The following is a 223,542-nucleotide window of genomic DNA, read 5'->3' on the forward strand; positions in this document are numbered from 1 at the left end:
CTACAACTTCCGCCGCATCCTCGCTTGGCTGGAGCTTTTTGTCGCCTTCATCCAGATCGCGATCATCAGCCTATTCGGCACCCGTCAAACCGCCGACGCCGCTTGACGAGCTTTCTTCACGGACGACCTCGCCGCCCAGGTCTGACCGGGCGACGAAACGGCCGGCGCCGATGCAGCATCGGTGCCGGCGGCAGGCTCACTTCTTCTTGTCGTTCGACTGTGCCGTGGCGAACTTGCCCGGCACGGTCGACGGCACCGCGTCCTTGGCCTTCTTGTCGGCCTTCGGCTTGCGGGTTTCCTTGTTGCTGCGCATCTGGCCCTTGGCCATGGCTCTCATCCTCGATGGGGTTGCGATGGCAAGCGTTAGCATGGGGCGAAACGCAAGACGCGAGAATTTTTCGTGAGTGGCGGCGGCAGAAAGCTGCCGAGAACGATGGCCGACATACCGGCTCGTGAAGGCAGTCGAGCATCGGCGGGACGAATCCGATCCCATCGTCGCAGATGGAAACTATCGGCCCTCTCAAGCCGTTGTGAGCCACGAGAGGCTCGCCTGAAAGCGGACAACTGATCTGAGGCGCTGCGAACGTCCGGCACATCGCACTTCAGGTTGTTCGGGTGACGCGAAGTCGACCCTGCTCGCGCAACTGGAACGCAGGGGATGTGTGGTCGTAATCGAACCCGGTCGCCGGATCTTCGAAGAAGACCAGCGCGGCGCCGGGCTGGCGCTGCCTTGCGGGGACCTTGAGGCTCGCCGGCCGGTCCGAGAGCGCAAGCAGTCGGCGCATGTCATCTGGCGGTGGCCGCTATTGCCAATCGCATCTGCCGTTTCGATATCCGGGGTCAGCGACCGAGATTATGAGGACCCGACCCAGTGGATATTCAGCGCCTTCTCTCCGATTTCCTCGGCAGCCAGACGCAGGGCGGCTCGTCATCCCGCCGCGATCCCCATCGCGACGGTGACGGGTCGCGGCGCGGAAATTCGGGCGGCTCTCTGATCGATCAGGTCGGCGGCATACTCCAGGGACGAGGCGGTTCGATGGTGACCAGCGCCGTCGTCGGCGGTCTCGCCTCGCAGCTCTTCAAGAAGAAGCGCGGCAAGTCCTTCGGCGGCAGTGCGCTCAAGCTCGGCGGTGCCGCGCTGGTCGCCGGCCTCGCCTATAAGGCGTATCAGAACTACCAGGCGAAATCCGGGGCCACCGCCTTGCCCGGCGCCGAACCCGTGCGGAACCTGGCCCCGGCGCAGAGCCCCGACGAGGTGCCGGAGCCCCATGGCACCGCATTCATGCCCTCCGGCGAGGAGGATGATCGCGCCCGGCTGATGCTGTCGGCCATGATCGCCGCCGCCAAGGCCGACGGCACTATCGACGCCGACGAGGAGAATGCGATCTTCGGCAAGATCGACGACATGGACATGGCGAGCGACGAAAAGGCCCTCGTCATGGACGAACTCCGCCGCCCCAAGACAGTCGACGACCTCGCCTTGGAAGCGAAGACGCCCGAAGTCGCCATGGAAATCTACACCGCCTCGGTGCTGGCCATCGACGCCGACCACCCGGCCGAACGCGCCTATCTCGACCTCTTGGCGGCAAGGCTCGCTCTGCCGGCCGACCTCGCTCGGGAGATCAGGCAGACCGCGGGCGCGGAGTAGCAGGCGGCCACGGTCCCGCATCCGTCGTCACGGCGCTTTGCTGAACAAGGCTGATCGGCAGCATTCGACCCGTTGCGGCCGTTCATGCCAGGAAGTGACTGCTCTGAAAGCGGCCCCTTGCAGGTGGCTGTCGTCATCGATCACGTCTGTCGCAGCAGTCGAGTGCAGGACTGTTGGTTTGAGCCGGGATTTCACGACTGATTATAGTGAAGGGTTTCAGCTTGATGCAGTCCATCCAAAATCTTGTGGAGCGCGCAAGTAAGACCGAGCATGGCTTTAAAGATCTGGAAAAGGCGGCCGTTGAAGTGTGGGATACGGTTTCTGCGACCGAAGCCAAAAAACTGGCGTTTACTCTGTTACAGGTGAGCTTGCCGCAAGCGCGATGTATTGGAACATTCATTCTAGGGATGGCGGCAGCACGGTGTGATGACGCTTTAAAAGCTCTGAAGGAGCAGGCTCGCCGAGACAGCGACTGGCGCGTTCAAGAAATCATTGCGAAAGCATTCGATCGCTTCTGTGCAGATAGGGGATACGAAACCGCGCTTCCGGTCATCGGGGTCTGGTTGGCCGATCCTTCCGCCAACGTTCGACGGGCTGTAACGGAAGGTCTCCGGATATGGACGGGACGACCGTATTTCCGCGATCACCCCGAGGTTGCAGTTGATTTGCTCAGCCAGTTTAGAAACGACGACAGCGAATATCTTAGGAAGTCGGTCGGAAACGCCCTGAGAGACATCAGCAAGAGGCACCCCGAACTTGTCGTGCGCGCCGTTGCAGGATGGAATCTTGACGAGCACGGCACACGTCAGACCCATAAACTTGCGACCCGATTGCTCCAGTCGAGGCTGAGACAGCAGAGGATAGACGATGGAAAAGATGCGTACCAGTAATGCATTTCATCTATTCATAGGGCCGCCATATCGTGCAAATTTCTGGAATTTTTTAAGTTATATAAATACATGAATGCCCCTTCAGACAGAGATGGATTGCTTAAATCGATCGATTTAAACTTCGATAAACTTATCATCGAGCTGCGCGCCATCCCGTTGTCCGTGGTCGATGAACAGAGCCTGGAAGGACATGCGAAGGGAACACAGATGAGCGTTGCCAATCTCGCAGCCTATCTAGTCGGGTGGAACGAGCTGGTGCTAAAATGGCTCGACCGGGACGCAGCGGGCGAGCCGGTCGATCTGCCCGAAACCGGCTTCAGGTGGAATGAGTTGGGCCGGCTCGCTCAGAAATTCTATCACGACTATGAGGACGTCCCCTATCCGCAGCTTATCGAGCGTCTGGAGGCGGCGAAGGGGCGGATTGTGTCGTTGATCGAAGCCCATAGCAACGACGACCTCTATGGCCGCCCTTGGTATGGGAAATGGACGATGGGCCGCATGATTCAGTTCAACACGTCTTCGCCTTACGCGAACGCGCGCGGACGTTTGCGGAAGTGGCTGAAGACAAAGAGTGTGGCGTAGATATCGGGAATTACGCGGTTCCCCTTGAGCCTTTGCCACCATTCAGACCGGTCTTGGATGTGCTCATGACGACTTCCCACCCAGTGCAGACGAACATCCGAGCTGCCGCGCTCATATCTCATGCCAGCGGGCGAGGATGCTGACGCCTCCGCCCGCTGCACACATCCCGTTCTCGATGCCAAGCCAAAGGCTTGACGAAGATCAGGATTCGGAACCAGGAGTCATTTCCAATGCCTCCTGGTATCACCCCCGCTCGCCCGGCGAACGCTGATCGGAGAACGAGACCGCCGGCGCCGCCTTCGACCCACAGCCCCTTCGCGGCTTGCCCCGACATCGAAATCGTTGCACCTAGCTCCATCGCTGCGGCGCGGACGGGGGCCTTGCCACGTGACATCGGATCATCTGACGCGCGATCCGCGCCCGGCCCTGCGCCGTCCCGGCGTCTGGGGATGGATGGCCTTCGATTTCGCCGCCCAGCCCTTCTTCACCGTCGTGATCACCTTCGTCTTCGGGCCCTATTTCGTCTCGCAGCTGGCGAGTGACCCGGCGACGGGGCAGGAATGGTGGGCGTGGTCGGCGACGATCGCTGGCCTCCTCGTCGCGATCGGCTCGCCGTTTCTCGGCTCGGTCGCCGATCGGGCGGGGCCGCGCAAGCCGTGGATCGGGGTCTTCGCCGTCCTGAAGATATCGGCGCTCTGCCTGTTGTGGTTCGCGAGCCCCGGATCGTCGCTGTTCGTCGCCTCGCTACTCGTCGTCCTCGCCTCGATCGGGGCGGAATTTTCCATCGTCTTCAACGACGCGATGATCCCGCGGCTCCTGCGCAACGACGAGATCGGGCGGGTCTCCAACGTCGCCTGGGGTATCGGCTATGCCGGCGGCATCGTCTTCCTCGTCGTCGCGCTGGCCTTCCTCGCCGGCTCGAAGGAGACCGGCCTGACGCTGCTCGGCCTCACTCCCGCCTTCGGGCTCGACCCGGCGACGGGGGAAGGGGCGCGGGCGACGGCGCCGCTGGCGGCGCTGTGGTATCTCGTATTCATCCTGCCGATGTTCTTCCTGACGCCGGATCGGCCGCGCGGCGAAAAGGTCTCGGCGGCGATGCGCCAGGGGCTCGGCGATCTCCTCGCCACCTTCCGGGAGATCCGCGAGAGGAAACCGCTGTTCCGGTTCCTGATCGCCCGGATGATCTACCAGGACGGGGTCAATGCGCTGATCGTCCTCGGCGGCGCCTTCGCGGCCGGCATGTTCGGCTGGACGCTGACCGAGAGCGGCCTCTTCGGCATCATCCTCAACGTCGTCGCGATCCCGAGCTGCTTTGCCGCCGGGCTGATCGACCAGCGCTTCGGATCGAAGGCGGTGGTGGTGATCGCGATCCTCTGCCTGACTCTGGCGACCCTCGGCATCATCTCGACGAGCCCCGAGGCGACGCTGTTCGGCCTCCTGAGCTTCGCGCCGACCGAGCCCGGCGGCGGCCTCTTCGGCAGCGGCGCGGAAAAGAGCTACATCGTCTTCGGCCTGCTGATCGGCCTCGCCTTCGGGCCGATCCAGGCCTCGTCCCGCTCCTGGATGGCGAAATCGGTGACGCCGGAGGAGGCCGGCCGCTATTTCGGCTTCTACGCTTTCATCGGCCGGGCGACGTCGTTCCTCGCGCCCGCGGCGGTGGCCTTGACGACCCGCTACGCGGCGCAGGGCTTCGACCCGATCACCGCCTCGCGGATCGGCATGGCGAGCCTGATCGTGTTCTTCGTGGTGGGTCTCGTTCTCGTGCAGCGAACCGAAGGACCGCCGGAGACCGGCAGGGCCTAGAACAAGGCGGGACCGCCGAAGCGTGCCGGTTTCTCCGGCGCGGCGCGGGGCGACCTTTCCCTTTCGGAGCATGGCGCAGAAATTCGCACGGACGCAGATCGCTTGCAGCCGCCGCCCGCCGCCCACCGTGCCCGAAACCGATCAGCCGGAAAACTTGTTGTTCTTCGGAAAGCCCTTCGGCACCAGGCGGCCGGCCTGGGCGCGGTCGCCGCGCCATTCGAGCAGTTCGGCTTCCTGGCGCAGGAAGGCCCTGGAGGCGGAATCGGTCCAGGTGAGGCCCTCGGCCAGCTTGAACACCTTCACGTCCGAGACGCCGCCGTCCTTGTAGCGCTGCAGGCGCACGCCCTTGCCCCGCGCCATCTGCGGCACCTGGGAGAGCGGGAAGACCAGCAGCTTCCTGTTCTCGCCGACGATCGCCACCATGTCGCCGCCCGCAACCGTCACGGCAAAGCCCAGCCGGGCGGTTCCCGAGACGTTGACGAGCTGCTTGCCCTTGCGCGTGCCGGAAATCATGTCGGCCTCGGTGGCGACGAAGCCCGAGCCGTCGGTGGAAACGAGCAGCCGCTGACGCTCCGGATCGGCGACGAAGCCGGTGGCGATGTCGTCCTCGTCCTCCATCTCGACGGCGAGACGGATCGGCTCGCCCTGGCCGCGGCCCGACGGCAGCTTGTCGCCCGACAGGGTGAAGGCGCGGCCCCCCGTCGACAGGAAGATCAGCTTGTCGGTCGTCATTGCGTGGATGGCGAGCTTCAGCTTGTCGCCCTCGCGGAAACTCAGCGCCGACGGGTCGGTCAGATGCCCCTTCATGCCGCGCAGAAAGCCCTTCTGCGACAGGACGACCGTCACCGGCTCTTTTTCGATCAGGGCGACGGTGATGTCATCGAGATTGCGGCTCGGCGCGTCGGCAAAGCGGGTGCGGCGCCGGCCGAGCTTGGTCTTCTTCGAGAAGGTCTCGCGGACCTCTCGGACTTCGCCTGCGATCGCCGCCCATTGCTTCTCGCCCGAGGCGAGCAGCGCCTCCTTCTCGGCCTTCTCGGCGGTGAGTGCGTCGAACTCGCGGCGCAGCTCGAATTCCTCCAGCTTGCGCAGGGAGCGCAGCCGCATGTTGAGGATCGCCTCGGCCTGATTGTCGGTCAGCTCGAAGGTGCGCATCAATTCCTTCTTCGGCTCGTCCTCCTCGCGGATGATCCGGATCACCTCGTCGACATTGAGGAAGACGACGAGATAGCCCGAGACGATCTCCAGCCGCCGCTCGATCTGCCCGAGCCGGTAGCCCGTCCGCCGCTGCAGCACCTCGCGCTGATGGGCGAGCCATTCCGATAGCGCCTCCTTCAGCGACAGCACCTTCGGCACCTTGCCGCCGGACAGGACGTTCATGTTGAGCGGGATGCGGCTCTCGAAGTCGGTCAGCCGGAACAGCGATTCCATCAACAGTTCGGGATCGACCGTCCGGCTCTTCGGCTCCAGGACGACGCGCACGTCCTCGGCCGATTCGTCGCGGATGTCGGCGAGGAGCGGCAGCTTCCTCGCCTGCAGCAGTTCGGCGATCTTCTCGATCAGCCGCGACTTCTGAACCTGATAGGGGATCTCGGTGACGACCACGACGTAGTTGCCGCGGCCGGCATCTTCCTTCTCCCAGCGCGCCCGCACCCGGAAGGAGCCGCGACCGGTCTCGTAGGCCTCGCGGATCTGCGCCTGGCCGTCGACGACGACGCCGCCGGTGGGGAAATCCGGCCCCTGCACGAAGCGCAAAAGCTGGTCGGTGGTGGCGTCCGGATCTTCGATCAGCTTCAGCGCCGCGTCGCAGAGTTCGGCGGCGTTGTGCGGCGGGATCGACGTCGCCATGCCGACCGCGATGCCGGAGGAGCCGTTGGCGAGGAGGTTCGGGAAGGCGCCCGGCAGGACGACCGGCTCCCTGTCCTCCTCGTTGTAGGTCGGGCGGAAGTCGACCGCGTCCTCGTCGATGCCGCGCAAAAGCAGCGTCGCGACCTCGGTCATGCGGGCTTCGGTGTAGCGCATGGCCGCGGCACTGTCGCCGTCGACATTGCCGAAGTTGCCCTGGCCGTCGATCAGCGGATAGCGGACGGAAAAGTCCTGTGCGAGGCGCACCAGCGCGTCGTAGATCGCCGCGTCGCCGTGCGGATGGAACTTGCCCATCACGTCGCCGACGATGCGGGCGCATTTCTTGTAGGCGTCGCCCGGATCGAGGCGCAAAAGCCGCATGGCATGGACGATCCGGCGATGCACGGGCTTCAGCCCGTCGCGCACGTCCGGCAGCGCCCGGCCCATGATGGTCGACAGCGCATAGGCGAGATAGCGCTCCTCGAGCGCCGTCTTCAGGTCGATCGGTTCGATGTCGCCGCCGCTGCCAGGGGGTTCCGCTGCCTTGCCCATAAGGCCCGTCTATCGAAGGTCAAGACGAGGAACAAGACCGGAACGAAACGATCCCCGGCTTTTTTCCGTGATCCGCGGCGAAAACGAAATCGCAAGGCTTCGGGCCTGCCCCACCATTACACGTCTTCGTGCCGCCGGAATTGTGCGTAGATTGCCGGTTCCGACCGCGCTACGTCTCCGCGCGGGGCATGACCCACTCCGCGCCACGCGCCGGGCTCAACGCTGAAAGAAGGTACCTTATGTCCGCCAAGACTACCGTGTCCTTGACCACGACCGCCATCGCGCTGCTCTTCGGCTCGACCGCGGCCTTCGCCGCCGACGCGAACGCCTTTGGCGAGCGCCTCAAGGCCGTCGCAGCCGAGCAGAACATGACCCTCGCCTACGACAGCGCCTCCTCGGAAGGCGATGACGTCGTCCTGTCGGGGCTGACCGCCACGCCTGAGGGCGAAGAGCCCGCCAAGCTCGGCGACATCACCTTCGAGGACGTCACCGGCTCCACCGCGGAAGGCTGGAAGGTCGCGCGCGTCCCGATTGCCGACGTCGACGTCACCGAGGACGACACCCACACGACCGTCACCGGCATTTCGATCGAGGGCCTGGAACTCTTGCCGGCCGACCGCTCCAGCCTGCCGCCGGCCAAGCAGATGTCGGCGCTCTACTTCGACAAGGCCGGCATCGAGAGCCTTTCGGTCGAGGAGAAGGGCACCAAGGTGTTCGACCTGTCGGGCGCCTCGATCGAGAACACCATCAACGACGACGACACCTTCTCGTCGGACTTCGATTTCGGCAGCTTCAACGCCGACTTCTCCACCGCCGATCCCGAGACCGTCAAGACCATGGGCGATCTCGGCTACACCAAGATGAGCGGCGGCATCGAGGGCAGTGCCAACTGGGATCCGAAGACCGGCACGGTGACGCTCGACCCGTTCGAGATCGACGTCGAGAACGCCGGCAATCTCTCCTTCACCTACGAGATGTCCGGCTACACCCCCGCCTTCATCCAGTCGATGCAGCAGATCTCCCAACAGATGCGGCAGAACCCCGAGGCCGATCAGAACGGCGGCATGGCGATGATGGGGCTGATGTCGCAGCTGTCCCTCGGCTCGGCCGACATCACCTTCACAGACGATTCCCTGACCAAGAAGCTGCTCGACTACTATGCCGAGAAGCAGGGGACGACGCCGGACCAGCTCGTCCAGCAGGTCCAGGCGATGGTGCCGGCCGCGCTTGCCCAGCTGAACAACCCGGAGTTCCAGTCAAAGGTCAGCGACGCCGTTTCGACCTTCCTGAAGGATCCCAAATCGCTGTCGATCTCGGTCGACCCGGAGACCCCGGTTCCGGCGATGCAGATCATGGGCGCGGCGATGGGCGCTCCGCAGACCCTGCCGCAGGTGCTGTCGCTCGACGTGACGGCGAACGACGCGACCGGGGACTGAGGTTTCGGCGAAGGCGTGATCCGCAAGGCCGGCAGCCGGCTTTGCGGATCGCTTGGGCGAGACCGACGAACACCGCGGCGAGCGAGGACAAAGCGTCGATGTTCCGGCGCCCCGGAGTTCGTGGCCGCACATGGATTCTCGCGCCGGCCGGGCCTTACAGCGCCCGGCCGGCGTTTTATGTTCAGGCAGATCATCCCGGATTCCATCCACGGCATCGTCACGACGCAACGACGCTGCGGGATTCACTTAAGATCCGAAGGAGATCGCCATTTTCGGCCTGCCACCCGTTCCCGACGCCATTCTCGGCGGCATTCTTCTCGCCGCCATTGCGCTGTGCGCCGTGATCGTGCTCGCGCGGACGATCGGCCTCAGATCCTTTTCGAAGATGACCGCCTTCGACTTCATCATCACCCTGGCCACGGGCTCGCTGGTGGCGACCGCCGCCTCGTCCGTCGACTGGTCCGCCTTCCTCAAGGCCGTCGTGGCGATCGCAGCACTGATGAGCATCCAGGTCGTCCTCGCCTATGGCCGGCGCAACAGCCGGGCGGTGACGACGCTGGTCGACAACGAGCCGCTGCTTCTGATGCGCGACGGCGTCTTCATCGACGCGGCGATGGCTGAAAGCCGGGTCTCGCCCGGCGACGTCTATGCCAAGCTGCGCGGCGCCAACATTCAGGCGATGAGCGAGGTGCGCGCCGTGGTGCTGGAGACCACCGGCGACATCTCGGTGCTGCACGGCCACGACTTCGCGCCGGAACTGTTGCGGCACGTGCGCGGGGCGGAAAAGGCCGGACCTCGCCACGACGACGAAGCCAGAAGCGCGAGCAGCAAGGCCTGACGCGGGAGCACGGCTTCACCGGCTCGGGTATTCCAACTGCTCTTCACGCCTCACCGGCATTCATCCGCGCGGCGAGTTGACGGGGGGGACGCCGTGACGCACTGTCTCGCGACTTTCCGCGCGCCACTTGCCGAACCGACCAATGCCTCGGAGGCGCCCGATGGCCGACGCACCGCTCATCCTGACGCTCGGCCTCGACACGGCAAGCTTCGAGCGCCTCGACGCAATGCGGCGCCGGCACTTTCCACGAGAGCGCAATTTCATCCCAGCGCATCTGACGCTGTTTCACCATCTGCCCGGCGAGAAGGAGGAAGAGGTCGCGGCGACGCTTCGCGCCGTCACCCGCGAGGCGGCGCCGATCCCGCTCGCCGTCACCGGCCTGCGCTTCCTCGGCCGCGGCACGGCCTGCGAGATCGACGCCCCGCCCCTCGTCGCACTCCGGCGCGACCTCACTGCACGCTGGCGGAATGACTTGACGCGGCAGGACGCGCAAGGATTTCGCCCGCATGTGACGATCCAGAACAAGGTGCCCGGGGCCGAAGCGCGGACGACATTCGAGACGCTGCGGTCGGCGTTCTCGCCTTTCGAGGCGACCGGAACGGGCCTCATCCTCTGGCACTATCGTGGCGGCCCGTGGGAAGAAGCTGGCACGTTTCCCTTCGGCGGATGAAGAGTGCCCCGACGACTGGAGCCATTGACCGCCAGCTTCTTTTGGTTGTCTCATGCGGGAGATCAAGCAACCTAAGAGGGCACCATGCCCACCGGCCCGGCCGCACGCCGCCTCGATCCCGTCGCCCACAAGATCCCAGGCCGGCTGATACCGGGGCCGGGCAGCCCCGACGTCCTCATCGGCGGCCTGCCGGCCTGGCGCGCCCGCATCGATCGGCACGAATGCCGGCACGGCACGGGGGTCGTGATGGAGGGCTCGCCGACGGTGCTGATCAACGGCCAACCGGCCTGTCGTTTGGGCGACATGGTCGCAGAAGGATCGAACAGGCTGAATGCGATCACGGGCGGCTGTCAGTCGGTGATCATCGGCGATGCCCCGGGTACGAGCTCCGAGGCCTTCGGGCGGAACTCGCTGTCAGAGCGAGTGGAGCCGCGATCGGGAGACCCGTTCGAAACGCTTCACGATGCGATTGAGCAGGAAGCGGTCGATGCCATCGCCAACGACATTGTCGCAGGCAACATGGCGGCCGCCCACTGGAAGGCCGCCATCGCCGGTCTAAAACTCACGCTGCTGCCATCGAGCAGAGGCGAAGCAGCCATGATGGTCATCTCCGTCGGTGCTGGTGCGGCAGGCAAGATTGTCGGCACAGCGGGCCGGTTCCTGGCAAGAGTACCGCTGAGGCGGAAGGGGCTTGAACTCGTGGCGACCCGCTTTGGCACCAAGATCGAGAGACAGATGGCGAAACGCGGGTGGACAAAGGAAAGCGTCGAGGCGACGATCAATGCTCCGCACCGCCGGGAAGCGACGCACGACACGCGCTGGAAACCCGACGGGACCCGTGCCAGAGATAAAGCGACCGCCTATATCAATCGCGACGGAAGCTACGTCGTGCGCAATGATGCTACAGGTGACATCGTGCAGATTTCCGATCGCACGAACCCCGGCTGGTCATCACCCTTCTGAAAACGGCACGAGACCATGACGAACGATTACGTCACCTACGACATTTCCCTGCAGCGTCTCCGCCAATTGCAACAGCAGGAGCGCAGGATCGTCGGGATCGAGCGGCTGATCGTCGACGAAGAGGGTCGGGTCACGCCCGACCTGGATGGCATCGCGGATTTCTCGGACGCCAGCCGCGAGCAATCGCATGTCGCGGCTTGGCGCTTTCTCAAGATGTACGGCTCGGACCCGCACGAGAGGTTCGACTTCGTCGTCGAGTAAGGGAAAGGCGAGGAGCCCTACCCCTTCTTCTCCACCGGAGCCACCCGCAGTCCCAGCTCCCGCAGCTGCGCCGGGCTCGCCTCCGCCGGCGCCCCCATCAACAGGTCGAAGGCCTGCTGGTTCATCGGGAACAGCGCGATCTCGCGGAGGTTCTTGGCGCCGCAGAGCAGCATGACGATGCGGTCGATGCCGGCCGCCATGCCGCCATGGGGCGGGGCGCCGTATTGGAAGGCGCGGTAGAGGCCGCCGAAGCGCTCCTCGACGTCGGCGCGGGAATAGCCGGCGATCTCGAAGGCCTTGACCATCGTCTCGGGCAGCTGGTTGCGGATGCCGCCCGACGCGATCTCATAGCCGTTGCAGACGATGTCGTACTGGAACGCCTTGATCGACAGGGGCTCCTGGTTCTCCAGCGCCTCGATGCCGCCCTGGGGCATCGAGAACGGGTTGTGGGCGAAATCGACCTTCTTCTCGTCCTCGTCATATTCGTAGAAGGGGAAGTCGATGATCCAGGCGAGCTCGTAGGCGTCACGGTCGAGAAGGTTCAGTTCCTCGCCGACGCGGGTGCGCGCAGAACCGGCGAACTGGACGAATTTCTCCGGCCGGCCGGCGACGAAGAAGCAGGCGTCGCCCGCCTCGAGGCCGAGCTGGGTGCGAACCGCCTCTGTCCGCTCCTCGCCGATGTTCTTGGCGAGCGGCCCGGCGCCGGAAACCGCGCCGTTCTCTTCACGCCAGAAGATGTAGCCGAGGCCCGGCTGCCCTTCCCCTTGCGCCCATGAATTCATCCGGTCGCAGAAGGCTCTGGAGCCGCCGGTCTTCGCCGGAATCGCCCAGACCTCGACCTTCTCGTCATTCGCGATCATGTTGGCGAAGACCTTGAAGCCCGAGCCGGCGAAGTGCTCGGTCACGGCCTGCATCTCGATCGGGTTGCGCAAATCCGGCTTGTCAGAGCCGTATTTCTTCATGGATTCCGCATAGGGAATGCGCCGGAAGGTTTCCGAAACCTTTTTGCCGTCGGCGAACGTCGCGAAGACCTCGCGGATCACCGGCTCCATGGTCTGAAAAATGTCTTCCTGCTCGACGAAGCTCATCTCGACGTCGAGCTGATAGAACTCGCCATAGAAGCGGTCGGCCCGCGGGTCTTCGTCGCGGAAGCACGGCGCGATCTGGAAATAGCGGTCGAAGCCCGACATCATCAACAGCTGCTTGTACTGCTGCGGTGCCTGCGGCAGGGCGTAGAACATGCCGTTGTGGAGCCGCGAGGGCACCAGGAAGTCGCGCGCGCCCTCGGGGCTCGACGCGGTGAGGATCGGCGTCTGGAATTCGGTGAAGGCCGCTTCCTGCATCAAGGAGCGGATCTTGGCGATGATCTTGGTGCGCCGCATGATGTTCTTGTGCAGCGTCTCGCGGCGGAGATCCAGGAAGCGGTATTTGAGGCGGATGTCCTCGGGATAGTCAGGCTCGCCGAAGACCGGCAGCGGCAGTTCCTTGGCCGGCGAGAGCACCTCGATCTCCCGGGCGAAGACCTCGATCGCGCCGGTCGGGAGCTTGGCGTTCACCGTCTCGTCCGAACGCGCCTTCACCTCGCCGTCGACCCGGATCACCCATTCGCCGCGCACCGTCTCGGCGGCCTTGAAGGCGGGCGAATCGGGATCGACCACCACCTGGGTGAGGCCGTAGTGATCGCGCAGGTCGATGAACAGGAGGCCGCCATGGTCGCGGATGCGATGCGCCCAGCCGGACAGTCGCACGGTCTCGCCGACATTCTCCTTGGACAGGGCGGCGCAGCTGTGGGTGCGGTAGCGATGCATGGCTTGTCTCGTCGCGGCTGTTGGCGCCGCTTCGCGGTCCGGCGAGCGGGCGTGAAATCTCGGATTTGCGGCGGAAAAGCACATGGGCGCCCGGTGATGTCAAGGCCGGGCCTGCCGCTCGGCCGGGCGCCACACGCCCGTCGATCGCTCCGCAGTCGCAGGCACGGAGCCACGGTGTTTCGCGGAGAGGAAGAAAAGCCTTGCGCCGCTTCGCCGGCGAGGAACCGCACGCCGCCTGCCCTCACGCCGAAGGGCTCGACATCGAAGCGCGTATCGGATGCTTTGCGCCGCGAACGGCGTTTCGAGCAAGGCCTGCGATCCACATCGGTCAGGCCATCTGAATGAAATCGCATGTTGATTTGATCGGCAGCACCTATCAAGCCTAGCGATATGACAAGAAGACAGGCGATTCGGGTAACAAGACGGCCATGAACCAGATGAATTCCTCCCTTTGCGCATGCAACAGCGGGCTCTCTCCGGAAAGCTGCTGTGACATGGACAAGACTGCCGCAGCAGCCGTCGAGATTCCGGCGACCCTCAATGGCAACGTCGAAGCCGCCGCTTCGGCGCTGCGGTCCGGCGATCTCGAGCGGGCGGAACAACTGGTGATCGGCGTGTTGGAGAATGCGCCGCTGCACGTGCCGGCGCTGCGCACGCTCGCCGCAGTCCGGCTCGACCAGAAACGGCAGAACGCCGCCGCCGTGCTGCTCGAACGGATCGTCGGCGAGGAGCCGGCGGACTATTGGGCCGTCAGCAAGCTGGCGCTTCTGGAACTCGGACGGCACCAGAACCTGAAGGCCGAGGTGCATGCGCGGCAGGCCCTTCGGCTCGCTCCGACCAATCCGCAATCGCACAATCTGATGGGGGTCGCGCTGACCCAGACCGGCAAGGCGGCGGCCGGCGAATACCACCATCGCAAGGCGCTCGAGCTCTCCGGCAAGCGCATCCCGATGGTCTTGTCCAATCTCGCGCTGAACCTGAAGAACCAGGGCCGCATGCAGGAGGCGCGCGAGCTTTACCAGGAAGTCGTCGCGGCCGAACCGATGAACCGGCAGTCCCTGCTCGGCTGGGCCCAGCTCGAAGAGGCCGACCGCAATCTCGACAGGGCGAAGGAACTTCTCGACCGCGTCGAAGAGGTCAGCGCGCCGACGCCGGCGACCCGTCAGACCCGAGCCGCGATCCTCGGCCGGGAGGGACGCGCCGACGAGGCGCTGGCGATTCTGGAAGCCGAGGAAGAGCGGCAGCTCAGGCCGATCGAGTTGATGGAGCGCGGCCGCCTGCTCGACAAGACCGGGCGCTACGACGAGGCCTGGGAGGCGTTCCTTGCTAGCAAGCAGCGGGCCGTCGAAATGGGCGGCCAGACCTATCTCCGCAAGGAAGCCCGGGGCCTTGCCGACCAGCTCGAGCAGTTCTTCGCCCAAGAGCGCGTCGACATCCTGCCGCGCGCCGGCGTCCGCGCCGACGCCGCCCAGCCGATCTTCATTCTCGGCTTTCCCCGTTCGGGCACGACGCTGCTCGAACAGTCGCTGTCGGTGAGCCCACAGATCACCGCCGGCGACGAACTGCCGATCGTTCACGAGATCGTCGCGACGATGCCGCGGCTTCTGGCGAGCCCGCACGAATATCCCGGCGCGCTGGCCGAACTTTGGATGGGCGACAAGCGCGACGAGCTCGACAGCCTGCGCGACTTCTACCTGCAAAGGGCCCGGCAGCGAGGGCTCCTCGGTGGCGAGGCGCGCTTCTTCACCGACAAGATGCCGCTCAACGAGATGCATCTCGGGCTGATCGGTCTCATCTTCCCGCGCTCGCCGCTGGTCCACATGATCCGTCACCCGCTCGACATCATGGTCTCGGCCATGTCGAACTTCTTCACCCATGGCGGCTTCTGCGGCGCGCAGCTCGAAACCGCGGCCGAGCACCTCGTCCTGTCGAACAGCCTGGTCGCGCATTATCGCGCGGTGATGGATCTGAACTACAAGGCGGTGCGCTACGAAGACGTCGTCGACGACCAGGAGGCGACGATGCGCGGCGTCTTCGACTTCGTCGGCGTCCCCTTCGACCCGCGGGCGCTGAGCTTCGAGGAAAACGTCCGCTACGCCCGCACCGCGAGCTACGCCCAGGTCACCGAGAAGCTCTACGATCGATCGCGCTACCGGTATCGCCATTACCTCAAGCATCTGGAGCCGGCGCTGCCGATTCTGCAGCCGCTGATGGAGGAGTGGGGTTATGCGGTATAACGGCCTCGAAGGCTCGGCAAACCGCGATCAAAGGCCTGCGGCGTCCTTTCCCTGAAGCGCCGCAGCGGTGAATTGCGTCCTCGAACCGTCCGCCGATATAGGATGCACGACGTAATCTCCGGGTTAGTTGCGATCTGATCTGTTGCTTTTGAAACTATACTTCAAACTATCGAAGCCGCTGCCCACTGGCCTGCAATTTTCCTGCATCACCCTGTTGTATTTCATCATTTCTTCTTGGCAGCCCAGATTGCGCATGCTAGCGTAGCATTCATATTCGCCGCGCGGGCAAAGTGTGCCGCAAGTGAAACCGTTTCCTACCCGTAACCGTCCCCACATGGAGCGCCCACGATGGCAGGAGTAACCTTCGCTCATTCCTACCGACTGACGGGAAACCAAGTGGGGGCGCAGTTCACAGGCGCTCCAGTCTATGTGTACGACGATGATCAGGGCGGAGAATCTCTCACTATCTTCGGCGACATTAACCCGGACGATCTGTTCGTTCATTTATCGGTCGATCCTCCCGGCCAAAGATTTCCCGTGACATACGTGGGACAGACTTCTGGTGGTGTCATTGTCAATGACAGCACCTACGGGCGCCTTCTATACACAGACAATAGTTACACGAACGGCAGTACCATCAGCTATTCGACCAACGCCTACGCGTTTTGCTTCGCGCAAGGCACGCTGATCCGGACGCAGCGGGGCGACGTTCCGGTACAGGCTCTGGCCAAGGGCGACATCGCCGTGACCGCCTCCGGGACTGAGCGCGAAATCACCTGGATCGGCCGGCGCACGCTCTCGCTGAACGGCGAGATGGCCCATATGGCCCCGGTGCGCGTCCGCGCCAACGCCTTCGGGGCCGGCGTGCCCGAGCGTGACGTCTTCCTTTCGCCCGGCCATCCGGTGCTGGTGCGCCACAACGGCGCCGAGGTTCTCGTTCCGGTGATGAACCTCATCAACGGCACGACAATCGAGCGGACGTCGCTGGAGAGCGTGACCTACTGGCATGTCGAACTCGACCAGCACGACGTGCTTCTGGCCGATGGTCTGCCCGCCGAAAGCTTCTTCGACATGGGCTCGCGGGCCTGGTTCGAGAACGACCTCGACGACGTCCTCGCCAATCCGGATCTCGTGCCCGCCGGCCAGCATGGCCGCTGCCGGGAGGTCGCCATCGACGGACCGCTGGTGGAAGCGGAAAGGAAGCGACTCGCCGATCTGTTCTATTCCGAGCTCTCGGCCCAGTGTGCCTGGCCGGCTCAAGAGAGCTACGCCGCAGCCTGATCGGCAGATACGCCCGCGGCAACGACCAAGGCGGCGGCCGCGATCGGCCGGAATGGTCGCTGTGCGGCAAGGTCGGAACCGGCGAGACAAGGGCCGGCTTTCCCGACGCGGCGTGAAGGCGAATCACTCCGGCAGATCGGGGAGTGCTTGGCTTCTGAGGCATGTCCGGTGGCACGGACGTTCACCGGCGGACAGGCGGCAGCGGCCGGAACCGGCGGCCGACCGAAAGCGCCGCCGGGCGCGCCGACAGGCCGGTCTATCCGGGCGGTGAAGCGCGAGCATCGAACGACGTTCGCAGTCCATGCCTGACGCGGTGGCGGACACCCGCTCCATCGACGTTCGAAACGCGCGATGCTCGGGCGATGTGTCTCGACGGCTGCGGCCTTGCCTCGCGGTAGCCACGAGGAGCGACGAAGGTACACAAGGCACACAAGGCAATTGCTGATCCGCAATGCGCCATGCGATAGGCTCGCGCATAACCCTCCTTTGTCGCGTTGCAGCTCCGCCCCATGAACACCCGCCCGAACTTCGACGATTTCCTCGCTCTCAGACGGAGCGATCCGCGGCTCGCCCGGCTCACCCACGACGTCGCCCTGCCGCGATCACAAGGCGTCGAATTCGGGCCGGGCCCTCACCCCCTGCCCCTGCCCGACGGGCTCTCCGTCCGCTATGTCGACCTGGTGTCGGAGGACGCGGCGGGCGGCTCGGTCGACCATGTCTGGAACGGCAATGGCTCGCTCCTCGCTGCCATCGGCGAGGACAAGACCCGCGACTTCGCCATCGCCCGCCTCTTCGCCCATCGCGTGCCCAACCTTCTCGGATGGTTTCGCGGCGTCTTCGAAGCGCTGCGGCCGGGGGGTGTGCTCAACATGACGCTTCCCGACAAGCGGATGACCGGCGACGCCCTCAGGGCGCCTTCCACTCTCGGCGAGATCCTCGAGGCCGATCATCTCGGCCTAACGCGGCCGAGCTTCCGCCAATTCTTCGATCACCGCCGCCTCGCCGTCCCGCTCGGCCCCCAGCAATTGTGGCGCGAGCCCGTCGATCCGGCGCAGTTGACCGGCGCCGGCACCGAGGAAGCCCTCGCCTTCGCGCAGGAGGCGAGTCGCGACGGGGCGGATGCCGGCATCACATGTCATTGCTGGGTCTTCACCCCGCTGTCCTTTCTCGACCTCATCGAGGAGCTTTCCCGGGCCGGCCTGTTTCCCTTCGTCATCAGCCAGTTCGCGACCACCGAGCCGGGAAGCTCGGAGTTCTTCGTCTGCCTGCGGCACGATCATGCCACGGAGCCGGCAAGGCTCCTCGAACGCCAGACGGTCGCCATCGACCACGTGCGGAAGATCGCACTGGAACGCCGGCGGCGGGCGAAGCTGATGGCATCCGAGTGACGCAGAGCCGCATGGCAGGGCCCCGGTGTCTCACCCAGTGGCCAGTGGGGAAAGCTGGGGAGGCCCGCCGCTCGATCGATTGTGTGCGTCAAAAGCCTTTCGCTCGAAGATTTCTTCGGGCTAAAGAAGAATCATGCATCTGATCACCACCACGGCGGATCTCGCCGAGACCTGCCAGACCTTCGCGAAATCGGATTTCGTCACGGTCGACACCGAGTTCATTCGCGAGACGACGTTCTGGCCGGAGCTCTGCCTGATCCAGATGGCGTCTCCGGACGAGGGGGTGATCGTCGACCCGCTGGCGCCGGGCATCGACTTGTCGCCGATCTTCGACCTGATGGAAAATCCGTCGGTGCTGAAGGTCTTCCACGCGGCGCGCCAGGACATCGAGATCATCTACAAGCTGTCGGGCCGGGTGCCTGCGCCGCTTTTCGACACCCAGATCGCGGCGATGGTCTGCGGCTTCGGCGAATCGATCGCCTATGATCAGCTGGTGGCGCGGCTGTCCGAGGCGCGGATCGACAAGACGTCGCGATTCACCGACTGGCGCCGGCGCCCGCTCTCCGACAAGCAACTCGTCTACGCGCTCGCCGACGTCACCCATCTGCGCGACGTCTATCTGGCGCTGCGGGAGACGATCGAGGCGAGCGGCCGGGGAACCTGGCTCGACGAGGAGATGGCGGTGCTCGCCAACCCCGAGACCTACGACCTGCATCCCGAAGACGCATGGACCCGCCTGAAGCTCCGGGTCAAGAAGCCGATCGAGCTGCAGGTGATGAAGGAGGTCGCGGCCTGGCGCGAGCGCGAGGCGCGCGATGCCGACAAGCCCCGCGGCCGCATCCTCAAGGACGAAGCGGTCTACGAGATCGCCCAGCAGCAGCCCCGCGACGAGCAGTCGCTCTCCCGGCTGCGCACGCTCTCCAAGGGCTTCGAGCGCAGCGCCTACGGGCGCGAGGTGCTTGCCGCCGTCGAGCGCGCCTTCGCTCTGCCGAAATCGGCCTTGCCGTCCGTTCCACGGCCCCAGCAGCTCCCCGAGGGAACAGCCGCGGCGGTCGAGTTCCTGAAGGTCCTCTTGAAGATCGTCGTCGAGGAGGAGGGTGTCGCGGCAAAGCTCATCGCCTCCTCCGCGGATCTCGAGAAGCTGGCATCGCAGGGCGAGGAGGCGGACGTTCCGGCGCTGACGGGCTGGCGGCGCAAGCTCTTCGGCGAGCGGGCCCTCGATCTCCTGTCCGGGAAGGCCGGCCTCGTCTATCGCAACCGCCGGGTCGAGCTGCTGCCGATCACCTGAGACCGAAAGGCGCGGCGAACGCTGCTCGGGTTGCAGGTCGCGATCTTCGTCGAGACGGGCTTCGCGCCGCCGCCGATCTCGAATGGCGGAGGCTTCGGTGTCCGCGTCGATGACCTGACGATTCGGGCCGCGCCCGCGAGCGCCTGCTTAAAATTCGTGGGATCGGGCGAGACTGCTCCGGCAGACCCGCCGAACGGGGCACGCCTTCCGGCAGGACCTGCCCGAATGCAATCGGGCTTCATTCTCGGCGGGAACCCGTCGAGAATGAAGCCCGTGCTGGCAATCCCTCGCGCTTCAGCGCTGAGCGAGACGCTCGCTGCCCTGCTTGACGACGACCTTGGCGCCCATCGGGACACGCTCGTAAAGGTCGACGATGTCCTGGTTCATCAGGCGAATGCAGCCCGAGGAAGCGGCCGTGCCGATGGTCCACCACTCCGGCGTTCCATGCAGGCGGAACAACGTGTCCTTGCCGTTCTGGTAGAGGTAAAGAGCCCTCGCCCCGAGCGGATTGCTGAGGCCCGGATCCATGCCGTTGCGATAGGGCTCGAGTTCCGGCTTGCGATCGATCATCTCCGCCGGCGGAAACCACTTCGGCCAGTGCTGCTTGTCATTGACTTGCGCATCGCCAGCCCAGGAGAAGCCCTGGCGGCCGACGCCGATGCCGTAGCGCATCGCCATGCCGCCACCCTCGACGACGTAGAGGAAGCGGTTCGCCGTATCGACGACGACTGTGCCCGGATCGTATTGCAGGCCGTCGGGATAGGAGACGCGCTGGCGCAGAAATTGCGGGTCGATCTTGGCGGTCGGGATCGCCGGAAGCGAAAAGCCGTCGTCGACGGTGGCGCCGTAGCCGATCTCGTTGGTCGCGGCGAGGCTGCCGGCGTTGGCCAGATTGTCCGGCCCCGCATAGGCTGCCACCTGCGTGGTGGCCGGCGTGAGGCTGGCGCGACGCGGATTGTCCGCGCAACCGGCCAGCATCAACGCTGCGATCGCTGTGCCGATAGCCAAAGTGGTCTTGATCGTCATGACGGGTGCCAATCCGGTTGGGGTGTCTTGCTGGCTGCCTGGCCGAACCTGCGGCGAGAGCTCATCGGAACCTCTTCTCCGATAGGCCTCCTCAGGCAGCCGAGCAACGGCCGCATTGCAGCCTATCGTGGTTAAGAAAGAGTTTGTTGCGCTGCCGTCACAGTTGACCTGTGGCCCGCAAGCGACATCTCGGTCGCCGCAACGGACCCAAAGGTTCAGACCATGAACATCGGAGAGGCCTCACGCCAGTCGGGACTGCCGGCGAAGACGATCCGCTACTATGAGGAAGTCGGCCTGATCAAGCCGACGCGTGCCAACAACGGCTATCGCGACTATCGCGAGCGGGACGTGCACGTCCTGCGTTTCCTGCAGCGTTCGCGCTCGCTCGGCTTCTCCATCGCCGAAGCCCGCAAGCTCCTGTCGCTCTATGGCGACGAGAACCGTCACCGCGAGGACGTGCGCCGGCTGGTGACGCGCCGGATCGGCGAGATCGACCGCAAGATCGCCGAGCTCAACTCGCTGAAACGCGCCCTCGCAACGCTGACCGACCAGTGCGAAGGCGGCGACAGCCCCGACTGCCCGATCCTCGAGGAGATCGCCGGCGAACGCGTCGAATGATTCGCCGGAGGCGGCGGCGTTCCGACTTTCCGCTGCTTCGCCAAGATTTTCCGAGAAGGCATCCGGGCGGCAAGGGCGATCGCCTGGAGCCGGCGGCGACGAGGTGAGCCTGTGAGCCCGCACGGCATCGCGTTTCGGCCGCGATGGGTGGGAGCGAGCGGACCGTCGTTCTTCTTAAGCCACCCTAACTATCGCGATTCGTTTGCGTTTTGTTTCCGCCGCGAATAATTTCCCACGCATGCCACTCGTTTCGCCTTTTGCCCAGTATCCGCTGATCGACGGTCGCCAGTCCGAACGCGCCATGATGGTGCGCCGCGGCGTCCAGCGGATGATGCTCGCCCGCCAGATCGCCCTCCTGCCGGAAATGCCGCTCGCCTCCGGACGGCGCGCCGATCTCGTCTGCCTGTCGGAGAAGGGCGAGATCGCGATCGTCGAGATCAAGACCTCGATCCAGGACTTTCGGGTCGATCAGAAATGGCCGATCTACCGGCTGCATTGCGACCGGCTCTATTTCGCCACCCATCCGGGCGTGCCGACGGAGATCTTCCCACAGGAGTTCGGGCTGATCCTGACCGACGGCTACGACGCGGAAATCCTGCGCGAGGCGCCGCTGGAGCGGCTGGCACCGGCGACCCGCAAGGCGATGACGCTGAAATTCGCGCGGTTGTCGGCCAATCGCCTGCTGCAGGCCGAATGGGCGGCCAATCCCGCCGCCACGATGGACTGAGGCCGGCGGCTGCCTGCCGGCCTCAATGTCGCGGTCCTCTTCGTTCAGGAGCGCAGCGTCGCGCCCGTCGCCTTTTCGACCCCGGCAACGATCTTCGCCGACACCGCCTCCAGTTCTTCCTCGGTGAGGGTGCGCCCGCTCGGTGCCAGCGTCACCTCGATGGCGACCGACTTCCTCGCCTCGCCGAGCGCCGCGCCGGCAAAGACGTCGAACACCCGGACTTCTTTCACCAGCGCCTTGTCGGCCCCCTCGGCAGCACGGACGATACGGCCGGCCTCCACCTGATCGTCGACGACGAAGGCGAAGTCGCGCCGCACCGGCTGGAATGGCGAGAGCGTCAGCACGGGCTTGGTGCGCGTCGGCTTCCTCTTCGGCTCCGGCACCAGGTCGAGGAACACCTCGAAGCCGCAGAGCGGGCCGGTGACGTCGAGGGTCTTCAGTACCATCGGATGGAACTCGCCGAACTCGGCGATGACCACCTTCGGCCCAAGCTTGATGCGGCCCGAGCGGCCGGGATGGTACCAGTCGCTCGCCGGCGCCTCGATCGTCAGCTTTTCGGCCGGAAAGCCGACTGCCTCCAAAACCGCGAAGGCATCGGCCTTGGCGTCGAAGACGGAGACGGGCGCGGAGTTTCCGGACCAGAACCGTCCCGGCCCGTCCATGCCCGCCGTGCCCCGGCGGATGCCGCCGGCGACGCGCTTCTGGCCGTCCGGCGTGTCGGACTGGTAGATCCCCGCCACCTCGAACAGCGCCGTGTCGCCATAGCCGCGTGCGGCATTGCGGCCGGCAGCGGCGATCAGCCCCGGCAGCACCGAGGGGCGCATGTCGGAGAGATCGGCGGAGATCGGGTTGGCGAGCTTCAGCGCCGCATCGCCGCCGCCGAAGGCCTTCGCCTCGGTCTCGGAAACAAAGCTGTAGGAGACGCACTCGACCATGCCACGGGCCGCCAGCGCCCGGCGAGCCGAGCGGTCGCGGATCTGCGCCGTGGTCAGGATGCGGCCGTTCACGGCGGCATGGGAGGGCAGCGGCGCCGGCTTGATCTCGTTCACGCCGTGAAGCCGCATGACCTCTTCGACCAGATCGGCCTTGCCGTCGACATCCGGCCGCCAGCTCGGCACCGTGCAGACCAAGGCGTCACCCTCGCGATGGGGCGCGAAGCCGAGAACGGCGAGGATGCGCTCCTGCTCGCTGGCATCGACCGAAAGCCCGGTGAGGCGCGCGAACTCGGTCAGGGGCAGGCGGACTTCCTTCGGCTCGAAAGGGCGGACGCCCGCGACGACGCGCTTCGAGGCCGTGCCGCCACAGAGATCGAGCACCATCTGCGTCGCGAGATCGAGCCCGGGCTCCATGAAGGCGGGATCGACGCCGCGCTCGAAGCGATAGCGCGCGTCGGTGATGATGCCGAGCGTCCGGCCGGTGCGGGCGATGTCGAGCGGCTCCCACAACGCCGATTCGATCAGCACCTCTGTCGTTGCCGCGTCGCAGCCCGAATGCTCGCCGCCCATGACGCCGGCGATCGACTCGACGCCCTTGTCGTCGGCGATGACGCAGGTGCCCTCGGGGAGCTTGTATTCGCGCTGGTCGAGGGCGAGAATCGTCTCGCCCTCGGCCGCGTCCCGGACCTTCAGCCCGCCGGCGACCTTCTTCGCATCGAAGACGTGCAGCGGCCGGCCGCGGTCGAAGGTGAGGTAGTTGGTGACGTCGACGAGGGCGTTGATCGGGCGAAGGCCGATCGCCTTCAGCCGCTTCTGCAGCCATTCCGGCGACGGGCCGTTCGAAACGCCCGAGACACGCCGCAGCGCGAAGCCGAGGCAGGTGGCGCTCTCGACTTCGAGCCCGACGCCGACGTCGCCCTCGCCTTCGATCCGGGGCACCTCGGGCGTCTTCAGCCGGCCGAGACCGGCGGCCGCGAGATCGCGCGCGATGCCCGCGACGCCGGTTGCATCGGGATGGTTGGGCGTCAGGTTGATCTCGATCACCGGGTCGATCAGCCCGGCATAATCGGCATAGCGCATGCCGACCGGCGCGTCGGCCGGCAGGTCGATGATGCCGTCATGCTCCTCGGACAGTTCGAGCTCGCGTTCCGAACACATCATGCCGAAGGATTCGACGCCGCGGATCTTGCCGACCGCGAGCGTCGTGTCGATGCCCGGAACATAGGTTCCCGGCAGAGCCAGCACGCCGACGAGGCCTTCGCGGGCGTTGGGCGCGCCGCAGACGATCTGCAACGGCTTGCCATCGTTCACCTCCGGGCCGGCATCGACCGACAGCAGCTTCAGCCGGTCCGCATCCGGGTGCTGACGGGCGGAGACCACCCGAGCGATGCGAAAGGGTGCGAACACCGCGCGGTCGTCGACGGACTCGACCTCGAGGCCGATCATCGTCAACCGCTCGCAGATTTCATCGAGGCCCGCCTCTGTGTCGAGGTGATCCTTCAGCCAGGAGAGTGTGAATTTCATGGGTTCTAAGCTTCATTCGGTTCGAAACGGAAGAGAAGGTGGCCGGCAGGTGGCGATAGCCGGCCTGCCGGCTAGGGGGTCGGACGGGTGGTTCCCTTGGCGCTGTCGCTCCGCTTCCCTCCGGCTCGCACGAAGCGATAGGTGAAGAGCGCGACGACGGAGAACACGACATAGAGAAACAGGAGCGACGTCGTCGGCAGGGACGAGCCGAAGACGATCTTCTCGGCGACGAGCGGCACGACCACCCCGGTAAAGAACGAGGCGATGGCGGCCCCCGTCGGCGGCAGGAGCCGGTAGTAGAAGACGAACAGGCCGACCGTCAGGAGGACGATGATCCACCGGCCGATCGAGGCGATCATGCCCGTGACCGACAGGCTGAACAACACCCAGCCGAGAATGTCGACGACGAAGAGACCGACGATGGCGCCGGCGAGAACCGCGATGACGTCGAGGACGATGAGACGGGCGGGCATGAGGCGATTCCGCTTCAGGATTGAGAGTGACGATCTTGCGCTTCGAGCAGTCAGTTCCTTGGGACGCTCATTCCATCGTGCCCCGGCAAGTCGACGACGAGACAGCGGAATGGCAGCCTCTCCGGGAGGAAAGCCTGCACCGTCGGCTCATAGCGCTCGGGCCGATCCATTGCACCCAGATTGAAGAAGATCTCATCAGCCAGCCGGGTGTCCTCATAGGCGATCGGCGCCCCGCAGGTCTCGCAGAAGCTGCGGGCGACCGGGTCCCTGCCGTAACGCTTCCCCTCGCCACCCTCGAACCGGACGTCCCTGCGACGAAAGCCGACGAAGGCCAGGAACGGCGCACCGGAGGCGCGCCGGCAGTCCCCGCAATGGCAGATCGCCGCATAATGGGGATCGGCCGAGGCGGAAAAGCGGATGGCGCCGCAACGGCAGCCGCCGGTGTGGAGGGTGGCGGGGTCGTGGGTCATGACATCCGTTCGGTTTTCTTCGACCTATCGCCGCGGCGCAGAAACTTTACCAACCCCGCTCCTTGAAAAGCAGGCTGATGGCCAGCTTGCGGCGAAAATCGTCTCCGGCATCGATACCTTCGATGTCCTCGACGGCTTCACGAGCGACCGCGACGAGTTCCTTCGTCCTGGCGACTGAAAACATCCCCTTCATCGCCGGCATGTAGTCGGCGCGATGACGTTCGGCCTGCAACATCAAGAACGCCGCGCTGATTTGGCGCGTTCTCTCATCGACGCTGAAAGGCGGCCTTGCGAAGACGTTTCTCATCGGCCCGTGATCGAGGGCGCGATACACACGCTGATAGTCCTCCGATCCCTGATGAGCAGAGCGTGCCACATAGTCCGCACAGAGCTTCGCGACCGCGTGAAAGATGGCATAGTAAGCGGCACTGATCGCACGTCTGCGAAAGACGACGTTTCGCGCTCCCTCGCTCACAAGCAGGTCGGCAGCTTCCAGCATGCGTCCCATCGATCCGGGGGACATTCTAGTCGAAGTCCTCTTCCGGTGGCTCCTCGGGCGCGTTTCGCATCTCGGTGGAGAGGATGACGAAACGCTCGTCACCTCTCGTCCACAGCAATCCATTCGCCTCCGCGGTCACGCTGATCACGGCCTTTGCCGAGACCGGACGCTCCACCGTGGCAACGATCCGGAAGATCGGCGCGCCGTCAAAACCAGGCTCCTCGACGACGGTGGCCCCAACGAGTCCGAACCCATCGAGCCTCTTTCGAACCACCGAGAGGATCAGTCCTTCCGCGTCTTCCGTCGAAAGCGTCGCATGCTTGAGCGATGACATGGCGTGATTCCTTCCGAGGAACGCTGCTAGGCCGACACTATCACATCCCCCTTCGCCGCCTCACCCCTGGCTCAGCCCCCCGAACAGCGTCGGCATGTCGAGCGGGCGGAAGCCGTAGTGCTCCAGCCAGCGGACGTCGGCGTCGAAGAAGGCCCTGAGATCCGGCATCCCATATTTCAGCATGGCAATGCGATCGATGCCCATGCCCCAGGCAAAGCCCTGATAGACGTCCGGGTCGAGCCCGCCGGCGCGCAGGACGTTGGGATGGACCATGCCGCAGCCGAGGATCTCCATCCAGTCCGAGCCCTCGCCGAAGCGCACTTCGCCGGGCTTCGACCGGTCGCACTGGATGTCGACCTCCATCGACGGCTCGGTGAAGGGGAAGAAGGACGGGCGGAACCGCATCTTCAGCTGCGGCACCTCGAAGAAGGTCTTGCAGAACTCTTCCAGCACCCACTTCATGTTGGCGATGTTCGACGTCGTGTCGACCACCAGGCCCTCGACCTGATGGAACATCGGCGTGTGCGTGGCGTCGGAATCCTGCCGGTAGGTCTTGCCCGGAATGACGATGCGGATCGGCGGCTTCTGCGTCTCCATGGTGCGGATCTGCACCGGCGAGGTGTGGGTGCGCAGCACCTTGCACTCGCCGGTCTCGTCGGGAGCCAGGAAAAACGTGTCGTGCATCTCGCGGGCGGGATGGCCCTCGGGAAAGTTCAGCGCGGTGAAATTGTAGTAGTCGGTCTCGATGTCCGGCCCTTCGGCGATCGAGAACCCCATGTCGGCGAAGATCGCGGTGATCTCGTCGATCACCTGGGAAATCGGATGGATCCGCCCGCGCGACGCCGCACCCTGGCGAACGGGCAGCGTCACGTCGACGCGCTCGGCCGCAAGCCGCGCCGCGGTCGCCGCCTCGGCCAGCACCTCGCGCTTGGCCGCGATCGCCTCCTGCACGCTGTCGCGCAGGCCGTTGAGCCGCGGGCCCGCCTCCTTGCGCTCCTCCGGGCTCATCTTGCCGAGCCCCTTCATCATCTCGGAGATCCGGCCCTTCTTGCCGAGCTCGGCAATGCGGATGGCTTCCAGCGCGGCTTCGTCTTCCGCCTGTTCGATCTTCTGGATCAGCTCGGTCTCAAGCGTCTCGCTCACGCGTCACTCCAAGATTGTCATGCCGGCGGGGCGGCCATTCGGCGCCTCGTTAGCGCAAGGGACACCGTGATGGAAGCGCAGCGGCCAGCCAACGGGTTGATGGCGGATGAAACCGGCATCCGGGCAAAGCCTTTGAAGGGGCACGATCGGAAAAGGCAGGACCGGCGCACCGGCCGCCGCCGCCGGGTTCCACCGGCTGCCCCATCATTCTGACACGATCCATTCTCTATGTCAGCGCGGACCGGGGCCGGATCGGCAGGACGGCTGGCAGCAGCGGCACCTCGCAAGGTCGGTTTCGGCAACCGGAAACACACCTCTTCGAATGCGTAGTGACGTGATCGAGCACATCCCAGATCCCGCCGGCCTTTCACCTTCCGGACCGACTGGCGGCGTTAAAAACGCGAGAGGGCCGCGCCTGTCCGCCATTCTGACGGGCCTCGTCTGCGATGCATCAAGGGAGCGGATCGCGATCAGCGATCTCTTCGTGGCGACGGGCGAGCGCGCCTTCGGAGCCCTGCTCTTCCTGTTCGCCCTGCCGAACCTCCTGCCGATGCCGCCCGGCACATCGAGCATCCTCGGCGTGCCGCTGATCTTCCTCGCCGCTCAGATGAGCTTCGGCTTCAAGCCATGGCTTCCCAGCATAATCGCGAGGAGGTCTCTGCGTCGCAGCGACCTGTCGGCCGTCGTCGAGCGCTCCGCACCGTGGATCGCGCGCGCCGAACGGATCCTGGCGCCGCGCCTCGGCTTCCTGGTTCACCCCCCCGCAGAGCGTGTGGTCGGGCTCCTCTGCCTTGCCTTGGCGATCATTCTGATCCTGCCGATCCCGCTCGGCAATTTCCTGCCGGCCCTGGCGATCTGCATCTTCGCTTTCGGCATTCTCGAGCGCGACGGCCTGTGGATCATCGCCGGCACGGCCATGGTTGCGATCTCCGTCGGCGTCGTCTGGGGCATCGTCGTTGCCCTCGTCGAATACGGACTCGTCCTTGCCCGGGATCTCTGGGGCTGGATCGGCGCGTTTGCGGATTCCTTGCGGTGAGTCGGCCTCGACGAAAAAGACCCGCGGATTGCGCCGCGGGTCTCGTTTACATTCAGTACCTGGAAGAGGCGTCGCGACTCAGGCCGCCTGCTTCTCGCCGACCGCGCGCTCATAGGCGTTCGGAAACTCGCTCTCTTTCAGATAAGCGAGCGCCGCCTTGGCCTGCTCACAGAGCGCCGCGAAGGCCTCCGGCTCGTGGATCGCGATGTCCGACAGGACCTTGCGATCGACCTCGATGCCGGCCTTGGCCAGACCGTCGATGAAGCGGCCATAGGTCAGGCCGTGCTCGCGGACCGCGGCGTTGATGCGCTGGATCCAAAGGGCGCGGAAGTTCCGCTTCTTCACCTTGCGGTCGCGGGTCGCATACTGCTTCGACCGATCGACGGCGGCCTTGGCGGTGCGGATGGTGTTCTTGCGGCGGCCGTAGAAGCCCTTGGCCTGCTTGAGAACCTTCTTGTGCTTGGCGTGGGACGTAACGCCCCGTTTGACGCGTGCCATGATCTAAACTCCTGAAATCTCTAGAATGCCGGAAACGCGCCGCTCAGCGGTTGTAGGGCATGTAGGTCTTGACGATCCGCTCGTCGGGCTTCGACAGAATCATCGTGCCGCGCGCGTCGCGAATGAAGTCGTTGGAGCGTTTGATCATGCCGTGGCGCTTGCCGGCGGCACCCGCCTTGACGTGGCCGTTGGCGGTCATGCGGAAGCGCTTCTTGGCGCTCGCCTTGGTCTTCATCTTGGGCATTTTGCTCTCCTGATTAAGAGGATCGCGACGTCGGCCGAACCGTCTCGCGGCGGCCTGATGACTTGCCTTCTGGGAAGGAAGTGTCGCGAACAGCATTAGGAGCCGCCACGGCATGCCCTGCCGGCCGGCTCTCGTCTGAACGCGGGTCTCATACGCGAGAGGCGGGGAATGCGCAAGGGTCTCGGCCGAACGAATGGAGGCTTCATGCTCCTTCCCGCCCCGTGCTTGATCGCCGCCCCGCCCTCCGCCATAAGGCCCGCCAATGTCAGTTGAAGCTCGCCCTCGGAGCCGCCCCATGAGCGCCTTTGCCCCCCGCGTCTTTTCCGGCGTGCAACCCACCGGAAACCTGCATCTTGGCAACTATCTCGGCGCGATCCGCAAGTTCGTCGCCCTGCAGGAGAGCCAGGACTGCATCTATTGCGTGGTCGATCTCCATTCGATCACCGCGCAGCTGGTCCACGACGATCTGAAGGGCCAGATCCGCTCGATCACCGCGGCGTTCCTCGCCGCCGGCATCGATCCGAAGCGCCACATCGTCTTCAACCAGAGCCGGGTGTCCGGCCATGCCGAACTCGCCTGGATCTTCAACTGCGTCGCCCGCATCGGCTGGATGAACCGGATGACCCAGTTCAAGGAAAAGGCCGGCAAGGACCGCGAGAACGCTTCCCTCGGCCTGCTCGCCTATCCGAGCCTGATGGCCGCCGACATCCTGCTGTACCGCGCGACGCACGTGCCCGTTGGCGACGACCAGAAGCAGCATCTGGAGCTGACCCGCGACATCGCCATCAAGTTCAACAACGACTTTTCGGACAAGATCGCGGCGGCAGGTCTCGCAACGCCCATCCAGATGGGAGAGGAAACCGTCAACGGCTATTTCCCGATCACCGAGCCGCTGATCGAGGGGCCGGCGACCCGGATCATGAGCCTCAAGGACGGCTCGAAGAAGATGTCGAAGTCCGACCCGTCCGATCTCTCCCGCATCAACCTCACCGACGACGCCGAGCAGATCGCCCGCAAGATCAAGAAGGCCAAGACCGACCCGGACGCCCTGCCCTCCGAAGTCGCAGGCCTTGCAGGCCGGGCGGAGGCCGACAATCTCGTCGGCATCTATGCGGCCCTGGCCGAGACGACCAAGGCCGAGGTGCTGGCGGAATTCGGCGGCCGGCAGTTTTCCGAGTTCAAGCCGGCGCTGGCCGATCTGGCGGTCGAAAGGCTCGCCCCGATCAACGCCGAAATGCGCCGGCTGATCGACGATCCCGGCCATATCGACGCGGTGCTGAAGGACGGCGGCGAACGGGCCGGCGCCATCGCCGAGAAGACCATGGCCGACGTGAAGGAGATCGTCGGCTTCCTGCAGTGACACGGGTGCCTTCGCGGCCAAGCCGTGGCGGGGTTCGCCATTCGACCTTATGGTGGTGGTGAAGATCCAGCGGGAGAACCACGATGGCCGCGGAAAAGCTGACGATCACCCTTCAAGGTTCGGCCGCGAAGATGCTCCGCGCGCTTTGCGAGGCCTCGGGGCATCCGCCGGAGGTCTATCTGGAGGTGATGCTCAAGGATCATTTCGATGCCGAGATGGCGGAGATCCGCGAGTTGCAGGAGCGGCTGCAAAATGCCGAGGCCGGCAACGTTATCCCTCACGAGGAGGCACGTGAGCAACTTCGCCGCACGATCGCTCGGGCGAGCCGCGACGCCGCCGAATGAAGCGAATCGTCTGGGAGACGAAAGCTCTCCGGGAATTCGACGAAGCCCTCTCCTACCTCGCCGCACGCAACGAGCAAGCGGCCCTCGCATTGGAGAAACGGATCAGCGACGCCATCGCGCTTCTGGCCCGAAACTCGATCGGACGACCAACGAGATCTGCAGGCGTACGGCAGAAACTCGTTCTGCGAACGTCGTATTGCGTGCATTACCGGATCGTCGGTTCCGATCTGGTCGTGCTCGACGTCCGACATCAACGGCGTAAAGATCCAGTCGAGGGCTCTTAGAAAGTCGGTAGTTCGCCGAGCTTCACCACCTCCATCTTGCCGCCGGCCTCCACTCCGGCCATTTTAGCGCCCATGGTTTCAAAACGGATAGGCCGCGAAGCGGGCGGCAAGCGCAAGTTCCTGGCGATCATCGACGGCACGCCCGAATGCACAAGGGCGGCCTCCTATGCCGCCTATCGGGCCAAGGCGAGCGGCGGCGGGGCAGTGCTGCTCTACGTCATCGAGCCGGGCGACTTCCAACATTGGCTGGGCGTCGAGAAGCTGATGCGGGCCGAGGCCCAGGAGGAGGCGGAAAACGCCCTCGCCAAGGTCGCCGAGGATCTGCGCGAGGTTGTCGGCATCGAGCCGGAGGGGGTGATCCGCGAGGGCAAGATCATCGAGGAGATCCACGCCCAGATCGAGGCCGATCGCGAGATCGCCATCCTCGTCCTGGCCGCCGGTGAAGCGGGCGAAGGACCGGGGCCGCTGGTTTCGGCCGTCGCCGGAAAGGGCGCAGCCTTCCCGATCCCGGTGACGATCGTTCCGGCGTCCCTGACCGACGAGGAAATCATCAGCCTCTGCTGAGCGATCCCTGTCGCAATGGGCTGCATGTTGTGAGAGGGGGCCGGAAGGATGAGCCCGATCGATCATACCGGACGAAACCCGCCTCGTCCGCATGCTGACATCGGCCGCCGGAATACCCATTTCTTGCCGTGACGGCCGAAGACCGATATCTTTGGAACAATTCAAAAGAGCGCCCGGGCCAAACGACCGGCCGGCCGGCGAGAGGTTAAAGACGATGTTCATCCAGACCGAAGTGACACCCAATCCAGCGACCCTGAAGTTCCTGCCCGGCCGGGTGGTCGTTGAGCGCGGCACCGAGGAATTCTCCTCGATGGCGGACGCCGAGGCCCGCTCTCCGCTGGCGGCCCGGCTGATGGCGATCCCGGAAATCTCCAGCGTCTTCTTCGGCTACGACTTCGTCACCGTGACGAAGAGCACCGCCGAGTGGCAGCACCTGAAGCCGGCGATCCTCGCCAATCTGATGGAGCACTTCATGGCCGGCGAGCCGGTCATGGCACCCGCCGGGGCATCGACCGTCAGCGACGGCGACGAGTTCTTCGAGGCCGGCGACGAAAACACCGTGGCGACGATCAAGGAACTGCTGGAGACGCGGGTGCGCCCCGCCGTCGCCCAGGACGGCGGCGACATCACCTTCCGCGGCTTCAAGGACGGTACGGTCTATCTGAACATGCGCGGCGCCTGCTCGGGCTGCCCGTCCTCGACCGCGACGCTGAAGCACGGCATCCAGAACCTGTTGCGGCACTTCGTGCCGGAAGTGCAGTCGGTGGAGGCCGTCGAGGCGGCTTGAGGCCGGCCGTGAGGCAGGCGGAAACCTAGTTGCGTCGTGTCAGCCACGCTGATGACTTAGGCTGAGATTTCCTTGAAGCGCGAAGGATGCGCGACATGAAAGTGTCTATCGCCGAGGCCGAAGGACAACTGGACGATCTCGTCCGCCGAGCCGAAACAGGCGAAGAGGTCATTCTGACCCATGATGGCAGGGCTCGCATACGGCTTTTGCCGATAGACGAGCCATCGAAAGCGATGTCGCGGCGTGCCTTGCTGGAAGAAATCCAGCGGTCTGCGCGCCGCAATGCCACACCCGGCCCCTCCGCAGCGCGCAGCCAAGATTTCCTCTATGACGACGATGGCCTGCCAGGGTGATCGTCGTCGACACCTCCGCTTTGATGGCAATCCTCCTCGAAGAAGCGTTGGCGCAGTCCTGCATCGAAGCCATCGCTCTTGCCGATCGGATTTCGATTTCCGCGAGCAAATTCGCAGAGGCGATGATCGTTGCGCAGCGTCGAACGCTTGCGGACGAGATGCGACGTGTCATCGTGGAAGGCGAGTTCGAGGTGGTCACGCTCGACGAGAAGGCAGCGGCTCGGGCCGCTGACGCCTATCGGCTTTGGGGAAAGGGTTTTCACCCGGCACGACTGAACTACGGCGATTGCTTCGCCTATGAACTTGCCCGACGTCTCGACTGCCCGTTGCTCTACATCGGCAGCGATTTTTCACAGACAGACATCGCAGCGGCCCTCTGATCCGTTCCCCGAGACTTCCATGCCCCCGTTGATCCTCGCCCTCGACACCGCATTCGCCCGTTGCACGGCCGCCGTCTTCGATCCGTCCGGCGAGGGCCGGCTGCTGGCGGCCGCAGAGCCCGACATCGGTACGGGCCATGCGGAGCGTCTCACCAGCGTCATCGACGAGGTCTTCACCGAGGCCGGAGCCACCTATGGCGACCTGTCCCGCATCGTCGTGACCATCGGTCCCGGCTCCTTCACCGGCATCCGCGTCGGCGTCGCGGCGGCGCGCGGCCTGGCGCTGGCGCTCGACATTCCGGCAATTGGGATCTCGACATTGGAGGCCATCGCGAAGGGCGCTCTCGCGAGCAAGGATACCGGCGCGAATGCGTCGCCGATTCTCGCCGTCATCGACGCCAGGCGGGGCGAGATCTATGCGTCGCTGTTTTCCGCCGGCGGCCGGCTGATCGCCGGCTCGGCCGCGCTCCAGCCGTCACGCCTCGAGGCGTTTCTCGCCGGACCTGCCGAAGCCTTGCATGCCGCGGGTGGCGAAGCCGGTGGCCCGCTTCTTCGCCTCGTCGGCAGTGGCGCGGCAATCGCCCAAGCGCATCTCCCAGGCATCGAAACGATCATCGCCGGCGAGACCGACCGGATCGACCCGGAGATCCTCGCCCGGCTCGGCGCCCGGGCGCCGGCCGGGGAGCCGCCGCGTCCGCTCTATCTGAGGAGTGCCGATGCCAAGCCGTCCTCCGCGCCGTCGCTGCGCCACGCGCCGATGGAAAGCATTCCCTAATCGGCCCTCGGATATCATAGTGAATTCGGTGAAGGGGCCTGTCCGGCAATATCGTCCGGCCCATCCTCGGATGCGTCGCTCGATCGCATCTCGAAGGTTGCAGCGGCCCGGCGGTGGGAGGATCGCGTCATGTATTGGTTCTTGCCTTGGGTCTGGACGGCGAGTTGGCTCGAGACCTTTCTCGGCCATGGCGAGCCGGTGGTGATGGAACTCACCGACGAGCAGCTCGACGCCGCCGCCGAGCTCCACAGCGAAGCCTTCGACCAGCCCTGGTCGGGCGACGAACTCGGCACCCTTCTCGCCCAGCGGGGCAGCTTCGGCTATGTTGCCCGGCACCTCGGAGCGCCCCAGGCCGGGCCGCTCGGCTTCGTCCTCGCCCGCAACATCGCCGGCGAGGCCGAGATCCTGACGATCACCGTCGCGCCGCGCAGTCGCCGCGCCGGCATCGGGCGACTGCTGATGGATCACGTGCTGCAGAAGCTCCATGCCGAGCGGGCCCAATCGCTGTTTCTCGAAGTCGACGAGGAGAACGAGGCGGCCCTGAGGCTTTACAAGCGGCTGCGTTTCGAGGAAGTGGGGCGCCGCCCCGCCTATTATCACCATCCCGATGGTCGGCGGACCAGCGCCCTCACCCTGAAACGGAGCCTGTCCAGCTGAACGGGCGGCGGCGCAAGAGACCGACGATTTCTCCCAAACGCAGCACCCCCGCCATGCCCCGCCAGAGAATGCGCAGACGCCGATCGAGCGAGCCGTCATGATCGCCCGGCTGCGTGTCGCCTTCGTCGCCTCCGTCCTCGTTGCCCAGACCCTGCTGCTGTGGCCGCTGCAGGCGCTCGCCATGCGCCGGGGCTGGCCGCTGCAGAGGAAGCTTCCGCATCTCTGGCACGTCGTCGCCTGCCACGTCGCTGGCGTGAAGGTGACGGTGGTTGGAAAGCCGGCAAGTGGGCGGCCGCTGCTTCTCGTCTCGAACCACCAGTCCTGGTCGGACATCATGGTGCTCGGCCGGGTGATGCCCCTGTCCTTCATCGCCAAGGCGGAAGTCAGCTCCTGGCCGGCCTTCGGCCTTCTGGCAAAGCTGCAGCGCACCGTCTTCGTCGAGCGCGAGGCGCGCGGTCGTACCGGCCGCCACGCCTCGCAGATCGCCGAGCGGCTGTCGGAAGGCGACGCCATGGTGCTGTTCGCCGAGGGAACGACGTCGGACGGCAACGAGGTCCTGCCGTTCCGCACGGCGCTGTTCGGCGCCGCCCAGATGGCGCTGCGCGATTCCACCTCCGGCTCGGTGCTGGTTCAGCCCGTCGCCGTCGCTTATACCCATGCGAGCGGCCTTCCGCTCGGCCGCTATCATCGCCCGGTTGCCGCATGGCCGGGCGACGTCGAACTCGCGCCGCACCTCCTCGGCTTCCTCAAGGAAGGCGCCATCGACGCGACGGTCGTCTTCGGCGAACCTTTGACCTTCACCGGCGCATCCGATCGCAAGGCGGTCGCCCGGAGCGCCGAGGAGACCGTCCGGCGGCTTCTGGCGGGCGCCCTCGCCGGGCGCCCCTGAGGTGTTTGCGAGTGCCAGCGTTGGGCCCTGCCCCTCGGGCCGAGAGGGAAAAGCTGCCGCCGACGCTTGCGCAAAGCCACGATGCCGTCGATATATGGCGTTAGACCTCGAGGCAGGACGAGAGTTTCGGACGTTCAGGCGTCCGACCGCAATGAACGAGAGCCTGAACTGAAGGGCGCATGAGCGATACGAGGCAAGCGACAATTTCGCCGACAGAGCGAGCCGGTTCGCGCAAGGTCTTCATCAAGACATATGGCTGCCAGATGAACGTCTACGACAGCCAACGCATGGGCGATGCGCTGGCGACGGGCGGCTATGTGGCGACCGAGGCAATGGAGGACGCCGATCTCGTTCTCCTCAACACCTGCCACATCCGTGAAAAGGCCGCCGAGAAGATCTATTCCGAGCTCGGCCGCATCCGCGTGATGAAGGCCGAGCGCGCCGCCATGGGCAAGGACACCCGCGTCGCCGTCGCCGGCTGCGTCGCCCAGGCGGAAGGCCGGGAGATCATCGCCCGGGCGCCGATCGTCGACCTCGTCATCGGGCCGCAGACCTATCACCGCCTCCCCGACGCGCTGCTGCGGGTCGACAAGGGCGAGCGCGTGGTCGAGACGGACTATGCCGTCGAGGACAAGTTCGAGCATCTGCCGAAGGCAGGCAAGCGCGAAATCAGCGCCCGCGGCGTCACCGCCTTCCTGACCGTGCAGGAGGGCTGCGACAAGTTCTGCACCTTCTGCGTCGTCCCCTATACCCGCGGCGCCGAGGTCTCCCGGCCGCTCGCCCAGATCCTCGACGAGGCCCGCCGTCTCGCCGACGCCGGCGTGCGCGAGGCGACGCTGCTCGGCCAGAACGTCAATGCCTGGCACGGCGAGGACGCCGCCGGCCGGCCGATCGGCCTCGGCGGGCTGCTGTATGCCCTCGCCGAGATCCCGGGCCTCGACCGGCTGCGCTACACGACGTCCCATCCCCGCGACATGGACGACGAGCTGATCGCCGCCCATCGCGATCTGCCGGAGTTGATGCCCTATCTGCACCTGCCGGTGCAGTCGGGCTCCGATACCATTTTGAAAGCCATGAACCGCCGCCACACCGGCGACGACTATCTGCGGTTGATCGAGCGCATCCGCACGGCGCGGCCGGATATCGCGCTGTCGGGCGACTTCATCGTCGGCTTTCCCGGCGAAAGCGATAAGGATTTCGAGGCGACCATGCGCCTCATCGAGGCGGTCGGCTACGCCTCGGCGTTTTCGTTCAAGTATTCGCCCCGGCCCGGAACGCCCGGCGCCGAGCTGCCCGGCCATGTCGACGAGGCGGTCAAAGCTGAACGCCTCGCCCGCCTCCAAGACCTTCTGCGCTGTCAGCAGCAGGCGTTTTCCGAAAGCCTCGTCGGCAAGAGCTTGAGCGTCCTCGTCGACAAGCCCGGCCGACGGCCGGGCCAGATCGTCGGTCGCTCGCCCTATCTGCAGCCGGTTGTCATGGATGAGAATGCCGGCACCGTCGGCGACGTCGTGACCGTCGAAATTGCCGGCGCCGTCGCCAATTCGCTGATCGCCGTGGGCGCCTCCGATGCCAGAAGCGCCCTCACAGGAGGCCCGGTTGCCGCGTAACGTGACGCCCGATCCGAGACAGACTTTAAAACAGGGCGCCTCGGACATGGCGCACATCGTTCTCAACTTCGAGGACAACCGGCTGGCCAGCCAGCTGTTCGGCCAATTCGACGAGCATCTGGCCCTGATCGAGCAGAAGCTCGGCGTCGACGCGCGGGCGCGCGGCAACAAGGTCGAGATCCGCGGCGAAGCCGCCGCCGTCGAGCAGGCCCGGCGAGCCCTCGACCATCTCTACGACCGCCTGCAGGGCAGCGCCGACATCGGGCCGAAGGATGTCGACGGCGCGGTGCGCATGGCGATCGCCCAGGACGATCAGCTGGTTCTGCCGACGCTGGAGAGGAAGGGCCGGATGGCGCTCGCCCAGATCTCCACCCGCAAGAAGACGATCCACGCGCGAACGCCGACCCAGGACGCCTACATGCGGGCGCTGGACCGGGCCGAACTGGTGTTCGGCGTCGGGCCGGCGGGTACCGGCAAGACCTATCTGGCCGTCGCCCACGCCGCGCAGCTGCTCGAGCGCGGCCAGGTCGACCGCATCATCCTGACCCGACCGGCCGTCGAGGCGGGCGAGCGTCTCGGCTTCCTGCCGGGCGATCTCAAGGAGAAGGTCGATCCGTATCTGCGGCCGCTCTACGACGCGCTGCACGACATGATGCCGGTCGAGAAGGTCGAGCGGGCATTGGCGGCGGGGGCCATCGAGATCGCGCCGCTCGCCTTCATGCGCGGCCGCACGCTGGCCAACGCCGCGGTGATCCTCGACGAGGCGCAGAACACCACGTCGATGCAGATGAAGATGTTCCTCACCCGCCTCGGCGAGAACGCCCGCATGGCTGTGACCGGCGATCCCTCGCAGATCGACCTGCCGCCCGGCCAGAAATCCGGTCTGGTGGAAGCTTTGCGGGTTCTCGAAGGCGTGCCGAACGTCGTCACCGTGCGCTTCGAGGCCAAGGACGTGGTGCGCCATCCGATGGTCCAGGCAATCGTCGAGGCCTATGAGCGGGACGCGACCGAGCAGCGGAACACGGGCGGCTCGCCTCTCGACCGATGAAGAACGAACGGACGAGAGCTTGGTGAGCCGGCAAACGACACGGCGGGAAAGCCGAGAAGGCATGGAGACGAGATCAGATCGCGAGGCGGCGCCACCAGAGGCGTCCGCGGAGGATGAGGAGACGGCCGTCCCTCCGCCCCTGCCCGGGTTTGCCGCGCTGACGGTGGCGATCGCAGTCGAGGACGAGGCCTGGACCGACGCTTTCGGCCAAGAGGAACTCGCCGCCCTGACACGTCGGGCACTCGCTGCGGCAGCCCGACATCTGGAACTGCCCGGAGCGATCGAGACGGAAATCTCGGTGACCTATTCGAACGATGCGACGGTCGCCGAGGCCAACCGCGCCTGGCGCGGCAAGGACCGGCCGACCAACATTCTCTCCTTTCCGATGGTTCAGCTCGAACCGGGCGAGCTTCCCGGCCCGCTGGCCGGCGACCTTCTGCTCGCCTTCGAGACGGTGGCTCGCGAAGCTTCGGCCGAGGACAAGCCGCTCGCCGACCATATCGGCCATCTTCTCGTCCACGGCTTCCTGCACCTCATGGGCTACGACCACATCGAGGACGACGAGGCGGCGGCCATGGAGATGACGGAAATCGCGATCCTCGCGGGTCTCGGCATCCCCGATCCTTACGACTCGCCGACGGAACGTCCGGCCAGCCACCAAACAGAATGAACCAAGTCGAGCGATCGTCTCGTTTCTGACGTGTCGATCCTCTATCCTTCCAGGACGAAAGAGCATTGAGCGAGACGATGTCACGTGAGGACCATTCGGCGGACCGGCAGGCCAGCGAGCCCGCGACCGCCAGCGGCGACGCCAGCAGCGACGACCGAAGTCGCTCCTCCCCTCCCCCGCAGTCTTCGAACGGCAATGGCGGACGGCGCTTCTTCGACGGACTGTTCGAGCGGTGGCGGCCGCGAATGTCCCGCCTCGTCCGCGAGGATCTGACCAAGGCTCTTCTCCACCAGGGACCGGAAGCGGACGCCTTCTCACCCGCCGAGCGGGCGATGCTGAACAACATCCTCCGGCTCCGGGAAGTCCGGGTCGAGGATGTCATGGTGCCCCGCGCCGACATAAGAGCGGTCGAGATCACCACCACGCTCGGCGAATTGATGAAGCAGTTCGAGGCGAGCGGCCATTCGCGCATGCCGGTCTATGGCGAGAGCCTCGACGATCCGCGCGGCATGATCCACATCCGCGACGTCGTCGGCCACATCACCCGCGTCGCCCGCCCGGCAAAACCCCAGAGCAACGGCAACGGCGCGCCGGCCAAAAAGCCGCGCGCCGGCCTCGACCTTCGCCAGATCAACCTCGCCCGCAAGGTCGAGGATCTCGGCATCATCCGCAAGGTGCTGTTTGTGCCGCCCTCCATGCTGGCGACGGACCTGATGGCCCGGATGCAGGCGGCGCGCATCCAGATGGCCCTCGTCATCGACGAATATGGCGGCACCGACGGCCTCGTCTCTTTGGAAGACGTCATCGAGATGGTGGTCGGCAACATCGAGGACGAGCACGACGACGAGGCGCCGATGATCACCGAGCGCGGCGACGGCATCTTCTATGCCGATGCGAGGGCCGCTCTCGACGAGGTCAAGAAGGTGATCGGCGGGGACTTCGACATCTCCGAATATGTGGAAGAGGCCGATACGATCGGCGGTCTCCTGTTCTCCGAACTCGGCCGCGTGCCGGCCCGGGGCGAGGTGGTTCAGGCCGTACCCGGCTTCGAGTTCCAGGTGCTGGAGGCCGATCCGCGCCGGGTACGGCGGGTGCGGATCATCCGCTTCCGGCAGGGTGAAAAGCGCCGCCGCATCGTCGAGGGGCTCGCCGACCAGGCCTGAGGCGGGGGAGCACGGGACCGACCAAGAGCGGCCGGCCGGACTGTCGGGAGAGATCCCGCGCCGACCGGCCTTGTCGGCCGTCGCGCATGGCCGGCGCGCCGCGATCAGGCTGGGTCAAGCGATCTGGCATCCAATCGCGTTCTGGGCTAAGTGCGGCCGTCGGGGTCGGAGGCATTTGCGTGCGGGGGCGATTGGGCGCGGCGATCAGCCATGGCGATAGGGTGGCCGCCCGGGGGTTCTTCGAACGCCTGGCCGGCAGGGTCATGCTGCTCGAAGGCGCCCGCCGCATCCTGCTCACCCTCGCCGCCGGCGCTTGCGCGGCGCTCGCCCTGCCGCCCTTCGACTTCCCGGCGGCGGCCTTCGTCGCTTTCACGATCCTCGTCTGGCTGCTCGACGGCGTCGGCGCCCGGCCGACGCTCGCGCGCACACTGATCGCCGATTTTGCCGTCGGCTGGCTGTTCGGCTTCGGCTATTTCGTCGCCGGTCTGTGGTGGCTCGGCAGCGCGATGCTGGTGAATGCGGCCGCCTTCGCGGTCTTCATTCCCTTCGCCGTGCTCGGACTGCCGGCGGTGCTCGCCGTCTATTTCGGCCTCGCCACCGTCCTCGCACGGCGGTTCTGGCCCGACAGCGCCTTTCGCATCCTCATCCTCGCCGCCTCGCTGGCATCGTTCGAATATCTCCGCTCCTTCGTCCTCACCGGCTTTCCGTGGAACGAGATCGGCGTCCTCGCGGCCCCGACGCCGATGCTGATGCAGTCGGTCAGCCTGATCGGCCTGCACGGGCTGAGCCTGCTCGCCGTCTTCGTCTTCGCCGCACCGGCGGTGCTCGCCGACCGCCACGGCCGCGGGCCGGTCCTTGCCCTGGCGGTCGTCGTCGCCGCCGCCCATGTCGGCTATGGCGCCTACCGCCTCGCCAACCATGCGACGACCTTCGTCGACGGCGTCGCGGTCAGCGTCGTCCAGGCGAACATCGCCCAGTCCGACAAGTTCGACGAGACGGCCGCCCAGGCAATCTTCGCCCGCCAGATCGCCGTCACCGAAAAGGGCCGCGAGAGCCGGCGGCCGGTCGGCGGGACTACGGCCGGGGCGGGCACGGGGGTCGGGGCCCAGATCGTCGACGCGCGACCCAAGACCCGGACGCTGATCGTCTGGCCGGAATCCTCCCTGCCCTTCGTTTTGACCGAGCGGCCAGAGGCGGTGGCGCGGCTTGCCGACATGATCCAGCCCGGCGAGACGCTGATCGCCGGCGCGCCGCGCATCGAGCCGATGGCGTCGGGCGGCGAGCGGCTCTACAATTCGGTGCTCGTCGTCGACGACAACGGCGAGATCGTCGATGCCAGGGACAAGGTGCATCTCGTCCCCTTCGGCGAGTACCTGCCCTTCGAGCGCTACCTGGCGCGCTACGGGATCATGAACCTCACCGAGATGCCGGGCGGCTTTTCGGCCGGCACCGAACGCCGGCCGGTTCCGCTGGAGGGCGCGCCGTCCTTCCTGCCGCTGATCTGCTACGAGGCGATCTTCCCGAGCGAGATCGCCGTGAGCGCCGCCGCCGAGCGGCCGGGCTTCATCGTCAACGACACCAATGACGGCTGGTTCGGCATGACCCCCGGCCCCCACCAGCATCTCCGGCTGGCCGAACTTTCGGCCGTCGCCCTCGGCCTGCCGCTGGTTCGCGCCGCCAACACCGGGATCTCGGTCGTCACAGATCCCTACGGACGGGAGATCGAAGCCCTGGCGCTGGGCGCGACGGGCACGATCGAGGCCGGACTGCCGGCGGCGGCGGAACCGACGCCTTATTCCCGCCTTCGAAATCTTCCCTTTTTCGGGCTGCTCGCTGCGACCTTCGTGTTTGGGGTGAGCGTCTGGTTATTCATCAGTCGGCAAACGGATTGACAACCCGCCGCTAATGAGCGACGCCGTTTGAAACTACTAAGGGGATATGAACTATTTGTGCGAAGTGCCGGTCGCCCCTTAGGACCGCGCTTCTGTCCGACTTCGACTGGGGGTCGAAAGCGAAAAGGCGTGAGTGATGCTGGAGAGCAAGAAGAAGCCCAACCCCATCGACACCCATGTCGGCTCGCGCGTCAGATTGCGGCGCACCATGCTCGGCATGAGCCAGGAGAAGCTGGGAGAAGCGCTCGGCATCACCTTCCAGCAGGTCCAGAAATACGAAAAGGGTTCGAACCGGATCGGCGCGAGCCGCCTGCAGCACATTTCCGACGTCCTCACCGTGCCGGTCTCGTATTTCTTCGAGGACGCGCCCAGTTCGGCGGCGGCTCCGCGCAGCGGAATGGAGGAGAGCGGTTCCGACTATGTCGTTGATTTCTTGTCGACAGCGGAGGGTCTTCAGCTCAATCGGGCCTTCGTCAGGATCGCCGATCCGAAGGTGAGAAAGCGCGTGATCGATCTCGTCCGCAGCTTGGCGGGCAGCGCCGACGACGCCCAAAAAAGCTGAAAATCGGGCCAATTCGGCGTATTTTTGGCCCTCTGTGGCTTGACGCCGGCCGGCCCATACAGCAAACCCGCAGCGGCCCACGGGAATATCACTCCCCGATATATCATTCGAGCCGGCGCGTGCATCCGTGACCCATACGGAGTGCTTCGCTTCGACGCGGTTGCACGGCCCCTGAGAAGAGGAAAACCGAATGCCACGCATGGACTACCTTTTCACCAGCGAAAGCGTCTCCGAAGGCCATCCAGACAAGGTATGCGATCGGATTTCCGACGAAATCGTCGATCTGGTGTACCGCGAGGCCCGCAAGGGCGGCGTCGATCCCTGGTCGGTACGAATTGCGTGCGAGACCCTCGCCACGACCAACCGGGTCGTGATCGCCGGCGAGGTGCGCCTGCCTCCGTCGCTGATGAAGACCGACAAGAACGGCAAGGAAGTGATCAACCCGTCGCGCTTCAAGTCGGCGGCCCGCCGCGCCATCCGCGACATCGGCTACGAGCAGGACGGCTTCCACTGGAAGACCTGCAAGATCGACGTGCTGCTTCACTCCCAGTCGGCCGACATCGCCCAGGGCGTCGACAAGTCCCATGAGACGCGCGACACCGAGGGCGCCAACGACATTTCCGAGGGCGCCGGCGACCAGGGCATCATGTTCGGCTACGCCTGCAAGGAGACGCCGGAGCTGATGCCGGCGCCGATCTTCTATTCCCACAAGATCCTCGAACTCCTGGCCGCCGCCCGCAAGTCCGGCGAAGGCGAAGCCGCCAAGCTCGGCCCGGACGCCAAGAGCCAGGTGACGATCCGCTACGAGAACGGCGATCCGGCCGAGGTGACGTCGATCGTCCTGTCGACCCAGCATGTCGACGAGACCTGGGACTCCAAGAAGGTGCGCGAGGTCGTCGAGCCCTATATCCGCGAAGCCATGGGCGACCTGCCGATCGCCAAGGACTGCGTCTGGTACATCAACCCGACCGGCAAGTTCGTCATCGGTGGCCCGGACGGCGACGCCGGCCTCACCGGCCGCAAGATCATCGTCGACACCTATGGCGGCGCGGCGCCCCATGGCGGCGGCGCCTTCTCCGGCAAGGACACGACCAAGGTCGACCGCTCGGCCGCCTATGCGGCGCGCTATCTCGCCAAGAACGTCGTCGCGGCCGGCCTTGCCGAGAAGTGCACGATCCAGATCGCCTATGCGATCGGCGTCGCCCAGCCGGTTTCGGTCTATGTCAACCTGCACGACACCGGCAAGAACGTCACCGAGGAGCAGGTCGAGAAGGCAGTCCGTGCCGCCATGGATCTGTCGCCGACCGGCATCCGCAAGCACCTCGACCTCAACAAGCCGATCTACGCCAAGACCGCGTCCTACGGCCATTTCGGCCGCAAGCCCGGCCGCGACGGCTCGTTCTCGTGGGAAAAGACAGATCTCGCGCCGAAGCTGAAGGCCGCGATCAAGAACGGCTGACACAGCCGATCCGCTCTCGGCCGGCGACAAGCCCGGCCGTTTGCGACCGAGACCGAGGACAAAGGCCCGGCCAATGCCGGGCCTTTCTGTTGCGGGGATGGGCGGCATGGTCGCCTCGCGCGCCGAACTTTCCTATTCTACGAGCGCATCGTCATGGAGCGGACCACCATGGCCGAGAACGGCCACCTCGAACGTCGCCGCGAAGCCTTCTTCGGCCGGTTGAAGGGCCCGAAGCTCAGGCAGCATCAGGCCGACCTGATCGAAATGCGGCTGCCGCAATTGCGGGTGGACCTCACGCAGCCGGCACCGGCCGATCTGGCACGGCTCTTCTCGGCGCCCGTCGAACGCTTCCGCCTGGAGATCGGCTTCGGCGGCGGCGAGCATCTCCTCCATCGCTCCGGCGAGGATCTCCGCTGCGGCTTCATCGGCGTCGAGCCCTTCGTCAACGGCATGGCAAAGCTGCTCTCGGCCCTTGACGCGACACCGCGAGAAAACCTCCGCCTGTTCGACGACGATGCGACGCTGGTCCTCGACTGGCTGCCGGACGCCACGCTCGATGCCGTCGACCTCAACTATCCCGATCCCTGGCCGAAGAAGAAGCACTTCAAGCGGCGCTTCGTGAACGCGAAGAATCTCGACCGGTTCGCCCGCGTGCTGAAGCCCGGCGGGATCTTCCGCTTCGCCTCCGACATCGACACCTATGTCGACTGGACGCTGCGCCACGTCGCCGAGCATCCCGCCTTCGAATGGACGGCACGGCGACCGGCCGACTGGCACGAGCCGTTCGCGGGCTGGCTCGGCACGCGCTACGAGGCCAAGGCGATCCGCGAGGGGCGCCGGCCGGCCTATCTGACGTTCCGGCGGCTCGAAGGCTGAGCGTCAGGTCGGAGACCGCCGCGCAAGTCGGCGCTGTCCACCTGCGAGCGTCGTGGTCCTCGACGAGGAGGGCGAGGCGGGCGACCCTCGTCCCGCTCATTCATCTTCCGGCCTTGATGCCGGCTTGGCCGCCTGCCGGCGCCGCCGCATCAGGGTGGTCAGCTGGCTGCGATCCGCCGCCCCGGTGAGGAAGGCGAGGAGGAAATAGACCGCCATCGCCGCGATCACCAGCGCGCCCAGCGCCGGCAGCTGGCGATGGATGCCGTCGCCGGTTCCGAGCCATGGCGAGAGCTCGGCAAGGCCGAAGATCAGCCCCGCCCCCATGACGGCGGAACAGAGGCACACCAGGGTCGCGCGTTTCAACAGCGCGCGGTCGATCTCCCAGAGGCCGCGCCGATAGAGGCCGAGGAAGAGGAGCCCGGCATTCAGCCAGCCGGCGAGGGTCGTCGCCAGCGCGATGCCCCGCTCGGCGAGGAGCCAGAACAGACCGAGGGACAGGACGATGTTGGCGCCGGCCGAGATCAGCGTCGCGATCATCGGTGTCTTGGTGTCCTCTCGCGCGAAATAGCCGGGCGAGAAGACCTTGATCATCACGAAGGCCGGCAGGCCGAGGGCATAGAGGCCGAGGACGGAGGCCACCGCCGCCGTCGCCGAAGGCTCGAACTCGCCGCGCTCGTAGATCACCCGGATGATCGGCTCGGGGATCAGGAACAACGCGACCGCCGCCGGAACCGTCAGGAACAGGGCGAATTCGAGCGAGCGGTTCTGGGTGTGCTGGGCCTCGCGCATGCGGCCGGCCTTCAGCGCCCGCGAAAGCTCCGGCAGGAGGACGACGCCGATGGCGACACCGACCATTCCAAGAGGCAGCTGATAGGGCCGGTCGGCATATTGGAGGATCGAAACGGCGCCCGGCTTGAACGAGGCGATCGCCTGTCCGACGAACAGGTTGATCTGGGTGATGCCACCGATCAGCGCGGCGGGACCGGCGAGGATCAGGAGCCGCTTCAGACCCTTGGTCCAGCGCGGTCGCCTGAGCCCGACGCCGAAGCCGGCCAGGCGCATGGCGACGACCACCATGGCGAGCTGGGCGATGCCGGCCACGAGCACGCCCCAGCTCATCATGAAACCGATCGTCGCCTTGTCGGCGCCGATGTGAAGAGCGTAGCCGATCACCCCGATCAGGATGAAGTTGAGCAACGTCGGCGCCGCGGCGGCAGCAAAGAAGCGGCGGAAGGCATTGAGGATGCCCGAGACCATCGCCATCAGCGACATGCAGGCGAGATAGGGAAACATGATGCGCGAGAAGGCGACGGTGATGGCGTAGCGATCATCGCAGGAGATCACCGCGCCGCCAGCCGACGGATCGTCCATGCAGACGGCGAGGCCCGGCGCGATGATGGTCTTCACCAGGAATGGCATGAAGATCATCGCCAGGACGGTCAGCCCGGTCAGAACGGTGAAGAGCGTCGAGAAGACTTCCGAAGCGAAGCGCCGCGCGCCCTCCTCGCCCTCCTCCTCGAGCGAACGGGAGAACAGCGGGATGAAGGCGGCGTTGAAGGCGCCTTCGGCGAACAGACGCCGGAACAGATTGGGAAAGCGGAAGGCGAGGTTGAAGGCGTCCGCCACAGGCCCGACGCCGAGCGCCGAGGCCATCAGCATCTCGCGGGCAAAGCCGAAGATGCGGCTGACGAGGGTCGCTCCGCCGACGGTCGCGAACTTCGACAGAAGGCTCATGTGCGGCCGAGCCCGTAGGCCCGTTCACCCGACAGGATGCCGGCTGTCTGTGGTTCCGAGCCCGGGTTCTCGAAGACGTGGGTCAGCCAGGACGCGATCCGCCCCGTGCGGCTTTCGCTGGTGATCTTGGTGCCGAGCAGGTCGGTGACGTAGAAGACGTCGACCACCTTCTCCCCATAGGTCGAGATGTGGGCGGAGCGGATGTCGAGATTGAGATCGGCCATGGCGCGGGTCAGGTCGGACAGAAGCCCCGGCCGGTCGAGACCTTCGACCTCGACGACGGTGAACTGGTTGGACAGGGCATTGTCGATCGACACCCGCGGGCGGATCGAAAAGGCCGTCGGCGGCCGCTTGGCCTTCTGCCCCGAGATCAGGCGGCGGCGGGTGTCCTTACCCTGCAGGAGGGCGCCAATGTAGCCGCAGATCCGCTCACCGCGGCGCAGTTCGTCGGCGTCCTGAACGAACTCGCGGTTGAGCATCAGGACGTCGAGCGCCCGGCCGTCCGACATGGTGAAGACCTGGGCGCCGACGATGTTGGCGCCAGCTCCCGCGCAGGCGCCGGCGAGCATCGAAAGCAGCCGGGGATGATCCGGCGCGAGAACCATGATCTCGGTGATGCCCTGGAAGGCGTCGGTCCTCACACGGGTCGCCAGCGGTTCGCCGGCGCCCCCCTCGCGAACGAATGCGGCGTGGCGCACCTGCTCGTCGAGCGGGGTCGTCAGGAAATAGTTCGGATAATGAAGATCGAGATAGGCCTCGCGCTCCGCCTCGCCCCATTCCGCCAGCCGATCCGCCAGGCGCCGCCGGGAGGCGGCGAGCCGCTCGGCCCGCGTCGAGCGGGTGAAGCCGCCGGTCAGCGTCGGTTCGGTCTCGAGATAGAGCGTCCGCAGCAGCTGTCCCTTCCAGCCGTTCCAGACGCCCGGGCCGACGGCGCGGATGTCGCAGACCGTCAGAATCATCAGGAGATTGAGGCGCTCCAGGGTGCGCACCCGCTCGGCGAAGTCGAGAATGGTCTTGCGATCCGAGATGTCGCGCTGCTGGGCAGTCATCGACATCACGAGATGGTCCTCGACCAGCCAGGCGACCAGTTCGGTCTCCCGCTCGTCGAGGCCGAGCCGCGGACAGAGCTTCCTGGCGATCTTCGCCCCGGCGGTCGAATGATCCTCCGGCCGCCCCTTGGCGATGTCGTGGAGAAGCAGCGCGACGTAGAGCGCGCGGCGATCCTTGACCGTGCCGATGAGCTCGCTCGACATCGGGTGGTCGGCGGTGAGTTCGCCGCGCTCGATCTGCGAGACGAAGCCGATGGTGCGCAGGAGATGCTCGTCCACCGTGTAGTGATGGTACATGTTGAACTGCATCATCGCGACGATCTTGCCGAAGTCGGGAATGAAACGGCCCAGCACGCCCGCCTCGTTCATCCGCCGCAGGTGGAATTCCGGGTTCGTCCGGTCGGTCAGGACGTCGAGAAACAGGCTGTTGGCATCCGGATCGTCCCGCAGCTCGGCATTGATCAGCCGAAGCGAGCGGCGGATGAGCTTCAAAGTGTCCGGGTGATATTCGAGCTTGTTGGAGGCGGCGAGGCGAAACACCCGGATGAGATTGACCGGGTCGTCGCGAAAGACGGTGGGCGAGGAAACGTTGATGCGGTTGTTGTCGATGTGGAAGTCGATGGTCCCGGGGATCTTCTTCGCCCGGCCGCGCAGGCTGCGGACGAGGTTGCGGATGCCGCCGATCCCTGGGGCGGCCTTGGCGTGCTGCTCTTCCAGCGCCGCGCAGAGGATGCGCGTCAGATCGCCGACGTCCTTGGCGATCAGGAAGTAGTGCTTCATGAAGCGTTCGACGTCTTTCAACCCCGGATGGGCGTTGTAGCCAAGCCGTTCGGCGATCTCCGGCTGGAGGTCGAAGGACAGGCGCTCTTCCGCCTTGCCGGTGGCAAAGTGCAGGTGGCAGCGCACCGCCCAGAGGAAGTCTTCGGCCTTCTGAAACAGCTTGAGTTCGCGCTTGGAGATCACGCCGAGCTCGGCGAGCGCCTCCGGCGTCGTCACCCGGTAGTGATATTTGGCGATCCAGAACAAGGTGTTGAGGTCGCGCAGGCCGCCCTTGCCCTCTTTGACATTCGGCTCGACGAGATAACGGGTGTTGCCGAGCTTGGCGTGGCGGGCGCTGCGCTCGGCGAGCTTGGCGGCGATGAACTCCTCGCTCGTGCCCTCGACGACCTCCTTCTCGAAACGCTGGCCGAGTTCGTCGAACAGCGTCTTGTCGCCGACGATCAGCCAGCGTTCCAGAATCGAGGTGCGGATCGTCATGTCGGCGCGCGACAGCTTGACGCACTCGTCGATGCTGCGCGAGGCGTGGCCGACCTTGAAGCCGAGATCCCACAGGAGATAGAGCAGATATTCGACGACCTGCTCGCCGAGCGCGGTCTGCTTGTAGGGCAGGAGAAACAATAGGTCGATGTCGGAGCCGGGGGCGAGGGTTCCGCGCCCGTAGCCGCCGACGGCGACGACCGCCATGCGCTCGCCGGACGAGAGGTTCGACGAGTGAAAGACATGGCGGAGCGCAAAGTCGTGGATGCGCCCGATGACGACATCCTGGATCGTCGCAAGGCGCCGGGCGCAGTCGAAACCCGCACGATCCTCCCGGAATGCTTCCTCGACCCGGCTGCGCGCCTCGCGGATCACCTCACGCAGGTAGGAGAGCACCTTGGCGCGCGCTTCGTCCGACGATCCACCGGCGCTGTCTTCCGCGGCGATCGCCGCCAGACCTGCCGTAACGCCTGCGGCGTCGATAAAACCGGAGATGTCGATCTGCGGCACGGACTCCGCCGTGAGCGGGACGTTACGGCTGTTCGCCGCGGTGTGGGGCATCGAACTTCCTGCGACATTCTCGGGTGGCTGCCCGGCTATATCGCAACTGCCCCTTTCGGCAAAGAGAAGGGCCGCCCCAGCGGTTGCTGGAGCGGCCCTCGACATTTCGATAGCCGTCTTATGAAAGTCGGCGTGCCGGTACTGGGATTAGTTGGTCACGGCGTCGGTCGTGGCTTCGTCCTGAAGCGCTTCACCCGCCTGGGACTTCGGGGCCTCGCCCGGAGAGAAGGTCGCACCCGAGCCCGGAACGATCGGCTCACCAGCAGTCGGCGCGTCATTCGTCATGGCACCGGTCGTCACGGCATCCTCACCGGCGGCGACAGAGTCACGCTCGTCGGCACGAAGGTTCTCGCGCTGCGTCTCGCTGCCCGGAACGATGGTTTCGCTCTCCGGCTGGGCGACCTCGGCCGAACCCGTGCCCGGATTGTCGGCGACGGCGTCACGCTCCTGGGCGTTCTGGTTCTCGATCTGCGTCTCCGAAGCCGGAATGTTGGCCTGGGCGAACGCGCCCTGCGCTAAAATCGATGCACCGAGGAGGGCGGCCGAGAAAATTGCAGTCGTCTTCATAGTCAATCCTTCCGAATTTCCTTCCGAACACAGTCACGCGAAGCTTCGTCTGGTAAAGCTCTCGTTCGGGTTCGGGATTGTTCGCGTCGATATGTGTTCACAACGGTGTAACACGGGCATGGTTCCCGCCCGTTGCGTGGAAGACGGTCACGCCATCGTCACGCCGTCGTGAGTATCGTTGCGCCCTGGTGAGTAGAGCCGCGCGTTTTGCCCCGTCGCGGCGGCCGCACCGGGTGGAGCCCAATCTGGAATCATCGCTCCCGCAGCAGCGCCGCGCTCAAGACGGTTTCCGTCAGCCGAGCTTCAGGAGGGCCTTCAGTCGGTAGAGTTCCTCAAGCGCTGCCTTCGGCGACAAGGAATCCGGATCGAGACCTGCAACCGCTGCGGCGAGGTCGGAATGGGGGTCTTCCGCCGGCCTTTCGGCCGCGCTCCTCTGTCGATCGAGCGCCACCGAGAACAGCGGCAGGTCGTCGATGAAGGCCGTGCGCTTGGCCTGGGAGCCGCCCCGCTCCAATTCGGTCAGCACTTGGCGCGCCCGTTTGACGACGGAGGCCGGCAGCCCGGCGAGCTTGGCGACCTGAATGCCGTAGGAGCGATCGGCCGTGCCGTCGGTGACCTCGTGCAGGAAGATCACCTCGCCCTTGTATTCCTTCACCCGCATCGTTGCGTTGGAAATGCGCGGCAGCCGCCGGGCGAGTGCGGTCATCTCGTGGAAGTGCGTCGCGAACAGCGCCCGGCAGCCATTCGCCTCGTGCAAATGCTCGACGGTGGCAAAAGCGATCGACAGGCCGTCATAGGTCGCCGTGCCGCGCCCGATCTCGTCGAGGATGACCAGCGAGCGCTCCCCCGCCTGATTGAGGATCGCTGCCGTCTCGACCATCTCGACCATGAAGGTCGAGCGGCCCTCGGCTAGGTCGTCCGATGCGCCGACGCGGGAAAACAACCGGTCTACGGTGCCGATATGAGCGCGCTCCGCTGGAACGAAGGCGCCGATCTGGGCGAGCACGGCGATGATCGCGTTCTGCCTGAGGAAGGTCGACTTGCCGCCCATGTTCGGTCCGGTGAGCAGCCAGATCGCACCGTTTTCGCCCGGGCTCTTCGGCGATAGATCGCAGTCGTTGGCGACGAAAGGCTCGCCCGAGCCGGCCTTGAGCGCCGCCTCGACGACGGGATGTCGCCCACCCTCGATGGAAAAGGCCAGCGTGTCGTCGACCTTCGGACGGCTCCAGGCGGCTTCCACGGCGATTTCCGCCAGTGCCGCCGAAACGTCGAAGACGGCGAGCGCCTCGGCGCCCCGGCGCAGCGTCTCGGCCGCGTCGAGCACGGCGCCGGAGAGTGCGTCGAAGCAGGCGAGTTCGATCGACAGCGCCTCGCTGGCGGCGCCGGCGATGCGGCTTTCCAGCCCGTTCAGCTCCTCGGTGGAAAAGCGCATGGCGTTCGCCATCGTCTGGCGATGGACGAAGGTCGCGGCGGTTTCGCCGGCCATCAGCGTCCTGGCGTTCACCTCACTCACCTCGACGAAATAGCCGAGCACGTTGTTGTATTTGATCCTGAGGGCGCGGACGCCTGTCTCGGCGACATAGCGACTTTCGAGCTCGGCGATCACCCGGCGGGAATTCTCGCCGAGCGTCCGCGCCTCGTCGAGGCCGGCGATGGCGCCCTCGCGCACGAAGCCGCCGTCACGCTTGTAGAGTGGCGGGCCGTCGACGAGGTGGGCGGCGAGATCGGCCGCCAGCTTTTCGGGCAGCGCCCGCAGCGCGTCTCGCGCCGCGCCGAGTTCCTCCGGTAATTCGCTTGGCAAGCGTTCGGCCAGGGACAGGGCGGCGGCGAGGCCGTCGCGCACCGCCGCAAGATCGCGCGGACCGCCCCGACCGAGGGCGAGCCGCGACAGCGCCCGCTCGCCGTCCGGCAGGCCGGCGAGCCATTTGCGCATGTCGCGCCTGAGATCCGGCGCCTCGACGAGAAAGGCGACGGCGTCCTGCCGGGCGGCGATGACCTGGCGATCGGTCAGCGGCGCGGCGAGCCGTCCGGCGAGGAGCCGGGCGCCGGCCCCGGTGACGGTGCGGTCGATCGTCGACAGGAGCGATCCCTGGCGCCGGCCGGACAGCGTCGCGGTGAGTTCCAGAGAGGCCCGGGTGGCCGGATCGATCTCCATGATCGACCCCGCTGAGATCTGGACCGGGCGCTCCAGCATCGGCTTGGCGGCGATCTGGGTCTTGCCGAGATAGGCGATGAGCGCGGCGGCGGCCGAAAGTTCCGCCCGCGAGAACCGGCCGAAGCCTTCGAGCGTCGCGACGGAGAAGAACCGGCAGAGCCGCGTCTCGGCGGTCGAGCCATCGAACAGCGCCTGGGGCTCGGGCCGCACCGTCCGGCCGAAACGCTTCAGCCGCGCCGCGAAGGCCGCGTCGTTGAACAGGCCATCCGAGACGACGATCTCGCGCGGCTCGACGGCGGCGATCTCGGCCTCGACCCGCTCGGCGGCGACGGCGGCGGTGCGGAAGACACCGGTGGAAAGATCCGCCCAGGCGAGCGCGAATTCCGGCCGCTCGCTGCTTCCGATCCGCGCGACCGTCATCAGGTAGCTCGACCGACCGGGTTCGAGCAGCGCCTCCTCTGTGATCGTGCCGGGCGTCACCAGCCGGACGACGTCGCGCTTCACCACCGATTTCGCGCCGCGCTTCTTGGCCTCGGCGGGATCCTCGAGCTGTTCGCACACCGCCACCCGATGGCCGAGGGCGATCAGCTTCTGCAGATAGTCGTCCGCCGCATGGATCGGCACCCCGGCCATGGGGATGTCCTCGCCGAGATGCTTGCCGCGCTTCGTCAGGGCGATGCCGAGCGCTCGCGAGGCTTCCGCGGCATCGTCGAAGAACAATTCGTAGAAGTCGCCCATGCGGTAGAACAGCAGGCAGTCGGGATTGGCCGCCTTGATCTCGATGTACTGGGCCATCATCGGCGTCGGGGCGGCGTCGCTGGTCATCGGCCGGGTGTCACCTCGTCGAACGGCGCTTGGAGCTTGCCCGGCGGCGGCGGCATCTTCCGATCCGCCCGCATCGTCTCGATCCGCCGGGTTGTGCGAATCGCTATCGGTGCAGCGGCCACTTCGCAAGCCGCCCGGCACCGCCATCCCCGCCATTCGTGATCGGCGCCGGCCAGCTGACGCCGTGAGGAGACTTCAACAACGGCCGCGCAGGCACCATCTCAGTCCCAGTCGCGGCGCCGAACGGGTTGCATTTCACGGCGCGCTCAGCTTCCGTTCATCGGGGTGATGCGATGACACGCGAAATATCGCTCGAGCCGCGGCGCGTGCTGGGGTGATCTGATGAGAGGGAAGTCCTGATGCCGACGAAAACCATGCGCCTGGCGATGGCCGTAGCGTTCGCGCTGCAGTTCGCATCGTTCGCTCCGGCCATCGCGGCCGACGACGCCGTCAACATCCTGCAATATGCGCTCGCCCACCCGACGGACAATGCCCGGTTGCCGACGCTGCCGGCGCTCGGCGATTCGGTTCCGTCCTCGGTGAAGCTGGAGCAGCCGAAGGGTAGCCGCGCCTTCGCCTATTTCTACTATGCCGGCCAGCCGATCATCGTCGAAATGAAGACCCGAAGCATCGTGCGGATCGGCGGCTGAGGCCGCCGTGGTCGCCCCGGGCGGACACGCAGCGAATTGATTCAGCTCCGCCGGGTGAGACCGGCGGGTCGCCTCAGGCGGCGAACCGGCTGGCGTCGGCGCCGTAGTGGCCGACATAGCGCGGATTGATGTTGGCCCGCGGCAGGACGATCAACACGTCGGTGGTGCCGAACTGCTGGTCGACCACCGCGCCCTCGCCGACATAGCCGCCGAGCCTGAGATAGCCCTTCAGCAGCGGCGGCAGCACGGCGAGTGCCCTGCGCGGATCGATTTCCACCGGATCGGCGTCGAAGAACGTGCCGCGATGGGGAAGAGCGCGCACCCGCCATTCCTCCGGCGCCGGCGCATTGGCCTGCAGGAAGGCGAGCGGGGCCGCGAGCTGCGCGGGGTCGGTGCCCGCGAGCGATGCGCAGCCGAACAGGACGTCGATATCGTGGGTGAGGACATAGGCCCAGATGCCCTGCCACAGCAGTTCGACCGTGCGCTTGCCGCGATATTCCTTGAGGACGCAGGAGCGGCCGAGTTCGAGGAAGCGCTTGCCGGCATGGCGGGCGATCATCGGCGCGATGTCGAATTCCTGCGCCGTGTAGAAGCCACCGGCGAGCGCCGCCCGCTCGCCGCGCATCAGCCGGTAGGTGCCGACGATGCGCTGGACGATCGGGCCGCCGCGGCCGTGGTCGATGACCAGAAGGTGGTCGCAGTAGCGGTCGAAGCCGTCGCGGTCGCGCCGCGTCATCTTCTGCAGCTTCGAGGGCTGGGCGCTCATCTCCTGATAGAAGACGCGGTAGCGGAGCTGCTGCGCCGCCTTGACCTCGGCGGCACTGCGGGCGAGCCGCACCTCGAGATTGCCGAGCCGTCCGAGCAGCGGCGCCGCCGGATCGAACCTGCGGACGAAATGCAGGATCTTCGCCGGCATCTGGCCGAAACCGGCGCCCCTGCCCTCGAAAGCGATCTTCGGAAAGGTCATCGGGCTACGCCGCCAGCCCTTGCTCGGGCGGACAAGCCGCTCCTCGGGAACGACAGGGCAGGCTTCGACGGCCTCGCCGGTGATTCCGAGACTGTGCGTTGCCATCGTCGTTCTCCGTCCACCACCAGGCGTTCCCATCGGCTTTACGAATATTCGGCAACGTTTTCGTGACTGAATGCCGCCCAATATGACGCTTGATGGCGCCGCAAGACAAGGACCCCCTCGCGAAAGGCCCTCCCGAAGGGGCTGGGACGGCCTCCGAAAGCACCGTCTTCACGGCATTTTCGCCACGACGCGGCCTCGGATCGTTCCCGCGCTGATCCGGCGAGCCGTTTCGATCCGGTCGTCGGAGCCGATCCGGACGATCATCCTCCGATCTCGATCCTCGGACAACCGCTTCCATGCGCGCTCGCGTTTTCCGACGGCGCCATCGGCGTCGTGGCCCGGCGACGCCCGCCGCGGTTCTGCGCTGTTTCACCGGTCGTCTACAACCAAGATGGTGTCACACCCAAGCGCCCGTCAATCGCCGCGCCTTTCGGCCGCCCCTTTTCGCCCAGCGCCGGCCAAGACGAATTCGTCGAGAAGGATGATGGCGGCGCCGACGGTGATGAAGGCGTCGGCGAGGTTGAAGACCGCGAAGTCGAACGCCGGCGTGTGGAAATAGACGTAGTCGACGACGTAGCCGAGGCGGGTGCGGTCGATGAGATTGCCGATGGCGCCGCCGACGATGACGGCGAGACCGAAATGGGTCAGCCGCCGCTCCGCCGGGGTCTTCCACCACATGAAGAGGACGACGACGAGCACGGCGGCGGCGAGCAGCGACAGGCCGACGTCGCCGAGATCGGCAAACATCGAAAATGCGATGCCGGTGTTGCGCGCATGGAACAGCGCGAGGAAGGGCAGGATCTCGATCGCCGAGCCGAGCGGCATGGTGGCGACGACGACGGCCTTGATCACCTGGTCGAGCACGACGGCGAGGACGACCGTCAGGAGGTTGAAGAGCATCAGCCTGCGGATCATAGGGTCAGGACTTTCCGTCGGGCTTCGAACAGCATGACGCCCGTCGCCACGGCGAGATTGAGGCTGTCCGCCCGCCCCGCCTGTGGAATGCGGACGAGAACGTCGCAGCTTGCCGCCATCTCCGCCGAAAGCCCCGCCTGCTCGTTGCCCATGAAGAGCAGCGTCGCCGCAGAATAGTCCGGCGTGCGATAGTCGACGGCGCCGGTCATATGGGTGCCGACGATCTGGCCGGAAAAGCCTTGCCGCCAGGCCAGGAACTCCGCCTCCTTCGCCCGGACGACCGGGACGGCGAAGATCGAGCCCATGGTCGCCCGCACGGTTTCGAGCGAGAACGGATCGACGCAGTCGCCGACGAGGACGACGGCCTTCGCCCCCACTGCGTCGGCGGTTCTCATGATCGTGCCGAGATTGCCGGGATCGCGCACCCGGTCGAGGGCGACGGCGACCTCGCCCGGGCCGAGCGCGATCTTCGCCAGCGGCACCGACTGGCGCCTGAAGACGCCGATCGCGCTCTGGGGATTGTCGCGCCGGGCGATGGCCTCCAGCACCTTGGCGCTCGCCTCGACGACGTCGGCGCCGATCCCGACCGCCCGCGAGACCGCCCGGGTGAGCACCTCGCTGCCGCCTTGAAGCGCCGCCTTGGAGACGACGAGGGTGCCAAGTTCCCAGCCGGCGTCGAGACCGTCGAGAACGAGCTTCAGCCCCTCGACGAGGAACAGTCCGGTCTCGTCGCGATGGCGCTTCTGGGCGAGCGCCCGGATGTCCTTGACGATCAGGTTTGCGGCGCTGGAGATTTCCTTGATGCGGCCGGGCGCGGCGAGCGGGCCGGAGGGCTTCTTCTTCGGCGTGTCGTCAGTCATCGGCGATCCACCGTCCGAACAGCGAGGTCGAGAGCAGCCGCGGCTCCTCGCCGGCTTCGCAGATCACCAGCTCGCCGGCCTCGATCCGGCCGCCGAGGCCGCGGAAGGCTTCCCCCATCAGCGCGCCGAGGGAATAGAAGGAAGAGCGGATCGAATAGGCAGTCAGAATCACGCAATCGGGCCTTTCGGAGACGAGCGCACGGGTGAGCGCCACGAGATAGGGCAGGTCCTCGAACAATTGCCAGGTCTCGCCCTTCGGGCCGCGGCCGAATTTCGGCGGATCGAGCAGAATGAGGTCGTAGCGGCTGCCGCGCTTCACCTCGCGTTCGACATAGCGCACCGCATCCTCGCAGATCCATCTGATGGGCTTGTCCTGAAGGCCTGCCATCTCCTGGTTCTCCCGGGCCCAGCCGATCGCCTTCTTCGAGGCATCGACATGGGTGACCTCGGCGCCGGCCCGTGCCGCGACGAGCGAGGCAAGGCCGGTATAGCCGAAGAGGTTGAGGAGGCGGGGCGTTTTGCCGGCCCGAACCCGGCGGGCAATGCGTTCCTCGACGAAGGACCAGTGGGCCGCCTGTTCCGGGAACACCCCGACATGGCGAAACGAGGTGAAGCGGCCGAGATAGGCAAGACCGTCATGGGCGAGCGGCCAGGTTTCGCCGAGCGGCTCGCCGGGAAACTGCCAGCGGCCGAGCCCCTCCTCCTCGACGTCGCCGGTAAAGGTCGCGTCGACGCGCTGCCATTCGTCCGGGCCGAGTCGTCTTGGCCAGATCGCCTGGTTCTCGGGGCGGCGGATGCGACAGGCGCCGTAACGTTCGAGCTTTTCGCCCTCGCCGCTGTCGACGAGCTCATAGTCCCGCCCGGGCTGGACGGTGAGGATCGTCGGCGCGACGAGGTCCGGCCGCGGACCGCGGGGCGGATCGAGATCCAGCCGCTTTGCCGGCGCCGCATCCTGGCGCGGCCCATCGGCCGGGCGCCGCCCTTCCGTCTGGCGGGCGTCGGCTTCGCCGACCGCCTCCCGCCGCCTTGGCCGGGCTCGGCCGGGCTCACCGGTGACACGCGATTGCTGCGGACGGCGGCTGCGCGCCAATGGCCTTCTCCCTGCGGGCTCTCGCCGATATCATCTTCGTCCCGGCTCTTATCGGTTCTCGGACGGCTTGGCAAAACGGCGAAAACCGTCAAGTTAGGCGGGGCGTCGCAAAAGGCCGCGGCCGCGACGACCGGTCCGAATGTCAAGGGAGGAAGACGATGGATCTCAAGGGCGAATACCGGCTGCCGGCCAGCCGCGAGACGGTCTGGGCGAAGCTCAACGATCCGGAGGTTCTGAAGCGCTGCATTCCGGGCTGCGACGAACTCGAAATGACCAGCGACAACGAGATGAAGGCGGCGGTGACCGCCAAGGTCGGGCCGGTGAAGGCGAAATTCAACGGCGAGATCCGGCTGGAAAACATCAACGCCCCCGAAAGCTACTCGATCGTCGGCGAAGGCAAGGGCGGCATCGCCGGCTTCGCCAAGGGGGGAGCGGACGTCCATCTTGCCGAGGACGGCGCCGAGACGATTCTCACCTACGACGTCAAGGCCCAGGTCGGCGGCAAGCTCGCCCAGCTCGGCGGCCGGCTGATCGATTCCTCCGCCAAGAAACTCGCCGGCCAGTTCTTCGACAATTTCGCCAAGGAGGTCGAAGCGGCCGAACAGGGAACGCCGGCGGGCGCTTGAGCGCAGCGGCGATCACAAGCGAGTTGCGGGACGGGCGGGTCGGCCTTCGGCGCCCGGTGATGCGATCGAAGACGCGGCCGGACATTTGAGCTTCGTCATCCCGGCCTCCGAGCCGGGATCCATTCCAAATCGTCGAAGCCGCTGCAAACGCCGGCCCGCCAACACACTGAATTGCAACGAGATCTTGGCTTCGATGCAGAGGAATGGATCCCGGCTCGGAGGCCGGGATGACGAAGCTGGCAGGCGGGCGATCATCCTGGCAACGAGCTTGTCTTGTCGTGATAAGGCTGTTTTGCCCCGTCCGTGCGGGGTCTGAAGTGCGCCGGTTCTCGAAGCCTATGAACCGACCGGAGGCAGGAGCGGAAAATTGAGCGACACCGAAGATCGACCGCAATTCGCCGAGATCCCCGGCAATCCGGCTCCTGAAAATCTTGTCGGCGGTTTCATCGAGACCTCCGACCGCAGGCGGATTCGCTATGCCATCGCCAAGGTCCGTGGCGCCTCGCGGGGCACCGTCCTCCTCCTGCAGGGCCGAAACGAGGCGATCGAGAGGTATTTCGAGACGATCGGCGACCTCAACGATCGCGGCTTCTCGGTGGTTACCTTCGACTGGCGCGGCCAGGGCGGCTCGGAGCGCTGGCCTCGCCGGCCATCCCTCGGCCACGTCAAGCATATCGGCCAATATCTGATCGATCTCGAATGCGTGCTGCAGGACGTCGTTTTGCCCGACTGCACCGGCCCCTACACCATCCTCGCCCATTCGATGGGCGGTCTGATCGCGCTGCATGCCGCCTCGCGCCATGCCAACACCATCGAGCGGCTCGTCCTGTTCGCGCCGCTGATCGGCTTTGCGTCCCGCCTGCCCAGTCTCGGGACGCTGTCGCGCATCGCCACCGCGGCCCGCTGGCTCGGGCTCTCCACCCGGCCCGTGCGGCGCGCGATCCCGGGCCGGCTGCCGAACCCCGCCGACAATCCGCTGACCTCGGATGCCCGACGCTACGCGCGCAACCGGCATCTCGCCGAAACCGCGCCGCAGCTCTTCAACGGCAGCCCCACCGTCGCCTGGCTGGCGGCCGTCACCCGGGCAATGCGGCGGCTGGAGGACTCCTCGGAGATCGCCGCACTTTCCGTCCCGACGCTGATCGTCACCGCCGGCGCCGACCAGGTCGTGTCCTCGGCGGCGGCCGACCGCCTCGCCTATCGCATGCGCTGCGGCTCTTCGCTGACGATCCCGCTGGCGCGGCACGAGATGCTGCAGGAGGCCGATCGCTTTCGCGAACAGGCGCTCGAGGCCTTCGACGCCTATGTCGGCAGCCCGGCCCTCGCCGCCGCCTGATCCCGGCGGCGTCCGGCGATATCGGGCGGGGCCTGTCCGGGCCGCAGTCAGCCGGCAAGGATCCGCCGCGCCGCCTCGTGAAGCGCGGGCGTCGCCGCCGCGAGAATGTCGCCGCCCTGCTCGGGCCTGTCGCCGGCAAAGGTCGTGACGATGCCGCCGGCCTGCTCGATCAGCGGAATCAGAGCGGCGATGTCGTAGGGCTTCAACCCGCCTTCGACGACGAGATCGACATGGCCTGCGGCGAGCATCGCGAAGGCGTAGCAGTCGGTGCCGAAGCGGGTGAGGCGGGCGGCGCCCTCCAGCGCCTCGAAACGCCCGAGGAGATCGCCGGAGAACAGCCGCGGCGAGGTCGTGAACAGCGTCGCGTCGGCGATCGTCTCGGTCTTGCGGACGGCAATCGGCCGCGCCTCGCCGTCGCCGCGCTTGAGGAAGCTGCCGCGGCCGTCGGCAAAGAAGCGTTCCCCGGTGAAGGGCTGGGACATGATGCCCATCTTCGCCCGGCCCGCGTCGTAGTGGCCGATCAGGGTTCCCCAGACGGGAATGCCGGTGATGAAGGCGCGGGTGCCGTCGATCGGATCGATGATCCAGCGCCGGTCGCCGCCGCCGGTCTCGCCGTATTCCTCCCCGACGATCGCGTGATCCGGGAAATGCGCCCCGATGAGTTTGCGAATCGCCCGCTCGGCGGCGCGGTCGGCCTCGGTGACGGGGTCGAAGTCACCGCCGGAGAGTTTGTTGTCGATGCCGCCGCCGGCGCGAAAGCGCGGCAGGGTCTCGCGATCGGCCGCGTCGGCAAGTTGCAGGAGGAAGGTCGCGTCAGGTTCGTCCATGGGACCGGAATCTCCGCTTTCGGCTGGACCGACGCCGCTCAGAATCGATCACGAAAAGGTGAATTCAGCGTGCGGCCGAATCGGTCAGAAGCATTGACACATTTGGCATCGCACCATAGTTTTTGCAGTGCGGCATCCGTGCCGTTGCCCTTATGGGCGTTTCCTCCCTAGACTCAAGACCGCGCTGCGTCACTGCAGTGCGGTTTTTTTTGCCCGTCATCCAGAGGTGGTCCGACGCGCAGCCGCGACGCGCCATTCACTCCGCCGCGGCAGACTGCGCCGCGCATTCGGCGGCGACATCGGCGGCGAAGCGTTCGACGAAGGCGGCGAGTTGCCCCTTCAGCCGCGCAAAGCCGTGATGGGGGGCGAAGCGGCTCTCGTCGGCATAGAGCCCCCTGTTGATCTCCACCTGGATCGCGTGCAGCCCCCGGCCCGGCTGGCCGTAATGCTCGGTGATGTAGCCGCCGGCATAGGGCTTGTTGCGGGCGACGTCGAAGCCGAAGGCGGCGAGATGGGTGGTGGCCATGGCGACGAAGCGGCTCGACGCGCTGGTTCCGTAGCGATCGCCGAGGACGATGTCCGGCCGCCGGCCGCCGGGCAGCGCCCGGACGCTGGAGGGCATCGAGTGGCAATCGATCAGAATGGCGAGACCGAAGCGATCGCGCGTCCGGGCCAGCAGCGCTTCGAGCGACTCGTGGAACGGCCGGTAGATCGACTCGATTCGCGCCATCGCCGCGGCGACCGGCAGCGTGCCGCGATAGATCTCCTCGTTCTCGGCGACGATCCGCGGGATCGTGCCGAGGCCGCCCGCCACCCGAAGCGAAGCGGTGTTGACGAAGCCCGGCAAGGCGCCGGCGAACATCTTCGGGTCGAGTTCGAAAGGTTCGCGATTGACGTCGAGATAGGCCCGCGGGAAGCGCGCGCGGATCAGCGGCGCACCGAGAGCGGGGGCGAAGGCGAAGAGTTCATCGACGAAGATGTCCTCGGAGCGACGAATTGCCTCACCATCCAGCCGTGTCGCGGCCATGAGATCGGACGGGTAGTCCCGGCCGCTGTGGGGCGAACAGAAGACGAAGGGAATCGCCACTTCGCGCGGCTCGACGATCTCGAAGGCCGGCACCAGGCCATCGCTGGTCTTGAGTGTCGGAATGTCCGTCAATCGTCCCTCTTCGCTTGCTTTCCAGAACAATTAGGGTCGTACGGCAATTTGCGCCAATTCCTTTTAGAAAATATCGGACCATTCTGGTATGAAATTCGTGTAAGGATCGATCGATGAACGGTCTGATCGGCCGAGGCGAATGCGGATTTGAGGAATGGCGAAAATACTGCTTGCAGAAGACGACAACGACATGCGCCGCTTCCTGGCCAAAGCGCTGGAGCGGGCAGGCTACGAGGTGGTCGCGTTCGACAATGGCGGAAGCGCCTATGAGCGGCTTCGCGAGGAGCCGTTCTCGCTGCTCCTGACCGACATCGTCATGCCGGAAATGGACGGGATCGAACTGGCCCGCCGGGCGACCGAGCTCGATCCCGACCTGAAGGTGATGTTCATTACCGGCTTTGCCGCCGTCGCCCTCAATCCCGATTCGAAGGCGCCGAAGAACGCCAAGATCCTGTCGAAGCCATTCCACCTGCGCGAGCTCGTGGACGAGGTCGGCAAGATCCTCGAGGACGCCGCCTGAGGGACGAATCGACAGCCCGGCCGCAGCCGAAGGGCAGTGGCCGGGCGGGTCTCCTCTCGCGCATCGACACGCTTAGGACGTGACCCTGAAGTGCGGGAACCGGCATTCGTGATGCTCGCGAGAGCTGCGCGACGGCCATTGATCCGTCGCGTTGCCGGCCCTCCGCCACCCCCGCCACAGAGCCTCCCGGGGCCGGCAGAAATGCGCTCCCCCGGCCCGTCGCAATTGTTTCGCGAAAGCCGGTTTTCCCTGTTGACGGATCGCGCGGTCATGTGGTCTATGCCGCTCCGTCGGATGGGCGTGTAGCTCAGCGGGAGAGCACTTCGTTGACATCGAAGGGGTCACAGGTTCAATCCCTGTCACGCCCACCATTCGACCCCTCCCCCTCCTTGATGAAAACCGAGCCATCGTCATCGATCGCCGCTCGTCGGGATGCCGTCGCCCGGCCTCTTCGTCTGCCGGCCAACCGCTGAAGAGGGGCGAGCGTGGCTCAAGAGGCCGTGCGGCGGCCATCAGTCGAAGATCACGCCCTTCTTCAAGATGAAGCAGCCATAGGGCCGCGACTCGGCCGTGCGGACCACCGCGTAGGTCGTCTTCGCCTCGTCATAGAAGTCGAATCGCTCCACCGCTTCCATCGTGACGCTTCGGCCCTCGGCGGCGTCGACGATCTCCTGCATGTCCCGGTGAACCTCGAAGTCGGCCTCCGGCTCGCCCTCCGGCGCCATGTAGCGCACCGGCGCCTCGACGAAGCCGTCGAGCGGCAGGAGCGAGAGAATCGCCCGGGCCGCCTCGTTGGTGCCGACGCCGGTCAGCTGCACGAGCGTGCCGGTGACCGTCTCCGCGGCGACCGACGCGGCGGGAAAATTGCGGTCGACGAGGACGATCTCGTCTCCATGGCCCATCGCTGCGAGGATCTGCAGGAGTTCGGGCGTGACGAGCGGCGGAATGGTCTTGAGCATAACGGGAACCTTCTGAGACTGCGGCGGCGATCACCGCCCGCTCATGTTCTACGGTGAGCCCGTCCAGTCGACCAGACCGCGCTGCCGCCGGAGCCGCACCGTCGGCGCACGCCCGACGGCGTGCCGTCGCCGTCAGGACGATTCCTCGTCCTCTTCGGCGTCCTGCTCCTCGGCCGGAACGTCCCGGCCGATCAGCCGCTCCCCGTCCTTCTTGCCGTCAAAGCCGTTGTCGGTGCGCTCGACGGCGTTGCCGACGAGATCGGGCTGGTCGAGGGCCGGGGATGGATGCTTCTCAGTGTCGGACATGATGTCTCTCTCTACCAAATGCGCCAGTCCGTAGAAAGCGCGATGCCGGCCAGTCGTTCCTCCGCCGCTTTCCGCAGGCGGCGCGAGGCGAAGCATGGCTCCATGATTTCCCTTGCGTAAAGTTTTAATTCGCTCCATCCTCCCGCTTCGATTGCAAACCGAGGTGCCGAGCGATCACGCATGGAACGGGACGAGCCTTCAGTCGAGACAGCAACTGCCGAAAGCGGCCCCGAGACCGAGACCGGCGGTGCCGAAATACGCAGCTTCGAACAGGTGTTCGCCTGCGAGATCGACGCGATCGCCGCGGCCAGAAGCGGAAATGTTTCCAGCACGTCCATCGCGAAGGGAGACGCGTGTTCGCCCCGAGGCCTTGCCATGTCAGGCGGCGGAATCCGCTCGGCCGCCTTCAATCTTGGTGCGATCCAGGCGCTTGACGCCTGCGGCATCTTCGAGAAGATCGACTACGCCTCGATGGTCTCGGGCGGCGGCTATGTCGGCGCAGGAGCGATCGCGGCGATCAAGCGCCACGGGATGTTCCCCTTCGTCGTCGCCGATGTCCGGGATGCCAACGACCATCCGATCGAGGATTTCCAGCCAGTCGAGGCGAAACGGGCCGCTGCGACCATGCAGCAACGGACAAATTCCAGCATGCCGGGCTCGGCGCCTGTCACAAGCCCCGCCACCGCAGAGGTCGCGGACAACCTCGCCGTCTCGCGGCTGCGCGATCGCGCCCAGTATCTGAGGCCCGACGGCCTCTGGGATTTCGTCGTTTCGGCCGCAATCATCCTGCGCGGGCTGGTGGTCAACGTCACCATGGTTGCTGCTGCCGTCCTGACACTGGCCGGCATCACGCTGATCCTCAATCCGACACGGTACGATCTCCCCCGCTCCGTCGTCTTCCAGATCGTCGAAGGGCTGGGGTGGAAAACGGCCCACACCGACCCGCCGGGTGTTTTCGAAACGCTTTTCCTGACGATCGTCTTCGGCCTCTGCCTGCTTTCCGCCGTCCTGATTTGGGGCCTCTTCCGCTCACTGCGGCCAGTGCCTGAAGCGCGATCCGATCCGGGCTCGTGGCAGGCGCGATGCGCAGCCGCCGCCCTCATCCTCCTCATCGCCATCTGCTTCGCCGAGCTGGTACCCGAGGCCGTCGGGCTGCTCCTGAAACTGAGAGACAGCAAGCAGGGGCTCGGCGCCATCTTCGATTGGGCGCCGCAGATCATCACCGGCCTCACCGCCGGCACCGGCCTCCTGGCCCTGGCCTGGAAACGGTTGGCCACACAGCTGAAGTCCTTCTCGAGCGATCCTCGCTGGAGCGGGCTGTTCAAGGCGGCGGCGGCAAGACTCACTCTCGTCGTCCTGGCCATGACCTTGCCGGCGATGATCGTGGTCACTTACCTGTGGCTGGTCTCGATCGGCGTCCGACCGTGCACGGCGGAAATCCGGCCCTGCATGCAGGAATACGACTACGCGCCCGTCTGGCTCGCTGGCATGCCGATCGGGGTGTCCCTGGCATTGGCCGCCGCCGGAATCACCCTCGCTGCGGCGCATGTGGGCCATGCAAGCCGCTATGGACGCGCCGGCAAGTGGGGCATCCTCGGTAAAGATCGGATGACCCCCGCGGAACGGAGACTCATCCTCGGCCGGATCGGCGCCTTCATGGCGACGGGTTTCCTCGCCGCTCTGATACTCGCCGTGCTCATCCCCGGCTTTGCGGAAACGCGGCCGGGATCGATCGGAGCGTTTTACCTCGGCACCGGCTTCGTCGCCGTCGCGCTGTCGCTGCTCTTCACCGGCAACGCCACCTCGCTCCACCGCCTGTACCGGGACAGACTGCACTATGCCTTCTCGATGGGGCCACAGGTGGCGAAGTCGACCAGTGAGGCCAACGCACCATTCAAGCTGTCCGAGCTCGCGGCGGGGCATGGCATCCGGCCCTATCCGATCATCAACGCTGCCATCAACATCCAGAAAGACAAGACGAACAAGCGCGCACGCAACGCTGACTTCTTCATCTTCACGCCGAACTGCTCGGGGTCGGACTCAACCGGCTACGTCGCGACACAAGCACTCGAAGCGGAAGAGCCGGGGCTCGATCTCGCGACGGCGGCGGCGATTTCCGGCGCTGCCGTCTCTTCGTCCATGGGCCGTGCCGGCGTCCCGCTGCTCTCGCCGAGCCTCGCGCTCCTCAACATCCGGCTCGGCTACTGGCTCCGCAATCCGGCCGTCCTCGCCTCGGCCAGCGCACTGAGAAAGGCCAAGCGCAGGGACTGGAAGCTGTTCTATTTCCTGCTGGAGTTCTTCGGCAGGCTGAACGCCGAGAAGAGCAAGGTCTATCTCACCGATGGCGGCCACATCGACAATCTCGGCCTCTATCAGCTGCTCAAGCGCCGCTGCCCGTTGATCATAGTCATCGACGCCGAGGCCGACCCCGGCATGCAGTTCACCAGCTTCGTCGACGTTTCGCGCTTTGCCCGCATCGATCTCGGCATCCGCATCGACCTGCCTTGGGAGGAATTGCGCGAGGCGGCGCTCGCCCGCAAGACGGAACTGGCGGGGGGCGCGCGCTGCGCGACGGCCGAGCGGAGCCGACACGTCGCCTTCGGTCGCATCCGCTATCCCAGCCGGATGATTCCCGATCGACAGGGACAGGTTGAAAACGGCTTCGACGGCCTTCTCGTCTACGTGAAATCGATGATGACGGGCGATGAAAAGGACTATGTGCTGGACTACGAACGGCGCTACCCCCGCTTTCCTCACGAGACGACGGGGGATCAGTTCTTCGCCGAGGAACAGTTCGAGAGCTACCGTTATCTCGGCTTCCATGCCGTCACGGAGGCCCTTTGCGACCAGAATGGCAAACCGAAGGGCTGGCAGAGCCTTCTGGCTCTGGCGGAGCGCGTCAGGCGCGAGGCGGGGTTCGATCCCCAAGGCGTCGGCTCCGTCGAGCCTCGCCACTCTCGCCGCCCCTCCCGGTCCCCGCCTCAGCCGGCGCGACGCCGCCGATAGGCCAGGAACCAGTCGACGAAGGCGGCGATGCCGTCCTCCACCGTCGTCGTCGGGCGGTAGTCGAGCGTGGCCTCGATCGCGCTGACGTCGGCGAACGTATCCTCGACGTCGCCGGTCTGCATCGGCTTCAGTTCGATGACGGCCTTCTTCCCGAGAGCCGCCTCCAGCACCTCGACGAAGCGCTTCAGCTCGACCGGCTTGCCGTTGCCAATGTTGAACAGGCGAAACGGGGCGCTGCTCGTCGCCGGATCGGGATTAACGGGATCGAAGCGGGGATCGGCCGGGGCGATCCGGTCGCTCGCCCGGACGACCCCTTCGACGATGTCGTCGACATAGGTGAAGTCGCGGCTGTGGCGGCCGTGATTGAACAGGGCGATCGGCCGGCCGGCCATGATCTTCTCGGCGAAGGAGAAATAGGCCATGTCCGGCCGTCCCCACGGCCCGTAGACCGTGAAGAAGCGCAGACCCGTCATCGGCAGGGCGAAGAGATGGCTGTAGGCATGGGCCATCAGCTCGTTGGATCGCTTGGTGGCGGCATAGAGCTGGATCGGATGGTCGACCCCGTCATGCTCGGAAAACGGCACCTTGCGGTTGGAGCCGTAGACGCTGGAGGAACTCGCGAAAGTCAGATGCGCCACTTTGGCGTGCCGGCAGACCTCGAGCATGTTGGCGAAACCGACGAGATTGCTCGACACGTAGCTCTCGGGGTTTTCCAGCGAGTAGCGCACGCCGGCCTGGGCAGCGAGATGGATGACCCGATCGAAGCTCGTCTCGGCGAACACCCGGTCGAGGGCGGCCCGGTCGGCGAGATCGGCCTCGACGAAGGTGAAGTCGAGCCCGCCCTCGCGGCGCAGCCGATCGAGTTCGGCGAGCCGCGCCCGCTTCAGCTGCGGGTCGTAATAGTCGTTGACGCTGTCGAAGCCGACGACGCGGTCGCCCCGCGCGAGCAGCTTTCGGGCGGTGTGGAAGCCGATGAAACCGGCGACGCCGGTGAGAAGGACGGTCTGGGACATCGGCGCGTCATAGTCACTTCGTGATCGGAAGCAAAGCCGGCCCATCCCAGGCGACGGCCGGATGGGCGGCGAGCAGCGCCAGCAGCCGGTCGGTCAGGGCCCAGGCGCTCTCGTCGTGCTGGAGATGATGGGTGAGAAGCCCGATCGGCTCGGCGCCGGCGGCAGCGCCCGCCCGGGTGTCGATCAGTTCGGCGAGCCGCTCGTCCACTGCATCGAAGGTCAGGCCCCGCATGGCGCGCCAGTCCATGACGTCGAGATGGGTGTTGAGTTCGGCGGGGCCGCCCTCGACCGCAGGCTTTGCCGAACCGTAAACCGATACGGTCGGCAGGCCGAGGCCGGCGAGCAGCGCGCGGACGGTCTCGCCGATCCGGTTCCAGGGTGGCACGAAGACCGGCCGGAACCGCTCCCCGAACAGTGTTTCCAGCCTCGCCTTTCCCACCGCGATCTCGGTGCGCATGGCCTCTGCCGAGCGGTGATCGCCGAATTCGGCGCGCTTCTCACCGGGCGGCGCATGGTTGGCGTGGGCATGGCCATGGAGAAGCACCGTGACGCCGGCTTCCCCGGCAAGCCGCTCGGCCAGCGCCGGCTCGGCGCCGACGGGAATGACGGCGAGGGCGAGCGGCAGCGCGTGGGTCTTCGCCAAGGCGAGCAGCCTCTCGAGCTCGGGCGTCGCCGTCCTCGCGTCGTCGTCGCGCCACCATGCCGTCACCCTTCGCCCGTCGCCGGCCAGCCGGTCGAGCGCCGCCGCCGACAGCGGAAAATCGCCCCTGGTGCTGGAGGCTGCCCCGCTCACGCCGCCTCGGCCCGCAGCGCGTCGCCGAGCAAGGCCGCCACCCGGTCGAGCCCCGGCTGCGGCGAGAATTTTTCGCGCACGCGGCTTTCTCCGGCCACCGCAAGGCGCCGCGCCAGCGCCGAATCGTCCATCAGCCTCGCGATCGCCTCAGCCAGCGCCTTCGGATCGCGCTCCTCGACGAGGAGACCGGTTTTCCCGTCCGTGACCAGTTCGGGGATGGCGGAGACGCGGGTCGAGATCACCGGCAGCCGGTGCGCCTGCGCCTCCATCAGGACGTTGGGCAGGCCGTCGCGATCGCCGGATCTGGCGATGCGCGACGGCAGAACGAAGAGGTCGGCCTTCGACAGGAGGTCGAAGACCTCGCCGCGCTCGCGGCTGCCGTGCCAGGTGATGCGGTCCGCGATACCGGCCTTCTCCGCCTGGTCCTTCAGCGTCTTCGCCAGAGCGCCGCCGCCGACATGGTCGAAATGCCAGCTCCGGTCCTTCAGCCGCGCCAGCGCCCGAATGAGATCGGCATAGCCCTTCTTCTCCACCGCCCGGCCGACCGAGACGATGCGGAATGGTCGGCTGGCGTCGTGGGGCTTGCGCTCCAGCGGGACGATGCCGGAGAGATCGAGGCCGTGATAGACGAGCTCGACCTTCTTCGGCTGCTTCGCCAGAGAGCGCAGGTAATCGAGATTGCTTGCCGTGCAGGTGACCCCAAAGGCCGAGGAGTCGAGCTTTTCCGACAGCTCCCATCGCTCGGACGTCCAGATGTCCTTGGCATGGGCCGAGAACGACCAGCCGAGGCCGAGGATCGTCGCGGCATAGCGGGCGACGGAGGCGGGCGTGTGGAGATAATGGGTGTGCAGCCAGCCGACGTCCTTCGGCAGCTCGGCGGCAAGCACGCAGGCCTGGCCGAAGCGGCGATAGCGGTTGGCCGTGTGGTCGCGCTTCAGATCGGCCTGAAAGATCCGCTCCGCCTCGGCAAATCCCGGCTGGCGCTCGGCGAACTCCCGGCCGCGCTTCACCCGCGCCGGATCGTCCTTCAGATATTCCGGCAGATAGAGCACCGGCGCGGTGATCCTGCGATGGACGGGATGGACCTTGGTCTCGCCCGGCTGGCGCAGCGAGACGATCAGCTGGGAGAGGCCGCGATCCTGAAGCCCGGCGATCTCCTGGGCAATGAAGGTCTCCGACAGGCGCGGATAGCCCTTGACCAGAATTGCGACCCGCTTCTGCATCCTGCCCGTCCTGTCTCGATCTGCTCGGCGCCCGTTCACATGGGCCCTGTGTCGGGATTATGCGACCCGGACGAAGCCGGCAAGGACCGGCGTCATACCAGCGAATCGATCGGTCGGCTGGCTATTCCAGCAGGCCGCCTTTGGCCAACAGCTCCCGGAACAGCGTATCCCGCGCCCGAAACCCCGGCGCCACGGACTGCTTTTCCGTATCCTGGATGAGCTTGGCGAAGACCACCGTCCGGTCGCCCTTCGTTGCCCAGCCGACGAACCAGCCATAGGGCCGGCCGCGGACGGGCTTGCCGTCCTCGCCGCGCGGCAGGCCGGCGCCGGTCTTGCCGTGAACGGTCCAACCGTCGCCCTCGACGCCATAGGCGGCGATCGCCGCTGTCATGTCATAGGCGTCAGCGGAGACGCCGAGGTCCCGCCGGACGATCCGCCGCATGAAATCCGCCTGTTCGCGCGGTGAAATCTGCAGCGAGTTGCCGAGCCAGGCATGGGTGAGCCCGTTTCCGCCGCCGGGAAGGCCCGAGATGTCCTCGTTGCCGTAGCGAAAGCGGCTGAGATAATCCAAGGCACGCTCGCGCCCGAGCTTTTCCATCACCCGCTGCGAATACCAGACGACGCTGTCGCGCATCCATGTCGCCGGCGTCGTCGCCTGCCGCCATTCCGGCCGCCAGTCGACATAGCCCTTTCTGAACGGCAGCTTCGGCTCATCCGGGCTCTTCAGGACGCCCGCGTCGAAGCCCATCAGGCCGATCGCCAGCTTGAAGGTCGAGGCCGGCGTCACCCGCCCGTCGCAGGCCGGCCCTATGTCGACCAGCGTCCTGCCGCTCGCCGCATCGAGAGCGGTGAGGCAGAGGGTCTTCGTTTCGGCGCGGACGGGCTGGGCGAAACAGAAGATGGAGATGGCGCACAGTGCGGGAAGACGTTTCATCGTTGGCCTCGAAAGGGTGTGGGATGCCCACCCATGCGGCCACCCGTCTGATTGACAAAGCGTCAACGCCGCAGCTTACTGGCGAGAATTGTGGGGAAAGGGAGCCGGCAATGCCGCATGGGCAGGCAGTGAGAGCGCAGCGACGTGGCGCCTCGTGCTTTGGTGCTGGCAGTTTCCTCGCGGTCCTCGGTCTTGCCATCGCCGGTTTCCTCTGCGCCCTGCCCGCGCCGGCCAAGGCGCAATCGGCGGCCGAGCCGAAATCGCTGGCCGCCGCCGTCGCCAAGGGCGAACTGCCGCCGCTGGCCGAACGCCTGCCGAAGGTGCCGCGGGTTCTGCCCGTCGACAGCGCCTGTTCGGCAGAGGATCTCGGCGGCACGCTCAACATGCTCACCGGCAGCGCCAAGGATACGCGGCTGATGCCGGTCTTCGGCTATGCCCGCCTCGTCGGCTACGACACCAGCTACAGGATCGTGCCGGACATTCTCGAGAGCTACCAGATCGAGGACGGGCGGATCTTCACCTTCCGTCTCCGGCCCGGGATGAAATGGTCGGACGGTGCGCCGTTCACCTCGGAGGACTTTCGCTATTTCTGGGAAGACATGGCGAAGGACCCGAAGATCGCGAAATTCGGGGTGCCGCCGGAGCTTCTGGCCGACGGCGAGGAGCCGGTGGTGACCTTCCCTGACGAATACACGGTGAAATATGCCTGGGGGAGAGCCAATCCGGGCTTCCTCGCCTCGCTCGCCGCGGCGACGCCCTTCGACATCTATCGGCCGTCCCACTATCTGAAGAAATACAATCCGAACTACACCGATCCGAAGAAGGTCGAGGCGAAGGTCGAGAAGTCCGGCCAGCGCAACTGGGTGGCGCTGCACTTCAAGAAGGACCGGGCCCAGCGCAACGACAATCCGGACATGCCGACCCTGCAACCGTGGATGCTGTCTGGCGAACTGGGGTCCGAGAGGCTGATCTTCACCCGCAACCCGTATTTCTTCCGGGTCGACGAGGAAGGTCGGCAGCTTCCCTATGTCGACGAGGTGGCGCTGACCATCTCCAATCCTGGCCTCATTCCGGCCAAGGTCGCCAATGGCGAGTCCGATCTCCAGGCGGCCTATCTGTCCTTTCCGAACTACCCCTTCCTGAAACGTGGCGAGAAACGCTCGAACTACCAGCTGCGCCGCTGGGAATCGGGCCGTGGCGCCCATGTCGCGCTCTATCCGAACCTCAACGCCAAGGACCCGGTCTGGCGCAAGCTGATGCAGACCGCCGATTTTCGCCGGGCCCTGTCGCTGGCGATCAATCGCAAGGACATCAACCAGGCGATCTTCTACGGCCTCGCGACGCCGGGCGGGAACACCGTCCTGCCGGGCTCGGCCTTCTTCGACGAAACGCTGCGCTCGATGTGGTCCACCTACGAGCCCGAGCGCGCCAACCAGATGCTCGACGAACTCGGCCTGAAGCGCGACGAGCCGGATGGCCTCAGGCATCTGCCGGACGGCCGCGAAATGCGCATCGTCGTCGAGACCGCCGGCGAAAGCCGCGAACAGTCGGACGTTCTGCAGCTGGTGCGCGACGACTGGCGGCGGATCGGCATCGACCTTCTGATCCGCGAAAGCCAGCGCGAGATCTTCCGCAACCGCATCAAGGCCGGCTCGACGCTGATCTCGGTGTGGGCCGGCATCGACAACGGCCTGCCGAACGCCGACACCGACCCGAAGGAACTCGTGCCCTCGACCGCCGAGCAGCTGGAATGGCCGGGCTACGGAATGTGGGTCGAGACCCACGGCACCGGCGGCGAGCCGCTCGGCGATTCGCCCGAACTGGCCCCCTTGAAGCGGCTGATCGACCTGCGGCAGGCCTGGAAGGCGACACTCGACGAAACCGAGAAGGCCAGGATCTGGCGTGAAGCCCTGAAGATCTTCGCCGACGAGGTCTACACCATCGGCATCGTCTCCGGCGTCGATCAGCTCGTCGTCGTCAAGGACAAGCTCGAAAACGTGCCGGAAAAGGGCGTCTACAACTACGATCCGGGAGCCTTCTTCGGCATGTATCATCCCGATACGTTCTATTTCGCCTGCCCCGCGGTCGACACGGCGGAAAAGCGCCCGTGATCCGCTACCTCACGAACCGCCTGATGACGATGGTGCTGACGCTCGTCGCCATCAGCGTCCTCGTCTTCGCCATCATCCAGCTGCCGCCGGGCGACTACCTGACCAGCTACATCGCCGAGATCCAGGCGCAGGGCGAGCAGGTCACCGCCGACAAGATCCAGTTCCTGCGGGAGGAATACGGCCTCGACAAGCCGCTGTGGGAGCAATATCTCGTCTGGGTCACCGGCCTCGTCCAGGGCGATCTCGGCTATTCCTTCGAATACAGCCAGCCGGTGGCCGACGTCGTGGGCGAGCGAATGCCGCTCACCTTGCTGCTCAATGCGGCGACCGTGATCTTCGTCTATCTCGTGTCCTTCCCGATCGGCATCTATTCGGCGACCCATCAATACAGCTGGACCGACCACGGCCTGTCCTTCCTCGGCTTCCTCGGGCTGGCGACGCCGAACTTTCTCCTGGCGCTGATCCTGCTCTATTTCGCCAACGTCTGGTTCGGCACTTCGATCGGCGGGCTGATGGCGCCGGAATTCATCGACGCGCCCTGGAGCTTCGCCAAGCTCGGCTCGGTCCTCGCCCATCTCTGGGTTCCGGTCGTCGTCATCGGCACGGCGGGCACCGCCGGCATGATCCGGCGCCTGCGCGCCAATCTCCTCGACGAACTCCACCGGCAATATGTGACGACGGCGCGGGCCAAGGGCCTGTCGGAGCGCCGCATCCTGTTCAAATACCCCTTACGCATGGCGATGAACCCGTTCATCGCGGATCTGGGCTCGATCCTGCCGAACATCGTCTCCGGCTCGGTGATCATCTCGGCGGTGATGAGCCTGCCGACGACGGGGCCGATGCTGCTCTCCTCGCTCAGGAGCCAGGACATGTATCTCGCCGGCTCGTTCCTGATGTTCCTGGCGGTGCTGACGGTCGTCGGCATGTTCATCTCGGATCTTCTGCTCGCTGCCCTCGATCCGCGCATCAGGCTCGGCATCAAGGCCGCGCGGTGAGGGGCGGACGATGAGCCAGATCCCGCATTTCATCTCGACCGAGCCCTTCGATGCCGAGGCGACGACCGCCGCCGGCTCGGTGGTGTCGGAACGCCACGCCAAGGCCTCGCAGGCGCGGCTGATCTGGTGGCGATTTCTGCGGCACAAGGTGGCCGTGGTCAGCCTCGCCTTTCTCGCCGTCAGCTATGCGGCGATCCTCTTCGTCGAGTTCCTGGCGCCCTACGAGCTGAATTCGCGCCACACCGACTTCATCTTCGCCCCGCCGCAGCCCGTCCATCTCTTCCACGACGGCAGCTTCGTCGGACCCTTCGTCTATCCCTTGAACTACACCCTCGACATGGAGACGCTGCGCCGGACCTATGACGAAGACCGTACGCAGCCGCTGCCCATCCGCTTCTTCTGCAAGAGCGAGCCCTACTCGTTCTGGGGTCTCTTTTCGGCCGAGACCCATCTCGTCTGCCCGCCGGAAGGCGGCACGCTGTTCCTGCTCGGCACCGACCGGCTCGGCCGGGACATGCTCTCGCGCATCGTCTACGGCGCGCGGATCTCGCTGACCATCGGCCTCGTCGGGGTGACTTTGTCCTTCATCATCGGCATCACCATCGGCGGCCTCGCCGGCTATTTCGGCGGCTGGGTGGACGCCACCGTGCAGCGGGTGACGGAGGTGCTCCGATCGATCCCCGAACTGCCGCTGTGGCTGGCGCTGTCGGCGGCGCTACCGCTGACCTGGAGCCCGCTGCTGGTCTATTTCGGCATCACGCTGATCCTCGCCTTGCTCGACTGGCCGGGGCTGGCCCGCGCGGTTCGCTCCAAGCTTTTCGCGTTGCGCGAGGAGGATTTCGTCGCCGCCGCCGAAATGCTCGGGGCGAGCCCCAGGCGGATCATCTTCCGGCATCTCCTGCCGAATTTCATGAGCCACCTGATCGCCTCGGCCTCGCTGTCGATCCCGACGATGATCCTCGCCGAAACCGCCCTCTCCTTCCTGGGCCTCGGGCTGCGGCCGCCGATCACCTCCTGGGGCGTCCTCCTGTCGGAGGCCCAGAACATCGAGGCGGTGGCACTCTATCCATGGCTGCTTCTGCCGATGCTGCCGGTGGTGCTGGTCGTGCTGGCCTTCTCCTTCGTCGGAGACGGCCTGCGCGATGCGGTGGACCCCTACCAGCACTGAGAAAGCGAAGACGGCGAGGCCGGAAGAAGGCTCTCGGGGATACCTGGGGCGCCCCGGCGGCGCCCCGGCTCGTGACGGCAATCAGGCCGCGCGGCGATACGCCGGCTCGGACTGCTGCCGGCGATCCTCGACCTTGAACTCGCGGATCAGCTCATGCAGCATCCGCATGTTGTCCTCGAGCGACCGGGTGGCCGCGCTGGTTTCTTCCACCATGGCGGCGTTCTGCTGGGTCATGCCGTCCATCTGCCGGACGCTGCCGGAGACGTCCGCCACCGCGCTCGCCTGCTGACGGGCGCCGGCGGCAAGGCCGGTCAGCCCGGTGTCGAGATCGAGGATCCGCTCGGCGATCTTCTGAAGCTCGGCGGCCGTGCGTCCGACGAGGTCGACGCCGCCCTGCACCTGATCGGAGGAGGAGGAGATCAACGCCTTGATCTCCTTGGCCGCTTCCGCCGAGCGCTGGGCGAGCGCGCGGACTTCCTGGGCGACGACGGCAAAGCCCTTGCCGGCCTCGCCGGCACGCGCCGCCTCGACGCCCGCATTCAGGGCGAGAAGGTTGGTCTGGAAAGCGATCTCGTCGATCACGCCGATGATGTTGCTGACCTTTTGCGACGACGCCTCGATCGCCGCCATCGCACTGATCGCCTCGGAGACGACCTTTTCCGATTCCTTGGTGGATTTCGCCGTCTCGCGGGCCGCCCCGGCCATCCGGTCGGCAGTCTCGGCGGAGTGCTTCACCGCAGACGTGAAGTCCCCCATCGACGCGGAGGTTTCCTCCAGCGACGCCGCCTGCTGCTCGGTGCGGCTCGCCAGATCGTCGGCGGCCCGGCGGATCTCGGAGGTCTCGTTGACCATCGAATCGATGGTCTCGAGGAGATGGGCCATCATCTTCTGCAGCTTGGCGAGGGCATCGTTGTAGTCCTTGCCGAGAACCTTCGTGTCCGCCGGCAGTTCTTCGGTGATGCGATAGGTGAGGTCGCCCTTGGCGATGGCTGCCAGGGCCCGGGACAGCACTTCGAGCGTCCGGGCGCTATCCTTGGCGGCGCTCTCGGCCCGTTCGCGCAGAACCATTTCCTCGTGAACGTCGGTGAGCGATCCGCAGGCGAGGATCGTCCGGCCATCGGCCTGGGTGCGGGCGCCGCCGGTTGCGCGGAACCAGCGATAGCTGCCGTCCTTGACCTTCAGACGGTAGCGGACGTCGTAGCCGGTCCTGCCGCTCTTGTCGGAAACGCACGTGCCGAAGGCGTCGAAGGTGCCGGCGACGTCGTCCGGATGCAGACGGTCGGACCAGCTGGTCATCAGATTGGGAAAGGAACCCTCGCCGTCGAAGCCGACCAGCCGGCGAAATTCCGCAGACCAGGTCCAGCGGCTCTTCTCGTGAGCGGCGTCGCCCTCGTGGAGATAGGCGTCCCAGAGGCCGATGCCCGATGCCTCGTCCAGGAGATCCGAACGCAACTTCATCGCCTGCAGTTTCGCGTCGGCGACGCCGTTATCGGAATTGGTTTTGCGTCCAAACGAAAACATCTGTGTTCGGCCCATGCTCGAAGTTGAGGAGTCTCCGAACAGGTATGCTTTAAGTCCGATACGATTTTGTTAACGGCATCGCGTCGAACCCAAAGTAAGCAAGAGAGATCAAACAGAACAACCTGAAAGACAATTGATACTCGGCCGCCATCTCAAGATGCCGGCCGATTTGTTGAAGCGAAAATGTGCATCACACCGCCGGCCACTGGTGATGCACCGCCCCTTCCGCGTCGAAGCGGCGGAAGGTATGGGCGCCGAAGAGATCGCGCTGGGCCTGGATGAGGTTGGCGGTGCCCCGCGCCCGACGATAGTCGTCGAAATAGGCGAGCGCCGCCGACAGCGCCGGCACCGGGATACACACGAGCGCCGCCTTCGCGACGACCCGGCGCAGCGCGGCCTGCCCCTTGGCGACACGACCGACGAAATCCGGCGACTGCAGGATGTTCACCACCGTCTGGCCCTTGTCGTAGGCCTTGGCGATGTCGTCGAGGAAATGCGAGCGGATGATGCAGCCGGCTCGCCAGATCTCGGCGATGGTGCCGAGCGGCAGATTCCAGCCATATTCGTCCGAGGCTGCCGCCATCGCCGCATAGCCTTGCGCATAAGCGATGATCTTGGCCGTCACCAGGGCCGATTCAAGTTCTCCGAGGCCGGCCTCGTCGGCGAAGAACTGCGTCTGCCCGGCCTCGACGCCCGCGTAGAGCCTGGCCGCATCCGCGCGTTCCGATCGGCGCGAGGAAAGCCCGCGGGCCGCGACCGCCGCCTCCAGCGTCGTCGCGCCGACGCCGAGTTTTTCCGCCTCGATGACCGCCCAGCGACCGGTGCCCTTCTGGCCTGCCTCATCGACGATCACCTCGACCATCGGCTTGCCGGTTTCGGGGTCCTTTTCGTCGAGGTTAACCGCGGTGATCTCGATCAGGTAGGAAGCGAGCTCGCGGCCGTTCCAGCCGCGGAAGATCTCCGCCATCTTCGCCGGTTCGAGCTTCAGCCCGTCGCGCATGATGCCGTAGATCTCGGCGATCATCTGCATGTCGGCATATTCGATGCCGTTGTGGATGGTCTTGACGAAGTGCCCCGCCCCGTCCGGCCCGAGCCAGGCAACGCAGGGCTCGTCCTTGAACTTCGCGGAGATCTTCGTCAGCACCGGCTCGATCAGCGGATAGGTTTCCTTGGCGCCGCCGACCATGATCGAGGGACCGTGGCGGGCGCCGAGCTCGCCGCCCGAAACGCCCATGCCGACGAATTTGAGGCCTGTTCCCTCGACCGCCTTCGACCGGCGGACGGTGTCGTTGAAGTCGGCATTGCCGGCGTCGACCATCACGTCGCCGGCTTCGAGCAGCGGGGCGATCTTCTTCATCTCGTCGTCGACCGGCTGGCCGGCCGGCACCATGAAGATCACCGCACGCGGCGTCTTCAGGCTCTTGACGAAATCCTCCAGACTCTCGGCCGGCAGGACATTTTCGGCGAGATCGGGATTGTCGTCGCGAACCGCGAAGGCCTTTTCCGGCGTCCGGTTCTGGACCGCGACCTTGAAGCCTTTCTCGGCGATGTTGAGTGCGAGATTGGCACCCATCACGCCCATTCCGATGACGCCGATATCGGCGGTTCCGTCGCTCATGGTCAGTCTCCTCGGCCGCTCCCGGCCTCTCATGATGCCTCTCGCAGCCTCGGGGGGCGAAGGCGGAATCGGGTGCCGGCCGCCGTGCTAGCTTTTCAGCCGCCAGCCGGTCTTGAAGATATAGGTCACCGCGGCGAGCGTCGCCCCCAGAAACACCAGCGTCATGGCGAGGCTGACGCCGATCGACACGTCCGACGTGCCGTAGAATGCCCAGCGGAATCCGGAGATCAGATAGACCACCGGATTGACCAGGCTGACGTCCTGCCAGAACTCGGGAAGCATCGAGATCGAATAGAAGCTGCCGCCCAGAAAGGCGAGCGGCGTGACGATCAGGAGCGGCACGATCTGCAGCTTTTCGAAGCCGTCGGCCCAGATGCCGATGATGAAGCCGAACATCGCGAAGGTGACGGCGGTGAGCACCAGGAAGAGGATCATCCACAAAGGGTGCTCGATGCGCAGATCGACGAAGAGCGTCGCCGTGGCGAGGATGATCAGGCCGAGCGCGATCGATTTCGTCGCCGCCGCGCCGACATAGCCGAGGACGATCTCGATCGGCGAGATCGGCGCGGACAGGAGCTCGTAGATCGTCCCGGTGAACTTCGGGAAATAGATGCCGAAGGCGGCGTTGGTCAGGCTCTGCTGCAGCAGCGTCAGCATGATCAGGCCGGGCACGATGAAGGCGCCGTAGGAAACCCCGTCGACCTCCTGGATGCGCGAGCCGATCGCCGCGCCGAAGACGACGAAGTAGAGCGAGGTCGAGATCACCGGCGAGATGATGCTCTGCATCAGCGTGCGGAAGGTGCGGGCCATCTCGAACTTGTAGATGGCGGCGACGGCGTTGAGGTTCATGGCCGGTCCTCGACGAGATTGACGAAGATCTCTTCCAGCGTCGACTGCTTGGTCGACAGATCGCGGAAGCGGATGCCCTCCTCCGCCAGCCGGCGCATCAGGCTGCCGATCCCCGTGCGCTCGGCATTGGTGTCGTAGGAATAGGTCAGCATCGATCCGTCGGCGGAGACGGACAGATCATAGTCCGAAAAGCCCGGCGGCACGTCGGAAAGCGGCTCCTGGAGATGCAGGATCAGCTCCTTGTGGCCGAGCTTGCGCATCAGCTCGGCCTTCTCCTCGACGAGGATGAGCTCGCCTCCCGAAATGACGCCGATGCGGTCGGCCATCATCTCGGCTTCCTCGATGTAATGCGTGGTCAGGATGATGGTGACGCCGTTCTCGCGCAGCTTGCGCACCACCTCCCACATCTCCCGGCGCAGCGCCACGTCGACGCCGGCCGTCGGCTCGTCGAGGAAGAGCAGCTCCGGCTCGTGGGACAGCGCCTTGGCAATGAGAACGCGGCGCTTCATGCCGCCCGACAGCGTCATGATCTTGTTGTCGCGCTTGTCCCAGAGCGACAGGTCGCGCAGCACCTTCTCGATATGGGCGGGGTTCTTGTTCTTGCCGAAAAGCCCGCGCGAGAAGGAGACGGTGTCGAAGACGGTCTCGAAAGCGTCGGTGGTCAGCTCCTGCGGCACCAGGCCGATCTTCGATCGCGCCGCCCGGTAGTTGCGGCCGATGTCGTGGCCGTCGACGGTGATCTCGCCGGCAGACAGATTGACGATCCCGCAGATGATCGAGATCAGCGTCGTCTTGCCGGCGCCGTTGGGCCCGAGCAGCGCGAAGATCTCGCCGCGGGCGATCTGAAGGTCGATAGACTTCAGTGCCTGGAAGCCCCCCTCATAGGTCTTCGACACGCCGCGAACGGCGAGGATGGGATGAGCGACGTTGGTGGATTGCATCAAGTTCGACCGATCGCAGTTCGTCCGGGCGCGCCGGCGGGAGCTTCCGGCCACATAGGCGGCAAGGGCTGCGAGGAAAGTGGGTAGCCGGCTCGCATCGAGCTTGCGGTTTCTCGGCATCGTCCAGGACGGGCTTCATCCGTCTCGACATCCACGCATCCAGCGCCCGGCTCTCCAGGCGTTGGACGCCGGTCGGCAGGTCCGGCCGGCCGATCTTTTCACCCGGGGCCGTCGACACTTTCGTCGTGGCCGCTCTACTTGCGCCGCCAAGGGACGACTTCGCCGCGATGCCGGCACGATCGAGGGATTCACAGGATGCGTTGGCGCGGGCGAAGGCAATCGGAGAACATCGAGGACCGGCGCGGCGGGGGCGGCGGCTTCGGCGGTCGCGGCGGCGGCATGCGCATTCCGATCCGCGCCGGCGGCGGCGGCGGAATCGGCCTCATCATCATCGCCCTCGTCCTGTGGCTCGGCTTCGGCATCAATCCGCTGGCCCTGCTCGGCGGCATGGACGACGGCGGCGGCAGCGTCCAGACCAGCCAGCAAGGGCCGGGGGTCGCCGGCACCGCCGACGAGACGGACGACTTCGTCGCCACCGTCCTCGCCGAGACCGAGGACACCTGGGGCCGACGGTTCGAGGCGTCAGGCGAGACCTATCCGAAGCCGACCCTCGTCCTGTTCGACGACCAGGTCCGCTCGGCCTGCGGCACCGCCGGCGCGGCGGTCGGGCCGTTCTACTGCCCCAACGACCAGAAGCTCTATCTCGACCTCGACTTCTTCCGGCAATTGAAGAACCAGCTCGGCGCGCCGGGCGATTTCGCCCAGGCCTATGTCGTCGCCCACGAGGTCGGCCACCACATCCAGAACCTTACCGGCGTCCTCGAGCGCACCAACCGGCAGCGCCAGGGCGCTTCGGCGAGCGACGGCAACGCCATCTCGGTCCGGGTCGAGCTGCAGGCCGACTGCTATGCCGGCATCTGGGCCCATGACGCCAAGGGCGACGGCATCGTCGAAGAAGGCGACATCGACGAGGCCCTGAACGCCGCCGGCCAGATCGGCGACGACACGCTGCAGAAAAGAGGCCAGGGCGTGGTCGTGCCGGATTCCTTTACGCATGGCACGTCGGCGCAGCGCCAGAAGTGGTTCCGGGCCGGCTATGAGAGCGGCGAGATCGGTGCATGCGACACGTTCGGGGGCAGGATCTAAATATGCGTCGATCCCGTTCACTCTGCCCAAGCTAATGCAATACGAAGAAGCGGAACGAAGCATTGTCAGCGTTCATCAGGAACCAGTATTCCAACAGCCGAGTGAAGGCAGCGGGCAAGCGATTCCGAGACGGGAATGCTAGCCCTGAGGATTCTATTGTCTTAGATAATTGGCGGGCGGCGCATTCTTATGTTTTAAATACTTTTCAAGCTACACTAAGAAATCGAGCAAGGGGCACAAATGTCACTGTTGCCCAGCGGCTGAAACGCCGCCCCACGATAATCGACAAATTGCGACGCGAACCAAGCATGCAACTGAATACCATGCATGATATGGCTGGATGCCGATTGATATTTGAAAATATTGATCAACTTATTAGATTTAGGGAAAAAATGACTTGGTCTCGATTTCGGCACAAGCCAAAGAGCTTTTTCTATCTGTACCATGATACAGAACATCCCATGATTAAAACCATGGAGCGGGTTGATAAATATAATTACATCGAGAATCCAAAATCCAGTGGCTATCGCGGTATCCATGATGTTTATGAATACAACGTCAACAGCGTGGGCGGCAAGGCTTGGAACGGTCTTCATGTAGAAATACAATACAGAACTGTTTTTCAACATGCATGGGCAACAGCGGTTGAAGTAGCGGACCTAGTTACGACGAATAGAATAAAATTTAGCGAAGGAGATCGGCCGCATGAGCGGTTTTTCCAACTTTCAAGCGAACTAATATCGCGGGTCTACGAGAGCTGCTATGGCCCCCTTCCACAAATACCATTTGATGACGTCGTAAAAGAATTTAATGATATTGAGCACTCGATTGGATTGCTACATACTCTTAAACGCTTAAGAACATCAGAACGATCTGACGTTTTTCGAAAGAATACTTTGCTTATTTTCTATACAAGTGACGATGAAATCGCAAATACGTTGGAGATAGAAACTTTCGATAGTATTTCTGAGGCAATTAATCGATATGGAGAACTCGAGAAAAATTTATCCGATGTTGCAGACGTTGTGTTAGTTCGCTCAGACAGTGAAGCAAGCGTGCGCCTAGCATACAGGAATTATTTCTCTGATACTGTCGAATTTGTTAGATATATCGAAAATGCACTTTCGAGAACGGAAGCGGAATTGCCGTATATTGGCAAATTAGCCAAATGAAACATGTCGCTGCTTTGTAGTGCGCCGCCGAGCTTCCTGCTTCACCTCGTCGATTGACGTGAAACGGCTCGGCCCACTGCGATTGCCCTCTTCGGCCAGGCGGCGAAGCTCCTCCGTCGACCAGCCTGCCGGCTCCCGGTCGGCCCGAAGCGTTCGAATCGCCTCGGCGACGACCTCGCTGACCGAGCCGAAGCGGCCCAGCGCCACCTCGTCCTCGACGAAACGGGCCTCGTCCTCGGCAAGCCGGACGTTGAAGGACTTCTCGACGCCCATGGGCGAGGCTCCCTGTCGATTGGTGAGGAAGATACCGCCCCGCGGAGCCGAGAACAATCGTGCCATCGACTTTGCAGCCGCCCCGCCGTCCCGCTCTTGCATTCGCCGGGGCGGCGTGATGCAAGACGGCACGTTTTGACCGACCGTTAGAAGACCCAGATGCCCGACCTCCTTCTCGAACTACGCTCCGAGGAAATTCCCGCGCGCATGCAGCGCAAGGCGGCGGGGGATCTGAAAAAGCTCGTCACCGACGCCCTGGTCGAGGCCGGCCTCACCTATGAGGGCGCACGGGAATACTGGACGCCGCGGCGGCTGACCCTCGACGTCAGAGGCGTCGACGCCCGTTCCAAGGACGTCGTCGAGGAGCGCAAGGGCCCGCGCACCGACGCGCCTGCCAAAGCCATCGAGGGATTCCTGCGCGGCGCCGGGCTCAGCTCGATCGAGGACGCCAGCGTCCAGTCCGACCCGAAGAAGGGCGACTTCTACGTCGCCACCATCAGGAAACCCGGCCGGGCGGCGGAAGAGATCATCGCCGAGGCGATGCCGAAGATCATCCGCGACTTCCCCTGGCCGAAATCGATGCGCTGGGGCCCGGCCTCGGCGGCGCCAGGATCCTTGCGCTGGGTGCGCCCGCTGCAGTCGATCCTCTGCACCTTCGGCCCGGAGACCGAGGAACCGGTCGTCGTCGACTTCGAGGTCGGCGGCATCCGGTCGGGCAACGTCACCGCCGGGCATCGCTTTCACGCGCCGGAGCCCTTCAAGGTGCGCCGCTTCGACGACTATGCGGCAGGGCTCGAAAAGGCCTTCGTCGTTCTCGACGCCGAGCGCCGCAAGGACATCATCCGCCACGACGCCGAAAACCTCGCCTTCGCCAGGGGGCTCGAGGTGGTGCCGGACGAGGGGCTGCTGGACGAGGTCTCCGGCCTCGTCGAATGGCCGGTGACGCTGATGGGCGCCTTCGAGGCGGAGTTCCTGCAGATCCCACCGGAAGTGATCCAGCTCACCATCAAGGCCAACCAGAAGTGCTTCGTCACGCGGCCCCAAGGCGGCGGCCAGACTTCCACCCTTTCCAGCGACTTCCTGCTGGTCTCCAACATCAAGGCCACCGACGGCGGCGCCGAGATCGCCCGCGGCAACGGCAAGGTGGTCCGGGCCCGGCTGTCCGACGCCCTGTATTTCTGGGAAACCGACCAGGCCGATCTGCCGGACGTCGCAAGCCTCAAACCCTCTGCCGAGAAGCTCGGTCTGAACCTTGCAAAGCCGCTCGACCAGCGGATGGCCAAGCTCGACGCGCTGGGCGTGACGTTCCATGCCAAGCTCGGCACGCAGGGCGAGCGGGTCGCTCGGATCGCCGCGCTGGCCGAGACGATCGCGGCGACGGTCTATCCGGACGGGGCGGAATTGGCTGGCGAAACGATCTCCGCCGAGGAGCTGAAGCGTCACGTGAAACGCGCCGCGCTGCTCGCCAAGGCCGACCTCACCACCGAGGCGGTCGGCGAGTTCCCGGAGTTGCAGGGCCTGATGGGCCGCTACTACGCGGGGCTGCAGGGTGAGCACCCGAGTGTCCAGGCGGCGATCGAGGATCACTACAAGCCGCTCGGCCCCGGCGATCAGGTGCCAGGCGACCCGGTGGCGATCTGCGTCTCGCTCGCCGACAAGCTCGACATGCTGGTCGGCTTCTGGGCGATCGACGAGAAGCCGACGGGCTCGAAGGACCCTTACGCGCTGCGGCGGGCGGCGCTGGGGGTGATCCGGGTGGTGCTTGAGAAGGCGCTGACGCTGCGGCTCGGCGGCTTCACCCCGGCGGGCGACCTCCTCGCCTTCTTCCACGACCGCCTGAAAGTGCAGCTGCGCGATTCCGGCGCGCGCCACGATCTCGTCGACGCGGTTCTCGGCACCGGTTCCGAAGGCAACGACGACCTCCTCGACGTCACCCGCCGGGTCGAGGCGCTCGGCTCCTTCCTCGCCACCGAGGACGGCAAGAACCTCCTTTCCGGCTATCGCCGCGCCGCGAACATTCTCGCCGCCGAGGAAAAAAAGGGCACGGCGATCGCCGCCAAGGTCGATCTCGCGCTTCTGTCCGAACCGGAAGAGAAGCTGCTCGCCGCCGCCATCGACCGGGCGGAGATCGAACTCACCGATGCGCTGCAGACCGCGAACTACGAACAGGCAATGGCGGGCCTCGCCAAGCTGCGCCTGCCGGTCGACGCCTTTTTCGAGAAGGTGCTGGTGAATGCCGAGGACGAGGGCGTCCGGGCGAACCGACTGGCGCTCCTGTCGCGCATCCGCGCCGCCTGCGGCCAGGTGGCGGATTTTTCCCGCATCGCCGGCTGAGCGTCGGCGGGCCGTTCCGGCATTCGGCCCGAAGCGATTGGCGCGAGGGTCAAACCGTCCTGCCGGAACGGCTCTCCTGCCGCAGCACACGGAGACGCCGAACGGCCGACATGCCGCGCATCGGCCGGCGCGCCGGGCGCGAAGCTGAACCGAAGCTGAATCCCCGAGCGGGTCGCATATCGGACGGACGGGGATTCACCCGGCCCTCACCATGACGCTTCTTCCGCCGTTAACCCTTTGAAGAGACTCGTCTGCCCAATTTGCATCAAATTTGCCATTTGCCGCATTGATGGAGCGGGACCGGCGCAACACGGCTCACGAAACGGCAATTTGTAACAATTCGTGAAGTGCCATGCCCGGAACCTGCCTAATTTGCAGGGGATATCGGCAGTGCGGATACGGGAAGTGGAGGCCAAGGCCTCGGGGATACGCTTCCGGAATGAAATAAATCGCTCGCGCGACTTCGAGGGGGCTTCGAAGACATGAGAAACCAGGGCGCTGCTCTTGCAGCCGCGATGAGACTCGCGCTGCTGTTGGCATACGGGTTCGTATTGGCGAGCGCCGCGCCGGCGGCCGCTGCCTGGAACGAGCCCTGGAAATCCGCCGACAAGGCCCTCGTCATCGACGCCTACGAGTTCAATCCGATCGACTGGAACGAACTCGCCTCCGACAAGCGGATCGCCGGCTTCATCAACAAAGCCTCGGACGGCCTGCCGCCGGAGTGGAACTGCAACGGCCTGAAGGGCGACGACCAAAAGCTCTGCAAGAACCGCTGGTGGAAATACTCCGTCACCAAGGAACTCTACCAGACGCGGCGGCAGATGGCGAAGATGAAGGGGCTGCTCTGGGGCGCCTACCATCTCGCCCGGCCCGGCAATCCCCGCGCCCAGGCCGACCACTTCGTCGATTTCGCCGAGCCGGCGGCGGACGATCTCCTCGCCCTTGACATCGAGGACAACGACGACGAGTGGATGAGCCTTTCCGACGCCGAGATCTTCGCCGACCAGATCAAGATCCGCACCGGCCGCTATCCCGTCCTCTACACCAACGGCTCGACGGCGAAGTACATCGCCGACAACGCTGCCGACTATCCGCTGCTGACGCGCCTGCCGCTCTGGTATGCCCGCTACCGCGACGACATCACCGGCAAGTTCCCGACCGACAATTGGTCGTCCTACGCGCTGTGGCAGTTCTCCTCGATGCACAATTGCAACGAGCGCTCCTGCCCATACCGCGTGAAGGGCGCCAAGACCGACATCGACGTCAACGTCTCGACCTACGACGTCGCCGGGCTGCAGAAGGCCTGGCCCTTCGACGAGCTGATCGAAAAGCCCGGCAATGCCGGCAATCTGATCGCCTCGGTCTCCGACAGCACCAAAAGTCAGGTGGCGGCCGCCGCGGATCTCGGCAAGAAGAAATCCGCCGAGCCCGCGCCGGGCGGCACGCTGGTCGCCGCCTACGGGCCGGCCGAGCATCACCCGGCCATCGATCCGCTGCAGATGCTGACCTCGCTCGCCAAGGGAAAGGCGCAGGATGCGTCCGCCGATCACAAGGTCGCGGACGGCTCGGAAACGGCGGCCTCGCTGCCTTCGCCGGAGCATGAGGCACAACCGGCCTCGCCGAGCGTCAATTCCTTCCGCCAGGCCGTCTCGCTCGCCGCCAAGGGCCTCGACCGGCTGATCGCGCCGCCGGCCGAAGCGGCAGTCCGGCTGCCGGAGCCGGCCGATGGCCTCGCCGCCGCCGAGGGCGAGCGGGTGCAGCGCTCCAGCGTCATGAAGATCCTCGCCTCGGCGGAAGCCGAGCGCCGCGCCAACGCGCTTCCCATGCCGGCGCGCGTCTTGTCGCAGCTGGGCGCCGATCGTTCCGATCGCGGCGGCCGCGTCCGCCGGGTGGCGGCCGATCACCTCGCAGCGCTGGGTCCGGTCGACCGGCGGATCTTCGGCGCCTTCGAGGCGACGCGCTGAGGAAAGCCGGCTTCCGGCGGCCCGAGAACGGCCAAAGCCAGCGGCCGAATTCCAGCCTTCTCCGACGGCCCCGCGCCGGCGGACCAAAAGACGCCTTCCATTCTTCCGCAGGGTCTGCGATCGAAGCGGCCATGCAGACCGAAATTCTCTCCCTCGCCGATCCTGAGGCCGAGCGTCGCGCCGAAGCGCTGCTGCGTGACGGCGACCTCGTCGCCCTGCCGACCGAGACCGTCTACGGGCTTGCGGCCGATTCCGGCTCTGGGGCCGCGGTTGCGAAGATCTTCGAAGCCAAGGGACGGCCGCGCTTCAATCCGCTGATCTGCCACGTCGACGGAATCGCCATGGCCGAACGGATCGCGGTTTTCGACGATCTAGCCCATCATCTCGCCAAGCGGTTCTGGCCGGGCCCGCTCACACTCGTCCTGCCGGCCGCCGCCGATACGCCCGTTCATCCGCTGGCGATGGCCGGCCTTGCGACCGTCGCCGTCCGCATGCCCCAGGGGGTCGCCGCGCGGCTTGCCGGCCGGCTTGGCCGGCCGATCGTCGCCCCCAGCGCCAATCCGTCGGGGCGCGTCACCGGCACGAGCGCCGAGGCGGTGGCCCGCGGCCTGTCGGGGCGCATTCCGCTGATCCTCGACGGCGGGCCGTCCCTCGTCGGCGTCGAATCCACCATCGTCAGGCCGCAGGACGGCCGGCTCGTGCTGCTTCGTGCCGGCGGCATTTCCCGCGCCGAGCTGAGCGCGGCGACGGGGCTCGCCGTCGATGATCCCGAGGACGGCGCCAAGATCGCCGCGCCCGGCGCCCTCGCCTCCCACTACGCGCCGGAGGGCCGGCTGCGCCTCGATGCCAGCGCCATCGAGCCCGGCGAATTCGTCATCGCCTTCGGGACGGATCGGCCGGATGGGCTCGAAAACGCCGCCGCGATCGTCAATCTCAGCCCGCGCGGCGACCTTCGGGAGGCCGCGGCCAATCTCTTTGCTGCTTTGTCGGCCTTCGATTCGGCGAGGGTCGAGCGGATCGCCGTGGCGCCGATCCCGCGCAGCGGCCTCGGCGAGGCGATCAACGACCGGCTGAAACGCGCGGCGGCGCCGCGATAGGGCCGCGCAACGGCCGCACGTGGCCGGTCCCCATTCCTCCTCTTGCCCGATCGGCAAGCCGGCCGCCTTCGCCCGGCCGCCCGAAAACGCTATCTTCCACGCGATCGACAGATTGCAGGAAGGCACGACCATGACGACAGCGGGCATCGCATTGCCGGAGGATCCACAGGACGCGCCGCTCTCCGGCGAACTCCTGCAGCGCTTCGCCGCGATCGTCGGCGACGGCAACGCCCTCACCGCGCCGGACGACATGGCGCCCTATCTCGCCGAGCCGCGCGATCTCTTTCACGGCAAGGCGGCGGCGGTCCTCCGGCCGAAGACGGTCGAGGAGGTCGCGGCGATCGTCCGGCTCGCCAACGAGACGAAGACGCCGCTCGTGCCGCAGGGCGGCAATACCGGCCATGTCGGCGGCCAGTCGCCCCGCTCCCCCCGCCAGATCGTCCTCTCCCTGGCGCGGCTCGACCAGATCCGCGACGTCGATCCGATCGGCCGGACGATCAGCGTCGATGCCGGCGTCGTGCTGCAGCGGGTGCAGGAGGCGGCCGAGGCGGCAGGGCTGCTGTTTCCCCTCTCCCTCGGCTCGGAGGGCTCCTGCCAGGTCGGTGGCAATCTCGCCTCCAATGCCGGCGGAACCGGCGTCCTCGCCTATGGCAATGCCCGCGACCTCTGCCTCGGCGTTGAGGCGGTGCTCGCCTCGGGCGAGATCTTCCACGGGCTGCGGCGCCTGAAGAAGGACAATCGCGGCTACGACATCCGCAATCTCCTCGTCGGCTCGGAAGGAACGCTCGGCATCATCACCGGCGCGGTCCTGAAGCTCTATCCGAGGCCCGCCGGCCGCGAGGTCGCCTTCGTCGGCGCCGCCTCGCCGGATGACGCGCTGAAGCTGCTGCGCATTGCCGAGCGCCATGCCGGCGGCGGCCTCACCGGTTTCGAGTTCATGCCGCGGCTCGGCCTCGACTTCGTCCTCCGGCACATCGAGGGGGCGCGCGATCCGATGGCCGAGCCGCACGCCTGGTACGTCCTCGTAGAGGTCTCGTCGAGCCGCTCGGGCGAAGACGCCCGAGACACCATGGAGGCCTTGCTGGCGGATGGCTTCGAGGCGAGTCTCGTCGAAGATGCGGCGATCGCCAAGTCCTTGAGCGAGGCGAAGGCCTTCTGGCACATGCGCGAATCCATGAGCTGGGCGCAGAAGCCGGAAGGCGGGTCGATCAAGCACGACGTCGCCGTGCCGGTCGCCAGGGTTCCCGATTTCCTGACGGCCGCCGACGCGGCGGTCCTGAAGGCCATCCCCGGCGCGCGCATCTGCGCCTTCGGCCATCTCGGCGACGGCAACGTCCATTACAACATCTCCCAGCCCGTCGGCGCCGACAAGGAGGACTTCCTGTCCCACTGGCGGGAGATCAACGGCCTCGTCCATGCCATCGTCGCCGACATGGAGGGGACCTTCTCGGCCGAGCACGGCATCGGCCTTTTGAAGCGCGACGAACTCAGCCAGACGAAATCCGCCACCGAGATGGATCTGATGCGGGCGATCAAGCGTATCTTCGATCCTAACAACATCCTCAACCCCGCCAAGGTTGTTCAGATTTGATTCAAGTTTCGGATTTGATAACCCTCCTGAAGGTCAGGAAGACTTAACTGACTTTCTTAGCGCGCGGGCAAGAGGCGCTGTCTATTCTGATCCCATCGAAAGGCCGGGAAATACATCGGCCAACGAACAGGGAATCCGAGCCGCACGAGCGGCTCTCAGGAGAGACAGAAGGCGTCACCCATGACCATCGCTCAGAACGCTCAGACCTCTACCCGCCCGATCTGGGCCGGCGCGCCCGTCCGGCTCGACCCGCAGAACTGCGATCTTCTCCAGAGCTTCGCCACCGTCGAACACGGCGAAGAGGTGACCTACCGGGTCGACAGACGCGGCGCCGTGATCCGCCGCACCCTGGAAGGTTGCGGCCTGCCGGTGTCCGTCGCCCTTCCGGCCCGCGCGTTTCGGGGCGTCGCCGCAAGAGCGATGGAAACGGCCGAGGGTGAAGTCACCGTGACCCTGGAACTCTATCACGACGATCCGAAGTGCACGGTCCCGCTCCTGGTGGCGAGCGACCTCTTCGACGTCGCCGCCGACTGGCGCGGCTGGTCGGATCTGTTCGGCCTGCCGATGCTGATGATCGAGGCCGACGGCAGCGTCGTCGCGCTTGAGGAGTCGGTCGGCCAGGTTCGCACCGCCCCGCCGGCCGGCCGGCGCAGCGGCCCGCATCGCCAGCGCCGTCCCCGCTTCCTCGCCCGTCGCAAGCCCGGCCTCGGCATGCGCATGGTGATTTCCGGCGAGGAGATCATCGCCCGTCGGTAGGAACGCCGACAGGCGGCACGAAGGCCCGCCTTCTTCCATTCATCTTGCCGGACCTCCACGGCTTTACGCCGCCCCTTCGCGAAGAAGGGGCGGTTTTTTGTCCCTGCGTAACACTCTTTGATTGAATTTTTTTCTCGAACATGTACCAATGAGTGTATTCCAATCATCGGGTCATCGCCGGGAGCAAAGCCATGCATGCAGGATCGGGTGTCTTTCGTCTGATGCTTCGGCCGCTCGGCCGGGTCCTCGCCGGCCCCCCTGTCGCCCAGAACTCGGACGGAGAAGGCGAAGCGCGCCGGGCCCGCGTCCTCCGGCGTTGTGCGGCAGCGGCCCTGGCGCTCACCATGGTGGGAGCGATCGCAGCGCCCGGCGAAGGGCGGGCGGCAGTGCCGGAAAAGCGGGTGGCGCTCGTCGTCGGCAACAGCGCCTATCGGCATACCGGGACGCTCGAAAACCCCTCGCGCGACGCACGCGCCGTCACGCAGAAGCTGCAGAAGCTCGGCTTCGAGGTCATCGAGGGCTACGATCTCGACAAGCCGCAGATGGACCAGAAGATCCATGCCTTCGCCAAGGCGGTCCGCGGCGCCGACATCGGCATGTTCTTCTATGCCGGCCACGGCATGCAGGTGAACGGCGAGAACTATCTCGTCCCCGTCGATGCGGCCTTCGAGGATCCCTCCGATCTCGAATTTCGGGCGGTCTCCATGGATGCGGTCATCCAGCAGATGAAATACGACGTCGCCGTGCGGGTCGTGGTTCTCGACGCCTGCCGGGACAATCCCCTGTCGCGCTCGCTGGCGCGCTCGCTTTCGGCCGTGACGCGCTCGGCCAAGGTCGCCGACGGCCTCGCCAAGATCGACATCGGCGGGGAAGGCGGGGAAGGCACGGCGATCATCTACGCCACCAGCCCCGACGAGGTCGCCTATGACGGCGAAGCCTCGACCCATTCCCCCTTCACCAGGGCGTTCCTCGAACAGATCGAGGCGCCGGACACCGACATTCAGGTGGTGATGTCGCGGGTCACGGGTAAGGTTCTGGAATCCACGAAGAACCAGCAGCGGCCGTGGATCAACGCCTCGCTCACCGGCGAGGTGTTCCTGAACCCGCAGACCACACGGGTCGCCTCGCTGGATCCGGCGGTCACCTTCGCTCCGGCGGCCGACACCCTGCCGCAGGCGACGCTCGACGTGTCGGCCGCCCCCGCCACCCGCGGCAGCGACGACGCCGAGACGCTGGCGCGCGAGACGGCGCTCTACAATCTCGCCCGCAATTCCGGCCAGCGGGCCGATTACGAAGCCTATCTCGAGACCTTTCCGGACGGATTGTACGCGGCCAATGCCCGCAAGCAGATCCTGCGGCTTCCCACCCATGCCGGCGGCAACGTCGTCGCCAGCCTCGGCAATGCCGGCGCGGCACCGCAAGCGGGACCCGCGACCTTCCAGGGCGGAGCACTTCAGGCCGGTCTGCCGGGTGCCGGCGCCGCTCCCGGCACTGACGGCCTCGCCGCGACGATCTCCGGCGAGGGAACCGAGGCGATCCTCGGTCTCGACAGGACGCGGCGCAAAGAGGTGCAGCTGCGGCTCAACCTTGCCGGCTTCAACACCGGCACGCCGGACGGCGTCTTCGGGCCCAACACCCGCAACGCCATCCTCGCCTGGCAGACCGCCCGCAACGCCCATGTGAGCGGCTATCTCAACCGCCCGCAATACGAGCTGCTGGTCGCCCAGACCCAGGCTGCGCTGGCCGCCTACACGCCGCCCGCCCCGCCGAAGGTCCGCGCCATCGCGCCGCAGCGCCAAAAGACCTACGCCGCGCCGCGCCAGCGCTCGAAGCCCCATGTCGTGCGCCGCGTCTCGCCGCGCCGCAGCGGCGGCGGCGATCCGGCGGCGGCGGCCTTCTTCGGCGGTCTCGTCGGCGGGGTCATCGGCGGCGCCATCGGCCGGTGACGGCAGCGCTTACGTGTGGTCTTGCGCGGTGCAGAAGCCGGAGGCGCCAGCCTCGACGTGCCGCCACCCATCCGTCATCCTGGATGCCCGTGGTTTCAGTTTGTTTGTGAAGCCCCCGAGACGTGGGAATGTCATAGGGCATGCCGCGAGGATCTGCTGCCCCTTCCAGAACGAGGCCCGCGGACGAACGGTTCGCGGGTCTTTTTCATTCCCGGTCGTTCTCCTCGCCCGGTTCGGAATACCGAGACCGATGGGCAAGGATACCGGCCCGTCCGCCTGCCGAACCCACCCCGATAAGACGTGGGATCGGCGCAGCCCGGGTGGAAGCCGCCAGCGCCTGCCGGGTCGTGACGGCAATCACCCCGCCGGGCACTGAAACCGGCAACGGTCGCTCAACGGTTCGATCCCCCTTGATCGGCCGGATCCGGGAACCCGTAGACCGGCATCGTGCCATCGTCCGAAGCGTAGATCGGCGCGTCGATCGTGCCGAGCTTTCTTGCTCCCAGCCGCTTCAGATCGTCGTCGCCGATCCCGAGCAGCAAAGTGCCGTGCCGTTCGCCCTCGCCGTTCCAGGGCCTCTCGAGCTGGAACTGGTCGGTCGGCGTCTCGCCCTTCGGCAGATAGGCGAGGACCTTCAGATCGGAATCGCGCAACGCATAGGCGATACCCGCCGTCAGCGCCCGGCTCTCGACGACGATGCGGCTTGCGCCGGTCCGCCCTGCCAGCGCTTCGAGGCTCGTCGCGGTCGTCTGCCAGCCGGCGAGCTGGCGCAGCTGCTTGCCGGCCCGGGGCGCATCGGCCGGATCGAAGACCGCCGTACCGACGAGGACGACCAGCGAGACGAGGCCGCAGACGAGCAGATTGGTCCAGAAGAAGAACCGCCAGCGATGCCGGATCACCAGGGCCGTCGCGACGATGACACCGGCCGGATAGGCCGTCGCGGCCCAGTTGACGTTGGCATGGGCGAGAAAGCCCTGGATCGTGATGGCGAAGAGAATCGGCCAGGACAGGACGAGCAGCAGGACGTCGGTGCGCGGCGTCTCCGTCCGCGCTTTCAGGAACAGCGCATTCAGCATCGCCCCGAAGATCACCGGCCCGGCGATACCGAACTGCGCGGCGAAGAACTCGAAGCCCTTCCAGCCGTTGATCCGCTCGAGGCTCCAGCCGATATTGTCGTTCGCCGTATGCTCGAAGGTGGCAAAGCCGTGGAGAGCGTTCCAGACGAGATTGGGGGCGATCAGGAGCAGCATGAGGCCGAGCGCGACCAGGCTTTCCCGCCGGAAGAGCTTGCCGCGCAGCTCCGGCATCAGGGCGCCCGCCAGCGCCACCAGCGCAGGCAGGTAGATCATCGCATATTTGGCGTTGAGCCCGAGCCCGGCCGCGACGCCGAAGAGAACCGCCGGTTTGAGGCCGGGACTTTCGATCTGCATGAAGACCGCGACGAGCGCGAGGGCCCAGAAGAACAGCAGGAACGGATCGGTGGTGATCAGGAACGACGAGACCGCGATCCCCGGCATGATGACGAAGAAGATGCCGGTCCAGAATCCGGTCCGGGCGCCGTAGAGTCTTGCGGCGAGCAGCGCCAGGACGAAGGCCGTGCCGCTGTTGACGATCGGCACGAACGAGCGCACGCAGGCTGCGCCCTCGCCGCAGATCCTCGTCTCCGCGGCGATCGTCCAGGCAATCAGCGGCGGCTTGGTGAAGTAGCCGAAATCGAAATTCCGGGCCCACAGGACGTATTGCGCCTCGTCGAAACCGAGCTCGCTCTGCGACAGGAACAGCGCCGCAAGCCGCAGCACGGCAATGACGGCGAGTATCGTGGCGAGCGAGGAACGGCCGAGGAAGCGATCCTGTAGCCGATCCGGCACGCTGGCGGCCTCAAGAGGGGCGGTCGTCGGAAGTGTCATATTTGTCTGTGATTGAGGCGCTAGAGCCCGCCGGACGCGGGCAATGCAGATGACCGCCTGCAGGCGAGGGACCAGGATCGGCGCGATCGATCGGTGCCAAATGCCCCACAGCGTCCTGCGGTGCAAGGAGGTTTGGAATGGACGGTCGTGCCGAACGGCCCATCTGGCTGCTCCGACGGTTTGCCGGATCGGCCGACATGTCGCCGCGAGCGGGCCAGGCGCCGGGCTCGCCGAGGCCGAGAGACAGGACGGCGCGGCACTTCGCCGGACCGATCGGGCGGCGTCCGCTCGTCGTCCTTACCGGCATGCTGGCGTTCATCAGCCTCTTCTTCCTCGCCTTTCCCCAGATCGACACGTCGGTCAGCTCGCTGTTCTATCGCCCGGGCCCCGGTTTCGTCGACAGTGACAATCTCGATCTGACGATAGTCCGCGGTTTCGGCAATTGGATGACCATCGCCGCCATTGTCTCCAGCCTCTTCGCCGTCTTCGGAGCAATGGTGGTGCGCCCGGGACGCTGGTTCCTGGCGCCGAGCGAGGGGCTCTACCTCCTCTGCGTCTACGCGATCGGACCGGGGCTGATCGTCAACGCCGTCCTGAAGAACACCATCGGCCGCGCCCGTCCGCGCGAGCTCGTCGAATTCGGCGGCAGCCTGAACTTCACCCCGGTCTGGGAGTGGAGTGGAGCCTGCACCCGAAACTGTTCCTTTTCTTCCGGCGAGGCGGCGGCGGCGGCGGCAATCCTGACGCTCGTGGTCCTCGTGCGGCGCCAGGACCGTCTGCCGTTCGGCCTCGGACTTCTGGCCATCGCCGCGACGGTCTCGGCCGCCCGCATCGCCGCCGGCGGACACTTTCTGTCCGACGTCCTGGTCTCCTGGGTGATCGTCCTTGCGACCATCGTCGCGCTGCGGCCGGTGTTTCTCGGCGAGCGCGGCAGGCGGATCGACGACGGCTTCGCCAGGCTGCGCCGGCGCATCCGCGGCAGGATGCCGATGCCGGCCGCATTCGCCCTTTCCCGTCCCGCGGCGATGAATTTCCCTGAATCGAAGCGATTTTCGGGCGCGACCGGCACGGCGGACTGTGATATTGGCGCGCCGATGGACGCCCACCCGACATTCGAACCGACGACGCAACTGTTGCATACCAGGCGATTCGCCAAGGTCAGCATCGTCGTCCCCGCCAAGAACGAAGCCGACAATCTGGCAATCCTGGTGCCGGAGATCGCCGCAGCGCTGGCCAGCCGCGACCACGAAATCCTCGTCGTCGACGACGGTTCGAGCGACGACACGCCGGCGCGGATCGCGCGGCTGCGGGCGGACGGAATCGCCGTGCGCCACATCCGCCACGCCCGCTCGGCCGGTCAGAGCCGGGCCGTGCGCACCGGCGTGCTGCACGCCGCCGGCGACTGCATCGTCACCATCGACGGCGACGGCCAGAACGACCCGGCCTTCATCCCGGCGATGGTCGACCTTCTGGAGCGAAGCGGCGAGGGCTACGGCCTCGTCGCCGGCCAGCGCACCGGGCGCACCGACACCTTCACCAAGCGGCTGTCCTCGAAGGCCGCGAACCGGCTGCGCACCGCGATCCTCAAGGACGCGACGCGCGACACCGGCTGCGGCCTCAAGGCGGTACCGACCGAACTGTTCCGACGGTTGCCCTATTTCGACGGCTGGCACCGCTACCTGCCGGCGCTGGTGCTGCGTGAAGAATTGACGATCGCCCATCTCGACGTCAAGGATCGGCAACGGCGCTTCGGCAACTCGAACTACGGGATCTTCGATCGCGCGGCGCGCGGCGCGCTCGACCTCTTTGGCGTCTGGTGGATCATCCGTCGGGGCCGCAGGACCCCCGGCCAGGTCGTGGACGTCACGGCCGCCATGGAGCAACGAGACTGATGTCGGCCTATCTCTACCACGTCTTCGTCGAGCAGTTCGATCTGTGGATCGCCCTCGGCTTCTTCGCCCAGGCGATGTTCACCGCCAGATTCGTCGTCCAGTGGATCGCGTCCGAACGGGCTCGCCGCTCGGTGGTGCCGGTCGCATTCTGGACGTTCTCGCTCGCCGGCGGCGCGCTGCTGCTGATCTACGCCCTGCACCGCCGCGATCCGGTCTTCATCATCGGCCAGGCGGCCGGCCTGTTCATCTATACGCGTAACATCATGCTGATCGCCGGCGAGAAGAAGCGCAATCTCGCCGAGACGGAGAGCATGGAGATCCCCCGCTCCTGACCGACAGAAGAGTTGCCGATTTAACTCTTTGCGGGACTTTGCCCGACTGCTGCCGTTTTCATTGATAGAAGGCGGGACAGATCATCGATCCGTCCATCCCGGCAATATCGCCACGAACAGATCCAAGACGAGGGAAACAGCCAATGCTTCGACGCCCCAAGTTCGCCCGCCTGGCAGCCGCCGGCATGACTGTCGCCATGCTCCTCGGCGCAGCCGTCCTTCCGGCAAACGCTGCCCAGTGCGGCAACTCGGCCGCCGGTTTCGATCAGTGGAAGCAGCAGATGGCCCGCGAGGCGGCCGCCGCCGGCATCTCCCAGCGCACCATCCAGTCGGCGCTGATGCCGACCCGCTATTCGAACAAGGTCATCAGCCTCGACCGCAACCAGCATTCGATGAACATCTCGCTCGAAGCCTTCATGCAGCGTCGCGCGCCCCAGTCCTTCGTCAACAAGGGCAAGCGGATCATCCAGCAGAATGCCGGCCTGCTCAACTCGATCGAGCAGCGCTATGGCGTGCAAAAGGAGATTCTCGTCGCCATTTGGGGCATGGAGACCGGCTTCGGCGCCAATTCCGGCAACATGCCGGTGTTCTCCTCGCTGGCGACGCTCTCCTATGACTGCCGGCGCTCGGCCTTCTTCACCGAGGAACTGCTGGCGGCGCTGGCGATCGTCGATCGCGGCGACATGAGCCCCGACCAGATGCGCGGCGCCTGGGCCGGCGAGATCGGCCAGACCCAGTTCCTCGCCAAGAACTACCTGCGCTTTGCCGTCGACGGCGACGGTAACGGCCGGCGCGATCTGATCCGTTCCAAGGCCGACGTCCTCGCCTCGACGGCGAACTTCCTGCGCCAGCACGGCTGGCGTCCGGGCGCCGGCTACCAGCAGGGCCAGCCGAACTTTGCGGTGCTGCGCGAGTGGAACCGTGCCGGCGTCTACCAGAAGGCGCTCGCGCTCTTCGCGTCCAAGCTCGCCGGCTGACGAGAACGCTGTTCGCGCCGTCCGCGGCGCGCTGAGGCAATGAAACGACGACGGGCTCGGCGCCACCATGCGCCGGGCCCTTTTTCATGGCCGGCGGCCGGGTCGTGCCTGCCTTCGTAACGACCGCGGAAGTGCCGGGCAGCAGACGGGTTCGGGGCCGCATCGCTCTGCCGTCCCCGAAGCGGTGCGCGAGGACGACATCCACGCCAGGGCCAAAAGCCCGTCGTCCTCCAACGCCGATTGCGCCCGCGGGGCGGATGCCCCGGGGCGGATCGGTACGGGCCGGCTGGAGGTCGCGGCTCGATCAGAGGCGGTAGAGGATCTGGTCGTTCCAGAACCGGTCGAGACGCTGCAGCGACTTGTTCATCTTGGTGAATTCCTGCTCGTCGAGACCGCCGACCTTGTCGATCGAGCCGATGTGACGATCGTAGAGTTCCGCCACCACGCGGGCGACTTCCTGGCCCGTCTCGGTCAGGGAGACGCGGACGGCGCGGCGGTCGACGCGGGACTTCTGATGATCGATGAAGCCGAGATCGACGAGCTTCTTCAGATTGTAGGAGACATTCGAGCCGAGATAGAAGCCGCGGGTCCGCAGCTCGCCGGCGGTCAGCACCGAATCGCCGATGTTGAAGAGCAGGAGTGCCTGCACGGCGTTGATGTCGGTGCGACCGGCCCGGTCGAATTCGTCCTTGATCACGTCCAGCAGACGGCGATGAAGCCGCTCGACGAGCTGAAGAGTTTCGAGGTAGAGCGACTTCAGTTCGGTCTTTTCTTCGACGACCGGAACCGACTGCGCCTTGTTGTTCGTGACCATGTTACTGCTCCGCTGTTGAATTGATGGATTATTGTTTTGTCTATCCATCTTGGAGACCAATCTACGCGGCGCACCTAAAATTCGACTTAAACCGCAGACTTAACACGATCTTACGCCGGTCGGACGAATTTCTTGCTTAATGAATTTCATCGAATGCGACGGAAGGGCCGCTCGAATTCAACGGCCGGGCCGCAGGCCGCTCTCGCGCCAGTCGATCACCCGCAGCGCCGCCAGCATGCCCAGCCCCCATCCATGGGCGGCAAGGCCGAGAAGGTTCTCGCCGAACATCGCCGGGAAGCCGAGATGCATGACCGCCTCGACGATGGCGATCAGCACCCAGATGACCGCGCCCCAGCCGGCCGTCATCCACAGGCCGATGCCGGCGACGGGATAGAGCACGGCAAGCGCCGGCGCGGCGATGCGCCACCAGATCGGCATCAGATCGAAACGACCGAGATGGACCGGGTCGATGCCGATCAGCCGCGCCCAGTAGAAGATGCCCACGGCGAAGATGACGAGCCCGGAGACGCGGCAGAGCAGAACCGTCAGCCGGCGATTGAGGCTCTTGGCCTTGGTCTCGCCCGAAAGCGCGATCGTCATCTGGCTGCCCTGGCCTTTCTCGGAGTGGTCACGGATCGACGACGCCTCGTATCGGACGTCGGTTTCCAGCACGGGACTGGCGCCCACCGGACATGACGGCGGCCCAGACCCGGACGATGCCGGGTCGTCCGCAGAAGGTCTGTACAATAGTCCTACGCTGCGACCGGTCCGGGCTCAAGCGGCGGCGGGCCGGCGGGACGACCCGCCCGACTTCCGTCACGCCCTGAAGGCCGCCGCCGTCCCGCACAAGCGCACCGTCTTGATGATCCACCCCGATGCCTATACGGCTCGACGCGAAGAGGCTGTTGCCGGCCGCGTTGCGCAGCCGCTGTCCGGGTTGTCTTCACGGCCCTCGGCGCGGCGGGAACGACCTCGCCCTTCCAGGCCTTTGCGGCGGGGTGCGCCGCGCTCCAGGCCGCAAGGGACGGGCCGTGCGCTGGTCTGCCGCCCTCTGGCTGAACGCCGACGATCCCCTCGTCGGAAAGAAATCTGTCTTGGGTGGTGTCCGGCATCACTCTCTATCGATGGGCGGCATGATGACGTTTCGAGATTTCGACCTCGCCGAGGGGATCCGGCAGAACCGTGCGGCGGGCGATTTCGCCTTCGCCTCGATCTGCTCGGCCCATCCCGAGGTGCTCGCCGCCGCGCTGGAGCATGCGCGGGAAGGTGGCTGGCCGATCATCGTCGAGGCGACCAGCAATCAGGTGAACCAGTTCGGCGGCTATACCGGCATGATGCCGGGCGATTTCATCGCCTTCGTCGCGAAGATCGCCGAGGCGGCCGACTACCCGGTCGAGAAGATCGTCTTCGGCGGCGACCATCTCGGGCCTCAAGCCTGGCGCAGCCAGCCCGCCGAGGAGGCGATGGGTCACGCCGAGACGATGGTGCGATCCTATGTCGAGGCCGGCTTCACCAAGATCCATCTCGACTGCTCCGAGGGATGCCGCGGCGAACCGGCCCAGCTCGACGACGCGGTCGTCGCCGAGCGCGCCGCCCGGCTGGCGCGCGCCTGCGAGGCGGCGGCGGGCGACGGCGCCTCGAAGCTGCGCTACGTCGTCGGGACGGAAGTCCCCCCGCCGGGCGGCGCCAGGGGCGAGCACGCGCCGATCGTTCCGACCGACCCCGACCGGGCGTTGCAGACGATCGAGGCGCATCGCCAGGCTTTCGAGCGCGAGGGGCTCGGGCAGGCCTTCGGCCGGGTCTGCGCCCTGGTCGTCCAGCCGGGGCTCGAATTCGGCCCGGCCCATGTCGACCACTTCGACACCGCCCAGCCCGACCGGCTGAGCCAAACCCTCGAAGGCTTCCCCACCCTCGCCTTCGAAGCCCACTCGACGGACTATCAGAAGGCCGCCGTCTATCCGGAACTCGCCCGCCGGCACTTCGCCGTCCTGAAGGTCGGGCCGGCGCTCACCCACGCCTATCGCGAGGCGATCTACGGGCTGTCCCATGTCGACGGCTGGCTGACCGGCTCTGCCCATATCTCCACGGTGATGGAAGATCTGATGCTGGCCGAGCCGAAGTCCTGGAGCGGCCACTACGACGAGAGCGACGCGGCGACGGCGAAAGCCCTGCGGCATTTCGGCTATGCCGACCGGATCCGCTACTATTGGGCAAAGCCGGCGGCGATCGAAGCGGTCGCCGCACTCGCCGCCCGGCTCGACGCCGTAACGTCCCTGCCGCGGCCGATGCTCGAACAGTATTTCACCGCCGAGGAGGTCGATCGGGCCTTGGGACGCGAAGGCCCGACATCGGCAAATCTCGTTCGGGCGCGCATCCGTTCGGCGCTGAAGCCGTATTTTTGGCCCGGCGACGCGCGAGCCTAGCCTCCGCCGCCGAACACCGGCCGGCTCACGGATCCCCCCTCTGTGCGCGCGCGGCCAATCTTGCGGGCGGCGCCGCAAGGGCATAGGCAGGCTCTGCGGCGCAGGGAGCGCCGCGGCTTCGGCACGGATCGACGCGCCGTCGACCAAAAGAGTGCCGCCGGAGCCTCGTCAGAAGGACGCGAAACCCATGACCGCAGAGAGACCTTCGATCACCGATCGCATCGATGCCGCGACCGGCGGCATGCGCCTGCGCCGCCTGCGCCAGGCCGACTGGAGCCGGCGGCTGGTGCGCGAGACGCAGCTTTCGCCGGCCGACCTGATCTGGCCGATCTTCGTGCGCGAGGGCTCCGACGCGCCGCAGCCGGTGGAATCGATGCCCGGCGTTTCCCGGCTGTCGGTGGAGCATTGCGTCGAGGCGGCGAAACGCGCCCGCGATCTCGCCATTCCGGTCATCGCGCTGTTTCCCTACACGAACCCGTCGCTGCGCGACGAGACGGGCAGCGAGGCGTTGAACCCGGACAACCTCGTCTGCCGGGCGACGCGTGCGATCAAGGCCGCCGTGCCGGAAGTCGGCATCATGTGCGACGTCGCGCTCGATCCCTATACCAGCCACGGCCATGACGGGGTCATGGTGGGAGAATGCATCGTCAACGACGAATCGGTCGAGCTGCTCTGCCGCCAGGCGGTCGTCCAGGCCGAGGCCGGCTGCGACATCATCGGCCCCTCGGACATGATGGACGGGCGCGTCGGCTGCATTCGCGGCGCCCTCGACGATGCCGGCTGCCGCGACACGATGATCATGGCCTACAGCGCCAAATACGCCTCGGCCTTCTACGGACCGTTTCGCGATGCGGTCGGCTCCGGCGGTATGCTGAAGGGCGACAAGCGCACCTATCAGATGGACTACGCCAACAGCGACGAGGCGGTGCGCGAGGCGGCGCAGGATCTCGCCGAGGGCGCCGACATGATCATGGTCAAGCCGGGCCTGCCCTATCTCGACGTCCTCGCCCGGCTGGCCCGGGAATTCGCCGTGCCGACCTTCGCCTACCAGACATCCGGCGAATATTCGATGATCATGGCGGCGGTCGGAAACGGCTGGCTCGACGGCGACAAGGCGATGGTCGAGACGCTGACCGCCTACAAGCGCGCCGGCGCGTCGGGCATCCTGACCTATTTCTCGCCGAAGGTGGCGGCGATGATGCGGGGCTGAGGAATGCGGGGATAGCTCCGTCTTTGACCGCTTGCACGATGACGCGGGATCGTTTCAGCTTCGTCATCCCGGGCTTGACCCGGGATCCATGCCTCTGCGCCCGACCGGCCTGATCGTTGCAGAAGGGCCGTTTGCCGGCCACGGCCGCCTCAGCTTCGACGATTTGGAATGGGTCCCGGGTCAGGCCCGGGATGACGAGGCGTTGATGGCTCCGCCCAATCTGCGACGCCGGTGCACCGCGCAGGCAGTCGGCGTTCACGCCTGAAAGGAGACGTGAGAATGCGGACCGGATCGTTGTTGAGAAACGGCTCATCGGCGGCAGATGTCCGGAACGCCCCCTCCCGCCGTCCTCCCCGCGCCGGGCTGGCCGGTCGCCCGCCCATCTCACTGCTGCCGGACGGGCCGGACATCCTCCGCCTTTCGCATCACACCCTTGACCTTTTCCAGTCTCCCGGCGACGGTGGGCGACGGCCCGCATCAGATGCGCCGCGTTCAGCCGGAAGAGACCTGCCATAAGCGCTTCGCTGCCGCCCATCGCCGCACCTTCTGCCGGCGTCGGTTCTTCCGGGCCGGTCGCCCGCTTCGTCAGGCGCCGCGCACAGGGCCGCACCGTTCCCGTCCTCGCCGTTTCCCTCGCCATCCTGGTGGTCTGGTATCTCGCGGCGATCGGCGTCAACTGGGCGACGGAGACCGACAAGCTCGCCCGCGCCGGCGACTACACCGCCATTGAGGCGATCGCCGCCGCTTGGTCCGCCCAGCGCCCCGTCCTGCCGGCGCCGCACCAGATCGTCGTGGAGCTGTGGAAGACGGTCTTCGACGTGATGCCCACCTCGCCGCGCTCGCTCATCTTCCACAGCTGGGTGACGCTCTCCTCCACCCTCCTCGGCTTCGTCTTCGGCTCCGTCCTCGGCATTCTCATCGCCGTCGGCATCCTGTTTTCCAAGACCCTCGACAAGACGCTGATGCCCTGGGTGGTCGTCTCCCAGACCATCCCGATCCTGGCCATCGCCCCGATGATCATCGTCGTGCTGAACTCCGTCGGCGTTCAGGGGCTTCTGCCGAAGGCCTTCATCTCCACCTACCTCTCCTTCTTCCCCGTCACCGTCGGCATGGTGAAGGGCCTGCGCGCGCCCGACCGCATGCTGACCGACCTGATGCACACCTATTCGGCGAGCCCCCTGCAGACGCTGATGAAACTGCGCTTCCCGGCCTCGCTGCCGTTTCTGTTCACCTCGATGAAGGTGGCGGTCGCCGCCAGCCTCGTCGGCGCCATCGTCGGCGAGCTTCCGACCGGCGCCGTCGCCGGCCTCGGCGCGCGGCTTTTGGCCGGCTCCTATTACGGCCAGACCATCCAGATCTGGTCCGCTTTGGTCATGGCATCCCTTATGGCGGCCGTGCTGGTCTGGCTGGTGGGGCTTTGCGAGCGGGCGGCGCTGAAGCGGCAGGGAGCGCGGCCGTGAGGGTGGCGCGTCTCGCCCCTGCGCTCGCCGGCAGAGTGTCGCCGAAAATGCGGGTGGCCGCCTTGGCGCTCCTCACGGTGCTGTTCGCGCTCCTCGCCTTCGCCCTCCTGCCCGGCGGCGGCTGGCCGCTCTTTCTCGCCGCCCTCGCCTTCTGGATCTCGGCCTCCGGCCTGACCTCCGCCCTCGCCTCGCTCGAACCGGCCTCTGCGGCGATCGGGCGGGCTCTCGGCCTCGCGATCCCGCTCGTCTTCGGGCTGACCCTTCTCGTCCTGTGGGAATTCCTCGTGCGCGGGCTGAACGTTCCGCCGGTTCTCCTGCCGCCGCCGTCCGCCATCGCCGCCACCATCGCGTCCTCGACGCATCTACTCTGGGCCGATTTCGTCCAGACCTTCCTCAAGGCCGTCATCGCCGGCTATGCGATCGGCTGCGGCGCCGGCTTTCTCACCGCGCTGCTCGTCGACCGCTCGTCGTTTCTCAAGCGCGGCCTGCTGCCCATCGGCAACCTCGTCTCGGCGCTGCCCATCGTCGGCGTCGCGCCGATCATGGTGATGTGGTTCGGCTTCGACTGGCAATCCAAGGCCGCCGTGGTCGTCGTCATGACCTTCTTCCCGATGCTGGTGAACACGGTTGCGGGTTTGAACGCGTCCTCCGCCATGGAGCGCGACCTGATGCGCACCTATGCCGCCAGCCACGGCCAAACGCTGACGAAGCTGCGGCTGCCGGCGGCCTTGCCCTTCATTTTCAATGCGCTGAAGATCAACGCGACGCTCGCCCTCATCGGCGCCATCGTCGCGGAATTCTTCGGCACGCCGATCGTCGGCATGGGCTTTCGCATCTCCGCCGAGATCGGCCGGATGAACACGCCGATGGTCTGGGCCGAGATCGCCATGGCCGCCCTCGTCGGCTCGCTGTCCTACGGCCTCGTCGCTCTGATCGAGCGCCGCGCAACCTTCTGGCACCCCTCGATCCGGCAGGGGTAGCCAGCCAGACGTCACCCATCAACCAGCAACAGGGGAATACTGCCATGAAAGCATCACTGATCGGCGCGGCCATCCTTGCCAGCGTCGCCGGCTTCTCCGGCGCGGCCAACGCCGCCGACGCGCTGACCCTGCAGCTGAAATGGGTCACGCAGGGCCAGTTCGCCGGCTACTACGTCGCCAAGGAGAAGGGCTATTACGACGAGGCCGACCTCGACGTGACGATCAAGCCCGGCGGCCCGGACATCGCCCCCGAGCAGGTGATCGCCGGCGGCGGCGCCGACGTCATCGTCGACTGGATGCCGGCGGCGCTGGCTGCCCGGGAAAAAGGCCTGCCCCTCGTGAACATCGCACAGCCCTTCGCGAAATCGGGCATGGAGCTGACCTGCCGGAAGGAAACCGGCATCGAGAGCCCCGAGGACTTCAAGGGCAAGACGCTGGGCGTCTGGTTCTCCGGCAACGAATATCCGTTCCTGTCCTGGATGTCGAAGCTCGGCCTTTCCACCGAAGGCGGGCCGGACGGCGTCACCGTCATCAAGCAGGGCTTCAATGTCGACCCGCTGATCCAGAAGCAGGCCGACTGCATCTCGACCATGACCTACAACGAATATTGGCAAGTCATCGACGCCGGCATTCCCGAAGATGAACTCACCGTCTTCAAATACGAGGACCAGGGCGTCGCGACGCTGGAGGACGGGCTCTACGTCATGGAGGACAGCCTCAACGATCCGGCGACGGTCGACAAGCTCGCCCGCTTCGTCGAGGCCTCGATGAAGGGCTGGGCCTACGCCGCCGAAAACCCGGACGAGGCGGCCCAGATCGTCCTCGACAACGACATGACCGGGGCCCAGACCGAAGAGCATCAAAAGCGCATGGTCCGCGAGATCAACAAGCTGGTCGACGGGTCCGACGGCACGCTCGACACCGCCGCCGCCGAGAACACCGTCTCCGTGCTGATGGGCGGCGGCTCAGACCCGGTGATCACCCGCAAACCGGAAGGCGCCTGGACCGCGAAGGTCACCGACAAGTTGAAGAAGATGTGACGGCATCCGGCCGGCCGCGACCGCTCGCGCCGGCCGAACCTGCCCGCGGCCGGCGCTGCACCGCCGGCCGTCGTCGTTTCGTCGCCTTCAGTGTTGATTGTTCGGCGGCGATTCCGTATCAGGCCCTCTGTCACGGACACATCGTCCGGCGCGGGCGCGTAGCTCAGTTGGTAGAGCAACGGACTTTTAATCTGTAGGTCTTGGGTTCGAGTCCCAACGCGCCCACCAATAACTCACTGAAATCCTATGGGAATTTCAATTCGCTGTTCGGGTCGCCATGCGCCTCCGCTGCAGGCCATCTCACATAGACCAAGTTTAGACCAGCCCGCATATTCCTCGGGTTCGCAGTCGTCATACGAGCGACCTCAACGGGCACGGACGTAGTTTCCTGAAGCGAAGCCGCCGGGGCCGTATTCCAAGGCTAAGGATGCTAAGCCCCTGGGTCAGAGCCAAGCATCATCGACGCTCGGCGTATCTTGAGCTACTGGTGGAGCATGGCTGTGCAAAATGCCTGCCCAGAAGCGTCTCCCTTGCCATAAATGAATTGCAGCACGGTAGACCGGATGTTTAGAGCGGTCATTCCGCCTTGTACGGTCAACTCCACGGGTTCGATCGGAAGGGCGGTAGGGAAATGATTGCCGCTTTGGCGGCGTATGACCACTCCTCGAGATTTCCGATTCAAAGGCCAACGGCGTTCCATGAGGTAACGGGGGCGTTTGAGCTTGGTGAGACCTACGGCGTTTGCGCGAGACACCTCTGTTAGTGCGGTCCCAACTGTGGGTCGGGCTCCGGAAGGCCGGAGGGATTTCCTCGGGCGAGCCAAGACTTCGGGTTGGGAGAAAAAGGATCCGGTCGCAGCCGTTGACAGGCTGGGGGAGCGAGGCGAAATCAGCGGCGGCTTCTCTGTCAGTTGATTGGCGGTGGTGCGAAATCTGCGCCGCCGAGGTTGACACCGCATGCAGTCGCGTGGCTGCGGCCTGACGGAGCGCGACTCCCGCGCAAGGCTCTACGCCTGCCAAGCAGGCCGGGGATCAGAAGGCGCTTACAGCCTCCCCTGCCGGGCCGCGGGAGAGTGCCCTCGGCCCGGCAGGATGCCGAGGAAGTCAACGCTCACTCTTGCCGTCCTGATCTTCCGCGACCGCCTTGGCTCCGGCGGCCCTCGCCAGATGCGGCTTGCGCTGGAAGGTCCAGCCATCCTCGTAGCGGTCGGTCAGCTCGTCGAAGCGGGCGGCGGCACCCTGTCGGTCGAAGCCCTGGGCGACGAGGCGCTCGATAATGGTCGCGCGGAGCTTTGTGAGGTACTGCGGCTCCTTGGTCAGCGCCCGGGTGATCGCCCAGTGAAGGGCGACCCGGGCGACGTCGTCGCGGGACGGCTTGCGCCGTGCCGCCTGCTCGGCGCGATAGGCCTTCTGCCAGGCGGCCTGGGCCTCGCTTTTTCGGTGCGGGATCGTGTCATCGGTGTCTCCGGTCAAGGGGGTGTCCGGCCCCGCCGCGGCGGCGGGGCCGGAGAGGCCGTCAATCGGCGCGGTGCGCAGTCGTCACGACCTCGGCGGCCGCTGCCGCCGCCGCGATGGCGGCCGAGACCTCAACCGGATCGAGGATCTCATCGGCGTCCGGCAACGGATCGTGATCGCGGTTGCAGTCGCGGTCTGCGAGGCTCTCGCCCTCGCTCCGGATCGCGCCACCACGCGATGGCACCAGCGAGATGGCGTCGACGGTCGGCGTCTCGGTCGCGTCGGAAGTCGACGCCTCCAGAACCGTCCTCTCTTCGCTCTCCTCATCCTCCTCTTCAGGGCCAACCTCAGGCCCGGCCTCCGGATCGGGCTGCGCGTCGGCCCCCGCTGCCGCCAAACGGGCCACGGTCGCCGATGGGGTACCGTCCTCGCCGTCGAGGGCAAAGGCCAGGAGCGGCAGCACCACGTCAGTCAGCCATGGCGTCAGTTCGCCCTTCTGCCGCAGCGCCTCTGCGCCGCCAGCCATGGTGGCGAGCATCGACAGGACCTCCTGCCAGCGCGTCTCCGGCAGCCGGACGTGGCGAAGGGTCTGGGATCCGGAGAGCGAATCCGGCTCGATGTCGAGGACGAGCTCGATCAGCTCCTTCTCGGCCAGCCGCGCCGTCATCATGACCGCCTCGGCGAGCTTGCCCTTCACCACCCGCTTGCCGCGGCTGGCGGGCTCGAGCGCCGCTTCCACCTCCTTGCCGATCGATGCGAGGGCCGCCCGGACGCTTTTGAGCTGACGCGCCTGCTTGGCGGCGGCAAGGCCCTTCAGACCTTTCAGGCCGCCGCGGCCGCCCGGCGCCGCGGCGGCTGCGTCGCCGCCTTCCTCGCCGTCGCCCGCCGCGCCAGCCACCAGCTCCTTCACCTCGCGCACCTTCAGCCGCTCGCCGCGCGCGAAGGAGGCGACGACGGCGTCGACGACGGAGCGGTCGGCCGCGACGAGGTGGTAGAGCACCGTCGGCTTGATCTCGTGGCGCACGCAGGCTTCGCGCGCGTGGCCGAGGTTGCGGTAGACCCCCCGGATGTTGCGGGCGTGGCGGTCGGTCATGTCGAAGGCGGTCTTCACCCACAGCCCGAAAGGCTGGTCCGTCAGGATGGCCGCGGCGTCGTCGAGGTGCTCGCCGAGGGCAAAGATCTGGTCTGTGCTGGCGCGGCCGAGCGCCCGGATCTGCGCCTCGATGGCCGCAATCCGCTCGCGCTGCGCCGCGTCGAGGCCGTCGATCGCCTCCTCGACGCTGGGCGCGCGGGCGCGCGCTTGCCCGCGCTCTTCACGCGCGGGGTCCGCGCGGTCTTCGTCTTCCTGTCGCTACCGCCCGTGGGTGCGGGGTCGTTCACGTTCACGGCCATCTCGGCTTCCCTTGTCTCGTGCTCAAGTCTTGGATCTGCCCTTCGAGAGACGAACCCGCCAGACGAAGAGCATTGAGGCGATCTTACCACTCGGACGAGCAAAGGGCGAATGATGCATCAGATCAATTAAATCAAGTAGCGCCGATTGATATGCAAAAATACTACAGACGGACGCGGTTATCCACAGAACATCAGATTATATTTCATCGGTTAGAAAAATTCGCGTCTTCGGATACCAATGACGACCGACGTTAGACTTCTTCCCACAAGATCATCGGCTGCCCGCGCAGGCTTGACGGCAGCGACGGCTTCGGCAGGTCCGGGCTGCAGGACGGGCTGGCGAAGATCCCGGAGGCCTTTCCGGAGGCCGCCAAGTCGATCCCGCGCACGACGCTTGAGTGACGGTCTGTCACCGAGCCTCCGTCTCCCCCATGCTGAGGCTCGCCAGCGCGGCCGCTTCAACGTCGTTGGCACCTGCAACGCCGACACGGATCATTGCAACGACGGCACGTCGCTTCGAATCGTCTGCCCGAGGCTTCGACACGATCATCCGCGGCCTTGAATCGGCGATCTCGAAGTCTGCAACGGGCATGCGCAATGTGTTTCGACGCAGCCTGACGCGTTTCGACCTGCGGGCAACGCGATCCGCCCTGGCGGCTGCGGATTGGCGGGTCGTCCCCACCGCTGAATCGGCGATCTCGAGCTTTGCAACGATGACGTCCGGCTTTGAATCGCGTGCCCGTGGCTTCGAATCGGGAATGCGCAACTTGTCCTGACGCATCCCGACTTGTCGGTGACCTGACGTGGCTTGCGTGGGACCGCATGCAACGGGCGTCACGTGGCGGGGCGTTGGGTCTGGATTTGGGAAACCGGGACCACCTCAGGCTTCTCAGCGGACGTGGTGCTCGTGGCCGGTCGGAACGGTCCGGGAATGAAGGTCGCCGGGTCGGAGATCAGCTTGTTGATCGTCGACACGGACACGCCGGGGATCGCACGCACGCCGATAAAGAAGTCCGGCATGAAGGCCTTGGATACCTGCGAGCTGACGTTCGCGGACGCCTGCGTTCCGGCAGCGGCTCTTTTGGGCGGAAGCGGAAAGGGATTGCTCTACTTCTTCACTTTCGTCGGGCTCGAGCGCTTGATGCTTGCGATCTACGCCCAGGCGTCAGCCGTTGCGATCCTGCAGGAACTGCTTGCATTCTGTGATGGGCGCAAGACATCCGCCGGCTCGATTCTGGACTGTCAGTTCATCTATTGCCGGCTTGCAGATCTTTACGGCGAATGCGCCGCAAATCAGGCCTTTATCGATGCCTGCATCGTCGATCAGGCACGTGGACGGTATGACCCTCATGCCGCCAGCCTTGCGAAGTTGCGGGCTACCGAAACACTGAAATCCGTGGCTCTACTCGGTGTCCAGTTTCGCGGCGCACAAGGCGTGAGTGGCGAGTCTGGCGAGCGCGCGGCGCAGGACGTGATCGACAGTTGCGTGCAATCCATATGGGGAGGCGCCAACGATGTCCTGCGCGACGCTATCGGCAAGCAGCTGGTGAACAGCATCTGAGCCCATCGATGGATCGATTTTGAATCGCCGAAACGGGAGGGACTACTACCTAAAGTTTATTGATTATGTAAATTGACCTGCAGATGGTGGTTGCGCAGGCCAGATGTAGCTGGCAGCGTTGCGACGCACACGCAAAGCACCGTTCCCTGCGAGTTCCTCATGCTTTTCATTCCACTGCCTTTCGTCGTCGCCATTCTTGCTTTCGTGCTCTTTGTCGTGGCGATCCGTAACGACGACGAAGACCGGCCGCCGAATATCCCATTTTTGGCGCTGATCCTGGCCAACGTGCTTCAATCCCTGCTGGTGGGCTTGAGATGGGGCTATGGCGTCGATGCCGTCATGTACATCTCGCCGGTTGTCGCTGCCACCATCCCGCCCCTCGTCTATGCCGGTATATGCCAGCTGATCGGGCGGAGCTGGTTCTCCCCGTCGCTTCGGGTAGGCGTCCATGCTCTTCCGGTTCTCCTCATAGCAGCGCTCACGGTCTTGTGGCGTGCTGCGATAGACATTGCACTCGTCTTGATTTTCGTCGGTTACGCGATCGCAATTCTTCTTTTTGTGCGACCTGGGACGGATGCTCTTCGGCTTGCGGCTCTCGATTCAGCGGGGCCCGCATATCGCGCTATTCTCTTCGCAGCCGGCGCATTGCTTCTGTCGGCGCTGGGAGACGCCTTCATTTTCTTCGAAGTGGAATGGATGCATGGCCGGAGTGCCCCTCTGGTGATCATGAGCGGTCAGCTTGCCGCGCTCGTCATCCTGTCCGTTGCCGTGGTCGCGATGGGCCGCAGCCGACCCGTCGCCGGCACGACGGACATGCCGGAGGTCGCGAAGGAGGTCGTCAGCAGCGAGGAGAAGGCCAAGACAATGACGGCGATCCAAACGCTGATGCAGGAAAGGGCAATTTACCGCGATTGCGACTTGACCCTGGATCGGCTGGCGCGCCGGGTCTGCATTCCCGCCCGCCAGATTTCGATCGCGATCAATGAAGCCACCGGCAAAAACGTCTCGCAATACGTCAACGCGTTCCGGATTTCGGAGGCCTGCAATCTGCTTTCAAAGACCAAAAGGCCGGTGACTGAAATCATGTTCGAAGTTGGTTTCCAGACAAAGTCCAATTTCAATCGCGAATTCCGACGCAGTACCGAGATGACCCCGCTGGAATGGCGCAGAAAACACCCCGCTGACGGAAAAGCCGCGGGGGTAGGTCCCATTTCAGGATTGAGTACTGCCTAGATCGCGTTTCCGGTCGAGTTCCCTGCCAGATCTTCCATACTGCTGGCATGAACATGATCTCCGATCACGACCGAAAACTCGCCGCAACGCTCAAGTCGCTTTCGCTTGAGCCTTCGCTTCGAACACCAAAGTCGCCGAGGCGAAGAGTTCGGCGGCTTCTGCTCTCCGGGTGGCTGTTGGCGCTGGGAGCAGGCGCGATATTCATCGTCGCACCGGCCTGGCCGGATGTTGCCGACCGTTTCAAAACCGCATTGTCGCAGCAATGGTGGACTGACGGGATATCGCCGGCCAAGCGTGCCGTGGAGCCATCAGGCTCGCGGACGGACCAGGTGGCCGCGGTCGACAATGCTGCTGCGACATTGCGCAAGCCGCCCCCTGTCGAGACGCGTGAAGTGACCGGTTCCGGTTATGTTTTGGCGCCGCACGTTGTTTCGGTCTTCGCCAAATACGAAGGCCGGATCACAGCGATCGAAGTCGAAGTCGGACAGCGTGTCCAGGCCGGCCAGATCCTCGTCACGCTTGACGATGCGGCCACCCGGTTTGCGCTCGAGCAGGCGCAGGTCGATAGGGTCACGGCCGACTTGCTTCTCGAGGCAAGGAAAATCGAGCTCGAGCAGGCGAATTCAACCTTCAGGCGATCTGAGGCGCTTGCCGCCAGGCAGTCCATTTCGCGGCAGGATCTGGAAAACGCGAGCACAGCTCGAAACAGCGCTGCCAACGCGCTTGCGCAGGCACGTCAGAACGTCGTCAAGGCCGATCTCGGAGTCAGGATTGCTCAGGAACGTGTCGATGGACTTGTCGTGAAGGCCCCGATTGCGGGGACGATCACCACGCTGGCCGCCCATGTCGGCGACATGGTGCTGGCCCGCCTCGACAGTGTGCTGGAAAATCAGAAGCTCCTGTCGATTACCGACACGACAACCCTGGTGATCGATGCCGACGTGGCAGAAACGAACATCGGTTCGCTGAGCCCTGGGCTGACGGGCGAAGCCGTCCTCGACGGCATTTCCGATCGGCCTTTCGCGATCGAAGTTCTGCGGATTGCACCCGTCGCCTCCCTTGAAAAGGGCACTGTTACCTTGCGCCTCTCGCTCCGGGACCCGCCCGACGGTATCCGGCCGAACATGGCGGCGCGCATTCGCATCGCACAGCGGGCTGGAGACACGTCCCGATGACATCTTCACTCAATCATGACCCCTACATTTCGCTGAGTAAGATCACGAAGGGATACAAGATCAGCGGCGACGACGTGCCGATCTTTTCCAATCTCGATCTCGAAATTCCAGGCGGCGATTTCGTCGCGATCATGGGGCCTTCCGGATCGGGAAAATCGACCCTGCTCAACATGCTGGCGGGCATAGACCGACCGGACACCGGAAGTCTGCGCATTGGCACGAGCCGCCTCGATCAGATGAGCGAAGCCGCCCGCGCCTCCTGGCGGGCGCATTTCATGGGCATCATATTTCAGTTCTACAATCTCTTGCCCATGTTGAATGTGGCAGAGAACGTCGAATTGCCGCTTCTCCTCAAGCCCCTGTCGGCAAAGGAGCGGCGAAGCCGGGTAGAGAAGGTGTTGGACCTCGTCGGTCTGACCGGACGTGCGAGGCAGTATCCGAAGCTGATGTCCGGCGGCCAGCAACAGCGTGTCGGCATTGCCCGCGCCATCGTCAGCGACCCGGCTCTCCTCCTGTGTGACGAACCGACTGGCGACCTCGATCGCAAGTCGGCGGACGAAGTGCTGGAAATGCTGCGTTTCCTCAACAGGGAACTCGGCAAGACGATCATCATGGTCACGCATGATCCGCAGGCGGCACTTTATGCCAAGAGGACGTTGCACCTCGACAAGGGCAATTTCGTTGAAGAGCGAAGGGCCGCCTTATGACCTTCCTGGATCTGGCCCGAAAAAATGCCTGGCGAAAACCGTTGCGCACCGCATTGCTGGTGATCTGCATTGCGGTTGCCTTCCTCATTTACGGCCTGACGGCGAGTTTCGTGAATGGCAGTCAAGGCGCGTCGGGGGCGAGCGATGATATCCTTGGCGTCATGAGTGCAGCCGGTCGCACGCAGCCGTTGCCGATCTCCTACATGAACCGGATCGAAGGCGATCCGGATGTCGCAGCTCTCAATTACATGATCCGTCTGCGAGGTTTTGTCGTTGCGGAGAAAAACGTCGTCAGCGTCAGCGCTGTCGATCCGCAGCGCGTCATGGAGGTGAGTGGAAAAGAACTTGGACTTACGCCGCAACTCTTGGATGCGCTCAATCTTCAGCGCGACAAGGTACTCGTCGGCCGAGCGCTCGCCGACGCGCAAGGGCTGCAGGTCGGTCAGAACATTACCGTGACCGGCTTTGACCTCGCCAGGCAAGACGGTAGCCGGAACTGGTCCTTTGGCATTGCCGGCATCTTTGATGGCGAGAATGCCTCCACCGACACGTACTTCATGCTCGGCCGCTACGACTATTTGAACGCAGCACGCGCGCGCAACAGGGACACCGTCGATGCTTTCGTCGTGCGTCCGAAGGTGAGCGCGTCAGCGGGCGAACTCGCGGTGCGGATCGATCAGATGTTCGCCAATTCGGCGGCGCCGACCAGGACGCAATCGGAAAAGCAGTTCCTCGAAGCCTTCCTGCGCCAATATGCCGATGTCGGCCTGATCGTGGACCTCGTGGTGAGTGCCGCTTTCATCACGTTGCTGATGATCGTCATCAACACGATGGTTTTCGCCGTAAGAGAACGAACCTTCGAAATCGGTGTGCTGAAGGCTCTCGGTTTCTCCGGCATGCAGGTCATGCTGCTGGTGCTCGGGGAAACGCTGTTCGTCTTCGCGGTCGGGGGAAGCATCGGTCTCGTCCTGGCAAAACTCCTCGTGGCGATAAGCGACCCGGCACTCGGCCTGGTTTTCTCCATGCCGGTCCTCGCAAAAGCCCTGGCCATCATCGCTTTCCTGGGTTTGGCGACCGGGGCTCTGCCTGCCTTCAATGCCCTCAGAACCCCCGTCATTGTCGCCTTCAGAGGGAGATAGACCATGTCTTCTCACATCCGACAATCATTCGTGATGACACGGGCAAACATCTTCAGCCTGCCGCGGCGCGTGTCCATTTCCCTCTCGATGGTCCTTTCGGTTGCGCTTGTCGTCTGCGTCCTTGCCGGGTTTCTATCAATGGCGAAGGGCTTCGAAACGGCCTTGCAGAGTGCAGGCTCGCCCTCGGTTGCCGTCCTGCTCGGTGGCGGCACCAATCAGGAGACGGGTTCCGACATTCCGGCATCGGTCATCCGCACGCTGGAAGCCAAAACAGATGACATCGGCGTCGCGCGTCATGATGATGGTTCTCTCATCCTGTCTCGCGAAATTGTCGTGACTGTCGACGTCAAGCCGGTCGGCGCCGACGCCGGACGAACCATCGCCCTCCGCGGCATGGACGCCGCCGGCTCTTCGATACGCGACAATGTCCATGTGTCGGACGGACGGCTTTTTGCTTCCGGCACTCGCGAGATTGTCGTCGGCGACCGTTTTGCCAGGGAACTCGGACTGCTCGTCGGAGAGACGATCCGGCTCGGCACGGTCGATTGGTTGGTCGTCGGGCGTTTCTCGGCGCAGGGCAGTGCATTCGAATCCGAGATATGGGCTGACCTCGACGCCGTCCGGTCCGCATTCGACCGACAGGGACAGGTCCAGAGCCTGCGACTACGGCTTGCCGAGGCGACGTCTCTGCCGCTGTTGCAGAGCCAGCTTTCCACGATCACGACAACACCGTTGATCGCCGTTTCGGAAGCCGATCTTTATGCTGCGCAATCGGGCCGAACTGCAAGCCTGATCCGGCTTTTCGGATGGCCGCTCGCCCTCCTGATGGCCATCGGCGCGACCGCCGGCGCGCTCAACACGATGATGAATTCCGTGTCCGACCGAACGGTCGAAATCGCCACCGTTCGCGCCCTTGGTTTCAGTCGCCTCTCGGCTTTTATGGGAACCTGGATCGAGGCAATACTGCTGGCCGCTATCGGCGTGGCCTGTGGCCTGACCATTTCGTGGCTGGCTTTCAACGGTTGGCAGGCCAGCACCATCGGCGCGAACAATGCCCGCATGGCCTTCCAGCTCGTGGTCACCGGAGATGTCATGCTCATTGCCGGCATGCTGGGTCTGGCGATCGGCGTCATCGGTGGCGCACTGCCGGCAATCGCCGCCACACGGCTGCCCTTGGCGACAGCCTTGCGCTCCCGCGGATGATGGTGGATGGCAATCAGGATTGACGTGGCGAACGGCGAGGTCTGCCACACCGACACCGGCAAGGACCCGCCGGACCCGCCGCCCAGTTCGGGCTGAGAGGTTGTTCCGGTGGCTGATGAAGAAATCAGAAAGACGCTTCGGCTGCCGGTCTCGTTTCGTGACCCCATCTCTGCAGCTGCAGCAGCCCGGAATCGGTCGATGAACGGCGAAATCGTCGCCCGCCTAGAAAGCAGCACTGGAAGGGCCCTGGCGCCCGTTTATCCTGACGGTGATATTCACAAGGCTACGAGCTTCGGAACTACGTGGGCTTCCATGGACGGATATCGATTTCGATCGCGGCACGGCGACGCTGAACTCACAGCAGCTCTCGGTTTCACTCGCCGCGCGGTTCCTTGTCGAGCACCATGTAGTCGAGCGGCAGCTGGGTCGTGTATTTGATCTGCTCCATGGCGAAGGACGAGGAGACGTCGCGGATCTCGATCTTCTCGATCATCTTCTTGTAGAAGGCGTCGTAGGCGGCGATGTCCGGCACCACGACGCGCAGGAGATAATCGACGTCGCCGCTCATCCGGTAGAATTCGATCACCTCGGGAAATTCGCCGACGACCTCGGAAAACCGCTTCAGCCATTCGGTCGAATGGGAATTGGTGCGGATCGCCACGAAGACGGTGACGCGGACGTTGACCTTCTGCGGGTCGAGCAGGGCGACCCGTCGCTTGATGACGCCCTCTTCCTCCAGCCGCTGGATCCGCCGCCAGCAGGGCGTCGTCGACAGGCCGACGCGCTTGGCGACGTCGGCCACGGCGAGCGTCGCGTCCTCCTGCAGAAGCCGCAGGATCTTCTTGTCGAGCCGGTCCATGAGCGATTCCGTGAGGTCGGCGGAAAGGCAACCGGATACAGGAGATGAAGCCGAAGCGAAAGCGCGGCGCTGCCCGCAGCCTGGCGAAGGACGACGATCCCGGTTAAGATCCCGCGACCGGAGCCGATGCGGGATCCGACGCATCGACCCGCCGGGCGGCCCGGAGTGCGCGAAGCCGTGGAGGCCGATCATGAGCGACGACGGACATACCTGCCCCTTCGATGGCGAAAGGCTCCAAGGCGTACGATATCATCGCGCCGACATGACGGGCGCCAGCTTCGACGGGGTCAACCTCGCCGATGCCCGTTTCCACGCCGTCCTGATGCGGGCGACGTTCAAAGACACAAATCTCGGCGGAGCCCTGTTCGACGACGTCGATCTGGCAGCAGCACGGTTCGACAACGTCAATCTTGCCGGCGCCACGATTACCGACGCCAATCTCTCCGGCGTCGTGATCGACGGCGCGACGCTTGCGAAGGCGGAGATCAGGAATGCCGACCTGACGGACATGCGGATCGACGGAATCCTGGTGACGGACATGCTTGAGGCCTACCGTCGCTCCCGGAGTTGACGAAGGCGATCGCCATCCGGCCGCTCGACTACCGGCCGAAGGCGGATTGCAGCCCCCTCAGCCCGCGCTTTCCTGCCGCTCGTCATAGGAGCGTCGCGCCGCCTCGATCCGCATGTGGTTGTCGAACGCCCAGTCGCCGATCGAGCGGACGGGACCGCACAGGGAATGGCCGAGTTCCGTCAATTCGTAATCCACCCGGGGCGGGATCGTCGGCGTCACGGTGCGGGTCACGAGACCGTCGCGCTCGAGCCCGCGCAGCGTCAGCGTCAGCATGCGCTGGGAGATCGACCCGATCGCCCGTTTCAGCTCGCTGAAGCGCTTCGGCCCACCGGCGAGCAGCATCACCACCAGAACCGACCACTTGTCGCCGATCCGCGACAGCACGCCGCCCACCGCCTGGCAGCCACCGGGGAACCGATCGTGGTCGCGGGTTACAGCGTTGTTCTCCGGTTCCAAAAATGTGCCTCCTTGCGGCCGATTACCCCAGTCATTTAATGAGCCTCGGTAACAATTCCATACCAGCAACTCAGGGGCTATAACCATGAAACTGCTTCACGTCGATTCCAGCATTCTCGGCGAGAATTCCGTCAGCCGCACCCTGTCGAAAGCGACGGTCGAGCGCCTGCGGAGCGAAATTCCGGGTCTCGAAGTCACTTATCGCGACCTCGTCGCCCAGCCGATCTCCCATCTGACGGCCCATCACCTCGCCGGGCCGGACCAGGACCCGCCGAGCGACCAGTCCCTGCGCGACGACCTGAAGCGGGGCGGTGCGGCCCTCGAGGAGTTTCTCGCCGCCGATATCGTGGTGATCGGCGTCGGTTTCTACAACTTCTCGATTCCGAGCCAGCTGAAGGCGTGGATCGACCGCATCGCGGCCCGGGGCAAGACCTTCCGCTATACCGAGAATGGCCCGGAGGGCCTCGCCGGCGATAAGCGCGTGATCCTGACGATCTCCCGCGGCGGCTTTTATGGCGCGGGAACACCGATCCAATCCTTCGAACATGCCGAGACCTATCTGCGCGCGGTCTTCAGTTTCCTCGGCATCATGGACATCGAGGTGATTGCGGCCGAAGGCATCAATACCGGGCCGGAGCAGCGCGAAAAGGCCACCAACGACGCGCTGGCGACGATCGAGGGCCTCAGGGCCGCCTGAGAGGGCTGCCACGAAGATACGGACGGCGCCTCCCTCATGTCGGCGCCGCCGTGACGGCAAAACGCTCCGGAAGGCGAGGACGCCGAAGCGTTCGACCGCCGAACGGAGCGCGCTGATCGACGCTGAGCGGGAAGCTCGACGAAGATCGCGAAACGGACCGAGAGCCGCTCCGTTCTACAGCCGCGGGCCGTAGAAGCACATCTTCTTCACATAGGCGCTCCGAACGCCGTCCCGCCGGAACTGCCGGCGATACTCGTTCGCCTGGCTCCGGCGCACCGGGCCGAGAGCCACGACGTAGAAACCCTTGCCGGCATTCGGACTGTCGGAATCGTCGAGATCGTAGACCGACGCATCGAGATCGCCCGCCTGGTTATAGGCCGAGTTGCGGCTCTTGAACGCACCGCCGATGGCGTACCAGCCACAGCCGGACGCATGAGCCGTCGACATGTCGGCGGTTACGATCCCCGCCAGAACTGCCGCCGCAACAATCATCTTGCCGACCATCGTCGTTTCTTCCCTAGCGTAAGATTAGACGAATCTCATAGCAGCAGGCGCGACGGGCCGCCATCCGAAACTTGCGAACCAAGCCCGGCTCATGGCGGAAAGGCAATATCGGGGCTTTGGCCGGAAAAGCGCCCATATCCTTGGAACCGGGACGGCTCGCGACGCGCGGTTCGCCTCGCCGACGAAGCGGCGAGGCGAACCGCCCGACTACAATGTTTCGTGAGGCGTGAAGAACAAGAACGCGTCAGATCGTCCCTGGCGGGCCACCTCGCCGATAAGGATGCGTCGGGAAAGATGCTCCCTCTCAGACCCGCCGCTCGACCATCATTTTCTTGATCTCGGCGATGGCTTTCGCCGGGTTCAGACCCTTCGGGCAGGTCTGGGTGCAGTTCATGATCGTGTGGCAACGATAGAGCTTGAACGGATCTTCCAGCCCGTCGAGCCGGTCGCCCGTCGCCTCGTCGCGCGAATCGATCAGCCAGCGATAGGCCTGCAGCAGCACGGCCGGGCCGAGATAGCGCTCGCCGTTCCACCAATAGGAAGGGCACGACGTCTGGCAGCAGAAGCACAGGATGCACTCGTAGAGGCCATCCAGCTTCTCGCGATCCGCGTGGCTCTGGCGCCATTCCTTTTCTGGCTCGGGGGTCTCGGTTTTCAGCCAGGGCTCGATCGAGCGAAGCTGGGCATAGGGAACCGTCAGGTCCGGCACCAGATCCTTGATCACCGGCATGTGCGGCAGCGGATAGACGGCGACGGCGCCGTCGATCTCGTCCATGCCCTTTGTGCAGGCGAGGGTGTTGGCCCCGTCGATGTTCATCGCGCAGGAGCCGCAAATGCCTTCCCGGCAGGAGCGACGCAGCGTCAGGCTCGAATCGACCTTGTTCTTGATCCACAATAGCGCATCGAGCACCATCGGCCCGCAATCGGCCGTATCGACGTAGAAGGTGTCCATGCGCGGATTGTCGCCGTCGTCGGGCGACCAGCGATAGATCTTGAATTCCCGAACGTCCTTGGCGCCTTCCGGCCGGTCCCAGACCTTGCCCTTGGTGATCCGTGAGTTCTTCGGAAGCGCGAGTTCGACCATCGTCTTTCCATCCGGTGCCTGTTTGGAATCGTTCGCACCATAGTGGTTGCGGTGCAAAACGGAAGGCCGTTCTGACCACGAACGCGCTTCTAATCGGTTGAAAGTTTTCGGTCAAAACCGCCGCAACCGGCATCGCGCCAAGACCTCGTCAACCTTCGCGCTCGCGCTCCTCGATCGCCGCGCGGACGCAGGCGACGTCGCCGGCATCGATCAGACCGAGTTTCGCCGCGTTTTCGGCCGCCGCGAAGAGCGTTTCGGCGCGGGTCACCGGGATCCGCAGCGCCTCCAGCGCGGCGATGGCCTCGCCCGCCTCGGTGGCAAGGTCGCCGTCGGTGACGTCGCGGATGTGAACGGCGATGATCCGTCCCTCGTGGCGCCGGGCGGCCTCGGCATAGATCGCCGCGTCCCTCTGTCCCGAATCTCCGATGAGCACGAAGGAAAGGTGCGGATAGGCGTCCATGATCTTGGCGATCATCTTCAGCTTGTGGCCGTCATGGCCGCCGGTCAGCCATTTGTCCCGGTCGAGGCCGAAGTCCTTGAGCAGCATCGGCCCGAGCGGGATCTCGTGCAGCGCCAGGAAGCTCTGGAACAGATCGTAGAGATTCCACGGGCTCGACGAGACGTAGAAGACCGGGTTCGTCTCGGGACCGGCCTCGCCCTTCGCCAGAGCCCGGTATAGATGCGACACGCCGGGAAAGGCCGTCCGGCTCTGGGCCGAATTGGCGACGACCGTGCGCCAGTGCTTGACGAAGTTGGTCGCGCCGGTCTTCACGATGGTGTCGTCGATGTCGGAAATGACGCCGAACCGCGCCGACGGCGAGACGGTACGGACATTGGCTTCGGCCGAGAGCGGCGCCACCTCGTGGACCGGCGCCGAGACGAGCTCGAGTTCGACGGCGAACCAGGGCGACCCCGCAGCATCCGGCCGCACCGGCAGTACGGTATCGAAGAAGCCCTCGTTGTCGGTGACGAGATCGCCCGATTCGCCGAGGGCGCGCCAAACGACCCGCGCGCCGCCGATCTCGTCGGTCTCGTAGCGTTTGAAGGTCAGCCAGACATTCCGCAGCGTCGATTCCGAGTGGGGCGCGGTCATCACGCCCTGATCTTCCAGCACCCGGCCGCGAATCCACAGGCCGTCGGGCGTCGCCAAGCCGCGATAGGGCACGAGGATCGGCGTGCCCAATAGCCCGGCACGGCGCTTGAACGACAGCCGGGCACCGTCCCAAAACCGCTCGGCGCGGTGAATACCCCGTCTCAGCATCCGGCCGCCCCGCCGCGACACCGCCGGCAGCGGGTGCTGCCGGCGGTGTCGTCGAAGTGGCGGCGGGAGGCGCTTTTACCACCCATCAGTTGGCCGAACCGCTGCTCTGCCCGGCGTCCGGCTCCGGTGTTGCAGAGGGGGCCGCGCCGCCAGCCGGCGCGACATAGGTCCCGCTCTTGCAGGCGTCGGAGGTCGCATTGAGGAAGGTGATGATCGTCATCTGGTCGTCCTTGGAGACCGTGCCGCGCTTGAACAGCTTGTCGGCGGTCGGCGGGGCGACGACGGTGGCGATGAGATAGTCGCGCTGCGGCGGGGTGAGCTGCGCGACCGCCTGTTCGCCGAGGCAGGTGCAGGCCTGCGGCGACGCGTCGCGGATCTGGATGCCGCAGAGTTCGGCGATCATCTGGATCTGGTTCTCGTCGGTCAGATGCGGCAGCTGGAACTCGTCGCCGACGGCGTTGCGCGGCTGGCCATCGGGGCCTGTCGGCTGGTTCGCCGCGCCCTCCTCGGGCTTCGCCGCGTCCGCAGATCCGGCCTCGCCCCCGCCGGAAGCGGCTTCCGGCGGCGCCGCACCGAGCGGCGCGCCGCTCTCGGTCGCGTCGCTCGCGTCGCCTCCGGCGGCGGCCGGCTTTTGCGGCGTTTCCGTCTCGGCCGGGCTCATCGGCTTCGGCGCGGCATCCGGCGGCAGGACGAGGTTCTCGCCGCCAGTCTGATCCGACGTCTGATCCGCCGCCTCGCTTGTTCCCGTCGAGCCGTCCGACTGGGCGGCGGCCGGCGACATCGAGATCGCCAGCGCCGTCGCTGCCAGAAATGCTGCCCGAACAACAATTTGCATCACGAAAATCTCCCATAGGCCTGACGAAGGGCGAGGCCTCGCCGCGTGGTGCCCGAGGACGGAGACCTAGCGCATTTGCTCGCCGCGGCGAAGGGGCGTGTCATCGCGGGATCATCTGCCGGAGTTACGGATCACCGCCACTCCCGGATTGCCAAGGCGAAATGCGCGGGACCATGCCCGAAGCCACACGGCCCGGGCTCCACGATCATCGAGGAAGACTCACACATGGCACGTATCCTCACTGCTCTTGCAGCGACCCTCGTCGCCGCCGCCTCCGCGGCCCTTGCCGCCGACGAGCCGGCGACGATGAAGTCCGAGACGCTGGCAACCTACACGATCCCCGAGGCCAATCAGGCCGTCGGGGTCGATGCCGACCATTTCTATGCCATCGACAACCGCACGATCGCCAAATACGACAAGAAAGCGCAGAAGCTCGTCCAGAAGTGGGAGCTGCCAAAAGGCGGCCCGGTCAAGCATTTCGACAGCGCCGCCGTCGTCGACGGCAAGATCTACATCGCCCATTCCAACTATCCGGAATGGCCGATCGCGAGCTCGCTGGAAATCTTCGAGGCCGACACGCTGGAACATGTCGGCACCCATTCCTTCGGCATCCAGATCGGCTCGTTCACCTGGGTCGACAAGGGCCCAGACGGTGCCTGGTATGGCGGCTTTGCCAACTACAACCGGGTCTTCGGCAAGAGCCCGCTTGCCTATGGCAACAAATACAACACCCAGGTCGTGAAGTTCGACGACGAATGGCGGCCGGTCGAGCAGTGGACGATCCCCGAGGAGATCGTCGAGAAGTTCGACGACATGTCGAATTCCGGCGGCTCCTGGGGGCCCGATGGCAACCTCTACCTCACCGGCCACGATCCGGCCGAAGCCTATGTGATGGCGCTGCCCGAATTCGGCTCGATCCTCACCTGGAAGGCAACGGTGCCGCTCGCCAATCGCGGCCAGGGCATCGCATTCGACCACTCCGACGAAGGCATCTTATATGCCATCATCCGCGGCGAGGGCGAGGAGGAGAACAAGGTCACGGTCAATCGCATCCTCTTCGAAGACGATGCGGCCAAGGCCGGCAACGAGGGAGCGACGGCCGGCTCGGCAAACTAATGGGAACGGGCGGCGAGGCCGACGCCTCCGCCCGTCGAGCACCGGGATTCTCGGTGAGACGCCAGCGTCTTGCACCGATCGCCTGACCGGACCGACAGGCGATTCGACATCTCTGGAAACGGTCCCGCGGCGCCCTCGCGCAGGCAATCCCGCCGACGCTCGGCGCCTCGAGCCCGAATGCAGGCGGGGACGGCCATCGCCGTCCCCGCCTGCATCGATCGCGCCTGGCATTGCGGCACCGGGCGGTTTGCCCGCCCCGCCCCGCCCCGTGCCCCTCGCTCAGAACTCCGCCCAGCTTTCTTCCTTGGCAGCCTCGCGGCGGGCGGCGCCGCCGGTTCCCGTCGTCTTCATCTGCGGGACGCCGCGGGGCTGGGCGAGCGGCCGCTGGGTCTTGGCGGCATGGGGCCGGGCCGGCGTGGCCGGCGCCCGGCCGGCACCCGCCGCCGTCTTGAAGCGCGACACCGTCTCGGCGAGGTCCTCGGTCTCCTTCGACAGCGTCTGGGCGGCGGCCGTCGACTGTTCCACCATCGCCGCGTTCTGCTGGGTCACCTTGTCCATCTGGTCGGCCGCGCCGGACACCTCGCGAAGGCTCGTCGCCTGCTCGCGCGCGCTGTCGGCGATCCTGGCGATCACCTCCGCCATGCCAGCCACCTCGGCGACGATTTCTTCCAGCGACTTGCCCGAGGCCGAGACCAGCTCGACGCCCTTTTCCACCTGCTCGGTCGAGGCCGTGATCAGGCCCTTGATCTCCTTCGCCGCTTCCGCCGAGCGCTGGGCGAGAGCCCGCACTTCCTGCGCCACCACCGCAAAGCCCTTGCCGGCCTCGCCCGCCCGCGCCGCCTCGACGCCGGCATTCAGCGCGAGAAGGTTGGTCTGGAAGGCGATCTCGTCGATCACCCCGATGATCTGCGAGATCTTCTGCGACGACCCCTCGATGGCGGTCATCGCCACCACCGCCTCGGCGACGATCTCGCCGCCCTTCTCGGCTTTCTGCCGGGCCGAATTCGCCGTCTGCCTCGCCTGTCCGGCCCCGTCCGCCGTGCGGTTGACGCCGCTCGTCACCTCGCCGAGCGCCGCCACCGTCTGTTCCAGCGAGGCCGCCTGCTGCTCGGTGCGCTGGGCGAGATCGTTGGAGGCAACGGTGATTTCGCCGAGCCCCGTGCGGATCGTCCCGACCGCCCCGACCACCTGGCCGATCGCCCGTTCCAGCTCCTCCACCGAGGCGTTGAACTTCGCCTTGATCGGCTCGAATTCAGGGGCCACCTTGTCGGCCATGCGCACCGTCAGGTCGCCCGCCGAGAGACGGTCGAAGCCGGCATCGACGACGCCCATGAAGGCCCGCAGGTCCTCCGCCTTGGCATTGTCGAGATCGGCCTGGCGGCGCTTGGCCTCATCCTGGCTGATGCGCGAGGCTTCGGCCTCCTTTTCCAGACGCTCCTGCCGGATCGCCGCCTGCTTGAACGCCTCGACAGCGCCGGCCATCGCGCCGACCTCGTCGCGGCGATCACGCGCTGGAACCTCGACCGTCTTGTCGCCGCCGGCAAGCTTCAGCATCGCCTCTGTCATGGCGCGGATCGGCGCCGCGATAGACTTGGACAGAAGGACGGCCATCAAGCACGCGATCAGAGCGCTCACGACGCCGCCGACGATGATCGCGGTGTTCGACATTGCCATCGCCGAATGCTGCGCCTCCGAGCGGACGACGAGAAGACCGGCCTCCTCCGAGATCATGCTTTCGGTCAGAGAGTTGATTTCGTTCAGTTCGACATCTCCCGGACGGCCGGAGAGGTAGCGCCGCGCCCCGGCGAAGTCTCCAGCCTTGCCGAGCGCAATGGTGCGCATGTTGGCAGCCGCATCCCACGACCCGATCAGGCCCTGCAGTTTCGCGGCGCGGTCCTGCTGGAGCGGATTGTCAGAGGTCAGCTGGGCAAAATTGGCCAGCGCTTCGGCCGCCTTCGTCTTGTTCGTCTCGTAGCGTGGCAGCATGCCCGCGTCCTCAGCCACAACGTAGCCACGAATGGCGGCTTCCTGATTGACCAGCCCCGAGCGCAGGTGGTCGATCTCAGCGAGAACCTTGTAGGTGTGTTCGTTCCAGTCTGTTGCCGTTCGGGCAGAATTGGTGCTCAAGACGCTGGTGACACTGACGATCGCCAGCACCGCGATGATACTCGCGAAAGCAACCAGCAGTTTCGTCGTGACCTTCATGGAGTTCAGGGACATGGGGCATTTCCGGGGCGGGGGTAAAGTCAATCGAAGCGCAACCGTCGGCCTCGAAGCCAGCCAACGATTAGGCGCGTTGTTTTACCGAAGGCTTAATTCCGCGACGACGTTCTTGAGATAACAAGCATAAAACTGATAAGACCGGAGCATTAATCAGATAGCGGTTGCATTTACTGCTTAAAACCACCAAGGAAAATCATATTCCTTTGCCGTCTTTCTATAAGTATGCCGTACCAATAAATCTTTGCCGTCACCGTCGCAGCATGCCCAAGCGAGGTGTGACGACAGTTCGACGGAATGCCGCGATCTGAGGGCGAGGCGAACGATCGCCCGGCCGTCCCAAGGGGCAGGCCATTACAGGCTGCGCCCCTCAAGACTGGCTCATTCACCCTGCCCGGCCGTATCCTCCGGAGGTCGGGGTGGTGACGATCACCGCCTCGCCTGCTTGAAGAACGGTCTGGTCGCAGCCGGCAAGTTCTTCCAACGAGCCGTCGAGCCGCCGCACTTCAGTGAGGCCCATCTCGCCCGCCTCGCCGCCGCAGATGCCCTGCGGCGGTTGCGTGCGATGGGAAGAGAGGATGGCGCAGTCCATCTTCCTGAGAAACCGAATGGTGCGCTTCGTCCCGTCGCCGCCGCGCTTCTCGCCGGCGCCGCCCGAACCCTCGCGGATGTGGAAATCCTCCAGCACCACCGGGTAGCGCATCTCCAGGATCTCCGGATCGGTGAGCCGCGAATTGGTCATGTGGACATGGACGCCGGAAGTGCCGGCAAAGCTCGTGCCGTCATTCATCCTTCCGGCCGGCGAACCCGAGCAGATCGTCTCGTAATACTGGTAGCGCTCGTCGCCGAAGGTCAGGTTGTTCATCGAGCCTTGCGAATTCGCCAGCGCCTCGAAGGCGGCGAAGAGAGCGTTGGTCACGTGCTGGGAGGTTTCGACGTTGCCGGCGACGACGGCGGCCGGATAGCGCGGCTTCAGCATCGAGCCTTCCGGCACGACGATCTTCACCGGCCGCAGGCAGCCGGCATTCATCGGGATCGGCTTTTCCACCATCACCCGGAAGACATAGAGGACGGCGGCCCGAGTCACCGGCTCGGGGGCGTTGAAGTTGTTGGCGATCGACGGCGAGGTTCCGGTGAAGTCGACGGTCGCCTCGCGGCTTTCCTTGTCGATGGTGATCTTCACCTTGATCGCCTGGCCGCTGTCGGTCGGATAGTCGCAGGAACAGTCGTCGAGCCTGGCGATCAGCTCGCGCACCGCTTCGGCCGCATTGTCCTGGACGAAGTCCATATAGGCCTGGACGGTGTCGAGGCCGAAATTCTCCACCATCCGCCTGAGTTCGGCGACGCCCTTCTCGTTGGCGGCGATCTGCGCCTTCAGATCGGCGACGTTCTGGTCCGGATTGCGGGCCGGATAGGGATGGTCGGTGAGGACGCGGCGAAGCTCGTCTTCCTGGAACGTGCCGCGATCGACGAGCTTCAGATTGTCGATCAGGACGCCCTCCTCGTCGACCCTGGTCGCCCGCGGCGTCATCGAGCCCGGCGCGATGCCGCCGACATCCGCGTGGTGGCCGCGCGAGGCGACGTAGAAGAGGATCTTTGGCGCCTGTTTCCCCTCGCCCTTCGAGGCTCGCTCCGCTCGCACCTCAGGATGAGGGGAAAGGACACGACCGGCGCCAGTTTCCTCCTGATGTAGGGCGTCGCCGTCCCCTGATCCCTCATCCTGAGGTGCTCGGTCGCCTCTGCGCGAACGAGCCTCGAAGGGCGAGGGATCACGGGCACCCTCCTCGAACACCGGCGTCACCACCGTGATGTCAGGCAGATGCGTCCCGCCATTATACGGCGCATTCAACGCGAACACGTCGCCCGGCCGGATATTCCCCTCGTTCTGGGCGATGATCGCCTCGACCGAACGGTCCATGGAGCCGAGATGCACCGGCATGTGCGGCGCATTGGCGACGAGCGCGCCGGTGTGGTCGAAGACGGCACAGGAAAAGTCCAGCCGCTCCTTGATGTTGACCGAGGAGGCGGTGTTCTGCAGCGTCACGCCCATCTGCTCGGCGATCGACATGAAGAGGTTGTTGAAGACTTCCAGAAGCACCGGATCGGCGCCCTTGCCACCAGCCGTGCCGGTGCCGAGCGCTGCAAGGCGGGGCTTCTTTTCGATGCGCTTCAGAAGGACGTCGTTGTCGGCCGTCGTCTCGGCCGCCCAGCCGGGCTCGACGACGATGGTCTGGTTCGGCTCGACGATCAGCGCCGGGCCTTTGACCGTGGCGCCGGGGCCGAAGTTTTCGCGCCGGATGATCGAGGCCTCGCGGATCTTGCCGCCGGTGAAGAACGAGCCGGCCCCGGTCGCCGCCGGATCGAACGCCTCTGCCGCGGCGGCGGCGTTTGCGGCAGTCTCCTTCGGCCGCTCCGCAGTTTCGACCGACACCGTCTCCACCGTGATCGCCCGGCCCGGATAGACGAAGCCGAACTGCGCCTTGTGGGCCGCCTCGAAGCCTTCGCGGGCGTCTTCCAGCGAACCCGTATAGGGCACCGGCAGCGTCGTGTCCGTGCCATCGTAGCGCAGCTGGAGCAGAACCTCCGTGACGTGCTCGCCCGGCGTAACGCCCTGCGCCTCGACCTCACCGGCGGTCTCGCGGGACAGCCGCTCGGCGAGCGCCTCGATCTCGGCCTTCGCCTCCTCCGACAGATTGGCGACCAGCGCTTGGCTTCGGCTGGAGAACAGCGAGGAGAGGCCGATGCCATAGGCCGAAAGCAGCCCCGACATCGGATGGATCAGCACGCTCTCCATCGACAGGGAGTCTGCAACGAGGCAGGCATGCTGGCCGCCGGCGCCGCCGAAGGAGTTGAGCAGATATTTCGAGACGTCGTAGCCGCGCTGCACCGAGATCTTCTTGATGGCGTTGGCCATGTTCTCGACGGCGATGGTGAGGAAGCCTTCGGCGACCTCTTCGGCCGAGCGGCCGTCGCCGAGCCTCTCGGTGAGTTCGGCGAATTTCTCCCGCACCACCGCGACGTCGAGCGGCTGATCCTGGTTCGGCCCGAACACCGCCGGAAACAGCTCCGGCTTCAACTTGCCGAGCATAACGTTGGCATCGGTGACGGTCAGCGGCCCGCCGCGGCCATAGGCGGCAGGACCGGGATTGGCGCCGGCCGAGGCCGGGCCGACCTGAAAGCGTCCCTGATCGACGGCGAGGATCGAGCCGCCGCCCGCGGCCACCGTGTGGATGCGCAGCATCGGCGCGCGGATCCGCACGCCCGCGACTTCCGAATCCAGCGCCCGCTCATAGGCCCCGGCATAGTGGGTCACGTCGGTCGAGGTGCCGCCCATGTCGAAGCCGATGACCTTGGCAAAGCCTGCCGCCTTCGCCGTCTCGGCCATGCCGACGACGCCGCCCGCAGGGCCGGACAGGATCGCGTCCTTGCCCTGGAACATCTCGGCCGCCGTCAGCCCGCCGGAGGACATCATGAACTGCAGCGATGGCGCGTCGGCATCGCCGGTCTCGGCGCCGAGGGCGCCGGCGACCTTGTCGACATAGCGCCTGAGGATTGGCGTCAGATAGGCGTCGACCACCGTGGTGTCGCCGCGCCCGACCAGCTTGACCAGCGGCGAGACCTCGTGGCTTACGGAGATCTGCGAGAAGCCGGCGGCCTCGGCGAGTTTCTTCGCCCGCGCCTCGTGCTCGCCATAGTGCCAGGAATGCATGAAGACGATGGCGACGGCGTCGATGCCTTCGGCCTTCGCCGCCGTCAGCGCCTCTGCCGTCGCGGCCTCGTCGAGCGCCACCTCGACCGTGCCGTCGGCCAGCACCCGCTCCGGCACCTCGGCGACCTTGGCATAGAGTTGCTCGGGCAGGATGATCTCTTTGGCGAAGATGTCCGGCCGGGCCTGATAGGCGATCTTCAGCGCGTCGCGGAAACCGCGGGTGATGAGGAGGAGCGTCTTGTCGCCCTTGCGCTCCAGAAGCGCGTTGGTCGCCACCGTCGTGCCCATCCGCACCGTGCCGATGCGGCCGGGCGGAATGGCGCCGCCGGTTTCGATCCCGAGCGTCTGGCGGATGCCCTCCAGCGCCGCGTCGTCATAGACGCCAGGGTTTTCCGACAGGAGCTTCCTCGGATGGAGCGAGCCGTCCGGCGCCTTGCCGATGACGTCGGTGAAGGTGCCGCCGCGATCGACGAAGAAGTCCCAGCGCCCGTCACGAGCGGCAGCGGAGGCAGTGTTCGGCTGGGCTTCTGCATGCATGACGGAGACCTGTTCGTTGGGGAGATGGTCACGGGGTGGATATTTGTCGATAATTTGTCGGTATGTTATCAGCGTATTCGATCTCCGGCAAACTTCGTCGATTTCGGCCGTGCGCCACGTCTTTTCAGGAGGCCGCCGATGAGCGCGGACATGACACCCGAACCGATCGGCCCGATCGTCTCCTCGGCCCACCTCGCCGACGGCGCGGCGCCGGCCCTGTCGGAGGTCGAGTTCGGCATGATCCTGTCCGGCCACGCCTTCGAGCGCTGGATGGTACGCTGCATGACGGCGGCGGGCGAGCCGGGCCTGACGGCGACGGAGATCACGGTCCTCCATTCGGTCACCCATCGCGGCAAGCCCAAGCGGCTTGCCGACGTCTGTCTCGTCCTCGGCATCGAGGACACCCATCTCGTCACTTATGCGGTTCGCAAGCTGGAACAGAAGGGCCTGGTTTCGCGGGAAAAGGCCGGCAAGGAGCGACTGATCGCCATTACCCCGGCCGGCGAGCGGGCCTGTCGGCGCTACCGGGAGCTGCGCGAGAAGATCCTCGTCGAGGGCATTTCCGAACTCGGGCTTTCGGCCGATCGCATGTCGGAGATCGCCCGTCTCCTGCGGCTTCTGTCCGGCCACTACGATCAGGCGGCAAGGACGGCCGCGAGCCTCTGACCGGTTGGTCGGAACTCTGCGACGAGGAACCGGCAATTGCTGCCCTGGCCTTTACCGGCTCGAAACCGCCGGTCCGCTATCCTGGCGGCGGTTTTTCCGGGCGACGAGGCTGATGACGGCGCAATGCACAATCATCTGATCCTTCTCCTCGTGGCCTCGGTCGCGGCGCTTGCCGCGCCCTCGCTGTTCGAGCGCTATGAGGCGAGACTGTCGTCTGGCCAGCCGGAGGCGCTGGATCGTGGCCCGGATGTCGTCGAGGCCGCCGCCCCGCCCCCGGTGCTGCCGCGAGAGACCCGCATCTCCGCCGACTGGTCGGGGCATTTTCGCACCGACGCCCTGATGAACGGCCGCAGCATTCCCGTCCTCGTCGACACCGGAGCGAGCCTCGTCGCCCTCGACGAGACGACGGCGCGCCAGCTCGGCATCACGCCGGCGGCGAGCGATTTTCGCCATTCGGTGCAGACGGCGAACGGCGTCGGCAGAGCCGCCCGGGCGCGGATCGACGTGATCAGCGTCGGGAGCGTTTCGGTGCGCAACGTCGATGCACTGGTGATCCGCGACGCGGAACTGCCCCAGGCGCTGCTCGGCATGAGCTTCCTGACCCGCCTCAAGGGCTATTCCGTCGAAGACGGCCGGCTCACGCTCAAGGACTAAGAGCTTCGAGGGCGCGATCCCTCAATAATGCGGCGGCTTTTCCGCCGCCGGTTTCGCCAGCGCCACATCCTCCACCGAACCGAGCCGTTCGCTCAGCGCCTGGGTCAGATGCTGCAGCCGCTCGATCATCCGGAAGGCCCGCGTCAGCTCTTCGGAGAGTTCCTCGATGGTGCGCGCCTGATGCGAGACCATCACCTCGAGATCCTCGATCCGCGGGCCTGCGCCCTCGTTCGGCTCGCTCATAGCAGTATCTCCTCGTATGTCCGGCGCTTCTCTGGTCCGATCGCCACCGGACGCCGCGTCCTGCGGTCGACATTGACGTGGACGAAGAACCCCTCCGCCGCCGCAAGCTCATCCTCGCCGCGAAACAGGGCGATCTCGTAGCGCACCGAGGAGCGCCCCAGCCGGCTGATGCCGATCCCCGCCGTGACGGGATCGGGGAAGGCCAGTTCGCCATGGTAGCGGCAACCGGTCTCGACCACGAGTCCGATTTCTTCGCTTCCCTGAAGATCGAGCAGGCCCGTCTCGATCAGCCAGCCGTTCACCGCCGTATCGAACAGCGAATAGTGCACGACGTTGTTCATGTGGCCGTAGACGTCGTTGTCGGACCAGCGGGTCGTCAACGTCCGCAGCAACGGAAACTCCGACCGCCGCCGGGGCTCTGCGCGCGGCGCCCGTCCCTCCCCCTCGCTACCGCTCACCTTGCGTCCTCCGCCTGCCCACCGAATTGCCTATGGCGTTTGCAGGATTGGCTGATTACTCTTCCCGAAACAACCGCGGAAGTCCTGATCCCACATGGCCGAACCGGCGATCGAACTGATCGGCATCGACAAGCGCTTCGGCGCCGTTCACGCCAACAGATCCATCGATCTCACCGTCGAACGTGGGACAATTCACGGCATTGTCGGCGAGAACGGCGCCGGCAAGTCCACGCTGATGTCGATCATCTACGGCTTCTACCAGGCCGATGCCGGCGAGATCCGCGTCGCGGGCAGGAAGGTGGAAATCGCCGACCCGAACGCCGCGATCGCCGCAGGAATCGGCATGGTGCATCAGCATTTCATGCTGGTCCACAACCTGACCGTCGTCGAAAACGTTATGCTCGGCGCCGAGCGCTCGCCGCTGCTTTCCTCCGGCATCGCCAAGGTGCGGGGCGAGCTCAGACGATTGGAGGAAGACCACGGGCTCGAGGTCGATCCCGACGCCGTCATCGAGGATCTGCCGGTCGGCCTGCAGCAGCGGGTGGAAATCCTGAAGAGCCTTTATCGCGGCGCCGAAATCCTGATCCTCGACGAGCCGACCGGCGTCCTTACGCCCTCGGAGGCCGATCACCTCTTCGAGGTGCTGAAGCAGCTCAGGGCCGAGGGCAAGACGATCATCCTGATCACCCACAAGCTGCGCGAGATCATGGCGATCACCGACACGGTCTCGGTGATGCGCCGGGGCGAGATGGTCGCGACGACGAAGACCGCCGAGACGTCGGTCGCCGAACTCGCCGAGCTGATGGTCGGCCGCCGCGTGCTCCTGACCGTCGACAAGGGCGCGGCGACGCCCGGCGATCCCCTGCTGACGGTCAAGCATCTCACGGTGAAGGATTCCCGCGGCGTCACCATGGTGGACGACGTGTCCTTCTCCGTCCGGGCCGGGGAGATCGTCGGCATCGCCGGGGTCGCCGGCAACGGCCAGAGCGAACTCCTGGAAACGCTGTCCGGCATCCGCAAGGCAAAGGCCGGCCTTATCGTCCTCAACGGCCGCGAGATCGACCCGGCAAGGGAGGCCGACCCGGCCGAGATCCGCCGCATCGGCTGCGCCCATGTGCCGGAGGACCGCCATTCCATGGGCCTCGTCCTGCCCTTCGAGGAGAACGAGAACGCCATCCTCGGCTATCAGTCCGATCCGCGTTTCCAGAAGGGCCCGCTGCTCGACCCGGGCGCCATGCGCCGCGACGCACTGGAAAAGATCGAAGCCTACGACATCCGCCCGGCCGACTGCCGGCTGAAGACCGCCAGCTTCTCCGGCGGCAACCAGCAGAAGATCGTTTTGGCGCGAGAGATGGAGCGCGACCCGGACGTGCTTCTGATCGGCCAGCCGACCCGAGGCGTCGACGTCGGCGCCATCGAATTCATCCACAAGCGCATCGTCGCGATGCGCGACGCCGGCAAGGCGATCCTCCTCGTCTCGGTCGAGCTCGACGAGATCCGCGCACTGTCGGACCGCATCCTGGTGATGTTCGCCGGAAAGCTCGTCGGCGAGCGGGGGCCGGAGGCGAGCGAGGGCGAACTCGGCCTGCTGATGGCCGGCATCGACGAGAAGGAAGCCGCAGAATGAATCCCGCCCGCATCACCCTCGTCACGCTCGGCGTCGCCGACGTCGCGCGCGCGGTCGCCTTTTACGAGGCGCTCGGCTGGAAGAAATCCGCCGACAGCGTGGAATCCACCGCCTTCATGATCGGCGTGGGGATCGTGCTGGCCCTGTGGAACCGCGACGACATGATCGCCGACGGCGGCGAAGGGTATCTGCCGCGAGGCTCCGGCTCGATGGCGCTGGCGGTGAATTTCGACAGCCCGGAGGCCGTCGATGCCTTCTACGCTGATGCGGTCGCAGCAGGGGCGCGTCCGGTCAAGCCGCCGTCGAAGGTCTTCTGGGGCGGCCATTCCGGCAATTTCCGCGATCTGGACGGGCATTTGTGGGAGGTGGCGCACAATCCCTTCTGGCGGCTGGACGAGGATGGCCAACTTTCGCTGAATTGACGCCACTGGCTGTGGAGGCATTTTATGATCAAGCAACCAGAAATTTTAGGGCGGAGCCGATGGCGCGTGTTTGCTGTTTATCCCAACGGAGAAAAGAAGAAACAACCAAGATTACAGGTCATTCCAAAAACAATCGCTCAGAACTTTGAACTAGAGAGTGGATCTGAAGCGACAATATTTATTAAAAATGAAAATAACAACCTTTTTAGAACATTTAACACGAAATTATTCAGTGGGACTGAATTCGAGATCCCTGAGGATATATTTCTCAATGGAAATTCGTTTTTATGCGAAATGGCGTTCGACCTATCGGGATCTGACATCGAGAGTAATAACGAATCTCCAACAGAAAGAGAGACCCTAGGAAAGATACGAGTATCCTTAAAATTAAAACAATTTCATATCCAACAAGGAACAACCGAGTGCGCCTTAACGGGCGATGGAATCATCGCATCTCTTGAGGCCGCTCACATTTTTCCTTGGTCGATTGCAAATCACGCTCAACGGCGACACATAGAAAACACCTTATTATTGTCTGCCACAGCTCATCGTTTATTTGACGCAGGACTTATCAATATCTCTGAAGAAGGGATCGTTGTTTGTGAATTTGATATAAGCAAAAGCTCGCTGAAGTCTGTTAAAGAAAAATTAGGTTATCTTTCTCCTCACAAGCGAGAATTTATCCGGCTGAGAAACACCACACATAAAAAGTATCGTTGAATGAGCCGTCCCTATGCCAAGCTCCCGCGCTGGATCGACTACGGCCTGATCCCCCTGGTCAATCTCGTCGTCGCCTTCCTCGTCGCCGGCCTCGTCGTCGTCGCCGTCGGCGAGAGCCCGCTGGAGGCGGCGGCGCTGATGCTGCGCGGCGCGTTCGGCTATGCGGAGGGCTTTGGCTTCACGCTCTATTACGCAACCAACTTCGTCTTCACCGGGCTTGCGGTCGCCGTCGCCTTCCATGGCGGGCTGTTCAACATCGGCGGCGAGGGCCAGGCCTATGTCGGCGGGCTCGGCGTCGCAGCGGTGGCGCTGTCGCTGGGGGCCATTCTACCCTGGTGGCTGAACCTGCCGCTGGCGATCGCCCTCTCCTTTGCCTTCGGGGCGCTCTGGGCCTTCATCCCGGCCTATCTCCAGGCCAAACGCGGCAACCACATCGTCATCACGACGATCATGTTCAACTTCATCGCCGCCGCGCTGATGGTCTATCTGCTCGTCGGCGTGCTGAAGCCCGTCGGCTCGATGGCGCCGGAAACCCGCACCTTCGACGCCGGCGGCCAGCTGCCGAAACTGAAGGGCCTGTTCGAGGTCTTCGGCTTCAATCTCGGCGGCGCGCCGCTCAACGTCTCTCTCTTCGTCGCGCTGATCGCCGCCGTCCTCGTTTACATGCTGATCTGGCGGACCAGGCTCGGCTACGAGATCCGCACGCTCGGCTTCTCGCCCCGCGCCGCCCGCTATGCCGGCATGTCGGAGACGAAGCTGATCGTCGTCACCATGATGATCTCCGGCGGCCTCGCCGGCATGATGGCGCTCAACGCCGTGATGGGCGACCAGTACCGCCTCGCCATCGACTTTCCGCAAGGCGCCGGCTTCGTCGGCATCGCCGTCGCGCTGATGGGGCGCGGCCACCCCGCCGGCATCGTTCCCGCCGCGATCCTCTTCGGCATGCTCTACCAGGGCGGGGCGGAGCTTGCCTTCGACATGCCGACGATCTCGCGCGACATGATCGTCATCATACAAGGGCTGGTCATCCTCTTTGCCGGGGCGCTGGAGAACATGTTCCGGCCGGGCATCGGCGCGGCCTATCAGCGGGTGCGCTTCCGCACCGAGGAGCCGGCGGGCAAAAACGTCGGAGAGGCCGGATGATGGACCTTTCCTCCTTCCTCGACCTGATCGATTCGACCATCCGCCTGTCGACGCCGCTGCTCTTCGCCGCGCTGGCCGGGCTCTATTCCGAGCGCTCGGGCATCTTCGACATCTCGCTGGAAGGCAAGATGCTGATCGCCGCCTTCGCCTCGGCGTCCGCCGCCGCCGTCTGGGGCTCGGTGATGCTCGGTCTCTGTTTCGGCATCCTCGCCGCCGTCGCCTTCTCGCTGATCCACGGCCTCGCCTCGATCACCTATCGCGGCAACCAGATCGTCTCGGGCGTCGCCATCAACTTCATCGCCGCCGGCCTGACCATCATCCTCGGCCAGAGCTGGTTCGGCCAGGGCGGGCGCACGCCGAGCCTGTTCGGCGGCGGGCGCTTCACCGCCGTCGAGTTGCCCTTCGCCGATGCGGTCCGCGACGTGCCGGTGATCGGACCGATCTATTCCGGCGTCCTTTCCGGCCAGACGCCGCTGGTCTATGTGGCGTTCCTGATGGTGCCGCTGACCTGGTGGGTGCTGTTCCGCACCCGATTCGGCCTCAGGCTCCGGGCCGTCGGCGAGAACCCGGCGGCGGTGGATACAGCCGGCATCTCGGTCACATGGCTGCGCTACCGGGCGGTGATCATCTGCGGCGTCCTCACCGGCTTTGCCGGCGCCTATCTGTCCACCGGCCAGGCCGCCGGCTTCACCCGCGACATGACCGCCGGCAAGGGCTACATCGCGCTTGCCGCCCTGATCTTCGCCAATTGGAAGCCGGTGCCGGTGATGTTCGCCTGCCTCCTCTTCGGCTTCCTCGACGCCGTCTCGATCCGCATCGAGGGGGTGGACCTGCCGCTCATCGGCCAGGTGTCGGTGCAGTTCGTCTCGGCCCTGCCCTACATCCTGACGGTGGTGCTCCTCGCCGGCTTCGTCGGCAAGGCGACCCCGCCCAAGGCCGGCGGCGTGCCCTATGTGAAGGAGCGATGATCAAGGTGTCGTCTCGCACGAGGATGGGGCCTGCCATGGCCCGAAGGATAGCCAGCCTGCCCGTTGCCCGGCGGCCCGTTCGTCGCCTCGCGGGGGCTTTCCTCGGCCTGTCGATGGCCATGTCGCAACCGGCCCTTGCGGCAGAGTTGGCGCCGCCACCCGTGACGGCCGATCCCTTGCACCGATGCACGCTCGAACTCGCCGGTCCGATCGTCGCGGGCGACGCCGAGCGGCTGGCCGACAGGCTGGAATTCGGCGGCATCCTGTGTCTGCGCGGCCCCGGCGGATCATATCCGGAGGGGGTGAAGCTCGCATTGATGCTGCACGAAAAGGGGATCGCAACGGAGGTCCGCGCGGAACAGTCCTGCCTCTCGGCCTGCGCCATCGCCTTCATGGGCGGCAGCACCGTGACCGAGACCGATCTCGGCGCCTTCCCGCATCGCTACCTGCACAAGGATGCGACACTCGGCTTCCACGCGCCTTATCTCGAAATCGGGGAGGGAGATTTCGACCGCGAATCGGTTCTCTCGGCCTATCAGGCGGCGATCCAGGCGATCGGCCTCCTGATCGCCAATCGCGAGACCCTCAACCTGCCGACCCAGCTGATCGAGGCCCTGCTCGAGAAAGGCTCCGACGACTTCGAATTCGTCGACACGGTCGACGAGGCGGGGCTCTACAAGATCGGCCTGTTCGGTTACGGGGACCTGTCCTACGGGCGGGCGCTCGGCGCCGCCTGCTGGAACGCCAATGCCTGGAAGAACCGCAACGAGTTCGGGCAGATCGGCGATCCGCCGAGCGACGAGTTCATCTACGAAAACACCTACCGCCCGGAATCCACCGCGGAGGCCGGCGACGTGAACGTCGAAGTCGGGGCGCTCGACAGCTATTGGTGCAAGGTAAAGCTTGCCACCAGGACGAGTTATCCAGACTTCTATGCCGACTATACGCGGGGCTTCGGCGGGCTGGTGACGCAGGTGACCTTCTACGATCACGGCAATGACGATGGCGATGGCGACCAAGGCCTTCGGCCGAGCAGCCGGATCCTCGAATTTCCGGCCTGGACCATGCTGCCCGGGCTGACCACGATCTCCGATCTGCCGGCGGGCCGTTTCCACGACTTCAGCTTTCTCTTCTTGTGACGAGCGATGCACACCCGTGACGACCATGCGAGAGCGGACCCATGACGACACACCTCTTCGAGGCGGCCAAGCAGGCGATGGCCAAGGCCCACGCCCCCTATTCGCGCTTTCCCGTCGGCGCGGCGATTCTCGCCGAGGACGGCAGCGTCCATTCCGGCTGCAATATCGAGATCGTCAGCTTTCCCGAGGGCTGGTGCGCCGAAACCAGCGCCATCGCCCGGATGGTCATGGCCGGCGGCAGCCGGAAGATCGCCGAGGTCGCGGTGGTCGCCGAGAAGCTCGTCGCCTGCAGTCCTTGCGGCGGCTGCCGACAGCGGCTTGCCGAGTTTTCCGCGCCCTCGACCAGGGTCCACCTTTGCGACGTGACGACCGGCGTCGTCGAGACCGTCACCATGGGCGAACTCCTGCCGCACTCCTTCGCGACGGATTCGCTCGAAGTCCCAGCCGATCAGGGCAGCGCGTGAGCGCGGCGGCCGATTTCCTGAAGGGCCGGCTCGCCGGCGCCCGGCCGATCGTCGCCATGGTGCTCGGCTCCGGCCTCGGCGATCTCGCCGAATGGGTGGAGATCGCGGCCCGCATCCCCTTTGCCGAGATCCCCGGCTTTCCCCAAAGCTCCGTCAGCGGCCATGCCGGCGAGATCCTCCTCGGACGGCTCGCCGGCCGCGAGGTGCTGATCGTGTCCGGCCGCGTCCATTATTACGAGCGCGGCGACGCGGCGGCGATGCGCCCGGTGATCGAAGCCATTGCCGGCCTCGGCATCGGCAGGCTGCTTCTGACCAATTCGGCCGGTTCCGTGCGCCAGGACATTCCGCCGGGTTCGGTGATGATCATCGAGGACCACATCGCGTTCTCGGGGATGAACCCCTTGATCGGTGAAGCCTCCGACGCCCGCTTCGTCGGCATGACGAGCGCCTATGATCCCGACCTTCGCGCCGGCCTCGCGGCGGCCGCCGAGACCCTCGGCGAACCGGTGTTCGGCGGCGTCTACATGTGGTTTTCCGGCCCCTCCTTCGAGACGCCGGCCGAGATCCGTATGGCTCGCCTCCTCGGCGCCGACGCCGTCGGCATGTCGACCGTGCCGGAGACGATCCTCGCGCGCTTCTTCGGCCTGAAGGTGGTCGCCGCGTCGGTGATCACCAATTTCGGGGCGGGCATGACCGGCGCCGAGCTTTCCCATGCGGAGACGAAAGAGATGGCGCCGCGGGGCGGAGCGCGGCTGTCGCGCATCGTCGAGACGATGTTGCAGGAGGGCGCGTTCGATGACTGACGGGACACAATCCAGACGAGCCGAGGCGCTGATCGCCCGGCTGGACCTCACCAACCTCAACGACGACTGCAGCGAGGCCGACGTCGCCGCGCTCTGCGGCAGGGCGGAGACGCCCGTCGGCCCGATCGCGGCGATCTGCATCTGGCCGGCCTTCGTCGGGTTTGCCCGGCGCGAGCTTTCGGCCCGCATCAAGGTCGCGACGGTGGTCAACTTCCCGCTCGGCGCCGACGACATCGATGCGACGCTCGCCGAGACTCACAAGGCCATCGCCGACGGAGCCGACGAGATCGACCTCGTCGTCGCCTATGACCGCGTCGCCGAGGATCCGGGCTTCGTCGAGGCGCAGGTGCGCACCATCCGGGCCAATTGCGGCCACGCGAAGCTGAAGACCATCCTTGAGACCGGCAGGCTCTACGACGAGTCGACGATCCGCGCCGCCTGCCATGCGGCGCTGGCGGGCGGCGCGGATTTCCTCAAGACCTCGACCGGCAAAGTGCAGGTGAACGCGACGCCCGCCTCGGCAACTATTCTTCTCGAAGAGATCGCCAAGGCCGGCGGCACCGTCGGCTTGAAGCCGGCCGGCGGAATCCGGACCTTCGAGGACGCCGACGGATACCTGCGCCTCGCCGAAACGATCTGCGGCCTCGACTATCCGACGCCGGAGCGGTTCCGGCTGGGCGTCTCCGGAGTGCTGGCCGATCTCCTGGCAGTCGCGACGGGGACGGAGCGGCCAGGCGGCAAGGCGGGCTACTAGGACATGGCTGCGCGCCCACACCGGAGGTCGTCGTTCCCCTGATGCTCCCCCAGGAAATCATCGCCAGGAAGCGCGACGGAAATTCCCTCTCTGCGGACGAGATCAGAACCTTCGTCGCCGGCATTTCCGACGGCAGCCTCTCCGATGCCCAGATCGCCGCCTTCGCCATGGCGGTGATCTTTCGCGGGCTCACGCGCTGCGAAACCGTCGCGCTCACCGAGGCGATGCGCGACTCGGGCGAGGTCATGGTCTGGCCGGGCCTCGACCGGCCCGTCGTCGACAAGCATTCGACGGGGGGCATCGGCGACAACGTCTCGCTCATGCTGGCGCCGATCCTGGCGGCTTGCGGCGCCGCGGTGCCGATGATCTCCGGCCGCGGCCTCGGCCACACCGGCGGCACGCTCGACAAGCTGGAGGCGATCCCCGGCTACACCATCGTTCCCGATAGCGAGACGTTCCGGCGGACCGTCACCGAGGTCGGCTGCGCCATCGTCGGCCAGACGGCGCGGCTCGCGCCGGCCGACGGGCGCTTCTACCGGGTGCGGGACGTCACGGCGACGGTGGAATCGGTGCCGCTGATCGTCGCCTCGATCCTTTCGAAGAAGCTCGCCGAAGGGCTTTCCGCCCTCGTCCTCGACGTCAAGACCGGCTCCGGCGCCTTCATGGCGGAGGAGGCTGCGGCGCGCGATCTCGCCGAAACCCTCGTCGCCGTGGCGAACGGCGCCGGCCTGAAGACCGCCGCGCTGATCACCCGCATGGACCAGGCACTGGCATCAACTGCCGGCAACGCCGTCGAGGTCGCGAACGCCGTGGATTTCCTCATAGGCAAACACCGGGACCGTCGGCTGGAGACGGTGACGCTGGCGCTCGCGGCCGAAATGCTGACCCTATCGGGCCTCGCGCCGAATGTCGAAGCCGGGCTCGCCATCGCGCGCCGGGCGCTCGATTCCGGCGCCGCCGCCGAGCGCTTCGGCCGGATGGTGTCGCGCCTCGGCGGGCCGGCGGATTTCGTCGGACGGACGGCGGCATACCTGCCGCAGGCGCCGCTGGTGCGCCCCGTCCCCGCCGCCGAGGCCGCCATCGTCACGACCGTCGACGCCAGGGCGCTCGGCCTAGCGGTCGTCGAACTCGGCGGCGGACGCCGTCTGCCGGAGGAAGCGATCGACCATGCCGTCGGGCTGACGGCACTCGCCGAGATTGGACAGGCCATTGCGAGGGACGAGCCGCTCGCGCTCATCCACGCCCGCGACGAGGCAGGCTTTCAGCGCGCCGCCGCGCGAGTGCGAGCGGCGTATGGGCTGGGCGAGACTGCGGTGGAGACGGGCGAGCCGGTGCTGGGACGGATCGGGTGAAGCAGGTCCGCGCCCCGTGCACCGCCTGACGCGCCCTCATCCTGAGGCGCTTCTTTGGGTTGCCCCCCATCGCCCTATGGCAGCCGGCCGATCCGCTCCGTCAACAGGGCAAAGAACCGGTCGGAATCTCCCGAGCGCACCCAGAAGGCGTTCTTCGCGCGGCCGGTGACGCCCCAATAGTCGACGACGGTCATGCCGCGAGTGAGCGGGCTGCCGGTCTCGATCTCGACGTTCACGTCCCGGCCCTCGAACATGTCGGGGTCGAGCACATAGGCGGTGACTGAGGGGTCGTGCAGCGGCGCGCCCTCCCAATCGTACTTCTCGACGTCGAAGCGCTCGGAAAAGGTCAGCATCGCCGCCACCGCCTTGCCCGCTGCGTTGCCGAGATCGCGGAAGGCGGCGATCCGCTCCTTGGTCGAGCGCATCTTGTGGGTGACGTCGAGCGACAGGACGGTGATGGGAACGCCGGAGCGGAACACCATCGCGGCGGCCTCCGGATCGACATAGACGTTGAATTCCGCCGCTGGCGTGATGTTGCCGCCCTCGAAGCAGCCGCCGCCCATCATCACCAGGCCCTGAAGCCGCGAAACGATGTCCGGCGCCTTGGCGAAGGCGAGCGCGACGTTGGTCAGTGGCCCGAGGGTGAGCAGCGTCACCGTGCCGGCTTCGCGCGAGCGCACCGTCTCGATGATGAAGTCGGCGCCGTGGGCGGCGCCCGCCTTCGTCGCCGGCTCGGGAAGATCCGGCCCGTCGAGGCCGGTTTCGCCATGCACGTGTTCGGCGGTGACGAGGGCGCGGCCGAGCGGCCGGTCGCAGCCGGCGTGAACCGGGACGTCGGTCCGGCCGGCGAGTTCTACGAGCTTCAGGGCGTTCTTCGTCGTGAGGTCGAGCGGGATGTTGCCGGCAACGGTCGAGATGCCGAGCACCTCGAGTTCGGGCGAGGCGAGCGCGGCGAGGATCGCCACCGCGTCGTCCTGGCCGGGATCGGTGTCGAAGATGACGGCGCGGGTTCCCATGGTCTCGGTCTCCTGTCCCATCGAAATCGGGCGGCCTCGGCGACCATTGCGGCTCGCCGCGAACGGGCTCCGCCGACGGGCCGCCTTGCGGCCCTGCCTATGGCAAGTTTTCGGGAGTTTGGATAGCGCGGCAGCACCAGGCGAACGGTCCGCGGCGCGGCCCGACCGGGCAGAGCCTGACGACAATCGCGCATCGACGGTTTCAAATTCCGCCCGTCGCTGTAGGTTCGCCTTGGGGCGGAGTGGGATTGCGCGACATGAAACTCGAGGAATGGCACCTGAACGACTGCGACGGCGTCGAGGAGCGGCAGCTCTCGGCCGAGTACCTGCCGGTGTTCGAAGCCCATCGGCAGAACGACGAGCCCGACCGCATCGAACGCTTGCGCCGAAGCTACGCCCTGGCCCAGATGTTGTTCCTGCTGGTCGAGGGCCGGCGCCTGCCGCCGCGTGTCGTCGTGGCGATGCACGACCACAAGGGTCAGCTGGCCGTCACCTTCGTCGATCGGGAGTGGCTTGACTTCCTCGAGGCCTTCTTCAAGCTCGCCTGGCGGGCCGAAGGCGAGCCGTCCGAAAACCTTGTTTCGACCGTCATGCAATAGGCCGGCGGCGGCGCGGCGAGCCGCTCCACCGGCCGGTAATAATGTCAGTCAGAGTGACGATTTTGTCCGGAATGGCTCGAATTCGAACGAATATCTTGAGCTTTCCTTCGGCATTCCCGGGCGACGATCCGCCGCACCCCGACCTTTTGAACGCCGCGTCCGGCAGCGACTGACGAGATCATGCAAGAAGATACGACGTACTCGATCAAAGACATGGAACGCGAGTTCGGCCTGACGTTGCGGACGCTCCGCTACTATGAGGAGCGGGGCCTCGTCCGTCCGGTCCGGCGCGGAGCGCTGCGGGTCTATTCCGCCAAGGACCGGGAGCGGCTGAAGCTGATCACCCGGTTCAAGGCGCTCGGCTTCGCGTTGGTCGAGGTGAAGGAGATCGTCGAACTTCTGGAAGCCCCGCGCGGCCGGCGCAAGAATCTGCATGGCCTGCGCTCGCGCCTGTCGGAGCAGCGCGAGCTCCTGCGCGAGCAATGCCGCGAGCTCGAAAAGGTCCTCGAGCTGATGGAAGAGACCCTCACGGAGGTCAATGGCGAGATCACCGCGCAGGACGACGGCAACCTGCATGGCGGCTGACGAGCCGGTGTCCGCCCGGTCGGTCGGCCTCGACCGACCGCGATCCGCGAGGGTCGGGCCGCCTCAATGCGCCATGAAGACCGGAATTTCGGCCTTCGCCAGGATCTGGCTGGTCGCCCCGCCGAAGATCATCTGGCGTAGCCGGCTCTGGGTGTAGGCACCTTTCAAGAGAAGATCGGCGCCGAGAGCGGCGGCTTCCTTCAGGATCGTCTCGCCCGAGCGGATGCCACCCCCCGCGATCGTCCTGAGCTCGACCGGAACGCCGCTCGCCGCCAGACGCCGCCGGATCATCGCGCCGGACGGCTGATCGTTCAGGCCACCGTCGTCGGCAAGTACGACCACCCGTTTGGCCGCGCGCAGGAACGGCCGCGCGAAGGCGATGGTGCGGGCCGTCTCGCTGGAGCCGTTCCAGGCGACGGCGATGGTCTCGCCGAAGGTCTTTTCCACCCGGCGCGGCGGCGCGATCAGGATCGGCCCGCCGCTCTCGAACAATGCCGATTCGAGGGTGGTGATCGAGGCGCCGTCCGGCCGTGGACGACAGACGACCGTGAGATCGAAAGCCCGGCCGTAGGCGCCGAGAAAGGCGTCGCCCGCCATGGTCTTGTCGTTCCAGGACCAGGCGGGGCCGGAAACGGCGCCCATGCCGGCTACGCCCGTCGTCATCATGCCGGACGGGGCCCCCTCCCGCGCGTCGTCGCCGGCCGATTCGTCCGGTAGCGGCTCGAGCGGCACCTCCTCCTCCGACATGATACGGGCGGCGAGGCGCTTCGCCTCCTCGCGGGTGCGGCGATGGTCGAGATCGGCGCCGCTCATGATGGCGACGCCGGCGGGATCCCAGGTGAGGTTGACGAGCGGCGGCATCTGCAGGGCGAAGCATTCGATGCGCCCGGCGAACCGCCGCGCGACCCCCGCTGCCATGCGCAGGGCATGCTCGCTGTCGTCGTGGCCTTCCGCCGGCACCAGAATCACTTTCATCTGCCCTCGCCTCTTCCGCCCGGAGGATCGTTCGCGGATCATGCCGCAGCGCACAGCATGATCCGAAAGACCGCCGCCTTGCAACTGCGCCAGGATTGACGGGCCCCGGGGGAGGCGATCGCCGGCTGGAAGCCTCGCCGGACGCCGCGACGATTTCGGTCGGTCCGCGAACGACTTGCCGGTTTGCCCTTGGCCCGGCCTGCGGCTAATGTCCTCTCCACCAGCACCTTGGGAGGGGTCGGCCGGCATGAGCCACCACGAGACCAGCCAGAAGAACCCCGGCGCCAACCTCGCCATCGACGGCGAACAGGCCGAGCTGCACGATCCCCTCGCCTCCAGCTTTCCGATGTCGCCGGAAGGCCGCCTGCTGTTCCTGATCGCCATCGCCTTCTCGACCTTCCAGCTGCTCACCGCCGCGCATCTGTGGGATCTGCCGAGCCAGATCGTGCGCGCCGTCCATGTCGGCTTCCTGTGCCTTCTCGGCCTGCCGCTGGTGGCCGCCGTGCGCAACGAGCCGAAGGCGCTGCGGGCGGTCTTCTGGGCTCTCGGCCTCCTCGGCATGGCCGTCGCCGCCTATCAGTGGTGGGAATACAAGGCGCTGATCTTCCGCGCCGGATCGCCGCTGGTCACCGACACCGTCGTCGGGGTTGCCGCCCTCGCCGTCCTCTTCGTCGCCACCTGGCGGATCATGGGCCCGGCATTGCCGATCATCGCCGGGCTGTTCCTCGGCTATTGCCTGTTCGGCGAATATCTCCCCTCGCCCTTCGTCACGCGGGGCTACGACTTCTCTCAGGTGATCGACCACATGGCCTTCGGCACCGAGGGCATCTACGGCATCCCGACCTACGTCTCGTCCAGCTACATCTTCCTGTTCATCCTGTTCGGCTCGTTCCTCGAACGGGCGGGGATGATCAAGCTGTTCACCGACGTCGCCCTCGGCCTCGTCGGCGGGGCGAAGGGCGGTGCGGCGAAGGTGGCGGTGTTCTCCTCCGGCCTGATGGGGACGATCTCGGGCTCCGGCGTCGCCAACGTCGTCACCACCGGCCAGTTCACGATCCCGCTCATGAAGCGCTTCGGATATCGGCCGGAATTTGCCGGCGGCGTCGAGGCGACGGCCTCGATGGGCGGGCAGATCATGCCGCCGGTGATGGGCGCCGTCGCCTTCATCATGGCAGAGACCCTCGACGTCGCCTATGCCGAGGTGGTGAAGGCGGCGCTGATCCCGGCGGTGCTGTATTTCGCCTCGGTGTTCTGGATGGTCCATCTGGAGGCCGGCAAGCGCAACCTGCTCGGCCTGTCCAAGGGGGAACTCCCCTCGGCCTGGGGCGCGCTGAAGACCGGCTGGTATCTGATCCTGCCGCTCGCCGTCCTCGTCTGGCTGCTCTTCGCCGGCTACACGCCGCTCTATGCCGGCACCATCGGCCTCGCGCTGACGGCCCTTCTCATCCTCGGCGCGCCGCTCGCCATGCGCATGCCGGGGCTCGCCATCCGCGTCGTCTTCTGGATCGCCATCGGCGTTTCGGCCGCTGCCTTCTTCGAATACGGCATCCTGCCGATCGTCGTCGCGCTTGCCGTCCTCGTCGCCGCCTGCGCCGTCTTCAAGGGCGGCCGCGAGACGCTGATCGCGGTGCGCGACGCGCTGGCCGACGGCGCCAAGACCGCGCTTCCGGTCGGCATCGCCTGCGCCATCGTCGGCATCATCGTCGGCACGATGACGCTGACCGGCGTCGCCAACACCTTCGGCCAGTTCATCGTCTCGGTCGGCGACACGTCGCTGTTCCTGTCGCTGGTCCTGACGATGATCACCTGCATCATCCTCGGCATGGGCATCCCGACGATACCGAACTACATCATCACCTCCTCGATCGCCGGCCCGGCGCTGCTGGCGCTCGGCGTGCCGCTGATCGTCAGCCACATGTTCGTCTTCTATTTCGGCATCCTCGCCGACCTGACGCCACCCGTCGCGCTCGCCTGTTTCGCGGCGGCGCCGATCGCCAAGGCGCCGGGACTGAGGATCTCCTTCGAGGCGATCAAGGTCGCGCTCGCCGGCTTCGTCATCCCCTTCATGGCGGTCTATACCCCGGCCCTGATGCTGCAGGACGGGGGACCGCTGGCGGCCGAGATCGGCTACCCGCTCGCGGTCGTCTACATCGTCTTCAAGGCCTGCCTCGCCATCGGGCTGTGGGGCGCGGCGGCGATCGGTTATCTCGCCGCACCGATGCCGTGGTGGCAGCGCATCCTCGCCGCTGCCGCCTCCTTCACCCTCATCGCCGCCCTGCCGCTGACAGACGAGATCGGCTTCGCGCTCGCCGCCGCGGTGATCGGCCTGCATTTCTACCTCCGCGGCCGGCCCGATGAGGTCGCGGCTCCGAAGGGGCCGAAGCCGGCCGAAGTGCAGGCGGGCCGGCGCCCCGGACGCTCGCCGGCCGAATGATCTGCATCCTCTCCGCCGGCAAGACGATGGCGATCGCCGCCAGCGCCTTCACCCTGTCCTGGACCCATTCGGTGGAAAAGACCCGCTGGGAAGAGCATTGGACCGCCGGGCCGGACGGGCTGACAGTCACGCAAGGGCGGATCGAAGGCTCGGGCGCCGGCATGGAGCCGCCGGACGACGCCCGGCTGGAAGGCGGCGCCTATGTCTACGAGCTCAAACGCGTGCCGGTGCCCGAACTCGCCCTCGCCGCATCGGGCGCGACGGGCGGCGGCTGGCGGCTCTGCGCGAAAGGGTCGCCCTGCCTCGAACTCGGCCGCGACCCCGGCCCGCCCGTCGTCATCCGCTGGTGCCCGGCGCCGGAACCGGCAACGGCCGCGCCGGAACGCGGCCGAAGATAAGCCGGGCAACGAGCCAAGGGTGGACTTGCCCGTCCGAGATCCTTAGCGTTTCAGCCGCGTTGATGTCGGACATTGTTGGAGTTGGCGCCATCCGTGAAGCATGATGCCGGCCCGCCCTGCGAAACCGGTCTGATCATGTCTTGAGACGACAGCTTGGATCAGGATGCGGCGCCACCGCAACCAGGGTCTCGCGTCGCGGCTGATCCGCGACGTGTTCGTATGGGGCGCAGATGCGGCACATCTCCTATACCAGCATGGCAGACGGACTGACGGCGGAAGAATTCGCCGACATCCTCGCCCATGCCCGAAAGAAGAATCTCGAATCGCAAATCAGCGGCGCCATCGCCTTCGACGGACGGATGATCACCCAGATTCTCGAGGGTCCCCGCCACAAGGTCGACGAACTCTTCCTGAAGATCCGCTCCGACCCGCGCCATTCCGGCGTCGTCCTGCAGTCGCGAGCGGACATCAAGGCATCGCAGTTCGACGGGTTCGGGTTGACGCCCATGACCCCCTCCGATCTCTACATGATCGCCCTGGCGATCGAGGAGAAATACGGCACCGGCGACAGTTCCGCCGAGCCCCTCGTCATGCGCCTCGGATAGCGCAGGAGCACTCGGCGGCGGCGCTCGTGAGCCGAAAGCTCGCGAACAACGCGTGAAGCATCGGCCGGCCGGTCGCCAGGAGATCGAAGCCCTCGTCGGTCTTCAGCCAGTGCGCGAACAGCCCGTGGACCGCAGCGCAATAGGCGCTGGAGGCGGTGTCGACCGTCCAGGCCTCCGACAATCCGCCCTCCGCCGCCGCCTTGGCGAAGATCCGCTCGATGCGGACGCAGAAGTCGTCCTCGTTGGCGCGCATGTGGGCCAGCGCCTCCTGCATCTCGCCGATATATTCGCAGCGGAACAACAGGATGGTGTAGACCTTCTTGCCACGCTCGTCGGTCGGCGCGAAGCGAAGCACCTCCAGGGTGGCGTCGAACAGCGCCGAGAGGACGTCGGCGGCGGCCAGCAGCGTGTCGGCGTTGAAGAACCGCTCCTTCGGCAGATGGGCGCGATTCTGCATGGCCTTGAAAAGATCGAGCTTGTTGGCGAAATGCCAGTAGATCGCGCCGCGGGTCAGGCCGGCTTCGGCGGCGATCTGCGACAAGCTGGTGGTGGCGACGCCCTGACGGAAGAACACCGCTTCCGCCGCGTCGAGGATCGCCTCCCGCGTCCTGTCCGCGCATTCCTTCGTCTTGCGCAACCGATGCCTCCTTGCCTCCATACATACATGCATGTATTTTAGTTGCATTGCAACATGGCCGACGCTCTGGTTCGGCCGCGGAAAGGCTTTTCCATGCAATTGCTTAGCTTGTGCAGGGCGGTCTTCGTCGTGACCGCGCTCCTGTCTTCGTCCCTTCATGCCGCAGCGCAGGCACCGAACATGCCGCCGCCGCAGGTCACCGTCGTGACGCTCGAGGCGAAGGACGTTCCGGTCGTCTACGAATATCCCGGTCGCATCGTCGCATCGCGCGAGGTGGAGGTTCGAGCACGGGTCGGCGGCATCCTGCTCGGCCGCGAATTCGAAGAGGGCGCGAGGGTCGAGAAGGGCGATCTGTTGTTCCGGATCGATCCGGCCACCTATCAGGCACAGGTCGCCCTCGCCAAAGCACAGGTCGCCCAGGCCGAGGCGCAGCTCTCCCAGGCGCGGCGCAGCGAAGAGCGGGCCTTGGCACTGACCAAGCGCGGCGCCTCGAGCCAGTCGACACTCGACGACGCGGTCTCGGCGCGCGAACTTGCCGAGGCGCAGGTCGAGGCGGCCGAGGCGCAGCTGCGCACCGCGCAGCTCTCGCTCGACTACGCGACGGTCACGGCGCCCGTCGGCGGCATCACCAGACTGGAGCAGGTTCCGGAGGGCTCGCTGCTTTCGACCGGCGATCTTCTCACCAAGATCAGCCAGATCGATCCTGTCTACGCCAACTTCTCGGCCGCAGACACGGAAGCCGCGACGATCCGCGAAATGGTCGCGAGAAGCACGCTCGAAGGGGTGGATGAGGTCTCCGAACTGACGGTGGAAATCGTCTTCGGCGACGGCGCGAACTATGGCGAGACCGGCCGGATCGACTTCACCTCGACGTCGATCGACACCGAGACGGGCACCATCCTGTCGCGCGCGGTGATGCCCAATCCGAACGGCAAGCTCCTGCCCGGTCAGTTCGTCCGGCTCAAGCTCAACGGCCTCGTCGCCCGCGATGCGATCCTCATTCCCGCCGAAGCGCTGATGCAGGGTCCGCAGGGCGTCTTCGTCTATACCGTCGACGACAAGAACGTCGCCGCCGTCGCCCCGATCGAGATCGACCGGCAGATCGCCGACGGCTATCTCGTCAAATCGGGCCTGAAGGCCGGCGACAAGTTGATCACCAAGGGTGTCGTCAAGGTACGTCCCGGTGCACCGGTGGAGCCGGTCGCGACCGATGGCGGCGAAGACGCGGCGACCACCAAGGAGACGGCGCAGCGATGAATTCCCGCTTCTTCGTCGACCGGCCGATCTTCGCCGTCGTCATCTCGGTCATCATCACGCTCGGCGGCATCCTCGCGATGAACGCGATGCCGATCGAGCAATATCCACAGCTCGTGCCGCCCCAGGTGGTGGTCACAGCCAGCTATCCCGGCGCCAGCGCCGAAACCCTCGCCCAGACCGTGTCAGCGCCGATCGAGCAGCAGATCAACGGCGTCGAGGACATGATCTACATGCAGTCGACGAATTCATCCACGGGAACGGCGTCGATCGCGGTGACCTTCGCCTCCGGCACCGATCCGGACCAGGCGACGATCAACGTCAACAACCGCGTCCAGCAGGCGACCGCCTCCCTGCCGGAGGAGGTGCAGCGACTGGGCGTCACGGTCGCCAAGCGCTCGTCGCAGATCCTCGCCGTCATCACCATGGCGTCGCAGGACCCCCGTTACGATTCGACCTATGTGTCGAACTACGCTCTCCTCTACGTTCTCGACGAATTGAAGCGCATCCCCGGCATCGGCGAGGCGCAGCTCTTCGGCGCCCGCAACTATTCGATGCGCATCTGGCTGCAGCCGGACCGGCTCGCCCAATACGGGCTGACGCCGACCGATGTCGCGACGGCGATCCGCGATCAGAATTCCCAGTTCGCGGCCGGCCAGTTCGGCGCACCGCCGTCGGGCGGCGACCTCGCCTTCACCTATTCGGTCACGACCGAGGGCCGGCTGCCGGACGTCGAATCCTTCGAGAAGATCATCCTCAAATCCGACGAGAACGGCTCGTCGCTGCTCCTGAAGGACGTTGCCCGCGTCGAACTCGGCGCCCAGGACTACGGCTTCAACGGCTCCTACAACGGCACGCCGGCCGTGCCGATCGGCATTTACCTGCAGCCGGGTGCCAACGCGCTGGCCACCATCGAGGCCGTCAACGTGCGGATGAGCGAGCTCGAGGCGGCCTTCCCACAGGGCATTTCCTGGGCGATCCCCTTCGACACCACCAAGTTCATCCAGGCCTCCATCACCGAGGTGATCCACACCTTCATCGAGGCGATGGTGCTGGTCTTCCTCGTCGTCTTCGTCTTCCTGCAGTCGTTCCGGGCGACGCTGATCCCGATGCTCGCCGTGCCGGTGTCGATCCTCGGCACCTTCGGCGCGCTGCTCGCCTTCGGCTTCTCAATCAACCTCCTGACGCTGTTCGGCCTGGTGCTGGCCATCGGTATCGTCGTCGACGATGCCATCGTGGTCCTCGAAAACGTCGAACGCATCATGGCGACGGAAGGGCTGCCGCCCAAGGAGGCCACGGCCAAGGCGATGAGCGAGGTGACCGGCCCGGTCATCGCCATCGTGCTGGTGCTGTGCGCCGTCTTCGTGCCGGTGGCGTTTCTCGGCGGTCTCGCCGGCACCATGTACCGGCAATTCGCCCTGACCATCGCCGTCTCCGTGACGATCTCGGGCATCGTCGCCCTGTCGCTGACGCCGGCGCTCTGCTCGGTGATCCTGCGGCCCTCGCACAGCCGGCCGATCGCGCCGTTCCGCTGGTTCAACGCCGGCTTTACCAAGCTCACCAACGCCTATGGGGCGGGCGTCGCCTTCATCATGCGCCGGGCGGTGCTGGCGCTCGTCGTGTTGGGGGCGCTGTCCTTCGGCATCTGGCACTTCATGCAGACGCTGCCCGGTTCGCTGGTCCCCGACGAGGACCAGGGCATCAACTTCGCCGTCGCCATCCTGCCGCCTGCCGCCTCGCTGCAGCGCACCACCAAGGTCATGGACCAGATGGTCGCCAACCTGCGCAAGCATCCGGCGGTCCAGGACGTCACCGCCTTCGCCGGCTTCGACCTTCTGGCCGGCGTCCAGAAGACCTCGGCCGGCGTCGCCTTCATCACACTGAAGGACTGGGCGCAGCGCGAGGACCCCACTCTCGACGCGCGCAATCTCGTCGGGCCGTTCATCGGCATGAATGCAGGCGTCCAGGACGGCATGATCCTCGCCTTCAACCCGCCGCCGATCCAGGGCCTGTCGACCACCGGCGGTTTCGAGCTGTTCGTCCAGGACCGCCGCGGCGGCGGCTCGGAAGCGCTACTTGAGGCGGCCAACGCCATGATCGCGGCAGCCGCCGAGCGGCCCGAACTCGCCGGCGTGCGCACCTCCTTCTCGGCCAACGTCCCGCAATACCGCATCGACGTCGACCGGCAGAAGGCAAAGTCGCTGAACGTTCCGATCTCGTCGATCTTCACCACCATGCAGGCGACCTTCGGCACGCTCTACGTCAACGACTTCACGCTGCTCGGCCGCAACTACCGGGTGACGCTGCAGTCGGAAGCCGACTTCCGCAAGACGCCGGAGGACCTGCGCTTCGTCTATGTCCAGGCGACGAACGGTTCGATGATCCCGCTCGACACGCTGCTCGACGTCAAGCGGGTCGTCGGGCCGGACCTCATCGAGCGCTTCAACGCCTTCAACGCCGCGAAGATTTCCGGTGGACCGGCGCCGGGCTATTCGTCGGGTCAGGCGCTCGCGGCGATGCAGGAGGTCGCGGCGAAGAACCTGCCGGAGGGCTACGAGATCGCCTGGACGGGCTCGGCCTATCAGGAGATCCAGGCCGGCGGCACCGGCGCGATCGCCATGGGCTTCGGCATCCTGATGGTCTTTTTGATCCTCGCCGCGCAATACGAGCGTTGGACCCTGCCGATCGCCGTTCTCCTCGCCGTGCCCTTCGCCGTTTTCGGGGCGCTGCTGGCGATCTGGTTGCGCGGCCTCGACAACGACGTCTATTTCCAGATCGGCCTGGTGACGCTGATCGGGCTGGCCGCGAAGAATGCCATCCTGATCGTCGAATTCGCCGTCCTGAAACGCGAGGAAGGCCTGTCCGCCTTCGACGCGGCGCTGGAAGGGGCAAAGCTGCGCTTTCGGCCGATCGTCATGACATCCCTCGCCTTCATCCTCGGCGTCGTGCCTCTGGCCATTTCGACCGGCGCTGGCTCCGCCTCGCGCCATTCGATCGGCACTGGCGTCATCGGTGGCATGCTGGCCGCGACCTTCGTCGCGATCTTCTTCATTCCGCTGTTCTACCGCCTGCTCGCCCGCGACCGGAAGAAGACCGACGGCAGCGAGGGCCGAACCAACCAGCTTCCGGCGCCGCAACCGGCAGAGTAACGCGTATCGTCGGCAGGCGCCGAGAAGATGGGCGGGCGCTCCCTGACCGGCGCCCGCCCTTTTTTTCGTTCGCCTCTCCGGCCAAGTTGCGAAAAACGGGTGGCCGAGCGCCGCATCCTCGTCCAATCCTTCGCCGCATCAGCAGCGGAAAGCGAACCATGATGGCGAACGAGGAACCCGGCCCGGCCAGGGCGGCAGCGACACCGGCGTCAACGGGCGATGCTGCACCCGCCGCAAAATCCATGAGCGGCGAGGACTGGTCGCTTCTGATTGCGCTTTCGATCATCTGGGGCGGGGCGTTCTTCTTCGTCGAGATCGCCGTCCGAGAGCTGCCGGTCTTCACCATCGTCGCTCTGCGCGTGGGGCTGGCGGCTCTGGCGCTTTTGGCCGTGATGCGGGTTCTCGGCATCGCCTTTCCGGCCCGCCCGACGGTTCTCCTCGCCTTTCTTGGCATGGGCGTCCTCAACAATGCCCTGCCTTTCTCGCTGTTCGTCTGGAGCCAGACTCACATCGCATCAGGCCTTGCAGCGATCCTCAACGCCACGACACCGCTGTTCGGCGTCATCGTCGCCAATGCGCTCACCAGCGACGAGAAGCTCACCGCCAACAAGCTGGCCGGCGTCGTCGCCGGCTTTCTCGGCGTCGTCGTCCTGATTGGCCCGGCGGCGATTCTCTCGCCGGGCTCCGATACGCTGGCCGAGATCGCCTGCCTCGGCGCGGCGCTCTGCTATGCCTTTGCCGGAGTGTTCGGACGGCGGTTCAAGCGCATGGGCATCTCGCCGCTGGCGACGGCGGCAGGCCAGGTCTCGGCCTCCTCGCTGATCCTCCTGCCGGCCGCCCTCCTCATCGACCGCCCCTGGACGCTCGCCATGCCCGGCGCGGCGACGATCGGCGCCGTTCTCGGCATCGCCCTCCTTTGCACGGCACTCGCCTACATCCTGTTCTTCCGCGTGCTTGCCTCGGCCGGAGCGACGAACATCATGCTCGTCACCTTCCTGATCCCGGTGAGCGCGATCCTGCTCGGCATCCTCTTCCTCGGTGAAGTGCTCCTGCCCCAGCATATCGCCGGCATGGTGCTGATCGGGCTCGGCCTCGCCGCGATCGACGGGCGGGCGTGGCGCACCATCGCAACGAAACGGGGCGCCCGAAGACGCCCCGCGTGAAGTCTGCTGCGATCGGCGACTGCGATCAGATGTGGATCGGCTTGGCAAACGCCGCGAAGGCCGCCTCGCGCACGGCTTCCGACAGCGTCGGATGGGCGTGAGAGGTGCGGGCAAGGTCTTCCGAGGCGCCGCCGAACTCCATGAGAAGAGCAACTTCGGCGATCAGGTCGCCGGCATCCGCGCCGAGGATATGGGCGCCCAGCACCCGGTCGGTCTTGGCGTCGACCAGGATCTTCACGAAGCCGTCGGTCTTCAGCATCGCCCTCGCCCGGCCATTGGCCATGAACGGGAACTTCCCGACCTTGTAGTCGACGCCGGCCTTCTTCAGCTCCTCCTCGGTCTTGCCGACCGAGGCGACTTCCGGCTCGGTGTAGACCACCGAGGGGATGGCGTCGTAGTTCACGTGGCCGGCCTGGCCGGCGAGGATCTCGGCCAGGGCCACGCCCTCGTCTTCGGCCTTGTGGGCGAGCATCGCGCCCTTCACCACGTCGCCGATGGCGTAGATGCCGTCGACATTGGTCTTGAAGTGCTGATCGATCTCCACCCGGCCGCGTTCGTCGAGCTTCACCCCGGCTTCCTTCAGGCCGAGGCCTTCGGTGTAGGGCTTGCGGCCCGTCGCCACCAGCACGACGTCGGCGTCGAGGGTCTCCGCCTCGCCGCCCTTGACCGGCTCGAAGGTGACCCTGGCCCCCGTCTCGCTCTTTTCGACGCCGGTCACCTTGGCACCGAGCCTGAATTCGAGCCCCTGCTTGACGAGCAGCTTCTGGAACGCCGTCGAGACCTCCTGGTCCATCGGGCCGAGGATCTTGTCGAGGAATTCCACCACCGTCACCTTGGCGCCGAGCCGCGCCCAGACCGAGCCGAGCTCGAGACCGATGACGCCACCACCGACGACCACCAGCTTCTCCGGCACCTTTGGCAGCGCGATGGCATGGTCGGAGGAGACGATGGTGGTCTCGTCGAATGTGACGTCGAGGCCAGGAATGCCGGCGACGTCCGAACCCGTGGCGATGCAGATGTTCTTCGCCGCAAGCGTCTCGGTCGAGCCGTCTTCCTTGGTGACCTCGACCGTTCCGGCCGACTTGATCCTGCCGGTGCCGATGACGCCGGTGATCTTGTTCTTCTTGAACAGGAAGGCGACGCCGTCGACGTTCGACTTCACCGTCTTGTCCTTGTGGGCCATCATCTGGTCGAGGTTCAGCTTCGGCTCCACCTCGATGCCGAGCTGGCCGAAGGAATGGCCGGCCGCCGCGAAGGTCTCCGAGGCATAGAGCAGCGCCTTCGAGGGAATGCAGCCGACATTCAGGCAGGTACCGCCATAGGTCTTGCGCTTCTCGACGACGGCGACCGTGAGGCCGAGCTGCGCCGCCTTGATGGCGCAGACATAGCCGCCGGGGCCGGAGCCGATGACGACGAGATCGAAGGTGTCAGCCATGGGGAGTGTTCTTCCAGTCTGTTTGCGGGACGGGCGACGAGGCCGCTGTATGAGGCAAAAATCCGGGCTCTATTTCCGACGGGACGCCGCGGCTTGCAACCCCCGCCGGCGCATCGCCGGACCGCGGGAAGGCGCCGACCGGGAATTCCCGGTGCCTTTCCCGAGGTCTCGACGGGAACGCAGCCGAGCGCCTCTTACTCACCGTTCGCCGGGCAGTCGCCCGAGGTTTCGTCGAACTTGGTGCGGGCCGGCCGCAGTGTTGCCTTGGAAACCTGCAGCGGCACGAAGGGTGGCGTCGCCTGGTTGGCCGGCTGGACGAAGCGCGTGACGTAGCAGCCGGAGAACACCCGCACGGAACCGTCGGTGCCCGTCGCCTCGATCACCGTCGGCACCGAGGTGTAGATGGAGCCGGCCGCGCCGTCGCTGACCGGCTCGCCGAGCTTCAGCCTGACACCACCGGTGGTCTCGTAGCCCTTCTGGAACGCCTCGAACTCCGGGCGACCGGAATCCTCGGCAAAATAGCTCCAGGCGCGCAGATATTCGTGCCGATCGATGGCGTTGTAGAGCGAGCCGATGAGCGAGACCGGCGTGGAGCGGTCGTCCATGTAGTCCGCCTGAGCCGCCGGGGCCTCCTCCGTCGCTGCCGGCAGCGACTGGTCGATTGCGAAGGCCGGCCCGGCGAGGGACACGCAGGCGGCGGCACCGACCACTAGGGCGACATGGAATTTGGTCATGGCAGGATGGACCTTGCGCCGGACACGTCGATGATCGCCCCGGTGGAATAGCTCGCCTCCTCCGACAACAGCCAGAGGATCGCCTTCGCCACCTCCTCCGCCGTGCCGGCCCGGCGCATGGGCAGGCCGGGGCCGAGTTCGGCGACGCGGTTCGGCTGGCCGCCGGAGGCATGGATGTCAGTGTCGATGATGCCCGGCCGGACCGCGCCGACCCGGATGCCCTCGTCGATCACTTCCTTGGCGAGGCCGACGGTGAAGGTGTCGATCGCGCCCTTGCTGGCGGCGTAGTCGACATACTGGCCGGGCCCGCCGAGCTTGGCCGCGACGGAAGAAAGATTGACGATGCCGCCGCCCTTGCCGCCGCGGCTCGTCGCCATGCGGCGCACGGCCTCGCGGGCGCAGAGGAGGCTGCCCGTGACGTTGATGCGGAACATCCGGTCGAGGCGCGCCGCGCTCATTTCGGCAAGCGGCAGGGCCGCATCGACGACGCCAGCATTGTTGACCAGCGCAGTCAGCGTCCCGAACCGGTCGGCCGCCTCGAAGATCGCCAGGATGTCCGCCTCGACGCCGACGTCGCCCCTGACGGCGATGGCGCTGCCGCCGTCGGCCGCGATCGCGGCGACGACCTTGTCGGCGGCCTCCCGGTTCGACGCATAGTTGACGACGACGGCATAGCCGGCCTTCGCACCGAGGATGGCGGTCGCCGCGCCGATGCCGCGCGAGCCGCCGGTGACGATCATGACGTCTGGCATGGTGTCCGGTTTCCTGCCCGTTTCCTGTTGCCCGTTGCGGTCAGCCGGCGGCCGCCAGCGTCAGCTTCGAACGATCGATATAGTCGGGCAGCCGTGTGGTCTCGTCGATGACGGCGCTTTGCAGCTGCTCGATGGTGAGGTTCCGGGCGCCGGTGAGATCTGCGCCGCGCAGATCGGCGCCGGTCAGATCGGCGTTGCGAAAATTGACGCGCGCGAAAATCGTCTTTCGAGCATCGGTGCGTTTCAGATTGGCTGATGTGAAGTTGATACCGGTGAAGTCCAGCGTACGAAGCACGGCGCCCTCGAAATCGAATTCATGTGGAGGGCGAGCCTCAGCCAGGGGTCTGACGTTGAAATTCATCTGCCGCCCTCCTTCGCAGGACTTCAGCGATTGCGCGGGCGTCCACCGGGGCGCCTTCACCTTCGATTTCTGCGCTCATGCCCGTGAGGTGGTTTTGAAGCAGTTTGAAGACAGGCCCTGAGAGATCCGGAAAATCCACGGTGATCTCACCGAGAATATAGATCGCCGCGAGGCGGACTTCCATTTTCTCATCACTGAGCTGCCCCGCCGACCGGTTGAACAGTTCCATGACATGAGCGCGTCTTGCAAGCGTCGCCTGAAAGACAGCAGACCCCGCCTGCGTCGTCTCCGGCCCCAGCTTCTTCCATGCGAGATATGCGCCGACGGCGGCAGCCGCCGTCAGCGCCAAATTGCGCAGGATCTCCGAGAGGTCGACCAGCGTCTCCATCCCGGAACCCTGTCCCGAACGCCGATCAGAGGTCGAGCACGAGACGCTCGGGATCCTCCAGGCTCTCCTTCACCCGCACAAGGAAGGTCACCGCTTCCTTGCCGTCGACGATCCGGTGATCGTAGGACAGCGCCAGATACATCATCGGCCGGATCACCACCTGGCCGCCGATCGCCATCGGCCGCTCCTGGATCTTGTGCATGCCGAGGATGCCCGACTGCGGCGCGTTGAGGATCGGGGTCGACATCAACGAGCCGTAGACGCCGCCATTGGTGATGGTGAAGGTGCCGCCCTGCATGTCGGACATAGACAGCTTGCCGTCCCGCGCCGCCCGGGCGAGACGACCCAGCTCCTTCTCGACCTCGGCAATGGTCATCTGGTCGGCGTCGCGGATCACCGGGACGACGAGGCCCTTGTCGGTGCCGACCGCCATGCCGACGTTGCAGAAGTTCTTGTAGACGATCTCGTTGCCGTCGATCTCGGCGTTCACCGCCGGGATCTCCTTCAGGGCATGACAGACCGCCTTGGTGAAGAAGCCCATGAAGCCGAGCTTCACGCCGTGCTTCTTCTCGAACAGATCCTTGTATTTCGACCTGAGATCCATCACCGCCTTCATGTCCACCTCGTTGAAGGTGGTGAGCATGGCGGCGGTGTCCTGCGCGTCCTTGAGGCGCCGGGCGATGGTCTGGCGAAGCCGGGTCATCTTCACCCGCTCCTCGCGGGCGGCATCGTCCGGCGCGGATGGCGCGCGGGCGGCCTTCGGCTTTTCCTGCGGCGAGGACGGCGCGCCCCGCGAGATGGCGTCGAGGACGTCGCTCTTCAGCACCTGGCCCTTCCGGCCCGAGCCGTCGACGTCGCCGTCCGAAAGGCCCTTTTCCTTCATCATCTTGGCGGCCGAAGGCGCCGGCGGGCGGCCTTCTTCCGCCTCGACCTTGCGGCGCGGCGTCTCGTCGGTGCCGCCGCCGACGGCAGTCGAGCCAGACGCCTGGGAGCCGGCGGACGCCCCTTCCTCGATCTTCAGGAGCAGCGCGCCGACCTTCACCTCATCGCCCTGTGCGACGGCCATCTCGCGGATGACGCCGGCGACCGGCGAGGGGATTTCCTGCGCCGCCTTGTCGGTCTCGAGTTCGAGCAGCGATTCATCGACCGAAACGGCGTCGCCGACCTTCTTGAAGATCGCGCCGACCGTTGCCTCGGTGACGGATTCGCCCGCCGCCGGGACCATGACCTCGACGAGCTTGCCCGCGCCCTTTTCGGCCGGGGCCGTGCCGTTGCCGGAAGCCTTCTCGTCGCCAGAGCCGCCGCCGCCGTAGTCGGACGTCGTCTCGGCCGCCTGATCGGCCTTCGCCGCCTGGCTCTTCGGCTTTTCGGTGGCCTTGGTGGTGCCGGAGGACTGACCCTCACCCTCGCCGATCATCCCGATGAGGGCGCCGACGGCGACGGTCTCGCCCTCCTTGACGACGACCTCCTCGAGGACGCCGGCGGCAGGCGCCGGCACCTCGACCGTCACCTTGTCGGTTTCGAGCTCGGCGATCGTCTCGTCCTGCTCCACCCGGTCACCGGGCTGCTTGAACCACTGGCCGATCGTCGCTTCGGTCACGGATTCGCCGAGGGTCGGCACTTTGATTTCGGTAGCCATCTGTCTCGTTCGTTCGATCTGGGCGCAAAAGCGGGTTTGGATGGACGCGCGGCCGGTTTCAGCCGAGCGCGTCCTCGAGGAAGTCGGCGAGCTGCTTCTGGTGGTTCGCCATCGTGCCGACGGCCGGCGAGGCGGAGGCCGGACGACCGGTGTAGCGAACCCGGCGCTTCTCCGCATCGATATGGTCCAGAACCCATTCGAGATAAGGGTCGATGAAGGACCAGGCGCCCATGTTCTTCGGCTCTTCCTGGCACCAGACCATCTCCGCCTGCTTGAAGCGCGACAGTTCGGTGATCAGGGCCTTCGCCGGGAACGGATAGAGCTGTTCGAGGCGAAGCAGGTAGACGTCGTCGATGCCGCGCTTCTCGCGCTCCTCGTAGAGGTCGAAATAGACCTTGCCGGAGCACATGACGACGCGCTTGATCTTGTCGTTCGCCACGAGCTTGGTCGCCGCGTTCTTGTCGAGTTCGGCATCGTCCCACAACAGCCGGTGGAAGCTCGTCTCGCCGGCCATTTCCGACAGCTTGGAGACCGCACGCTTGTGGCGCAGCAGCGACTTCGGCGTCATCAGGATCAGCGGCTTTCTGAAGTCGCGCTTCATCTGCCGGCGCAGGATGTGGAAGTAGTTTGCCGGCGTCGTGCAGTTGGCGACCTGCATGTTGTCTTCCGCGCACATCTGCAGGAAGCGCTCCAGGCGGGCGGAGGAATGCTCCGGCCCCTGCCCCTCGTAGCCGTGCGGCAGCAAGAGGACGAGGCCGGACATGCGCAGCCACTTGCGCTCGCCCGACGAGATGAACTGGTCGATCACCACCTGGGCGCCATTGGCAAAGTCGCCGAACTGGGCTTCCCAGAGCGTCAGGGCGTTCGGCTCGGCGAGCGAATAGCCGTATTCGTAGCCGAGCACGGCCTCCTCCGAGAGCATCGAGTTGATGACCTCGTAGACCGCCTGGCCCTTGGCGAGATTGGCGAGCGGGATGTAGCGGCTCTCGTCCTCCTGGTCGTAGAGGACGGAGTGGCGCTGGGAGAAGGTGCCGCGCTCGACGTCCTGGCCGGACAGGCGCACCGGATGGCCCTCGGTGACGAGGGTGCCGAAGGCCAGCGCCTCGGCGGTCGCCCAGTCGATGCCCTCGCCGCTGTCGATGATCGCGGCGCGGTTGTCGAGGAAGCGCTTGACCGTGCGGTGGACGTTGAAGCCCTCCGGCACGGCGCTGAGCTTGGCGCCCATCTCCTTCAGCGTCTTCATCGGAACGCCGGTGATGCCGCGCCGCGGCTCGTCTTCCTTCTCAGCCTTTCTGAGGCCCGACCAGGCGCCGTCGAGCCAGTCCGCCTTGTTGGGCAGATAGCTCTGGCCAGCCTCGAACTCCTCGTCGAGGGTCTTGCGCCACTCGGCCTTGCGGCTCTCGATGTCCTCGGCGGTGACCAGCCCCTCCTCCACCAGCTTCTTGGAATAGATTTCCAGCGTCGAAGCATGGTTGCGGATGGTCTTGTACATGATCGGCTGGGTGAAGGCCGGCTCGTCGCCCTCATTGTGGCCGAAGCGCCGGTAGCAGATCATGTCGATCACCACCGGCTTGTGGAACTTCATGCGAAATTCCGTGGCGATCTTCGCCGCATAGACCACCGCTTCCGGATCGTCGCCATTGACGTGGAAGATCGGCGCCTCGACCATCTTGGCGACGTCCGAGGGATAGGGCGAGGAGCGCGAGAAACGCGGATTGGTGGTGAAACCGATCTGGTTGTTGATGATGAAGTGGACGGTGCCGGCGACCCGGTGGCCGCGCAGCGCCGACAGGCCGAAGCACTCGGCGACGACGCCCTGGCCGGCGAAGGCCGCGTCGCCGTGGAGGAGCAGCGGCAGAATCTGCGCGCGGGTCTCCAGCGGCACGATCTCGTTGCGCGAGCGGCCGGCAAGCGCGTCCTGCTTGGCGCGCGCCTTGCCCATCACCACCGGATCGACGATCTCGAGATGCGAGGGGTTGGCCGTCAGCGACAGATGCACCTTGTTCTGGTCGAACTCCCGGTCGGAAGACGCGCCGAGATGGTACTTCACGTCGCCCGAGCCTTCGACGTCGTCGGGCTTGAACGAGCCGCCCTTGAACTCGTGGAAGATCGCCCGGTGGGGCTTGGCCAGGACCTGGGCGAGGACGTTCAGCCGGCCTCTATGGGCCATGCCGAGGACGATTTCCTTCAGGCCCAGCTGGCCGCCGCGCTTGATGATCTGTTCCAGCGCCGGGATCAGCGCCTCGGCGCCGTCGAGGCCGAAGCGCTTGGTGCCCTTGTACTTGACGTCGAGGAACTTCTCGAACCCTTCCGCCTCGATCAGCTTGTTGAGGATCGCCCGCTTCCCCTGTTCGGTGAAGGCGACGCCCTTGTCCGGGCCCTCGATGCGCTCCTGCAGCCAGCCCTTCTCTTCGGGGTTGGAGATGTGCATGAACTCGATGCCGAAGGTCGAGCAGTAGGTGCGCTCGAGGATGTCGACCATCTGGCGGATGGTCGCGAACTCCATGCCGAGCACGTTGTCGATGAAGATCTTGCGGTCGTAGTCGGCCTCGGTGAAGCCGTAGGCTTTGGGCGACAGTTCGTTGTAGTCGTCGTCGGCGGGCTTGGCGATGCCGAGCGGATCGAGCTTGGCGTGGAGATGGCCGCGCACCCGGTAGGCGCGGATCAGCATCAGCGCCCGGACGGAGTCCCGAGTCGCCCGGTTGACGGCCTCGGGCGAGAGGCCCTGACCGGCGGCTTGCGCCTTTTCCTTGACCTTGGTCTCGATGCGCTTTTCGACCGGACCCCAGTTGCCGTCGAGCGCCGAGACGAGTTCGCCGTTCAGCGGGATCGGCCAGTTGTCACGCGCCCAGGACGGGCCGTCGGCGCTCTTCTTCACGTCTTCGCGGGCATCGCCGAGCCCCTTGAAGAACGCGCCCCATTCGGCGTCGACGGAAGACGGGTCCGCCTCGTAGGCCGCGTAGAGCTCCTCGATGTAATCGGCATTGCCGCCATAGAGGAAGGAGGTGAGAGCGAAATGGTCGTTCGCTTGGCTGCGTGACATGGTCAAGTTCGCGGCGCGTGCCGGCGCCGCCTCCTATCGGATTTTCAAGTCCGGCCGGGCGGATCCCCGATGTGCCGGTTACGAACGCTGCGGTATCCACACTGCGAATGCGGCCTTGCCGAGGCTTGATAGCGGCAAGGCCTTCAGTTTCCGTTTCCCTGGGCCGAAAACCTTGCCTCAGCCCTTCAGGACCTCAGTAAGCGTCGTGCCAAGCCGTGCCGGCGAAGGCGAGACGGTGATGCCGGCCGCTTCCATGGCCGCGATCTTCGATTCCGCGTCGCCCTTGCCGCCGGAGACGACGGCGCCGGCATGGCCCATGGTGCGGCCCTTCGGCGCGGTGCGCCCGGCGATGAAGCCGACCATCGGCTTCTTGCGGCCCTTGGCGGCTTCGTCCTTGAGGAACTGCGCCGCGTCCTCTTCGGCCGAGCCGCCGATCTCGCCGATCATGATGATCGACTTGGTCGCCTCGTCGGCCAGGAACATCTCCAGGACGTCGATGAACTCGGTGCCCTTGACCGGATCGCCGCCGATGCCGACGGCCGTGGTCTGGCCGAGGCCTTCATTGGTGGTCTGGAAGACCGCCTCGTATGTAAGCGTTCCGGAGCGCGATACGATGCCGACATTGCCCTTCTTGAAGATGTTGCCGGGCATGATGCCGATCTTGCACTCTTCCGGGGTGAGAACGCCCGGGCAGTTCGGGCCGAGGAGCCGCGACTTCGACTTGTCGAGCTTGGCCTTCACCCGGACCATGTCGGAGACCGGGATGCCCTCGGTGATGCAGGTGATCAGCTCGATGCCGGCCTCGATCGCCTCCTCGATGGCGGCGGCCGCCCCTGCCGGCGGAACGTAGATCACCGAGGCGGTGGCGCCGGTCTTGTCTTTGGCCTCGGCGACGGAGGTGAAGATCGGCAGCTGCACGGCCTTGCCGCCCGCATTGCCTTCCCACATCTCTCCGCCCTTCTTCGGATGGGTACCGCCGACCATCTGCGTGCCGAAATAGGCCAGCGCCTGCTCGGTGTGGAAGGTGCCGGTCTTGCCGGTGAGCCCCTGCACGATGACCTTGGTGTTCTTGTCGACCAGAATGGACATGGGCTTTTCAACTCCTTGAAGGTCACCCCGCTGCGGGAGAAGGGTGTTACAGAAACGGATTGATTGCGGTCACCGACCCGTAGGTCTGACCGTGGCTGAGATCTTCGGTGTAGAGGGTCTTTGCCCCCAGGCGCTCGGCGGCGGCAACGATGGCGCCGTCCCAGTAGGAGATCTGGTAGCGTTGGGAGAGGTCGATCCCGGCAAGGACCAGACGCTCGTCGACCATGACAAAGGGCTTGCGCCCGAGGAGCGCCACCCAGCGCCGCGCATCGTCGAGGGGCAGCGGTGGCTTCGCCTTGCGGGTTGCGTTGGCGTAGAACTCGGCGAGAACCTGCCCGCTCGTGCCGAACGGCGCGGTGAGGAGGCCGTGAGCAACCTCCCACTTGGCGGGTTCATCTGCCTGACCGGTAGCGGCGTAGATGAGAATGTTGGTGTCGAGAAAGACATCAGCGCCAGCGATCAAACCGTGGCTCTCCGGAGTAGGTATCCTCGCGGCTGGGTCGCCAATCCCCCATGCCCGCCTTGCTCTCTCGCGACAGCTTCAGGAGCTCTTCGGTGACTTCGTCGCGCTCCTGCTCCTGCTCGACCAACCGCTGGAGATAGGTGCGGACCATCTCGTTGACGCTGGTGCGCCGCATTGCGGCGAGCACGCGCACCTTGTCGAGGAGATCCTCGTCGATGGCGAGGGTGATGTTCTTGGCCATGGCGTTCAGCCGATCCGCGTCTACACGGGTTATGTGGAACACATATCCTGCGTACGGAATTCACGCAAGCGCTATGGAGCGTCTCGGTGATCCACATGGGTTGAAAACCGCCGTTCAGCATCCCTCCAAGAGATCCGCGGGCAGATCCGTCCGGCGGCAGCCTCGGTCCTTGTCGGCCGTCATACGAGCGAGGCTGATTCGTGCCGTCAGGCTCGTCTGTGTGTAACTGCCTCGCAAGTCGAACCGCCGGCCATTGCCGACGTAGCGGTCATACCGCCCGATCTCGATCCTGCGGTAGCCGAGACGGGTCACCTCGTCGGCCACGACAGCGAACACCTCCCGTCCGCGATCCCTCGGCACCTCGATTTGGCAGCCGTAGGGGTCGCCATTGTCCTGAACAGCGATTGTCTCGACGCGATCGAACAGCCCCCCATAGGGCTGCACCATCTCGTATTTCACGCCCAACAGGCCACGCGTCACGGTGTAGCCATCAGCCAAAAGGCTACGCAGCGAGGCGGGGCCATTGATTTCGCTTTCGAGGCAGGCCCGCGTCGCCACTCTTGCCTGTTCGAAAAGGTCGAAGCTGCGCCGATTCTCGGCCGGAACCTGCGACGGCGCATTGGCTGCCTCGGGAGGGATCGCCTCGGGCGACGTCGTACAGGACGACATCGCAAGAAATCCGGCGATGAGAGCGCTCGTCAGAAGATGCCTCATCGAGGCGCTTTGCCGATTTTCGACACCGAGATCGCAACCACTCGCTTCACCCCGCCGGCTTAGCCCCGGCTTTCTTGCCCAGCTCCGTCAGCTCCGCCCGGCCCATGTTGAGCACGAAGCGCCCGCTGCCACCGGCGGGGATCGCCGTCATCGTCACGACCTCACCCTGATCGTCGACGAAGCTCCAGAAGCCGGCGCCCGGCTGGGCCATGCCGACCACGCCGCCGCCGCCTTCGACACCCTCGATCGCGCCGAGCTTGTCGGTGCCGAGATCCTCAGGCTTGGCCGCAAGCACCATCTGGCAGCTGGATGCGGCGACATGGGGAAACTGTACCCGGCTGATCGTCAGGAAGCTGCCGTCGTCCTTGGTTGCAGAAAACAGTCCCGCGGCGGCTGCCATCCCGGCGGCGAGCCCGCCCCCGTTCGGGTCCATCGACTTCCAGCCGCGCTCGAGTGCCAGGCTACCGGCGGCGGGAATGTTGGTCATTCCCGTCGAGCAGATCTCGATATAGTCGGCGAGGGTCTGCGACGCGCCCTCGGGCGGCGTCAGCGGCAGCTTCACGTCACCTGCCGCGAGAGCTTGCGTTGCCAGGGCGATTGCAAATCCGAATGCCAGCGCGGCCCGAGTTGTTCGCCGAGCCGCGGCTTTCGTCCGATAACCGGTCATGATCCTGTCCTCCTCAGTTTCGGGACCGAGCGCTCCTCCACGACGATCTTCGCAGCCCGGTTGGCGATACGGAGCTTACGAACGATCCTCCAGCATCTTCCGGATCCGGCGCAGCTCTTGAACAGTCTCGCGACTGGCTTCGAGAATGCGATTGTTGATCGCCTCCGTGTCGGCGACGTGGCGATCCATGGCACGGCGTGATCGCCCCATCAGCCAGATCACCACGGCGATCAGTAGCAGAAGGGGCAACCAGGCGGCCAGAATATCGGCCATGCCCATCAGCCGATGGCCGCGACGATCTTCTTGGCCGCGTCGTCGAGATCGTCGGCCGCCGTGATGGCGAGGCCGCTCTCGTTGAGGATCTTCTTGCCGAGATCGACATTCGTCCCTTCGAGACGCACCACCAGCGGCACCTTGAGGCCGACTTCCTTCACCGCGGCGACGACGCCCTCGGCGATGACGTCGCATTTCATGATGCCGCCGAAGATGTTGACGAGGATGCCCTGAACGGCCGGATCGGCGGTGATGATCTTGAAGGCCGCCGCGACCTTCTCCTTGTTGGCGCCGCCGCCGACGTCGCAGAAGTTCGCCGGCTCCTTGCCGTAGAGCTTGATGATGTCCATCGTCGCCATGGCGAGACCGGCGCCGTTGACCATGCAGCCGATATTGCCGTCGAGCGCCACATAGGCGAGGTCCCACTTGGAGGCCTCGATCTCCTTGGCGTCTTCCTCGCTCTCGTCGCGCAGCGCCCGGATGTCGTCGTGACGGAACAGGGCGTTGCCGTCGAAGGAGACCTTGGCGTCAAGGACCCGCAGGTGGCCGTCTTTCATGACGATCAGCGGGTTGATCTCGAGCAGGCTCATGTCCTTCTCGGTGAAGGCCTTGTAGAGGATCGGGAAGAGCTGCATCCCGTCGACCTTGGCCGCACCGCCGAGCTTCAGCGCGGTGCAGAGCTTTTCGGCATCGCCGGCCGTCACGCCGGCGATCGGGTCGATCGGCACGGTGATGATCTTGTCCGGCGTCTCCTCGGCGACGGTCTCGATGTCCATGCCGCCCTCGGTCGAAGCGACGAAGGCGATCTGGCCGACCGAGCGGTCGACGAGCAGCGACAGATAGAGCTCGCGGTCGATGTCGGCGCCGTCCTCGATATAAAGGCGGTTCACCACCTTGCCGGCGTCGCCCGTCTGCTTGGTGACGAGGGTGTTGCCCAGCATCTCCCTGGCGTTGGCGACCACCTCTTCGATGGACTTGGCGAGGCGCACGCCGCCCTTGGCATCGGGGCCGAGCTCCTTGAACTTGCCCTTGCCGCGGCCTCCGGCGTGGATCTGGCTCTTCACGACATAGAGCGGGCCGGGAAGCTGTTTCGCCGCGGCCTCGGCCTCGTCGGCGGAGGTGATGGCGACGCCTTCGGCGACGGGGGCGCCATAGCCCTTGAGGACTTCCTTGGCCTGATATTCGTGGATGTTCATTGGGAGTGTCCGGCCTCTCGTTGAGCCTCGATGGCGGAGAAAATGGAGGAAAGCCGGAACTTGCGTCCCGGCTTTTCGAAAGCGTCACTTGAGGTTCGGCGCGATGCCCTGGCAGGCTTCCATGAGGCCCTTCACCGAATTCACCGATTTGTCGAACTGGGTCTTCTCGTCGCCGTCGAGGTCGATCTCGATGACCCGCTCGACGCCGCCCTCGCCGATGACGCAGGGAACGCCGACATACATGTCATCGAGGCCGTACTGGCCGCTCAGCGCGGCGGCGCAGGGCAGCACGCGCTTCTTGTCCTTGAGATAGGATTCGGCCATCTCGATCGCCGAGGCGGCCGGGGCGTAATAGGCCGAGCCGGTCTTCAAGAGGCCGACGATCTCGGCGCCGCCGTCACGGGTGCGCTGGATGATCTCTTCCAGCCGCTCGTTCGAGCACCAGCCCATCTTGACGAGGTCGGTCAGGGGAATGCCGGCGACGGTGGAATAACGCGGCAGCGGCACCATGGTGTCGCCGTGGCCGCCGAGCACGAAGGCCGTCACGTCCTCGACGGAGACCTTGAACTCCTCGGCGAGGAAGGTGCGGAAGCGGGAGGAGTCGAGCACGCCGGCCATGCCGACGACCTTCTCCTTGGGAAGGCCCGAGAACTTCTGCAGCGCCCAGACCATCGCGTCGAGCGGGTTGGTGATGCAGATGACGAAGGCATTCGGCGCGTATTTCGCGATGCCCGCGCCGACCTGTTCCATGACCTTCAGATTGGTGCCGAGGAGATCGTCGCGGCTCATGCCGGGCTTGCGGGGCACGCCGGCGGTGACGATGCAGACATCCGCGCCCTCGATCGCGGCATAGTCGTTGGCGCCGGAAAGCTTGGCGTCGAAGCCCTCGACCGGAGCTGACTCGGCGATGTCGAGCGCCTTGCCCTGGGGCGTGCCTTCGGAAATATCGAACAGGACGATATCGCCGAGTTCCTTGAGGCTCGCCAGATGGGCGAGCGTGCCGCCGATCATGCCGGAACCGATGAGTGCGATCTTGTTGCGAGCCAAGTCCGAAATCCCTTCCTTGTCGCAGCGGCCGATCCTCCCGACCGGTTCGCCGCCTGGAGCCTCACGCGGGAAGATGGCCGGAACGGCCAACTGATCCACCCACGCATCGGGCATCGAGACCCAGCCTGCGGGCCGGCCGACGGCCGAACCTTGATGCTGCAATGCAACGGTGCCCCCGTTGGAGGGCACGCTTAGCCGTCTCGGCGGCCGGTTGCAACACGCAAAATCCGCTTACAGCAAATACAATCGGTTAGATTATTTGCGGCTTACGTAAAAGTAAGAAGCGGCGTGATCCAACATGAATCTTCCGCCGGCGCGCGACCAGCGAGGAATGCCGAACTTGGCCGACGCAGCGGTGGCCATTCCGCCGGCTCAGCGGCCGCGCCGTGCGTCACGCTTCGCCTTCCGACGCGCCTCGGCGTCTTCGGCGACGCGTTCCAACTCGGCGAGAACGCGCGCCACTTCGCCAGCATCTAGCGAGGCAATCATTTCCGCCAAGCGATTGGCGAGCCGCGTCGCCTCGGGCGAAAGCCCAGCGGTCTCGACGACGATCTTCGGATGGGAAAGTTCGGCGAGCCGCTCGAGCGCCTCCGCATCGTCCCAGATCACCCCGAGATAGCCGATGATCCGCTGCAGCATCGCCCAGGTCGGGCGGCCGCGCCGGCCGTGCTCCAACGCCGAGAGATAGGCCGAGGAGACGCCGAGGGCCCGCGCCATGTCCTGCTGGGTGACCCCGCGCTCGCGCCGCAGCTGCCGAACCTTCTCGCCGAACGGGGTCATCGGACCCGTCTCACCCGGACATAGAGCGCCCCATCGCCGCCGTGGTGGCGCTCGGCGCTCTCGAAGCCGGAGACGAGGCCGCGGAACTGCGGGCTGGCGAACCATTGCGGCACGACCCGCCGCAGAATGCCGCGCGACCCGCCGGGCATGCCGCGGCCGGTGATGACCAGGACATGGCGCAGGCCCATCGCCTGCGCCTGGGCGAGAAAGCGGGCGAGCGCCGCATGGGCGGCAAGCTGGGTCATTTCATGGAGGTCGAGCCGCGCTTCGATGGGAAGCCGCCCCTTGGCGAGCTTGCGCCGGGTCGGCCGCTCGATCGGATGCTGCGGGGGCGGCGGTGCCGCAGTCTTTCTCGGTTCCTTCGAAGGTTGCGGCAAGACAGCGGGCTTTGCCGCCGCATCTGCCGGTGCGGTCGGCGAGGAGAGGGTCTTCGCCTTCGACGTGACGACCGGTTCGTCCACATTCGGGCCAGCGCGCCCCTTCAGCGGCACTGCCTGGCGCGCGACAGTCGCCCACAGCCGCCTGTCTTCCTCGCTCAGGATGCGCCGACGCTTCATCGGGTCAGCTCGTCTGCCAGATCATGAGGGACGAGAACGAAGAACTCCGCCTGGTGCCGGATCGCCCCGGCGACGGCGCCGGCGTCATCGCCGGTACCGACGAAGATGTCGGCCCGCGCCGGCCCGAGGATCGCCGAGCCCGTGTCCTGGGCGATCATCGTCCTTCGGAATGGCTTGCCGCCGATCGACAGGCCGTCGGAGGCGATGAAATAGGGAATGCCATAGGTCGAAAGCTGCCGGTCGACGGCGATCGAGGCGAGCGGCGTCAGCGGCACCTTGGCGGCGCCGACCGGCCCGAGCCCCGGATCCTCGACCGGGATTTCGGCAAAGAAGATGAAGGAACGGTTGCGGTTGAGCACCCCGTCGACCCGTTGCGGATGCGCGGCGAACCACGCCTTGATCCCGGCCATGTCGGCCTCGGCAAGCGTCAGCTCGCCATCCTGCACGAGGCTCCGGCCGACCGCGGTGAAGGGGTGGCCGGTCTTTCCGGCATAGCCGACACGGACTTGCCGCCCGTCCCGCATGACGAGCCGCGCCGATCCCTGCACATGGATGAAGAAGGCCTCGACCTTCGCCTCCAGCCAGGCGATTTCGAGGCCCCTGCCCTTCAGCGCACCGGCCTCGATCGCCGCGCGGTCGAAATACTCGCCGATCATGCCGCAGCCGAGCCGCCGGCCGAAGCGGAACTCCGGATCGAAGCCCGGCGGCCGATTGACCTCGTCGATGGCGACGAGATCCTCCGGCCGGCCATAGAGCGGAAAGCGGAAACGATCGTCCGGCGTATCGGAAGCTTCGACCACCGGCTCGTAATAGCCGGTGAGGAACCCCGTCCCCGTCTCCGGAACGATGGCGAGCGGCACGAAATGGGTCTCGAAGAAGCGTCTTGCCGCCACGACGTCGACGTCGTTGAGCTCGCCGACATCCAGCGCCGCCTGGGCCGCGGCATGAAAGGTCTCGGACCGAAACCCGAGCGAGCCGGTCGGGAAAACCCCGGCGAGGAGCCGGCCGGCGCTGGCCCGAAACGCGCCGAAGGCGGCGCGATGATCGCCGCCGTCGAAGCCGTTCAGATCAGCGAAGCTGCGACGAAGGAAGGTGGTCACCGCCTGCGCCCAAGACGTCAGACTTCGTCGGATTCGGTGCCGACGAGCTTCCAGTTGGGGTCGCGCGACCGGATGTCGCGAGCGAAGGTCCAGACGTCGCGGACTTCCACAACCGATTCCGGATCGCCGTCGATGACCTCGCCGTTCGCGCCGACGGTGGCGCTGATCAGCTGCGAGACGAACCGCACGGTGATGTGCGCGTCCCGCTCCTTCATCTCGGCGGCGACGATCTTGGCGTCGCCGATGCCGACGAAGGAGGAGTTCATCTTGTGCCCGGCGGTCTCGCGCTCGGTGATCGCCTTTTCGAAATCGGCATAGACATCCGCCGACAACAGCCCCTTGAGCACTCGGCGGTCACCGTCGGCAAAGCCGTTGACGATCATTTCATAGGCGATCTTCGCGCCTTCGAGGAACTCGACGGGGTCGAATTCCGGATCGACGTCCCGCATCTTGCGCAACTCGGCGTTCAAGGGAGAGCCGGGCGTCGCAACCTTGTCGATCTTTTCGTAGAGGATGCGGGTCGGCACCCCCTCGCCTTCCTCGGACCTGCGATTCGGCAGCGTCACGACGTTGCCGTTGGAGGCGGTTTCCTCGCGCCGCGCCTCGGTTCGCGTGTAGGGATCGAACGGCGGTCTCTCGCTTCCCGTCCTGCGGCCGAGCACATTGCGCAGCTGAAACAGGACGATCGCCGCAAGCACTATGAAAAAAATCGTCCCAAAGCTCATTGCGCGCCGTCACCTCGTTTCCGCCTGTCAGAACTCGCCTCATATAGAGACGACGGGCCACGCATTCAAATCGTCTTCCAGCTTTCCTATCTTCAGGTCTGAAACGCCGGCGGACAACGCTGGCTTCATCCGACCCCCGGCCCGGCCCCGACATATCGGCCCTGGGCTGCAAGGAACCAGGCCCATGCCTTTCGCGATCATTCCGTTTCTTCTGCTGATCATCCCGGTGCTGGAGATCGCCGTCTTCATCCTGGTCGGCAATCTCATTGGCCTGTGGCCCACCCTCGCGCTGGTCGTCCTGACGGCGATCGTCGGCTCGTTCCTGTTGAAGCGCCAGGGTCTCGGCACGCTGCGGCGCATCCAGGCGGAGACCAATGCCGGCCGCGTGCCCGCGCGCGAGCTCGTCGACGGCGTGATGATCATGGCGGCGGGCATTCTCCTCCTCACGCCGGGTCTCGTCACCGACACGATCGGCTTCCTCCTCTTCGTGCCGGGCATCCGCAGCAGCATCCGCAGCTTCATCAGCAAGCGGGTCGTCGTCATGGCGCAGGGCGGCGGCACCACCGGCTTCGGTCGGGGCGGCGGCGGGCAGGAATGGCCGCGCCGCCGCGCGCCGGACGTGGTCGACCTGTCCGGCGACGATTATCACCGCCGGCCCGATCCCGGTTCGCCTTGGCGCGGCGAAGAAAAGGACGGCGGACCGTCCAATCGCACGATCCATTGACCGCGCTTCATCGAGCCCGGGGCCGGGACATCCACGGATCCAGCGCATCTGCGTCCGCCCACGAGGCGGCCTGACCGGCGGCTCTCCCCAGGTCCTGCCATCGCCCGGGGGCGGCGGCTCTGCGAGAGCTTGCGCATCCCCTGACGCACCACGATTGCCCCGCGCCCGCTGCTTGAGATCACCAACTCTGCGTGATAGCGCTCGGCGCGAACGAATTTCCGGCCGGTCGTCTCCGTCGAAGTCGCCCGGCTATGTCCGGCGTCGCGACTTGGCCGCGCGCCGAGAGGAACCGAGAAAGAAAGGTCAGACATGTCTCAGACGAGCGACGCCAACGGCACCCAAGGCGCGGCCTCGGGCCAGGACGCCACCCCGCCGGCCCTCAACATCCTCACCCAGTACATCAAGGACCTCTCCTTCGAGAGCCCCAACGCGCCGGCGATCTTGCGCAGCCAGGCGCGCGGGCCGGCGATCAACATCGGCGTCAATGTCGGTGCCAACCAGATCGAGGGCACGCAGAACGAATTCGACGTGCGGCTGACGCTGAATGCCAAGGCCGGCGAAGGCGCCGAAATGCTGTTTGCCGTCGAGCTGGAATATGGCGGCGTGTTCCGCCTCGCGAACTTCCCGCAGGAGCATCTCCTGCCGCTGCTCTTCATCGAGTGCCCGCGGCTGCTCTTTCCCTTCGCCCGGCAGGTCGTCGCCGACGTCACCCGCAATGGCGGCTTCCCGCCGCTGATGATCGATCCGATCGACTTCGCCAAGCTGTTCCAGCAGCGCATGGCCGAAGAGCGCGCCCGCCAGCAGGTGCAGACCGTCTGACGCCCACGGGCGCGGACACGGACGCAGAGGCCGTTCGACCCATCCGAATGATGTGAGTTGCAGCGCCGGTGCGGGTGATCGCGCCGGCGCTTTGCGTTCCGGCCTCCGCCGAGGCCTGGCGCCGCGCGGGCTCAGCCCGCCTCCAGCTCCGCCTTTTCCGGCCGTTCGAGATAGCGCCACCAGAGCGCCTCCGCGCCGAGGCTTTCGACGAAGGCGAGATGGCGCGCCGCCTCGGCCTCGCTGAGCCGGGGCGTCAGCGGTGCCGGCCGCTGCGCCACCTGATGGGCCGCCGCGCCGCCACTTTCCGCCCCTGCGTCCTGGTCGGCCCCGAAGGTGAGGCCGAGCGCTGCCTGCCGGCCGCCGATGAGTTCGATATAGACGTCGGCGAGGAGCTGGGAGTCGAGCAGCGCCCCGTGCTTGTCGCGCCGCGAGGTATCGATCGAAAATCGCGAACAGAGCGCATCGAGCGTCGCCGGCGCCATCGGAAACTTGCGCCGCGCCATCGGCAGGGTGTCGAGGACGCGCTCCGGCCCGATCGGCGGCTGGCCGAGCCGGCCGAGCTCGGCGTTGAGGAAGCGAATGTCGAAGGTGGCGTTGTGGGCGATCAGCCGGCCTTCCGCGAAGAAGTCGAGAAACTCCTCCAGAACCTCGGAAAACAACGGCTTGTCGAGAAGGAACTCGTCGGAGATGCCATGGACGTCGAAGGCGGCCGGATCGACCTTGCGGCCTTCCGGCCGGATGAAGACGTGAAACTCCCGGCCCGTCGGAATGTGGTTCCAGAGTTCGACGCCGCCGATCTCGATCACCCGTTCGACGGCCGGATCGAGGCCGGTGGTTTCCGTGTCGAAGACGATCTCGCGCATGGTGCTGGCTCCCCGCTCGCCCTTCCGTCGCAAATACCCGTGAGAGGGGCAATGGTCCTTTCGGAGTTGCCCTTCAATTCCACAGGGGATCGAATTCGGTTACCATGCGAAGGTAAACGCTGCGCGAGTGACGAGGCTTGGCGCGGGGTTAGCAAGGCCGCGCCGGCGCGCCAGCTCCAAGCGTGGGTCTGCCGAGCACAACGGAGGCGCCGATGAACATCCAGGCACCCGCCATCCGCACCGTCGAGGAGTTCCTGCGCTGGAACGAAGGACGCGAAGGTCGGTACGAATTTATTCGCGGGAGGATCACCGGCATGATGACGGGCGGCACACGGCAACATGCCCAACTGATGTTGCAGCTGGCTCTGCTCCTGAAATCTGCCCTGCCCGGCGAGTTCGTCGTCACCGCGGCCGACTACGCGATCAGGACGCCCCTCGGGGTGCGCTACCCCGACGTGCTGGTCGAGCCCTCCGGATCGAGCTCCGGAAACAGCCTGGCGAGCGACCGGGCCATCCTCGTCGCCGAGATCCTCTCGCCCTCCTCGCTCGCCACGGACTTCGGTGAAAAGGCCGAAGAATACACCGCTCTCGACAGCCTCCAGCACTATCTCGTCCTCGCCCAGGACGAGCCGCGGGTCTGGCTCTGGTCGCGCGGCGAGGACGGGGTCTTCGGCAAGCCGGAAATGACCGCCGGACGCGAAGAGACGGTCGAGATGAAAGGCCTCGGCATCACCCTCGCGCTTGCCGAACTCTACCGGGACATTGCCTGACAGGCGAATGATCACTGCGCGGCCCCGCGCCGGATCAGAAAGGATGGACCACATGAACATCCAGGCACCTGCCATCCGCACCGTCGACGACTTCCTGCGCTGGAACGAGGGGCGCGAGGGCAAGCGCGAGTTCGTGAACGGGAGGATCGTCGAGATGATGACGGGTGGGACCGAGCGCCACGCGGAACTCATGATGCAGCTCGGATCTCTCCTGAAATCCGTCCTGGCACCCTCCGAGTATGTCGTAACCGGCTCGGATTATGCAGTGAGAACGCCACTCGGCGTTCGCTACCCCGACGTCCTCGTCAAGCCGCGTGTCGCCGGGGACGGCGAGAGCCTCGCGACGGACCGATCCATCCTCGTTGCCGAGATCCTCTCGCCCTCCTCCCTCGCCACCGATTTCGGCGAAAAGGCCGCGGAATACACCGCCCTCGACAGCCTCCAGCACTATCTCGTCCTCGCCCAGGACGAGCCGCGAGTCTGGCTCTGGTCGCGCGGCGAGGACGGCGCCTTCATGAAGCCAGAGATGACCGTCGGGCGCGAAGAGAGCGTCGATCTGAAAGGCCTCGGCGTCACCCTTGCCCTTGCCGAAATCTATCGCGGCATCGCATAAGGCTGAACCAGAGCAAGCGGCCGACTTTTCTCGTCGATTGGGCCGCGATCATCGAATGCCGGATCCATGACCCTCAAAGCCCGCATCATTCCCTGCCTCGACGTGAAGGACGGCCGCGTCGTCAAGGGCGTCAATTTCGAGGGGCTCGTCGATGCCGGCGATCCCGTCGAGGCCGCGAGGGCCTACGACGCGGCGGGGGCAGACGAGCTCTGCTTCCTGGACATCACCGCCTCCTCCGACGACCGCGACACGATCTTCGACGTCGTCGCCAAGACCGCCGAAGAGTGCTTCATGCCGGTGACGGTCGGCGGCGGCGTGCGCACGGTCGCCGACGTGCGCAAGCTGCTGCTTGCCGGCGCCGACAAGGTCTCGATCAACACCGCCGCGGTGAAGGACCCGGACTTCGTCAAGGAAGCCGCCGACAAGTTCGGAGACCAGTGCATCGTCGTCGCTATCGACGCCCGCCGCGTCAACAATGACGGCGGGGCGCCCCGCTGGGAGATCTTCACCCATGGCGGGCGCCAGGCGACCGGCATCGATGCCGTGGACTTCGCCCGGCTCGTCGTCGAGAACGGCGCCGGCGAGATCCTCCTCACCTCGATGGACCGGGACGGCACCAAGGCCGGCTTCGACGTCGATCTGACCCGCGCCGTCGCCGATGCCGTCCATGTGCCGGTCATCGCGTCGGGGGGCGTCGGCACGCTCGATCATCTGGTCGCCGGGGTGCGCGACGGCCATGCGGGGGCGGTGCTTGCGGCCTCGATCTTCCATTTCGGGACCCACACGATTGCCGAGGCCAAGGCCCACATGGCCGCAGCCGGGATCCCGATGCGCCTCGACAAGGCCGGCTGAAGCTGGCATGCGCGCATGGATGTGAGGAAAGGGCAAGCATGAGCGAGTTCACCCTGAAGGACCTCGAAACGATCGTCGCAGCGCGCGCGACGTCGGAGGATGTGTCCTCCTACACCGCGACCTTGGCGCGGAAGGGCGCCTCGCACACGGCCAAGAAACTCGGCGAGGAGGCGGTCGAGACGATCATCGCCGCCGTCGCCGAGGACGATGGCCGGCTGACGTCGGAAGCTGCCGACCTCCTCTATCATCTCCTGGTGCTTCTCCACCTCAAGCACGTGCCGCTCTCGGCGGTGATGGCCGAGCTCGCGCGCCGCACCGCCCAGACCGGGCTGGAGGAAAAGGCGAACCGTCCGGACGCTCCGGGCCACTGAGATGGACCAACTCGCCCCGGCGAAATACTCGCCCTACCGTTCCTTCACCGCCGCCGAGTGGGCGCGATTTCGCGCCGATGCGCCGCTGACGCTGACCGAGGACGAGGTCACGCGGCTGCGCTCGCTCGGCGATCCGATCGATCTCGACGAGGTGGCGCGGATCTATCTCGCGGTCTCGCGGCTGATCTATGCCCATGCCGAGGCGATGCAGCTTTTGTTCAGCCAGCGCCAGCGCTTCCTGTTCGGCGAAAAGCCGGGCCGCAAGACGCCCTTCATCATCGGCATCGCCGGCTCGGTCGCCGTCGGCAAGTCGACGACGGCCCGGATCCTGAAGGAGCTTCTCGCCCGCTGGACGTCCTCGCCGAAGGTCGATCTCGTCACCACCGACGGCTTTCTCTATCCGAACGCCGTGCTCGAGGCCGGCGGGCTGATGCGCCGCAAGGGTTTTCCCGAAAGCTACGACGTCGGCAAGATCCTGCGCTTTTTGTCCGACATCAAGGCCGGCCGGCCGAAGGTCGAGGCGCCGGTCTATTCCCATTTCGTCTACGACGTGATGCCGGGCAAGAAGGTCGTCGTCGACCGTCCGGACATCCTGATCTTCGAGGGCCTCAACGTCCTGCAGGTGCGCGAGATGCCGAAGGACGGCAAGGCGATCCCCTTCGTCTCCGACTTCTTCGACATCTCGATTTACATCGACGCCGACGAGACCGACATCCACCGCTGGTACATCGACCGGTTCATGAGCCTGCGCGAGACGGCGTTCCGGCAGGAAGGCTCGTTCTTCCATCGCTATTCGCAGGTCTCCGACGAAGAGGCGCTGCGGATTGCCGAGGACCTGTGGGTCGAGATCAACGCCAAGAACCTCCACGAGAACATCCTGCCGACCCGGCCCCGCGCCGACCTGATCCTCAGGAAGGGCAAGGATCACCTGATCGAGCAGGTGGCGCTGAGGAAACTGTGAGGCGCGGCTCACCGAGGCTGCGGTGATCCGCACCCCGGGGACGGTGGTCGAGCTGATGTCGATCTACCAGCACCTCAGGGCCTTCGAGGCGCAGATCCACGACGCCCCTTGCCGGAGATCGGCGAGCGCTGGCTTTCCGGCCAGGAGACTCCGGCGGCGCGTTCAACCCGCGGCCGGCGGATCCAGCCGCCCAGAAGACGATCCGTCGCCGTTCCGCTTCCGTTTCCCTTGCGGAATGAACGCCTTAACGCTACGAGGTCGGCTCTCTCGAACAAGGAACCCACTCCCATGCTTCGGCACATCGTCGTCGCCGTCCCGCTCGCCCTCGCCGCCTTGCCGGCGTCGGCGGAAGACCTCTCCTTCTCCCTGATCAACAAGACCTCTTCGGCGGTCACCGAGTTCTACACCTCGCCGGTCGAGACCGACGACTGGGAAGAGAACATGGTCAGCGAGGCGATCGCCCCGGGCGAGCAGGCGACCGCCAACATCGCCGACGGCCGGAGCGTCTGCGAATACGACGTCCGGGCGGTGTTCGAAGACGGTGACACGGTCGAGGAAAAGAACATCAATCTGTGTGAACTCGGCAGCTACACCCTGCACGAATAGCCGGCGGAGGTCATCTCCAGCCCTCCGATCGAAGGATCACGCCGGCTTCGTCACCCGCCGCAAGGTCAGATTGATCCGGCCGCCGTTCTTCAGGAGCGCCGAGCTCCGCGGATAGATCCGGTCGACGCCGTGATGGCAGAGCCGGGCCGCGCCGCCGAGAACGAAGACGTCGCCCGAGGCGAGACGGATCGAGGCGGTCGGCCCGCCCCGCTCCGTCCCACCGACGCGAAACCGGCAATCGTCGCCGAGCGACACCGAGACGACGGGCGCGCTAAGATCGGCTTCGTCCTTGTCCTGATGCAGGCCCATCTTCGCGGCATCGTCGTAGAAGTTGACCAGGCAGGCTTCCGGCGGATGAGGATAGTCGGCGACCTCCTCCCACAAGGCGAGCAACGCCTTGGGGATCGCCGGCCATGGCTCGCCGGTGACCGGGTGCTGCGGCTGGTAGCGATAGCCGGACTTGTCGGAGACCCAGCCGAGCCTCCCGCAATTGGTCATCCGCACCGAAAACGGCCGGCCCCAGCGGGGCATGACCGGCGTATAGAGCGGCGCGGCCGCAACGACGGCGCGCACGGCTTCGACGAGCGCCTCCTGGGCCGCCCGGTCGAAATGGCCCGGCAGATGCCGCGCCCCCTCAGGCAATGCGTTCACGACAGATAGCCGAGCTGGGCGGCCATGGCGACGGCGTGGGTGCGGTTGGCGGCGTTCATCTTGCGCTGGGCGGCGGTCAGATATTGCGAGACGGTGTATTCCGACAGGGACAGGATGATGCCGATCTCGCTCGAAGTCTTGCCGAGCATGGCGAGCTTCAGGCAGTCGCGCTCGCGCACCGACAGCGGATTGTTCCGCTGGTTCTCCTCGAAGCGCACCGCCGCCAGCATCGAGAAATAGACGAAGGCGAAACGGTGCAGTTCGCGGACGCTTGCCGCCGACAGGTCGGGGTCCCGGCCGGCAAGCGACAGCGCTCCGCTGAAGGAGGTCATGGCATGGACCGGCAGGAGGACGCCGGCCAGGTAGCCTTCGCCGAGCAGGAAACGCGCGGCAGGGCTCGGATCCGGCTCGTCGGCGCCATAGAGTGTCTCGATGTCCCAGACGAAGGGCATCGGGTCGGTGCGCAAGGTGCCGAGGACGATCTTGAACCTGTTGAGTCCGTTCGCCTCGTAGCCCTTGGCGAAGGCCGGCGACCAGTTGGCGTGGATGACCCGGGTGACCAGCCCCTCGTCATCGGTCGAAGGCAGGGAGAACGAGGCGGCATGGGTGAAGCCGTGCCGGAGCGCCACCTCCTCCAGGGCCTGCGCCAACTGCTCTTCCTGCCACGGTTCCTCGATCCCTGCGATCACGTCCTCGGCTCCGGCCACGGTCAAGCCTCCCCCTCGCCCACGTCGTGCAAAAGGTCATTCGAAAACCGGTCGGAGAACGTCATCGTCGATCATACCCGTCGCGGCCGGCCCGCCGATCTTCGGGATCGGCCCTGGCCATCCCTCGATCGACGTGCTGGCGGGGACGATGCCGACTCGCCCCCTTCATCGAATGTCGCCGACTGCCGGAGACTTACCAGAAATCCGACGAATCACCGCCTCAGTTTGACTGCATTTCCGCCGGGATTTGAAGGCCCGCAAGGCCATCCTCGCCATCTCGCGAGTGCCGAGGCTGGCACAGCGCGATCTTCGATCCCATCTAGACGGGCGTACACCAAGGAAGGGATCGCCATGACCCTGCCTGTGCGAAAAACCGCGGCGCGATGGGAACGCGGCGGAGACGCGTAGACACCTCACGAACAGGCCGGACGCGGGTGAGGAGCCGGTCGGTCGGCACGATTTCAGAGCCTGGTGTGACAGACTGACGCTCCCCTCCGGTCGCAACGCGAACGGCGCATCGGCGACCGTTCGGGCGGCAAGGGGATTGGAACCTTGGGCCGGCTTCGACCCCGCAGAAAAAAGTGACCTTCAATGACCGACTTCTCGCCCCGCGAAATCGTCTCCGAGCTCGACCGGCACATCATCGGCCAGAACGACGCCAAGCGCGCCGTCGCCGTGGCGCTGCGCAACCGCTGGCGCCGACAGCAGCTGGAAGGCTCCCTGCGCGAGGAGGTGATGCCGAAGAACATCCTGATGATCGGGCCGACCGGCGTCGGCAAGACGGAGATCTCGCGCCGCCTCGCCAGGCTCGCCGGTGCCCCCTTCATCAAGGTCGAGGCGACGAAATTCACCGAGGTCGGCTATGTCGGCCGCGACGTCGAGCAGATCATCCGCGACCTCGTCGAGATCGGCATCGGCCTGGTGCGGGAGAAGAAGCGCGAGGAGGTCAAGGCGAAGGCCCATCAGGGCGCCGAGGACCGGGTGCTCGACGCGCTCGTCGGCAAGACCGCATCGCCGGCCACACGCGAGACCTTTCGCAAGCGGCTGCGCTCCGGCGAACTCGACGACAAGGAAATCGACGTCGAAGTCGCCGACACCGCCAATCCGCTTGGCGGCATGGAGATCCCCGGCATGCCGGGCGCCAATATCGGCGTCCTCAACCTCTCCGACATGCTCGGCAAGATGGGCGGCGGCCGCACCAAACAACGACGCACCAGCGTGCGCGATAGCTACGACCTTCTGATCGGCGAAGAATCCGACAAGTTGCTCGATCAGGAACAGCTGGTTCGCGAGGCGATCGCCTCGGTGGAAAACAACGGCATCGTCTTTCTCGACGAGATCGACAAGGTTGCCAACAATCACAGCCAGGGCGGCGGCGGCGCCGGCGTCTCGCGGGAGGGCGTCCAGCGCGATCTCCTGCCGCTGGTCGAGGGCACGACCGTCGCCACCAAGCACGGGCCGGTGAAGACCGATCACATCCTGTTCATCGCGTCGGGCGCCTTCCACGTCTCCAAGCCCTCCGACCTCCTGCCGGAACTGCAGGGCCGCCTGCCGATCCGCGTCGAACTCCGGGCCCTGACCAAGGAGGATTTCCGCCGCATCCTGACGGAGACCGAGGCCTCGCTGATCAAGCAGTACGTCGCCTTGATGAAGACCGAGAACGTCGATCTGGAAATCACCGACGATGCCATCGACGCCATCGCCGATCTGGCGGTCTCGCTCAACGGCTCGGTGGAGAACATCGGCGCCCGGCGCCTGCAGACAGTGATGGAGCGCGTCCTCGACGACATCTCCTTCGAGGCGCCGGACAAGACCGGCGAGCACTACACGGTCGACGCCGCCTATGTTCACAAGGCGCTCGACGGGATCGCGGGGAACGTCGACCTGTCGCGGTTCATTCTGTAACTGGGTCGGGGGGCGCCGAGGGGGGCGCCCCCGACGCTCGGGCTCTTGAGGGGCCAGTTTCGGTTGGGAATTGCCCTCCACGGCGTCATCCTCGGGCCTGTCCCGAGGATCTACTGCGGGTTGATAGTTGGGCGCCTCGCAGTCGAGGGCCATTCCGCGAGGATTTTGTCGTTGAGCTGGCGGTAGATCCTCGGGACAAGCCCTACAACATTCACACATCTCGAAAAGCTGTACTAAATCAGCGTCTTACGATTGAGATTGGAGATGTCGGGGGCGGCGAAAAGGAAGCCGCCAGCCCCAACGCGTCGTCATTCTCGGGCCCCGTCCCGAGAATCCAGAGATCGTCGCGCGCGATTGGCTTCAGCTGCAGAAGGCGGCTTCAGTTGCAGAAGGCGGAAGCGGACGATGTTGCGGCGGCTGCCCCTGGATTCTCGGGACCGGGCCCGAGAATGACGAAGCTGCGAAGTTTCGCCACCCCCTTCAACGGTGGCATCGCCTGGCACCCGCTTGCCAATGAAGCCCCTCTGAGATGTGTGAATCTTGTCGGAACAAGCCCGAGGATGACGCCGCGTATGGGGTTCGGCCGCATGAATTCGCTCGATGATGACGACGTCAGACGCCCCTGCCCCGACCGCAATGGGCGGCCATTACCACCCCCTCAATCATACCCGTGCCCCGCCCGCAGCCCCTCCCGCACACGGTGCGCGATCGCCAGAAACTCCGGCGTATCCCTGATATCCAGCGGCCGCTCCGATCCGAGGTCGCAGTCGATGATCTCGTGAATTTTCCCCGGCCGCGGGCTCATCACCACGATGCGGGTCGACAGGAACACCGCCTCGGGGATCGAGTGAGTGACGAAGACGATGGTCTTGTTCGTCTTCGCCCAGAGCTTCAGGAGCTCCTCGTTCAGGTGGTCGCGGACGATCTCGTCGAGCGCGCCGAAGGGCTCGTCCATCAACAGGAGATCCGGATCGAAGGACAACGCCCTCGCGATCGAGGCGCGCTGCTGCATGCCGCCGGAGAGCTGCCAGGGGAACTTCCTGCCGAAGCCGGTCAGCCCGACGAGGTCGAGCCCCTGATCGATCCGCCGCCGCTGCTCGGCCCGGTCGATCCCCATGATTTCGAGGGGAAGCGCGACGTTCTTTTCGATCGTCCGCCAGGGATAGAGCGCCGCCGCCTGGAAGACGTATCCGTATGCGCGCTGGCGCCGCGCCTCGTCGGGGCTCATGCCGTTGACGGTGATGGCGCCTCCGGTCGGGCGCTCCAGATCGGCGACGACGCGCAGCAACGTCGTCTTGCCGCAGCCGGACGGGCCGATCAGCGAGACGAATTCGCCGCGGAAGATGTCGAGATCGATGTCCTTCAGCGCATGGACCGGCGCATCCGCCGTGGCAAAGACGAGGTCGAGGCCCCGTGCCGCGATCACCGGCGCCCCTCCTCTCGCGGCCGGTTTCGCGCTATCTTTCCCCGTCCGGGAGGGCGAACCCTTCCCGGGAGACGATGGGAGACCTTCCGATGGATGCATCCTCGATTCCTTCCGACGTTGAATGCCGGGTCATAAGGCCTGCTTCGACCTATGACGGCAAGCAGGGTCTGACCTATGTCGCCGGCATCGCCAAGGAGACCGTCGGCTCGACCGGCATCTGCATGCACCTTCTGACGATCCCGCCGGGCGGCCGGGCGAAGGCGCATCTGCACGAAAGCCACGAGACGGCGATCTACGTCATCAGCGGCGTTTCCGGCACATGGTACGGCGAAAAGCTCGAACACCACGTCACGGTCGCGGCGGGCGATCTCTTCTATATTCCAGCCGGCGTGCCGCACCTGCCCTACAATTCCGGCACGGAGCCCTGCGTCGCCGTCATCGCCCGCACCGATCCGAACGAACAGGAAAGCGTGGTGCTGCGCCCGGATCTCGATGCGCTGGTGCCGGCGCCTGGAGAGACCGTCTCGCAATCGTGACGTTTTGCCACGATCCGCATCTCTGATAGGAAAGCCGGAGGCGCAAACGGGGACAGTTCCGCGTCATGACGACCACGCAGCTCGTTCTCTGGCTCACGCTCGCCGTCTTCCTCGTCCTGGCCGTGACGGCGAGTTTCGCCAATTTCGGCAGGCGACGCCCACGCCGCGTCACCAATGACGGCGGCTATGCCGGCGACGCCGGGTCGTCCGGTGGCTGGTTCGGCGGTTCCTCGGATTCGTGCGTCGCGGGCTCGGCCAGCGACGGCGGTAGCTGCGGTGATGGCGGCGGGGGCGGCGACTGACGCAAGGTCCGGCTCAGGCCGAAAGGCCCGCCAGCCGCTCGGCGGCCTTCTTTGCGCCCATCGTCTCGGCGGCTCCCAACGGCGTGACACCGTCGGCGGCGCTGGCCTGAAGGTTCGCGCCACGCGCGACGAGAAGGTCGATCATCTCGACCCGGTCGAACATCGCCGCAATCATCAGCGCCGTCCGTCCGTCCTCGCCGGCCCCGTCGACGGCCGCCCCGTGATCGAGCAGCAGCCGGGCGATCTCCATCTCGCCCTTGAACGCGGCCCCGGCGAGCGGCGCCTGGCCGCGATCGTTGCGCCGCTCGGGATCGGCGCCGCGCTCCAGAAGCAGCCGCGTCGCCTCGAGGTGCCCGTGATAGCTCGCCAGCATCAACAGGCTGTCGCCCTTCTCGTTGGTGAGATTCACCGGCATCCCCGCATCGAGAAACGCCCCAAGCGCCTCGACGTCGCCACCCCGCGCCGCATGGAACACGCGGGTCGCCAGGTCCTGGAAGGCGGCGTATTCGTCGGGGGTCAGATCATTCATGCGAATACTCCATCGGTGGATCCTTCGGTACGGCGGCGACGGCGGGCGCCGCGGCGATTCGGCGATGGTCGCCTTGTCGGGCGACCGGCCGGGGTTTACCTATTGGGCAACCTAACGACGCTCGGCCCACGGACCAGCCCCCGCCCATCGAACATCAAGACGAGCTGGACGACATGCCCTTCACGCCCCTCCCCGACCGCGCCGTCCTGACCCTCACAGGCCCCGAGACGGAAGATTTCCTGCAAGGGCTCGTCACCGCCGACGTCGGCGCAGTGACCAGCGAGGCGGTGAGCCCGGCAGCGCTGCTCACCCCGCAGGGCAAGGTGATGTTCGAGTTCCTGGTCAGCCGCCTCGACGGCGGCTTGCGGCTCGACGTTCCGGCCGAGATGCGGGCGCACCTCAAGAAGCGTCTGACGCTGTATCGGCTCAGGCGCAAGGTCGAGATCGCCGAAAGCGACGCGGCGGTCTTCGCCGTCTGGGGCGAGGATGCGCAGGCCAGGGGCCTCGTCGACCGCCGATTCCCGGACGCGGACGTCTTTCGCGCCTATGGCGAGGCACCCTCAGGTGTCGCCGAGGCCGAGCAGCAAGAATTCCGCGCCCTTCGCATCGCGTCCGGCGTTGCCGAACTCGGCGCCGACTATCCCCCGTCCGACGTCTTTCCGCATGACGTGCTGATGGATTTCAATGGCGGGGTCTCCTTCAAGAAGGGCTGCTTCGTCGGCCAGGAGGTGGTCTCGCGCATGCAGCACCGCGGCACCGCCCGGCGCCGGCTGATGCTGGTGACGGCCGCAACGCCGCTGATCGCCAACAGCGAGATCAGGGCGGGGGAGAAGGTCGTCGGCGAGATCCTGTCCGTTGCGGATGAGCAAGGATTGGCGATGGTGCGGATCGACCGGCTCGCGAGTGCCGCGGCCCGCGATGCGGCCCTCACCGTCGAGGGCGTGCCCGTGGCGCTGTCGATCCCCGCTTTTGCCGGCTACGTCATCCCCGAGGCGGGCATCCCGCAGGACGGCGGCGGCGATGCCGACAAGGCCGGCGACGCGGCATGAGCCGTCGCCCGGCCCTGCCGAAAGCTGCCGAGGCGCGCGTCACGCCCCGCGTGTGGCAGCGCATGCTGTCCGGCCGAAGGCTCGATCTCCTCGATCCCTCGCCCCTCGACGTCGAGATCTCCGACATCGCCCATGGCCTCGCCCGCGTCGCCCGCTGGAACGGCCAGACCAAGGGCGACTACGCCTTTTCTGTCGCCCAGCACTCGCTGATCGTGGAGGCGATCGTGGCCGAAAGGGAGAGCGATCCGCGCTGGCGCATGGCGGCGCTCCTCCATGACGGGCCGGAATATGTCGTCGGCGACATGATCTCGCCCTTCAAGGCCGTGATGGGCGGCGACTACAAGACGGTCGAAAAGCGCCTGCAGGCGGCGATCCATCTGCGCTTCGGCCTGCCGGGAGAACTGCCGGCGCCGGTCGAGAAGGCGATCAAGGCCGCCGACCGGGTCTCCGCCTATTACGAGGCGACGCTGCTCGCCGGCTTCGACGCGAAGGAGGCGGCGAAGTTTTTCGGCGCGCCCGGTTCGGGGGAGTTTCGCCCCGAAGACTTCACGCCCCAGCCGGCGACGCGGATGGAGGCGGCGTTTCTGGAACGCTTCGCCGCACTGGACGCGGAACTGACCGCCGGGCGCCCCAATGCCGACACCGCGCCGAAGGCCCGGTCCGCGGCCGCCAACGCGCAATGAGCGAGCTGCGACGCTCGATGCATTGGCAATCGGGCGCCGGACGCCCTATAGCAGCGCCATGAGCTATCTCGTCGTCTCCTCCCTCGCCGACATGCCGAAGACGGTCGAAGAGCACGGCGCCCTCGATCTGGTCACGCTGATCAATGCCGAGACCGTCGTCGGCCGGCCGGAGGCGATCGAGGCACCACGCCATCTCTTTCTCGGCTTCAACGACATTGCCGAGGAGATGGAGGGCTTCGTCGCGCCCTCGCACGACCATCTGGACCAGCTGATCGGCTTCGGCTCGCGCTGGAGCCGGGAGAGGCCGCTGGCGATCCATTGCTTTGCCGGCATCAGCCGGTCGACGGCGGCCGCTTATATTCTCGCGCTCGCCATCAATCCCGATCTCGGCGAAGAGGCCTTGGCGCAGGAACTGCGGCGGCGGGCGCCTTCCGCCACGCCCAATCCGCGCCTCGTCGCGCTCGCCGACGAAAGGCTCGGGCGAAGCGGCCGGATGGTCGCGGCGATCGCGGCCATCGGCCGCGGCGAGAACGCCTTTGCCGGCACCCCCTTCGTCCTGCCCCTGACGCTCTGAGGCGGCAGATCCGCTACTCGGCCGCCGCCTTCAGCGGCACGGCCGAAAGGTTCAGCGGCATAAACAGTTCCATCGGCTCGTCGACGCCGTCGAGGACATGGGCGCCGACCGAGCGCCAGCGGCCGGGCACCAGATCGGCGACGCGCTTGCTGGCAAGGACGTTGGCGTCCATTGTCTTGGTCAGCTTCTCGATCCGCTCGACCTCCGTGACGGTCGAGCCGATGACGGTGAAGGCGAGGCGCTCGGGCACGCCGATATTGCCGAACACGACCTTGCCGATGTTGAGGCCGATGCCGAAGCTGATCTCTTCGAGGCCCTGCTGCCGGCGCGTCGCATTGACGTCGTCGCGCATGACGAAGGATTCCGTCAGGGCTTCGAGCACCTTGCCGAGCACCGCTTCGCCCTCGGACCGCGTCTCCATCGGAAAGACGATCAGGACCGCGTCGCCGATGAAGGCGAGTACTTCGCCGCCGACGCGGATGGCGGGACGGGCGGCGCATTCGAAATAGTCGTTGAGGAGGGCCAGATAGTCGTCGCTGGAGAGCGTCGCGGTCAGATGGGTCGAGTCGCGAAGGTCGGAATACCAGACCAGCGCCTTGGTGGTCGCGCCGTCGCCGAGGCGGATGTTGCCTTCCAGCACGCTGCGGCCGGCCTGCTGGCCGAGATAGGCCTCGACGATGTTGGTGGTGATCTGCTGCTGGATGATCGACTTGCAGACGAGAGCAAGGCTGCGCTGGATCTCCTGCAGGACCGAGAGATCCTCCTCGGTGAACCCGCCGTCGCGGTCGCAGGCCCAGATCACGATGATGCCGGTGCCCCGCGACTCGATCCCCTTGCCGGACTGCTTGAATGCCGTGCGCAGCGCCAGATAGTCGGTGAAGCCGTTCGCGGAGAGTTCCTCGAGCAGCCGGAAGTCCGTCAGCTTTCCGGGGCCGGCGAGCCGCCGGCGCAGGATCTTCAGGTCGTTCTCCAGCATGTGCTTGAGCGGGCTCGCCTGCCAGGCGTCGGTGTTGGAGTCCTGATGATGGAAATGGTCGAGCGTCGCCGTCCGCTCGTCGCGGTCCCAGGAGATCATCTCGGCGCGGAACAGGGGATGCAGCGTCGGCCAGTTCAGCCTTGCCCGCGAGATCGGCACGCCGATGCCGAGCAGCTTGATGCACAGGCGATAGAAGATGTCTTCGAGCTTGGGCTCGCCGAGTGCCTCGGAGAGCAGCCATTCATTGACCTGATCGGCAAGCCCCATGGCGCCAGCCCTTTCGTTGCAGAAATTCTTGAAGCGAACCTGTCGGAATCGTCTCGGAAAAAACGGTTCAGTCCGCTCTCAACTGAAGAGCCATGGTGGTCTTTTCAAGACTTGGACTGCATCCGGCCGCCCGCCGGCCCGCCTTTGCGCACGGTTCAGACCGACAGCGTCAGACCCGTGCTGGCGACGTACGCTCCGGAAAACACGGCTCTCATCTCGGCCTCCAGCTTCTCCAGCCAGTCGTCGGTACGCGAGACGTCGTGATGGAAGGCGACGAACCGCTCCACGCCGGCGGCCCGGCAGAGGCGAACGCCCTGCTGCCACGTCGAGTGGCCGAAGCCGACATAGCGCTCGAAGTCCTCGTCCGTGTAGGTCGAATCGTAGATCATCATCTCTGCACCGGCGATGAACTCGACCAGCGCGGCGTCGATCGTCCCGGCCTCGTGCTCGGTGTCGGTGATGTAGCAAAGCGCCCGGCCCTCGAACTCGACCCGGTAGCCGACCGCCCCGTTCGGATGATTCAGCCGGAAGGTTTTCACGAGGATGCCGTCGCCAAGACCGATCTCGTCCGGCGGCTGGAAGTTGCGATAGTCGATCCTGGCGGCAAACTGCTTCGGCGTCACCGGGAAATAGGGCGGGCACATGAACCGGGCGACCATGTGCCGGCAGGTGGTGCCGTCCTGGAGATGGCCGGCGAAGATCCGCGCCGAGACATGGTCCTTGTAGAGCGGGATCAGGAAGGGCAGGCCCATCACGTGATCGAAGTGGCAATGGGTGAGAAGGACGTCGAAATCGTTGACGATCTTCTCCTCGTAGAGCTTGCGGCCGGCGGCGACGATGCCCGTGCCGGCATCCAGGAAGATCACCCTTTCGCCGCAGCGCAGCTCGATGCAGCTCGTGTCACTGCCATAACGGGTGTTGGGGGCGGCCGGCGCAGGGATCGAGCCGCGGGCGCCCCAGATGGTGAGCTCGAAACGGCTCATCGACCCCCGCCCTGGCCGGCGGCGAGATTGCGGGCGCGGACCAGCTCGGCATTGGTGTGGCTCAGCCGCTCGGCGAGCCCGCGCATCACTTCGGCCGCGACCTCCGGGAACTGCCGCACCAGCTGTAGGAACGCCTCCTTGCGGACCCTGAGCGCCGAGACGGGCGTCTTGGCGGTCACCGTCGCGGTGCGCGGCACGTCGCAGAGGATCGCGATCTCGCCGACGACGTCGCCGGTCTTCAGGCTGGCGACGACGAAATCGCCGGTCTCGGCCGCGATCGAGACGTCCGCCTCCCCCTCCATCAGGACGAAGGCGGCATCTCCCTGCTCGCCCTGCCGGCAGAGAACCTGGCCTTGGCGATACATCACCGTCTCGGCGGTGTAGGCGATCAGCTTCAGCCGGCTGGGTTCGATGCCGGCGAACAGCGGCACGGCCCTCAACAGGTCGATCTCGGATTTCAGAAGCATCGTCTTCGATCCTTGCGCAACGACGACGGCAGTGCGGACGATCCGTTCGCGATTTCAGCCTGCATGCCGGCAGTGTTCACGACACAAACACCACGAGTATCAAACGTCCGGGCATGCACCGGCAGGGCTGCGACATTTTTGCCCCGCGAACTTTGCACGGCGGCGGATGCCGCATCAATAGCACGGCCCCCGGGCTTTCTTTGGCATAGCAGCGTCACCGAGGCGGTCACGACACCTCCATCGGCGGGACGGCCTGGCTTTCCGGGTCCTGCATGCGCCCCTCCCGGAAGGTGATCCGCCGGTCGAAGAGATCGGCATGTTCCGCATGGGCGAGCACCCAGACGATCGTCTGACGATCGACGCCGAGTTCCTGGCGCGACTTCAGGACGGCGGCGGTGATGCGCCGCTGGCTCTCGCCGTCGAGGGCGGAAAGCGGCCGGTTGAGGACGAGGAGATCGGGCCGCTTCAACAAGGCCCGGGCGAGCGTCAGCTTCTGCTGCTGGCCGGCGGCGAGCCGCTTGGCGCCGCTGCCGATGTCGAAGGACAGGCCGAGATCGAAGACGACGTCGTAAAGGCCGCTCTCGCGCAGGGTTTCGGCCAGCACGGTGTTGATCCGCCCCTGCGCCTCGGCGTAGCGGGTGACGATGCGCCCGAACAGGATGTTGTCCTGCAGGCTCGCGGCGCGGTTCACCCCGGCCGGATCGTGAAGGGACACCGCCCCGGCGAGATCCGGGCCGAGGCCATCGGCAAAGTGATCGCGCGCCGCGACGATTGCCTGCTTGAGGCCGGCATCGAGCAGCCCCAGCCGATGGCGCGGCTCGACATAGCCGAAGGCGAGACGCTGGAAGGCACGCCGGTCCTTGTCCTCGCGCTTGCCATCCCCGTCGCTGCGGCGCAGGGCCGCCCGGTAGCGCTCGACGTCCTCGGGGGACATCAGGTCGATGTCGTCGAGCAACGGATTGTCGGCCGACAGGTCTCCGAAGATCTCGACCAGCGTCTCGGCGATCTGCCGTCCCATGACGAACAGCTTGTCGTCGAGGCCGCTCGCCACGAGCGCCGCCTTGACCGACGGCCGGTCGGCCAGCGGCTGGTCGGCATCGGCATCCGGATCGGCGGTGCCGAAGACGAGGTTTTCGAAGACGGAGGCGTAGTCGGAGTAGCGGCTCCTGTCGAAGCTCTCGAAATAGTCTTCGTCGCCGCCCTCGATCAGCCGCTGGCGGAAACGCGCGCGGGCGCTGAGGATCTGGTCGGACACGCCGTCTGTGAGGATCTCCGGCAGCTTGCCGCGCAAGCCGAAGCGGGCGATCTCGGACCTGAGTTCGACGATCGCCAGCACCTCGGCGAGCCGGGCGGGAAGGGTTTCCGGCCCGCTCACGCCGGCCGCCTCGTAATCGATCCAGTCGTCGCGGATGTCGAGGTCGAGATTGCCGGAGAGTCGCGCTTCCTCGAGCCGTGACGCCTCGTCCCGGCCGCTGCGCTCCTGCCGGCGCATCGGCACGTGCTTGAGCCCGTAGGTCAGGGCGTCCCGGACGCTCATCTGCGGCAGGAACAGGCCCGACGCCGAATAGCCGAGGCGGCGGCCGGGAATGTAGTCCGGCATGGAATCGAGCGTCGTGCCGGCAAAGGCGACGCGCCCGCCGGACGGCTGGACGAGCCGCACCAGGGCTTCGGCGAGATATTCGCCGCCCCCGCCCGGCGGGCCGACCAGCGCCACCGCCTCGCCCGGCGCCAGCTTCATCGTCGTCGGAAAGAGCAGCTCGTTGCCGGCGTCGTCGCTGACCTTCAGGCCCGACACCATCACCTCGCCGTCGAGCCGCGGCGGGGCGTCGAAGCTGACCCTCTGGGTGTTCGCCGGGACGAGATCCGACATGACGAACTGCTCGCGGATCTGGGCATATTTGGACTGGACGTCGACCCGGCCCTGATCCCAGGCGATCAGTTCCTTCAAGGGCGCCGGCAGGTCCTTGTAGGCGGCGATGACGGCGACCAGCTGGCCGATGTCGAGCTTTCCCTGAATGACCAGATAGCCGCCGCCGAGATAGAAGATGAACGGCGTCATCTGGGCGATCAGATTGTTGAGGAAATTCACGAAGAACTTCCACTGGTAGAAATCGTAGCGGATCGCCAGGATCTTGCCGAGCCGGCTACCGAGTTCCGCCCGTTCCCAGTTCGACGTGTCGTTGGTGCGGATCGAGGCGATCCCCTCGACCACCTCGCCGATGCGGCCGGACAGGATGCGGGCGGTCAGCTGGCGATTGCGCGCAAGCACCACCAGCCGGCGACGCATGCGCGGGATCAACAGGATCTGGACCAGAACGATGCCGCCGGCGACCATGCCGAGCCAGAAGTTCTGCAGGACGATGAAGAACAGCGCCGTCAGCGCCTGGCTCAGGAGGAGCGCCGGGTCGGCAAAGGCGCTGCCGCCGAAGCCGCCGACCGGCTCGGTCTCGTCCTTGATCATCGAGGCGATCTCGGAGCCGCGCACCTGCTTGAAACGGCCCGAGGGAAACCGCAGCACCCGGTCGACCAGCTGGAAGCGGAGACGGCGCAGCAGCCGCTCGCCGAGCTTGCCCTTGTAGGTGGACAGGTAGAACTTGAAGAGCCCGTTGACGATGACGAAGAACAGGAAGGTGAAGGATAAAGCGACGAGCACCCCGAACCGGTCGAGTTCCATCCCCTCGAAGACGTGCCATTGCCCCCCGCCGAGGAAATCCGGCAGGGGTATGAAGAAGCTGAACAGGGTCTGGGTCTGCCCGGGCTGCCAATCGCCCGAGATCGGCCCGTTGACGATGCGCTTCGGCAGATCGAGCGTCAGGTAATAGAGCGGCAGCGACAAGGCCAGGACGCCGAACAGCCAGAGCTGCTGGCCCTTGGTATAGCGCCAGACGTAGCGGAAGACGCTCTCGTCGAGTTCGTCGGCCGGCTTCATGCCGGGGTCTCCAGGGCCGCCACGGCGGCGGCGACGGCCTCGGCGACGCCCTTGCGCTCGCCCCCCTCGTCGAGGAAGCGGAGGTCGGCGGCGCGCACGAAATGGCCGGGCCTTGCCTCGAGAAGCGGCGGCAGCGGCTGGTCGGCGGCGACCGTGAACGGCGCCGGCCAATCCCGGCGCCCGATCAGCCCGGCTTCCGGCAGGTGCGAGAAATCGAGCGGTCGGGCGAGATCGGCGTGGGGCACCGCCTCGATCAGAAGCTTGGTATAGGGATGCAGCGGCCGGCGGAACAATTCGGCCCGCGGCGCCAGCTCGACGACCGCCCCGTCGCACATCACGACGATCCGGTCGGCGATGTGGTTCACCACCGCGAGATTGTGGGTGATGAACACGTAGGTCAGCCCCGACAGGCGCTGCAGATCCTTCAAAAGATTGAGGATCTGCGCCTGGACCGAGACGTCGAGCGCGGCCACCGGCTCGTCGCAGATGAGGATTTCCGGTTCGAGGGCGAGAGCCCGCGCAATGCCGATCCGTTGGCGCTGGCCGCCGGAGAAGCTGTGCGGATAGCGCCCGGCAAAGCTCGGATCGAGCCCGACGGCGGAAAGCAGCCGCGCGACCTTCTCGCGCCGCTCGGCCGGCTTGCAGAGATCATGGATCTCCAACGGTTCCGACAGGATCGCTCCGACTGTCATCCGCGGGTCGAGGGAGGAGAACGGGTCCTGGAAGATGTACTGCATCCGCTTGCGGACCTTGAACATCGTCTCGCGATCGGCGGAAACGAGATCGACCGATCCGCCGCCGCCATCCCCGCCATGCAGCACGATCGAGCCGGCATCGACGGGCACGGCCCGCATCAGCGCCCGCGCCAGCGTCGTCTTGCCGGAGCCCGATTCGCCGACGAGCCCGAGGCACTCGCCGCGCTTCACCGTCAGCGAGACGTCGGCGAGCGCCCGGATCACCCGCGCCGGTGCCCGGCCGACGAGACGACGGTCGCCGCGCAGCGAAAAGCTCTTCTGCAGCCCCCGCGCCTCGACCAGCGGCTCGCCCTTCGGCCCGCTCGCCTTCGGCTTGACCAGCGCGTCGGCATCGATCCTGATCTCGCGGATCGGCGTCAGCCGGCGGCGCTCGGTATCGGAAAAATCCGGCACCGCCTTCATCAGCGAGACGAGATAGGGATGGCTGGGCGCCGAAAAGATCGTCTCGGCGGGACCCGATTCGACGATCCTGCCGTGATGCATGACGACGACCTCCTCCGCCAGATTGGCGACGACGCCGAGATCGTGGGTGATCAACAACACCGCCATGTCGAGTTCGGCCTGGAGGTCCTTCAGGAGCTTGAGGATCTGCGCCTGCAGCGTCACGTCGAGGGCGGTCGTCGGCTCGTCGGCGATCAAGAGCGGCGGCCGGCACATCAGCGCCATGGCGATCATCGCGCGCTGGCGCAGCCCGCCGGAGAGCTCGAACGGATACATCCGCACCGCCCGCTCGGGCTCGGGAAAGCGGACGAGCCGCAAGGTCTCGGCCGTCAGCTCGCGGATCTCGGCCTTCGACGCCTTGCGGTGGATCGCCGCCATCTCGCCGATCTGATCGCCGAGCGTGTGGAGCGGCGAAAACGCCGTCATCGGCTCCTGGAAGACCATGGCGATGGAGCGGCCGCGGATCGAGCGCAATTTCGGCGACGCGCGCGGGATCGCGGCGAGATCCAAAAGGCCGAGATCGCCGTCGCGAAACAGGATCTTGCCCGAGGTGATCACGCCGTTCTTCGGCAGGAGCCCGAGGATCGCCTGGGACGTCACCGACTTGCCGGAGCCGGATTCCCCGACGAGCGCGACGGTGCGCCCCGGGGCGATCGTCATCGAGAACCCCGACACCGCCTTGGTGACGCCGGCCATGGAGCGAAATTCGACGGACAGATCCTCGACCGACAGAAGCGCCGTTTCGGCGCGGTCGCTACGGATCGAAGGCGATGCCAGGGACGATAGCATCGCAGCATCACTCATCGACACGTATCCCTCTTTGCGCCGCCGGGCGGCCAGACGCTTCGCTGCCTTCTGGCAAAGCTTTGACGTCATTATCACGACAGTTGCGGCCGTTCGCCAGAAGAATCGCAGGCGGACGCAGCGGCAAGATGCTCACGCCCCGATCAGCCGCGCGATCGCCGCGGCGGTGGCGTCGGCGCCTTCGAGGTCGATCGTCGGCACCGGCCGGTCCCGCCGCCCATCGGCCCTGACGATCGCCGAGGCGAGGCGTTCGGGCGAGAGATCCGCGGTTTCCACCACGTCGAGGAGCCCGAGCTTTTCCATGCGCGCCGAGCGAAACACCTGCTCGGTCTCTTCGCCGTCGTCATAGGGCACGACCACCGCCGGGATCTTCGCCCGCATCAGGTTCATCACCGTGTTGTAACCGGCCTGGGAGATCGACAGGGACGCGCCGTCGAGCAGTGCCTGGAAGCGCGGCGTGAAGCGCTCGACGACGGTGCGCGCGCCGGCCATCGCCTCGAGCTCGGCGTAGTCGGCCTCGCCCGCCCGCGGCCCGGCGAGGAAATGCCAGACCTTGTCCCGGATCGTCGGCGGACACAGCGCCCGCGCCTCGATCGCCGTGCGCAACAGATTGCCGGCCGCCGCGCCGCCGCCGGCCGAAACGACCACCCGGTCGTTCCTCTCGATCGGCCCGCGCTCGGCCGCCTCGGTGACATAGCCGGTATAAGAGACGAGATCGGCGATCTCGCCCGCATGGGGATAGGTCTCGGCGAAGGTGAAGAGCTTCGGGTCGGAATGGACCAGCACGGCGGCAAGATGCCGGCGCGCCAGCTCGGCGGCGAATGTCGACCGCTCGGGATGCTTGGTCGCGACCAGGATGTCACGCACCGAGGTGACGCATTTCACCCGGGGCGCGTCCTTCGTCGCCCGCTCCATCAAAGGCACCAGCTCGAAGCGAAAGCGCCAGCGGCCGAAGGGAAACATCTCCATCAGGACGACGTCGGGACGCACGCTTTCATAGAGGTCGAGCAGCGCCTCGGTGCGCCGCGCTTTCCATGCCGCGTCGATCGGAGCGCCCGTCTCGTCGTAGAGGGTCTTGAAGTCCGCCCCCTTGATCGACACCGGCGGCAGCTGGACGACATGCGCCTCCCTGAACGGCATCTCCGGCATCGGATGGCCGCCGAGGGCGACGGTGACGTTTATGCCCCGCGCGGCCATGGCCCGGGTGATCAGCTCGCCGCGCCGCAGATGACCGACGCCGAGAAGATGCTGCACGTGAAACAGAACCCGCATCACACGGCCCTTTGCATTGTGGAAGGCATGAAAGCTGCGGCACCGAAACGGCGACGCGTCTCGACGAGCATCGTGTCGAGCCGCTCGGCGGCCGCGGCGACGTCGTGCCTCGCCATCGCCCGGCGGCGCGCGGCCTCGCCGAAGGATGCGCGCCGCTCGTGATCGAGCATGAGACGGATCGCATCGGCAAAGGCCGCCGCGTCCCCCTGCGGCACGAGGAGGCCGGTTTCGCCGTCGGCAACGACGCCGGCGACGCCGGGGCTCGTTCCCGCCACGACCGGAAGGCCCGCCGCGCCGGCCTCGATCAGCGCCATGCCGAAGGCCTCCTTGACGGCCGGCCAGACAAGGACGTCGGCGGCAGAGAACAGCGCCGGCATCGCCTCGGACGCAACAGCGCCGAGGAAGGCCGCCTTCACGCCCCTTTCGGAAAAGGCAGCGCGTATCTCGCGCTCGGCCGGGCCGGTTCCGGCGATCAGAACTTCGAAGGCGTCCGGGACGACGAGAGACAGCGCCTCGGCGAGCAGCCGGTAGGAGTCGAGCTTCTGGTCGGCCCGCATCATCGCCGCCGTCACCAGCCATGGCTTTTCGGCATCGAGACCGTGCCTTGCGGCGATGTCCCGGCGGCTCCGTTCGCGGCCCGCATGGGCCGCCAGGAAAGGCCCGGCATCGATGAAAGGGGAGAGCGCCTCCATCGGCGCGCCGGGCTTGAGATGCGGCACGACGCCCGCCGCATCGTTGGGGTTCAGCGTCACGACGAGATCGGCGCGGGCAAGCGCTTTCAGGCTCGCTTGGTAGCCGGCATCGAAGCGGCCGCCCAGCTGCTTGTTCGCCACCGAGGCCTCGGCGACGACATAGGGAATGCCGAGGGCCGTCGAGACGGCCGGCCCGAGATGGTCCGGCGCCTTGTGATAGAGGTGATAGGTGAACCAGAGATCCGGCCGCAGCGCCGGATTTTCGAGGCGCCGCACGAGCCGCGCCGCGAGCCGGGCTCCGATGCCGGCCAGTCGCTCCTGCCGTTCCGGATCGCCGCGGTCGTAGCTCCTGAAACGTGAGGCGAGCCCCACCTCGTGGCCGGCCACCCGCAGCGCCGCCATCAGGTTGCGGGCGAGGAGCCGGTCGCCGGAGGGAACCGGGTCGTCCGGCGCCTTCATCGGCGCGTAGAAGGCGATCCTCATGGCCGGGCGAAGCGCTGAACCTGCAGCGGCGCCTCGGGGAAAGCCGCGTCGACGGCGGGGTTCCGCCCCCCCACCGGCCGGCCTTCGGCGACGATCGCGTCGACCAGCCGGCGGATGGTATCGACGCCGCCGAGAAGCTTGGGAATTGCCGCCGCCTGGGGCCGGCTCTGGGTCGGCAGCCCCCGAATCGCGTCCGCCATGATCGCGGCGTTCTCGACCTCGTCGTCGAGCAGCATGCGGGCAAGGCCGAGATCCTCGGCGCGCGAGGCCCGGATGAACTGTTCCAGCCGCGGATGCCGGCGCGGCACGATGACGGCCGGCTTGTCGAAGGAAAGGATCTCGCAGAAGGTGTTGTAGCCGCCCATGGCGACGAGACCCTCGGCCCGCTCGATCAAAGGTTCGATCGAGGCGGCGAAGGTGATGAGGTCGACGCTGTCGAGCTGTCTTCCCCGCGCCTGGAAATCCGCCGCGAAGGATGATTCCATGAAAGGACCGAGCACGATCTTCGCCCGCACCCCAATCGTCTCGTCGCTCTCATAGGCTCTCAGCACCCAGTCGACGAGCCGCGCGCCGTCGCCGCCCCCGCCGGTGGTCACCAGCACATAGGGCCGCTCGCCGATGCGGATCCGCTCCGGCAGTGCGCCGGAGGGCTCGTCCGCGCGGGGCAGGTAGCCGGTGAACACCGCGTGCTCGCGGACCCTGTTCGAGACGCCGATCCCCTCCAGCGGGTCGCAGATCTCCGGAAGACCGTAGATCCAGACGTCATCATAGAGCTCTTCCACCGCCGCGAAGGCCCCCTTGCGATGCCATTCGTCGGCGAGCCGGGAAGGCTCGTCCATGATGTCGCGCAGGCCGAGGACGAGCCGGCAGCCGGTGGACTTGAGGAAGGCGAGGCTTTCACCGACCTCGCCGCGCATGCCGAGCGGCTCCTTGTCGACGAGGAAGATGTCGGGATCGAAGATTTCGGCGGTCTTGGTGATGATCGCCGAGCGGATCTCGGTCAGATCCTCGATCGAAAGACCGGGGTTGGAGGGCGCATAGCTGTCGGCACCGAGCTTGACGACGCCGGGAACCCGGATGAAATCCACCTGCGGCGGGAAGCTGAAGGAGCCGACGACGGGCGATCCGGCGATGATCAGGATCGAGGTATCCGGCCGGTGGTCGACCAGCGCCTGGGCGATCACCCGCGACCGTCTCAGATGACCGAGCCCGAAAGTGTCGTGGCTGTAGATCAGGATGCGTGGAGACCGAGACTGCATGGCGACTCCTGACGCAGCCTTCATTCAAGTCCATCGCCGACGCGGCGAGCTTGACTTCCCACCCACGCCGACGCGAAGCGCTCGCCTTCGAATGCCGCATCGGGATCTTCCCGGCGCATTTCGGCCAAACCCGCTCCGATCGCCTTACTATTGCGTCACCCTTCGGCGATCAAGCGAGGCGTGCGCAATAGCGGCGAGTTTGACGGAGGCCGGCCAGGATGGCGGGTGCAACGTCGTGCGAGTGTTTCCGAAGCGTCACACACAGTTGACTTCGCCGAGCCGTTGCGCGGCTGTCGAATTCGACGAAAAGCCATCGGCACCTGCCTATCGAGCCGGTGGAGTCAGGAAGGCAAAATGCTGAACGGTCTCTTCGTGCCGCGCCCAACCGGCGCCATGCCGCCGCGCATCCTCGCCGATATCGTGCGCTTCGACGCGGACAGCGAAAGGCTGACCGGCTGGGTGCAGTTCGCCGTCGCCGCCTTCATTCTCGGCCTCTATCTGGTCGCCCCGAGGCCGGTCGATTCCATGTCGCACAGCCTCGTGCCGCTCGGCCTCGGCATCTATCTCGGCCTGACGCTGCTGCGCCTCTACCTCTCCTATCGCGCCTCGCTGCCGAAGCTCTTCCTGTTCGCCTCGCTTCTGGCCGACGTGGCGCTGCTCTATGCCCTGATCTGGTCGTTCCATCTGCAATACGAGCAATCGCAAGCCTTCTCCCTGAAAGCACCGACAGTCCTCTACGTCTTCATTTTCATCGCGCTGAGGGCGCTGCGCTTCGATCCGATCTGGGTGCTTCTCACCGGCCTTGTCGCGGCGCTCGGCTGGGTTCTGCTGGTCATTCACGCCATCGCCGAGGATGGGACCGACGCGATCACCCGCAGCTTCGTCGACTATATCGACGGCACGCGGATCCTGATCGGCGCCGAGGTCGACAAGATCGTCGTCATGGTGGCGGTCTCGGCGATCCTCGCCATCGCCGTCGCGAGAGCCCAGAAGCTCGTCCTCCGGACGGCGCGCGAACAGGTCGAGCGGGCCGAGATCCGCCGCTTCCTGCCGGCGCCGGTCGAGGCGGCGATCACGAGCTCTGAGGACGCCATCGTCGCCGGCGAGGGCATCGAGCGCAGCGCCGCGATCATCGTCCTCGACATCCGCGGCTTCTCCGCCTTCGCCGCCGGGCGCGATCCGAAGGCGGTGGTGGCGACGCTGGTCTCCCTCCACGCCATCGTCGTCCCGATCGTCGAGAAGCATGGCGGCATGATCGACAAATATCTCGGCGACGGCATGCTGGCGACTTTCGGCGCGGCGCATGAAAGCGAGACGCCGGCCGCAGATGCGCTGGCCGCGCTCTGCGAGATCGTCGAGGCGACGAAGGGCTGGAGCGAGGACAATGCCGATGGATCCGGCCTCAGCCTGGCGCTCAACGGCGCGGCGACCGCCGGCCGGGTCATCTTCGCCGCCCTCGGCGATGCCGCGCGGCTCGAATATACGGTGATCGGCGAGGCGGTGAACCTCGCCGCCAAGCTGGAAAAGCACAACAAGGCCGAGGGGACGATGGCCCTGACCACGGCGCGGACGCTCGAGGCCGCCATCATCCAAGGCTACCGCCCCCCGCGGTCGTTTGCCCACCTGACCGACCGGCGGGTGGCCGGTGCCGGCGAACCGCTGGGGCTGGTGGTGGTGGCGTGAGGAGCAGCCATTCTGGCTTAAACTGGTGATACGCTTTATCGTTGCGATGAATTGCTTTTTGCAAGCCGGGAATCTAACTCCGAAGATAGCTAGAGACTTAATGTTTTTAATTGAACATAGGCTGCACCCTGTATGACAGTTGAATACGGGTACGTTGCGTACATTGACGAAGCGGGCGACGACGGCCTTCGAGCCGTCAAGCCTCGTACGGTTCCGGGGTCGAGCGAATGGCTTATTCTGAGCGCCACCGTGATCCGCGCCACCAATCAGGCACATACCAAAGATTGGATTGAAAATCTTCGCGGAAGATTGCGCGTTCGGCAGGCAAAAACAATACATTTTCACAAACTTCGCGCTGATAAAAAACTCTTAGCATGTGAATATCTCGCAAAATTGCCCGCAAGATATTTTATCGTAGCCTCCAATAAAAAGAATATTGAAGGTTATACAAATCCAGATGCTTCTAAAATTCCTTCGCAGTGCTGGTTTTATTGCTGGATGACACGTGTACTTTTGGAGCGCGTGACTCATTATGTTGCGGCGCGCTCGCTTGTTGATTTTGGTGAATCAAAATTTCTGCGATTGGAATACAGCGAAAGAGGGGGACTACGATACTCCCAGATGCACGCGTACTATGAGTGGCTTAAAATGAAGCGAAGCAGGCCGTTCCTGCCATGGGGCCAGATTGACTGGAGCGTTATGCATCGGGACTTGTTTTTCGTGTATCCTCACTGGGATCGCGAAGGGCTGCAATTAGCAGATGTTGTAGCAAGTGCGTTCTTTAAGTCATGTGACAAGCACGATACTGGCTCTTGTGACCCAACTTTCGCGAAAGCGCTCCTACCTCGCATGGCCAAAGATAGGTCACGCAGCCAAATATCGGGATATGGAGTGAAATTATTACCGAGCCTATCAAAAGCGTCGCTCGATCAAGATCAACAAGCCATTTTTCGCTTCTACGGATATCCCGAACAGTGGTGGGACCCAGCGGCGTTTTCCAAATGAGCGAATAGCTCAGCACTCTTGCCAAGCGTCTCATCTGGCGAGGCAGGGTTCATCTCTACCCACCCCTACCAACTGGCGTCACCACCAAACGCACCATAGCATGAGACCTGGAAAAACGAAAGAGATTCAATGACATGTTCAACCCATTGAAACGACTCTTCAATCAGACATTCTGTCAAATTTTGCCGTTTATCTCCTTGCTAGTGTGACGCAAAATCATCGCAGCGAACGGAAAGGCTACTGGAGATCGGAGCTTCTGAACCTCAAGGCAGCTTCTGATCGAGCAGCAGCACCTCCGAATAGAGATGCCCGACATCCCGCGCCGCGACGTCGATGGAGCGGTACCAGCGTGGCAGCGGGATCGTTTCGACCGTGCCAGGATCGTCGCCCGCGTTCATCATCCGCCGGTCGATGGAAAGCACCGCCGTCTCGCCGACGCAGACGAGAGAGGCGATCGCCGCCGCATGCGCCGAAAGAAAGTCGTAGGCGGAGGCATGCAGCACGTCGTGATAGGCGACGCCCGCGCCCTTCAGCTTGCGCTGCCAGACCAACCAGGTGCCCTGCCCGGTGCCGCTTTCGACAAAGGCGTGGTGGATGTCGAGGCCGTGATGGTCGTCGAGCATCCGGCGCTCCTCCGCCGTCAGCCGCTCGCGGATCTCGGCCGGATCGCGGATCGGCCGCAATCCCTCCTCCGTCTCGCCCGGCCGGAACAGGCTGCGGGCGTCGTCGAGGATGGCAAAGCCCAATGCCCGGATCTTGCGCCCCGTCGCCCGCCGCGCCGTCATCGTCTGATAGGTGACGCCGGGCTTCGCCATGCCTGACCGGAGCAGTTCGTCGCCGATCCCCGTGCCGCGATAGGCCGCCGCCAGATACCAGGAGGAGAGGTCGCAGAAGCGGCGGGGCCCGAGCGACGTCGGGCGGTCCGAATAGATCGTCCCCATGAAGCCGACGACCGCGCCTTCGTCCTCCACCAGCCAGCCGCGCTCGACCTCGGGCGGCCGGAAGGGATAGTCGAGGAGGATGCGCCACGTGTCGGCCGGGATGCGGGCGTTCATCCGCTGGTGCAGGAAGGCTGCGACGGCGCCGACATCCGCCTCTCCGGCCGGCCGCACCCGCGCCGTCATCTCAGCGGACCGGCGTTTCGGCGAGGAGCGTCGTGATCGGCAGGAAGCGGATCGCCGGATGCGAGCCGAGCCGGCCGAGCAGTCGCTCGAGGAACGACCACGTCGCCTCGTCGTGGGCGAGATGGTGGGTGAGGATGCCGAAGGGCTCGGCCGGATCGGTGCGGCCGAGCCGCCGGTCCTCCAGCCGTTCGGCGAACAGCCGGATCAGCTTCTCCGCGCCCGCAAAGGCCGGCCCCTCTTTCCAGGTCAGAAGGTCGAGATGGGCGTTGATGACGGCGCAGCGCGGCGGCAGGACGAGCGGCGCGTCTTCCGTCGAGCCCTCGCCGCCCTTGCCCCCATCCCCCTGGCCCTCGAAGTGCCGCGGGCCAAAGCTCGACAGGCCGAAATAGCCCTGCTGCTGCAGACCGGCGGCGACCGCCGGGTCGATCCGGTTCCACGGCGGAACGAGGATCGGCAAAAAGCTCGCGCCGAACTCGCGCATCAGCATGCGCATGCCCTCGCCGAGTTCGGCCAGCACCGCCTTCGCCGGCCTGTCGCCGCCGCATTCGACGGCTCGCTTGCCGGCGCCCGCGTGGTTCACATGGGCAAAGCCGTGCTGCAGCACGGTGACGCCGGGTGCCGACAGGGCGCCGACGAGGCCGGGCTCCATCCTCGCCGGTACGGCGGCGATCGCCAGCGGCAGGCGGTGGCGCCGCGCCATGGCGACGAGCCGCGTCAGTTCCGGCGTCGCCGTCGCCGCGTCGTCGTCCCGCCACCACAGCGGCACGGCGCGGCCCTCGGCCGTCCATCGATCCAGTTCCTGGTCGAGTTGGTCGAATGTCTGCATCGTCCCGATCCCGTCGCCTCAAAAACCGCGCCGAAGGTTCCAGCTCCCGGTCCATCCCGTTCGCGGCTCCTCGCGCCGCGCGAATCGCTCAGGCGCTTCCATTAGCAGACCATCCGATGCCGCAGGTCGACGCGAAAGCCAACCGAGGTCGCCGACGGCACGTTCCAGCGAGATCTCCAAGGCGTCCCGCCCTGGCGGCGCCTCGGCGATCTCGTTTCGCAAGCTCTCACGATCCTGGATGTCGTCATGGAATCGCTCAGCCCATCCTTTTCCGCGCTCTCGGCGGCCCGTCCGGCAGAGCCGGCCCCGCGCCGTCGCGACGGTCGCCTGTCGCGGTTGTCCGGCCTCGTCGACCTCGCCCGCCGGGCGACACGTGCCCGGCTGCAGCCGGCCGAGACGATGAGCACCCGGCTTCGCGCCGATCTCGGCCTCGGTCCGACGCTCGAATTCGAGCGGCCGACGCGCACGGCCGAGCATGAACGGCAGCAGGCCGCCATGGCAAGCCGTTTTGCGTCCCGCCGCTCATAGGACATCTGCGTGCATCCTGCGGTCCCTCGGCAAGTATCTGATCTGCCGAGACTTTCGGATTTGAAGTCGGCTTCTGAGCGGATCTGGCGAAAGTCGAGTTCTATCCTGACGGGTCGCTTGCCGCCGACTGTCGCCGCGCCGCGGGGCCTGAAGGGTGGTGGACGTTCCCCTGCGTTCGTGGACGGAACCCTTGCCGGAAGATCACGCCGAATTTCCCGTTCGCATTTGCTGGCTCAGTATCTTACCCTCGGGTATGATAGTCAGACGACGATGCTTTGCCGGCCAACGACCCGTTGCCTACGACGCCGTGAACGCTCAAGACGATCGACGAAGCCATGCCGAGTGATTTTCTGGAATTTGCCGAACCCGAGGCGGATCGCGCCGAACCGGGCCACAAGACCGGCTGGAAACTCGCGGTGATCGACGACGACGAGGCCGTGCACGAGGGGACGCGGTTCGCGCTGCGCCACTTCGCCATCAACGGCTACGGTCTCGAACTGATCGGCGCCCATTCCGCCGCGGACGGGCTCGAACTCCTGAGAGCCAATCCCGACACTGCCGTCGTTCTTCTCGACGTCGTCATGGAGACCGAGGACGCCGGGCTGAAGCTCGCCAAGGCGATCCGCGAGGAGCTGAACAACGAGCTCATCCGCATCATCCTGAGAACCGGCCAGCCGGGCCAGGCGCCCGAGCGCCAGGTCGTCGTCGACTACGACATCAACGACTACAAGGCCAAGACCGAGCTGACCGCCGACAAGCTGTTCACCACTCTGACGGCGGCGTTCCGCAGCTACGACCATCTGAAGCGCCTCGACGACACCCGGATCGGCCTCGAGATGATCGTCGGCGCCTCCGCGTCGCTGTTCGACGACCGCTCGCTGAAGACGCTGGCCCAGGGGGTCCTGATCCAGATCTCCGCGCTTCTGGAGATCGAGACCGACGGCATCCTGATCATGCGTGAGACGAACGGCGCCAATCCGCTGGTACTGGCCGGTCTCGGCAAGTTCGAAGCCGACGGCGAGAACGGCATCGACCGGAGCGGATTGTTCGCGACGGCCGCCGCTGCCGGCCGGCCGGTGCGCAGCGACGGGCTGGTCTGCCTGTTCGTCAAGACCGGCAGCGGGGCGGAGATCCTGGTGGCGCTGGCGACGGAGGACGATCTCACCGAGACCCAGGCCTCCCTCGTCTCGGTGTTTTCCGCCAAGCTCGCCATCGCCTTCGACAATGCCCGGCTCTACGACGAACTGCGCCTCGCCAACGAGGAGCTGGAGGAACGGGTCGCGCGGCGGACGCAGGAGCTCGCCGGCGCCAACGAGCGGCTGGAGGCGCAAGGGGCGCTGTTGAAGCGCGTCAACGCCTTCAAGAACGAGATCCTCGGCACCATCGCCCACGACCTGAAGAACCCGATCGCGGTCATTCTCGGACGCAGCGAGATGATGGCGACCCTCACTGAAAGCCTCGAGGAGCCGCTCCGCGAGCGCTTCGCCAAGCAGGTCGGCCACATCCGCGCCTCCGCCGAGCGGATGACCCGGATCGTCGACATGTCGATCGCCGACGCCCTCGCCGACGCCCTCGACATCTCGGTGGAGCGGCGCCCCGTCGATCTCGCGGCGATCGTCGCGGCCACCGCCGAACTCAGCCGCATGCTCGCCGAAAGGAAGGAGCAGCGGCTCGCCGTCTTCGCCGACGGTCCCCTCGACGTCGAGGGCGATCCGGACCGGCTGGCCGAAGCGATCGACAATCTCGTCAGCAACGCCCTGAAGTACACGCCCCTCGGCGGCGAGATCAGGATCGAGGCGGCGCGCCTCGATGGTCAGGCGCGGGTGACGGTTTCCGACTCCGGCCCCGGCCTAAACGCCCAGGATACGGCTCGCCTGTTCGGGCGTTTTCAGCGGCTTTCGGCCCAGCCGACGGCCGGCGAAAGCTCGACCGGCCTCGGGCTGTCGATCGTTGCGAAGATCGTCGAGCTGCACCAGGGCGAAATCGTCGTCGAGGAGAAGGGTCCGCTCGGAGGCGCTTCCTTCTCGATCCTGATCCCGCTGTTGGAGACGCGCTAGAGTGATGGTCGAACCACGGATTTTCGTCGTCGACGACGAGCCGGAAACGCGCGAACTGATCGGCGACTACCTGGCCATGAACGGCTACTGCGTCCGGCTGCTCGACGGCGGCGCGTCGATGCGCAAGCAGATGGAGACGGAACGGCCCGATCTGATCGTCCTCGATCTCAACATGCCGGGCGAGGACGGGTTGTCGATCGTTCGCAGCCTGAAGAGCAGCACCGACATACCGGTGATCATGCTGACCGCGACGGCAAGCCTCGTCGACCGCGTCGTCGGGCTGGAGCTCGGCGCCGACGACTACCTCGCCAAGCCCTGCGAACTGCGCGAGCTTCTGGCCCGCATCCGCTCGGTCATGCGGCGGGCTCTGGCGCAGGCGGCCGCCCGCGCACCTGAACCGGCGCAGCCGCGCCGCGAGGTGCGCATCGGCACCAAGTGGCTCGATCTCGACGCCCAGTCGCTGCGGGGCGAGGATGGCGAGGAACAGCCACTGGTCCACAGCGAATTCTCGCTTCTGAAGGCCTTCGTCGAAAACCCCCGCCGCGTCCTGTCGCGCGAGCGGCTCCTCGATCTCGCCAGCGCGAGGGACTCCGAGCCCTTCGACCGGGCCGTCGACGTCAGGATCACCCGCATCCGCAAGAAGATCGAGCCGGATCCCGCACGGCCGACGGTGATCCGCACGGTGCGCGGCGTCGGCTACATGTTCTCGCCCGACTGACCGCCTATGCGCGGCAACCGCCACCTTGCCGCCACGAGCCGACAAACCGACGAAATGCGCGCGAAACACAGATGACATAAGAGCCCGAAAGGCGTTCGGGGCTGATGCGATCGGCCGGCCTTGGCGTCGTTCGGGTTTGAAGGTCACGGCGTATTCGGTAGGATGAAGCGGTATCGTTTTCACGCGGAACGGCGGATGACGTCGGCGGGTTCGGCGCCCCGATGGTGATGGCGGACCACGTCCTGACGGGCCGGACGCAGCCCCGGCCATCGCCCTTCGACATCGCGTCTCTTCGAAAGGGCGGCGGCATCTTCCGGCTCTCGATCACGCGCAGGGTCTTCCTCGTCGGTGCGACGCCGATCGTCCTCGCCGTCGCCTTCGGCATCGCCGCCATTCTCCTTCTCGATCGCGCCGACCAGGCACGGCGCGACGCCCTGATCGTTTCGACGGTGTTTCGCAACGTCGTCTCGGCGATGAGCGCCCGGGACGATTTCATCGCCGCCGTCCCCGTGGACCGCAACACCCATCTCGGCGCCTTCATGGCCAGCATCGTCGCCGCGACGACGGGCCTCTCCGAAATCGCCGCGAGCACGACGGATCCGGACCATGCCGAGGCGATCACCACGACGATCGGCTCGCTCGAACGGTTTCGGCGGGCGATGGGCGAATTGCAGATCGCCATCGAGGAGAACGACCTGCGCGCCCGGGCCATGGACACCCGGCTCGATCGTCTGACGACGCTCGCCGAGGAGGCGCGCAGCCGCCAGCATGCCGCCAGCATCGCCGTCGTGTCGCAGCTGCGCCGGCGCAACGCCGCGATGGCCGAGGCGGTCGATCTTTCCCGCACGACGGTCCTGATGCGCCAGACCGTGGTCGAGGCCTGGATGCGGCGGGTGGATGAGGATGCCGCGCCGGGCGCCGAGGCGGCACCGGGCCAACGGACGGGCGACACGACGCCTTCGACCATCCTGCCGGCGAGCGAAGACGAACTCGTCGACACGCGACTCTCGAACGCCGCGGAGAGCTTTCGCGCCGCCCTCGGCTCCGCCGGCCGCAGCGACAAGCTCGGCGAGTTCGACGCTGAATTTCGCGCCTTCCGTTCCGGCGGCTCGCCCGATGCGTTGCTGGCCTTTCTCGATCGCGGCCTGAAGATCGACGGCAGCGCCGTCCGGGCCTCCCAGGAGGGATTTTCGGGCCTTCTCGACGAAGCGCTCGCCGCGCAGGCCTCCGGACAGGGAGCCCAGAACGTCGCCATCGAGACCATCCGGCTCGGCGAGACGACGCGCGAGGCGATGCGTCGCCGCGACAGCGAGGCCGTCGCCGCGATGATCGCCAGGAATGCCAGCCTGCGCGAGGCGATCGCCGCGCTGCCGATCTCGCCTCTCGTCCAGTCCGAAATGCTGGACACCCTGGACTCCTGGCGCCGGGAGCTATCCGCCTCGCGGGATGGGCTCACCGCCCAGAACGCGATTCTGCGACGCATGGCGATCGCCTCGGCGGGCATCGTCTTCGAGGTCTCCAACCTCAACGCCTCGCTCTCGAAGAACGCCGACGCAACCGGCGTGGCGGCGCGGCGCATCCTCATCGTCAGCGCCGGCTTCTGCCTGTTGGTGGCGATGGCCTTCGGCCTCGCCGTCGCCCGCTCGATCACCCGACCGCTCAAACGGCTCGAAAAGGGCATGCTGGACCGCGCCGCCGACCCGGCGCTGGGCGCCCTCGCCGAATCCGAGCGCGGCGACGAGGTCGGTCGGATGACCCGCGCGACCAACCATTTCCTCGCCGAACTCCACAAGCGCGAGGCTGCGCTCTATCAAGCGAAGGAAGAAACCGAGCAGGCGCTCGCCGCCCTGAAGCGGACCCAGGGCGAGCTGATCCAGAGCGAGAAGCTCGCATCGCTCGGCCAGCTCGTCGCCGGCATCGCCCACGAGATCAACACGCCGCTCGGGGTGGCCTTGACCACCGCGACGGTGTTGCGCGAGGAGACCGAGCGGTTCCGCCGGGCGACCGGCGCAGGCAAGGTCACCCGCCAGGCCTTCGACGACTTCATCACGCGCAGCGGCGAAGGCGCCGAGCTCATCGACGCCAATCTCGAACGGGCCGCCGGCCTCGTCGCCAGCTTCAAGCAGGTGGCCGCCGATCAGGCCAGCGGCGAGCGGCGCGCCTTCCAGATGGACGACTTCGTCGCCGATCTGTTCCGCAGCCTCGGTCCGATGCGCAAGCGCCACCCCCACGAGGTCAGCGTCGACTGCGCGGCGGACATCGCCATGTCCACCTATCCGGGCGCGCTCTCCCAGGTCCTCACCAATCTTCTGACCAACGCCTACGCCCATGCCTTCGCCGAGGGCGAGACCGGGCGGATCGCGGTGGTCGTCCGGCGCAACGGTCCCGACGGTGTGCGCATCGACTTCTCCGACGACGGCCGCGGCATTCCCGGCCACGATCTCGGCAAGATCTTCGATCCGTTCTTCACCACCGGCCGGGCCTCCGGCTCGACCGGCCTCGGCCTGCACATCGTCTACAACCTCGTCACGTCGACGCTTGGGGGCACGATCGTCGCTTCGAGCACCCTTGGCGATGGCACGCGCTTCGTCATCGACCTGCCGCGGATGCGCGAAGCGCCGCACCCATCGGCCGGCGAGAAGGCGGAGCCCGAAGTGGCCGACGCGGCCGCGATGAGATCGACAGGAGCATTTTCCGCGTGACCGCCCTCTTTTTGCGCGCCTTCGCCCTCGTCGTCGCCGTCCTGGCGGCTGCCCCTTCCGCCGGGGCCAAGACGCTGGTGTTCTGTTCGGAAGGCAAGCCCGAAACGCTCTCGCCGTCCCATGCGGCGTCGAGCGTCGCGATGGACGCGATCAGGCCGGTCTTCGACACCCTCGTCGCCTTCGCCCCCGGAACGACCGACGTCGTGCCCGCCTTGGCCGAAAGCTGGACCATCTCCCCGGACGGACGCGACTATACGTTTCGCCTGCGCCCGGGCGTGGCGTTCCATTCCAACAAGGATTTCGCACCGACCCGGCCGATGAATGCCGAGGACGTCGTCTTCAGCTTCGAACGCCAGCTTCCCGGTTCCGCGGCAGCCGGAAAGTTCGGTGGCGCCGATTACGCCGAGTTCCGCGGCATTCGGCTGACGCAGATCGTCGAGCGCGTGGAAGCGATCGACGAACGGACGGTGAGGTTCCGGCTGAAGCGGCCGGACGCGCCGTTCCTCGCCGACCTCGCCATGCCGATCAACGCGGTCCAGTCGTTCGAATACGCCTTCCGGATGCGCCAGCAGGGCACGCCCGAACGCTTCGACCGCCGGCCGGTCGGCACCGGGCCGTTCCGGCTGGCCGATCACGGCGACATCGCCATCCGCTACCAGGCCTTCGACGGCCATTGGCGCGGCCGGCCGAAGATCGACACGCTGGTGTTCTCGTTCACGCCGACGGCGTCCTCGCGGCTGCAGAAGCTGAAAAGCGGGGAATGCCATGTCGCCGCCTCGCCAGATCCGGTCGACGCGGCGGCGATCGAGACAGATCCCCGGCTGAGGCTCTCGGCGACGCCCGGGCTGACCATCGGCTATCTCGCCGTCAACACGAACCGCAAGCCCTTCGACGACGTCCGCGTCCGCCGCGCCATCAACATGGCGATCGACCGCGAGGCGATCCTGTCGGCCATCTATCCCGGCACGGCAAGCCTTGCCGCTGGTCCCCTGCCGGCAACCTCATGGGCGAGCGACGGCACGATCGAACCCTATCGCTACGACCCGCCGGAAGCGCGCCGACTGCTGCTCGAGGCCGGCGTGACCTCCGGGCTGAAGATCGATCTGTGGTATCCGCCGGACAGCCGGACCTACAATCCCGACGCCAAGCGGATGGCCCACATGATCGCCGTCGATCTCGAACCGCTCGGGATCATGGTGGAGGAGAATTCCGCCCCTTGGCAAAGCTACTGGCGAAAGCTGATGGACGGCGAGACGACGCTCGCCCTCGCCGGATGGATCGGCGACAACGGCGATCCGGACGATTTCATGGAGACGCTGCTGTCCTGCTCAGCGGCCGAACGCGGCACCAACATCGCCCGCTGGTGCGACCAGCGCTATGACAGGCTGGTCGGCGAGGCCAGCCGGACGACCGACCGAAAGCGCCGCGCGGCGCTCTATGCCGAGGCTCAGAGGATCTTCCACGACGCCGCCCCCTGGGTGCCGATCGCCAGCGCAAAGATGCTCTCCGCCACCCGGGCCGAAGTGAAGAACTTCGTCACCAGCCCGCTCGGCTTCCACGACTTCGCGGCGGTCGACCTCGCCGAGTGACGCCAGGGCCGGAACATCCTTCGCCCCCACCGAGCGCCGAAGCGGCGTTCGGCGCCCGATCAGTCGAGGCCGAGGAGGCGGATCACCGCAGGGCCGAGGATGACGACGAAGAGAACCGGCAGGAAGAAGACGATCATCGGCACGGTCAGCTTGGGCGGCAGCGCGGCGGCCTTCTTCTCCGCATTGTTCATCCGCAGGTCGCGATTTTCCTGGGACATGACGCGCAAGGCCTGGCCGAGCGGCGTGCCGTATCGCTCCGCCTGGATCAGTGCCGTGGCGACAGACTTGACGCCTTCCAGACCGGTTCGCGCCACGAGGTTCTCATAGGCGGTTCTGCGATCCGGCAGGAAGGAAAGTTCGGCGGTCAGGAGGATGAGTTCCTCGGCAAGCGGGATCGACTGGATGCCGATTTCCTCGGCCACCCGGCGAAAGGCCGCTTCGATCGAATTGCCGGACTCGACGCAGATGAGCAGGAGATCGAGCGCGTCCGGCCAAGCCCGCCCGATCGACTGGCGGCGCTTGGTCGCGGTGTTCTTGACGAGGATCACCGGGATGTAGAAGCCGAAATAGGCGGCGATCAGGACGACGAGGATGCGAGCCGCCATCGGCCAGTCCTCGAGAAACCCCAGCCCGAAGATGTAGAAGGCGGCGACGGCCAGGAAGACCAGCGGCAGCGCCACCCGCGCGAACAGGAACAGCGTCAGCGGCCGCTGGCCGCGATAACCCGCCGCCCGCAAGGTGCCGACCGTCTTGTCGTCGACGAGGGCCTTGCGCAGATTGAGCCGCTCGACCACCACGCCGGCGATGCCGCGGTTGTCGACCTGGCGTAGGCCGCGGCCGCGCTCCTTTTCCGAGGCGAGTCGCGCCCGTTCCCGGGCCCGGATCTGGTCGCGCTCGAGCGCCACGGCCTTCATCCGGCCCTTCAGCTTGTTGCCGCTCATCGCCGGGAGCGCGACGGCCAGGAAGGAGGTGAAGACGCCGATCGCGACGATGGCGGCGAGGACGATCTGCGTCGACAGGCCGACGGTTTGAAATATCTCATCCATGGTGGGCCAACCCTTTGAACGGCCTTCCGGCGAATGGTCGCAGTCTGATCGCGAAGGCTCCGCTCATCGGGTCGTGCGGTCGAAGCGACCGGACACCGCATGCGCGCCCGCGCGGCCATCGCGCGTCTCGAAGTCCGGCATGGCGAAGGGACCTGCCGGACGTCGTATCAGAAGTCGAAATTGATCATCTTCTTCATCACCAGAACGCCCAGCAGCATCCAGAACGCGCTGATACCCATCAGGATCTGACCCCAGATGTTGGTGTAGAGCAGGCTGATATATTCGGGATTGGTCAGCGTCACGAGGACGAAGACGAGCACCGGCAGCGAGCCGATGATGCCGGCGGAGGCCTTGGCTTCCATCGACACCGCCTGGATCTTGTCGCGCATCTTCTTGCGCTCGCGCAGCACCCGCGACAGGTTGCCGAGCGCCTCGGACAGATTGCCACCGGCCTGGGCCTGAATGCCGATGACGATGGCGAAGAAGTTCGATTCGGAGGTCGGGATGTTGCGATAGAGCCGTTCGACGGCGTCGCCGATCGACATGCCCATCTGCTGGCTCTCGACGATGCGGCGAAATTCCGAGCGGACCGGCTCCGAGGTTTCGGAGGAGACCATCCGCAAGGTGTCGTTCAGCGGCAGGCCGGACTTGACGCCGCGCACGATCAGGTCGATCGCGTTCGGAAATTCCTGGGTGAAAGCGGCGAAGCGCTTCCTGCGGGCCCGCGACAGCAGGTAGCGCGGCACGCCCAGCCCGGCGATGACCATCACGCCGAGGACGACGAAGAGCGGCGATCCGAGGATGAGGCAGACGAGGGCCGCGAACAGCCCGAAGCCCGCCCCGATCATCCAGAACTGGCCGACGCTCATCGACCATCCGGCCTGTTCGAGCCGCCGCTTCAGCGGCACCTTGGTCACGTGCTTGTCGTGCTCGCGCTGGCGGACCTCGAGGTCCTTCAGCGAGCTCTGGATGGTCTTGCGGCGCTTGACCTGCTCCTGCAGCCGGTCGCGATGGGCCTTGTGGTTCTGCCGGTCGCTTTCGCTGCGCGCGAAGGTGCTGCGCCGCTGCTCGATCTTCTTCTCACGGGCAAGCGTCGGCTGGACGATGGCGAAGGCGATGCCGCCGGCCGCCACCGCCGACAAGAGCACGAAGAGGATGAGCATGCCGGTGTTCATGGCTCAGTTGCCCGCGTCCAGATTGTCGACGGAACTGGCGTCGAGCGCCCGGGCGAGCCGCTGCTCCTCGCCGAAATAGCGCGCCCGGTCCCAGAAGGCGGGCCGGCCGATGCCGGTCGAGCGATGCCGGCCGATGAGCTTGCCGTTGGCGTCCTCGCCGATGATGTCGTAGACGAAGAGATCCTGGGTGGTGATGACGTCGCCCTCCATGCCGATCACCTCGGTGATGTGGGTGATGCGGCGCGAACCGTCGCGCAGGCGCGCCGCCTGGACGATGACGTCGACCGAGCCGGTGATGATCTCCTTCACCGTGCGCGAGGGCAGCGAATAGCCGCCCATGGCGATCATCGATTCCATGCGGTTCAGGCACTCGCGCGGCGAGTTGGAGTGGATGGTGCCCATCGAGCCGTCATGGCCGGTGTTCATCGCCTGGAGGAGATCGAAGACTTCCGGGCCGCGAACCTCGCCCACGATGATCCGCTCGGGGCGCATGCGCAGGCAGTTCTTGACGAGGTCGCGCATGGTGATCTCGCCCTCGCCCTCGATGTTGGGCGGCCGGGTCTCGAGCCGGACGACGTGCGGCTGCTGCAGCTGCAGCTCGGCCGAGTCCTCGCAGGTGATGATGCGCTCGTCGGAGTCGATGTAGCGGGTGAGACAGTTGAGCAGCGTCGTCTTGCCCGAGCCGGTGCCGCCGGAGATGACGATGTTGCACCTGACGCGGCCGATGATCTGCAGGATCTCGGCGCCGGCCGGCGTGATCGAGCCGTATTGGACGAGCTGGTCGAGGGTCAGCTTGTCCTTCTTGAACTTTCGGATGGTCAGCGCGGCTCCGTCGATGGCGAGCGGCGGCGCGATGACGTTGACGCGTGAGCCGTCGGGAAGGCGCGCGTCGCAGATCGGCGAGGTCTCGTCGACGCGCCGGCCGACCTGGCTGACGATGCGCTGGCAGATGTTGAGGAGCTGCTGGTTGTCACGGAAGCGGATCGAGGTCTCCTGCACCTTGCCGGCGACCTCAATGAAGGTCTGCTGCATGCCGTTGACCATGATGTCGGCGATGTCGTCGCGGGCGAGCAGCGGCTCCAGCGGGCCATAGCCGAGGACGTCGTTGCAGATGTCGGAGAGCAGGTCCTCCTGCTCGGCGATCGACATCGCGAAGTTCTTGATCGCGATGATGTCGTTGACGATGTCGCGGATTTCCTCGCGGGCCGCCTCCTGCTCCATGCCGGCGAGCTGCGACAGGTCGATCGTGTCGATCAGCGCCGCGAAGACCTGGCTCTTGCGCTCGTAATATTCCGGCGAGCGGTCGCCGGCGCCGCGCTGAGGGGTCGGCGCGGGGGCAGCCGGCCGCGGCGGCGGCGGCGCGGCGGCGGGGCGGGGTGCGGCCGCCGCGGGCTGCGGACCGGACGGGGTCGTCGCCGGCCGCGGCATGGTCGCGACGTCGCGAATGGGCGCCTTCTCGTTTCCGCGTTTGCCGAACATGTGGGAACTCCCGAGCGCCTTACGATTTCATTCGCAGCCGGCCCAGAAGGCTCGGCTTCTTTGCCTTCTTCGCCTCGCCCCGCCCGGTCAGGACGTGGGCGACGTGGTTGAAGACCGGAACCGAGGCGTGCTTGACGTCGGTCTCGGCGATCATCCGGCCGCTGTTTGCGGCATTGCCGAAGATGGCGGGGTCGAACTGGATTTCCCCGAGCGGTTCGAGGCCGAGCGGCTCGGAGAATTCGGCGGCGGAAATCTCCGGCCGTTTCGGCATCGCCAGCTGGTTGAGGATCAGATACGGCGGCGCATCGTTCGGCCGCATCTTCGCCAGCGTGTCGACGAGGTTCTTGGCGTTGCGCAGATTGGCGAGATCGGGCACCGCCGTGATCACCACCTGATCGGCCCGCGCCAGGACGGTGCGCGTCCATTCGTTCCAAAGATGCGGCACGTCGAGGAGCACCGCCGGCGCGCCGCGCTGCGCCGTCTCGATCAAGGCGTTGAAGGCGTCGCCCTCGAAGTCGTAGGTGCGGTCGAGGACGGAGGGGGCGGCGAGCAGCGACAGATGCTCGGCGCATTGGGCGAGCAGGCGGTCGAGATAGACGTCGTCGATCCGTTCGGCCGATTGCAACGCCTCGGCCATGCCTTGCGTCGGATCCTGGTCGAAATTGATGTTGGCGGTGCCGAAGGCGAGGTCGAGATCGGCGAGCACGACGTCGGTCGAGAACAGCTTGGAGATCGACCAGGCGACGTTGTGGGCGATGGTCGAGGAGCCGACGCCGCCCTTGGCGCCGACGAAGGCGATGGAGCGGCCGAGGGGCTCGACACCTTCGCTGGCGAAGAGTTCGCCGATCACCGTCATCACGTCGCCGACCGACACCGGCGCGACGAGATATTCGGAAATTCCTCGATGCATCAGGTCGCGGTAGAGCGGCACGTCGTTGTAGTGGCCGATGATCACGACCTTCGAGCCCGGATCGCAGACATCGGCCAGGAGTTCGAGTTCGGTCAGGAGATCGAGCGGCGAAAGCCGCGATTCGAGGATCACCAGATTGGGCGTCGGCGCCGACTGGAAATGCTCGCTCGCCGCCTTGATTCCCCCCATCTGGACCTTCAGATGGGCCTTCGACATGCGCCGGTCGGAGCCGACCCGCTCGATCGGCTTGGCCACCGCCTCGGTCTCGCAGAAGGCCTGGATCGAAATGCGCGGGATCGGCCGGACCTTTTCGATCTGCTGGCGATCTTCCGGCCCGAGCGGGCCGGTTTCGGCAGTGAGGGTGCTTTCCATCGACATCGTCCCCATCACCATTCGTAGTCCGACTCGGCTTTCATCGCCTCGGAGGCGGTCGCCTTGCCATTACGATAGTTGTCGATCACCGTCGTCCGGCGCTGGGCGTCGGAGGGATCCATGCCGCGGGGCCCGAGAAGGTCGCGCGGGTCGGCGATCTGGGCGGCGAGGTTCTGTTGGCTGGCACAGCCGAAATTGTAGTAGTTCTTGTTCTCGCTCGTCTCCGAGAGATCCTCCGGCCAGCGCCCGCAGGGTCCGGTCTGTGCGACGAGGGTCGAATAGGCGAGCCGGACCGGGGTCGGGCCGGTGTCGCCGACCGCCGAATAGGGCGCGACCAGGATCTGGCTGCGGCCGATCCGGTGCTGCTGCAGCACCCGGACGACGTCCCGCGAGACCATCTCGGCCGCTCTCTCGTTGGTCGATCCATAGGGCACGAGCACCCGGATCGAATCGACCTTGTCGGAGCGGAACCTGCTCGCAAATTCCTCGACTCGGCCGCGGCTGGACAAAGTCAGCTTGGACTCGGACGAGCTGACGGGGATGTCGATCGCCGTCTCGGCCTGGGTGACGACGATCGGATGGCGGGTCCGGTAGTCGTCGGGAACCGCGCCGACCTCGACGTGATGGACGTTGGCGCAGCCGGCGAAGAGGGTGAGGGCGGCGAGGGCCAGACCGCGGCTGCCGAGTGCCGGGCGGCGAACTTTGCCGGGCCCTTCCAAAGCTCGACGCGAAAGGAGAGGATGCTGTGTCACGGTCGTACGATCCCTCGAGCGCTCACTTGTAGATGAAACCGACGGCGCCGTAGTAGCGGCCGGGCGGAAGCTGCGTGTCCATGTGGCCGTAGACCCTGTTCAGCCGGCCGAGGAAATTCGCCGAGCCGTCGCTCGACAGGGCGAAGCCGTCGTCGGGCCGGGCCAGAGCCTGCCGGGCCACCGGCCGCACGAGATAGGGCGTGACGATCACCACCAGTTCGGTCTCGTAGCGCTGGAAGTCGCGGCTGCGGAACAAGGAGCCGAGGACCGGGATCTTGGCGAGGCCGGGAAGACCCGAGACCACCTGGCGCACCTCGTCGCGGACGAGGCCGGCGATCACCAGCGAACCGCCGGACGGCATCTCGACGGTGGTGTCGGCGAGCCGCTTCCTGAGACCGATGGTGTTGACGCCGGGGGCGACGCCGCGCGGAATGTTGAACGGGCTCTCGAAGGTCGGCTCGGAGACGCTGGTGCGGATCTTCAGATTGATCCGGCCGGCCGACAGCACCACCGGGGTGAAGTCGAGGCCGATACCGTAGTCGATGTCCTTCTGATTGTAGGTGACCGTCGCCGGTTCGACGTCGTATCCGACGATCTGGCCGGCGGCATTGAGGATCGGCGTGCTCTTCTCCGACTGCTCCGACTTGCCGTCGGAGACGGTGAAGCTGCCGCCGACCTTGAAGCTCGCCTTTTCACCGGAGATCGCCGTCAGGCTCGGCTCGGCGAGGGTGCGCATCACCCCGGCCTGCTCGAGGGCGGAGATCTCCGAATCGATCGACGTCGTGCCGATCGTGCCTTTGATGAGACCGCCGCTGCCCGACAGCGCCTTGCCGAGGCCGAAGGGATTGTCGCTGACGAGGCCGAAGCTCATGCCGTCGATGGCCGAGGACAGCGTGCCGTTGAGGCCGAGTTGCTTGACGATCGAGCGCTGCACTTCGGCGACGGTGACCTTCAGCGTCACCTGATCCTCGCCGGCGATCTGCAGGAGATTGACGATCTGGCTCTGGCGGCGGTTTTCCTGGGCGAAGGCGACGTCGGCGCCGCTGCCCTCGCCGGAGCCCGTCGCGGAGGCCGACTGGATGTACTGGCCGGTGGTGCCCTCGCCGCCGGTGACGAAGAGGTTGGCGAGGCGCTCGACCCTGGCGGCGTCCTGGGGGGTGGAGACCTGACCCGTCAGGACGACGTTGTCGTTGATCATCTCGACGGTGACGTTGGAATCCGGCACATATTTGCGGATCGAGGCTTCCAGACCGGTGATATCGCGCTCGATCTGCAGGTTAATATCTGCAATCGGCCGGGTCCCGTCCTTGCCGAATACGACGATGTTGGTCTGACCGATCTGCTTGCCGAAGATGTAGATCCGCCTGGCGTCACGCGTGACGGCATCTGCGACGGCCGGATTGGCGACGAGGATATCGTGCGCCTCACCGCCATCTATGACGATCACCTTCGACTTGTTGAGCCCGAGCTTGATCGTCTGCTGAGCCCGGCTGACATTGACCACGGCATCCTGGGCAGCGGCCGGGGTGACTGGAAACACCGGGACGAGGCCGGTCGATGCGGCGGCAAGGCCGAGGACGGCGTTGCGAAGCGCGGCCTTGAGGGTGCTGGATCTGAAAAGGGTCGGCATCTGTCTCACCCTCACTGCGTCGTGGTGACGTCGTCGATGCGGCCATAGCGCACGACGCGGATCTTGTTGCGTTGGGCCTTCTCCTGCTCGAGCAGGAAGCGGGCATAGCCGGGTGAGCCCGGAACCGAGTCGGCCAGCGAGCGCAGCGACAGCACCAGACGGTCGGCGATCTGCTGGGCGGCCGTCAGGGCCTCGGCCTGGGAGGGATCGACTTCGAGCGTCGCAGTTTGCCCGACGACGACCTTCTGCCCGTCCTGTTCCTGCACCGACTGGTCGATGGCGAGGACACGCAGGTTGCGCAGCACCGTCTCGGTGGAGATCCGCTGGTTCTGGCCGCCGCCGTCGTCGGCGCGGCGGGTCATGATGACGTCGACGTGGTCGTTCGGCAGGATGAAGCCGCCGGCGGCGGTTTCGGCCGAAATGCGCACCGCCACCGCCCGCTTGCCTTCGTCGAGAATGGCCGACAGGAAGCCGCGATCGGCCTGGATGAGCTTGGACTCGCGCACCGGCTCGCCGGCGAAGAAGGACTGGCGGGCGATCGCCCCGTTGAGGTCGTTGACCGCGTTGGGCTTTGCCGATTTCAGGATCAGGTCGGGGCCGATTCCGTCCTCCGGCCATTTCTGCCAGCCGAGCGTTCCGGTGACGGCGGAGCCCATCGGCACCCCGTCCTTGGTGACCAGGACGTCGACGAGCCGGATCGGCGGCTGAGCCGGAGCCGCGGAAATGATGACCGGCTCCTGTGGTTCCGTCTGGGAGAGGCTCATTGCCAGCAGACCGGCGCCGATGGCGGCGACCGTCGCCACACCTATCACCGCGATACGTGCAAGGCTCATCCGATAACTCCCGTGAAACCCATCGGCAATTCGACCGTTCACGTTTGTTATCGATCGCAAACCCTCAATGTATGGTTAACGAAACCTATCTTGGTTGAAGAAATCGTAAAAGATTGTCCGTAGGACAGGTTTCTCGCCTGACCAGTGCCGTCGGCTCCCGGGCTTTGACCGGCGCAAAAGGGCGAAGGCTCAACCGACGCGCAGGCTCGATACAAGAATGCCGCCGGCGGCCGCCCGGCGCATCAGCGATCGGGGTGGCCGTCAGGCGGCATTTTTTGGACGGACGAACGCCGAACGGGGTGCGCGCGCAGGCTTCCGCAGCGTCGTCCTGTTCCGGACGACGGCGATCTGTCAGAGCGCGTCGGCGTTGGTCTCGCCGGTGCGGATGCGGACGGCCTGATCGATGCCGAAGACGAAGATCTTGCCGTCGCCGATCTGCCCGGTCTTGGCGGCCTGCTGGATCGCGTCGACCGCCCGGTCGACCATGTCGAGCGGAACCGCGACCTCGATCTTCAGCTTGGGCAGGAAGCTGACGGCATATTCGGTGCCGCGATAGATTTCGGTGTGCCCCTTCTGGCGGCCATAGCCCTTGACCTCGGTGACGGTCAGCCCCTGAATTCCAACGCCGGTCAGCGCTTCGCGCACCTCGTCCAGCTTGAATGGCTTGATGATCGCCATCACGATTTTCATGTTCACCTCGAACCTTGGGCGGCATCGCCTGAGACGCCGTGTTGAACCGTTGCCCACGCGGGACGAACGTCCACAGGGTAACGCGATTTGGATATTCAAGGAATGTGCCAAACCCCGAAGCCGGGCGAGGCCATCGTGAAAACGCGAATTTGATGGGCCTTGGGCCATCCGGTAAGCGGACGGCGTCGCACGCAAACATTCCAAAATGCACAATCGATAGTCAAATGCATAATTGGCATGCAGGACTCACGGCTCCAGCCTAGCGCCCGCCGGGCCGAGATGCCGCCTGCCCGCTTCTCGGCTGCCGTCCCGGCACGCTCAGTCGAGAAACTCGGCCACCGCCCTGCGCAGATCCCTCGCGGCATCGATCCAGCCATCCATCTGCAGGAAGCCGTGGATCATCCCGTCGAAGCGGCGAGAGGTCACCGCAACGCCCGCCTCGCCGAGCCTTGCAACGAATGCCTCGCCCTCGTCGCGCAACGGGTCGTGCTCGCAGGTGACGAGAAGCGTCGGCGGCAGGCCCGACAGGTCCGGCGACAGCAGCGGCGAGACGATCGGGTCGGCACGATCTTCCGGCTCCGGCACGAACAGCGCGTTCTCGTAGGCGAGCGAGGCCTCGGTCATGACATGGCCCGCCTCCGTCTGCAGCGAGGCGAAGGGGCGGTCCGGGCGAAGGTCGGTGTTGGGATAGAGCATCACCAGTCTAGCTGGCATCGGCGCGCCGGCATCCCGCAGCGCCAGCGCCACCACCGCCGAGAACAGCCCGCCGATGGAATCGCCGCCGATGGCGATCCGCGCCGGATCGCAGCCAAGCTCGCCCGCCCGCGCCATCAAGGCCTTCGTCGCGGCGATGCAATCCTCCTGCGGCGCCGGCGAGACGTTTTCGGGCGCCAGCCGATAGCCGACCGAGGCGACGAGCCGGCCGGTGGCCGCGCAGAGCTGCCGCAGCGCGACGTCGTGGCTGTCGAGCGAGCCCGCCATCGCCCCGCCGCCGTGATACCAGATCAGCATCGCCCGCGCGCTCCCGCCCGGCCGGTAAAAGCGCACCGGGATCGGTCCCGCCGGCCCCTTGACCGCGGCGTCCTCGCTCGCGACCCCCGCCGGCGCCGCGCCGGAATAGTCCGTCAGCGAGCCCGTCATCGCCCGCGCCTGGGCGAGCTTCTGCGCCTCGTCACGCGGCTCTGTCTGCACCGCCTGCTTGCGGGCGAGATTGGCGAGGACGGCCTTGGCATCCCTGGCGAGCATGGTTCAGATCCAGCGTTTCTTGCGGAAGACCAGGAGAAGTCCGCCGGCGATCGCCGCCATGATGGCGATCGCGACGGGATAGCCGTAGGGCGACTGGGTAAGCGGCATGTTCCAGTCGGAAATCTCGGGATTGAAGTTCATCCCCCAGAGCCCGGCGAGAAAGCCGAGCGGGATGAAGATGGTCGAGACGATGGTGAGGAGATTGATCACCTCGTTGGTCCTGGCGGCCGACAGGGTCATGTGCAGATCGATCATGCCGCCGGCGGTTTCCCGGTAGGTGTCGTTGAGATCGACGAGCTGGTCGCAGTGGTCCTGGACGTCGGCGAAATAGAGCCGCGTCTCCTCGGACAGGAACGGCCGCTCCAGCCGCAGAATGACGCCGAGGGCGTCGCGGGTTGGCCGAAGATAGCGGCGCATGGTGAAGAGCTCGCGGCGCATGGCGTGAAGCTCCGGCACCTGCACCGCGTCGACATCCTCGAAGATCGCCTCCTCGATCGCATCGAGGCGCGCCCCGTGCTGGTCGACGACCGGGAAATAGGCGTCGACGACGGCATCGATCAGCGCATAGGCGAGATAGTCCGCCCCGCCCGCATGAAGCCGCGGCGCGCCCCTGTCGATCCGCCGCCGCACCGGATCGAAGGCGTCGCCCGGCCGCTCCTGAAAGGTGACGACGAAGCCTTCGCCGAAGAACAGCGACAGCTGCTCGCTGTCCTCGCCCGACAGCATGCGCAGGACGACGAAGGCATAGGCCTCGTAGGCCTCGCATTTCGGCCGCTGGTCGGTGTTGACGACGTCTTCGAGCGTCAGCGGATGCAGGCCGAAGGCCTCGCCGATGCGGCGGACGAGATCGACGTCCGCAAGGCCGGTGCAGTCCAGCCAGAGCTTCGCACGGCGCTGGCGCAGCGCCAGCGCCTCCTCCAGCGTACAGCCCTCGAGCCGCTCGGCCTCGCCGCCGCCGAGACCAATGGCGGTCAGTCGCGACTTTGACGCCTCCGGATCGGCGACGAGTTCACCGGGCGGCGCGCCGACGGCCGAGCGTTTGGCCCGTTCGGCGCGCTTGCGCTTGCGTTTCCTGTGCCCGGTCAGATCGATCATCAGCGCCCTACGCCCGTTCCTTCAGCTCCGGGCGCCCTGCACCCGAGGTTGGAAAGGAAGAAGGCGCGAAGACGTTCCCGATACCGCGACAGGCCGCGGCGATCCGCAGCGATCAGCCCTTGCCGCCGAACACCCGCTTGGGCTTGAAGGCGCCCTCCTCGACGGCGCCGAGTGCGATCAGCCGGCCGTGGCCGGTGGCGAACGCCTCCTCGCAGAACACCGGCGCATCGCGGCCCCGCAGGATCACCGGATTGCCGGCGAGGACGCGGCTCGCCTGCTCGTCGGTCAGCATCACCTCGTAAAGGTCGGCGAGCGCCGCTTCCGGGGCGATGATGTATTCGTCGAGCGGCTTGAAATCGACGACGCGGGCCTTGGCGCCGGATTCGATCGCCGCTTCGTCGAGCACTTCGAGGCCCTCTTCGGCCGCCTCCAGAAGCTCGTCCAGCGGCACCATGTCGTCCTCGCCGAAGGCGCCGACCGAGGTGCGGCGTAGCTCGGTCACATGGCCGAAGCAGCCGAGATCGCGGCCGAGATCGCGGGCGATGGCGCGCACATAGGTGCCCTTGCCGCATTCGGCCTCGAACACGGTCGTGTCCGCATCCGGCTGATCGACGATCTCGAGCCGCAGGACCTCGACCGTGCGCGGCGCGATTTCGACGACCTCGCCTTCGCGGGCCAGGTCATAGGCGCGCTCGCCGGCGATCTTCACCGCCGAGAAGTTCGGCGGCACCTGGGTGATCTCGCCGATATAGTTCGGCAGAAGGGCCTCGATCGCCTCGCGGCTCGGCCGGTCCTCGGACGACTTCGTCACCGGCCCTTCGGTGTCGTCGGTGGTCGTCTCGGCGCCCCAGCGCACGGAAAAGCGATAGACCTTGCGCCCGTCCATGACGAAGGGGACGGTCTTGGTCGCATCGCCCAGCGCGATCGGCAGCATGCCCGAGGCGAGCGGATCGAGCGTGCCGGCATGGCCGGCCTTCTGGGCGAAGAACAGCCATTTCAGCTTGCCCACCGCATCGGTCGAGCCCATGCCCTTCGGCTTGTCGAGGACGATCCAGCCGTTGATCGGCCGTCCCTTCGGCTTCTTGCCGCGCCGCGCCATCAGTTCTTCTCTCCGTTCACGTCGTCGCCCGGTGCCTTTTCCTCGTCGTGATCGAGGTCGCGCTGGACCTCGGGTGACTTCAGGATGGCGTCGATCCGGGCAAAATTGTCGAAGGAGGTGTCGGTGCGAAACCGCACCTCCGGCATGTATTTCATCTGCTTCAGCGCCGGTGCGAGGCGGCCCCGGATGAACTTGGCGTTCTTGTTGAGCGCCTCGACGAAGGGTTTGGTGTCCTCCTGGCCGAGCACGGTCACATAAGCCGTCGCGATCTTCAGATCCGGCGACATGCGCACCTCCGAGACCGAGACCAACGCCTTCTCGAGCAGGGGATCGAGGATCTCGCCCCGCTGGAAGACCTCGGTCAGCGCGTGGCGGACCTTCTCGCCGACGGAGAGCATGCGCTGGGAGGGGGATGACGATGATGAGCGGGCCATGATGGAACCCCGTTGCTTTCTCGTTTCGACGCCCACGGCGCCGAGACCGGCGACGGGCGTCAGATCACAGGATGACGCGGGCCTTGCCGAGGCGGAGCCTCGCAGACCCGAAGGCAGCTGCCGCCGTCCCGCCGACGGAAGAAGCGGCGAGCGCGCGGCGATCGATCGCTGCAGCGGTGGTCGGACCGCGCGTCATGACGTTCGTTTCAAAATTTCGACGCCGGCCGGTCTCGAACCGGAAGGCGCCGGTGCCCGGCAGTGCCGGGCCTGTCTCGCCATGGCGGTCGCGACCGGAACCTCGACGAGGGCATCCGGCAAGACCGACGGCAAAAGCTCCTTGGATGGGCTGCCCTGTTAGTCGGGAAAGGCGGCAAAGACAAGGCCCAACGGCCGCCTGCCCACCCGCTACGCGAATTTGCGACGCACCGGCAAGTCGCCGAGACGGCCCACCGCCCGCTGCAGCGATCCGACCGAGGGATGGAAACAGCCGGATCGACCCGGGATCTACTGCCCGTCTTCGGGCAGCGGCATCAGCATGAGGGCGGTGATGCCTTCTTCCTGCAGGCCCTCGACGTCCTTCTTCGAGGCCTCGCCGTAGATCTGCCGGGCCTCGCTCTCGCCGTAATGGATCCGCCGCGCTTCCTCAGCGAATTTCGTGCCGACATAATCGGCCTCGGCCCGGACCTTGCGCGAGATCTCCTGCAGGGCGGCGAAGGCCTTCGCCACCTCCGGGTGGGCGGCCGAAAGGTTGGCCAGCGTCTGTGGCGCCTGCGGGGCTGCCGCAGGAGCGACGGGTGCAGAGCCGGCCGAAGCGCCTCCCCGCTCTCCCGCCGTTTCGGCCAGAGCTTCCGCACGCGCGGCGCCGGCGTGGCGCTCCGGGCTTCCCGTCGCGATCGCCGGCCGCATCAGTGCCTTGGCGACGTCGCTGGTGCCGCAGACCGGGCATTCGACGAGGCCGGCCGCGGCCTGGCGGTCGAAATCGTTGTTGGAGCGAAACCAGCCGTCGAAGTCGTGGCCGGTGGGGCGACAGCGCAGGGCGAAATGGATCATTATTCGGCCGCCACGGCGCCGGTGACGCGCACCACCGCGCCGCTCTGCTCCCCGACGGAAAACGGCCGGGCATTCTGCAGATTGGGGATTTTCGCGCGGGCGGCGGAAACGGCGGACGTGTCGATCTCGGCGATGGCGATCCCCGGCTCGTCGCCGTCGACCTCGGCGATCACCCGGCCCCAGGGATCGACGATCAGCGAATGCCCGTATGTCTCGCGGCCGTCCTCGTGCAGGCCGCCCTGCGCCGCGGCAACGACGAAGGCGCCGTTCTCGATCGCCCGGGCGCGCAGGAGGACATGCCAATGCGCCTCCCCGGTCTGCCGGGTGAAGGCCGCCGGCGCGGTGAGGATCTCGGCGCCGGCCAGCGCCTCTTCCCGGAAGAGATGGGGAAAGCGCATGTCGTAGCAGACGGCGAAGCCGAGCTTGGCGTGTCCGCTCTCGAACGCGACATCGGCCACCGTGGCCGTCTCGCCGGGCCGATAGGTGCGCGATTCCCGCCAGCTCTCGCCATTGTCGAGATCGACGTCGAACATGTGGATCTTGTCGTAGGTGGCGATCTTTCCGCCGTCCGGGCCGAACAGGAAGGCGCGGTTTCCCACCCGCCCGTCACCCAGCGGCACCGCCGTCGAGCCGACATGGACGTGGATCCGGTGATAGGCCGCAAGCCGAGCCGCCTCGGCCAGCAGGGGATCTTCGCTCTCCGGCCGCAGCCGCTCCATCAGCGTCGCCCGGTCGCGGCAGACCATGCCGGTCATTTCCGGCGACTGGACATAGTCCGCCCCCGCCGCAACGGCCTCTTCCACGAGGGCCGAAAACGCCGCAACGTTCTCCTCCGGCCGGGTGGACGAACGCATCTGCAGGACGGCGGCGCGAAAGAGGGTCAATGTCTCGTCTCCAAAAGTCGTCGGGCCATGCGAGTGCCGGCGTCAGGCCGCCAGCAACGGATCGAGCTTGCCGGCCCGGTCGAGGGCATAGAGTTCGTCACAGCCGCCGACATGGGTGTCGCCGACGAAGATCTGCGGGAAGGTCGAGCCGCCATTCGCCCGCTGGCGCATCTCGGCGCGCAGATCCGGCGACGACGTCGCATCCTTCTCTTCGTAATCGACGCCCTTCGTTTCGAGAAGCTGTTTCGCCCGCGTGCAAAAGCCGCAGAACTGCCGCGTGTAGATCGTCACCTCGGCCATGAACCCATTCCTGTCATCTCAAAAAACCGTCCGGAGGATATGGCCTCAGGCGGTTCCACTCGCAAGTGCGGAGGAAAGGCCGGGTCCCACCCGGGCGAAGACCAGAATATCGACGTCCCGGGCGCCCGCCCGCTTGAGGGCTCTCGTTGCGCTCGCCGCCGTCGCGCCGGTCGTATAGACGTCGTCGATCAGAAGCACCCGCCG

Annotated in this window: 214 protein-coding genes, 2 tRNA genes and 2 pseudogenes (1 of these 218 only partly in view); 114 read left to right on the forward strand and 104 right to left on the reverse strand. The window is 66.0% G+C overall.

The window, feature by feature from the left end; translation table 11 throughout:
• Positions 1 to 196 precede the first annotated feature (196 nt).
• Positions 197 to 328, reverse strand: a complete 132-nt coding sequence (locus GTK09_RS27785) for a hypothetical protein (RefSeq protein WP_281353353.1) — start codon at positions 326 to 328, stop codon at positions 197 to 199.
• Positions 329 to 569: 241 nt separating this feature from the next.
• On the opposite strand from GTK09_RS27785, the pseudogene GTK09_RS27405 reads away from it, so the two are divergent.
• From GTK09_RS27405 to GTK09_RS08925, 5 genes and pseudogenes are all read left to right on the forward strand, one after another.
• A pseudogene (locus GTK09_RS27405) lies at positions 570 to 749 on the forward strand (hypothetical protein); the annotation flags it as partial.
• A gap of 122 nt (positions 750 to 871) precedes the next feature.
• Positions 872 to 1,648, forward strand: coding sequence for a tellurite resistance TerB family protein (locus GTK09_RS08910; protein ID WP_163462810.1), 777 nt, complete (start codon positions 872 to 874; stop codon positions 1,646 to 1,648).
• A gap of 224 nt (positions 1,649 to 1,872) precedes the next feature.
• Positions 1,873 to 2,538 (forward strand): DNA alkylation repair protein, encoded by a 666-nt coding sequence (locus tag GTK09_RS08915; RefSeq protein WP_163462811.1) that lies wholly within the window; start codon positions 1,873 to 1,875, stop codon positions 2,536 to 2,538.
• Positions 2,539 to 2,607: 69 nt separating this feature from the next.
• Positions 2,608 to 3,120 (forward strand): ClbS/DfsB family four-helix bundle protein, encoded by a 513-nt coding sequence (locus GTK09_RS08920; protein WP_163462812.1) that lies wholly within the window; start codon positions 2,608 to 2,610, stop codon positions 3,118 to 3,120.
• A gap of 387 nt (positions 3,121 to 3,507) precedes the next feature.
• Positions 3,508 to 4,923 carry an MFS transporter gene (locus GTK09_RS08925; protein ID WP_376767965.1) on the forward strand — a complete coding sequence of 472 codons (1,416 nt, stop codon included), beginning with the start codon at positions 3,508 to 3,510 and terminating at the stop codon, positions 4,921 to 4,923.
• Positions 4,924 to 5,064: 141 nt separating this feature from the next.
• Here the strand turns inward: GTK09_RS08925 and parC are convergent, their stop codons facing one another.
• Positions 5,065 to 7,317, reverse strand: coding sequence for a DNA topoisomerase IV subunit A (parC, locus tag GTK09_RS08930; RefSeq protein WP_163462813.1), 2,253 nt, complete (start codon positions 7,315 to 7,317; stop codon positions 5,065 to 5,067).
• 239 nt (positions 7,318 to 7,556) lie between these two features.
• On the opposite strand from parC, the gene GTK09_RS08935 reads away from it, so the two are divergent.
• The 5 genes from GTK09_RS08935 (at position 7,557) to GTK09_RS08955 (ending at position 11,485) form a co-directional block, all read left to right on the forward strand.
• Positions 7,557 to 8,753, forward strand: coding sequence for an aq_1923 C-terminal domain (locus GTK09_RS08935; RefSeq protein ID WP_163462814.1), 1,197 nt, complete (start codon positions 7,557 to 7,559; stop codon positions 8,751 to 8,753).
• 340 nt (positions 8,754 to 9,093) lie between these two features.
• Positions 9,094 to 9,591 carry a DUF421 domain-containing protein gene (locus tag GTK09_RS08940; RefSeq protein WP_203560952.1) on the forward strand — a complete coding sequence of 166 codons (498 nt, stop codon included), beginning with the start codon at positions 9,094 to 9,096 and terminating at the stop codon, positions 9,589 to 9,591.
• A gap of 160 nt (positions 9,592 to 9,751) precedes the next feature.
• Positions 9,752 to 10,261, forward strand: coding sequence for a 2'-5' RNA ligase family protein (locus tag GTK09_RS08945; protein ID WP_163462815.1), 510 nt, complete (start codon positions 9,752 to 9,754; stop codon positions 10,259 to 10,261).
• 84 nt (positions 10,262 to 10,345) lie between these two features.
• Positions 10,346 to 11,224 (forward strand): colicin E5-related ribonuclease, encoded by an 879-nt coding sequence (locus GTK09_RS08950; protein ID WP_163462816.1) that lies wholly within the window; start codon positions 10,346 to 10,348, stop codon positions 11,222 to 11,224.
• Positions 11,225 to 11,239: 15 nt separating this feature from the next.
• The gene (locus tag GTK09_RS08955; protein ID WP_163462817.1) at positions 11,240 to 11,485 is read left to right on the forward strand and encodes a hypothetical protein; all 246 of its coding nucleotides are present in this window, start codon (positions 11,240 to 11,242) and stop codon (positions 11,483 to 11,485) included.
• 17 nt (positions 11,486 to 11,502) lie between these two features.
• Here the strand turns inward: GTK09_RS08955 and aspS are convergent, their stop codons facing one another.
• Entirely contained in the window at positions 11,503 to 13,293 is a 1,791-nt protein-coding gene (gene aspS / locus GTK09_RS08960; protein ID WP_163462818.1) for an aspartate--tRNA ligase, read from the reverse strand.
• Between the two features lie 494 nt (positions 13,294 to 13,787).
• Here aspS and GTK09_RS08965 point away from each other — a divergent pair, with 494 nt between their 5' ends.
• The 4 genes from GTK09_RS08965 to rnd all read left to right on the forward strand — a co-directional run bounded on the left by GTK09_RS08965 (position 13,788) and on the right by rnd (position 19,487).
• Positions 13,788 to 15,530, forward strand: coding sequence for a tetratricopeptide repeat-containing sulfotransferase family protein (locus tag GTK09_RS08965; RefSeq protein WP_246217801.1), 1,743 nt, complete (start codon positions 13,788 to 13,790; stop codon positions 15,528 to 15,530).
• Positions 15,531 to 15,878: 348 nt separating this feature from the next.
• Positions 15,879 to 16,811 carry a Hint domain-containing protein gene (locus GTK09_RS08970; RefSeq protein ID WP_163462820.1) on the forward strand — a complete coding sequence of 311 codons (933 nt, stop codon included), beginning with the start codon at positions 15,879 to 15,881 and terminating at the stop codon, positions 16,809 to 16,811.
• 509 nt (positions 16,812 to 17,320) lie between these two features.
• Positions 17,321 to 18,199 (forward strand): hypothetical protein, encoded by an 879-nt coding sequence (locus GTK09_RS08975; RefSeq protein WP_163462821.1) that lies wholly within the window; start codon positions 17,321 to 17,323, stop codon positions 18,197 to 18,199.
• A gap of 139 nt (positions 18,200 to 18,338) precedes the next feature.
• Positions 18,339 to 19,487: a ribonuclease D gene (rnd, locus tag GTK09_RS08980; protein WP_163463030.1), complete on the forward strand. Its 1,149-nt coding sequence runs from the start codon at positions 18,339 to 18,341 to the stop codon at positions 19,485 to 19,487.
• A 294-nt stretch (positions 19,488 to 19,781) separates the two neighbouring features.
• On the opposite strand, the gene GTK09_RS08985 is transcribed toward rnd, so the two are convergent.
• Positions 19,782 to 20,513, reverse strand: coding sequence for a L,D-transpeptidase (locus GTK09_RS08985; protein ID WP_163462822.1), 732 nt, complete (start codon positions 20,511 to 20,513; stop codon positions 19,782 to 19,784).
• Positions 20,514 to 20,735: 222 nt separating this feature from the next.
• Here GTK09_RS08985 and cueR point away from each other — a divergent pair, with 222 nt between their 5' ends.
• Positions 20,736 to 21,131 carry a Cu(I)-responsive transcriptional regulator gene (gene cueR / locus GTK09_RS08990; protein WP_163462823.1) on the forward strand — a complete coding sequence of 132 codons (396 nt, stop codon included), beginning with the start codon at positions 20,736 to 20,738 and terminating at the stop codon, positions 21,129 to 21,131.
• A gap of 238 nt (positions 21,132 to 21,369) precedes the next feature.
• Positions 21,370 to 21,858: an MmcB family DNA repair protein gene (locus GTK09_RS08995; RefSeq protein WP_163462824.1), complete on the forward strand. Its 489-nt coding sequence runs from the start codon at positions 21,370 to 21,372 to the stop codon at positions 21,856 to 21,858.
• Between the two features lie 44 nt (positions 21,859 to 21,902).
• On the opposite strand, the gene pheT is transcribed toward GTK09_RS08995, so the two are convergent.
• From pheT to pheS, 6 genes are all read right to left on the reverse strand, one after another.
• Positions 21,903 to 24,317 carry a phenylalanine--tRNA ligase subunit beta gene (pheT, locus tag GTK09_RS09000; RefSeq protein WP_163462825.1) on the reverse strand — a complete coding sequence of 805 codons (2,415 nt, stop codon included), beginning with the start codon at positions 24,315 to 24,317 and terminating at the stop codon, positions 21,903 to 21,905.
• Positions 24,318 to 24,388: 71 nt separating this feature from the next.
• Entirely contained in the window at positions 24,389 to 24,790 is a 402-nt protein-coding gene (locus GTK09_RS09005) for a hypothetical protein (RefSeq protein ID WP_163462826.1), read from the reverse strand.
• A 50-nt stretch (positions 24,791 to 24,840) separates the two neighbouring features.
• Positions 24,841 to 25,260 (reverse strand): GFA family protein, encoded by a 420-nt coding sequence (locus GTK09_RS09010; protein WP_163462827.1) that lies wholly within the window; start codon positions 25,258 to 25,260, stop codon positions 24,841 to 24,843.
• 46 nt (positions 25,261 to 25,306) lie between these two features.
• A complete protein-coding gene (locus GTK09_RS09015; RefSeq protein ID WP_163462828.1) occupies positions 25,307 to 25,759 on the reverse strand; it encodes a hypothetical protein in 453 nt (150 codons plus the stop codon).
• A 25-nt stretch (positions 25,760 to 25,784) separates the two neighbouring features.
• Entirely contained in the window at positions 25,785 to 26,093 is a 309-nt protein-coding gene (locus GTK09_RS09020; protein ID WP_163462829.1) for a hypothetical protein, read from the reverse strand.
• A gap of 60 nt (positions 26,094 to 26,153) precedes the next feature.
• Positions 26,154 to 27,236, reverse strand: coding sequence for a phenylalanine--tRNA ligase subunit alpha (gene pheS, locus GTK09_RS09025; protein WP_163462830.1), 1,083 nt, complete (start codon positions 27,234 to 27,236; stop codon positions 26,154 to 26,156).
• 334 nt (positions 27,237 to 27,570) lie between these two features.
• On the opposite strand from pheS, the gene GTK09_RS09030 reads away from it, so the two are divergent.
• A complete protein-coding gene (locus GTK09_RS09030; RefSeq protein WP_312869741.1) occupies positions 27,571 to 28,272 on the forward strand; it encodes an exopolysaccharide biosynthesis protein in 702 nt (233 codons plus the stop codon).
• A 78-nt stretch (positions 28,273 to 28,350) separates the two neighbouring features.
• On the opposite strand, the gene rplT is transcribed toward GTK09_RS09030, so the two are convergent.
• Together rplT and rpmI are read right to left on the reverse strand one after the other, a co-directional pair.
• Positions 28,351 to 28,770, reverse strand: a complete 420-nt coding sequence (gene rplT / locus GTK09_RS09035) for a 50S ribosomal protein L20 (protein ID WP_163462832.1) — start codon at positions 28,768 to 28,770, stop codon at positions 28,351 to 28,353.
• A 43-nt stretch (positions 28,771 to 28,813) separates the two neighbouring features.
• A complete protein-coding gene (gene rpmI / locus GTK09_RS09040) occupies positions 28,814 to 29,014 on the reverse strand; it encodes a 50S ribosomal protein L35 (protein WP_163462833.1) in 201 nt (66 codons plus the stop codon).
• 295 nt (positions 29,015 to 29,309) lie between these two features.
• Between rpmI and trpS the strand changes: the two genes are divergently transcribed.
• The 18 genes from trpS (at position 29,310) to trmB (ending at position 44,684) form a co-directional block, all read left to right on the forward strand.
• Entirely contained in the window at positions 29,310 to 30,374 is a 1,065-nt protein-coding gene (trpS, locus tag GTK09_RS09045) for a tryptophan--tRNA ligase (RefSeq protein ID WP_163462834.1), read from the forward strand.
• An 83-nt stretch (positions 30,375 to 30,457) separates the two neighbouring features.
• Positions 30,458 to 30,718 (forward strand): hypothetical protein, encoded by a 261-nt coding sequence (locus tag GTK09_RS09050; protein ID WP_163462835.1) that lies wholly within the window; start codon positions 30,458 to 30,460, stop codon positions 30,716 to 30,718.
• Complete coding sequence (locus tag GTK09_RS09055) at positions 30,715 to 31,002, forward strand: type II toxin-antitoxin system RelE/ParE family toxin (RefSeq protein WP_163462836.1); 288 nt, start codon at positions 30,715 to 30,717, stop codon at positions 31,000 to 31,002. The genes GTK09_RS09050 and GTK09_RS09055 overlap by 4 nt, the downstream gene beginning before the upstream one ends.
• 72 nt (positions 31,003 to 31,074) lie before the next feature.
• Entirely contained in the window at positions 31,075 to 31,566 is a 492-nt protein-coding gene (locus GTK09_RS09060; RefSeq protein ID WP_163462837.1) for a universal stress protein, read from the forward strand.
• A gap of 214 nt (positions 31,567 to 31,780) precedes the next feature.
• The gene (locus GTK09_RS09065) at positions 31,781 to 32,353 is read left to right on the forward strand and encodes a NifU family protein (protein ID WP_163462838.1); all 573 of its coding nucleotides are present in this window, start codon (positions 31,781 to 31,783) and stop codon (positions 32,351 to 32,353) included.
• A 95-nt stretch (positions 32,354 to 32,448) separates the two neighbouring features.
• Positions 32,449 to 32,706 carry a type II toxin-antitoxin system Phd/YefM family antitoxin gene (locus GTK09_RS09070; protein WP_163462839.1) on the forward strand — a complete coding sequence of 86 codons (258 nt, stop codon included), beginning with the start codon at positions 32,449 to 32,451 and terminating at the stop codon, positions 32,704 to 32,706.
• A complete protein-coding gene (locus tag GTK09_RS09075; protein WP_163462840.1) occupies positions 32,703 to 33,086 on the forward strand; it encodes a type II toxin-antitoxin system VapC family toxin in 384 nt (127 codons plus the stop codon). The genes GTK09_RS09070 and GTK09_RS09075 overlap by 4 nt, the downstream gene beginning before the upstream one ends.
• A 19-nt stretch (positions 33,087 to 33,105) precedes the next feature.
• A complete protein-coding gene (gene tsaB, locus GTK09_RS09080; RefSeq protein ID WP_163462841.1) occupies positions 33,106 to 33,861 on the forward strand; it encodes a tRNA (adenosine(37)-N6)-threonylcarbamoyltransferase complex dimerization subunit type 1 TsaB in 756 nt (251 codons plus the stop codon).
• A gap of 129 nt (positions 33,862 to 33,990) precedes the next feature.
• On the forward strand, positions 33,991 to 34,518 hold the full coding sequence (locus tag GTK09_RS09085; RefSeq protein WP_163462842.1) for a GNAT family N-acetyltransferase: 528 nt from the start codon (positions 33,991 to 33,993) through the stop codon (positions 34,516 to 34,518).
• 97 nt (positions 34,519 to 34,615) lie between these two features.
• A complete protein-coding gene (olsA, locus tag GTK09_RS09090) occupies positions 34,616 to 35,407 on the forward strand; it encodes a lyso-ornithine lipid O-acyltransferase (RefSeq protein WP_163462843.1) in 792 nt (263 codons plus the stop codon).
• 179 nt (positions 35,408 to 35,586) lie between these two features.
• Entirely contained in the window at positions 35,587 to 37,014 is a 1,428-nt protein-coding gene (miaB, locus tag GTK09_RS09095; protein ID WP_163462844.1) for a tRNA (N6-isopentenyl adenosine(37)-C2)-methylthiotransferase MiaB, read from the forward strand.
• Positions 37,015 to 37,060: 46 nt separating this feature from the next.
• Entirely contained in the window at positions 37,061 to 38,062 is a 1,002-nt protein-coding gene (locus GTK09_RS09100) for a PhoH family protein (RefSeq protein WP_246217802.1), read from the forward strand.
• A gap of 61 nt (positions 38,063 to 38,123) precedes the next feature.
• Positions 38,124 to 38,732, forward strand: coding sequence for an rRNA maturation RNase YbeY (gene ybeY / locus GTK09_RS09105; protein ID WP_163462846.1), 609 nt, complete (start codon positions 38,124 to 38,126; stop codon positions 38,730 to 38,732).
• Between the two features lie 77 nt (positions 38,733 to 38,809).
• Positions 38,810 to 39,895, forward strand: coding sequence for a hemolysin family protein (locus GTK09_RS09110; protein ID WP_163463031.1), 1,086 nt, complete (start codon positions 38,810 to 38,812; stop codon positions 39,893 to 39,895).
• Between the two features lie 179 nt (positions 39,896 to 40,074).
• The gene (gene lnt / locus GTK09_RS09115; RefSeq protein ID WP_312869745.1) at positions 40,075 to 41,787 is read left to right on the forward strand and encodes an apolipoprotein N-acyltransferase; all 1,713 of its coding nucleotides are present in this window, start codon (positions 40,075 to 40,077) and stop codon (positions 41,785 to 41,787) included.
• 136 nt (positions 41,788 to 41,923) lie between these two features.
• Entirely contained in the window at positions 41,924 to 42,349 is a 426-nt protein-coding gene (locus tag GTK09_RS09120; RefSeq protein ID WP_163462848.1) for a helix-turn-helix domain-containing protein, read from the forward strand.
• Between the two features lie 190 nt (positions 42,350 to 42,539).
• Positions 42,540 to 43,808: a methionine adenosyltransferase gene (gene metK, locus GTK09_RS09125; RefSeq protein ID WP_163462849.1), complete on the forward strand. Its 1,269-nt coding sequence runs from the start codon at positions 42,540 to 42,542 to the stop codon at positions 43,806 to 43,808.
• A gap of 153 nt (positions 43,809 to 43,961) precedes the next feature.
• Complete coding sequence (trmB, locus tag GTK09_RS09130; protein ID WP_246217803.1) at positions 43,962 to 44,684, forward strand: tRNA (guanine(46)-N(7))-methyltransferase TrmB; 723 nt, start codon at positions 43,962 to 43,964, stop codon at positions 44,682 to 44,684.
• A gap of 96 nt (positions 44,685 to 44,780) precedes the next feature.
• Here trmB and murJ read toward each other — a convergent pair whose 3' ends face one another.
• The 4 genes from murJ to mutS all read right to left on the reverse strand — a co-directional run bounded on the left by murJ (position 44,781) and on the right by mutS (position 52,832).
• Positions 44,781 to 46,418: a murein biosynthesis integral membrane protein MurJ gene (gene murJ / locus GTK09_RS09135; protein WP_163462850.1), complete on the reverse strand. Its 1,638-nt coding sequence runs from the start codon at positions 46,416 to 46,418 to the stop codon at positions 44,781 to 44,783.
• A complete protein-coding gene (locus GTK09_RS09140) occupies positions 46,415 to 49,285 on the reverse strand; it encodes a [protein-PII] uridylyltransferase (RefSeq protein WP_163462851.1) in 2,871 nt (956 codons plus the stop codon). Before GTK09_RS09140 ends, murJ begins: the two co-directional genes overlap by 4 nt.
• A 147-nt stretch (positions 49,286 to 49,432) precedes the next feature.
• The gene (locus GTK09_RS09145; RefSeq protein WP_163462852.1) at positions 49,433 to 49,852 is read right to left on the reverse strand and encodes a hypothetical protein; all 420 of its coding nucleotides are present in this window, start codon (positions 49,850 to 49,852) and stop codon (positions 49,433 to 49,435) included.
• 292 nt (positions 49,853 to 50,144) lie between these two features.
• Positions 50,145 to 52,832 carry a DNA mismatch repair protein MutS gene (gene mutS / locus GTK09_RS09150; RefSeq protein WP_163462853.1) on the reverse strand — a complete coding sequence of 896 codons (2,688 nt, stop codon included), beginning with the start codon at positions 52,830 to 52,832 and terminating at the stop codon, positions 50,145 to 50,147.
• Positions 52,833 to 53,191: 359 nt separating this feature from the next.
• Between mutS and GTK09_RS09155 the strand changes: the two genes are divergently transcribed.
• On the forward strand, positions 53,192 to 53,482 hold the full coding sequence (locus GTK09_RS09155; protein ID WP_163462854.1) for a hypothetical protein: 291 nt from the start codon (positions 53,192 to 53,194) through the stop codon (positions 53,480 to 53,482).
• Between the two features lie 73 nt (positions 53,483 to 53,555).
• Here GTK09_RS09155 and olsB read toward each other — a convergent pair whose 3' ends face one another.
• The 4 genes from olsB to GTK09_RS09175 all read right to left on the reverse strand — a co-directional run bounded on the left by olsB (position 53,556) and on the right by GTK09_RS09175 (position 57,419).
• A complete protein-coding gene (olsB, locus tag GTK09_RS09160; protein ID WP_246217819.1) occupies positions 53,556 to 54,398 on the reverse strand; it encodes a l-ornithine N(alpha)-acyltransferase in 843 nt (280 codons plus the stop codon).
• Between the two features lie 570 nt (positions 54,399 to 54,968).
• On the reverse strand, positions 54,969 to 55,469 hold the full coding sequence (lspA, locus tag GTK09_RS09165) for a signal peptidase II (RefSeq protein WP_163462855.1): 501 nt from the start codon (positions 55,467 to 55,469) through the stop codon (positions 54,969 to 54,971).
• Complete coding sequence (locus tag GTK09_RS09170; RefSeq protein WP_163462856.1) at positions 55,466 to 56,329, reverse strand: TrmH family RNA methyltransferase; 864 nt, start codon at positions 56,327 to 56,329, stop codon at positions 55,466 to 55,468. Before GTK09_RS09170 ends, lspA begins: the two co-directional genes overlap by 4 nt.
• Entirely contained in the window at positions 56,322 to 57,419 is a 1,098-nt protein-coding gene (locus GTK09_RS09175) for a class I SAM-dependent methyltransferase (protein ID WP_163462857.1), read from the reverse strand. Before GTK09_RS09175 ends, GTK09_RS09170 begins: the two co-directional genes overlap by 8 nt.
• Before the next feature lie 158 nt (positions 57,420 to 57,577).
• Here GTK09_RS09175 and GTK09_RS09180 point away from each other — a divergent pair, with 158 nt between their 5' ends.
• Both GTK09_RS09180 and GTK09_RS09185 read left to right on the forward strand, forming a co-directional pair.
• Positions 57,578 to 58,045, forward strand: coding sequence for an SRPBCC family protein (locus GTK09_RS09180; RefSeq protein WP_163462858.1), 468 nt, complete (start codon positions 57,578 to 57,580; stop codon positions 58,043 to 58,045).
• Positions 58,046 to 58,412: 367 nt separating this feature from the next.
• The gene (locus tag GTK09_RS09185) at positions 58,413 to 59,381 is read left to right on the forward strand and encodes an alpha/beta fold hydrolase (protein WP_163462859.1); all 969 of its coding nucleotides are present in this window, start codon (positions 58,413 to 58,415) and stop codon (positions 59,379 to 59,381) included.
• Between the two features lie 47 nt (positions 59,382 to 59,428).
• Here the strand turns inward: GTK09_RS09185 and hisN are convergent, their stop codons facing one another.
• Complete coding sequence (gene hisN / locus GTK09_RS09190; protein ID WP_163462860.1) at positions 59,429 to 60,208, reverse strand: histidinol-phosphatase; 780 nt, start codon at positions 60,206 to 60,208, stop codon at positions 59,429 to 59,431.
• 256 nt (positions 60,209 to 60,464) lie between these two features.
• A complete protein-coding gene (locus GTK09_RS09195) occupies positions 60,465 to 61,367 on the reverse strand; it encodes an N-formylglutamate amidohydrolase (RefSeq protein ID WP_163462861.1) in 903 nt (300 codons plus the stop codon).
• 154 nt (positions 61,368 to 61,521) lie between these two features.
• Between GTK09_RS09195 and cpdR the strand changes: the two genes are divergently transcribed.
• Positions 61,522 to 61,887: a cell cycle two-component system response regulator CpdR gene (gene cpdR, locus GTK09_RS09200; protein WP_163462862.1), complete on the forward strand. Its 366-nt coding sequence runs from the start codon at positions 61,522 to 61,524 to the stop codon at positions 61,885 to 61,887.
• Between the two features lie 296 nt (positions 61,888 to 62,183).
• Positions 62,184 to 62,258 (forward strand) — tRNA-Val (locus tag GTK09_RS09205).
• Positions 62,259 to 62,399: 141 nt separating this feature from the next.
• On the opposite strand, the gene GTK09_RS09210 is transcribed toward GTK09_RS09205, so the two are convergent.
• From GTK09_RS09210 to GTK09_RS09220, 3 genes are all read right to left on the reverse strand, one after another.
• Entirely contained in the window at positions 62,400 to 62,846 is a 447-nt protein-coding gene (locus GTK09_RS09210; protein ID WP_163462863.1) for an RbsD/FucU family protein, read from the reverse strand.
• 132 nt (positions 62,847 to 62,978) lie between these two features.
• Positions 62,979 to 63,152, reverse strand: a complete 174-nt coding sequence (locus GTK09_RS09215; protein ID WP_163462864.1) for a hypothetical protein — start codon at positions 63,150 to 63,152, stop codon at positions 62,979 to 62,981.
• Positions 63,153 to 63,163: 11 nt separating this feature from the next.
• Positions 63,164 to 63,490 carry a hypothetical protein gene (locus tag GTK09_RS09220; protein WP_163462865.1) on the reverse strand — a complete coding sequence of 109 codons (327 nt, stop codon included), beginning with the start codon at positions 63,488 to 63,490 and terminating at the stop codon, positions 63,164 to 63,166.
• A 37-nt stretch (positions 63,491 to 63,527) separates the two neighbouring features.
• Here GTK09_RS09220 and GTK09_RS09225 point away from each other — a divergent pair, with 37 nt between their 5' ends.
• Positions 63,528 to 66,158, forward strand: a complete 2,631-nt coding sequence (locus GTK09_RS09225) for a patatin-like phospholipase domain-containing protein (RefSeq protein ID WP_163462866.1) — start codon at positions 63,528 to 63,530, stop codon at positions 66,156 to 66,158.
• Here the strand turns inward: GTK09_RS09225 and GTK09_RS09230 are convergent.
• The 4 genes from GTK09_RS09230 to blaOXA all read right to left on the reverse strand — a co-directional run bounded on the left by GTK09_RS09230 (position 66,134) and on the right by blaOXA (position 70,121).
• Complete coding sequence (locus GTK09_RS09230) at positions 66,134 to 67,171, reverse strand: NAD-dependent epimerase (RefSeq protein WP_163462867.1); 1,038 nt, start codon at positions 67,169 to 67,171, stop codon at positions 66,134 to 66,136. The two genes, GTK09_RS09225 and GTK09_RS09230, sit on opposite strands and share 25 nt — an antisense overlap.
• 13 nt (positions 67,172 to 67,184) lie before the next feature.
• The gene (locus GTK09_RS09235) at positions 67,185 to 67,964 is read right to left on the reverse strand and encodes a polysaccharide deacetylase family protein (RefSeq protein WP_203560953.1); all 780 of its coding nucleotides are present in this window, start codon (positions 67,962 to 67,964) and stop codon (positions 67,185 to 67,187) included.
• The gene (locus GTK09_RS09240; RefSeq protein ID WP_163462868.1) at positions 67,961 to 69,187 is read right to left on the reverse strand and encodes a glycosyltransferase; all 1,227 of its coding nucleotides are present in this window, start codon (positions 69,185 to 69,187) and stop codon (positions 67,961 to 67,963) included. The genes GTK09_RS09235 and GTK09_RS09240 overlap by 4 nt, the downstream gene beginning before the upstream one ends.
• Positions 69,188 to 69,308: 121 nt before the next feature.
• Positions 69,309 to 70,121: a class D beta-lactamase gene (gene blaOXA, locus GTK09_RS09245; protein WP_163462869.1), complete on the reverse strand. Its 813-nt coding sequence runs from the start codon at positions 70,119 to 70,121 to the stop codon at positions 69,309 to 69,311.
• 110 nt (positions 70,122 to 70,231) lie between these two features.
• Between blaOXA and GTK09_RS09250 the strand changes: the two genes are divergently transcribed.
• From GTK09_RS09250 to GTK09_RS09260, 3 genes are read left to right on the forward strand one after another with little or no spacing between them, the layout of a single operon-like run.
• Positions 70,232 to 72,232, forward strand: coding sequence for an ABC transporter substrate-binding protein (locus GTK09_RS09250; protein WP_163462870.1), 2,001 nt, complete (start codon positions 70,232 to 70,234; stop codon positions 72,230 to 72,232).
• Positions 72,229 to 73,227 (forward strand): ABC transporter permease, encoded by a 999-nt coding sequence (locus GTK09_RS09255; RefSeq protein WP_163462871.1) that lies wholly within the window; start codon positions 72,229 to 72,231, stop codon positions 73,225 to 73,227. The genes GTK09_RS09250 and GTK09_RS09255 overlap by 4 nt, the downstream gene beginning before the upstream one ends.
• Positions 73,228 to 73,237: 10 nt before the next feature.
• A complete protein-coding gene (locus GTK09_RS09260) occupies positions 73,238 to 74,395 on the forward strand; it encodes an ABC transporter permease (protein WP_163462872.1) in 1,158 nt (385 codons plus the stop codon).
• A gap of 81 nt (positions 74,396 to 74,476) precedes the next feature.
• Here the strand turns inward: GTK09_RS09260 and GTK09_RS09265 are convergent, their stop codons facing one another.
• The 4 genes from GTK09_RS09265 to GTK09_RS09280 all read right to left on the reverse strand — a co-directional run bounded on the left by GTK09_RS09265 (position 74,477) and on the right by GTK09_RS09280 (position 79,324).
• Complete coding sequence (locus GTK09_RS09265; protein ID WP_163462873.1) at positions 74,477 to 75,853, reverse strand: methyl-accepting chemotaxis protein; 1,377 nt, start codon at positions 75,851 to 75,853, stop codon at positions 74,477 to 74,479.
• A gap of 253 nt (positions 75,854 to 76,106) precedes the next feature.
• Positions 76,107 to 77,534 carry an NADP-dependent phosphogluconate dehydrogenase gene (gene gnd / locus GTK09_RS09270; RefSeq protein ID WP_163462874.1) on the reverse strand — a complete coding sequence of 476 codons (1,428 nt, stop codon included), beginning with the start codon at positions 77,532 to 77,534 and terminating at the stop codon, positions 76,107 to 76,109.
• Positions 77,535 to 77,621: 87 nt separating this feature from the next.
• Entirely contained in the window at positions 77,622 to 78,383 is a 762-nt protein-coding gene (locus tag GTK09_RS09275; protein ID WP_163462875.1) for an ABC transporter permease, read from the reverse strand.
• Complete coding sequence (locus GTK09_RS09280; protein WP_163462876.1) at positions 78,380 to 79,324, reverse strand: ABC transporter ATP-binding protein; 945 nt, start codon at positions 79,322 to 79,324, stop codon at positions 78,380 to 78,382. Before GTK09_RS09280 ends, GTK09_RS09275 begins: the two co-directional genes overlap by 4 nt.
• A gap of 315 nt (positions 79,325 to 79,639) precedes the next feature.
• On the opposite strand from GTK09_RS09280, the gene ypfJ reads away from it, so the two are divergent.
• Together ypfJ and GTK09_RS09290 are read left to right on the forward strand one after the other, a co-directional pair.
• On the forward strand, positions 79,640 to 80,530 hold the full coding sequence (gene ypfJ / locus GTK09_RS09285) for a KPN_02809 family neutral zinc metallopeptidase (RefSeq protein ID WP_163462877.1): 891 nt from the start codon (positions 79,640 to 79,642) through the stop codon (positions 80,528 to 80,530).
• 62 nt (positions 80,531 to 80,592) lie between these two features.
• Positions 80,593 to 81,702 (forward strand): RelA/SpoT domain-containing protein, encoded by a 1,110-nt coding sequence (locus GTK09_RS09290; protein WP_163462878.1) that lies wholly within the window; start codon positions 80,593 to 80,595, stop codon positions 81,700 to 81,702.
• Here the strand turns inward: GTK09_RS09290 and GTK09_RS09295 are convergent.
• Entirely contained in the window at positions 81,691 to 81,975 is a 285-nt protein-coding gene (locus GTK09_RS09295; RefSeq protein WP_163462879.1) for a type II toxin-antitoxin system ParD family antitoxin, read from the reverse strand. The two genes, GTK09_RS09290 and GTK09_RS09295, sit on opposite strands and share 12 nt — an antisense overlap.
• Positions 81,976 to 82,134: 159 nt before the next feature.
• Here GTK09_RS09295 and glyS point away from each other — a divergent pair, with 159 nt between their 5' ends.
• The 6 genes from glyS to GTK09_RS09325 all read left to right on the forward strand — a co-directional run bounded on the left by glyS (position 82,135) and on the right by GTK09_RS09325 (position 91,663).
• Entirely contained in the window at positions 82,135 to 84,309 is a 2,175-nt protein-coding gene (glyS, locus tag GTK09_RS09300; protein ID WP_163462880.1) for a glycine--tRNA ligase subunit beta, read from the forward strand.
• 515 nt (positions 84,310 to 84,824) lie between these two features.
• Positions 84,825 to 86,273, forward strand: coding sequence for a glycoside hydrolase family 25 protein (locus GTK09_RS27980; protein ID WP_163462881.1), 1,449 nt, complete (start codon positions 84,825 to 84,827; stop codon positions 86,271 to 86,273).
• Positions 86,274 to 86,404: 131 nt separating this feature from the next.
• Positions 86,405 to 87,370, forward strand: a complete 966-nt coding sequence (locus tag GTK09_RS09310; RefSeq protein ID WP_163462882.1) for an L-threonylcarbamoyladenylate synthase — start codon at positions 86,405 to 86,407, stop codon at positions 87,368 to 87,370.
• Positions 87,371 to 87,500: 130 nt separating this feature from the next.
• The gene (locus tag GTK09_RS09315; RefSeq protein ID WP_163462883.1) at positions 87,501 to 88,961 is read left to right on the forward strand and encodes an FAD-binding oxidoreductase; all 1,461 of its coding nucleotides are present in this window, start codon (positions 87,501 to 87,503) and stop codon (positions 88,959 to 88,961) included.
• A gap of 180 nt (positions 88,962 to 89,141) precedes the next feature.
• On the forward strand, positions 89,142 to 89,717 hold the full coding sequence (locus tag GTK09_RS09320; protein ID WP_163462884.1) for a DUF6101 family protein: 576 nt from the start codon (positions 89,142 to 89,144) through the stop codon (positions 89,715 to 89,717).
• 191 nt (positions 89,718 to 89,908) lie between these two features.
• Positions 89,909 to 91,663 carry a caspase family protein gene (locus tag GTK09_RS09325; RefSeq protein ID WP_203560954.1) on the forward strand — a complete coding sequence of 585 codons (1,755 nt, stop codon included), beginning with the start codon at positions 89,909 to 89,911 and terminating at the stop codon, positions 91,661 to 91,663.
• A 392-nt stretch (positions 91,664 to 92,055) separates the two neighbouring features.
• On the opposite strand, the gene GTK09_RS09330 is transcribed toward GTK09_RS09325, so the two are convergent.
• Positions 92,056 to 93,531 carry an ArnT family glycosyltransferase gene (locus GTK09_RS09330; protein ID WP_163462885.1) on the reverse strand — a complete coding sequence of 492 codons (1,476 nt, stop codon included), beginning with the start codon at positions 93,529 to 93,531 and terminating at the stop codon, positions 92,056 to 92,058.
• Positions 93,532 to 93,707: 176 nt separating this feature from the next.
• Between GTK09_RS09330 and GTK09_RS09335 the strand changes: the two genes are divergently transcribed.
• From GTK09_RS09335 to GTK09_RS09345, 3 genes are all read left to right on the forward strand, one after another.
• Positions 93,708 to 95,462: a glycosyltransferase gene (locus GTK09_RS09335; RefSeq protein WP_163462886.1), complete on the forward strand. Its 1,755-nt coding sequence runs from the start codon at positions 93,708 to 93,710 to the stop codon at positions 95,460 to 95,462.
• Positions 95,462 to 95,794, forward strand: coding sequence for a lipid-A-disaccharide synthase N-terminal domain-containing protein (locus tag GTK09_RS09340; protein WP_163462887.1), 333 nt, complete (start codon positions 95,462 to 95,464; stop codon positions 95,792 to 95,794). Before GTK09_RS09335 ends, GTK09_RS09340 begins: the two co-directional genes overlap by 1 nt.
• A 143-nt stretch (positions 95,795 to 95,937) precedes the next feature.
• Positions 95,938 to 96,771 carry a lytic murein transglycosylase gene (locus tag GTK09_RS09345; protein WP_163462888.1) on the forward strand — a complete coding sequence of 278 codons (834 nt, stop codon included), beginning with the start codon at positions 95,938 to 95,940 and terminating at the stop codon, positions 96,769 to 96,771.
• A 304-nt stretch (positions 96,772 to 97,075) separates the two neighbouring features.
• On the opposite strand, the gene ldtR is transcribed toward GTK09_RS09345, so the two are convergent.
• Together ldtR and GTK09_RS09355 are read right to left on the reverse strand one after the other, a co-directional pair.
• Positions 97,076 to 97,585, reverse strand: a complete 510-nt coding sequence (ldtR, locus tag GTK09_RS09350) for a transcriptional regulator LdtR (protein ID WP_163462889.1) — start codon at positions 97,583 to 97,585, stop codon at positions 97,076 to 97,078.
• Positions 97,586 to 97,762: 177 nt separating this feature from the next.
• A complete protein-coding gene (locus GTK09_RS09355; RefSeq protein ID WP_312869752.1) occupies positions 97,763 to 98,257 on the reverse strand; it encodes a DUF6163 family protein in 495 nt (164 codons plus the stop codon).
• A gap of 461 nt (positions 98,258 to 98,718) precedes the next feature.
• Here GTK09_RS09355 and GTK09_RS09360 point away from each other — a divergent pair, with 461 nt between their 5' ends.
• The 6 genes from GTK09_RS09360 to GTK09_RS09385 all read left to right on the forward strand — a co-directional run bounded on the left by GTK09_RS09360 (position 98,719) and on the right by GTK09_RS09385 (position 104,926).
• Entirely contained in the window at positions 98,719 to 100,008 is a 1,290-nt protein-coding gene (locus GTK09_RS09360) for a class II D-tagatose-bisphosphate aldolase non-catalytic subunit (protein WP_210254081.1), read from the forward strand.
• A 187-nt stretch (positions 100,009 to 100,195) separates the two neighbouring features.
• Positions 100,196 to 101,218 carry a porphobilinogen synthase gene (gene hemB / locus GTK09_RS09365; RefSeq protein WP_163462890.1) on the forward strand — a complete coding sequence of 341 codons (1,023 nt, stop codon included), beginning with the start codon at positions 100,196 to 100,198 and terminating at the stop codon, positions 101,216 to 101,218.
• 644 nt (positions 101,219 to 101,862) lie between these two features.
• Positions 101,863 to 102,678: an ABC transporter permease gene (locus GTK09_RS09370; protein WP_376767966.1), complete on the forward strand. Its 816-nt coding sequence runs from the start codon at positions 101,863 to 101,865 to the stop codon at positions 102,676 to 102,678.
• A 47-nt stretch (positions 102,679 to 102,725) separates the two neighbouring features.
• The gene (locus GTK09_RS09375; protein WP_163463039.1) at positions 102,726 to 103,658 is read left to right on the forward strand and encodes an ABC transporter permease; all 933 of its coding nucleotides are present in this window, start codon (positions 102,726 to 102,728) and stop codon (positions 103,656 to 103,658) included.
• A 44-nt stretch (positions 103,659 to 103,702) separates the two neighbouring features.
• Positions 103,703 to 104,698 (forward strand): ABC transporter substrate-binding protein, encoded by a 996-nt coding sequence (locus GTK09_RS09380; RefSeq protein ID WP_163462891.1) that lies wholly within the window; start codon positions 103,703 to 103,705, stop codon positions 104,696 to 104,698.
• Positions 104,699 to 104,850: 152 nt separating this feature from the next.
• Positions 104,851 to 104,926 (forward strand) — tRNA-Lys (locus tag GTK09_RS09385).
• Between the two features lie 875 nt (positions 104,927 to 105,801).
• Here the strand turns inward: GTK09_RS09385 and GTK09_RS09390 are convergent.
• Positions 105,802 to 106,170, reverse strand: a complete 369-nt coding sequence (locus GTK09_RS09390) for a hypothetical protein (protein WP_163462892.1) — start codon at positions 106,168 to 106,170, stop codon at positions 105,802 to 105,804.
• 43 nt (positions 106,171 to 106,213) lie between these two features.
• Positions 106,214 to 107,245 (reverse strand): hypothetical protein, encoded by a 1,032-nt coding sequence (locus GTK09_RS09395; RefSeq protein ID WP_163462893.1) that lies wholly within the window; start codon positions 107,243 to 107,245, stop codon positions 106,214 to 106,216.
• Here GTK09_RS09395 and GTK09_RS09400 point away from each other — a divergent pair.
• The 9 genes and pseudogenes from GTK09_RS09400 to GTK09_RS28265 all read left to right on the forward strand — a co-directional run.
• Complete coding sequence (locus GTK09_RS09400) at positions 107,231 to 107,620, forward strand: hypothetical protein (RefSeq protein WP_163462894.1); 390 nt, start codon at positions 107,231 to 107,233, stop codon at positions 107,618 to 107,620. The genes GTK09_RS09395 and GTK09_RS09400 overlap by 15 nt on opposite strands.
• Before the next feature lie 355 nt (positions 107,621 to 107,975).
• Entirely contained in the window at positions 107,976 to 108,320 is a 345-nt protein-coding gene (locus tag GTK09_RS09405; RefSeq protein WP_163462895.1) for a hypothetical protein, read from the forward strand.
• A gap of 155 nt (positions 108,321 to 108,475) precedes the next feature.
• A complete protein-coding gene (locus GTK09_RS09410; protein ID WP_163462896.1) occupies positions 108,476 to 109,105 on the forward strand; it encodes an acyl-CoA dehydrogenase family protein in 630 nt (209 codons plus the stop codon).
• A 159-nt stretch (positions 109,106 to 109,264) separates the two neighbouring features.
• Complete coding sequence (locus GTK09_RS09415) at positions 109,265 to 110,338, forward strand: helix-turn-helix domain-containing protein (protein ID WP_163462897.1); 1,074 nt, start codon at positions 109,265 to 109,267, stop codon at positions 110,336 to 110,338.
• Between the two features lie 47 nt (positions 110,339 to 110,385).
• Positions 110,386 to 111,513: an efflux RND transporter periplasmic adaptor subunit gene (locus GTK09_RS09420; protein ID WP_163462898.1), complete on the forward strand. Its 1,128-nt coding sequence runs from the start codon at positions 110,386 to 110,388 to the stop codon at positions 111,511 to 111,513.
• Positions 111,510 to 112,220 carry an ABC transporter ATP-binding protein gene (locus GTK09_RS09425; RefSeq protein WP_163462899.1) on the forward strand — a complete coding sequence of 237 codons (711 nt, stop codon included), beginning with the start codon at positions 111,510 to 111,512 and terminating at the stop codon, positions 112,218 to 112,220. The genes GTK09_RS09420 and GTK09_RS09425 overlap by 4 nt, the downstream gene beginning before the upstream one ends.
• Positions 112,217 to 113,359, forward strand: a complete 1,143-nt coding sequence (locus GTK09_RS09430; protein WP_163462900.1) for an ABC transporter permease — start codon at positions 112,217 to 112,219, stop codon at positions 113,357 to 113,359. The genes GTK09_RS09425 and GTK09_RS09430 overlap by 4 nt, the downstream gene beginning before the upstream one ends.
• Before the next feature lie 3 nt (positions 113,360 to 113,362).
• Complete coding sequence (locus tag GTK09_RS09435; protein WP_163462901.1) at positions 113,363 to 114,562, forward strand: ABC transporter permease; 1,200 nt, start codon at positions 113,363 to 113,365, stop codon at positions 114,560 to 114,562.
• A 108-nt stretch (positions 114,563 to 114,670) separates the two neighbouring features.
• Positions 114,671 to 114,751: pseudogene (locus GTK09_RS28265) on the forward strand (hypothetical protein); the annotation flags it as partial.
• 184 nt (positions 114,752 to 114,935) lie between these two features.
• Here GTK09_RS28265 and GTK09_RS09445 read toward each other — a convergent pair.
• Positions 114,936 to 115,421, reverse strand: a complete 486-nt coding sequence (locus GTK09_RS09445; RefSeq protein WP_163462903.1) for an Lrp/AsnC family transcriptional regulator — start codon at positions 115,419 to 115,421, stop codon at positions 114,936 to 114,938.
• 190 nt (positions 115,422 to 115,611) lie between these two features.
• Between GTK09_RS09445 and GTK09_RS09450 the strand changes: the two genes are divergently transcribed.
• The gene (locus GTK09_RS09450) at positions 115,612 to 115,992 is read left to right on the forward strand and encodes a pentapeptide repeat-containing protein (protein WP_163462904.1); all 381 of its coding nucleotides are present in this window, start codon (positions 115,612 to 115,614) and stop codon (positions 115,990 to 115,992) included.
• A 57-nt stretch (positions 115,993 to 116,049) separates the two neighbouring features.
• Here GTK09_RS09450 and GTK09_RS09455 read toward each other — a convergent pair whose 3' ends face one another.
• Complete coding sequence (locus GTK09_RS09455; protein ID WP_246217805.1) at positions 116,050 to 116,448, reverse strand: winged helix-turn-helix transcriptional regulator; 399 nt, start codon at positions 116,446 to 116,448, stop codon at positions 116,050 to 116,052.
• 85 nt (positions 116,449 to 116,533) lie between these two features.
• On the opposite strand from GTK09_RS09455, the gene GTK09_RS09460 reads away from it, so the two are divergent.
• Entirely contained in the window at positions 116,534 to 117,145 is a 612-nt protein-coding gene (locus tag GTK09_RS09460) for an FMN-dependent NADH-azoreductase (RefSeq protein ID WP_163462906.1), read from the forward strand.
• Between the two features lie 174 nt (positions 117,146 to 117,319).
• Here the strand turns inward: GTK09_RS09460 and GTK09_RS09465 are convergent, their stop codons facing one another.
• The 4 genes from GTK09_RS09465 to GTK09_RS09480 form a co-directional block, all read right to left on the reverse strand.
• Entirely contained in the window at positions 117,320 to 117,649 is a 330-nt protein-coding gene (locus GTK09_RS09465; protein WP_163462907.1) for an SPOR domain-containing protein, read from the reverse strand.
• Positions 117,650 to 117,953: 304 nt separating this feature from the next.
• Positions 117,954 to 118,733, reverse strand: coding sequence for a succinate dehydrogenase iron-sulfur subunit (locus GTK09_RS09470; RefSeq protein ID WP_163462908.1), 780 nt, complete (start codon positions 118,731 to 118,733; stop codon positions 117,954 to 117,956).
• Positions 118,734 to 118,881: 148 nt separating this feature from the next.
• The gene (locus GTK09_RS09475) at positions 118,882 to 119,994 is read right to left on the reverse strand and encodes an App1 family protein phosphatidate phosphatase (protein ID WP_163462909.1); all 1,113 of its coding nucleotides are present in this window, start codon (positions 119,992 to 119,994) and stop codon (positions 118,882 to 118,884) included.
• Positions 119,995 to 120,079: 85 nt separating this feature from the next.
• Complete coding sequence (locus tag GTK09_RS09480; protein ID WP_163462910.1) at positions 120,080 to 120,829, reverse strand: hypothetical protein; 750 nt, start codon at positions 120,827 to 120,829, stop codon at positions 120,080 to 120,082.
• A 225-nt stretch (positions 120,830 to 121,054) separates the two neighbouring features.
• Between GTK09_RS09480 and GTK09_RS09485 the strand changes: the two genes are divergently transcribed.
• On the forward strand, positions 121,055 to 121,945 hold the full coding sequence (locus GTK09_RS09485) for a cycloisomerase (protein WP_163462911.1): 891 nt from the start codon (positions 121,055 to 121,057) through the stop codon (positions 121,943 to 121,945).
• Positions 121,946 to 122,224: 279 nt separating this feature from the next.
• Here the strand turns inward: GTK09_RS09485 and GTK09_RS09490 are convergent, their stop codons facing one another.
• Both GTK09_RS09490 and GTK09_RS09495 read right to left on the reverse strand, forming a co-directional pair.
• Positions 122,225 to 124,165, reverse strand: coding sequence for a methyl-accepting chemotaxis protein (locus GTK09_RS09490; RefSeq protein WP_163462912.1), 1,941 nt, complete (start codon positions 124,163 to 124,165; stop codon positions 122,225 to 122,227).
• A gap of 385 nt (positions 124,166 to 124,550) precedes the next feature.
• Positions 124,551 to 128,411: a hydantoinase B/oxoprolinase family protein gene (locus GTK09_RS09495; protein ID WP_163462913.1), complete on the reverse strand. Its 3,861-nt coding sequence runs from the start codon at positions 128,409 to 128,411 to the stop codon at positions 124,551 to 124,553.
• 138 nt (positions 128,412 to 128,549) lie between these two features.
• On the opposite strand from GTK09_RS09495, the gene GTK09_RS09500 reads away from it, so the two are divergent.
• The gene (locus tag GTK09_RS09500) at positions 128,550 to 129,077 is read left to right on the forward strand and encodes a winged helix DNA-binding protein (protein ID WP_163462914.1); all 528 of its coding nucleotides are present in this window, start codon (positions 128,550 to 128,552) and stop codon (positions 129,075 to 129,077) included.
• Between the two features lie 123 nt (positions 129,078 to 129,200).
• Positions 129,201 to 129,731 carry a retropepsin-like aspartic protease family protein gene (locus GTK09_RS09505; RefSeq protein WP_163462915.1) on the forward strand — a complete coding sequence of 177 codons (531 nt, stop codon included), beginning with the start codon at positions 129,201 to 129,203 and terminating at the stop codon, positions 129,729 to 129,731.
• A 21-nt stretch (positions 129,732 to 129,752) separates the two neighbouring features.
• Here GTK09_RS09505 and GTK09_RS09510 read toward each other — a convergent pair whose 3' ends face one another.
• On the reverse strand, positions 129,753 to 129,974 hold the full coding sequence (locus tag GTK09_RS09510; protein WP_163462916.1) for a SlyX family protein: 222 nt from the start codon (positions 129,972 to 129,974) through the stop codon (positions 129,753 to 129,755).
• A complete protein-coding gene (locus GTK09_RS09515) occupies positions 129,971 to 130,366 on the reverse strand; it encodes an acyl-CoA thioesterase (RefSeq protein WP_246217806.1) in 396 nt (131 codons plus the stop codon). The genes GTK09_RS09510 and GTK09_RS09515 overlap by 4 nt, the downstream gene beginning before the upstream one ends.
• 160 nt (positions 130,367 to 130,526) lie before the next feature.
• On the opposite strand from GTK09_RS09515, the gene GTK09_RS09520 reads away from it, so the two are divergent.
• Genes GTK09_RS09520 through deoA form a run of 10 tightly spaced genes read left to right on the forward strand, consistent with a single transcriptional unit; the run spans position 130,527 to position 139,824 of the window.
• On the forward strand, positions 130,527 to 132,059 hold the full coding sequence (locus tag GTK09_RS09520) for an ABC transporter ATP-binding protein (protein ID WP_163462917.1): 1,533 nt from the start codon (positions 130,527 to 130,529) through the stop codon (positions 132,057 to 132,059).
• Complete coding sequence (locus tag GTK09_RS09525) at positions 132,056 to 132,481, forward strand: VOC family protein (protein ID WP_163462918.1); 426 nt, start codon at positions 132,056 to 132,058, stop codon at positions 132,479 to 132,481. Before GTK09_RS09520 ends, GTK09_RS09525 begins: the two co-directional genes overlap by 4 nt.
• Before the next feature lie 24 nt (positions 132,482 to 132,505).
• A complete protein-coding gene (locus GTK09_RS09530) occupies positions 132,506 to 133,201 on the forward strand; it encodes an HNH endonuclease signature motif containing protein (RefSeq protein ID WP_163462919.1) in 696 nt (231 codons plus the stop codon).
• On the forward strand, positions 133,202 to 134,344 hold the full coding sequence (locus GTK09_RS09535; protein WP_163462920.1) for an ABC transporter permease: 1,143 nt from the start codon (positions 133,202 to 133,204) through the stop codon (positions 134,342 to 134,344).
• Positions 134,344 to 135,312: an ABC transporter permease gene (locus GTK09_RS09540; RefSeq protein WP_163463041.1), complete on the forward strand. Its 969-nt coding sequence runs from the start codon at positions 134,344 to 134,346 to the stop codon at positions 135,310 to 135,312. Before GTK09_RS09535 ends, GTK09_RS09540 begins: the two co-directional genes overlap by 1 nt.
• Positions 135,313 to 135,347: 35 nt before the next feature.
• A complete protein-coding gene (locus tag GTK09_RS09545; protein ID WP_163462921.1) occupies positions 135,348 to 136,451 on the forward strand; it encodes a hypothetical protein in 1,104 nt (367 codons plus the stop codon).
• 41 nt (positions 136,452 to 136,492) lie between these two features.
• Complete coding sequence (locus GTK09_RS09550; protein WP_163462922.1) at positions 136,493 to 136,915, forward strand: cytidine deaminase; 423 nt, start codon at positions 136,493 to 136,495, stop codon at positions 136,913 to 136,915.
• On the forward strand, positions 136,912 to 137,718 hold the full coding sequence (locus GTK09_RS09555) for a purine-nucleoside phosphorylase (protein ID WP_163462923.1): 807 nt from the start codon (positions 136,912 to 136,914) through the stop codon (positions 137,716 to 137,718). The genes GTK09_RS09550 and GTK09_RS09555 overlap by 4 nt, the downstream gene beginning before the upstream one ends.
• Positions 137,711 to 138,472 carry a deoxyribose-phosphate aldolase gene (deoC, locus tag GTK09_RS09560; protein WP_163462924.1) on the forward strand — a complete coding sequence of 254 codons (762 nt, stop codon included), beginning with the start codon at positions 137,711 to 137,713 and terminating at the stop codon, positions 138,470 to 138,472. Before GTK09_RS09555 ends, deoC begins: the two co-directional genes overlap by 8 nt.
• A gap of 41 nt (positions 138,473 to 138,513) precedes the next feature.
• Entirely contained in the window at positions 138,514 to 139,824 is a 1,311-nt protein-coding gene (gene deoA, locus GTK09_RS09565; protein WP_163462925.1) for a thymidine phosphorylase, read from the forward strand.
• Between the two features lie 74 nt (positions 139,825 to 139,898).
• On the opposite strand, the gene GTK09_RS09570 is transcribed toward deoA, so the two are convergent.
• Positions 139,899 to 140,840, reverse strand: coding sequence for a nucleoside hydrolase (locus GTK09_RS09570; protein WP_163462926.1), 942 nt, complete (start codon positions 140,838 to 140,840; stop codon positions 139,899 to 139,901).
• 257 nt (positions 140,841 to 141,097) lie between these two features.
• On the opposite strand from GTK09_RS09570, the gene GTK09_RS09575 reads away from it, so the two are divergent.
• A complete protein-coding gene (locus GTK09_RS09575) occupies positions 141,098 to 141,439 on the forward strand; it encodes a hypothetical protein (protein ID WP_163462927.1) in 342 nt (113 codons plus the stop codon).
• A gap of 180 nt (positions 141,440 to 141,619) precedes the next feature.
• A complete protein-coding gene (locus GTK09_RS09580; protein WP_281353354.1) occupies positions 141,620 to 142,024 on the forward strand; it encodes a MerR family transcriptional regulator in 405 nt (134 codons plus the stop codon).
• 63 nt (positions 142,025 to 142,087) lie between these two features.
• Here GTK09_RS09580 and GTK09_RS09585 read toward each other — a convergent pair whose 3' ends face one another.
• Entirely contained in the window at positions 142,088 to 142,999 is a 912-nt protein-coding gene (locus GTK09_RS09585) for a universal stress protein (protein ID WP_163462929.1), read from the reverse strand.
• 247 nt (positions 143,000 to 143,246) lie between these two features.
• On the opposite strand from GTK09_RS09585, the gene GTK09_RS09590 reads away from it, so the two are divergent.
• The 3 genes from GTK09_RS09590 to GTK09_RS09600 all read left to right on the forward strand — a co-directional run bounded on the left by GTK09_RS09590 (position 143,247) and on the right by GTK09_RS09600 (position 146,436).
• Entirely contained in the window at positions 143,247 to 145,433 is a 2,187-nt protein-coding gene (locus tag GTK09_RS09590; protein WP_163462930.1) for a TRAP transporter permease, read from the forward strand.
• Entirely contained in the window at positions 145,430 to 145,831 is a 402-nt protein-coding gene (locus GTK09_RS09595; protein WP_163462931.1) for a DUF1850 domain-containing protein, read from the forward strand. The genes GTK09_RS09590 and GTK09_RS09595 overlap by 4 nt, the downstream gene beginning before the upstream one ends.
• Before the next feature lie 230 nt (positions 145,832 to 146,061).
• Positions 146,062 to 146,436, forward strand: coding sequence for a BLUF domain-containing protein (locus tag GTK09_RS09600; RefSeq protein WP_163462932.1), 375 nt, complete (start codon positions 146,062 to 146,064; stop codon positions 146,434 to 146,436).
• Here the strand turns inward: GTK09_RS09600 and GTK09_RS09605 are convergent.
• On the reverse strand, positions 146,420 to 147,073 hold the full coding sequence (locus tag GTK09_RS09605; protein WP_203560956.1) for a TetR family transcriptional regulator: 654 nt from the start codon (positions 147,071 to 147,073) through the stop codon (positions 146,420 to 146,422). The genes GTK09_RS09600 and GTK09_RS09605 overlap by 17 nt on opposite strands.
• Before the next feature lie 93 nt (positions 147,074 to 147,166).
• Between GTK09_RS09605 and GTK09_RS09610 the strand changes: the two genes are divergently transcribed.
• The 3 genes from GTK09_RS09610 to GTK09_RS09620 all read left to right on the forward strand — a co-directional run bounded on the left by GTK09_RS09610 (position 147,167) and on the right by GTK09_RS09620 (position 152,639).
• Positions 147,167 to 148,330, forward strand: a complete 1,164-nt coding sequence (locus tag GTK09_RS09610; protein ID WP_163462934.1) for an efflux RND transporter periplasmic adaptor subunit — start codon at positions 147,167 to 147,169, stop codon at positions 148,328 to 148,330.
• Positions 148,327 to 151,476, forward strand: coding sequence for an efflux RND transporter permease subunit (locus GTK09_RS09615; protein WP_163462935.1), 3,150 nt, complete (start codon positions 148,327 to 148,329; stop codon positions 151,474 to 151,476). Before GTK09_RS09610 ends, GTK09_RS09615 begins: the two co-directional genes overlap by 4 nt.
• A gap of 242 nt (positions 151,477 to 151,718) precedes the next feature.
• Positions 151,719 to 152,639: a DMT family transporter gene (locus GTK09_RS09620; RefSeq protein ID WP_163463042.1), complete on the forward strand. Its 921-nt coding sequence runs from the start codon at positions 151,719 to 151,721 to the stop codon at positions 152,637 to 152,639.
• Positions 152,640 to 152,664: 25 nt separating this feature from the next.
• Here GTK09_RS09620 and lpdA read toward each other — a convergent pair whose 3' ends face one another.
• From lpdA to GTK09_RS09715, 19 genes are all read right to left on the reverse strand, one after another.
• A complete protein-coding gene (gene lpdA / locus GTK09_RS09625; RefSeq protein WP_163462936.1) occupies positions 152,665 to 154,074 on the reverse strand; it encodes a dihydrolipoyl dehydrogenase in 1,410 nt (469 codons plus the stop codon).
• 194 nt (positions 154,075 to 154,268) lie between these two features.
• The gene (locus GTK09_RS09630; protein WP_163462937.1) at positions 154,269 to 154,808 is read right to left on the reverse strand and encodes a hypothetical protein; all 540 of its coding nucleotides are present in this window, start codon (positions 154,806 to 154,808) and stop codon (positions 154,269 to 154,271) included.
• Complete coding sequence (locus GTK09_RS09635; protein WP_163462938.1) at positions 154,805 to 155,560, reverse strand: SDR family oxidoreductase; 756 nt, start codon at positions 155,558 to 155,560, stop codon at positions 154,805 to 154,807. The genes GTK09_RS09630 and GTK09_RS09635 overlap by 4 nt, the downstream gene beginning before the upstream one ends.
• A 40-nt stretch (positions 155,561 to 155,600) precedes the next feature.
• Positions 155,601 to 155,921, reverse strand: coding sequence for a pentapeptide repeat-containing protein (locus GTK09_RS09640; RefSeq protein WP_163462939.1), 321 nt, complete (start codon positions 155,919 to 155,921; stop codon positions 155,601 to 155,603).
• Positions 155,893 to 156,309: a hypothetical protein gene (locus GTK09_RS27415; RefSeq protein WP_246217807.1), complete on the reverse strand. Its 417-nt coding sequence runs from the start codon at positions 156,307 to 156,309 to the stop codon at positions 155,893 to 155,895. The genes GTK09_RS09640 and GTK09_RS27415 overlap by 29 nt, the downstream gene beginning before the upstream one ends.
• Positions 156,310 to 156,334: 25 nt before the next feature.
• Positions 156,335 to 157,948, reverse strand: coding sequence for a 2-oxoglutarate dehydrogenase complex dihydrolipoyllysine-residue succinyltransferase (odhB, locus tag GTK09_RS09650; RefSeq protein ID WP_163462940.1), 1,614 nt, complete (start codon positions 157,946 to 157,948; stop codon positions 156,335 to 156,337).
• Positions 157,949 to 158,006: 58 nt separating this feature from the next.
• Positions 158,007 to 160,991, reverse strand: a complete 2,985-nt coding sequence (locus tag GTK09_RS09655; protein ID WP_163462941.1) for a 2-oxoglutarate dehydrogenase E1 component — start codon at positions 160,989 to 160,991, stop codon at positions 158,007 to 158,009.
• Between the two features lie 177 nt (positions 160,992 to 161,168).
• A complete protein-coding gene (gene sucD / locus GTK09_RS09660) occupies positions 161,169 to 162,080 on the reverse strand; it encodes a succinate--CoA ligase subunit alpha (RefSeq protein WP_163462942.1) in 912 nt (303 codons plus the stop codon).
• A gap of 46 nt (positions 162,081 to 162,126) precedes the next feature.
• On the reverse strand, positions 162,127 to 162,543 hold the full coding sequence (locus GTK09_RS09665) for a PIN domain-containing protein (RefSeq protein WP_163462943.1): 417 nt from the start codon (positions 162,541 to 162,543) through the stop codon (positions 162,127 to 162,129).
• Positions 162,527 to 162,784 (reverse strand): DUF6364 family protein, encoded by a 258-nt coding sequence (locus GTK09_RS09670; RefSeq protein ID WP_163462944.1) that lies wholly within the window; start codon positions 162,782 to 162,784, stop codon positions 162,527 to 162,529. The genes GTK09_RS09665 and GTK09_RS09670 overlap by 17 nt, the downstream gene beginning before the upstream one ends.
• Before the next feature lie 114 nt (positions 162,785 to 162,898).
• On the reverse strand, positions 162,899 to 163,342 hold the full coding sequence (locus GTK09_RS09675; RefSeq protein WP_163462945.1) for a hypothetical protein: 444 nt from the start codon (positions 163,340 to 163,342) through the stop codon (positions 162,899 to 162,901).
• 202 nt (positions 163,343 to 163,544) lie between these two features.
• On the reverse strand, positions 163,545 to 164,165 hold the full coding sequence (locus GTK09_RS09680; RefSeq protein ID WP_163462946.1) for a hypothetical protein: 621 nt from the start codon (positions 164,163 to 164,165) through the stop codon (positions 163,545 to 163,547).
• Positions 164,166 to 164,240: 75 nt separating this feature from the next.
• Positions 164,241 to 164,438 carry a hypothetical protein gene (locus GTK09_RS09685; protein WP_163462947.1) on the reverse strand — a complete coding sequence of 66 codons (198 nt, stop codon included), beginning with the start codon at positions 164,436 to 164,438 and terminating at the stop codon, positions 164,241 to 164,243.
• 5 nt (positions 164,439 to 164,443) lie between these two features.
• Positions 164,444 to 165,634 carry an ADP-forming succinate--CoA ligase subunit beta gene (gene sucC, locus GTK09_RS09690; RefSeq protein ID WP_163462948.1) on the reverse strand — a complete coding sequence of 397 codons (1,191 nt, stop codon included), beginning with the start codon at positions 165,632 to 165,634 and terminating at the stop codon, positions 164,444 to 164,446.
• A gap of 84 nt (positions 165,635 to 165,718) precedes the next feature.
• Positions 165,719 to 166,681: a malate dehydrogenase gene (gene mdh, locus GTK09_RS09695; protein WP_163462949.1), complete on the reverse strand. Its 963-nt coding sequence runs from the start codon at positions 166,679 to 166,681 to the stop codon at positions 165,719 to 165,721.
• A gap of 372 nt (positions 166,682 to 167,053) precedes the next feature.
• On the reverse strand, positions 167,054 to 167,461 hold the full coding sequence (locus GTK09_RS09700; RefSeq protein WP_163462950.1) for a helix-turn-helix transcriptional regulator: 408 nt from the start codon (positions 167,459 to 167,461) through the stop codon (positions 167,054 to 167,056).
• On the reverse strand, positions 167,458 to 168,018 hold the full coding sequence (locus GTK09_RS09705; protein ID WP_163462951.1) for a Smr/MutS family protein: 561 nt from the start codon (positions 168,016 to 168,018) through the stop codon (positions 167,458 to 167,460). The genes GTK09_RS09700 and GTK09_RS09705 overlap by 4 nt, the downstream gene beginning before the upstream one ends.
• Entirely contained in the window at positions 168,015 to 169,118 is a 1,104-nt protein-coding gene (mltA, locus tag GTK09_RS09710) for a murein transglycosylase A (protein ID WP_163462952.1), read from the reverse strand. Before mltA ends, GTK09_RS09705 begins: the two co-directional genes overlap by 4 nt.
• A gap of 17 nt (positions 169,119 to 169,135) precedes the next feature.
• Positions 169,136 to 169,843, reverse strand: coding sequence for a Tim44/TimA family putative adaptor protein (locus tag GTK09_RS09715; protein WP_163462953.1), 708 nt, complete (start codon positions 169,841 to 169,843; stop codon positions 169,136 to 169,138).
• A 184-nt stretch (positions 169,844 to 170,027) separates the two neighbouring features.
• Between GTK09_RS09715 and GTK09_RS09720 the strand changes: the two genes are divergently transcribed.
• Together GTK09_RS09720 and secB are read left to right on the forward strand one after the other, a co-directional pair.
• Positions 170,028 to 170,567 (forward strand): FxsA family protein, encoded by a 540-nt coding sequence (locus GTK09_RS09720; protein ID WP_163462954.1) that lies wholly within the window; start codon positions 170,028 to 170,030, stop codon positions 170,565 to 170,567.
• A 309-nt stretch (positions 170,568 to 170,876) separates the two neighbouring features.
• Positions 170,877 to 171,386: a protein-export chaperone SecB gene (secB, locus tag GTK09_RS09725; protein ID WP_163462955.1), complete on the forward strand. Its 510-nt coding sequence runs from the start codon at positions 170,877 to 170,879 to the stop codon at positions 171,384 to 171,386.
• A 131-nt stretch (positions 171,387 to 171,517) separates the two neighbouring features.
• Here secB and dnaQ read toward each other — a convergent pair whose 3' ends face one another.
• Entirely contained in the window at positions 171,518 to 172,249 is a 732-nt protein-coding gene (dnaQ, locus tag GTK09_RS09730) for a DNA polymerase III subunit epsilon (protein ID WP_163462956.1), read from the reverse strand.
• A gap of 212 nt (positions 172,250 to 172,461) precedes the next feature.
• On the opposite strand from dnaQ, the gene GTK09_RS09735 reads away from it, so the two are divergent.
• The 6 genes from GTK09_RS09735 (at position 172,462) to GTK09_RS09760 (ending at position 176,422) form a co-directional block, all read left to right on the forward strand.
• Complete coding sequence (locus tag GTK09_RS09735) at positions 172,462 to 173,019, forward strand: Uma2 family endonuclease (RefSeq protein WP_163462957.1); 558 nt, start codon at positions 172,462 to 172,464, stop codon at positions 173,017 to 173,019.
• A gap of 52 nt (positions 173,020 to 173,071) precedes the next feature.
• Entirely contained in the window at positions 173,072 to 173,632 is a 561-nt protein-coding gene (locus tag GTK09_RS09740; RefSeq protein WP_163462958.1) for a Uma2 family endonuclease, read from the forward strand.
• A 66-nt stretch (positions 173,633 to 173,698) separates the two neighbouring features.
• Positions 173,699 to 174,484: an imidazole glycerol phosphate synthase subunit HisF gene (gene hisF / locus GTK09_RS09745; protein ID WP_163462959.1), complete on the forward strand. Its 786-nt coding sequence runs from the start codon at positions 173,699 to 173,701 to the stop codon at positions 174,482 to 174,484.
• A gap of 38 nt (positions 174,485 to 174,522) precedes the next feature.
• The gene (locus GTK09_RS09750; protein WP_163462960.1) at positions 174,523 to 174,855 is read left to right on the forward strand and encodes a phosphoribosyl-ATP diphosphatase; all 333 of its coding nucleotides are present in this window, start codon (positions 174,523 to 174,525) and stop codon (positions 174,853 to 174,855) included.
• A gap of 1 nt (position 174,856) precedes the next feature.
• Positions 174,857 to 175,816, forward strand: coding sequence for a type I pantothenate kinase (gene coaA, locus GTK09_RS09755; RefSeq protein WP_163462961.1), 960 nt, complete (start codon positions 174,857 to 174,859; stop codon positions 175,814 to 175,816).
• Positions 175,817 to 176,104: 288 nt separating this feature from the next.
• Positions 176,105 to 176,422, forward strand: a complete 318-nt coding sequence (locus GTK09_RS09760) for a hypothetical protein (RefSeq protein ID WP_163462962.1) — start codon at positions 176,105 to 176,107, stop codon at positions 176,420 to 176,422.
• Between the two features lie 36 nt (positions 176,423 to 176,458).
• Here GTK09_RS09760 and GTK09_RS09765 read toward each other — a convergent pair whose 3' ends face one another.
• Both GTK09_RS09765 and GTK09_RS09770 read right to left on the reverse strand, forming a co-directional pair.
• Entirely contained in the window at positions 176,459 to 177,073 is a 615-nt protein-coding gene (locus tag GTK09_RS09765) for an alpha-ketoglutarate-dependent dioxygenase AlkB family protein (protein WP_163462963.1), read from the reverse strand.
• Positions 177,070 to 177,780, reverse strand: a complete 711-nt coding sequence (locus GTK09_RS09770) for a LuxR C-terminal-related transcriptional regulator (protein ID WP_312869758.1) — start codon at positions 177,778 to 177,780, stop codon at positions 177,070 to 177,072. Before GTK09_RS09770 ends, GTK09_RS09765 begins: the two co-directional genes overlap by 4 nt.
• A gap of 591 nt (positions 177,781 to 178,371) precedes the next feature.
• Between GTK09_RS09770 and hslU the strand changes: the two genes are divergently transcribed.
• Positions 178,372 to 179,685: an ATP-dependent protease ATPase subunit HslU gene (hslU, locus tag GTK09_RS09775; RefSeq protein ID WP_163462965.1), complete on the forward strand. Its 1,314-nt coding sequence runs from the start codon at positions 178,372 to 178,374 to the stop codon at positions 179,683 to 179,685.
• Positions 179,686 to 180,343: 658 nt separating this feature from the next.
• On the opposite strand, the gene GTK09_RS09780 is transcribed toward hslU, so the two are convergent.
• On the reverse strand, positions 180,344 to 181,111 hold the full coding sequence (locus tag GTK09_RS09780; RefSeq protein WP_312869759.1) for an ABC transporter ATP-binding protein: 768 nt from the start codon (positions 181,109 to 181,111) through the stop codon (positions 180,344 to 180,346).
• Positions 181,112 to 181,200: 89 nt separating this feature from the next.
• On the opposite strand from GTK09_RS09780, the gene GTK09_RS09785 reads away from it, so the two are divergent.
• Both GTK09_RS09785 and GTK09_RS09790 read left to right on the forward strand, forming a co-directional pair.
• The gene (locus GTK09_RS09785; RefSeq protein WP_163462967.1) at positions 181,201 to 181,647 is read left to right on the forward strand and encodes a cupin domain-containing protein; all 447 of its coding nucleotides are present in this window, start codon (positions 181,201 to 181,203) and stop codon (positions 181,645 to 181,647) included.
• 65 nt (positions 181,648 to 181,712) lie between these two features.
• Positions 181,713 to 181,949: a hypothetical protein gene (locus GTK09_RS09790; RefSeq protein WP_163462968.1), complete on the forward strand. Its 237-nt coding sequence runs from the start codon at positions 181,713 to 181,715 to the stop codon at positions 181,947 to 181,949.
• A 13-nt stretch (positions 181,950 to 181,962) separates the two neighbouring features.
• Here the strand turns inward: GTK09_RS09790 and GTK09_RS09795 are convergent, their stop codons facing one another.
• Positions 181,963 to 182,478, reverse strand: a complete 516-nt coding sequence (locus tag GTK09_RS09795) for an ankyrin repeat domain-containing protein (protein WP_163462969.1) — start codon at positions 182,476 to 182,478, stop codon at positions 181,963 to 181,965.
• A gap of 173 nt (positions 182,479 to 182,651) precedes the next feature.
• On the opposite strand from GTK09_RS09795, the gene ygfZ reads away from it, so the two are divergent.
• The 3 genes from ygfZ to GTK09_RS09810 are packed head-to-tail and all read left to right on the forward strand — an operon-like array spanning position 182,652 to position 184,784.
• Positions 182,652 to 183,527, forward strand: a complete 876-nt coding sequence (gene ygfZ / locus GTK09_RS09800) for a CAF17-like 4Fe-4S cluster assembly/insertion protein YgfZ (RefSeq protein ID WP_163462970.1) — start codon at positions 182,652 to 182,654, stop codon at positions 183,525 to 183,527.
• Positions 183,524 to 184,210, forward strand: a complete 687-nt coding sequence (locus tag GTK09_RS09805; protein ID WP_246217808.1) for an HD domain-containing protein — start codon at positions 183,524 to 183,526, stop codon at positions 184,208 to 184,210. Before ygfZ ends, GTK09_RS09805 begins: the two co-directional genes overlap by 4 nt.
• A gap of 58 nt (positions 184,211 to 184,268) precedes the next feature.
• Entirely contained in the window at positions 184,269 to 184,784 is a 516-nt protein-coding gene (locus GTK09_RS09810) for a tyrosine phosphatase family protein (RefSeq protein ID WP_163462971.1), read from the forward strand.
• A gap of 13 nt (positions 184,785 to 184,797) precedes the next feature.
• Here GTK09_RS09810 and GTK09_RS09815 read toward each other — a convergent pair whose 3' ends face one another.
• The 9 genes from GTK09_RS09815 to GTK09_RS09855 all read right to left on the reverse strand — a co-directional run bounded on the left by GTK09_RS09815 (position 184,798) and on the right by GTK09_RS09855 (position 196,112).
• The gene (locus GTK09_RS09815; RefSeq protein WP_163462972.1) at positions 184,798 to 186,027 is read right to left on the reverse strand and encodes an adenylate/guanylate cyclase domain-containing protein; all 1,230 of its coding nucleotides are present in this window, start codon (positions 186,025 to 186,027) and stop codon (positions 184,798 to 184,800) included.
• Between the two features lie 155 nt (positions 186,028 to 186,182).
• Positions 186,183 to 187,010: an MBL fold metallo-hydrolase gene (locus GTK09_RS09820; RefSeq protein ID WP_163462973.1), complete on the reverse strand. Its 828-nt coding sequence runs from the start codon at positions 187,008 to 187,010 to the stop codon at positions 186,183 to 186,185.
• Positions 187,007 to 187,477 carry a cyclic nucleotide-binding domain-containing protein gene (locus tag GTK09_RS09825; protein ID WP_163462974.1) on the reverse strand — a complete coding sequence of 157 codons (471 nt, stop codon included), beginning with the start codon at positions 187,475 to 187,477 and terminating at the stop codon, positions 187,007 to 187,009. The genes GTK09_RS09820 and GTK09_RS09825 overlap by 4 nt, the downstream gene beginning before the upstream one ends.
• The gene (locus tag GTK09_RS09830) at positions 187,468 to 187,707 is read right to left on the reverse strand and encodes a hypothetical protein (RefSeq protein WP_163462975.1); all 240 of its coding nucleotides are present in this window, start codon (positions 187,705 to 187,707) and stop codon (positions 187,468 to 187,470) included. The genes GTK09_RS09825 and GTK09_RS09830 overlap by 10 nt, the downstream gene beginning before the upstream one ends.
• Positions 187,704 to 190,406: an ABC transporter transmembrane domain-containing protein gene (locus GTK09_RS09835; protein WP_163462976.1), complete on the reverse strand. Its 2,703-nt coding sequence runs from the start codon at positions 190,404 to 190,406 to the stop codon at positions 187,704 to 187,706. Before GTK09_RS09835 ends, GTK09_RS09830 begins: the two co-directional genes overlap by 4 nt.
• Complete coding sequence (locus GTK09_RS09840; protein ID WP_312869760.1) at positions 190,403 to 192,406, reverse strand: ABC transporter ATP-binding protein; 2,004 nt, start codon at positions 192,404 to 192,406, stop codon at positions 190,403 to 190,405. The genes GTK09_RS09835 and GTK09_RS09840 overlap by 4 nt, the downstream gene beginning before the upstream one ends.
• A gap of 132 nt (positions 192,407 to 192,538) precedes the next feature.
• Positions 192,539 to 193,678 (reverse strand): glycosyltransferase family protein, encoded by a 1,140-nt coding sequence (locus tag GTK09_RS09845; protein ID WP_163462978.1) that lies wholly within the window; start codon positions 193,676 to 193,678, stop codon positions 192,539 to 192,541.
• On the reverse strand, positions 193,678 to 194,853 hold the full coding sequence (locus tag GTK09_RS09850; RefSeq protein WP_163462979.1) for a glycosyltransferase family 4 protein: 1,176 nt from the start codon (positions 194,851 to 194,853) through the stop codon (positions 193,678 to 193,680). Before GTK09_RS09850 ends, GTK09_RS09845 begins: the two co-directional genes overlap by 1 nt.
• On the reverse strand, positions 194,850 to 196,112 hold the full coding sequence (locus tag GTK09_RS09855; RefSeq protein ID WP_163462980.1) for a glycosyltransferase family protein: 1,263 nt from the start codon (positions 196,110 to 196,112) through the stop codon (positions 194,850 to 194,852). Before GTK09_RS09855 ends, GTK09_RS09850 begins: the two co-directional genes overlap by 4 nt.
• A 354-nt stretch (positions 196,113 to 196,466) precedes the next feature.
• On the opposite strand from GTK09_RS09855, the gene GTK09_RS09860 reads away from it, so the two are divergent.
• Together GTK09_RS09860 and GTK09_RS09865 are read left to right on the forward strand one after the other, a co-directional pair.
• Entirely contained in the window at positions 196,467 to 197,795 is a 1,329-nt protein-coding gene (locus GTK09_RS09860; RefSeq protein ID WP_163462981.1) for an adenylate/guanylate cyclase domain-containing protein, read from the forward strand.
• 132 nt (positions 197,796 to 197,927) lie between these two features.
• Positions 197,928 to 198,800, forward strand: coding sequence for a DUF3800 domain-containing protein (locus tag GTK09_RS09865; protein ID WP_163462982.1), 873 nt, complete (start codon positions 197,928 to 197,930; stop codon positions 198,798 to 198,800).
• Between the two features lie 263 nt (positions 198,801 to 199,063).
• Here the strand turns inward: GTK09_RS09865 and GTK09_RS09870 are convergent, their stop codons facing one another.
• The gene (locus tag GTK09_RS09870; RefSeq protein ID WP_163462983.1) at positions 199,064 to 199,924 is read right to left on the reverse strand and encodes a GNAT family N-acetyltransferase; all 861 of its coding nucleotides are present in this window, start codon (positions 199,922 to 199,924) and stop codon (positions 199,064 to 199,066) included.
• Position 199,925: 1 nt separating this feature from the next.
• Positions 199,926 to 200,750: a polysaccharide deacetylase family protein gene (locus GTK09_RS09875; RefSeq protein ID WP_163462984.1), complete on the reverse strand. Its 825-nt coding sequence runs from the start codon at positions 200,748 to 200,750 to the stop codon at positions 199,926 to 199,928.
• A 246-nt stretch (positions 200,751 to 200,996) separates the two neighbouring features.
• On the opposite strand from GTK09_RS09875, the gene GTK09_RS09880 reads away from it, so the two are divergent.
• The 5 genes from GTK09_RS09880 to GTK09_RS09900 all read left to right on the forward strand — a co-directional run bounded on the left by GTK09_RS09880 (position 200,997) and on the right by GTK09_RS09900 (position 208,344).
• A complete protein-coding gene (locus tag GTK09_RS09880) occupies positions 200,997 to 201,278 on the forward strand; it encodes a hypothetical protein (RefSeq protein ID WP_163462985.1) in 282 nt (93 codons plus the stop codon).
• Positions 201,279 to 201,613: 335 nt separating this feature from the next.
• On the forward strand, positions 201,614 to 203,335 hold the full coding sequence (locus GTK09_RS09885) for a sensor histidine kinase (RefSeq protein WP_163462986.1): 1,722 nt from the start codon (positions 201,614 to 201,616) through the stop codon (positions 203,333 to 203,335).
• 4 nt (positions 203,336 to 203,339) lie between these two features.
• Positions 203,340 to 204,053: a response regulator gene (locus GTK09_RS09890; protein ID WP_203560966.1), complete on the forward strand. Its 714-nt coding sequence runs from the start codon at positions 203,340 to 203,342 to the stop codon at positions 204,051 to 204,053.
• Between the two features lie 221 nt (positions 204,054 to 204,274).
• Positions 204,275 to 206,755 (forward strand): sensor histidine kinase, encoded by a 2,481-nt coding sequence (locus GTK09_RS09895; protein ID WP_163462988.1) that lies wholly within the window; start codon positions 204,275 to 204,277, stop codon positions 206,753 to 206,755.
• A complete protein-coding gene (locus GTK09_RS09900; protein WP_163462989.1) occupies positions 206,752 to 208,344 on the forward strand; it encodes an ABC transporter substrate-binding protein in 1,593 nt (530 codons plus the stop codon). The genes GTK09_RS09895 and GTK09_RS09900 overlap by 4 nt, the downstream gene beginning before the upstream one ends.
• 59 nt (positions 208,345 to 208,403) lie before the next feature.
• On the opposite strand, the gene GTK09_RS09905 is transcribed toward GTK09_RS09900, so the two are convergent.
• The 17 genes from GTK09_RS09905 to GTK09_RS09980 form a co-directional block, all read right to left on the reverse strand.
• A complete protein-coding gene (locus GTK09_RS09905) occupies positions 208,404 to 209,390 on the reverse strand; it encodes a type II secretion system F family protein (protein ID WP_163462990.1) in 987 nt (328 codons plus the stop codon).
• Between the two features lie 167 nt (positions 209,391 to 209,557).
• Positions 209,558 to 210,565, reverse strand: a complete 1,008-nt coding sequence (locus tag GTK09_RS09910; protein WP_163462991.1) for a type II secretion system F family protein — start codon at positions 210,563 to 210,565, stop codon at positions 209,558 to 209,560.
• Between the two features lie 3 nt (positions 210,566 to 210,568).
• Positions 210,569 to 212,044 carry a TadA family conjugal transfer-associated ATPase gene (locus GTK09_RS09915; RefSeq protein ID WP_163462992.1) on the reverse strand — a complete coding sequence of 492 codons (1,476 nt, stop codon included), beginning with the start codon at positions 212,042 to 212,044 and terminating at the stop codon, positions 210,569 to 210,571.
• Positions 212,045 to 212,063: 19 nt separating this feature from the next.
• Entirely contained in the window at positions 212,064 to 213,326 is a 1,263-nt protein-coding gene (locus tag GTK09_RS09920) for a CpaE/TadZ family protein (protein WP_246217809.1), read from the reverse strand.
• Positions 213,327 to 213,340: 14 nt separating this feature from the next.
• Complete coding sequence (locus GTK09_RS09925; RefSeq protein ID WP_312869761.1) at positions 213,341 to 214,078, reverse strand: CpaD family pilus assembly protein; 738 nt, start codon at positions 214,076 to 214,078, stop codon at positions 213,341 to 213,343.
• Positions 214,079 to 214,100: 22 nt separating this feature from the next.
• Entirely contained in the window at positions 214,101 to 215,708 is a 1,608-nt protein-coding gene (locus GTK09_RS09930) for a type II and III secretion system protein family protein (protein ID WP_163462994.1), read from the reverse strand.
• 11 nt (positions 215,709 to 215,719) lie between these two features.
• A complete protein-coding gene (gene cpaB / locus GTK09_RS09935) occupies positions 215,720 to 216,541 on the reverse strand; it encodes a Flp pilus assembly protein CpaB (protein ID WP_163462995.1) in 822 nt (273 codons plus the stop codon).
• Positions 216,542 to 216,892: 351 nt separating this feature from the next.
• Positions 216,893 to 217,231 carry a P-II family nitrogen regulator gene (locus GTK09_RS09940; protein ID WP_163462996.1) on the reverse strand — a complete coding sequence of 113 codons (339 nt, stop codon included), beginning with the start codon at positions 217,229 to 217,231 and terminating at the stop codon, positions 216,893 to 216,895.
• A 318-nt stretch (positions 217,232 to 217,549) separates the two neighbouring features.
• Entirely contained in the window at positions 217,550 to 218,476 is a 927-nt protein-coding gene (locus GTK09_RS09945) for an alpha/beta hydrolase (RefSeq protein WP_163462997.1), read from the reverse strand.
• A gap of 3 nt (positions 218,477 to 218,479) precedes the next feature.
• The gene (gene corA / locus GTK09_RS09950) at positions 218,480 to 219,571 is read right to left on the reverse strand and encodes a magnesium/cobalt transporter CorA (protein WP_163462998.1); all 1,092 of its coding nucleotides are present in this window, start codon (positions 219,569 to 219,571) and stop codon (positions 218,480 to 218,482) included.
• 112 nt (positions 219,572 to 219,683) lie between these two features.
• Entirely contained in the window at positions 219,684 to 220,670 is a 987-nt protein-coding gene (gene truB, locus GTK09_RS09955) for a tRNA pseudouridine(55) synthase TruB (RefSeq protein WP_163462999.1), read from the reverse strand.
• Positions 220,670 to 221,104, reverse strand: a complete 435-nt coding sequence (rbfA, locus tag GTK09_RS09960; RefSeq protein ID WP_163463000.1) for a 30S ribosome-binding factor RbfA — start codon at positions 221,102 to 221,104, stop codon at positions 220,670 to 220,672. Before rbfA ends, truB begins: the two co-directional genes overlap by 1 nt.
• A 64-nt stretch (positions 221,105 to 221,168) precedes the next feature.
• Entirely contained in the window at positions 221,169 to 221,300 is a 132-nt protein-coding gene (locus GTK09_RS27790) for a hypothetical protein (RefSeq protein ID WP_281353355.1), read from the reverse strand.
• Between the two features lie 308 nt (positions 221,301 to 221,608).
• Positions 221,609 to 222,154, reverse strand: a complete 546-nt coding sequence (locus tag GTK09_RS09965) for a DUF1178 family protein (protein WP_163463001.1) — start codon at positions 222,152 to 222,154, stop codon at positions 221,609 to 221,611.
• The gene (locus tag GTK09_RS09970) at positions 222,154 to 223,038 is read right to left on the reverse strand and encodes a carbon-nitrogen hydrolase family protein (protein WP_163463002.1); all 885 of its coding nucleotides are present in this window, start codon (positions 223,036 to 223,038) and stop codon (positions 222,154 to 222,156) included. Before GTK09_RS09970 ends, GTK09_RS09965 begins: the two co-directional genes overlap by 1 nt.
• Positions 223,039 to 223,080: 42 nt before the next feature.
• The gene (gene grxC, locus GTK09_RS09975; RefSeq protein WP_163463003.1) at positions 223,081 to 223,338 is read right to left on the reverse strand and encodes a glutaredoxin 3; all 258 of its coding nucleotides are present in this window, start codon (positions 223,336 to 223,338) and stop codon (positions 223,081 to 223,083) included.
• Between the two features lie 45 nt (positions 223,339 to 223,383).
• Positions 223,384 to 223,542 carry the 3' portion of a ComF family protein gene (locus GTK09_RS09980; protein ID WP_163463004.1) on the reverse strand. The gene runs 615 nt beyond the window's last position, so 159 of the gene's 774 nt are visible here — the last part of the coding sequence; its start codon lies beyond the right edge, outside the window — the gene reads right to left on this strand; the stop codon is at positions 223,384 to 223,386.

Source organism: Jiella pacifica, assembly GCF_010500815.1.
GTDB classification, from domain to species: domain Bacteria; phylum Pseudomonadota; class Alphaproteobacteria; order Rhizobiales; family Rhizobiaceae; genus Jiella; species Jiella pacifica.

What these genes read in the sequence shown, in the direction of transcription:
- olsB (WP_246217819.1), bottom strand. Translation starts at nt 54,398, where the DNA reads ATGCCGGCGAAGATCCTGCATTTCGTCCGCAGGTTCGATCCGGCGGCG.
- trpS (WP_163462834.1), top strand. Translation starts at nt 29,310, where the DNA reads ATGAGCGCCTTTGCCCCCCGCGTCTTTTCCGGCGTGCAACCCACCGGA.
- GTK09_RS09310 (WP_163462882.1), top strand. Translation starts at nt 86,405, where the DNA reads ATGCAGACCGAAATTCTCTCCCTCGCCGATCCTGAGGCCGAGCGTCGC.
- grxC (WP_163463003.1), bottom strand. Translation starts at nt 223,338, where the DNA reads ATGGCCGAGGTGACGATCTACACGCGGCAGTTCTGCGGCTTTTGCACG.
- GTK09_RS09740 (WP_163462958.1), top strand. Translation starts at nt 173,072, where the DNA reads ATGAACATCCAGGCACCTGCCATCCGCACCGTCGACGACTTCCTGCGC.
- GTK09_RS09895 (WP_163462988.1), top strand. Translation starts at nt 204,275, where the DNA reads ATGGTGATGGCGGACCACGTCCTGACGGGCCGGACGCAGCCCCGGCCA.
- GTK09_RS09600 (WP_163462932.1), top strand. Translation starts at nt 146,062, where the DNA reads ATGCGGCACATCTCCTATACCAGCATGGCAGACGGACTGACGGCGGAA.
- GTK09_RS09500 (WP_163462914.1), top strand. Translation starts at nt 128,550, where the DNA reads ATGAGCGCGGACATGACACCCGAACCGATCGGCCCGATCGTCTCCTCG.
- trmB (WP_246217803.1), top strand. Translation starts at nt 43,962, where the DNA reads ATGGAGCGGACCACCATGGCCGAGAACGGCCACCTCGAACGTCGCCGC.
- GTK09_RS09810 (WP_163462971.1), top strand. Translation starts at nt 184,269, where the DNA reads ATGAGCTATCTCGTCGTCTCCTCCCTCGCCGACATGCCGAAGACGGTC.
- GTK09_RS09140 (WP_163462851.1), bottom strand. Translation starts at nt 49,285, where the DNA reads ATGCCCCACACCGCGGCGAACAGCCGTAACGTCCCGCTCACGGCGGAG.
- GTK09_RS09505 (WP_163462915.1), top strand. Translation starts at nt 129,201, where the DNA reads ATGCACAATCATCTGATCCTTCTCCTCGTGGCCTCGGTCGCGGCGCTT.
- GTK09_RS27415 (WP_246217807.1), bottom strand. Translation starts at nt 156,309, where the DNA reads ATGGAGACGCTGGTCGACCTCTCGGAGATCCTGCGCAATTTGGCGCTG.
- GTK09_RS09470 (WP_163462908.1), bottom strand. Translation starts at nt 118,733, where the DNA reads ATGGTCGAACTCGCGCTTCCGAAGAACTCACGGATCACCAAGGGCAAG.
- hisN (WP_163462860.1), bottom strand. Translation starts at nt 60,208, where the DNA reads ATGGACGAACCTGACGCGACCTTCCTCCTGCAACTTGCCGACGCGGCC.
- cpaB (WP_163462995.1), bottom strand. Translation starts at nt 216,541, where the DNA reads ATGAGCCTTGCACGTATCGCGGTGATAGGTGTGGCGACGGTCGCCGCC.
- blaOXA (WP_163462869.1), bottom strand. Translation starts at nt 70,121, where the DNA reads ATGAAACGTCTTCCCGCACTGTGCGCCATCTCCATCTTCTGTTTCGCC.
- GTK09_RS09615 (WP_163462935.1), top strand. Translation starts at nt 148,327, where the DNA reads ATGAATTCCCGCTTCTTCGTCGACCGGCCGATCTTCGCCGTCGTCATC.
- pheT (WP_163462825.1), bottom strand. Translation starts at nt 24,317, where the DNA reads ATGAAATTCACACTCTCCTGGCTGAAGGATCACCTCGACACAGAGGCG.
- GTK09_RS09905 (WP_163462990.1), bottom strand. Translation starts at nt 209,390, where the DNA reads ATGGATGAGATATTTCAAACCGTCGGCCTGTCGACGCAGATCGTCCTC.
- GTK09_RS09495 (WP_163462913.1), bottom strand. Translation starts at nt 128,411, where the DNA reads ATGCATGCAGAAGCCCAGCCGAACACTGCCTCCGCTGCCGCTCGTGAC.
- GTK09_RS09575 (WP_163462927.1), top strand. Translation starts at nt 141,098, where the DNA reads ATGAAACTCGAGGAATGGCACCTGAACGACTGCGACGGCGTCGAGGAG.
- GTK09_RS09815 (WP_163462972.1), bottom strand. Translation starts at nt 186,027, where the DNA reads ATGGGGCTTGCCGATCAGGTCAATGAATGGCTGCTCTCCGAGGCACTC.
- GTK09_RS09250 (WP_163462870.1), top strand. Translation starts at nt 70,232, where the DNA reads ATGCCGCATGGGCAGGCAGTGAGAGCGCAGCGACGTGGCGCCTCGTGC.
- rplT (WP_163462832.1), bottom strand. Translation starts at nt 28,770, where the DNA reads ATGGCACGCGTCAAACGGGGCGTTACGTCCCACGCCAAGCACAAGAAG.
- GTK09_RS09120 (WP_163462848.1), top strand. Translation starts at nt 41,924, where the DNA reads ATGCTGGAGAGCAAGAAGAAGCCCAACCCCATCGACACCCATGTCGGC.
- GTK09_RS09700 (WP_163462950.1), bottom strand. Translation starts at nt 167,461, where the DNA reads ATGACCCCGTTCGGCGAGAAGGTTCGGCAGCTGCGGCGCGAGCGCGGG.
- GTK09_RS09635 (WP_163462938.1), bottom strand. Translation starts at nt 155,560, where the DNA reads ATGCCAGACGTCATGATCGTCACCGGCGGCTCGCGCGGCATCGGCGCG.
- GTK09_RS09070 (WP_163462839.1), top strand. Translation starts at nt 32,449, where the DNA reads ATGAAAGTGTCTATCGCCGAGGCCGAAGGACAACTGGACGATCTCGTC.
- GTK09_RS09110 (WP_163463031.1), top strand. Translation starts at nt 38,810, where the DNA reads ATGTCACGTGAGGACCATTCGGCGGACCGGCAGGCCAGCGAGCCCGCG.
- GTK09_RS09380 (WP_163462891.1), top strand. Translation starts at nt 103,703, where the DNA reads ATGAAAGCATCACTGATCGGCGCGGCCATCCTTGCCAGCGTCGCCGGC.
- GTK09_RS08985 (WP_163462822.1), bottom strand. Translation starts at nt 20,513, where the DNA reads ATGACGATCAAGACCACTTTGGCTATCGGCACAGCGATCGCAGCGTTG.
- GTK09_RS27790 (WP_281353355.1), bottom strand. Translation starts at nt 221,300, where the DNA reads ATGACGCGCGGTCCGACCACCGCTGCAGCGATCGATCGCCGCGCGCTC.
- GTK09_RS09630 (WP_163462937.1), bottom strand. Translation starts at nt 154,808, where the DNA reads ATGACCAAATTCCATGTCGCCCTAGTGGTCGGTGCCGCCGCCTGCGTG.
- GTK09_RS09240 (WP_163462868.1), bottom strand. Translation starts at nt 69,187, where the DNA reads ATGCAGAAGCGGGTCGCAATTCTGGTCAAGGGCTATCCGCGCCTGTCG.
- GTK09_RS09410 (WP_163462896.1), top strand. Translation starts at nt 108,476, where the DNA reads ATGAAGGTCGCCGGGTCGGAGATCAGCTTGTTGATCGTCGACACGGAC.
- GTK09_RS09485 (WP_163462911.1), top strand. Translation starts at nt 121,055, where the DNA reads ATGGCACGTATCCTCACTGCTCTTGCAGCGACCCTCGTCGCCGCCGCC.
- GTK09_RS09055 (WP_163462836.1), top strand. Translation starts at nt 30,715, where the DNA reads ATGAAGCGAATCGTCTGGGAGACGAAAGCTCTCCGGGAATTCGACGAA.
- GTK09_RS09590 (WP_163462930.1), top strand. Translation starts at nt 143,247, where the DNA reads ATGAGCCACCACGAGACCAGCCAGAAGAACCCCGGCGCCAACCTCGCC.
- GTK09_RS09585 (WP_163462929.1), bottom strand. Translation starts at nt 142,999, where the DNA reads ATGAAAGTGATTCTGGTGCCGGCGGAAGGCCACGACGACAGCGAGCAT.
- GTK09_RS09940 (WP_163462996.1), bottom strand. Translation starts at nt 217,231, where the DNA reads ATGAAAATCGTGATGGCGATCATCAAGCCATTCAAGCTGGACGAGGTG.
- GTK09_RS09610 (WP_163462934.1), top strand. Translation starts at nt 147,167, where the DNA reads ATGCAATTGCTTAGCTTGTGCAGGGCGGTCTTCGTCGTGACCGCGCTC.
- ygfZ (WP_163462970.1), top strand. Translation starts at nt 182,652, where the DNA reads ATGCCCTTCACGCCCCTCCCCGACCGCGCCGTCCTGACCCTCACAGGC.
- GTK09_RS09865 (WP_163462982.1), top strand. Translation starts at nt 197,928, where the DNA reads ATGACAGTTGAATACGGGTACGTTGCGTACATTGACGAAGCGGGCGAC.
- GTK09_RS09005 (WP_163462826.1), bottom strand. Translation starts at nt 24,790, where the DNA reads ATGCCCGCCCGTCTCATCGTCCTCGACGTCATCGCGGTTCTCGCCGGC.
- GTK09_RS09790 (WP_163462968.1), top strand. Translation starts at nt 181,713, where the DNA reads ATGACGACCACGCAGCTCGTTCTCTGGCTCACGCTCGCCGTCTTCCTC.
- mutS (WP_163462853.1), bottom strand. Translation starts at nt 52,832, where the DNA reads ATGACCAGCGACGCCGCCCCGACGCCGATGATGGCCCAGTACATCGAG.
- GTK09_RS09885 (WP_163462986.1), top strand. Translation starts at nt 201,614, where the DNA reads ATGCCGAGTGATTTTCTGGAATTTGCCGAACCCGAGGCGGATCGCGCC.
- GTK09_RS09180 (WP_163462858.1), top strand. Translation starts at nt 57,578, where the DNA reads ATGGATCTCAAGGGCGAATACCGGCTGCCGGCCAGCCGCGAGACGGTC.
- GTK09_RS27785 (WP_281353353.1), bottom strand. Translation starts at nt 328, where the DNA reads ATGGCCAAGGGCCAGATGCGCAGCAACAAGGAAACCCGCAAGCCGAAG.
- GTK09_RS09015 (WP_163462828.1), bottom strand. Translation starts at nt 25,759, where the DNA reads ATGCTGGAAGCTGCCGACCTGCTTGTGAGCGAGGGAGCGCGAAACGTC.
- GTK09_RS08945 (WP_163462815.1), top strand. Translation starts at nt 9,752, where the DNA reads ATGGCCGACGCACCGCTCATCCTGACGCTCGGCCTCGACACGGCAAGC.
- GTK09_RS09820 (WP_163462973.1), bottom strand. Translation starts at nt 187,010, where the DNA reads ATGAGCCGTTTCGAGCTCACCATCTGGGGCGCCCGCGGCTCGATCCCT.
- GTK09_RS09680 (WP_163462946.1), bottom strand. Translation starts at nt 164,165, where the DNA reads ATGACCGGTTATCGGACGAAAGCCGCGGCTCGGCGAACAACTCGGGCC.
- GTK09_RS09010 (WP_163462827.1), bottom strand. Translation starts at nt 25,260, where the DNA reads ATGACCCACGACCCCGCCACCCTCCACACCGGCGGCTGCCGTTGCGGC.
- GTK09_RS09340 (WP_163462887.1), top strand. Translation starts at nt 95,462, where the DNA reads ATGTCGGCCTATCTCTACCACGTCTTCGTCGAGCAGTTCGATCTGTGG.
- ypfJ (WP_163462877.1), top strand. Translation starts at nt 79,640, where the DNA reads ATGCGTTGGCGCGGGCGAAGGCAATCGGAGAACATCGAGGACCGGCGC.
- GTK09_RS09525 (WP_163462918.1), top strand. Translation starts at nt 132,056, where the DNA reads ATGAATCCCGCCCGCATCACCCTCGTCACGCTCGGCGTCGCCGACGTC.
- GTK09_RS09490 (WP_163462912.1), bottom strand. Translation starts at nt 124,165, where the DNA reads ATGTCCCTGAACTCCATGAAGGTCACGACGAAACTGCTGGTTGCTTTC.
- GTK09_RS09430 (WP_163462900.1), top strand. Translation starts at nt 112,217, where the DNA reads ATGACCTTCCTGGATCTGGCCCGAAAAAATGCCTGGCGAAAACCGTTG.
- secB (WP_163462955.1), top strand. Translation starts at nt 170,877, where the DNA reads ATGTCTCAGACGAGCGACGCCAACGGCACCCAAGGCGCGGCCTCGGGC.
- GTK09_RS09870 (WP_163462983.1), bottom strand. Translation starts at nt 199,924, where the DNA reads ATGACGGCGCGGGTGCGGCCGGCCGGAGAGGCGGATGTCGGCGCCGTC.
- sucD (WP_163462942.1), bottom strand. Translation starts at nt 162,080, where the DNA reads ATGTCCATTCTGGTCGACAAGAACACCAAGGTCATCGTGCAGGGGCTC.
- GTK09_RS09315 (WP_163462883.1), top strand. Translation starts at nt 87,501, where the DNA reads ATGACGACAGCGGGCATCGCATTGCCGGAGGATCCACAGGACGCGCCG.
- hisF (WP_163462959.1), top strand. Translation starts at nt 173,699, where the DNA reads ATGACCCTCAAAGCCCGCATCATTCCCTGCCTCGACGTGAAGGACGGC.
- GTK09_RS08965 (WP_246217801.1), top strand. Translation starts at nt 13,788, where the DNA reads ATGGACAAGACTGCCGCAGCAGCCGTCGAGATTCCGGCGACCCTCAAT.
- GTK09_RS09020 (WP_163462829.1), bottom strand. Translation starts at nt 26,093, where the DNA reads ATGTCATCGCTCAAGCATGCGACGCTTTCGACGGAAGACGCGGAAGGA.
- glyS (WP_163462880.1), top strand. Translation starts at nt 82,135, where the DNA reads ATGCCCGACCTCCTTCTCGAACTACGCTCCGAGGAAATTCCCGCGCGC.
- GTK09_RS09535 (WP_163462920.1), top strand. Translation starts at nt 133,202, where the DNA reads ATGAGCCGTCCCTATGCCAAGCTCCCGCGCTGGATCGACTACGGCCTG.
- GTK09_RS09840 (WP_312869760.1), bottom strand. Translation starts at nt 192,406, where the DNA reads ATGAGTGATGCTGCGATGCTATCGTCCCTGGCATCGCCTTCGATCCGT.
- GTK09_RS09655 (WP_163462941.1), bottom strand. Translation starts at nt 160,991, where the DNA reads ATGTCACGCAGCCAAGCGAACGACCATTTCGCTCTCACCTCCTTCCTC.
- GTK09_RS09860 (WP_163462981.1), top strand. Translation starts at nt 196,467, where the DNA reads ATGCTGAACGGTCTCTTCGTGCCGCGCCCAACCGGCGCCATGCCGCCG.
- deoC (WP_163462924.1), top strand. Translation starts at nt 137,711, where the DNA reads ATGACTGACGGGACACAATCCAGACGAGCCGAGGCGCTGATCGCCCGG.
- GTK09_RS09445 (WP_163462903.1), bottom strand. Translation starts at nt 115,421, where the DNA reads ATGGACCGGCTCGACAAGAAGATCCTGCGGCTTCTGCAGGAGGACGCG.
- GTK09_RS09215 (WP_163462864.1), bottom strand. Translation starts at nt 63,152, where the DNA reads ATGTCCGACACTGAGAAGCATCCATCCCCGGCCCTCGACCAGCCCGAT.
- deoA (WP_163462925.1), top strand. Translation starts at nt 138,514, where the DNA reads ATGCTCCCCCAGGAAATCATCGCCAGGAAGCGCGACGGAAATTCCCTC.
- GTK09_RS09595 (WP_163462931.1), top strand. Translation starts at nt 145,430, where the DNA reads ATGATCTGCATCCTCTCCGCCGGCAAGACGATGGCGATCGCCGCCAGC.
- GTK09_RS09065 (WP_163462838.1), top strand. Translation starts at nt 31,781, where the DNA reads ATGTTCATCCAGACCGAAGTGACACCCAATCCAGCGACCCTGAAGTTC.
- GTK09_RS09850 (WP_163462979.1), bottom strand. Translation starts at nt 194,853, where the DNA reads ATGAGGATCGCCTTCTACGCGCCGATGAAGGCGCCGGACGACCCGGTT.
- GTK09_RS08935 (WP_163462814.1), top strand. Translation starts at nt 7,557, where the DNA reads ATGTCCGCCAAGACTACCGTGTCCTTGACCACGACCGCCATCGCGCTG.
- GTK09_RS09415 (WP_163462897.1), top strand. Translation starts at nt 109,265, where the DNA reads ATGCTTTTCATTCCACTGCCTTTCGTCGTCGCCATTCTTGCTTTCGTG.
- GTK09_RS09480 (WP_163462910.1), bottom strand. Translation starts at nt 120,829, where the DNA reads ATGCAAATTGTTGTTCGGGCAGCATTTCTGGCAGCGACGGCGCTGGCG.
- metK (WP_163462849.1), top strand. Translation starts at nt 42,540, where the DNA reads ATGCCACGCATGGACTACCTTTTCACCAGCGAAAGCGTCTCCGAAGGC.
- GTK09_RS09375 (WP_163463039.1), top strand. Translation starts at nt 102,726, where the DNA reads ATGCGGGTGGCCGCCTTGGCGCTCCTCACGGTGCTGTTCGCGCTCCTC.
- sucC (WP_163462948.1), bottom strand. Translation starts at nt 165,634, where the DNA reads ATGAACATCCACGAATATCAGGCCAAGGAAGTCCTCAAGGGCTATGGC.
- GTK09_RS09345 (WP_163462888.1), top strand. Translation starts at nt 95,938, where the DNA reads ATGCTTCGACGCCCCAAGTTCGCCCGCCTGGCAGCCGCCGGCATGACT.
- GTK09_RS09230 (WP_163462867.1), bottom strand. Translation starts at nt 67,171, where the DNA reads ATGTCCCAGACCGTCCTTCTCACCGGCGTCGCCGGTTTCATCGGCTTC.
- GTK09_RS09360 (WP_210254081.1), top strand. Translation starts at nt 98,719, where the DNA reads ATGATGACGTTTCGAGATTTCGACCTCGCCGAGGGGATCCGGCAGAAC.
- GTK09_RS09795 (WP_163462969.1), bottom strand. Translation starts at nt 182,478, where the DNA reads ATGAATGATCTGACCCCCGACGAATACGCCGCCTTCCAGGACCTGGCG.
- GTK09_RS09580 (WP_281353354.1), top strand. Translation starts at nt 141,620, where the DNA reads ATGCAAGAAGATACGACGTACTCGATCAAAGACATGGAACGCGAGTTC.
- GTK09_RS09520 (WP_163462917.1), top strand. Translation starts at nt 130,527, where the DNA reads ATGGCCGAACCGGCGATCGAACTGATCGGCATCGACAAGCGCTTCGGC.
- GTK09_RS09530 (WP_163462919.1), top strand. Translation starts at nt 132,506, where the DNA reads ATGATCAAGCAACCAGAAATTTTAGGGCGGAGCCGATGGCGCGTGTTT.
- corA (WP_163462998.1), bottom strand. Translation starts at nt 219,571, where the DNA reads ATGATCGATCTGACCGGGCACAGGAAACGCAAGCGCAAGCGCGCCGAA.
- GTK09_RS09920 (WP_246217809.1), bottom strand. Translation starts at nt 213,326, where the DNA reads ATGGAAAGCACCCTCACTGCCGAAACCGGCCCGCTCGGGCCGGAAGAT.
- GTK09_RS09735 (WP_163462957.1), top strand. Translation starts at nt 172,462, where the DNA reads ATGAACATCCAGGCACCCGCCATCCGCACCGTCGAGGAGTTCCTGCGC.
- GTK09_RS09050 (WP_163462835.1), top strand. Translation starts at nt 30,458, where the DNA reads ATGGCCGCGGAAAAGCTGACGATCACCCTTCAAGGTTCGGCCGCGAAG.
- lpdA (WP_163462936.1), bottom strand. Translation starts at nt 154,074, where the DNA reads ATGGCTGACACCTTCGATCTCGTCGTCATCGGCTCCGGCCCCGGCGGC.
- dnaQ (WP_163462956.1), bottom strand. Translation starts at nt 172,249, where the DNA reads ATGCGCGAGATCGTCTTCGACACGGAAACCACCGGCCTCGATCCGGCC.
- GTK09_RS09540 (WP_163463041.1), top strand. Translation starts at nt 134,344, where the DNA reads ATGGACCTTTCCTCCTTCCTCGACCTGATCGATTCGACCATCCGCCTG.
- GTK09_RS09545 (WP_163462921.1), top strand. Translation starts at nt 135,348, where the DNA reads ATGGCCCGAAGGATAGCCAGCCTGCCCGTTGCCCGGCGGCCCGTTCGT.
- parC (WP_163462813.1), bottom strand. Translation starts at nt 7,317, where the DNA reads ATGGGCAAGGCAGCGGAACCCCCTGGCAGCGGCGGCGACATCGAACCG.
- ldtR (WP_163462889.1), bottom strand. Translation starts at nt 97,585, where the DNA reads ATGGTCACGAACAACAAGGCGCAGTCGGTTCCGGTCGTCGAAGAAAAG.
- GTK09_RS09060 (WP_163462837.1), top strand. Translation starts at nt 31,075, where the DNA reads ATGGTTTCAAAACGGATAGGCCGCGAAGCGGGCGGCAAGCGCAAGTTC.
- GTK09_RS09320 (WP_163462884.1), top strand. Translation starts at nt 89,142, where the DNA reads ATGACCATCGCTCAGAACGCTCAGACCTCTACCCGCCCGATCTGGGCC.
- miaB (WP_163462844.1), top strand. Translation starts at nt 35,587, where the DNA reads ATGAGCGATACGAGGCAAGCGACAATTTCGCCGACAGAGCGAGCCGGT.
- GTK09_RS09855 (WP_163462980.1), bottom strand. Translation starts at nt 196,112, where the DNA reads ATGCAGTCTCGGTCTCCACGCATCCTGATCTACAGCCACGACACTTTC.
- GTK09_RS09715 (WP_163462953.1), bottom strand. Translation starts at nt 169,843, where the DNA reads ATGAGCTTTGGGACGATTTTTTTCATAGTGCTTGCGGCGATCGTCCTG.
- GTK09_RS09750 (WP_163462960.1), top strand. Translation starts at nt 174,523, where the DNA reads ATGAGCGAGTTCACCCTGAAGGACCTCGAAACGATCGTCGCAGCGCGC.
- GTK09_RS27980 (WP_163462881.1), top strand. Translation starts at nt 84,825, where the DNA reads ATGAGACTCGCGCTGCTGTTGGCATACGGGTTCGTATTGGCGAGCGCC.
- GTK09_RS09845 (WP_163462978.1), bottom strand. Translation starts at nt 193,678, where the DNA reads ATGCGGGTTCTGTTTCACGTGCAGCATCTTCTCGGCGTCGGTCATCTG.
- GTK09_RS09875 (WP_163462984.1), bottom strand. Translation starts at nt 200,750, where the DNA reads ATGCAGACATTCGACCAACTCGACCAGGAACTGGATCGATGGACGGCC.
- GTK09_RS09085 (WP_163462842.1), top strand. Translation starts at nt 33,991, where the DNA reads ATGTATTGGTTCTTGCCTTGGGTCTGGACGGCGAGTTGGCTCGAGACC.
- GTK09_RS09915 (WP_163462992.1), bottom strand. Translation starts at nt 212,044, where the DNA reads ATGTTCGGCAAACGCGGAAACGAGAAGGCGCCCATTCGCGACGTCGCG.
- olsA (WP_163462843.1), top strand. Translation starts at nt 34,616, where the DNA reads ATGATCGCCCGGCTGCGTGTCGCCTTCGTCGCCTCCGTCCTCGTTGCC.
- hslU (WP_163462965.1), top strand. Translation starts at nt 178,372, where the DNA reads ATGACCGACTTCTCGCCCCGCGAAATCGTCTCCGAGCTCGACCGGCAC.
- GTK09_RS09475 (WP_163462909.1), bottom strand. Translation starts at nt 119,994, where the DNA reads ATGCTGAGACGGGGTATTCACCGCGCCGAGCGGTTTTGGGACGGTGCC.
- GTK09_RS09910 (WP_163462991.1), bottom strand. Translation starts at nt 210,565, where the DNA reads ATGAACACCGGCATGCTCATCCTCTTCGTGCTCTTGTCGGCGGTGGCG.
- GTK09_RS09785 (WP_163462967.1), top strand. Translation starts at nt 181,201, where the DNA reads ATGGATGCATCCTCGATTCCTTCCGACGTTGAATGCCGGGTCATAAGG.
- GTK09_RS08950 (WP_163462816.1), top strand. Translation starts at nt 10,346, where the DNA reads ATGCCCACCGGCCCGGCCGCACGCCGCCTCGATCCCGTCGCCCACAAG.
- GTK09_RS09825 (WP_163462974.1), bottom strand. Translation starts at nt 187,477, where the DNA reads ATGCTTCTGAAATCCGAGATCGACCTGTTGAGGGCCGTGCCGCTGTTC.
- GTK09_RS09465 (WP_163462907.1), bottom strand. Translation starts at nt 117,649, where the DNA reads ATGGTCGGCAAGATGATTGTTGCGGCGGCAGTTCTGGCGGGGATCGTA.
- GTK09_RS09930 (WP_163462994.1), bottom strand. Translation starts at nt 215,708, where the DNA reads ATGCCGACCCTTTTCAGATCCAGCACCCTCAAGGCCGCGCTTCGCAAC.
- aspS (WP_163462818.1), bottom strand. Translation starts at nt 13,293, where the DNA reads ATGCATCGCTACCGCACCCACAGCTGCGCCGCCCTGTCCAAGGAGAAT.
- GTK09_RS09760 (WP_163462962.1), top strand. Translation starts at nt 176,105, where the DNA reads ATGCTTCGGCACATCGTCGTCGCCGTCCCGCTCGCCCTCGCCGCCTTG.
- GTK09_RS09945 (WP_163462997.1), bottom strand. Translation starts at nt 218,476, where the DNA reads ATGCTCGCCAGGGATGCCAAGGCCGTCCTCGCCAATCTCGCCCGCAAG.
- GTK09_RS09835 (WP_163462976.1), bottom strand. Translation starts at nt 190,406, where the DNA reads ATGAAGCCGGCCGACGAACTCGACGAGAGCGTCTTCCGCTACGTCTGG.
- GTK09_RS09705 (WP_163462951.1), bottom strand. Translation starts at nt 168,018, where the DNA reads ATGAAGCGTCGGCGCATCCTGAGCGAGGAAGACAGGCGGCTGTGGGCG.
- ybeY (WP_163462846.1), top strand. Translation starts at nt 38,124, where the DNA reads ATGGAGACGAGATCAGATCGCGAGGCGGCGCCACCAGAGGCGTCCGCG.
- GTK09_RS09510 (WP_163462916.1), bottom strand. Translation starts at nt 129,974, where the DNA reads ATGAGCGAGCCGAACGAGGGCGCAGGCCCGCGGATCGAGGATCTCGAG.
- GTK09_RS09325 (WP_203560954.1), top strand. Translation starts at nt 89,909, where the DNA reads ATGCATGCAGGATCGGGTGTCTTTCGTCTGATGCTTCGGCCGCTCGGC.
- GTK09_RS09805 (WP_246217808.1), top strand. Translation starts at nt 183,524, where the DNA reads ATGAGCCGTCGCCCGGCCCTGCCGAAAGCTGCCGAGGCGCGCGTCACG.
- GTK09_RS09295 (WP_163462879.1), bottom strand. Translation starts at nt 81,975, where the DNA reads ATGGGCGTCGAGAAGTCCTTCAACGTCCGGCTTGCCGAGGACGAGGCC.
- GTK09_RS09640 (WP_163462939.1), bottom strand. Translation starts at nt 155,921, where the DNA reads ATGAATTTCAACGTCAGACCCCTGGCTGAGGCTCGCCCTCCACATGAA.
- GTK09_RS09155 (WP_163462854.1), top strand. Translation starts at nt 53,192, where the DNA reads ATGCCGACGAAAACCATGCGCCTGGCGATGGCCGTAGCGTTCGCGCTG.
- GTK09_RS09210 (WP_163462863.1), bottom strand. Translation starts at nt 62,846, where the DNA reads ATGCTCAAGACCATTCCGCCGCTCGTCACGCCCGAACTCCTGCAGATC.
- GTK09_RS09220 (WP_163462865.1), bottom strand. Translation starts at nt 63,490, where the DNA reads ATGGACGTGCTGGAAACATTTCCGCTTCTGGCCGCGGCGATCGCGTCG.
- GTK09_RS09670 (WP_163462944.1), bottom strand. Translation starts at nt 162,784, where the DNA reads ATGGCCAAGAACATCACCCTCGCCATCGACGAGGATCTCCTCGACAAG.
- cueR (WP_163462823.1), top strand. Translation starts at nt 20,736, where the DNA reads ATGAACATCGGAGAGGCCTCACGCCAGTCGGGACTGCCGGCGAAGACG.
- GTK09_RS09460 (WP_163462906.1), top strand. Translation starts at nt 116,534, where the DNA reads ATGAAACTGCTTCACGTCGATTCCAGCATTCTCGGCGAGAATTCCGTC.
- GTK09_RS09100 (WP_246217802.1), top strand. Translation starts at nt 37,061, where the DNA reads ATGGCGCACATCGTTCTCAACTTCGAGGACAACCGGCTGGCCAGCCAG.
- GTK09_RS09280 (WP_163462876.1), bottom strand. Translation starts at nt 79,324, where the DNA reads ATGCAATCCACCAACGTCGCTCATCCCATCCTCGCCGTTCGCGGCGTG.
- GTK09_RS09395 (WP_163462893.1), bottom strand. Translation starts at nt 107,245, where the DNA reads ATGACCGACCGCCACGCCCGCAACATCCGGGGGGTCTACCGCAACCTC.
- GTK09_RS08955 (WP_163462817.1), top strand. Translation starts at nt 11,240, where the DNA reads ATGACGAACGATTACGTCACCTACGACATTTCCCTGCAGCGTCTCCGC.
- rbfA (WP_163463000.1), bottom strand. Translation starts at nt 221,104, where the DNA reads ATGGCCCGCTCATCATCGTCATCCCCCTCCCAGCGCATGCTCTCCGTC.
- GTK09_RS09145 (WP_163462852.1), bottom strand. Translation starts at nt 49,852, where the DNA reads ATGAAGACGACTGCAATTTTCTCGGCCGCCCTCCTCGGTGCATCGATT.
- GTK09_RS09420 (WP_163462898.1), top strand. Translation starts at nt 110,386, where the DNA reads ATGAACATGATCTCCGATCACGACCGAAAACTCGCCGCAACGCTCAAG.
- GTK09_RS08975 (WP_163462821.1), top strand. Translation starts at nt 17,321, where the DNA reads ATGAACACCCGCCCGAACTTCGACGATTTCCTCGCTCTCAGACGGAGC.
- GTK09_RS09170 (WP_163462856.1), bottom strand. Translation starts at nt 56,329, where the DNA reads ATGACTGACGACACGCCGAAGAAGAAGCCCTCCGGCCCGCTCGCCGCG.
- GTK09_RS09425 (WP_163462899.1), top strand. Translation starts at nt 111,510, where the DNA reads ATGACATCTTCACTCAATCATGACCCCTACATTTCGCTGAGTAAGATC.
- GTK09_RS09225 (WP_163462866.1), top strand. Translation starts at nt 63,528, where the DNA reads ATGTCAGGCGGCGGAATCCGCTCGGCCGCCTTCAATCTTGGTGCGATC.
- cpdR (WP_163462862.1), top strand. Translation starts at nt 61,522, where the DNA reads ATGGCGAAAATACTGCTTGCAGAAGACGACAACGACATGCGCCGCTTC.
- GTK09_RS08970 (WP_163462820.1), top strand. Translation starts at nt 15,879, where the DNA reads ATGGCAGGAGTAACCTTCGCTCATTCCTACCGACTGACGGGAAACCAA.
- truB (WP_163462999.1), bottom strand. Translation starts at nt 220,670, where the DNA reads ATGGCGCGGCGCGGCAAGAAGCCGAAGGGACGGCCGATCAACGGCTGG.
- GTK09_RS09890 (WP_203560966.1), top strand. Translation starts at nt 203,340, where the DNA reads ATGGTCGAACCACGGATTTTCGTCGTCGACGACGAGCCGGAAACGCGC.
- GTK09_RS09720 (WP_163462954.1), top strand. Translation starts at nt 170,028, where the DNA reads ATGCCTTTCGCGATCATTCCGTTTCTTCTGCTGATCATCCCGGTGCTG.
- lspA (WP_163462855.1), bottom strand. Translation starts at nt 55,469, where the DNA reads ATGATCCGCAGGCTGATGCTCTTCAACCTCCTGACGGTCGTCCTCGCC.
- GTK09_RS08920 (WP_163462812.1), top strand. Translation starts at nt 2,608, where the DNA reads ATGAATGCCCCTTCAGACAGAGATGGATTGCTTAAATCGATCGATTTA.
- GTK09_RS09570 (WP_163462926.1), bottom strand. Translation starts at nt 140,840, where the DNA reads ATGGGAACCCGCGCCGTCATCTTCGACACCGATCCCGGCCAGGACGAC.
- GTK09_RS09450 (WP_163462904.1), top strand. Translation starts at nt 115,612, where the DNA reads ATGAGCGACGACGGACATACCTGCCCCTTCGATGGCGAAAGGCTCCAA.
- GTK09_RS09965 (WP_163463001.1), bottom strand. Translation starts at nt 222,154, where the DNA reads ATGATCCATTTCGCCCTGCGCTGTCGCCCCACCGGCCACGACTTCGAC.
- GTK09_RS09335 (WP_163462886.1), top strand. Translation starts at nt 93,708, where the DNA reads ATGGACGGTCGTGCCGAACGGCCCATCTGGCTGCTCCGACGGTTTGCC.
- GTK09_RS08995 (WP_163462824.1), top strand. Translation starts at nt 21,370, where the DNA reads ATGCCACTCGTTTCGCCTTTTGCCCAGTATCCGCTGATCGACGGTCGC.
- GTK09_RS09620 (WP_163463042.1), top strand. Translation starts at nt 151,719, where the DNA reads ATGAGCGGCGAGGACTGGTCGCTTCTGATTGCGCTTTCGATCATCTGG.
- GTK09_RS09260 (WP_163462872.1), top strand. Translation starts at nt 73,238, where the DNA reads ATGAGCCAGATCCCGCATTTCATCTCGACCGAGCCCTTCGATGCCGAG.
- coaA (WP_163462961.1), top strand. Translation starts at nt 174,857, where the DNA reads ATGGACCAACTCGCCCCGGCGAAATACTCGCCCTACCGTTCCTTCACC.
- GTK09_RS09435 (WP_163462901.1), top strand. Translation starts at nt 113,363, where the DNA reads ATGTCTTCTCACATCCGACAATCATTCGTGATGACACGGGCAAACATC.
- GTK09_RS09405 (WP_163462895.1), top strand. Translation starts at nt 107,976, where the DNA reads ATGCTGAGGCTCGCCAGCGCGGCCGCTTCAACGTCGTTGGCACCTGCA.
- GTK09_RS09275 (WP_163462875.1), bottom strand. Translation starts at nt 78,383, where the DNA reads ATGAACCTCAACGCCGTCGCCGCCATCTACAAGTTCGAGATGGCCCGC.
- rpmI (WP_163462833.1), bottom strand. Translation starts at nt 29,014, where the DNA reads ATGCCCAAGATGAAGACCAAGGCGAGCGCCAAGAAGCGCTTCCGCATG.
- murJ (WP_163462850.1), bottom strand. Translation starts at nt 46,418, where the DNA reads ATGAGCCTTCTGTCGAAGTTCGCGACCGTCGGCGGAGCGACCCTCGTC.
- hemB (WP_163462890.1), top strand. Translation starts at nt 100,196, where the DNA reads ATGACCGCAGAGAGACCTTCGATCACCGATCGCATCGATGCCGCGACC.
- GTK09_RS09550 (WP_163462922.1), top strand. Translation starts at nt 136,493, where the DNA reads ATGACGACACACCTCTTCGAGGCGGCCAAGCAGGCGATGGCCAAGGCC.
- gnd (WP_163462874.1), bottom strand. Translation starts at nt 77,534, where the DNA reads ATGAGCGACGGAACCGCCGATATCGGCGTCATCGGAATGGGCGTGATG.
- GTK09_RS09685 (WP_163462947.1), bottom strand. Translation starts at nt 164,438, where the DNA reads ATGGCCGATATTCTGGCCGCCTGGTTGCCCCTTCTGCTACTGATCGCC.
- GTK09_RS09265 (WP_163462873.1), bottom strand. Translation starts at nt 75,853, where the DNA reads ATGAAGTTGCGTTCGGATCTCCTGGACGAGGCATCGGGCATCGGCCTC.
- odhB (WP_163462940.1), bottom strand. Translation starts at nt 157,948, where the DNA reads ATGGCTACCGAAATCAAAGTGCCGACCCTCGGCGAATCCGTGACCGAA.
- GTK09_RS09880 (WP_163462985.1), top strand. Translation starts at nt 200,997, where the DNA reads ATGGAATCGCTCAGCCCATCCTTTTCCGCGCTCTCGGCGGCCCGTCCG.
- GTK09_RS08915 (WP_163462811.1), top strand. Translation starts at nt 1,873, where the DNA reads ATGCAGTCCATCCAAAATCTTGTGGAGCGCGCAAGTAAGACCGAGCAT.
- tsaB (WP_163462841.1), top strand. Translation starts at nt 33,106, where the DNA reads ATGCCCCCGTTGATCCTCGCCCTCGACACCGCATTCGCCCGTTGCACG.